This window comes from Streptomyces sp. NPDC048424 (assembly GCF_040651555.1).
In the GTDB taxonomy this organism is placed as follows: domain Bacteria; phylum Actinomycetota; class Actinomycetes; order Streptomycetales; family Streptomycetaceae; genus Streptomyces.
On record NZ_JBEZKE010000002.1, the window covers coordinates 288636 to 482431 of the forward strand.

The 193796-nt window shown below is 72.2% G+C and carries 176 protein-coding genes, 1 pseudogene and 1 riboswitch (1 of these 178 only partly in view); of the genes and pseudogenes, 103 read left to right on the plus strand and 74 right to left on the minus strand.

The genetic code is table 11. From position 1 onward, the window contains the following. From AB0D29_RS03950 to AB0D29_RS03980, 7 genes are all read left to right on the plus strand, one after another. Nucleotides 1–1389: the 3' portion of a glycerol-3-phosphate dehydrogenase/oxidase gene (locus AB0D29_RS03950; protein ID WP_362851998.1), read on the plus strand. The gene continues 318 nt to the left of window position 1, outside the view; only the last 1389 of its 1707 coding nucleotides appear in the window; its start codon lies beyond the left edge, outside the window; its stop codon occupies nucleotides 1387–1389. Nucleotides 1390–2135: 746 nt separating this feature from the next. Then, nucleotides 2136–4121, plus strand: coding sequence for a serine/threonine-protein kinase (locus tag AB0D29_RS03955; RefSeq protein ID WP_362852153.1), 1986 nt, complete (start codon nucleotides 2136–2138; stop codon nucleotides 4119–4121). A gap of 78 nt (nucleotides 4122–4199) precedes the next feature. Further along, nucleotides 4200–6782: a protein kinase gene (locus AB0D29_RS03960; protein ID WP_362851999.1), complete on the plus strand. Its 2583-nt coding sequence runs from the start codon at nucleotides 4200–4202 to the stop codon at nucleotides 6780–6782. Between the two features lie 125 nt (nucleotides 6783–6907). Further along, the gene (locus AB0D29_RS03965; RefSeq protein WP_362852000.1) at nucleotides 6908–8566 is read left to right on the plus strand and encodes a protein kinase; all 1659 of its coding nucleotides are present in this window, start codon (nucleotides 6908–6910) and stop codon (nucleotides 8564–8566) included. A 93-nt stretch (nucleotides 8567–8659) separates the two neighbouring features. After that, a complete protein-coding gene (locus tag AB0D29_RS03970; RefSeq protein WP_362852001.1) occupies nucleotides 8660–10288 on the plus strand; it encodes a succinic semialdehyde dehydrogenase in 1629 nt (542 codons plus the stop codon). Between the two features lie 9 nt (nucleotides 10289–10297). Continuing rightward, entirely contained in the window at nucleotides 10298–12130 is a 1833-nt protein-coding gene (locus AB0D29_RS03975) for a GMC family oxidoreductase (RefSeq protein WP_362852002.1), read from the plus strand. A 166-nt stretch (nucleotides 12131–12296) separates the two neighbouring features. Then, nucleotides 12297–13940, plus strand: a complete 1644-nt coding sequence (locus tag AB0D29_RS03980; protein ID WP_362852003.1) for an LPXTG cell wall anchor domain-containing protein — start codon at nucleotides 12297–12299, stop codon at nucleotides 13938–13940. A gap of 280 nt (nucleotides 13941–14220) precedes the next feature. Here AB0D29_RS03980 and AB0D29_RS03985 read toward each other — a convergent pair whose 3' ends face one another. After that, nucleotides 14221–14484 carry a chorismate mutase gene (locus tag AB0D29_RS03985; RefSeq protein ID WP_362852004.1) on the minus strand — a complete coding sequence of 88 codons (264 nt, stop codon included), beginning with the start codon at nucleotides 14482–14484 and terminating at the stop codon, nucleotides 14221–14223. 298 nt (nucleotides 14485–14782) lie between these two features. Between AB0D29_RS03985 and guaA the strand changes: the two genes are divergently transcribed. The 4 genes from guaA (at nucleotide 14783) to AB0D29_RS04005 (ending at nucleotide 19213) form a co-directional block, all read left to right on the plus strand. Further along, nucleotides 14783–16369, plus strand: coding sequence for a glutamine-hydrolyzing GMP synthase (guaA, locus tag AB0D29_RS03990; protein ID WP_362852005.1), 1587 nt, complete (start codon nucleotides 14783–14785; stop codon nucleotides 16367–16369). Nucleotides 16370–16546: 177 nt separating this feature from the next. Next, nucleotides 16547–17320 (plus strand): class II aldolase/adducin family protein, encoded by a 774-nt coding sequence (locus AB0D29_RS03995; RefSeq protein WP_362852006.1) that lies wholly within the window; start codon nucleotides 16547–16549, stop codon nucleotides 17318–17320. Nucleotides 17321–17422: 102 nt separating this feature from the next. Continuing rightward, entirely contained in the window at nucleotides 17423–18679 is a 1257-nt protein-coding gene (locus tag AB0D29_RS04000; RefSeq protein ID WP_362852007.1) for a hypothetical protein, read from the plus strand. 18 nt (nucleotides 18680–18697) lie between these two features. Then, the gene (locus AB0D29_RS04005; protein WP_030710440.1) at nucleotides 18698–19213 is read left to right on the plus strand and encodes a TQO small subunit DoxD; all 516 of its coding nucleotides are present in this window, start codon (nucleotides 18698–18700) and stop codon (nucleotides 19211–19213) included. Here AB0D29_RS04005 and AB0D29_RS04010 read toward each other — a convergent pair. Both AB0D29_RS04010 and AB0D29_RS04015 read right to left on the minus strand, forming a co-directional pair. Further along, nucleotides 19159–19383 carry a hypothetical protein gene (locus AB0D29_RS04010; RefSeq protein WP_362852008.1) on the minus strand — a complete coding sequence of 75 codons (225 nt, stop codon included), beginning with the start codon at nucleotides 19381–19383 and terminating at the stop codon, nucleotides 19159–19161. The two genes, AB0D29_RS04005 and AB0D29_RS04010, sit on opposite strands and share 55 nt — an antisense overlap. Further along, nucleotides 19370–20671 (minus strand): PspC domain-containing protein, encoded by a 1302-nt coding sequence (locus tag AB0D29_RS04015; protein ID WP_362852009.1) that lies wholly within the window; start codon nucleotides 20669–20671, stop codon nucleotides 19370–19372. The genes AB0D29_RS04010 and AB0D29_RS04015 overlap by 14 nt, the downstream gene beginning before the upstream one ends. 131 nt (nucleotides 20672–20802) lie before the next feature. On the opposite strand from AB0D29_RS04015, the gene AB0D29_RS04020 reads away from it, so the two are divergent. The 3 genes from AB0D29_RS04020 to AB0D29_RS04030 all read left to right on the plus strand — a co-directional run bounded on the left by AB0D29_RS04020 (nucleotide 20803) and on the right by AB0D29_RS04030 (nucleotide 23978). After that, the gene (locus AB0D29_RS04020) at nucleotides 20803–22098 is read left to right on the plus strand and encodes a PspC domain-containing protein (RefSeq protein ID WP_362852010.1); all 1296 of its coding nucleotides are present in this window, start codon (nucleotides 20803–20805) and stop codon (nucleotides 22096–22098) included. Then, nucleotides 22095–22784: a response regulator transcription factor gene (locus AB0D29_RS04025; RefSeq protein ID WP_030710448.1), complete on the plus strand. Its 690-nt coding sequence runs from the start codon at nucleotides 22095–22097 to the stop codon at nucleotides 22782–22784. The genes AB0D29_RS04020 and AB0D29_RS04025 overlap by 4 nt, the downstream gene beginning before the upstream one ends. 90 nt (nucleotides 22785–22874) lie before the next feature. Continuing rightward, entirely contained in the window at nucleotides 22875–23978 is a 1104-nt protein-coding gene (locus AB0D29_RS04030; protein ID WP_362852011.1) for an alpha/beta hydrolase-fold protein, read from the plus strand. 21 nt (nucleotides 23979–23999) lie between these two features. On the opposite strand, the gene AB0D29_RS04035 is transcribed toward AB0D29_RS04030, so the two are convergent. Both AB0D29_RS04035 and AB0D29_RS04040 read right to left on the minus strand, forming a co-directional pair. Beyond that, nucleotides 24000–25076 (minus strand): NlpC/P60 family protein, encoded by a 1077-nt coding sequence (locus AB0D29_RS04035; protein ID WP_362852012.1) that lies wholly within the window; start codon nucleotides 25074–25076, stop codon nucleotides 24000–24002. 122 nt (nucleotides 25077–25198) lie between these two features. After that, nucleotides 25199–25552: a hypothetical protein gene (locus AB0D29_RS04040; RefSeq protein WP_030710454.1), complete on the minus strand. Its 354-nt coding sequence runs from the start codon at nucleotides 25550–25552 to the stop codon at nucleotides 25199–25201. Between the two features lie 73 nt (nucleotides 25553–25625). Here AB0D29_RS04040 and AB0D29_RS04045 point away from each other — a divergent pair, with 73 nt between their 5' ends. Continuing rightward, on the plus strand, nucleotides 25626–25973 hold the full coding sequence (locus AB0D29_RS04045) for a metalloregulator ArsR/SmtB family transcription factor (RefSeq protein WP_362852013.1): 348 nt from the start codon (nucleotides 25626–25628) through the stop codon (nucleotides 25971–25973). Next, nucleotides 25957–28479, plus strand: a complete 2523-nt coding sequence (pcrA, locus tag AB0D29_RS04050; RefSeq protein ID WP_362852014.1) for a DNA helicase PcrA — start codon at nucleotides 25957–25959, stop codon at nucleotides 28477–28479. The genes AB0D29_RS04045 and pcrA overlap by 17 nt, the downstream gene beginning before the upstream one ends. 49 nt (nucleotides 28480–28528) lie before the next feature. Here the strand turns inward: pcrA and AB0D29_RS04055 are convergent, their stop codons facing one another. Then, nucleotides 28529–30103 (minus strand): M23 family metallopeptidase, encoded by a 1575-nt coding sequence (locus tag AB0D29_RS04055; protein WP_362852015.1) that lies wholly within the window; start codon nucleotides 30101–30103, stop codon nucleotides 28529–28531. A gap of 220 nt (nucleotides 30104–30323) precedes the next feature. Continuing rightward, nucleotides 30324–31106: an alpha/beta fold hydrolase gene (locus tag AB0D29_RS04060; protein WP_362852016.1), complete on the minus strand. Its 783-nt coding sequence runs from the start codon at nucleotides 31104–31106 to the stop codon at nucleotides 30324–30326. 174 nt (nucleotides 31107–31280) lie between these two features. Here AB0D29_RS04060 and AB0D29_RS04065 point away from each other — a divergent pair, with 174 nt between their 5' ends. Next, nucleotides 31281–31682, plus strand: coding sequence for a cobalamin B12-binding domain-containing protein (locus AB0D29_RS04065; RefSeq protein ID WP_030710468.1), 402 nt, complete (start codon nucleotides 31281–31283; stop codon nucleotides 31680–31682). 167 nt (nucleotides 31683–31849) lie between these two features. Here AB0D29_RS04065 and AB0D29_RS04070 read toward each other — a convergent pair whose 3' ends face one another. Both AB0D29_RS04070 and AB0D29_RS04075 read right to left on the minus strand, forming a co-directional pair. Then, nucleotides 31850–33436: a DUF5691 domain-containing protein gene (locus AB0D29_RS04070; protein WP_362852017.1), complete on the minus strand. Its 1587-nt coding sequence runs from the start codon at nucleotides 33434–33436 to the stop codon at nucleotides 31850–31852. Between the two features lie 290 nt (nucleotides 33437–33726). Next, nucleotides 33727–35070, minus strand: coding sequence for an SWIM zinc finger family protein (locus tag AB0D29_RS04075; RefSeq protein ID WP_362852018.1), 1344 nt, complete (start codon nucleotides 35068–35070; stop codon nucleotides 33727–33729). Between the two features lie 134 nt (nucleotides 35071–35204). Here AB0D29_RS04075 and AB0D29_RS04080 point away from each other — a divergent pair, with 134 nt between their 5' ends. From AB0D29_RS04080 to sucD, 5 genes are all read left to right on the plus strand, one after another. Beyond that, entirely contained in the window at nucleotides 35205–36311 is a 1107-nt protein-coding gene (locus AB0D29_RS04080) for an AAA family ATPase (RefSeq protein ID WP_362852019.1), read from the plus strand. Next, on the plus strand, nucleotides 36308–38575 hold the full coding sequence (locus AB0D29_RS04085) for a DUF5682 family protein (RefSeq protein WP_362852020.1): 2268 nt from the start codon (nucleotides 36308–36310) through the stop codon (nucleotides 38573–38575). The genes AB0D29_RS04080 and AB0D29_RS04085 overlap by 4 nt, the downstream gene beginning before the upstream one ends. Nucleotides 38576–38746: 171 nt before the next feature. Continuing rightward, the gene (locus AB0D29_RS04090; RefSeq protein WP_362852021.1) at nucleotides 38747–39934 is read left to right on the plus strand and encodes a VWA domain-containing protein; all 1188 of its coding nucleotides are present in this window, start codon (nucleotides 38747–38749) and stop codon (nucleotides 39932–39934) included. A 281-nt stretch (nucleotides 39935–40215) separates the two neighbouring features. Continuing rightward, nucleotides 40216–41394 (plus strand): ADP-forming succinate--CoA ligase subunit beta, encoded by a 1179-nt coding sequence (gene sucC / locus AB0D29_RS04095; RefSeq protein ID WP_361771006.1) that lies wholly within the window; start codon nucleotides 40216–40218, stop codon nucleotides 41392–41394. Between the two features lie 21 nt (nucleotides 41395–41415). Then, nucleotides 41416–42306 (plus strand): succinate--CoA ligase subunit alpha, encoded by an 891-nt coding sequence (sucD, locus tag AB0D29_RS04100; protein ID WP_362852022.1) that lies wholly within the window; start codon nucleotides 41416–41418, stop codon nucleotides 42304–42306. An 84-nt stretch (nucleotides 42307–42390) separates the two neighbouring features. On the opposite strand, the gene AB0D29_RS04105 is transcribed toward sucD, so the two are convergent. Then, nucleotides 42391–43611 (minus strand): helix-turn-helix domain-containing protein, encoded by a 1221-nt coding sequence (locus tag AB0D29_RS04105; RefSeq protein WP_362852023.1) that lies wholly within the window; start codon nucleotides 43609–43611, stop codon nucleotides 42391–42393. 119 nt (nucleotides 43612–43730) lie between these two features. Between AB0D29_RS04105 and AB0D29_RS04110 the strand changes: the two genes are divergently transcribed. After that, nucleotides 43731–45335, plus strand: coding sequence for a DUF6350 family protein (locus tag AB0D29_RS04110; RefSeq protein ID WP_362852024.1), 1605 nt, complete (start codon nucleotides 43731–43733; stop codon nucleotides 45333–45335). Nucleotides 45336–45538: 203 nt separating this feature from the next. Here AB0D29_RS04110 and AB0D29_RS04115 read toward each other — a convergent pair whose 3' ends face one another. Then, nucleotides 45539–46114: a hypothetical protein gene (locus AB0D29_RS04115; protein ID WP_362852025.1), complete on the minus strand. Its 576-nt coding sequence runs from the start codon at nucleotides 46112–46114 to the stop codon at nucleotides 45539–45541. Between the two features lie 245 nt (nucleotides 46115–46359). Here AB0D29_RS04115 and purN point away from each other — a divergent pair, with 245 nt between their 5' ends. Both purN and purH read left to right on the plus strand, forming a co-directional pair. Then, on the plus strand, nucleotides 46360–46983 hold the full coding sequence (purN, locus tag AB0D29_RS04120; RefSeq protein ID WP_362852026.1) for a phosphoribosylglycinamide formyltransferase: 624 nt from the start codon (nucleotides 46360–46362) through the stop codon (nucleotides 46981–46983). Next, nucleotides 46980–48572 carry a bifunctional phosphoribosylaminoimidazolecarboxamide formyltransferase/IMP cyclohydrolase gene (purH, locus tag AB0D29_RS04125; RefSeq protein ID WP_362852027.1) on the plus strand — a complete coding sequence of 531 codons (1593 nt, stop codon included), beginning with the start codon at nucleotides 46980–46982 and terminating at the stop codon, nucleotides 48570–48572. The genes purN and purH overlap by 4 nt, the downstream gene beginning before the upstream one ends. Nucleotides 48573–48650: 78 nt before the next feature. On the opposite strand, the gene AB0D29_RS04130 is transcribed toward purH, so the two are convergent. Then, the gene (locus AB0D29_RS04130; RefSeq protein ID WP_362852028.1) at nucleotides 48651–49313 is read right to left on the minus strand and encodes a hypothetical protein; all 663 of its coding nucleotides are present in this window, start codon (nucleotides 49311–49313) and stop codon (nucleotides 48651–48653) included. Nucleotides 49314–49556: 243 nt separating this feature from the next. Here AB0D29_RS04130 and AB0D29_RS04135 point away from each other — a divergent pair, with 243 nt between their 5' ends. Next, nucleotides 49557–50417 (plus strand): bifunctional methylenetetrahydrofolate dehydrogenase/methenyltetrahydrofolate cyclohydrolase, encoded by an 861-nt coding sequence (locus tag AB0D29_RS04135; protein WP_362852029.1) that lies wholly within the window; start codon nucleotides 49557–49559, stop codon nucleotides 50415–50417. After that, nucleotides 50407–50943, plus strand: coding sequence for a DUF3017 domain-containing protein (locus tag AB0D29_RS04140; RefSeq protein ID WP_362852030.1), 537 nt, complete (start codon nucleotides 50407–50409; stop codon nucleotides 50941–50943). The genes AB0D29_RS04135 and AB0D29_RS04140 overlap by 11 nt, the downstream gene beginning before the upstream one ends. Here AB0D29_RS04140 and AB0D29_RS04145 read toward each other — a convergent pair. Continuing rightward, nucleotides 50930–51856: a LysR family transcriptional regulator gene (locus AB0D29_RS04145; RefSeq protein WP_362852031.1), complete on the minus strand. Its 927-nt coding sequence runs from the start codon at nucleotides 51854–51856 to the stop codon at nucleotides 50930–50932. The two genes, AB0D29_RS04140 and AB0D29_RS04145, sit on opposite strands and share 14 nt — an antisense overlap. A gap of 70 nt (nucleotides 51857–51926) precedes the next feature. Between AB0D29_RS04145 and AB0D29_RS04150 the strand changes: the two genes are divergently transcribed. The 5 genes from AB0D29_RS04150 to AB0D29_RS04170 all read left to right on the plus strand — a co-directional run bounded on the left by AB0D29_RS04150 (nucleotide 51927) and on the right by AB0D29_RS04170 (nucleotide 57007). Beyond that, nucleotides 51927–52553, plus strand: coding sequence for a short chain dehydrogenase (locus tag AB0D29_RS04150; protein ID WP_362852032.1), 627 nt, complete (start codon nucleotides 51927–51929; stop codon nucleotides 52551–52553). A 216-nt stretch (nucleotides 52554–52769) separates the two neighbouring features. Beyond that, entirely contained in the window at nucleotides 52770–53759 is a 990-nt protein-coding gene (locus tag AB0D29_RS04155; protein ID WP_362852033.1) for a malate dehydrogenase, read from the plus strand. Between the two features lie 133 nt (nucleotides 53760–53892). Next, nucleotides 53893–55611 (plus strand): hypothetical protein, encoded by a 1719-nt coding sequence (locus AB0D29_RS04160; protein ID WP_362852034.1) that lies wholly within the window; start codon nucleotides 53893–53895, stop codon nucleotides 55609–55611. Next, entirely contained in the window at nucleotides 55598–55990 is a 393-nt protein-coding gene (locus AB0D29_RS04165; protein ID WP_362852035.1) for a hypothetical protein, read from the plus strand. The genes AB0D29_RS04160 and AB0D29_RS04165 overlap by 14 nt, the downstream gene beginning before the upstream one ends. A gap of 3 nt (nucleotides 55991–55993) precedes the next feature. Next, the gene (locus AB0D29_RS04170) at nucleotides 55994–57007 is read left to right on the plus strand and encodes a hypothetical protein (protein ID WP_362852036.1); all 1014 of its coding nucleotides are present in this window, start codon (nucleotides 55994–55996) and stop codon (nucleotides 57005–57007) included. A gap of 64 nt (nucleotides 57008–57071) precedes the next feature. Here AB0D29_RS04170 and AB0D29_RS04175 read toward each other — a convergent pair whose 3' ends face one another. Then, the gene (locus tag AB0D29_RS04175) at nucleotides 57072–57596 is read right to left on the minus strand and encodes a carboxymuconolactone decarboxylase family protein (protein ID WP_362852037.1); all 525 of its coding nucleotides are present in this window, start codon (nucleotides 57594–57596) and stop codon (nucleotides 57072–57074) included. Nucleotides 57597–57643: 47 nt separating this feature from the next. On the opposite strand from AB0D29_RS04175, the gene AB0D29_RS04180 reads away from it, so the two are divergent. Further along, nucleotides 57644–59038: a PLP-dependent aminotransferase family protein gene (locus AB0D29_RS04180; RefSeq protein WP_362852038.1), complete on the plus strand. Its 1395-nt coding sequence runs from the start codon at nucleotides 57644–57646 to the stop codon at nucleotides 59036–59038. A gap of 214 nt (nucleotides 59039–59252) precedes the next feature. Here AB0D29_RS04180 and AB0D29_RS04185 read toward each other — a convergent pair whose 3' ends face one another. After that, a complete protein-coding gene (locus AB0D29_RS04185; RefSeq protein WP_362852039.1) occupies nucleotides 59253–60089 on the minus strand; it encodes a hypothetical protein in 837 nt (278 codons plus the stop codon). Nucleotides 60090–60193: 104 nt separating this feature from the next. Here AB0D29_RS04185 and AB0D29_RS04190 point away from each other — a divergent pair, with 104 nt between their 5' ends. Continuing rightward, nucleotides 60194–60496 carry a hypothetical protein gene (locus AB0D29_RS04190; protein WP_362852040.1) on the plus strand — a complete coding sequence of 101 codons (303 nt, stop codon included), beginning with the start codon at nucleotides 60194–60196 and terminating at the stop codon, nucleotides 60494–60496. Nucleotides 60497–60510: 14 nt separating this feature from the next. Beyond that, nucleotides 60511–61713, plus strand: a complete 1203-nt coding sequence (locus AB0D29_RS04195) for a glutathionylspermidine synthase family protein (RefSeq protein WP_362852041.1) — start codon at nucleotides 60511–60513, stop codon at nucleotides 61711–61713. A 10-nt stretch (nucleotides 61714–61723) separates the two neighbouring features. On the opposite strand, the gene rocD is transcribed toward AB0D29_RS04195, so the two are convergent. Continuing rightward, nucleotides 61724–62929, minus strand: coding sequence for an ornithine--oxo-acid transaminase (gene rocD / locus AB0D29_RS04200; RefSeq protein ID WP_362852042.1), 1206 nt, complete (start codon nucleotides 62927–62929; stop codon nucleotides 61724–61726). Nucleotides 62930–63077: 148 nt separating this feature from the next. Then, nucleotides 63078–63168: riboswitch (ZMP/ZTP riboswitch) on the plus strand. Nucleotides 63169–63202: 34 nt separating this feature from the next. Here rocD and glyA point away from each other — a divergent pair. The 4 genes from glyA to AB0D29_RS04220 all read left to right on the plus strand — a co-directional run bounded on the left by glyA (nucleotide 63203) and on the right by AB0D29_RS04220 (nucleotide 67600). Next, nucleotides 63203–64471: a serine hydroxymethyltransferase gene (gene glyA, locus AB0D29_RS04205; protein WP_362852043.1), complete on the plus strand. Its 1269-nt coding sequence runs from the start codon at nucleotides 63203–63205 to the stop codon at nucleotides 64469–64471. Nucleotides 64472–64805: 334 nt separating this feature from the next. Beyond that, a complete protein-coding gene (gene trpS, locus AB0D29_RS04210; protein WP_362800526.1) occupies nucleotides 64806–65819 on the plus strand; it encodes a tryptophan--tRNA ligase in 1014 nt (337 codons plus the stop codon). A 97-nt stretch (nucleotides 65820–65916) separates the two neighbouring features. Further along, a complete protein-coding gene (locus tag AB0D29_RS04215; RefSeq protein WP_362852044.1) occupies nucleotides 65917–66522 on the plus strand; it encodes a 2'-5' RNA ligase family protein in 606 nt (201 codons plus the stop codon). A gap of 178 nt (nucleotides 66523–66700) precedes the next feature. Then, nucleotides 66701–67600 (plus strand): YihY/virulence factor BrkB family protein, encoded by a 900-nt coding sequence (locus AB0D29_RS04220; protein ID WP_362852045.1) that lies wholly within the window; start codon nucleotides 66701–66703, stop codon nucleotides 67598–67600. A 46-nt stretch (nucleotides 67601–67646) separates the two neighbouring features. Here AB0D29_RS04220 and AB0D29_RS04225 read toward each other — a convergent pair whose 3' ends face one another. Then, entirely contained in the window at nucleotides 67647–68888 is a 1242-nt protein-coding gene (locus AB0D29_RS04225; RefSeq protein ID WP_362852046.1) for a D-alanyl-D-alanine carboxypeptidase, read from the minus strand. Between the two features lie 121 nt (nucleotides 68889–69009). On the opposite strand from AB0D29_RS04225, the gene AB0D29_RS04230 reads away from it, so the two are divergent. From AB0D29_RS04230 to AB0D29_RS04240, 3 genes are all read left to right on the plus strand, one after another. Next, entirely contained in the window at nucleotides 69010–69306 is a 297-nt protein-coding gene (locus tag AB0D29_RS04230; protein ID WP_362852047.1) for a hypothetical protein, read from the plus strand. Then, nucleotides 69303–70622 (plus strand): metallophosphoesterase, encoded by a 1320-nt coding sequence (locus AB0D29_RS04235; protein WP_362852048.1) that lies wholly within the window; start codon nucleotides 69303–69305, stop codon nucleotides 70620–70622. Before AB0D29_RS04230 ends, AB0D29_RS04235 begins: the two co-directional genes overlap by 4 nt. Nucleotides 70623–70744: 122 nt before the next feature. After that, entirely contained in the window at nucleotides 70745–72301 is a 1557-nt protein-coding gene (locus AB0D29_RS04240; RefSeq protein WP_362852049.1) for an ABC transporter substrate-binding protein, read from the plus strand. 18 nt (nucleotides 72302–72319) lie between these two features. Here the strand turns inward: AB0D29_RS04240 and AB0D29_RS04245 are convergent, their stop codons facing one another. From AB0D29_RS04245 to AB0D29_RS04255, 3 genes are read right to left on the minus strand one after another with little or no spacing between them, the layout of a single operon-like run. Next, complete coding sequence (locus AB0D29_RS04245) at nucleotides 72320–73108, minus strand: TetR family transcriptional regulator (protein WP_362852050.1); 789 nt, start codon at nucleotides 73106–73108, stop codon at nucleotides 72320–72322. A gap of 11 nt (nucleotides 73109–73119) precedes the next feature. After that, nucleotides 73120–73545: a DCC1-like thiol-disulfide oxidoreductase family protein gene (locus tag AB0D29_RS04250; RefSeq protein ID WP_362852051.1), complete on the minus strand. Its 426-nt coding sequence runs from the start codon at nucleotides 73543–73545 to the stop codon at nucleotides 73120–73122. A gap of 3 nt (nucleotides 73546–73548) precedes the next feature. Next, nucleotides 73549–73953 (minus strand): hypothetical protein, encoded by a 405-nt coding sequence (locus tag AB0D29_RS04255; RefSeq protein ID WP_362852052.1) that lies wholly within the window; start codon nucleotides 73951–73953, stop codon nucleotides 73549–73551. 217 nt (nucleotides 73954–74170) lie between these two features. On the opposite strand from AB0D29_RS04255, the gene AB0D29_RS04260 reads away from it, so the two are divergent. Further along, nucleotides 74171–75604 carry a family 2B encapsulin nanocompartment shell protein gene (locus AB0D29_RS04260; protein WP_362852053.1) on the plus strand — a complete coding sequence of 478 codons (1434 nt, stop codon included), beginning with the start codon at nucleotides 74171–74173 and terminating at the stop codon, nucleotides 75602–75604. A gap of 45 nt (nucleotides 75605–75649) precedes the next feature. Here the strand turns inward: AB0D29_RS04260 and AB0D29_RS04265 are convergent, their stop codons facing one another. From AB0D29_RS04265 to AB0D29_RS04295, 7 genes are all read right to left on the minus strand, one after another. Continuing rightward, nucleotides 75650–76201: a hypothetical protein gene (locus tag AB0D29_RS04265; RefSeq protein WP_362852054.1), complete on the minus strand. Its 552-nt coding sequence runs from the start codon at nucleotides 76199–76201 to the stop codon at nucleotides 75650–75652. A 42-nt stretch (nucleotides 76202–76243) separates the two neighbouring features. Continuing rightward, the gene (locus AB0D29_RS04270; RefSeq protein ID WP_362852055.1) at nucleotides 76244–77353 is read right to left on the minus strand and encodes a serine hydrolase domain-containing protein; all 1110 of its coding nucleotides are present in this window, start codon (nucleotides 77351–77353) and stop codon (nucleotides 76244–76246) included. 262 nt (nucleotides 77354–77615) lie between these two features. Beyond that, nucleotides 77616–78383: a succinate dehydrogenase iron-sulfur subunit gene (locus AB0D29_RS04275; RefSeq protein WP_362852056.1), complete on the minus strand. Its 768-nt coding sequence runs from the start codon at nucleotides 78381–78383 to the stop codon at nucleotides 77616–77618. Continuing rightward, the gene (sdhA, locus tag AB0D29_RS04280) at nucleotides 78383–80137 is read right to left on the minus strand and encodes a succinate dehydrogenase flavoprotein subunit (protein ID WP_362852057.1); all 1755 of its coding nucleotides are present in this window, start codon (nucleotides 80135–80137) and stop codon (nucleotides 78383–78385) included. Before sdhA ends, AB0D29_RS04275 begins: the two co-directional genes overlap by 1 nt. A gap of 23 nt (nucleotides 80138–80160) precedes the next feature. Next, nucleotides 80161–80661, minus strand: a complete 501-nt coding sequence (locus AB0D29_RS04285) for a succinate dehydrogenase hydrophobic membrane anchor subunit (RefSeq protein WP_362852058.1) — start codon at nucleotides 80659–80661, stop codon at nucleotides 80161–80163. 5 nt (nucleotides 80662–80666) lie between these two features. Further along, complete coding sequence (sdhC, locus tag AB0D29_RS04290; protein WP_078892868.1) at nucleotides 80667–81047, minus strand: succinate dehydrogenase, cytochrome b556 subunit; 381 nt, start codon at nucleotides 81045–81047, stop codon at nucleotides 80667–80669. 152 nt (nucleotides 81048–81199) lie between these two features. Continuing rightward, on the minus strand, nucleotides 81200–81766 hold the full coding sequence (locus AB0D29_RS04295) for a 2-oxo-4-hydroxy-4-carboxy-5-ureidoimidazoline decarboxylase (protein ID WP_362852154.1): 567 nt from the start codon (nucleotides 81764–81766) through the stop codon (nucleotides 81200–81202). A 379-nt stretch (nucleotides 81767–82145) separates the two neighbouring features. Between AB0D29_RS04295 and AB0D29_RS04300 the strand changes: the two genes are divergently transcribed. Together AB0D29_RS04300 and AB0D29_RS04305 are read left to right on the plus strand one after the other, a co-directional pair. Beyond that, entirely contained in the window at nucleotides 82146–82898 is a 753-nt protein-coding gene (locus AB0D29_RS04300; RefSeq protein ID WP_362852155.1) for an RNA polymerase sigma factor, read from the plus strand. Further along, entirely contained in the window at nucleotides 82898–83947 is a 1050-nt protein-coding gene (locus tag AB0D29_RS04305) for a hypothetical protein (RefSeq protein WP_362852059.1), read from the plus strand. Before AB0D29_RS04300 ends, AB0D29_RS04305 begins: the two co-directional genes overlap by 1 nt. A gap of 275 nt (nucleotides 83948–84222) precedes the next feature. On the opposite strand, the gene AB0D29_RS04310 is transcribed toward AB0D29_RS04305, so the two are convergent. Further along, nucleotides 84223–85101: a L,D-transpeptidase family protein gene (locus tag AB0D29_RS04310; protein ID WP_362852060.1), complete on the minus strand. Its 879-nt coding sequence runs from the start codon at nucleotides 85099–85101 to the stop codon at nucleotides 84223–84225. Between the two features lie 179 nt (nucleotides 85102–85280). On the opposite strand from AB0D29_RS04310, the gene AB0D29_RS04315 reads away from it, so the two are divergent. Together AB0D29_RS04315 and leuE are read left to right on the plus strand one after the other, a co-directional pair. Next, a complete protein-coding gene (locus AB0D29_RS04315) occupies nucleotides 85281–86861 on the plus strand; it encodes a methylmalonyl-CoA mutase family protein (protein ID WP_362852061.1) in 1581 nt (526 codons plus the stop codon). Between the two features lie 45 nt (nucleotides 86862–86906). Continuing rightward, nucleotides 86907–87548, plus strand: a complete 642-nt coding sequence (gene leuE / locus AB0D29_RS04320; protein WP_362852062.1) for a leucine efflux protein LeuE — start codon at nucleotides 86907–86909, stop codon at nucleotides 87546–87548. Here the strand turns inward: leuE and AB0D29_RS04325 are convergent. Both AB0D29_RS04325 and AB0D29_RS04330 read right to left on the minus strand, forming a co-directional pair. Then, entirely contained in the window at nucleotides 87541–88914 is a 1374-nt protein-coding gene (locus tag AB0D29_RS04325; RefSeq protein WP_362852063.1) for a polysialyltransferase family glycosyltransferase, read from the minus strand. The two genes, leuE and AB0D29_RS04325, sit on opposite strands and share 8 nt — an antisense overlap. Further along, on the minus strand, nucleotides 88914–89894 hold the full coding sequence (locus AB0D29_RS04330; RefSeq protein WP_362852064.1) for a glycosyltransferase family 2 protein: 981 nt from the start codon (nucleotides 89892–89894) through the stop codon (nucleotides 88914–88916). Before AB0D29_RS04330 ends, AB0D29_RS04325 begins: the two co-directional genes overlap by 1 nt. A gap of 176 nt (nucleotides 89895–90070) precedes the next feature. Here AB0D29_RS04330 and AB0D29_RS04335 point away from each other — a divergent pair, with 176 nt between their 5' ends. From AB0D29_RS04335 to AB0D29_RS04390, 12 genes and pseudogenes are all read left to right on the plus strand, one after another. Continuing rightward, nucleotides 90071–91495 (plus strand): DUF6716 putative glycosyltransferase, encoded by a 1425-nt coding sequence (locus tag AB0D29_RS04335; protein ID WP_362852065.1) that lies wholly within the window; start codon nucleotides 90071–90073, stop codon nucleotides 91493–91495. 17 nt (nucleotides 91496–91512) lie between these two features. Beyond that, nucleotides 91513–91863, plus strand: a pseudogene (locus AB0D29_RS04340) (NTP transferase domain-containing protein); the annotation flags it as partial. 402 nt (nucleotides 91864–92265) lie between these two features. Then, entirely contained in the window at nucleotides 92266–93174 is a 909-nt protein-coding gene (locus tag AB0D29_RS04345; protein WP_362852156.1) for an N-acetylneuraminate synthase family protein, read from the plus strand. A 48-nt stretch (nucleotides 93175–93222) separates the two neighbouring features. Continuing rightward, entirely contained in the window at nucleotides 93223–94446 is a 1224-nt protein-coding gene (locus tag AB0D29_RS04350) for a hypothetical protein (protein ID WP_362852066.1), read from the plus strand. Between the two features lie 136 nt (nucleotides 94447–94582). Continuing rightward, nucleotides 94583–95827: an amidohydrolase gene (locus AB0D29_RS04355; RefSeq protein WP_351586347.1), complete on the plus strand. Its 1245-nt coding sequence runs from the start codon at nucleotides 94583–94585 to the stop codon at nucleotides 95825–95827. 230 nt (nucleotides 95828–96057) lie between these two features. Continuing rightward, nucleotides 96058–97116 carry a BMP family ABC transporter substrate-binding protein gene (locus tag AB0D29_RS04360; RefSeq protein WP_362852067.1) on the plus strand — a complete coding sequence of 353 codons (1059 nt, stop codon included), beginning with the start codon at nucleotides 96058–96060 and terminating at the stop codon, nucleotides 97114–97116. Between the two features lie 230 nt (nucleotides 97117–97346). After that, nucleotides 97347–98999, plus strand: coding sequence for an ABC transporter ATP-binding protein (locus AB0D29_RS04365; protein ID WP_362852157.1), 1653 nt, complete (start codon nucleotides 97347–97349; stop codon nucleotides 98997–98999). Next, a complete protein-coding gene (locus AB0D29_RS04370; RefSeq protein ID WP_362852068.1) occupies nucleotides 98996–100111 on the plus strand; it encodes an ABC transporter permease in 1116 nt (371 codons plus the stop codon). Before AB0D29_RS04365 ends, AB0D29_RS04370 begins: the two co-directional genes overlap by 4 nt. Then, complete coding sequence (locus AB0D29_RS04375) at nucleotides 100108–101373, plus strand: ABC transporter permease (RefSeq protein WP_362852069.1); 1266 nt, start codon at nucleotides 100108–100110, stop codon at nucleotides 101371–101373. Before AB0D29_RS04370 ends, AB0D29_RS04375 begins: the two co-directional genes overlap by 4 nt. Beyond that, the gene (locus tag AB0D29_RS04380) at nucleotides 101370–101768 is read left to right on the plus strand and encodes a cytidine deaminase (protein ID WP_030710595.1); all 399 of its coding nucleotides are present in this window, start codon (nucleotides 101370–101372) and stop codon (nucleotides 101766–101768) included. The genes AB0D29_RS04375 and AB0D29_RS04380 overlap by 4 nt, the downstream gene beginning before the upstream one ends. 91 nt (nucleotides 101769–101859) lie before the next feature. Beyond that, on the plus strand, nucleotides 101860–103128 hold the full coding sequence (locus AB0D29_RS04385; protein WP_362852070.1) for a thymidine phosphorylase: 1269 nt from the start codon (nucleotides 101860–101862) through the stop codon (nucleotides 103126–103128). Nucleotides 103129–103368: 240 nt separating this feature from the next. Further along, nucleotides 103369–103626, plus strand: coding sequence for an STAS domain-containing protein (locus tag AB0D29_RS04390; RefSeq protein WP_362852158.1), 258 nt, complete (start codon nucleotides 103369–103371; stop codon nucleotides 103624–103626). Here the strand turns inward: AB0D29_RS04390 and AB0D29_RS04395 are convergent. Next, nucleotides 103513–104517, minus strand: a complete 1005-nt coding sequence (locus tag AB0D29_RS04395; protein WP_362852071.1) for a sigma-70 family RNA polymerase sigma factor — start codon at nucleotides 104515–104517, stop codon at nucleotides 103513–103515. The two genes, AB0D29_RS04390 and AB0D29_RS04395, sit on opposite strands and share 114 nt — an antisense overlap. Before the next feature lie 207 nt (nucleotides 104518–104724). On the opposite strand from AB0D29_RS04395, the gene AB0D29_RS04400 reads away from it, so the two are divergent. After that, nucleotides 104725–106047 (plus strand): MFS transporter, encoded by a 1323-nt coding sequence (locus AB0D29_RS04400; RefSeq protein ID WP_362852072.1) that lies wholly within the window; start codon nucleotides 104725–104727, stop codon nucleotides 106045–106047. A 4-nt stretch (nucleotides 106048–106051) separates the two neighbouring features. On the opposite strand, the gene AB0D29_RS04405 is transcribed toward AB0D29_RS04400, so the two are convergent. Together AB0D29_RS04405 and AB0D29_RS04410 are read right to left on the minus strand one after the other, a co-directional pair. After that, nucleotides 106052–106765: a L,D-transpeptidase family protein gene (locus AB0D29_RS04405; protein ID WP_362852073.1), complete on the minus strand. Its 714-nt coding sequence runs from the start codon at nucleotides 106763–106765 to the stop codon at nucleotides 106052–106054. A gap of 91 nt (nucleotides 106766–106856) precedes the next feature. Next, the gene (locus tag AB0D29_RS04410; RefSeq protein ID WP_362852074.1) at nucleotides 106857–108155 is read right to left on the minus strand and encodes an MFS transporter; all 1299 of its coding nucleotides are present in this window, start codon (nucleotides 108153–108155) and stop codon (nucleotides 106857–106859) included. 98 nt (nucleotides 108156–108253) lie between these two features. On the opposite strand from AB0D29_RS04410, the gene AB0D29_RS04415 reads away from it, so the two are divergent. After that, on the plus strand, nucleotides 108254–109195 hold the full coding sequence (locus AB0D29_RS04415) for a LysR family transcriptional regulator (protein ID WP_351583669.1): 942 nt from the start codon (nucleotides 108254–108256) through the stop codon (nucleotides 109193–109195). Nucleotides 109196–109217: 22 nt separating this feature from the next. On the opposite strand, the gene AB0D29_RS04420 is transcribed toward AB0D29_RS04415, so the two are convergent. Next, nucleotides 109218–110300, minus strand: a complete 1083-nt coding sequence (locus AB0D29_RS04420) for a helix-turn-helix transcriptional regulator (protein WP_362852075.1) — start codon at nucleotides 110298–110300, stop codon at nucleotides 109218–109220. 137 nt (nucleotides 110301–110437) lie between these two features. Here AB0D29_RS04420 and AB0D29_RS04425 point away from each other — a divergent pair, with 137 nt between their 5' ends. Then, nucleotides 110438–111703 (plus strand): ATP-grasp domain-containing protein, encoded by a 1266-nt coding sequence (locus AB0D29_RS04425; RefSeq protein ID WP_362852076.1) that lies wholly within the window; start codon nucleotides 110438–110440, stop codon nucleotides 111701–111703. On the opposite strand, the gene AB0D29_RS04430 is transcribed toward AB0D29_RS04425, so the two are convergent. Both AB0D29_RS04430 and AB0D29_RS04435 read right to left on the minus strand, forming a co-directional pair. Next, entirely contained in the window at nucleotides 111682–112050 is a 369-nt protein-coding gene (locus AB0D29_RS04430) for a cupin domain-containing protein (RefSeq protein ID WP_362852077.1), read from the minus strand. The genes AB0D29_RS04425 and AB0D29_RS04430 overlap by 22 nt on opposite strands. Nucleotides 112051–112168: 118 nt before the next feature. Beyond that, nucleotides 112169–112903, minus strand: a complete 735-nt coding sequence (locus tag AB0D29_RS04435) for an alpha/beta hydrolase (RefSeq protein ID WP_362852078.1) — start codon at nucleotides 112901–112903, stop codon at nucleotides 112169–112171. Nucleotides 112904–113017: 114 nt separating this feature from the next. Here AB0D29_RS04435 and AB0D29_RS04440 point away from each other — a divergent pair, with 114 nt between their 5' ends. The 3 genes from AB0D29_RS04440 (at nucleotide 113018) to AB0D29_RS04450 (ending at nucleotide 115472) form a co-directional block, all read left to right on the plus strand. After that, on the plus strand, nucleotides 113018–114166 hold the full coding sequence (locus tag AB0D29_RS04440; RefSeq protein WP_319733131.1) for an adenosine deaminase: 1149 nt from the start codon (nucleotides 113018–113020) through the stop codon (nucleotides 114164–114166). A gap of 139 nt (nucleotides 114167–114305) precedes the next feature. Further along, nucleotides 114306–114569, plus strand: a complete 264-nt coding sequence (locus AB0D29_RS04445) for a hypothetical protein (protein ID WP_362852079.1) — start codon at nucleotides 114306–114308, stop codon at nucleotides 114567–114569. A 153-nt stretch (nucleotides 114570–114722) separates the two neighbouring features. Next, nucleotides 114723–115472 (plus strand): hypothetical protein, encoded by a 750-nt coding sequence (locus tag AB0D29_RS04450; RefSeq protein WP_362852080.1) that lies wholly within the window; start codon nucleotides 114723–114725, stop codon nucleotides 115470–115472. A 52-nt stretch (nucleotides 115473–115524) separates the two neighbouring features. On the opposite strand, the gene AB0D29_RS04455 is transcribed toward AB0D29_RS04450, so the two are convergent. The 5 genes from AB0D29_RS04455 to AB0D29_RS04475 form a co-directional block, all read right to left on the minus strand. Continuing rightward, on the minus strand, nucleotides 115525–115725 hold the full coding sequence (locus AB0D29_RS04455) for a PspC domain-containing protein (RefSeq protein ID WP_362800414.1): 201 nt from the start codon (nucleotides 115723–115725) through the stop codon (nucleotides 115525–115527). Between the two features lie 56 nt (nucleotides 115726–115781). After that, nucleotides 115782–116372 (minus strand): VanZ family protein, encoded by a 591-nt coding sequence (locus AB0D29_RS04460; protein WP_362852081.1) that lies wholly within the window; start codon nucleotides 116370–116372, stop codon nucleotides 115782–115784. 85 nt (nucleotides 116373–116457) lie between these two features. Then, nucleotides 116458–117096, minus strand: coding sequence for a PH domain-containing protein (locus AB0D29_RS04465; protein ID WP_362852082.1), 639 nt, complete (start codon nucleotides 117094–117096; stop codon nucleotides 116458–116460). Between the two features lie 25 nt (nucleotides 117097–117121). Beyond that, a complete protein-coding gene (locus AB0D29_RS04470) occupies nucleotides 117122–117745 on the minus strand; it encodes a class F sortase (protein WP_362852083.1) in 624 nt (207 codons plus the stop codon). 85 nt (nucleotides 117746–117830) lie between these two features. Then, nucleotides 117831–118799 carry a hypothetical protein gene (locus AB0D29_RS04475; RefSeq protein WP_362852084.1) on the minus strand — a complete coding sequence of 323 codons (969 nt, stop codon included), beginning with the start codon at nucleotides 118797–118799 and terminating at the stop codon, nucleotides 117831–117833. Between the two features lie 268 nt (nucleotides 118800–119067). On the opposite strand from AB0D29_RS04475, the gene deoC reads away from it, so the two are divergent. From deoC to AB0D29_RS04490, 3 genes are read left to right on the plus strand one after another with little or no spacing between them, the layout of a single operon-like run. Next, nucleotides 119068–120030, plus strand: a complete 963-nt coding sequence (deoC, locus tag AB0D29_RS04480; protein WP_030714293.1) for a deoxyribose-phosphate aldolase — start codon at nucleotides 119068–119070, stop codon at nucleotides 120028–120030. A gap of 5 nt (nucleotides 120031–120035) precedes the next feature. Continuing rightward, on the plus strand, nucleotides 120036–121472 hold the full coding sequence (locus AB0D29_RS04485) for an aldehyde dehydrogenase family protein (RefSeq protein ID WP_351583692.1): 1437 nt from the start codon (nucleotides 120036–120038) through the stop codon (nucleotides 121470–121472). Beyond that, nucleotides 121465–122361, plus strand: a complete 897-nt coding sequence (locus AB0D29_RS04490; RefSeq protein WP_362852085.1) for an aldehyde dehydrogenase family protein — start codon at nucleotides 121465–121467, stop codon at nucleotides 122359–122361. Before AB0D29_RS04485 ends, AB0D29_RS04490 begins: the two co-directional genes overlap by 8 nt. 68 nt (nucleotides 122362–122429) lie before the next feature. Here AB0D29_RS04490 and AB0D29_RS04495 read toward each other — a convergent pair whose 3' ends face one another. Next, entirely contained in the window at nucleotides 122430–122783 is a 354-nt protein-coding gene (locus AB0D29_RS04495; RefSeq protein WP_362852086.1) for a hypothetical protein, read from the minus strand. 69 nt (nucleotides 122784–122852) lie between these two features. Between AB0D29_RS04495 and AB0D29_RS04500 the strand changes: the two genes are divergently transcribed. Continuing rightward, entirely contained in the window at nucleotides 122853–123554 is a 702-nt protein-coding gene (locus AB0D29_RS04500; protein ID WP_362852159.1) for a uridine kinase, read from the plus strand. 42 nt (nucleotides 123555–123596) lie between these two features. Here the strand turns inward: AB0D29_RS04500 and AB0D29_RS04505 are convergent, their stop codons facing one another. The 3 genes from AB0D29_RS04505 to AB0D29_RS04515 form a co-directional block, all read right to left on the minus strand. Then, nucleotides 123597–124034 carry a MarR family winged helix-turn-helix transcriptional regulator gene (locus tag AB0D29_RS04505; protein WP_362852087.1) on the minus strand — a complete coding sequence of 146 codons (438 nt, stop codon included), beginning with the start codon at nucleotides 124032–124034 and terminating at the stop codon, nucleotides 123597–123599. 5 nt (nucleotides 124035–124039) lie between these two features. Next, nucleotides 124040–124483, minus strand: coding sequence for an SRPBCC family protein (locus AB0D29_RS04510; protein ID WP_362852088.1), 444 nt, complete (start codon nucleotides 124481–124483; stop codon nucleotides 124040–124042). Nucleotides 124484–124712: 229 nt separating this feature from the next. Next, on the minus strand, nucleotides 124713–125408 hold the full coding sequence (locus AB0D29_RS04515) for a SigE family RNA polymerase sigma factor (protein ID WP_362852089.1): 696 nt from the start codon (nucleotides 125406–125408) through the stop codon (nucleotides 124713–124715). A gap of 177 nt (nucleotides 125409–125585) precedes the next feature. Between AB0D29_RS04515 and afsQ1 the strand changes: the two genes are divergently transcribed. The 3 genes from afsQ1 to AB0D29_RS04530 are packed head-to-tail and all read left to right on the plus strand — an operon-like array spanning nucleotide 125586 to nucleotide 128378. Then, nucleotides 125586–126263: a two-component system response regulator AfsQ1 gene (afsQ1, locus tag AB0D29_RS04520; protein WP_063754818.1), complete on the plus strand. Its 678-nt coding sequence runs from the start codon at nucleotides 125586–125588 to the stop codon at nucleotides 126261–126263. Continuing rightward, nucleotides 126260–127747 carry a HAMP domain-containing sensor histidine kinase gene (locus AB0D29_RS04525; protein ID WP_362852090.1) on the plus strand — a complete coding sequence of 496 codons (1488 nt, stop codon included), beginning with the start codon at nucleotides 126260–126262 and terminating at the stop codon, nucleotides 127745–127747. Before afsQ1 ends, AB0D29_RS04525 begins: the two co-directional genes overlap by 4 nt. Then, nucleotides 127740–128378 carry a hypothetical protein gene (locus AB0D29_RS04530; RefSeq protein WP_362852160.1) on the plus strand — a complete coding sequence of 213 codons (639 nt, stop codon included), beginning with the start codon at nucleotides 127740–127742 and terminating at the stop codon, nucleotides 128376–128378. Before AB0D29_RS04525 ends, AB0D29_RS04530 begins: the two co-directional genes overlap by 8 nt. A 295-nt stretch (nucleotides 128379–128673) precedes the next feature. Here the strand turns inward: AB0D29_RS04530 and AB0D29_RS04535 are convergent, their stop codons facing one another. The 3 genes from AB0D29_RS04535 to AB0D29_RS04545 form a co-directional block, all read right to left on the minus strand. Beyond that, nucleotides 128674–130320 carry a phospho-sugar mutase gene (locus tag AB0D29_RS04535; protein ID WP_362852091.1) on the minus strand — a complete coding sequence of 549 codons (1647 nt, stop codon included), beginning with the start codon at nucleotides 130318–130320 and terminating at the stop codon, nucleotides 128674–128676. A 28-nt stretch (nucleotides 130321–130348) separates the two neighbouring features. After that, nucleotides 130349–131155, minus strand: a complete 807-nt coding sequence (locus tag AB0D29_RS04540) for a purine-nucleoside phosphorylase (RefSeq protein WP_030387597.1) — start codon at nucleotides 131153–131155, stop codon at nucleotides 130349–130351. A 101-nt stretch (nucleotides 131156–131256) separates the two neighbouring features. Then, entirely contained in the window at nucleotides 131257–131694 is a 438-nt protein-coding gene (locus AB0D29_RS04545; RefSeq protein WP_030290800.1) for a gamma-glutamylcyclotransferase, read from the minus strand. A 184-nt stretch (nucleotides 131695–131878) separates the two neighbouring features. Between AB0D29_RS04545 and AB0D29_RS04550 the strand changes: the two genes are divergently transcribed. Together AB0D29_RS04550 and AB0D29_RS04555 are read left to right on the plus strand one after the other, a co-directional pair. Beyond that, a complete protein-coding gene (locus AB0D29_RS04550) occupies nucleotides 131879–133318 on the plus strand; it encodes an NAD(P)H-quinone dehydrogenase (RefSeq protein WP_362852092.1) in 1440 nt (479 codons plus the stop codon). Between the two features lie 175 nt (nucleotides 133319–133493). After that, a complete protein-coding gene (locus tag AB0D29_RS04555) occupies nucleotides 133494–134438 on the plus strand; it encodes a DeoR/GlpR family DNA-binding transcription regulator (protein WP_351297751.1) in 945 nt (314 codons plus the stop codon). Nucleotides 134439–134516: 78 nt separating this feature from the next. On the opposite strand, the gene AB0D29_RS04560 is transcribed toward AB0D29_RS04555, so the two are convergent. Then, on the minus strand, nucleotides 134517–136280 hold the full coding sequence (locus AB0D29_RS04560) for a biotin carboxylase N-terminal domain-containing protein (RefSeq protein ID WP_362852093.1): 1764 nt from the start codon (nucleotides 136278–136280) through the stop codon (nucleotides 134517–134519). 489 nt (nucleotides 136281–136769) lie between these two features. Between AB0D29_RS04560 and AB0D29_RS04565 the strand changes: the two genes are divergently transcribed. After that, nucleotides 136770–137243, plus strand: a complete 474-nt coding sequence (locus AB0D29_RS04565) for a hypothetical protein (RefSeq protein WP_362852094.1) — start codon at nucleotides 136770–136772, stop codon at nucleotides 137241–137243. On the opposite strand, the gene AB0D29_RS04570 is transcribed toward AB0D29_RS04565, so the two are convergent. From AB0D29_RS04570 to AB0D29_RS04585, 4 genes are all read right to left on the minus strand, one after another. Then, nucleotides 137224–137844, minus strand: a complete 621-nt coding sequence (locus AB0D29_RS04570) for a nucleoside triphosphate pyrophosphatase (RefSeq protein ID WP_362852095.1) — start codon at nucleotides 137842–137844, stop codon at nucleotides 137224–137226. The genes AB0D29_RS04565 and AB0D29_RS04570 overlap by 20 nt on opposite strands. Before the next feature lie 64 nt (nucleotides 137845–137908). Further along, on the minus strand, nucleotides 137909–138049 hold the full coding sequence (locus AB0D29_RS04575; RefSeq protein WP_351297763.1) for a hypothetical protein: 141 nt from the start codon (nucleotides 138047–138049) through the stop codon (nucleotides 137909–137911). Between the two features lie 94 nt (nucleotides 138050–138143). Continuing rightward, on the minus strand, nucleotides 138144–138350 hold the full coding sequence (locus AB0D29_RS04580; RefSeq protein ID WP_362852161.1) for an acyl-CoA carboxylase epsilon subunit: 207 nt from the start codon (nucleotides 138348–138350) through the stop codon (nucleotides 138144–138146). A gap of 20 nt (nucleotides 138351–138370) precedes the next feature. Beyond that, nucleotides 138371–139957 carry an acyl-CoA carboxylase subunit beta gene (locus tag AB0D29_RS04585; RefSeq protein WP_362852096.1) on the minus strand — a complete coding sequence of 529 codons (1587 nt, stop codon included), beginning with the start codon at nucleotides 139955–139957 and terminating at the stop codon, nucleotides 138371–138373. A 131-nt stretch (nucleotides 139958–140088) separates the two neighbouring features. Between AB0D29_RS04585 and AB0D29_RS04590 the strand changes: the two genes are divergently transcribed. From AB0D29_RS04590 to hutH, 5 genes are all read left to right on the plus strand, one after another. Continuing rightward, complete coding sequence (locus AB0D29_RS04590) at nucleotides 140089–140955, plus strand: biotin--[acetyl-CoA-carboxylase] ligase (protein ID WP_362852097.1); 867 nt, start codon at nucleotides 140089–140091, stop codon at nucleotides 140953–140955. A gap of 280 nt (nucleotides 140956–141235) precedes the next feature. Then, entirely contained in the window at nucleotides 141236–142327 is a 1092-nt protein-coding gene (locus AB0D29_RS04595) for an adenylate/guanylate cyclase domain-containing protein (protein WP_362852162.1), read from the plus strand. Nucleotides 142328–142479: 152 nt separating this feature from the next. Beyond that, nucleotides 142480–143280 (plus strand): enoyl-CoA hydratase-related protein, encoded by an 801-nt coding sequence (locus tag AB0D29_RS04600; protein ID WP_362852098.1) that lies wholly within the window; start codon nucleotides 142480–142482, stop codon nucleotides 143278–143280. Between the two features lie 126 nt (nucleotides 143281–143406). Then, nucleotides 143407–144522 carry a sensor domain-containing diguanylate cyclase gene (locus AB0D29_RS04605; RefSeq protein ID WP_362852099.1) on the plus strand — a complete coding sequence of 372 codons (1116 nt, stop codon included), beginning with the start codon at nucleotides 143407–143409 and terminating at the stop codon, nucleotides 144520–144522. A gap of 86 nt (nucleotides 144523–144608) precedes the next feature. Beyond that, entirely contained in the window at nucleotides 144609–146150 is a 1542-nt protein-coding gene (gene hutH, locus AB0D29_RS04610; protein ID WP_362852100.1) for a histidine ammonia-lyase, read from the plus strand. Between the two features lie 64 nt (nucleotides 146151–146214). Here the strand turns inward: hutH and AB0D29_RS04615 are convergent, their stop codons facing one another. Then, nucleotides 146215–146523, minus strand: coding sequence for a hypothetical protein (locus AB0D29_RS04615; RefSeq protein WP_362852101.1), 309 nt, complete (start codon nucleotides 146521–146523; stop codon nucleotides 146215–146217). Nucleotides 146524–146669: 146 nt separating this feature from the next. Between AB0D29_RS04615 and AB0D29_RS04620 the strand changes: the two genes are divergently transcribed. The 3 genes from AB0D29_RS04620 (at nucleotide 146670) to AB0D29_RS04630 (ending at nucleotide 149466) form a co-directional block, all read left to right on the plus strand. Next, a complete protein-coding gene (locus AB0D29_RS04620) occupies nucleotides 146670–146972 on the plus strand; it encodes a hypothetical protein (RefSeq protein ID WP_362852102.1) in 303 nt (100 codons plus the stop codon). A 144-nt stretch (nucleotides 146973–147116) separates the two neighbouring features. Continuing rightward, nucleotides 147117–148376, plus strand: coding sequence for an Ig-like domain-containing protein (locus tag AB0D29_RS04625; protein WP_362852103.1), 1260 nt, complete (start codon nucleotides 147117–147119; stop codon nucleotides 148374–148376). Between the two features lie 130 nt (nucleotides 148377–148506). Then, nucleotides 148507–149466 (plus strand): GNAT family N-acetyltransferase, encoded by a 960-nt coding sequence (locus AB0D29_RS04630; RefSeq protein ID WP_362852104.1) that lies wholly within the window; start codon nucleotides 148507–148509, stop codon nucleotides 149464–149466. Here AB0D29_RS04630 and AB0D29_RS04635 read toward each other — a convergent pair. Next, nucleotides 149456–150412 (minus strand): helix-turn-helix transcriptional regulator, encoded by a 957-nt coding sequence (locus AB0D29_RS04635; RefSeq protein ID WP_362852105.1) that lies wholly within the window; start codon nucleotides 150410–150412, stop codon nucleotides 149456–149458. The two genes, AB0D29_RS04630 and AB0D29_RS04635, sit on opposite strands and share 11 nt — an antisense overlap. Before the next feature lie 160 nt (nucleotides 150413–150572). On the opposite strand from AB0D29_RS04635, the gene AB0D29_RS04640 reads away from it, so the two are divergent. Next, nucleotides 150573–151619 carry an NAD(P)-dependent alcohol dehydrogenase gene (locus tag AB0D29_RS04640; protein ID WP_362852106.1) on the plus strand — a complete coding sequence of 349 codons (1047 nt, stop codon included), beginning with the start codon at nucleotides 150573–150575 and terminating at the stop codon, nucleotides 151617–151619. A gap of 76 nt (nucleotides 151620–151695) precedes the next feature. Here AB0D29_RS04640 and AB0D29_RS04645 read toward each other — a convergent pair whose 3' ends face one another. The 5 genes from AB0D29_RS04645 to AB0D29_RS04665 form a co-directional block, all read right to left on the minus strand. After that, nucleotides 151696–152901 (minus strand): Shedu anti-phage system protein SduA domain-containing protein, encoded by a 1206-nt coding sequence (locus AB0D29_RS04645; protein ID WP_362852107.1) that lies wholly within the window; start codon nucleotides 152899–152901, stop codon nucleotides 151696–151698. A gap of 222 nt (nucleotides 152902–153123) precedes the next feature. Then, nucleotides 153124–153789: a peptide-methionine (S)-S-oxide reductase MsrA gene (gene msrA, locus AB0D29_RS04650; RefSeq protein WP_362852108.1), complete on the minus strand. Its 666-nt coding sequence runs from the start codon at nucleotides 153787–153789 to the stop codon at nucleotides 153124–153126. A 75-nt stretch (nucleotides 153790–153864) separates the two neighbouring features. Continuing rightward, a complete protein-coding gene (locus tag AB0D29_RS04655) occupies nucleotides 153865–155004 on the minus strand; it encodes a hypothetical protein (protein ID WP_362852109.1) in 1140 nt (379 codons plus the stop codon). After that, a complete protein-coding gene (locus tag AB0D29_RS04660) occupies nucleotides 155001–156599 on the minus strand; it encodes a M48 family metallopeptidase (RefSeq protein ID WP_362852110.1) in 1599 nt (532 codons plus the stop codon). The genes AB0D29_RS04655 and AB0D29_RS04660 overlap by 4 nt, the downstream gene beginning before the upstream one ends. A 167-nt stretch (nucleotides 156600–156766) precedes the next feature. Further along, the gene (locus AB0D29_RS04665; RefSeq protein ID WP_362852111.1) at nucleotides 156767–157870 is read right to left on the minus strand and encodes a hypothetical protein; all 1104 of its coding nucleotides are present in this window, start codon (nucleotides 157868–157870) and stop codon (nucleotides 156767–156769) included. A gap of 75 nt (nucleotides 157871–157945) precedes the next feature. On the opposite strand from AB0D29_RS04665, the gene AB0D29_RS04670 reads away from it, so the two are divergent. After that, a complete protein-coding gene (locus AB0D29_RS04670) occupies nucleotides 157946–159103 on the plus strand; it encodes a cystathionine gamma-synthase (protein ID WP_362852112.1) in 1158 nt (385 codons plus the stop codon). Between the two features lie 160 nt (nucleotides 159104–159263). Here AB0D29_RS04670 and AB0D29_RS04675 read toward each other — a convergent pair whose 3' ends face one another. The 3 genes from AB0D29_RS04675 to AB0D29_RS04685 are packed head-to-tail and all read right to left on the minus strand — an operon-like array spanning nucleotide 159264 to nucleotide 160516. Further along, the gene (locus AB0D29_RS04675; protein ID WP_362852113.1) at nucleotides 159264–159518 is read right to left on the minus strand and encodes a hypothetical protein; all 255 of its coding nucleotides are present in this window, start codon (nucleotides 159516–159518) and stop codon (nucleotides 159264–159266) included. Continuing rightward, entirely contained in the window at nucleotides 159515–159937 is a 423-nt protein-coding gene (locus tag AB0D29_RS04680; protein ID WP_362852114.1) for a sigma factor-like helix-turn-helix DNA-binding protein, read from the minus strand. Before AB0D29_RS04680 ends, AB0D29_RS04675 begins: the two co-directional genes overlap by 4 nt. Nucleotides 159938–159994: 57 nt before the next feature. Continuing rightward, nucleotides 159995–160516, minus strand: coding sequence for a MarR family transcriptional regulator (locus AB0D29_RS04685; protein ID WP_051837216.1), 522 nt, complete (start codon nucleotides 160514–160516; stop codon nucleotides 159995–159997). Between the two features lie 336 nt (nucleotides 160517–160852). On the opposite strand from AB0D29_RS04685, the gene ilvA reads away from it, so the two are divergent. The 3 genes from ilvA to AB0D29_RS04700 all read left to right on the plus strand — a co-directional run bounded on the left by ilvA (nucleotide 160853) and on the right by AB0D29_RS04700 (nucleotide 164113). Then, a complete protein-coding gene (ilvA, locus tag AB0D29_RS04690; RefSeq protein WP_362852115.1) occupies nucleotides 160853–162085 on the plus strand; it encodes a threonine ammonia-lyase in 1233 nt (410 codons plus the stop codon). A 151-nt stretch (nucleotides 162086–162236) separates the two neighbouring features. Further along, nucleotides 162237–163259 (plus strand): ATP-binding cassette domain-containing protein, encoded by a 1023-nt coding sequence (locus AB0D29_RS04695; RefSeq protein WP_362852116.1) that lies wholly within the window; start codon nucleotides 162237–162239, stop codon nucleotides 163257–163259. Further along, nucleotides 163256–164113 carry an ABC transporter permease gene (locus AB0D29_RS04700; RefSeq protein ID WP_362852117.1) on the plus strand — a complete coding sequence of 286 codons (858 nt, stop codon included), beginning with the start codon at nucleotides 163256–163258 and terminating at the stop codon, nucleotides 164111–164113. The genes AB0D29_RS04695 and AB0D29_RS04700 overlap by 4 nt, the downstream gene beginning before the upstream one ends. Before the next feature lie 138 nt (nucleotides 164114–164251). Here AB0D29_RS04700 and greA read toward each other — a convergent pair whose 3' ends face one another. Then, the gene (greA, locus tag AB0D29_RS04705) at nucleotides 164252–164749 is read right to left on the minus strand and encodes a transcription elongation factor GreA (RefSeq protein WP_030009952.1); all 498 of its coding nucleotides are present in this window, start codon (nucleotides 164747–164749) and stop codon (nucleotides 164252–164254) included. A gap of 129 nt (nucleotides 164750–164878) precedes the next feature. Continuing rightward, nucleotides 164879–165292 carry a DUF4307 domain-containing protein gene (locus AB0D29_RS04710; RefSeq protein WP_362852118.1) on the minus strand — a complete coding sequence of 138 codons (414 nt, stop codon included), beginning with the start codon at nucleotides 165290–165292 and terminating at the stop codon, nucleotides 164879–164881. A 106-nt stretch (nucleotides 165293–165398) separates the two neighbouring features. Here AB0D29_RS04710 and mca point away from each other — a divergent pair, with 106 nt between their 5' ends. Together mca and AB0D29_RS04720 are read left to right on the plus strand one after the other, a co-directional pair. Next, entirely contained in the window at nucleotides 165399–166280 is an 882-nt protein-coding gene (gene mca / locus AB0D29_RS04715; RefSeq protein ID WP_362852119.1) for a mycothiol conjugate amidase Mca, read from the plus strand. A 2-nt stretch (nucleotides 166281–166282) separates the two neighbouring features. After that, on the plus strand, nucleotides 166283–166519 hold the full coding sequence (locus tag AB0D29_RS04720) for a hypothetical protein (RefSeq protein WP_362852120.1): 237 nt from the start codon (nucleotides 166283–166285) through the stop codon (nucleotides 166517–166519). 623 nt (nucleotides 166520–167142) lie between these two features. Here the strand turns inward: AB0D29_RS04720 and AB0D29_RS04725 are convergent. Further along, nucleotides 167143–170457 carry a tetratricopeptide repeat protein gene (locus tag AB0D29_RS04725; protein ID WP_362852121.1) on the minus strand — a complete coding sequence of 1105 codons (3315 nt, stop codon included), beginning with the start codon at nucleotides 170455–170457 and terminating at the stop codon, nucleotides 167143–167145. Nucleotides 170458–170646: 189 nt separating this feature from the next. Between AB0D29_RS04725 and AB0D29_RS04730 the strand changes: the two genes are divergently transcribed. The 6 genes from AB0D29_RS04730 to AB0D29_RS04755 all read left to right on the plus strand — a co-directional run bounded on the left by AB0D29_RS04730 (nucleotide 170647) and on the right by AB0D29_RS04755 (nucleotide 180453). Then, a complete protein-coding gene (locus tag AB0D29_RS04730) occupies nucleotides 170647–171405 on the plus strand; it encodes a DUF4344 domain-containing metallopeptidase (protein WP_362852122.1) in 759 nt (252 codons plus the stop codon). 27 nt (nucleotides 171406–171432) lie between these two features. Further along, complete coding sequence (locus AB0D29_RS04735; RefSeq protein ID WP_362852123.1) at nucleotides 171433–173487, plus strand: thioredoxin domain-containing protein; 2055 nt, start codon at nucleotides 171433–171435, stop codon at nucleotides 173485–173487. Between the two features lie 257 nt (nucleotides 173488–173744). Then, nucleotides 173745–175094 (plus strand): glycosyltransferase, encoded by a 1350-nt coding sequence (locus AB0D29_RS04740; RefSeq protein ID WP_362852124.1) that lies wholly within the window; start codon nucleotides 173745–173747, stop codon nucleotides 175092–175094. 119 nt (nucleotides 175095–175213) lie between these two features. Next, nucleotides 175214–176788, plus strand: coding sequence for a phospholipid carrier-dependent glycosyltransferase (locus AB0D29_RS04745; protein WP_362852163.1), 1575 nt, complete (start codon nucleotides 175214–175216; stop codon nucleotides 176786–176788). Between the two features lie 6 nt (nucleotides 176789–176794). Then, nucleotides 176795–178015 carry a glycosyltransferase family 2 protein gene (locus tag AB0D29_RS04750; RefSeq protein ID WP_362852125.1) on the plus strand — a complete coding sequence of 407 codons (1221 nt, stop codon included), beginning with the start codon at nucleotides 176795–176797 and terminating at the stop codon, nucleotides 178013–178015. 23 nt (nucleotides 178016–178038) lie between these two features. Next, nucleotides 178039–180453: a galactose oxidase-like domain-containing protein gene (locus tag AB0D29_RS04755; protein ID WP_362852126.1), complete on the plus strand. Its 2415-nt coding sequence runs from the start codon at nucleotides 178039–178041 to the stop codon at nucleotides 180451–180453. Nucleotides 180454–180507: 54 nt separating this feature from the next. On the opposite strand, the gene AB0D29_RS04760 is transcribed toward AB0D29_RS04755, so the two are convergent. Beyond that, the gene (locus AB0D29_RS04760) at nucleotides 180508–181221 is read right to left on the minus strand and encodes a hemolysin III family protein (RefSeq protein WP_362797601.1); all 714 of its coding nucleotides are present in this window, start codon (nucleotides 181219–181221) and stop codon (nucleotides 180508–180510) included. Between the two features lie 220 nt (nucleotides 181222–181441). On the opposite strand from AB0D29_RS04760, the gene AB0D29_RS04765 reads away from it, so the two are divergent. Then, nucleotides 181442–183265: a phosphoenolpyruvate carboxykinase (GTP) gene (locus AB0D29_RS04765; protein WP_362852127.1), complete on the plus strand. Its 1824-nt coding sequence runs from the start codon at nucleotides 181442–181444 to the stop codon at nucleotides 183263–183265. A 111-nt stretch (nucleotides 183266–183376) separates the two neighbouring features. On the opposite strand, the gene AB0D29_RS04770 is transcribed toward AB0D29_RS04765, so the two are convergent. The 4 genes from AB0D29_RS04770 to AB0D29_RS04785 are packed head-to-tail and all read right to left on the minus strand — an operon-like array spanning nucleotide 183377 to nucleotide 187888. Next, nucleotides 183377–184012, minus strand: a complete 636-nt coding sequence (locus AB0D29_RS04770) for a hypothetical protein (protein WP_362852128.1) — start codon at nucleotides 184010–184012, stop codon at nucleotides 183377–183379. Continuing rightward, nucleotides 183999–185612, minus strand: a complete 1614-nt coding sequence (locus AB0D29_RS04775; protein WP_362852129.1) for a substrate-binding and VWA domain-containing protein — start codon at nucleotides 185610–185612, stop codon at nucleotides 183999–184001. The genes AB0D29_RS04770 and AB0D29_RS04775 overlap by 14 nt, the downstream gene beginning before the upstream one ends. Further along, nucleotides 185609–186796: a toxic anion resistance protein gene (locus AB0D29_RS04780; RefSeq protein WP_362852130.1), complete on the minus strand. Its 1188-nt coding sequence runs from the start codon at nucleotides 186794–186796 to the stop codon at nucleotides 185609–185611. Before AB0D29_RS04780 ends, AB0D29_RS04775 begins: the two co-directional genes overlap by 4 nt. Nucleotides 186797–186808: 12 nt before the next feature. Continuing rightward, on the minus strand, nucleotides 186809–187888 hold the full coding sequence (locus AB0D29_RS04785) for a substrate-binding domain-containing protein (RefSeq protein ID WP_362852131.1): 1080 nt from the start codon (nucleotides 187886–187888) through the stop codon (nucleotides 186809–186811). A gap of 143 nt (nucleotides 187889–188031) precedes the next feature. Here AB0D29_RS04785 and AB0D29_RS04790 point away from each other — a divergent pair, with 143 nt between their 5' ends. Continuing rightward, the gene (locus tag AB0D29_RS04790; RefSeq protein ID WP_362852132.1) at nucleotides 188032–188463 is read left to right on the plus strand and encodes a hypothetical protein; all 432 of its coding nucleotides are present in this window, start codon (nucleotides 188032–188034) and stop codon (nucleotides 188461–188463) included. Nucleotides 188464–188513: 50 nt separating this feature from the next. On the opposite strand, the gene AB0D29_RS04795 is transcribed toward AB0D29_RS04790, so the two are convergent. From AB0D29_RS04795 to AB0D29_RS04805, 3 genes are all read right to left on the minus strand, one after another. After that, nucleotides 188514–189164 carry an RDD family protein gene (locus AB0D29_RS04795; protein WP_362852133.1) on the minus strand — a complete coding sequence of 217 codons (651 nt, stop codon included), beginning with the start codon at nucleotides 189162–189164 and terminating at the stop codon, nucleotides 188514–188516. A gap of 245 nt (nucleotides 189165–189409) precedes the next feature. Further along, nucleotides 189410–189802: a hypothetical protein gene (locus tag AB0D29_RS04800; RefSeq protein WP_362852134.1), complete on the minus strand. Its 393-nt coding sequence runs from the start codon at nucleotides 189800–189802 to the stop codon at nucleotides 189410–189412. A gap of 92 nt (nucleotides 189803–189894) precedes the next feature. Further along, nucleotides 189895–191106, minus strand: coding sequence for a pyridoxal phosphate-dependent aminotransferase (locus AB0D29_RS04805; protein WP_362852135.1), 1212 nt, complete (start codon nucleotides 191104–191106; stop codon nucleotides 189895–189897). A gap of 348 nt (nucleotides 191107–191454) precedes the next feature. Here AB0D29_RS04805 and AB0D29_RS04810 point away from each other — a divergent pair, with 348 nt between their 5' ends. The 5 genes from AB0D29_RS04810 to AB0D29_RS04830 are packed head-to-tail and all read left to right on the plus strand — an operon-like array spanning nucleotide 191455 to nucleotide 193507. Then, nucleotides 191455–191604: a hypothetical protein gene (locus AB0D29_RS04810; protein ID WP_362852136.1), complete on the plus strand. Its 150-nt coding sequence runs from the start codon at nucleotides 191455–191457 to the stop codon at nucleotides 191602–191604. A 12-nt stretch (nucleotides 191605–191616) separates the two neighbouring features. Continuing rightward, nucleotides 191617–191850: a hypothetical protein gene (locus AB0D29_RS04815; RefSeq protein WP_362852137.1), complete on the plus strand. Its 234-nt coding sequence runs from the start codon at nucleotides 191617–191619 to the stop codon at nucleotides 191848–191850. A gap of 44 nt (nucleotides 191851–191894) precedes the next feature. Beyond that, nucleotides 191895–192371, plus strand: a complete 477-nt coding sequence (locus AB0D29_RS04820; protein ID WP_362852138.1) for a macro domain-containing protein — start codon at nucleotides 191895–191897, stop codon at nucleotides 192369–192371. Continuing rightward, nucleotides 192364–192906 carry a MepB family protein gene (locus AB0D29_RS04825; RefSeq protein WP_362852139.1) on the plus strand — a complete coding sequence of 181 codons (543 nt, stop codon included), beginning with the start codon at nucleotides 192364–192366 and terminating at the stop codon, nucleotides 192904–192906. The genes AB0D29_RS04820 and AB0D29_RS04825 overlap by 8 nt, the downstream gene beginning before the upstream one ends. A gap of 49 nt (nucleotides 192907–192955) precedes the next feature. After that, the gene (locus AB0D29_RS04830; protein ID WP_362852140.1) at nucleotides 192956–193507 is read left to right on the plus strand and encodes a GNAT family N-acetyltransferase; all 552 of its coding nucleotides are present in this window, start codon (nucleotides 192956–192958) and stop codon (nucleotides 193505–193507) included. The last annotated feature ends 289 nt before the right edge of the window (nucleotides 193508–193796 follow it).

Below are 193796 nucleotides of genomic sequence, written 5' to 3' on the forward strand. Positions count from 1 at the left end.
TTCCTGTACCCCTTGCAGCACAAGGGCTGGGAGCGGCTGTACGCCGGCTCGGGCGTCGCGCTGTACGACGCGATGTCGGTCTCCAGCGGGCACGGGCGCGGCCTGCCGGTGCACCGGCACCTGTCGCGCAAGCGCGCCCTGCGGGTGGCTCCGGCGCTGCGCAAGGACGCGCTGGTGGGGGCCCTGCAGTACTACGACGCCCAGATGGACGACGCGCGGTACGTCACCACCCTGGTCCGCACGGCCACGGCGTACGGGGCGCACTGCGCCAACCGGGCGAGGGTGATCGGCTTCCTGCGCGAGGGCGAACGGGTGGTCGGCGCGCAGGTGCGGGACGTGGAGGGCGGCGGTGAGTACGCCATCCGCGCGAAGCAGGTCGTCAACGCGACGGGGGTGTGGACGGACGACACCCAGGCGCTGATCGGGGAGCGCGGGCAATTCCACGTACGGGCCTCGAAGGGCATCCACCTGGTCGTGCCGAAGGACCGGATCCATTCCAGCACCGGGCTGATCCTGCGGACCGAGAAGTCGGTGCTGTTCGTCATCCCGTGGGGGCGGCACTGGATCGTGGGCACCACGGACACCGACTGGGACCTGGACAAGGCCCACCCGGCGGCGTCCAGCGCGGACATCGACTACCTGCTGGAGCACGTGAACTCGGTGCTGGCGGTGCCGCTGACGCGCGACGACGTCCAGGGCGTGTACGCGGGCCTGCGGCCGCTGCTGGCCGGGGAGTCGGACGCGACGAGCAAGCTCTCGCGCGAGCACACGGTGGCGCACCCGGTGCCCGGGCTGGTGGTGGTGGCGGGCGGCAAGTACACGACGTACCGGGTCATGGCGAAGGACGCCGTCGACGAGGCCGTGCACGGGCTGGACCAGCGGGTGGCGGAGTGCGTGACGGAGGACGTGCCGCTGGTGGGGGCGGAGGGGTACCGGGCGCTGTGGAACGGGCGGGCCAGGATGGCGGCCCGGACGGGTCTTCACGTGGTGCGGGTGGAACACCTGTTGAACCGGTACGGCTCGCTGACGGAGGAACTGCTGGACCTGATCGCCGCCGATCCGGGACTGCGCGAGCCGGTGACCGGGGCGGAGGACTACCTGCGGGCCGAGATCGTGTACGCGGCCTCGCACGAGGGGGCGCGGCACCTGGACGACGTGCTGACGCGGCGGACGCGGATCTCGATCGAGACCTTCGACCGCGGGACGCGGTCGGCGCGCGAATGCGCGGAGTTGATGGCTCCGGTCCTGGGGTGGGACGAGCAGCAGATCGCGAAGGAAGTGGAACACTACGAGAAGCGGGTGCAGGCGGAGCGGGAGTCGCAGCGCCAGCCGGACGACCAGACGGCGGACGCGGCGCGGCTGGGGGCGCCCGACATCGTTCCGTTGTAACTCCGGAATGCGTGACGGGGAACCGCGGACCCGGGGGGCCCGTCCGTTGCGGAGTGAGGAACAATGAGGGTTCTGCCGGGGCGGGTTACCGCGGGCCCCGGCCGCCGGGTCGCTCAGCCGCCGGGGCAGGCGGAGCAGCGGCAGGATCGCAGAGGGGACGCATGTCGAAGCCGGAGCACACCGAGTCACCTGCGGGGTCGCCTGCGGCGGCGCCTGACAGTGCGAAGTCTTCGGCTGGCCGCGTGCCTTCCGGGGCGCCTGTGGCGAAGCCTGGCAGTGAGAAGGCCGGGTCGCCTGCGGCGAAGCCCGGCCGTGAGGAGCGGGCCGTGGCGAAGGCCGAGCCTTCCGACGCACCTGCCGGGGCGACGAAGCCGGGCAGTGAGCAGGCGGAGCCTGACGAGGCGAAGGCCGCGGCTGCGAAGCCCGGGTTGAGCAAGGCCGAGCGGGTGCCCGCGGCGAAGGCCGAGCCGCAGGACGCGAAGCCGGAGCCGAGCAAGGCCGCGGCGGCGAAGGCCGAGGCCGCTGACGTACCTGCTGAGGCGGCGAAGCCCGGCAGCGAGGAGCCGGTGGCTGCGAAGCCGAAGCTGAGCAAGGCCGGTGGGTCGCCTGTGGCCGAGCCCGAAGACGCGAAGCCCGTGGCTGTCGAGCCCGAGGCGGAGGCTTCGGCTGCGAAGCCGGGCTTGGGGAAGGCCGCGCCCGCCAAGGCGGGTGAAGGGGTCAACCCCGTCGTGGAGAAGGCGGATGCCATGGCGGCCGCCGTCAAGGCCGCGGCGGCGAAGGCGGCCGGCGACGGGCAGGACGAGGGCCGTCTGCTGGCCGGGCGGTACCGGCTGGGAGCCGTGCTCGGCAAGGGCGGCATGGGCACCGTCTGGCGGGCCCAGGACGAGACCCTGGGCCGCACGGTCGCCGTCAAGGAGCTCCGTTTCAGCACCGGGGTCGACGAGGACGAGAAGCGCCGCCTCATCACCCGTACCCTCCGCGAGGCCAAGGCCATTGCCCGGATCCGCAGCGGCGGCGCCGTCACCGTCTACGACGTCGTCGACGAGGACGGCCGGCCGTGGATCGTCATGGAGCTCATCGAGGGCCCCTCGCTCGCCGAGTTCGTACGCGAGAACGGTCCGCTGACCCCCCGTCGCGCCGCCGAGGTCGGCCTCGCCGTGCTCGACGTGCTGCGCGCCGCGCACGGCCAGGGCATCCTGCACCGCGACGTCAAGCCCTCCAACGTGCTCATCGCCGGCAACGGCCGTGTCGTCCTGACCGACTTCGGCATCGCGCAGGTCGAGGGCGACCCCTCGGTCACCTCCACCGGCATGCTCGTCGGCGCCCCCTCCTACATCTCCCCCGAGCGCGCCCGCGGCCAGAAGCCCGGCCCGCCCGCCGACATGTGGTCGCTGGGCGGCCTGCTGTACGCCTCCGTCGAGGGAGTGCCCCCGTACGACAAGGGGTCCGCGCTCGCCACCCTCACCGCGGTGATGACCGAGCCCGTGGACCCGCCGAAGAACGCCGGCCCGCTGGTCGAGGTCATCTACGGCCTGCTGGTCAAGGACCCCGCGCTGCGGCTCGACGACGCCCGCGCGCGGGCCCTGCTCACCGCCGTGGTCAACGCGCCCGAGCCGATCCCGGCCCCCGTGGCCGCCCCGGCCGCCGCCGAGGAGACCCGGCAGATATCGCTCGCGGACGCCAAGGCGGCCGCGGAGAAGGTCGCCGCGGAGAAGGCGGCCGAGAAGGCGGCCGAGAAGGCGGAGAAGAAGGAACGCGACCGCCGCGAGCGCGAGCAGCGCGAACGCGCCCGCGCCGCGCTCAAGTCGGCCCGCAAGGCCGCCACCGCCGCGGCGGCCACCACGGCCGTCTCGGCCGCGGAGCCGCCGAAGGCCAAGCCGTCCCCCGTCGCGGCCCCGCTCACCGACGTCATGCCCCGGCGCACCATCGCGCTCGCGATAGCCGCCGTGGTCGTGGTGCTGGCCGTGGTCGGTTCGCTGATCGCCTACGCCATGAGCGGCGACGACAAGGGCGCCAAGAACGAGGGCAAGGGCGGGCAGCCGAGCGCCTCCGCCCCCAACAAGCAGGCCTCCCCGAAGCCGTCGGCGAACACCGGTGATTCGGCAGGCAACGGCAACGGCAACGGCAACGCCAGCGCGGGCGCCGGTGCCAATGGCGGTACCGGCACCGGCACCACCACCGGTACGGGCGGCGAGCCCGGCCAGGGCCAGCAGACTCCGGCCACGAGCCAGGGGCAGGGCGCCACCTCCGGCGGCGTCGGCGGCGCCGCCCTCCCGGCGGGATACGCCCTGGTGCAGGAGTTCGGGTTCCGCTTCTCGATGGCGATGCCCGAGGGCTTCAAGCAGATAGACATAGCGGGCGACAACTCCGGCGGCATATACGCCCGCGAAAGCGGCGGCTTCCCGCGGATCCAGGTCGACTACACCAAATCGCCGGGCGACGACGCAGTCCTCGCCTGGAACCAGTCGGTCCCCAATGTGGCCGGCAGCAGCAAGGGATACCGCACGCTCCGGATCAACCGGGTGGACTACCGGGGCTATCCGACCGTCGCGGACTGGGAGTTCGAGCGGGAGCAGAAGGGGATGAAGGTCCGGGTGCTCAACCGCGGCTTCAAGCTGGACGCCACGCACGGCTACGCGATCATGATCAGCTGCGCCGCCGACCAGTGGGACGGCGCCGAGTGCACCCAGATGCGCAACACCGCTTTCGAGACCTTCCAGCCGCTCGGCTGACCCTGGGACGCGGGCGCCCCCGGCGACGTATCGTGTCAGCGGGGCCATGGGGGGCCCGCCGCACTCGGGGGAGGCGATGTGGAGGAGTACGCGGGCCGGATCCTGGCCGGCCGTTACCGTCTGCCGCTGCCGCCGTCCGACGAGTACGAGCTGGTCGAGACCCGGGCCTTCGACACGCGCAGCGGGCAGGAAGTCCTGGTCCGGCAGGTGCCGTTGCCGGAGGTCGTGGACGCCGAGCTGCTGGACGGGCCGCGGCCCGTCCCGGCGACGGCGCGCCGCTCGCCCGCCGATCTGCCGGCCGTACGGCGTGCCATCGAGGCGGCGCAGGCGGCGGCCGCGATCCCGGACCATCCCCGGCTGGACCAGGTCTTCGACGTGTTCGCCGAGGGCGAGTCGCTGTGGATAGTGAGCGAACTCGTCCCGGCCAGGCCGCTGGCCGCGCTGATAGCCGATGAACCGCTCAGCCCCTACAGGGCGGCTGAGGTGGCGTCGGACGTCCTGACCGCACTGCGGGTGCTGCACGCGCACGGCTGGACGCACCGGAACATCACCGTCCGGACGGTGCTGGTGTGCGACGACGGCCGGGTCGTGCTGACGGGCCTGGCGGCCGGCGCGGCGGAGGAGGCCCTGTGCGGCTACGACCCCGTCCCGAGCGCCGCCGACTCCGACGGCGGAGGGGGCTGGGGTACGGCCCCCACCACGGCTCCCGCCACGGCCCCCACCACGGCCCCCGTCCCGACTCAGGGTCCCGGCCCGGCGCGGACTCCCGCGCCGGGGCCGTCCACTCCCTCGACTCCGGCCCCGACGGCCGCGCCCGGGGCTGCCCCCGAGCCCTCCGCCGGGTACGCCCCCCTCGTGGCCCCCGGGTACGACACCGGGCCCCGGTACTCCGACCACATCACCCCCGGCCGACCGCAGGACCGCCCCGACCTCCAGGCCGCCGCGCGGGCCGGGGCCATCGCCGCCTACCGGGCCGGGGCGCGGGCCGCCGCCGCCAAGGTCGGCGAGCAGCGCCAGGCCGATCCGATCGTCGTGCCGGAGCAGCGGCCGCACGGGTCGACCCTCCCGCAGGGGTACTCGTACCCGTACGGCGGCCCGGAGACGGCCGCCCCCGCCCCCTGGCACGGCGCGACCCCCCGCAACCGCCCGGCGCTGCCGGCCCCGCAGCAGCCGCAGGACCCGCAGGACCCGCAGCAGCCGCAGGAATCGCCGGATCCGGTCCGGCAGGATCCGGCCGGGCAGGAGCCCCCGGCCGGGACGCCGCCCGGGCCAGACCCGGAGGCGCACCGCCGGGACGATTCCCCGCTGCCACCCGCGCTGCCCGCCCAACTCGCCCTGCCCCAGGGCTACCGCCAGGCCGAGGCCCCGAACCGGCCGGCCGTGGGTCCCGTACCCGCCCCGGCGCCCGCGGACCCCGACCGTCCGCAGCCGGTCGGTCCCGGGCCCGCCCCCGCCGCGGGCGGCTGGGCCGGGCCCCGCACCGGGCTGGACGCCGAGCGCGCGCGCCAGACGCGCATGGCCGTCGTCGGCGCCGTCACCGAGCGCTGGGCTCCCGAACAGGCCGGCCCCGTCCTCGGGCACTGGCAGCTGGCGCCCCCCGTCGGGCCCGCCACCGACCTCTGGGCGCTCGGCGCCCTGCTGTACCGCGCGGTGCAGGGGCACGCCCCGTACCCCGAGGACAGCGTCGCCGAGCTCGTCGACATGGTCTGCGCCGAACCGCCCGCCTTCGCCGAGGAGTGCGGGGCGCTGCGCCCGGTCGTGGAGTCGCTGCTGCGTCAGGACCCGACCGAGCGGCCCGACTTCGAGGAGCTCCGCGGCTGGCTGCGCTCGCTCGTACGGTCCGCCCCCGAGCCGGACGCCGGGTTCGGGGTGCTCCCGATGCCGGAGCCGGATCCCGCGCGGCTGCCCGTCGTACGCCGCCGCGGCGAGGTCCACGGGCGCCACCGCAACCCCACGGCGCCCCGCAAGCCGCGCGCCCTCGGCCGGACCCTGCTCGTCGGGATCCTGGTCCTGCTGGCCGGGGCGGTGGCGTACGCGATGCTGTTCATGCCCCGCTCCGGGGCCCCGGAGCAACAGGGCGACGCCCGGGGGAGCACCGGGCAGCCGTCGTCGAAGCCGAGCCCCTCGCACGTGCCCTCCGGTACGCCCGAGTCCAAGCCCGCGCCGCAGACGACCGCGCCCGCCTCGCCACCGGCCGCCCCCGCCTCCGCCCCGCCCGGCTACACCACGCAGCAGGACCCGGAGCACTTCGAGATCGCCGTCCCCGAGGGCTGGGAGCGGCGCGGGATCAACGAGTCGGGGCAGGTGCGGTATACGAACGGGCCGTTCGTGCTGACGGTGGTTCCCGGCCGGGACAAGGTCCAGGGCAATCCCGACCCGGCGGCGTACCAGAAGGACAAGGAGCCGGAGCTGACCCCGTACCGCACGTCCACCTGGTCGACCGTCGGGGACGTCAAGACCACCAAGGTGGGTCAGCAGCTGCAGGCCACGGGCCGGTACACGTGGATCGACGGGACCGGCCGCAACGTCTTCGCCCGCAACTTCGTCGTCGCGCTGGGCGGCAGCTACCACGTCGTCCTGGTCACGGGACCGGAGGACGAGCAGTCCAAGGTCACCGAGGTCTTCGAAAAGGCCACGGCGAGTTACAAGTCGGGCGGATGAGCGGATACTGACGACGGATCAGTACGGCGATTGCGTCACAGTGCCGTCTTTCGGCGGCCGGGCGGTTCCGGCAGCCCCCGTGGGCTCCGTAATCTGGCCTGAAGTGCAGAGAGCGGCGGGATTTCGTGGAACAGCAGACAGGTGGGGGCGCCGTGCTGGCGGGCCGGTACCGGCTCGTCGAGCCGATCGGCCGGGGCGGCATGGGCAAAGTGTGGCGCGCGCATGACGAGCTGCTCCACAGGACCGTCGCGGTCAAGGAACTGACGGCGGGTCTGTACGTCGCCCAGGCGGACCGCGACGTCATGCACGCCCGGACGCAGAAGGAGGCCCGGGCCGCGGCCCGGATCCAGCATCCGGCGGTGGTCGTCGTGCACGACGTGCTGGAGCACGACGACCGGCCGTGGATCGTCATGGAGTACATCGACGGCCCCTCCCTCGCGGAAGCGGCCAAGGCGGCCGGGCGGATCGAGCCCCGCGAGGCGGCCCGGATCGGGCTGCACGTGCTGGGCGCGCTGCGCGCCGCGCACGCGGTCGGCGTACTGCACCGGGACGTGAAGCCGGGCAACGTGCTGCTGGCCAAGGACGGGCGGGTACTGCTCACGGACTTCGGGATCGCCGCGATCGAGGGCGACTCCTCGATCACGCGGACCGGTGAGATCGTCGGCTCCATCGACTACCTGGCTCCCGAGCGGGTCACCGGTGGGATCCCCGACCCGTCCTCGGACCTGTGGTCGCTGGGCGCCACCCTCTACACGGCGGTGGAGGCCCGCTCGCCGTTCCGCCGTACGTCGCCCATCTCCAGCCTGCAGGCCGTGGTGAACGACGAGCCGCCGGCGCTGCGCCAGGCCGGGGCCCTGGGGCCGGTCATCACGGCCCTGCTGCGCAAGGACCCGGTGGAGCGGCCCACGGCCGATGAGGCCGAGCGGATGCTGCTGGAGGCGATGGAGGGCCGGGAGCCGAAGGCGGCGCAGGCGTACGTCCCCACGCGCGCGGTGACCCGGGACGAACTGGGCCCGGCGCAGGAACCGTTCGCCGAGCCCGCCGCGCCGGCGGAGCGCGGGAATGCGGCCCCGCAGACGACCTCACAGACGGCCCCGCTGCCGGAACCCGCCGAGACCGCGCCGGTGCCCGCACCCGCGGACCAGGGGAACGGCTGGCTCAAGCGGGCCGCGGGCATCGCCCTGGTGGCGGCGCTGCTCGGCGGCGGCGGTGTGTTCGGGGTGCTCAAGTACACCGGCGACTCCGGGAACGACGGGGGCGCGGACAAGAACGCCAGCGCCCCCGACGCGAAGGACGGGAGCGGGAAGCCGCAGGCGGCGGCCCCGCCGGCCGGCTACAACAAGGTCATCGACCCCATCGCAGGCTTCACCCTGTTCGTCCCGGAGGGCTGGACGCGCAAGACGAACGGCGACCAGATCGACTACACCCCGGACGACGGGAAGCACCTGATCCGGATCGCCGCCGACTCCACCCCGGACTACAGGGACCCGTACGCGCACCTGCTCGACCTGGAGCAGCAGGTGGCGAAGCGGACGGACTACAAGAAGCAGCAGCTGAACCAGAACACCTTCCGGGACAGCACCCGCGCCGCGCTCTGGGACTTCTCGTGGACCGAGAAACAGAACCACCCCGGTCCGCGCCGGGCCAGAGAACAGATGTACATCGCTCCGGACGGCACCGAGTACGCGATCTACATGTCGAGCCCCGTCGCCGACTGGGCGACGACCCAGAAGCAGTTCGACATCGTGCTCAGCGGCTGGGAGCCGCCCGCCGCGAAGCCCTGATTCCGTCATCCTGCCAGCGATCACTGGCGGAAATGGCAAAATCCGGTTACCGGCGGGTACCCAAAGGCTGTCCGGCGCAATACGCTCACCGGCATGACGGACTCGCAGGCCCCGGCCCCCCTCCGCACCGCACCGGAACCCACCAACCCGGTCGCCCCGGCCCCGGCCGGTGCCCGCACCGCCGCCGACGTGGTGACCCCCGACCTGGTCGCCCGGCTGACCCGCGGAGTGCTCGGTTCCGGGCGCACCGCCAACCACACCCCCTTCACCGGGGACCGGCTGGCGGAACTCCCCGAGGCCACCCCCGAGGACGTGGCCGAGGCCTTCGAGCGGGCCCGCGCCGCCCAGCCCGCCTGGGCGGCCGTCCCCGTCGCCAAGCGGGCGGCCGTGCTCCTGCGCTTCCACGACCTGGTCCTGGAGCGGCAGGCCGAGGTGCTCGACCTGATCCAGCTGGAGACCGGCAAGGCCCGCCTGCACGCCCACGAGGAGGTCCAGGCGGTCGCCGTCTCGGCCCGCCACTACGGGCGCAAGGCCCCCGGGTACCTGCGCCCCAAGGGCCACACGGGAGCCATGCCCACCCTCACCAAGGTCACCGAGCTGCGCCAGCCCCGCGGGGTCGTCGGCCAGATCGCCCCCTGGAACTACCCCCTGGAGCTGTCGGTCGGCGACGCCCTGCCCGCCTTCGTCTCCGGCAACGCCCTCGTCATGAAGCCCGACACCGAGACCGCCCTGACCGCCCTGTGGGCCCGCGACCTGCTCATCGAGGCCGGGCTGCCCGCCGAGGTCTTCCAGATCGTCCTCGGCGAGGGCCCGGTCGTCGGCCCCGAGGTGGTCCGGCACGCCGACTACGTCTCCTTCACCGGCTCCACCCGCACCGGCCGCGAGGTCGCCCGGGGCGCGGCCGACCGCCTCGTCGGGGTCTCCCTCGAACTCGGCGGCAAGAACGCCATGCTCGTCCTGCACGACGCCGACGTGGAGAAGGCCGCCGCGGGCGCCGTCCGCGCCTGCTTCTCCTCCGCCGGCCAGCTGTGCATCTCCATCGAGCGGCTCTACGTCCACGCCTCGATCGCCGACGCGTTCGTCGAGCGGTTCGCCGCCCGCACCAAGGCCATGCGGCTCGGCAGCTCGCTGGCCTACGGCGCCGACATGGGCTCCCTGGTCGGCGAGCGCCAGCTGGAGACCGTACAGCGGCACGTGGACGAGGCCGTCGCCAAGGGCGCCACCCTCGTCGCCGGCGGCACCGCCCGACCCGACATCGGCCCGCTCTTCTACGAGCCCACCATCCTCGACGGAGTCGAGTCGCCCATGGCGGTCTGCGGCGAGGAGACCTTCGGCCCGGTCGTCTCGATCTACCGCTTCACCGACGAGGACCAGGCCATCGCCGAGGCCAACGCCACCGCCTACGGCCTGAACTCCAGCGTCTGGACCAAGGACGCCCGCCGCGGTCACTCCGTCGCCGCCCGCCTGCGCACCGGCACCGTCAACATCAACGAGGGCTACGCCCCCGCCTACGGCAGCGCCCAGGCACCCATGGGCGGCATGAAGGACTCCGGCCTCGGCCGCCGCCACGGCTCCGAGGGCATCCTCAAGTACACCGAGGCCCAGACCGTCGCCCACCAGCGGCTGCTCCCCATGGCGCCCTCGCTGGGCATGGACGACGAGAAGTACGCGGCGTTCATGACCCGCAGCCTCAAGATCATGAAGGCCCTCCGACTGCGCTAAGGGGTATCCGTGTCGCACGACGACGCATCCGACGCATCCGACTCCGCCGGCGCGTCCGACGCCGCATACGACTACGACGTCATCGTCATCGGATCGGGCTTCGGCGGCTCGGTCTCGGCCCTGCGCCTGACCGAGAAGGGCTACCGCGTCGGCGTCCTGGAGGCAGGGCGCCGCTTCACCCGCGAGAGCCTGCCGAAGAACAGCTGGGACCTGCGGAACTACCTGTGGGCCCCGGCCCTCGGGCTGTACGGGATCCAGCGGATCCACCTGCTCGGCAACGTCATGGTGCTCGCGGGCGCCGGCGTCGGCGGCGGCTCGCTCAACTACGCCAACACCCTGTACGTGCCGCCCACCGCCTTCTTCGAGGACCGGCAGTGGGCGTCCATCACCGACTGGCGCGACGAACTGGCCCCGTACTACGACCAGGCCCAGCGGATGCTCGGAGTGCGGCTCAATCCGACCATGACCCCCTCCGACGTCCACCTCAAGGCCGCCGCCGAGCAGATGGGCGTGGCCGACTCCTTCCACATGGCCCCGGTCGGCGTCTTCTTCGGAGACGGTGACGACGCCGAGGGGCACGCGAAGGCCCGCCCCGGCCAGGAGGTCCCCGACCCGTACTTCGGCGGCGCCGGCCCCGCCCGCAAGGCCTGCACCGAATGCGGCGAGTGCATGACCGGCTGCCGGCACGGCGCGAAGAACACCCTCAACGAGAACTACCTGCACCTCGCCGAGCGCGCCGGCGCCGTCATCCACCCCATGACGACCGTCACCGCCCTGGCCGACCACCCCGAGGGCGGCTACCGCGTCCGCACCGTCCCCACCGACGGCCGCCGCCGGGGGAAGGCCAAGGTGCTGCGCGCCCGGTACGTGGTCGTCGCGGCGGGCACGTACGGCACGCAGACCCTGCTGCACACGATGAAGGACCGCGGGGAGCTCCCGCGCCTGTCCGAGCGGCTCGGGGAGCTGACCCGGACCAACTCCGAGGGCCTGGTCGGCGCGCAGACCGACGACCGCCGCTACCGCAGACGGCACGGCGACGGCTCCGGCAAGGCGCAGCGGGCCGACTTCACCCGGGGCGTGGCGATCACCTCCTCCGTGCACCCCAACGCCGACACCCACATCGAGCCGGTCCGCTACGGCAAGGGCTCCAACGCCATGGGGTTCATGACCATCCTCCAGGTCCCCCACAGCAGGCACCGGGTCCGCGCCTGGCTGGCCAGGACCGCGAAGCACCCCCTGCAGCTGGCCCGTTCGCTGTCGAACCGGCGCTGGTCGGAGCGGACCATCATCGGCCTGGTCATGCAGTCGCTGGACAACTCCCTGACCACGTACCGCAAGCCCGGCGGGATCGGGAAGGGCCTGCTCACCGCCCGCCAGGGCCACGGCGCCCCCAACCCGGTGCAGATCGCGGAGGCCACCCGGGCCGCGACCCTGCTGGCCGAGGAGATCAACGGCTTCCCGGGCAGCAACATCGGCGAGCTGATGGGGACCCCGCTGACCGCGCACTTCCTCGGCGGCTGCCCGATCGGGGCGTCGGCGCAGGAGGGCGTGGTGGACCCGTACCACCGGCTCTACGGGCACCCGGGCATCTCGGTGGTGGACGGCTCGGCCGTCTCCGCGAACCTCGGGGTCAATCCGTCGCTGACGATCACGGCGCAAGCGGAACGGGCGATGTCGTACTGGCCGAACAAGGGCGAGCGGGATCCGCGGCCCGGCCAAGGGGCGGCCTACGTCCGCCTGGAGGCGGTGGAACCGGCCCGTCCGGCCGTCCCGAAGGAGGCCTTCGGCGCGCTGCGCCTGCCGTTCCTGGCGGTTCCCGAGATTCCGCCGCGCCGGTCATGACAGCGGCGGGCACCGCGCTCCCCCTCCGAGCGCGGTACCCGCCGCGGTACATAGGTGACAGATGTTCAGCCTTGATGGTTGTACCGGAATCCCTCGGGCCGGTCTGTGGCGTCGATCACACAGGGAAGTGTGCAACTGCGACTGATCTTCGTCAGTCAACGGCTGCATGAGAAAGCGCATCTCCTTGCTGGCTGTCTGCGGCCTCGCGGCCGTGGCGCTGGCCACCACTCCCGCACACGCCGCGGACCCCGAATTCCGGCTGGCCGGACCGGCCGAGACCGGTCTGCGCCCCCACCCCGGCGCAGGCGGCCAGCCGCAGAAGACCTCGGTCGAGTTCCGGGTCCTCAACGGCACCGACAAGACCTTCGACCGCCAGAGCACCTTCACGATCGACCTGACCCCGCTCAAGGGCGTCGCCGACGTCACGCTCGCCGAGCGCCAGAGCGCGGACTGCACGCTCACCGCCACGGCCGTCACCTGCAAGCGCTGGGCGCTGTGGACGGGCGACTCCACCGTCGTGGACCTGAACCTCAGCGCGGCCAAGGACAGCAAGGTCGGCGTGAGCGCGGACCTGACGGTGACCGGCAAGGCCGAGGGCGCCACCTTCAAGGCCGCCACCACCAAGGTCCGGGTCGGCGGCCCCGACCTGGTGCTGGAGCCCGCCGCGCTCAAGGCGGAGCAGAAGCCGGGCGACAAGCAGGACCTGCCGATCGTCTTCGCCAACAAGGGCACGGACCCCGTCCGGGGCGTGGTGCTCGAAGTGCGCACCACGCACGGCATCGGCCTCGTGGAGCGGTACGACAACTGCTCCTACTCCGAGGACGCGGGCGCGGACCGGCCGTGGAACACGAGCTGGACCACCGCGCAGTGCCTGCTCGAAGGCGAGTACCTGCCGGGCAAGGTCTACGGGGTCGAGGGCGCGCTGACCCTCAAGGCCGCCCCGCACGCCTTCGTCGACGCGGTGACCTACGCGGTCTACGCGAGCGGCGACCAGCCGAAGGCCGACCAGCTCCGCAAGCCGGCCGCCGGCAAGCAGCTGGCCGTGAAGGAGCGGACGCCCAAGGCCTCCGCGCAGGTGGTGGACCTCGACCCCTGGAACAACTTCCAGGAGTTCGACTTCGCGACGCGCAACACCGCCGACCTCGTGGCCACGCCCGTGTCCCTCAAGGGCAAGGCCGGCGAGACGGTGCGGGCCGAGTTCGGCTTCCGCAACAACGGTCCGGCGTGGGTGGCCCACCTGCGTTCCGGTGAGGACGTCGCCCGCACGGACATCGTGATCCCGGCGGGCGCGAAGGTCACCAAGGTGCCGGAGCGCTGCCAGGCGGTCAACGCCGACGGCAGCCACCGCGAACAGGCCCTGGGCGCGCCCCGCTACTTCTGCTCCACCGGTCACGTCGTGGGGGAGAAGGAGAACTTCGCCTACCCGTTCGAGCTGAAGATCGAGACGGTCGTCGAGGACGCCAAGGGCTCCGTCTCGGTCGGTCAGTGGACGCCCGGCGGCACCCAGCCCCAGCGGTGGGACCCGAACCACGCCAACAACAAGGCGACCCTCGTGATCAACGCGAAGGGCGGCGGCACCTCGCCGAGCCCGACGCCCGCGGGCTCGGCGACCCCGAGCGCCTCGGCCACCCCGACCGCGACCGCGACCGCTTCGGCGACCCCGGGCAGCGGCACCGGCGCGAAGGCGAACGGCGGCCTGGCCTCCACCGGCACCTCGGCCGAGACGATCGCCTTCGGCGGCGCGGTACTGGTGGCCGCGGGCGGCGCACTGGTCCTGGCGTTCCGCCGCAAGGCCGCCGGGCGCGCGTAACCGCGTACGCGCGCGGTCCCGTCCGCGCGACGAAGAAGAACGGCCGGCCCGGGGCGTCCCCAGGGCCGGCCGTCCTCCAAGGGGTGACCGGGCTGCTGTCCCCTGCCGTCCGGTCACGCGAAGGAGCGAGGTCCCACGACGCACGCTCCACGGGGCGTACGTCTCATCGCTCCGGCGGAGCCACGCGTGGTGATGCGGTTCCACGGCTGGCTGCCGCGGTCATCCTCACCAACGAAGGGTGCTGGGGGCGGTCACGGTCCGGACGGGTGACGAACAGCCGTCACACGCGGCCCCGGCACAGCTCCAGCAGGGTCATCGCGAGCGTCGTGCCGGGCTTCCCGAGAGCATCGCTCCAATGCGAGAGCACCTCCATCTCGCGGGTCAGGTGCACCCGGCGCCCGCCCGAGGAGATCCGGGCGTCCTGGATGACCGTCGAGACGGCCATCCGCTCCTGGATCAGCCCGATGATCCGGTCGTCGATGGCGTCGATGCGCATCCGGGAGTCGGCGATCAGCTGCTCGGGGGTGGTGGTGATCGTGGTCATGGTCTTCTCTCCTGTCGGGTGGGGCCCGCAGGTCCGGAGAAACGCCAGAGCGCCCCGGTCCTGTCGGACCGGGGCGCTCTGGGAAGTCAGCGGCTCAAGCGAGCATCACGATGACCCATGGCGACCGGACCGGCCGGTGCCATAGGTAAAGAGGAAGCTCAGCTGCTTGCGCATGAAGGGGATTATTGCCTTCCGTCCGTCCGCCTGCCAACCCGCTTCGGATGGTGAGACGAAGAGGGGTGTACGTCCCCCGTTAGAATCGACAAAACAGCCACCTCTTCCGCCGGAAGGCCGCCCCGTGCCAGAAGCACCCTCCGCCGCCCACGACAGCGCCCCGGACACGGTTCTCGTCGTCGACTTCGGCGCCCAGTACGCCCAGCTCATCGCCCGCCGCGTCCGCGAGGCACGGGTCTACAGCGAGATCGTGCCGAGCTCGATGCCCGTCGACGAGATGCTGGCCAAGAACCCCAAGGCGATCATCCTCTCCGGCGGTCCGTCCTCCGTGTACGAGGAAGGCGCCCCGCAGCTCGACCGCGCGATCTTCGAGGCCGGTGTCCCCGTCTTCGGCATGTGCTACGGCTTCCAGCTGATGGCGGTCACCCTCGGCGGGCGGGTCGACAACACCGGCGCCCGTGAGTACGGCCGCACCCCGCTGGCCGTCTCCAAGGCCGGCTCCACCCTCTTCGAGGGCACCCCCGAGAACCAGTCGGTGTGGATGTCCCACGGCGACGCCTGCTCCGCCGCCCCCGAGGGCTTCACCGTCACCGCGTCGACGAACGTCGTCCCGGTCGCGGCCTTCGAGAACGACGAGAAGAAGCTGTACGGCGTGCAGTACCACCCCGAGGTGATGCACTCCACGCACGGCCAGCAGATCCTGGAGCACTTCCTCTACCGCGGCGCCGGCCTCGCCCCCACCTGGACCACCGGCAACATCGTCGAGGAGCAGGTCGCGGCCATCCGCGAGCAGGTCGGCGACAAGCGCGCCATCTGCGGCCTCTCCGGCGGCGTGGACTCGGCGGTCGCCGCGGCCCTCGTGCAGAAGGCCATCGGCAAGCAGCTCACCTGCGTGTACGTCGACCACGGCCTGATGCGCAAGGGCGAGACCGAGCAGGTCGAGAAGGACTTCGTCGCCGCCACCGGTGTGCAGCTGAAGGTCGTCGACGCGCAGGAACGCTTCCTGAACGCGCTCGCCGGCGTCTCCGACCCGGAGACCAAGCGCAAGATCATCGGCCGCGAGTTCATCCGCGTCTTCGAGCAGGCCCAGCTGGAGATCCTCCAGGAGGAGGGCCCCGCGGTCGCCTTCCTCGTCCAGGGCACCCTGTACCCGGACGTCGTCGAGTCCGGCGGCGGCACCGGCACCGCGAACATCAAGTCCCACCACAACGTCGGCGGGCTTCCCGACGACATCGAGTTCGAGCTCGTCGAGCCGCTGCGCCAGCTGTTCAAGGACGAGGTCCGGATGGTCGGCCAGGAGCTCGGCCTGCCGGACGAGATCGTCCAGCGCCAGCCCTTCCCGGGCCCCGGCCTCGGCATCCGCATCGTCGGCGAGGTCACCAAGGAGCGCCTGGACCTGCTGCGCGAGGCCGACGCCATCGCCCGCCACGAGCTCACCGCGGCCGGCCTGGACCGCGAGATCTGGCAGTGCCCGGTGGTGCTGCTCGCGGACGTCCGCAGCGTCGGCGTCCAGGGCGACGGCCGCACCTACGGCCACCCGATCGTGCTGCGCCCCGTCTCCTCCGAGGACGCGATGACCGCGGACTGGACGCGCATGCCGTACGAGGTCCTCGCGCGGATCTCCACCCGCATCACCAACGAGGTGCCGGAGGTGAACCGGGTGGTCCTCGACTGCACGAGCAAGCCCCCGGGCACCATCGAGTGGGAGTAGTCCCCGGGTAGTCCCCGGTGGTCCCACCACCGCACGAAACGAAGCCGCCGCTCCCTCCGGAGCGGCGGCTTCGTCGTATGTATGGCCACTTCGCGGGGGCGCCGGTACTTTGCGCCGCGACCCGAAGGCGACCGTGGCCGAACCCGGGCGAACGCAGGCGACCGCAAGGAGGGGACCATGCCGGACCGGCCCGTACCCGTGCCCGTGGAGCGGCTCGGTTTCGAGATGCCACCCGTGCACGCCACCACCCCGGAGGCGCGCGCCCACCGCAAGGAGCGACTCGCTCGGGCGCTGCGGCTGCTGGGCCGGCTGGGGTACGAGGACGGGGTGGCCGGGCAGGTCACCGCGCGGGATCCGGAGTTCGAGGACTGCTACTGGGTGAACCCCTTCGGGCAGCCCTTCGCCGCGCTCACCGCGGACGACCTGCTGCTGGTGGACGGGGACGGGCGGGTGGTCCGCGGGGAGCGCCGGGTCAACGAGCTCGCCTTCGCCGTGCACGCGGCGGTCCACCGGGAGCGACCCGAGGTGGTCTCCGTGGTCCGCGCGCAGGCCCCGTACGGCCGCGCCCTCGCGGCGCTGGGCGAGCTGCTGGCCCCGATCACCGAGGAGGCCTGTGCCTTCTACGAGGACCACGCGCTGCTGGACGAATACGCGGGGGCCGAGTCGGCCGGCCGGATCGCGCTCGCGCTGGGCCCGTACAAGGCGCTGATCCTGCGCAACCGCGGGCTGCTGACGGTCGGGGACTCGGTGGACGCGGCCACGTGGTGGTTCATCGCGGCGGAGCGGGCGGCGCAGGTGCAGCTGATCGCGCGGGCGGCCGGGAAGCCGGTGCTCATCGACCACCGGGCCGCGGTCGCCACCCGTGCGCGGTTCGGGTCCGATCTGGCCGCGTGGGTGAGCTGTCAGCCGCTGCTCCGTGAGGGGGACACGCCGGTGGCGTCAACATCATGAACCGTTAATCACCTGCTCTGACATCGTGCGCAATCCGGAGCACTGCCGCAGTGGTGCACAATTCGCTGGCATTGCACCGTAGTTCAGAGAGGCGGCACGTTCGTGGCTGTCCAAGAGATGTCCAGAGGTACCCATACCACGGCCTGCACCTGCGAGGAGTGCGCACGTGAGGGCCACCGCCGCGCCGTCGCCGCGTTCTTGGAGAAGCGCGACGAGTTCGCCTCAGGGCTGGGCGTGCCCGCCGCCGTGGCCCACTCGCTCGGCGCCTCCCGCCAGTGGGTCTCCGACGAGCTGACCCTGTCGGCCCGCACCGTCGCCGACCGGGGCCGGGAAGCCGGGAACTCCTGGCTATACCTGTTCTCGCGGCGGGCCGTCCTCGCCGTGTGGATCGCCGCCGGGGTGCTGCTGCTGGTCCAGGTCGCCGCCGCGCTCGGCACCGGCTGGTCCACGGCGCGCACCGCCGGGCTGCTGGCGGCCGTGGTGCTGGCCGGGCTGCTCACCTTCGCCGCCCGCGCCCAGTCGGTGCGCGGCGGGCTGCTGGCCCCGCTGGTCGGCGAGGACAACCGGCTCTCCACCTCCAAGGCGGTGCCCAGTGCCTGGGTGGTGCTGACGGCGTTCGCCACGCTGCTGCCCGCGCTGCGGCTGGCCGCCTCGGCGCCCGGGCCCGAGCGGCAGGCGCTGTACGCGGGCCTCGCGCTGGACCGGGCGCTGCCGCTGCTGGCGGTGGTCTCGCTGACCTCGGGGGTGGCGGTGCTCGTACGCCGGGTGGTGTCCGTACGGATCATGGGTCAGCGGCTGCAGAAGCTGCCGGCGGACCGGCCGCGCGGAGTGGACCTGCTGACCGACGACGCGGGCCGCGGGAGCTTCCCGGACGCGCAGTACGTGCTCGTCTCGACGGTGGTGCTGGTCTACGCGGCGGCGTCGCTGGCCCGCTTCCCGGACCGGCTGCCTCAGCTGCCCTGGGCGCTGGCCCTGCTGGTGGCGCTGTCGGCGGCGGTGTACCTGGCGGCGAAGTACGCGGAGGGCACCCGCCCGCTCGTGCTGTCGGTGGTGCGCAGACGGGAGCCCGGGGACCTGGACGCGGCCGTCCGCCCCGGGGACGACATCGAGATCCGGGGCGTGGGCTTCGTGCCGCCCGGGGCGCAGACACCGGAGATGCTGGCCCGGCTGGTGGTGCGGATCGGGGCGGTGCACGTGCACGTGCCGCTGGTCCCGGTGCCGGGCGGGTTCACCAACCCCTCCGACACCGTGCTGACGGTGCCCATCCCGGCGGAAGTGGAACCGGGCCGCATCGAGATCCAGGTGGTCACCGCCGCAGGAGTGGAATCCAACCGCTGCACCATCGACGTTGCCGAATGATCGGGGTACACATGTTCCGTGACCCGAACCGATGTTCTTGAAGCCGAAGCCCCTCGTGACGCGGTCGGCCTGCGCGAGCTGGCGTCCCGGCACGCGCTGCTGCCCCTGCGGATCTTCCTGGGCGTGACCTTCGTCTACGCGGGGCTGGACAAACTGACCGACTCCGCGTTCCTCTCCGCCAGCGGGGACGGATCCATCGGCGACCTGATGCGCGGGGTGCGCGACACCTCCGCGGTCCCCGCCCTGGTGGACCTGTCGCTGAACTCACCCGTCGGCTTCGCCGTGGCCCTGGCCATCGGGGAGATCCTGGTGGGCCTCGGAACCCTGGTCGGACTGCTGACCCGTGTCGCGGCCCTCGGCGGAGCGCTGATCGCGCTCAGCCTGTGGCTCACGGTGTCGTGGGCGGTGACCCCGTACTACTACGGCAACGACCTCATCTACCTGATGGCCTGGATCCCGCTGATCCTCGCCGGGGCCCCCTACCTGTCGCTGGACTCCGTGATCCGGTCGCGCCTGTCCCGGCGCACGGCGTAGGTCACCATCCCGACCAGGGCGGCGAACGAGAGACCGCCCAAGGTCATCAGGATCACGAGGAACCACGGCAGATCGGCCTCGCCGCCCGCGTCGAGCAGGTACAGCACGCCCGCCGCGATGAGGACCAGCCCCGCGAGGAGCCGTCCGGGCTGGAACTCATGACGCCGCACGGGCCACCTCCACCTGTCCCACACCCGTGTTCAGGTGCAGCTCGATCGTTCCGCCGGCTTCGGTGCCGGCGGCGGGCGCCAGCGTCGCCCGCTGGTGTTCGCCGCCGCTGCGGATCCGTACGTCCCGGCTCGTCTCCCCGGGCATGTGGATGTCGCCCAGGCGGACCGAGACGTCCGCCTCGGCCGTCACCTCGCGCGGCAGGATCACCTTGAGCTGACCCGCGTCGAGGGAGGCGCGCACCGGGACCGTCGCGCCCTTCGGCACGTCCAGGCGGCTCAGGTCCAGGACGGCGAGCCCGGTGCCCGCCTCGTACGAGGGCCGTACGCCGGCCACCGCGGCGGGCCGCCATTCGGTCCGCCGCCAGTCGGTGCCGATCTCGCCCGGCAGCGCCGAGGCCACGGCGAGGAGCCCGGCGGTGACGACCGCGAGCAGGATGGTGCCGAAGCCGGTGCGGCCCTTGACCGAGCTGACGGCGAGGCCCAGGCCGAAGACGGCCAGCGCGGCGGCGAGCCCGATCTGCAGGGCGTGACCGAGGGTGCTGCCCTCCCACACCGAGCCGGTGGAGACGATCCCGGCCAGCAGGGCCAGTACGAACACCCGCCCGCCGATTCCGCCGCGCGGGCGGGGCGCCGCCGGGACGGCCTCGGGAGCCGCCGCGGCGACCGGGCCCGGCGCGCCGGCGACGGCGTCGTCGTCCGGTCCCCACAGGTAGCCGGTCGACCCGACGGGGCCGGTGGTGCCGTCCTTGACCAGCGGGTCCCGCCACCACGACGGACCGCCGGGCGCCGGCGGGGCCTGGGTCTCGGGCGTCGGCGGGCGGTGGCCCGGCGCGTCCTCCGCCTTCGGCGGGCAGGTGTGCCGGTGCCGCTGCGACCAGTACGCCGCCCCGCCCAGGGCGAGGGCGGCCAGCACCGAGAAGACCGCCAGCCCGCCGTTGTCCAGCATCGACAGGAACAGCGCACAGCCCACCAGGGCCGCGAACACCGCGGCCAGTGTCGCGCCCTCGACCCGGCCGGTCAGCAGCTTCTTCGCCTCGCTGTCCTCTTCGCCCTCCTGGGGGAGCAGCAGCCACGCGAAGCCGTAGAAGATCAGGCCGACGCCGCCGGTGACCGCGAGGACACCGAGGACGATGCGGAAGACCACCGGGTCCAGGTCGAAGTACCGGCCCAGGCCGCCGCACACGCCCGCGAGGACCTTGTCGCGCTTGCTGCGGCGCAGGGGCGGCCGGGCGTCGGCTGCCGGGGGACCCCCGGCGTCCGCCGCCGGGGCTTCGTGTACTTCGGTCATGGGTCCATGGTGACGGGCCGCGGTGGCGTGCGGCACCGGGCCCTACCCTGGCGCAACCCTGATATCCCCCGTACAGAAGTGGGGGGATGCCCTGATGCCGGGCCGCGGCCGCGCGTGTGACCCTTGGTGACATGCCCGTAGCCGCCGCTCCCCGTACCCCGCACGCACCGGACGCCGACGAACCACCGCAGCGCAAGCTCTACCGCAGCGCGGACGGCCGGATGCTCGGCGGCGTCGCGCGCGGTCTCGCGGGGCACCTCGGGCTGCCCGTGATCTGGGTCCGGCTGGCGTTCCTCGGCCTGTTCATGTGGGGCGACGGGCTGGGCGTGCTGCTGTACGCCGCGTTCTGGGTCTTCGTACCGCTCGGCGTCGGCGGCCGCAGCGGGCACCGCTCCTTCTTCGAGACGCTCCCCGACGGCAGCCGCCGGCTGCGCAAGCCCGACCGCGGGCAGATCGCCGCGCTGATCGCCCTGTCCGTCGGCGCGGGCATCTTCATCTCGAAGGTCCAGGTCGGCGGCGCCTCCGGCCGGTACGTGTGGCCGACGCTCCTGGTCGGGGCCGGTGTCGTCCTCGTATGGCGGCAGGCCGACAACGCCCGCCGCGCCCACTGGACCACGGCCGCCGGGCGGCACGGGCGCCTGTTCCAGGTGGCCCGGGCCCTCGCCGGAGTCGCCCTCGTCGGTGTGGGCCTGACCGTCTTCATCGTCGTACGGGGCTCCGCCGCACAGCTCGGCAACGTCCTCACCGCCACCCTCGCCGTCCTCGTCGGCGTCGCCCTGCTCGCCGGACCCTGGCTGATCCGGATGACCCAGGACCTCTCCGAGGAACGCCTGATGCGCATCCGCGCCCAGGAGCGCGCCGAGGTCGCGGCCCACGTCCACGACTCGGTGCTGCACACCCTCACCCTGATCCAGCGCAACGCGGAGGACGTCGGCGAGGTGCGCCGGCTCGCGCGGGCGCAGGAACGGGAGCTGCGGAACTGGCTCTACAAGCCCGAGGGCACGGGCAAGGAGGAAGGGGAGGAGCCGGCCACCCTGGCGGACGCCGTGAAGAAGACCGCCGCCGAGGTGGAGGACCACCACGGCGTCCCCATCGAGGTCGTCGTCGTCGGCGACTGCCCGCTCGACGAGGGGCTGGCGGCACAGATCCAGGCAGCGCGCGAGGCGATGGTCAACGCCGCCAAGTACGGTGGCGAGGGCGGGCCCGTGCAGGTGTACGCGGAGGTGGAGGGGCGGACGGTCTTCGTGTCCGTACGGGACCGGGGGCCGGGCTTCGACATCGACGCGGTACCGGACGACCGCATGGGCGTACGAGAATCGATCATCGGCCGGATGCAGCGCAACGGCGGGACCGCACGGCTGCGGTCCGCGCCCGACGGCGGCACGGAAGTCGAGCTGGAGATGGAGAGGGCGGCGAACGCAGGATGACCGAGGACAGCGCTGTGACGGAGACCAGGAGGGTCCGGGTGGTCCTCGTCGACGACCACCGGATGTTCCGCACCGGAGTGCAGGCCGAGATCGGCGAGACCGCGCGGACCGGGGTCGAGGTCGTCGGCGAGGCCGCCGACGTCGACCAGGCCGTCACCGTCATCACCGCCACCCGGCCCGAGGTGGTCCTGCTCGACGTGCACCTGCCCGGCGGCGGCGGGGTCGAGGTGCTGCGGCGCTGCGCCCCGCTGATGGCCGCGGCCGAGAACCCGGTGCGGTTCCTCGCGCTGTCGGTGTCCGACGCGGCCGAGGACGTCATCGGCGTCATCCGGGGCGGCGCGCGGGGCTACGTCACCAAGACCATCACCGGCACCGACCTGGTGGACTCGATCTTCCGCGTGCAGGACGGGGACGCGGTGTTCTCGCCGCGGCTGGCGGGCTTCGTGCTCGACGCGTTCGCCTCCACGGACGCGCCGCCGGTGGACGAGGACCTGGACCGGCTCACCCAGCGCGAGCGCGAGGTGCTGCGGCTGATCGCGCGCGGGTACGCGTACAAGGAGATCGCCAAGCAGCTCTTCATCTCGGTGAAGACGGTCGAATCGCACGTCTCGGCCGTGCTCCGCAAGCTTCAGCTCTCCAACCGCCACGAGCTGACCCGCTGGGCGACGGCCCGCCGGCTGGTGTGACGTACGGCCCGCTCTGACCTGCTGGTGTGACCAACACCGCAGGTCGGACGGGCAACCGGGGCAGGTCGCGCCGCCCTCTACGGTGGCGTGATGAGCTTGACGGGGACCCCCTTCTTCGTGACCGTGATCGCGCTGACCGCGATCGCCGTCGTCCTGCCGTTGGCCGTGTGGAGCAAGGTGCGCGGGCCCGCCGTCGTGCGCACCGCCGTACGCGCGCTGATGGTGGTGTTCGCGCAGGTCACGGCCGTCGCGGTGGTGTTCGTCGCGGTCAACAGGGCCGAGCACTTCTACGCGTCCTGGGGCGACCTGTTCGGCACCGGGAAGTACGTCACCGCCGCCCCCGACCTCGGCCCGGACGGGCTCGGCGGGAAGAAGGTCGAAGAGGCCCCGAAGGTCAAGCAGCAGTTCCAGCCCGTCGAGGGCCTCGGCGGCCGGGTCCAGAAGACCGAGCTCGACGGCAAGATATCCGGGGTCAGGGGCGACGTCATGGTGTGGCTGCCGCCGCAGTACGACGACCCGGCCTACAAGGACAAGAAGTTCCCGGTGGTCGAGCTGATCCCCGGCATACCGGGGACGGGCAAGTCCTGGTTCCAGGGGCTCAAGGCGCACGAGGTGCTGGAGCCGCTGATGAAGAGCGGCAAGGTGCAGCCGTTCATCCTGGTCTCGCCGCGCGCCATGCTCGTCGGCAACGGCGACACCGGCTGCGCGAACATCCCCGGCAAGGTCAACGCGGACAGCTGGTTCAGCGTCGACGTCCGCAAGATGGTCGTCGACAACTTCCGGGCGTCGGAGGAGGCCCGCACCTGGGGCGTGGCCGGGTACTCGGCCGGCGCCTACTGCGCCGCCAAGCTGGCGATCCTGCACCCCGACCGCTACAGCGCGGCCGTCTCCCTGTCCGGCTACAACGACCCCGGCCAGGAGCCCTCCTCCCTGGTCGCCCAGGACCCGCAGCTGCGGGTCTCGCACAACCTGAAGAACCTGCTCAAGGCCACGCCCACGCCGCCGGCGGTCTCGCTGTGGATGTCGGGGGCCGAGCAGGACGGCTACCTGTCCGGCATGGACCTGAAGGGTCTCGCGCAGAAGCCGACCGCCGTGCACGCGGAGAAGGTGGTCGGCGGCCACAACCTCGAATCGTGGTCCAAGCAGCTGCCGCAGACCTTCGGCTGGCTGAGCGGCATCGTCAAGGCGCCGTAGGCCCCGCCGGGCCCGATGGGGTCACGCGGGGCGGGAGGCGCCGGCCCAGGGCATCGAGTCGACCGGTGCCAGGCGGACCGTCGACCCGGGGCGCGGGGCGTGGATCATCTGGCCGTTGCCGATGTAGAGGCCGACGTGGGTCACTCCCGAGTAGAAGAACACCAGGTCCCCGGGGGCCAGCTGGTCGCGGGACACGCGCCGGCCGGCGTTGATCTGGGTGTAGGTGGTGCGGGGCAGGGAGACCCCGGCCGAGCGCCAGGCGGCCTGGGTCAGGCCCGAGCAGTCGAAGGACCCCGGACCCGTCGCGCCCCAGACGTACGGCTTCCCGATCGCGGTGTACGCGAAGGCCACGGCGCGGGCCGCGCGGGAACCTCCCCCAGCTACCGCTGGGAGGTGCCCCCAGGGCGGCGGGGGCGTGCTGCCGCTCGGGGCGGCGGCGGGCGATGCGGAGGCGGCGGGCGTCTGGGCCTCGTAGGCGGCGCGCTCCTCGGCGGTGAGCTTGGCCAGCAGGCGCTTGGCGGCGGCGAGCTTGTCCTCGATCACGGCCTTGTGCGCGGAGAGTTCGTCCTGCTTGGCGCGGAGGTCGGCGAGCTGTCCCGCGGCCTGTTCCCGGAGTTTGCCGACCTCGTCGAGGCGGCGGCGCACGGTGGTGATCCCGGCGGCGTTGCGGTCCCCGGCGCGGGTGATGAACGAGGCCTGGGAGAGGTACTCCTGCGGGTCGGCCGCCAGCGCGAGCTGCACGGCGGTGCCCAGGGAACCGCTGCGGTACTGGGAGGCCGCGAGGGTGCCGAGCGCGCTGCGGGCGGTGTTGAGCTGATCGGTCTTGCGGGCGGTCTCCTCGCGCAGGCCGGTCAGCGCGCGCTCGGCCTCGTCGGCCTTCTCCTTCGCCCCGTTGTACTGCTCGGTCGCCGCCTCGGCCTCCTCGTAGAGCCGGTCCACCTCCGACTTGACCTGGGAGGGGGTGGGCCGGGGATCGGCCTGGGAGGTGCCTTCGAAGGCGGTGGCGGTGGCAGCGCCCGCGAGGGCGAGGGTGGCGGCGGTCGTCCGTGCCGTGCCGCCGGAGAGCGGGCGCTGCCTGGGCTTTCGATGACTGGCCACGGGGGCCTCACGTCCCTTCCCCTGTCGCTGACGCTGGGTCTTGGGGGAGGACGCTAAACCTGAAAGTAACGGGCCGATGTCGAGATGGTCCGAACTGATCGGATGTGGCGGATCGGTATCCGTCAGTGCCAGAGGACGGCGATAAAAATATTGATCATGGTCAGTCCGCCGACCGCGCCGAACATCGCCTTCTCGACCTTCTCCTCGTCGCGCTTGACGTAGACGAGGGCGAGGATCACGAAGAGGATCGCGAGCTTCACGCCGACCTTGACGTTGTTGACCGGCGTGCCGTCCATCTCGTTGAAGCCGACCAGCAGTACGCCCGTCACGAGCATGGTGAGCGCACCGTGCAGCATGGCCGGGGTGAAGCGGGCGGTGCCCGCGCTCATCGCCTTCATCTGGGTCAGGAAACCGCCGAGCAGCGAGGCGATCCCGATGATGTGCAGGCCGACGAAGACATTGATGAGTACGTCCATGCGGACGAGCGTACGGGGCGGGGTTTTCGAACAGCCGGGCGAGGTCCGTACGAGATCTGCGTACAGTTGGGGCATGGCTGCCGCAGCTGACCCGACCCACCCCGCCGCCGACCGCATCGAGCTGGTCGAGGTGCTGGCCGCGCTCGGGCATCCCGTCCGGCTGGAGATCGTCCGCAAGCTGGCCTCCGGCGAGGCGGCGTTCTGCGGCGAGGTCGTGCCCGACCTGCCCAGATCCAGCGTCACGCACCACCTCAAGACGCTGCGCGAGAGCGGAGTGATCCGGCAGCGACCCAGCGGCCGCAAGCTCTACCTCGCACTGCGCCGCGACGATCTGGACGAGTGCTTCCCCGGTCTGCTGGAACTCGTCCTGGCCTGTCGGTCCCGCCCCCTAGACTCGGAATGCGATGAGCAGCCTCTTTGACGACAGTTTCCTGGCGGACCTCACCCCCTCCGACGAGGTCCCGCCGCCGCCCGAGGATCACGGCGCCCCGGAACCGGGCACGGACGATCTCTTCGGGGGGCGGTTCGACGTGCCCATGAGCGGGGACGCGTACTACCGGGACGGCGCCCCCAAGCCCGTCATCGACCCGGCGACGCTCCTGCACGGGCTGAACGAGCAGCAGGCCGCGGCCGTGGTGCACGCGGGCTCGCCGCTGCTCATCGTGGCCGGCGCCGGCTCCGGCAAGACCCGGGTGCTGACCCACCGCATCGGACACCTGCTGTCCGCGCGGAACGTCCACCCCGGCCAGATCCTGGCGATCACCTTCACCAACAAGGCCGCCGGCGAGATGAAGGAGCGCGTCGAGAGCCTGGTCGGCCCGCGCGCCAACGCCATGTGGGTCTCCACCTTCCACAGCGCGTGCGTCCGCATCCTGCGCCGCGAGTCCAAGCGGCTCGGCTTCACCTCCTCCTTCTCCATCTACGACGCGGCCGACTCGAAGCGCCTGATGGCGCTCGTCTGCCGCGACCTGGACCTGGACCCGAAGAAGTTCCCGCCGAAGTCCTTCAACGCCAAGATCTCGAACCTGAAGAACGAGCTGATCGACGAGGAGGCCTTCGCCGACCAGGCCGTCGACGGGTTCGAGAAGACCCTCGCCCAGGCGTACGCGATGTACCAGGGGCGGCTGCGCGAGGCCAACGCCCTCGACTTCGACGACATCATCATGACCACGGTGCACCTGCTCCAGGCGTTCCCCGACGTCGCCGAGCACTACCGGCGCCGCTTCCGGCACGTCCTCGTGGACGAGTACCAGGACACCAACCACGCCCAGTACACGCTGGTGCGCGAGCTGGTCGGCACCGGCTACCCGGACCTGCCCCCGGCCGAGCTGTGCGTCGTGGGTGACGCCGACCAGTCGATCTACGCCTTCCGCGGCGCGACCATCCGCAACATCCTCCAGTTCGAAGAGGACTACAAGGACGCGACGACGATCCTGCTGGAGCAGAACTACCGCTCCACGCAGACGATCCTCTCCGCCGCCAACGCGGTCATCGAGCGCAACGAGAACCGCCGAGCCAAGAACCTGTGGACCGAGGCCGGCACCGGCGCGGTCATCACCGGCTACGTCGCGGACACCGAGCACGACGAGGCGCAGTTCGTCGCCGACGAGATCGACCGGCTGACGGACGCGGGCGACGCCAAGGCCGGCGACGTCGCGATCTTCTACCGGACCAACGCGCAGTCGCGCGTGTTCGAGGAGATCTTCATCCGGGTCGGGCTGCCCTACAAGGTCGTCGGCGGCGTCCGCTTCTACGAGCGCAAGGAGGTCCGCGACGTCCTCGCGTACCTGCGCGTCCTCGCCAACCCGGAGGACAACGTCCCGCTCCGCCGGATCCTGAACACGCCCAAGCGCGGCATCGGCGAGCGCGCCGAGGCGATGATCGACGCCCTCGCGATGCGCGAGAAGATCACCTTCCCGCAGGCACTGCGGCGCGTGGACGAGGCCTTCGGGATGGCCGCCCGCTCGACGAACGCGGTGAAGCGGTTCAACGTGTTGATGGAGGAGCTCCGCACGATCGTCGACTCGGGCGCGGGCCCGGCGGTGGTCCTGGAGGCGGTCCTGGAGCGGACCGGCTACCTCGCCGAACTGCAGGCGTCGACCGACCCGCAGGACGAGACGCGGATCGAGAACCTCCAGGAGCTGGCGGCGGTGGCGCTGGAGTTCGAGCAGGCGCGGGAGGCCGCGACGGCCGAGGCCGCCGAAACCGGAGCCCCGGCTCCCGGGCCCGGCACCCTGGCCGAGTTCCTGGAGCAGGTCGCGCTCGTCGCCGACTCCGACCAGATCCCCGACGAGGACACCGAGGGCACGGGCGTCATCACGCTGATGACCCTGCACACCGCCAAGGGCCTGGAGTTCCCGGTGGTCTTCCTGACCGGCATGGAGGACGGGGTCTTCCCGCACATGCGCGCGCTGGGCCAGACCAAGGAACTGGAGGAGGAGCGCCGCCTCGCCTACGTCGGCATCACACGGGCCCGCGAGCGGCTGTACCTCACCCGGTCGAGCATGCGCAGCGCCTGGGGCACGCCCTCGTACAACCCGCCGTCGCGGTTCCTCGAGGAGATCCCGGCCGAGTACCTCCAGTGGAAGCGGACGGGCGCCACGCAGAAGCCGGCGGGACCGATGCGGAGCTCCGGCTACGGGTCCTCGTCCGCCGGTGCGGGGAAGGCGACCTTCGGCACCTCGCCCGAGGCGTTCCTGTCCTCGTCGCGTACGAAGTCGGGCCCGTCCGGGTTCGCGACGCGGCGGGCCGCGGACAAGCCGGTCATCGCCCTGGTGGTCGGGGACCGGGTCACGCACGACCAGTTCGGGCTCGGCACCGTCATGGAGGTCAAGGGAGCGGGCGCGGACGCGCAGGCCACCATCGACTTCGGGGACGACAAGCCCAAGCGGCTGCTGCTGCGTTACGCGCCGGTGCAGAAGCTGTAGGACCAGGGAGTACGGCGGGCGGCCGCGCGGCCTTCGGGCCGCGCGGCGGTCAGCGCGGGTCCAGGTCGTGGCTGCGCAGCCACGCCAGGGGGTCGATCGCGGCTCCGCCGCCGGGCCGGACCTCGAAGTGGAGGTGCGGGCCGGTGGAGTTGCCGGAGTTGCCGGAGTAGGCGATGACGTCGCCCGCCTTCACCTTGCCGCCGCGGATCTTGGTCGAGCTGAGGTGGCAGTACCAGGTCTCGGTGCCGTCGGGCGCGGTCACTATCGCCATGTTCCCGTAGGCGCTGTTGTACTGGGTGCGCACGGTGCCGTCGGTGGCGGCCATGACCGGGGTTCCGTAGGAGACCGGGAAGTCGATGCCGGTGTGCACGGACATCCACATGCCGCCGGCCTGGCCGAAGTTGGCGCTCAGGCCGTGCTGGTTCACGGGGATGGCGAACTTGGGGCGGGCGGCCTCCTTGGCCGCGGCCTCCTCCGCCTTCTTCTTCTTTTCCTCTTCCTGGCGCTCGCGCAGGTCGATGCGCTCCTGCGTGCGGCTCGCGCGGTCCGCGAAATCGCCCGCGTCGGCGCTGAGCGCGACCAGTTGGGTGTCGAGCTTGGTGTTCGCCGCGACGGGCTTCACCGAGGCCGGGTCGGGCGCGGCCATCGTGGTGGTGTCCTGGGCGGGCTTGTCCGTGTCGGTGAGCCCGCCGACGGAGGCGGCCGCCACGCCCGCGACGCCCATCACACAGGCGGAGGGCACGGCCACGGTCAGCAGGGCGGAACGCTTCGCCGGGGTGCGGCGACGGCTGCTGCCGGCGGCCTTGGCGCTGCCCTTGGTGCTGCCCTTGGTGCTGCCCTTGGCGGCGGTCCGGCGCGCGGCGCGCGGAGCGGCGGTCACGGGCATGGCCTGCGTGGGGAGGTCGTGGACCTCGTGCGCGGAGTGGAGTTCGTGGACCTCGGGCAGCTCGTGGACCTCGGACGCCAGGGACGCCTCGGGGGCCTCGGGGCTCGCGTCGGGGAGCACCTCGAAGACCGCGGTCTGGCTGTAGCCGTCGGCGTACGCGTCGGTTCCGGCCTGGGTCCCGGCGTCGTAGCCGACGGAGGTCGTCCCGTACGCGTACTCCTGTGCCTGCTGCGGCTGCGCGGGCTGGTACTCGTATTCGTACGGGTAAGCGACGTCGGGCTGGGGCTGGGGCTGGACCGGGGTCTCCGCGAGGGTGTTCCAGGCGGTGGCGTCGTAGGCGCCGGTCTCGGTGCCGGTGGTGCCGTAGCCCGGCATCGCCCAGTGCCCGGTCTGCTCGCCGGAGGCGTCGTAGCCGAAGGAGGCCGGCTGGGCCGGCTGGTACTCGGCGTAGCCGGAGTAGTCCGCGCCCCCGCCTTGCGTGTTCCAGGCGCTCGCGTCCCAGGTCCCGGTGGTGTCCTCGGGGGCGGTCTGGGTCGGGATCGTCGACAGGTAAGGGTCCTGGGAGGTCCACGCGGTGGTGTCGTACGCGCCGGTCTCATAGGAGCCGTAGGCGGCGTAGTTGACCCCTTGGCCCTGCGTTTCATAGGAAACGTAGGTCGAGTCACCAGCGAAAGTGGTGGTGGCAAGGCCGTCATACCCGGCATCCGGGTACTGGCCCGGCGAGGGGCGGTCGTTCACCAACTTCTCTTTCGCCTCGGCAGTGGGGCCTGGGTGGCCGGGAACGCGTGGTTCACCGGAGGAGAGCAGTGGCGTGACTGTACCCGTCGGTTACTCGCAACGACAATCTTCGCCGGGTCTCGAGATTGCCGGAACCGGGCATTCGGCCGTCTTTCGGTCGCCGAAAGACGCACCCTTGGCCTTGAGTTCGAAATTCGTTCGACTGGAGGTCGTTCGGCGGCTAGGCGACGGACGCGGCCTCCGAGCCCGCGACGGCGGCCAGACCGGGCCCGTCGAGGGCGCGCCGGACCGCCGCGATGACGGCGGGGTGCGCGGGCAGTGCGAGGTGCCCGATCCCGGTGACCTGCACGTTCTCCACACATAGGTCCGGGTGCTCGATCCGCGCGGTCCCGACCGGAGTCATCAGCGCGTCGAACTCGCTCCAGAAGGCCACGCACCGGGTGGCGCATCCGGGCGCGGGCGCGGCCAGTTCGGCCAGCACCTCGGAGTCCGGGCGCATCTGCCGCACCAGCGGGTGCGCGTCCATGAAGGGCGCGACCCGCGTGCCGGAGTGCGGGGTGCCGAGGGTGACGAGCGTCCGGACGCGGGCGTCGCCGCCGAGGCGCTGCACGTAGTACCGGCCGACCAGCCCGCCCAGGCTGTGCCCGACCAAGTCCACCCGCTCCTGTCCGGTGCGCTCGCACAGCTCCTCGACACGCCGGGCGAGATGGCGGGCGGTGACGCGCAGGTCGAGGGTGAAGGGCGAGTAGTTGTACGCCTCCACGTGCCGCAGGCCGCCCGCCCCGAGGGCGCGGCGCAGGAGCACGAAGACGGACCGATTGTCGGTGAATCCGTGGAGGAGGAGGACGGGCGGGCGTGTCGCGGGTGCGGCGGCGGTGACCTTTTCCTGGCACACTCCGGTCGGATAGAGGAGGAGGTGCCCGCCGAGCACCATCACCTCGAGCACGCCGGCCCGCAGGGCCGCACCGGACAAGGGCATGGGCACGGGTATGTACAGCCCCATCGACGGCCTCCCCTGAGCCTCTTGGGACCCGGGGCTCTTGCGCCACCGTGCCGTGCGGCTGTCGGCGCGGTGGCGCAATGCCGTCCCACGTGTGATTTCCCCCTCGTGATTGACCGCGAAACGGCGGCGTGCGCGATGCTGTACTTAACGTTCGTTCACTCGGGAGGCAGTGCGATGGGTGTGACCGGTCCGATCCGTGTGGTGGTGGCCAAGCCGGGTCTCGACGGCCACGACCGCGGGGCCAAGGTGATCGCGCGGGCGCTGCGGGACGCGGGCATGGAGGTCATCTACACCGGCCTCCACCAGACCCCCGAGCAGATCGTGGACACCGCCATCCAGGAGGACGCCGACGCGATCGGCCTCTCGATCCTCTCCGGCGCCCACAACACGCTGTTCGCGCGCGTGCTGGAACTCCTCAAGGAGCGCGACGCGGAGGACATCAAGGTCTTCGGCGGCGGCATCATCCCGGAGGACGACATCGCCCCGCTCAAGGAGAAGGGCGTGGCCGAGATCTTCACCCCGGGCGCCACGACGACGTCCATCGTGGACTGGGTCCGAGCGAACGTCCGCACCTGACGGCCCCCGCCTTTCAGCCTCGCTCTTTCAGCTTCGCCGGCGTCCAATCCAGCCCCGCCGGCGTTTGAGGTGGGGGTCCCCCCGGACGGAGTCTGGGGGAGGGTCCGGGGCGGAGCCCCAGGTCCTTGAGCCGCACCGGACCGCCAGCCCACCCCACCCGGGAGGGATCAGGCGGCCGGCGCCAACTCCGACAGCATGGCCGCGCGCAGCCGAAGCGTGGCCACCAGCCGCTGAAAGGCCTCGGCCCAGTACGCGGCCGCGCCGGGAACCGCGTCCGGCGGCTCCTCCGTGGCCGCGGTCAGGGCCTCCAGCCGGCCGGCCTCCGCAGGATCGAGGCAGCGTTCGGCCAGGCCCATCACCCCGCTGAAGCTCCACGGATAGCTGCCGGCCTCGCGGGCCATGTCCAGCGCGTCCACCACCGCCCGGCCCAGGGCCCCCGCCCACGGCACGACGCACACCCCGAGCAGCTGGAACGCCTCCGACAGCCCGTGGGCCCGTATGAACTCGGCGACCCACTCCGCCCGTTCCGCGTCCGGCAGGGTCTCCAGAAGCTTGGCCCGCTCCGCGAGCGAAGCCGTGCCGGGACCTGCCGCGGGCGATGCGGACGGCGGGCCGAGCAAGGCTCGCGACCACGCCGCGTCGCGCTGGCGCACCGCCGCCCGGCACCACGCCGCGTGCAGTTCCTCGGTCCATCCCTCGCCCTCGGCGAGCGGCAGCGCCACGATCTCCGCCGGGCCGAGCCCCCCGAACCGCTCCCGCCAGCACGACAGCGGCGCCGCCTCCACGATCTGGCCGAGCCACCAGGCCCGCTCCCCGCGCCCGGCGGGTGGCCGCTTGACCACTCCGTCGCGGAGCATCCCCGCATCGCACTCGGCCGGCGGGGTCACCCCCTCCGGGCCCACGCAGGCCAGGGCGCGCTCCGCCATCCGGCCGGCCAGGGCCGATCGCGGCAGCGCCGACAGCAGTTCGGCGGCCGTCGCGCGGACGTTGCGGCTGCGGTCGCCCAGTGCCGCCTCCAGGAAGGTCTCGTCCCCCTCCGACAGCCCCACCCGCAGCGAATCGAGGAACATCAGCCGGTCCTCGGCCCGTTCGGTGGCCCAGGTCGTCGCCAGCAGTCGCGGCGCGGCCGCCGCCTCGTGGGCCCGTACGGCGCCGAGCAGCGCCACCCGCTCCGCGAACAGTCCTTCCTGCCACAGCCGTTCCACCCCGGCAGGGTCGGTCACCTCGGGCAGGTCCCCGGTGCCGCCCGCCCCGCCGCGCAGGGCGAACCGCCAGTCCGGATTCAGCCGGGCCAGCCACAGCCCGCGCGTGCCGGCCAGGGCCAGCGCCTGCGGCCGCAGGTCCGTACGGGCCCGGGCCGCGTCGAGCAGCGCCGGTACCAGGGAGGCCGGCGCGCGGTATCCGTGCCGGCCGGCCGCGGCCAGCCACTGGGGCAGCAGCTCCGTCAGGTCCGGGGCGGCCCCGCGCCGCCCGCCGCCGCTGCCCGCTGCCGTCCGGCCGGCCAGCAGCTGGGCGAGCCGCCGGCCGGCCGCCTCCGGTGGCGCCGGGCGCGGATCCCGGGGCGCGGGCTGCGGATGCGGACCCGCCGGGGCGGGCCGCAGCCCGGCCCGGCGTCGTACGGCGTGCACGGCCGCCGCGTCCAGCAGTGCCTCCGGCGAGCCGGCCGGGCCACCGCCCCGGCGCCGGTCGGTGCCCAGCAGCGCGGCGCCGACCAGCTCCTCCCACTCCCCGTACCCCTCGTCACCCTTGCTCATCGGGCCCCTCCCTCGCCGCTCGTCCTTCTTCGCGTCCTGCGCCCCGGTCCCGCCCCCTCCGCGGGACCGGGGCTGTCGTGCGTTCGTGTACTGCGCTCAACTGGCGTGGTTGTCGTTCATGCAAGCCCCCCGGCTTCTCGTCGTCACAGCGCCGGCGCCCCCGCGCCGCCGCAACCTCGTCGTGCCGCGTGCGACGCCCCCCGGCGCGCCCGCGTTCCCTCCCCGCCGCCTGTATGACGGCATACGTCCCCCCAGGCCCCCTGCTGTGTGTGGTGTTTTTCCGCCCGCGCTCAGGACAGGGCGACCGGCTCGGGAGAGTCCGGCTGCCACGCCGTCAGCGGGGTGAAGCCGCGGTGGCCGCACTCGCCGAACACCGTCACCGGCCCCCCGCCCGACAACGCGGCCAGCTGCCACAGGCCCGAGCGGGAACGGCTGCCGGACCCGGTGAGCGGCACCGGCAGGGCACAGGTGCCCTCCGCGTCCGCCAGCTGCCAGCCGAGCTCGCCCGGTATCGGGACCACCGGGCCGAGCACCACCGGCCAGGACTCCAGCCACGGGTCCTCCCGCAGCGCCGCCCCGTACGCCTCCAGTGCCGCCCCCGTGCTCACCCCGGCCGGAACCCCGGCGCACGGAACGGCCGCCGAGAGTCTCTCCCCGAGGTCCGCCCGCAGCCCCGCCGATCCGGGCCGGAAGCGGAGCTCCGCCTCCAGCGCCAGTCCGACCGGCAGCGACAGACCCGGCGGCCGCCCGGGCGGTCCGAAGTCCAGTACCAGGGCGGGCCGTCCGCCCTGCAGTCCGCGCAGCCATATCCGGCGGGTGGTGAGCCGGCCGTCCGGTGACACCGAGTCGTACTGGGCCAGCACCAGCCAGCGGTCCCGTACGGCCTCCCCCTCCCCGGAGGCCGGCAGTCCCACCCGGCTGCGCACCGTCGCCGCCAGCTGTTCCGGCAGCCCTGCCACCCCCAGCCAGGCCCGGTCCAGCAGGTGCAGCAGCGCCGCCTCCTCCAGCATCCGGGCGGGCCAGCCCGGGCCGCAACTGGGTATCGTCCCCAACTCCCGCACCCGCGAGGCCAGTCCGGGCGCCTGCGCGTCGACCATCCGGGCCGCGGTCTCCTCCCACCCCGCGTAACCGGCCTGTTCCTGGCCGGCGAGGCCGCCGCGCACCAGATCGGACAGCCGCTGTTCCAGCTCGGTGACGCCCGCGCCGACGCGGGCCGCCCGCCGCTCGGCCCGCTTGCGCGCCCCCTCCTCGTCCACCGGCCCGCCCGCCCCCGCGGCGGGACGCGCGGCCTTGGCCGCCCGGTCCGCCAGCCACTGCGCGGCCCAGTCCGGCGCCTCGCCCGGCTCGCCGACCCCCTCGGCGGACCAGAGCAGCAGCAGCCCCAGAGCGTGCTTGCACGGGAACTTCCGGCTCGGGCAGGAGCACTTGTAGGCCGGTCCGGCCAGGTCCACGACCGTCCGGTACGGCTTGCTGCCGCTTCCCTTGCACAACCCCCACACAGAACCGGAAGAGGAACCTCCGATCTGCGACCACGGACCCGCCCCGCCGAGTCTGCTCCCCGCTTTGCGTGAGGCGTCGTCAGGAGCCAGAGCCAGTACCTGTTCCGCTGTCCAGCGGACCCCCTGCTCAGTCATGTGTTCCACCGTAGAGACCCCCACTGACAATCGCTCTGACCTGCAACGACGTGGCGAGCAGGGGGCGTTGTCAGTGGCGTGGTGCACCTTGGATCCAGCAGTCGGAAGCGGCTGCCGAGCCTTGGAGGGGGACCATGACCACGCCCGAGAACGAACGCCCGGCCGAAGCGCTGCGACCGCACGCCGAAGACGCTTTCGCACACGAACTGAAAGCCCTCGCGGCCGCCGACGACCGGCCCCGGCCGGCCCGCTGGAAGCTCTCCCCGTGGGCCGTCGCCACCTATCTGCAGGGCGGCACGCTCGACGACGGCACGGTCATCACGCCCAAGTACGTGGGACCGCGCCGCATCGTCGAAGTCGCCGTCACCACCCTGGCCACCGACCGCGCACTGCTCCTGCTCGGCGTCCCCGGCACCGCCAAGACCTGGGTCTCCGAACACCTCGCCGCCGCCGTCAGCGGAGACTCCACCCTCCTCGTCCAGGGCACCGCCGGCACCCCCGAGGAGGCCATCCGGTACGGCTGGAACTACGCCCGGCTCCTCGCCCACGGCCCCAGCCGCGAGGCCCTCGTCCCCAGCCCCGTCATGCGGGCCATGGCCGAGGGCATGACCGCCCGCGTCGAGGAGCTCACCCGCATCCCCGCCGACGTCCAGGACACCCTCATCACCGTCCTGTCCGAGAAGACCCTGCCGATACCGGAGCTCGGCGAAGAGGTGCAGGCCGTGCGCGGCTTCAACCTCATCGCCACCGCCAACGACCGCGACCGCGGGGTCAACGAGCTGTCCAGCGCACTGCGCCGCCGCTTCAACACCGTGGTGCTGCCGCTGCCCGCCAGCGCCGACGCCGAGGTCGACATCGTGGCCCGCCGCGTCGACCAGATGGGCCGCGCCCTCGACCTGCCGGCCGCGCCCGAGGGCCTGGAGGAGATCCGCCGCGTCGTCACCGTCTTCCGCGAGCTGCGCGACGGGGTCACCGGCGACGGCCGTACGAAGGTGAAGTCGCCCAGCGGCACCCTGTCCACCGCCGAGGCCATCTCCGTCGTCACCGGCGGCCTGGCCCTGGCCGCCCACTTCGGGGACGGCGTGCTGCGCCCCTCCGACGTGGCCGCCGGGATCCTCGGCGCCGTGGTCCGCGACCCGGCCGCCGACAAGGTGGTCTGGCAGGAGTACCTGGAGGCCGTGGTCCGCGAGCGGGACGGCTGGAAGGACTTCTACCGGGCCTGCCGGGAGGTGACGGTATGAGCCCGAGCCCGCGGGGCCCACTGCTGCTGGGCGTACGGCACCACGGGCCCGGCTCGGCCCGCGCGGTGCGGGCGGCGCTGGAAGCGGCCCGCCCGGAGGCCGTGCTGATCGAGGGGCCGCCCGAGGGGGACGGGCTGCTCGCGCTCGCCGCCGACCCCGGAATGCGGCCGCCCGTGGCGCTGCTCGCGCACGCCGCGGACGACCCCGGCCGGGCCGCGTTCTGGCCGCTCGCCGACTTCTCCCCGGAGTGGGTGGCGATCCGCTGGGCCCAACAGGCCGGCGTACCGGTGCGGTTCATGGACCTGCCGGCCGCGCACTCGCTGGCCGCCGAGCCGGGCGCGGACCACGCCGAGCCCGATGCGGTCCGGGTGGACCCCCTCGCGGTGCTGGCCGAGACCGCCGGGTACGACGACCCCGAACGCTGGTGGGAGGACGTGGTCGAACACCGGGGCGCCGGCGGCGCCGGGGGCGCGGGGGAGGAGGTGCTCGGTGCGTTCGAGGCGCTCGGGGAGGCCATGGGAGCCCTGCGCGAGGCGTACGGCGACGGCGGCCACCACCGCGACCTGGTGCGCGAGGCCTACATGCGGCAGCGGATGCGGGCCGCCCGCCGGGAGTTCGGCGACGCGTACGCCGTCGTGTGCGGGGCCTGGCACGTCCCGGCGCTGCGGGCGAAGACCACCGTGGCCGCGGACAAGGCACTGCTGAGCGGCCTGCCGAAGGTCAAGGTGGAGACCACCTGGGTGCCGTGGACCCACCGCCGGCTCGCCCGGGCCGGCGGATACGGCGCCGGCATCACCTCGCCCGGCTGGTACGCCCATCTCTTCGAGGCTCGGGACCGGCCCGTCGAGCGCTGGCTGACCAAGGTCGCCGGCCTGCTGCGCGCGGAGGACCGGCAGGTCTCCTCGGCGCACGTCATCGAGGCGGTCCGGCTGGCCGAGACCCTCGCCGCGATGCGGGGACGGCCGCTGCCCGGCCTGACGGAGACCCTCGAAGCGGTCCGGGCGGTGATGTGCGACGGCTCCGACATACCGCTCGCGCTGATCGAGGACCGCCTGGTGGTCGGCGACGTGCTCGGCGAGGTCCCGGACGCGGCGCCCGTCGTACCGCTCCAGCGGGACCTGACGAGACAGCAGCGCTCGCTGCGGCTCAAGGCCGAGGCGCAGGACCGCGAACTGGAACTCGACCTGCGCAAGGACACCGACGCGGCGAAGTCCCTCCTGCTCCACCGGCTGCGGCTGCTCGGCATCGGATGGGGCACCCCGGCCGCCTCCCGGGGCAGCACCGGGACCTTCCGCGAGACGTGGCGGCTGCGGTGGGAGCCCGAACTGTCCGTGCGGGTCGCCGAGGCCGGGATCTGGGGCACCACCGTCCTCGCGGCGGCCACCGCCAAGGCCGAGGCCGACGCGGCCGGCGCCGAGGAGCTGGGGGAGGTGACGGCGCTCGCCGAGCGGTGCCTGCTCGCCGGGCTGTCCGAGGCGCTGCCCGCCGTACTGCGGGCCCTCGCGGACCGGGCCGCACTGGACACCGACGTGGCGCGGCTCGCCAAGGCCCTGCCCGCGCTGGCCCGTTCGCTGCGGTACGGGGACGTGCGGGGCACCGACGCGACGGCGCTGGGCACGGTCGCGGCCGGGCTCGCGGAGCGAATATGCGTGGCGCTGCCGCCCGCCTGCGCGGCCGGCCTCGACGCCGACGCGGCGGCGGAGCTGCGGGGCCACGTGGACGGGGTGCACGGAGCGGTGGCGCTGCTGGCCGACACCGACGAGGGGCTGCGGGAGCGCTGGTCCGCGGTGCTGCGGACGCTGGCCGGCCGGGACACCGTGCCGGGCGTCATCCGCGGCCGGGCGGCCCGGCTGCTCCTCGACGACGGGCGGCTGCCGGCCGAGGAGACGGCGCGGCTGATGGGGCTCGCGCTGTCCCCGGCCGCCCCTCCGGCCGACGCGGCGGGCTGGATCGAGGGCTTCGCTGGCGGGAGTTCGGGCGGGGGCACGCTGCTGGTCCACGACGAGCGGCTGCTGGGGCTCATCGACAGCTGGCTGGTGGGGGTGCCGGAGCGGGCCTTCACCGATGTACTCCCGCTGCTGCGGAGGACCTTCGGGGCGTACGAGTCGGGGGTGAGGCGGAGCCTGGGCGAGCTGGTGCGGCGGGGGCCGTCCGCTGCCGCGGCTGCCGTGCCGGGCTCGGCGCCTGCCGGGTTCGGCCCCGAGCTGGATCCCGTGCGGGCGGACGCGGTGGTGGGGCTGGTGCGGATGCTGCTCGCGGGGTGAGGTGCCGCGCCGCTGCCGGGGCTCCGCCCCGGACCCCGCGCCTCAAACGCCGGCGGGGCTGGATTGGTGCGGCGGGCCGGATGGTGAGGCGGGTCGGATGGTGCGGCGGGTCGGATGGATGGGTGAAGCCGGCGGTGCCGGTGGACACGACGAGTGCAGGGGGACGGACGGATGGGCGGTACGGAGATGAGCGCGGGGGTACGACACGGAGCCGCGGACCCCGCCGGAGGCGAGCGGTTGCGGCGGTGGCGGATGGTGCTGGGCGGGGGTGAGGCCGAGGGGACCGGGTGTGTGCTCGCGGGGCGGGATGCGGCGATGGACGCCGCGCTCGGGGCGTTGTACGGGGGCGACGCGGGGTCCCGTAGGGGATCGGGGGCGCGGTCGGCGGGGCTCGGCGGGTCCGCGCCGAACGTGGCGCGTTGGCTGGGGGACATCCGTACGTACTTCCCCAGCTCGGTGGTCCAGGTGATGCAGCGCGACGCGATCGAGCGGCTCGGCCTGTCCACGCTGCTGCTGGAACCGGAGATGCTGGAGGCTGTGGAGCCGGACGTGCACCTCGTGGGCACGCTGCTCTCGCTGAACAAGGCGATGCCCGAGACGACCAAGGAGACGGCGCGGGCCGTGGTCCGCAAGGTGGTCGAGCAGTTGGAGAAGAAGCTCGCGGCGCGGACCCGGGCGACGCTGACCGGCGCCCTCGACCGGTCCGCGCGGATCAGCCAGCCCCGCCACCACGACATCGACTGGGACCGCACGATCCGGGCCAACCTCAAGAACTACCTGCCCGAGTACCGCACCGTCGTCCCCGAGCGGCTGATCGGGTACGGCCGTGCGGCGCAATCGGTGAAGAAGGAGGTGATCCTCTGCATCGACCAGTCGGGTTCCATGGCGGCCTCCGTCGTCTACGCCTCCGTCTTCGGCGCGGTGCTGGCCTCGATGCGCTCGATCGCGACCCGGCTCGTCGTCTTCGACACGGCCGTCGTGGACCTCACCGATCAGCTCGACGACCCGGTCGACGTGCTCTTCGGCACCCAGCTGGGTGGCGGCACGGACATCAACCGCGCCCTCGCCTACTGCCAGTCGAAGATCACCCGGCCCGCCGACACCGTCGTCGTCCTGATCAGTGATCTCTACGAGGGCGGCATCCGCAACGAGATGCTCAAGCGGGTCGCCGCGATGAAGGGGGCGGGGGTCGAGTTCGTGACCCTGCTGGCCCTGTCCGACGAGGGCGCTCCGGCCTACGACCGCGAGCACGCCGCCGCCCTCGCGGCGCTCGGCGCGCCGGCCTTCGCCTGCACCCCCGACCTGTTCCCGGAGGTGATGGCCGCGGCGCTGGAGAAGCGGCCCCTGCCGACACCCTGATGGGTCCGTCCCGGTCCCGCGTGTGAATCGGTGAAACACACGAACTTCCAGTTCAACCGTGAGGCGATCTGTGACAGGTATCACCGCTCAGGTGTGATCTGCGATTTAGGGACCTACGGCCCTCGGGGATAACCTGCGGGACGGACATGCCGCGTCCACGGTCACCGTGTGCGCCTTCCTTGTGACAGCGCCGTCACGTTGCCCTCCGCGGCACGCCCACGCAGATAGCAGACAACCGCGAATCACTGCGAATCTTTAAAAAAGACAAGGGACGGACGCGCGTGGACCTGTTCGAGTACCAGGCGAGGGACCTCTTCGCCAAGCACGGTGTACCGGTGCTGGCCGGTGAAGTCATCGACACGCCTGAGGCGGCTCGCGAGGCCACCGAGCGGCTGGGCGGCAAGTCGGTCGTCAAGGCGCAGGTGAAGGTCGGCGGCCGCGGCAAGGCCGGTGGCGTGAAGCTGGCCGCCACCCCGGACGAGGCCGTCGCCCGGGCGACGGACATCCTCGGCATGGACATCAAGGGCCACACGGTCCACAAGGTGATGATCGCCGAGACGGCTCCCGAGATCCTCGAGGAGTACTACGTCTCGTACCTCCTCGACCGCACCAACCGCACCTTCCTCGCCATGGCGTCGGTCGCGGGCGGCATGGACATCGAGCAGGTCGCCGAGGAGACCCCGGAGAAGCTCGCCAAGGTCCCGGTGAACGCCAACGAGGGCGTGACCATCGAGAAGGCCCGCGAGATCGTCGCGCTGGCGCAGTTCCCGGCCGAGGTCGCCGAGAAGGTCGCCGAGGTCCTCGTGACCCTGTGGGCGACCTTCATCGCCGAGGACGCGCTCCTCGTCGAGGTCAACCCGCTCGCGAAGGTCGCCAACGGCGACGTCATCGCGCTCGACGGCAAGGTCTCGCTCGACGAGAACGCCGAGTTCCGCCAGCCGGGCCACGAGGAGTTCGTGGACCACGCGGCCGCGAACCCGCTCGAGGCCGCCGCCAAGGCGAAGAACCTCAACTACGTCAAGCTCGACGGTGAGGTCGGCATCATCGGCAACGGCGCGGGTCTCGTCATGAGCACCCTCGACGTCGTCGCGTACGCCGGCGAGAACCACGGTGGCGTCAAGCCCGCCAACTTCCTGGACATCGGCGGTGGCGCCTCCGCCGCCGTCATGGCCAACGGTCTCGAGATCATCCTCGGCGACCCGGACGTCAAGTCCGTCTTCGTCAACGTCTTCGGTGGCATCACCGCCTGCGACGAGGTCGCCAACGGCATCGTCCAGGCGCTGCAGCTGCTGAAGGACAAGGGCGAAGAGGTCACCAAGCCCCTCGTCGTCCGTCTCGACGGCAACAACGCCGAGCTGGGTCGCAAGATCCTCTCGGACGCCAACCACCCGCTGGTCCAGCGCGTGGACACCATGGACGGCGCGGCCGACAAGGCCGCCGAGCTCGCGGCTGCGAAGTAAGGGCAGAGGTCACAGACTCACATGGCTATCTTCCTCAACAAGGACAGCAAGGTCATCGTCCAGGGCATGACCGGTGCCACGGGCATGAAGCACACCAAGCTGATGCTGGCTGACGGCACCAACATCGTCGGCGGCGTGAACCCGCGCAAGGCCGGCACCACCGTCGACTTCGACGGCACCGAGGTCCCGGTCTTCGGCTCCGTCGCCGAGGCGATGAAGGAGACGGGCGCCAACGTCTCCGTCCTCTTCGTCCCGCCGGCCTTCGCCAAGGCCGCCGTGGTCGAGGCGATCGACGCCGAGATCCCGCTGGCCGTCGTCATCACCGAGGGCATCGCGGTGCACGACTCCGCCGCCTTCTGGGCGTACGCGACCGCCAAGGGCAACAAGACCCGGATCATCGGCCCGAACTGCCCGGGTCTGATCACCCCCGGCCAGTCCAACGCCGGCATCATCCCGGGCGACATCACCAAGCCCGGCAAGATCGGTCTCGTGTCCAAGTCGGGCACGCTGACCTACCAGATGATGTACGAGCTCCGTGACATCGGCTTCACCTCCGCCGTCGGCATCGGTGGCGACCCGGTCATCGGCACCACGCACATCGACGCCCTGGAGGCCTTCGAGGCCGACCCGGACACCGAGCTGATCGTCATGATCGGCGAGATCGGCGGCGACGCCGAGGAGCGTGCGGCGGACTTCATCGCGAAGAACGTCACCAAGCCGGTCGTCGGTTACGTCGCGGGCTTCACCGCCCCCGAGGGCAAGACCATGGGCCACGCGGGCGCCATCGTCTCCGGCTCCTCCGGCACCGCGCAGGCCAAGAAGGAGGCCCTCGAGGCCGCCGGCGTGAAGGTCGGCAAGACGCCGACCGAGACCGCGAAGCTGGCGCGCGAGATCCTGAACGCCGCTCAGTAAGCAGTCCCCGTACGGACGCACGTACGGATGCGTGAACGCACGGGCGTGGCCCGCACCCCTCGGGGGTGCGGGCCACGCCCGTTCTCATTCGACCTTCGGGGCGATCCTGGCCGGCCCGGCCTCCGGATCGGCGCGCAGCTTCTCGTGGAGCTGCCGGCGCTGGTCGGTGAGCTGCTGGGGGCCGCTCAGCGGTGGCACGCCGGAGACGCTCTGGCCGGGTGCCTGCGGAGGCTCGTAGTGGGTGGGCGCGGTCATGGCGGTGTAACCGGTGGCGGTGGCGATCACGGCGGTCAGTCCGAGGGCCCCGCGGCTCCACAGCCGTACGCGCCGCTCGCCGCCGCCCCGTACGGCCGCCGCCGGGCGCGGGTCGAGCGGGGCGGCCGGGCGCAGCGCGGTGAACAGGTCGCGCAGCAGCGCGGACTGCTTCTCGGGCGGCACCTCGGCCAGCTGGGGGATCCGGTCCGCCAGGTCGGCGTGCGCGTGCACGAGGCGGATGCCGGCGGTGGGGGTGCTGGCCTCGGTCTCGGCGGCGGTGTCGGGAAGGTCGAGGCCGACGCCGTCGTAGAGCATGACGGTCCGGCGGTGGCGCGTGGGCAGCGCGAGCACGGCGGCGAGCAGGATGCGGTCGGCGGGATCGGCGGGGGGCGCGTCCTGCCGGCGGTGGGCGCGCCGGAACCGGTGCCAGGGGGAGAGGGCGTAGTCGTAGGCGACCGCGCGCACCCAGCCCACCGGGTCCGGGTCGGTGGCCACCTCGGGCCACCGGGCCCAGGCGCGGGTGAACGCGCGCTCCACGGCCTTCAGGGCGAGGGTCCGGCGGCCGGTGAGCAGGTAGGTCTGCCGGGCCAGGGCGGGGGCGGCGTGGTCGTAGAGGGCGTCGAAGTCCGCGGCCGGGCCTGCGATCGGGCTTCCTGCCGGTCCCGCCGGGCCGCCCGCCGAATGCGCGGCGGGCGCGACGGGCTCGGCCGGTGTGTCCGTCGATGTGGTCTCGGCCGGCTGCTCCGTCCGGGGCGTCCCGGCCGCGGATGCCGTCCCGGCAGGGCCGTCTGACGTGGTGTCGGCCTGGTCCGGGGCGGCCGCCGGGGCCGCGAGGGCGGCCAGGAAGGCCGCGTACGCCTCGCGGTTGCGGCCGCGGGGATCCGTGCGGCCCGTTTCCCAGGAGCGGACCGTCGCCGCGGTGACGCCCACCGCCTCCGCGACCTGCTCGTGCGTCAGATCCGCCGCTTCGCGCAGCCTGCGCCGCTCCTTGCGGGCGGGCAGGCTCAGCTCCGAGGCCGATGAGGAGGTCGTATCGACGTTGCGTGTCATGCCACACTCCCCGCGACCCGACCGCCCTGGGCGAAAAAGTACATAAACGTATATTGGGCGACACCACGGACATTCGCCTGTTACCCGTCCATAGCGCGTGTCGTTGGCACCATGGCGGGGTGACCCAAGTGACCGAACGCGGGACCTCGTTGCCGGCGGCTCCACGAGCCGGCGCGCGGCGCCGTTCGCCCGCCGCCGCGGCATGTGTGGCGGGCGGCGCCGTGGCGGCCGGACTCGGGCTCGGCTTCCTCGCCGTGCTCGTCATCGTGCTGTGGATCAGTTCCCCCTACCCCGACAGCGGCCCCGGCGGCGCGCTGCACCTCGCCGCCGGGCTGTGGCTGCTCGCCCACGGGACGGAGCTGGTGCGGTACGAGACCCTGTCCGGCGTGCCCGCGCCCGTCGGCCTGACCCCCCTGCTCCTCGTCGCGCTGCCGGTGCTCCTGATGCGGCGGGCCGCCCGGCTGGGGAGCGCCGAGGAGGAGGACGAGGAGGTGCTGCCCGCCGGCGCCGTGTTCTCGGCCGTGCTCTGCGGGTACCTCGCCGTCGGGGCCCTCGCCACGCTCTACGCGGCGGGCGGGCCCATGCCGGCCGACCCGATCAGCGCGGCCTGGCACGTCCCGCTGGTGGCCGTGCTCGCCGCCCTGGGCGGGGTGTGGGGGGCGAGGGGGCGTCCGCTCGGGCCGCTGCCGTCCTGGCTACCAGGGGGCGTGTGGAGGGCCGTCGTACGCCCCCGGTACGCGCTGGCGCTGCGGGCGGGGGCGGGCGGTGCACTCGTCCTCCTGGGCGGCGGCGCGCTGCTCGTCGGCGCCTCGCTCGCCTGGCACGGCGCGGAGGTGCAGACCTCGTTCCTGTCGCTGACCGGGGTGTGGTCGGGCCGGTTCGCGGTCCTGCTGCTCGCGCTCGCGCTGGTGCCGAACGCCACCGTCTGGGGTGCGGCCTACGCCCTCGGGCCCGGCTTCGCCCTCGGCGCCGACGCCACCGCCACCCCGCTCGGCTTCGCGGGCCAGCCCGGGCTGCCACGGTTCCCCCTGCTGGCGGCGCTCCCGCCCGAGGGGCCCGGAACCCCGCTGACCTGGGCGGTCGCCGGAGTGCCGGTGGTCGCCGGGCTGGCGGTGGGCTGGTTCGCGGTCCGCCGGGCGCGTGAGGTCTCGTACGGGGAGACCGCGCTGACGGCGGCGCTGGGCGCGGTGGTCTGCGGTCTGGTCATGACCGGGCTCGCGGCGGCCTCTGCGGGGCCGCTGGGCTCGCGGCGGCTGTCCGGCTTCGGGCCGGTGTGGTGGGCCACCGGGGCGGCGGCGTGCGCGTGGACGCTGCTGCTGGCGGTGCCGGTCGCGGTGGCGGTGCACGCGTGGCGGAACCGGCCGGCCAGAGGGTTGGCCGCGCTCGACGCGCTGTCCGCGCTGGACGTGGACGAGGTGGTGGACGACCGGTGGCACGACAGTGGTGTGCGGGAGGTTCGGTGGGCGGCGATGCGGAGGGCTGCGGGGACGCTGATTCCGGAGATCGGGGCCGAGGCTCCGGGGGTTGCGGTGGCGGCCCCTGCGGTGGCTTCTGTTGCTGAGGCTCCTGTTGCGCGGGCGCCTCGGGCGGTGACCGTGGTGTCGGGGCGGGGGCTGGATCTGACGCCGATCCTGATCGCGGCGAAGCCGGTGCCCTTGGCTCCGCCCTTGGCTCCGCCGGTGGTGGGGGCGCGGGTGCTGGCCCGGCGGAAGCCGCCCGTCTGAGGCCGGGTGCGGGGCCGCTGCCGGGGCTCCGCCCCGGACCCCGCGCCTCAAACGCCGGCGGGGCTGGAAGATCGGGGCTCCGCCCCGGGCCCCGCGCCTCAAACGCCGGCGGGGCTGAAAGATCGGGGCTCCGCCCCGGGCCCCGCGCCTCAAACGCCGGCGGGGCTGGAGTGGGCGGGCGGGGCTGGAGTGGGCCGGCGAGGCTACTGGCGGACCTTCAGGACGTCGCCCAGGACGTTGTTCGGGAGGAGGGTGTTGCACTGGAGTTCCGCCGCGCTCGTGAGGGCGTCGTCGCGGCAGACGTAGAAGTCCTTGTACGCGAGCTGCAGCCCGTACGAGCTCATCGCCAGCAGGATCGCCAGCGAGGCCGTGACCAGGCCGCTCACCGCCGCCGTGCGCTGGGGGCGGGCCGCCGGGCCCAGGGCGTCCAGACCGGTGGGGGCGCCGGGGGCGGCCGCCGCCGCGGGCTTGCCGCGCAGGGCGCTGATCCCCCAGTACAGGGCGAGCGCGCCCAGCAGCAGGCCCACCGACGGGATGCCGAAGATCCCGAAGAAGAAGCCCCACATGCCGGCCAGCAGCGCATAGCGGGCGCGGCGCTGGATCGGGTCCGTCGGGTCCCAGCGTGCCGGGCCCCGCCGGCCGTCGGAATCCCCCGGGCCCTCCCCGTTCCCGCCGTCACCGCCGCTGCGCGGCTGCCAGGGCTGGTCGGGCCGGCCTTCCGGCGGTGCCGCGAAGGGGTTGTCGTCGGTGGGGGAGTCGGGCTGACGGCGGTCCGGCATCGGGTGTGTTTCTTCCCCTGTGTCATGGACGTCGAGGTGACGTCGTGTCGAGGTGAGGCCAGTTTGCGACTTGTATGCCAGACGCTACCGCCCGGCCGTCCCCCCGTCCCTCGGGGGCCGTCCGGTGTGCCGGTATCGTTGCAGGCGGTCGGCGGCTTCGTATGGTTCCCCGTATATCGGTACCCCGAAGTTTCGTATGACCACACAAAGACGAACACCGCAATTCCCGCGAGAAAGGGCCTCTCATGGCCGCCTCCCGCCTGGTCGTGCTGGTCTCCGGCTCCGGCACCAACCTCCAGGCCCTGCTCGACGCCATCGACGCCCACCCCGGCGGATCCGAGGGCTTCGGCGCCGAAGTCGTCGCCGTGGGGGCCGACCGCAAGGGCATCGCCGGCCTGGAGCGGGCGGAGAAGGCCGGGATCCCCACCTTCGTCTGCCCGGTCAAGGACTACGCGAGCCGTGCGGAGTGGGATGCCGCCCTCACGGAGGCGACCGGCGCCCACGCGCCGGACCTCGTCGTGTCCGCCGGGTTCATGAAGATCGTGGGCAAGGAGTTCATCGACCGCTTCGGCGGCCGGTTCGTCAACACCCACCCCGCCCTCCTCCCCGCCTTCCCCGGAGCGCACGGCGTACGGGACGCGCTCGCCTACGGCGCGAAGGTCACCGGCTGCACGGTCCACTTCGTGGACAGCGGCGTGGACACCGGTCCGATCATCGCCCAGGGTGTGGTCGAGGTCAGGGACGAGGACGACGAAGCCGCTCTCCATGAGCGCATCAAGGAAGTCGAGCGCCAGCTGCTCGTCGATGTCGTGGGGCGCCTGGCCCGGCACGGCTACCGCATTGAGGGACGAAAGGTAACAATCCAGTGACCGCCGCAGACATCGCAGCGAGCAACGACCCGACCACGACCCAGCGGCCGATCCGGCGTGCGCTCATCAGCGTCTACGACAAGACGGGACTGGAAGAGCTGGCCCGCGGGCTGCACGAGGCGGGCGTCGCGCTCGTCTCCACCGGCTCCACCGCCTCGAAGATCGCCGCGGCCGGGGTGCCCGTCACCAAGGTCGAGGAGCTGACCGGCTTCCCCGAGTGCCTGGACGGCCGCGTCAAGACCCTGCACCCGCGCGTGCACGCCGGCATCCTCGCCGACCTGCGCCTGGAGGACCACCGCAACCAGCTCGCCGAGCTGGGCGTCGAGCCCTTCGACCTCGTGGTCGTCAACCTGTACCCGTTCCTGGCCACCGTCCAGTCGGGTGCCACTCCCGACGAGTGCGTCGAGCAGATCGACATCGGCGGTCCCTCGATGGTCCGCGCCGCCGCCAAGAACCACCCGTCGGTCTCCGTCGTCACCAGCCCCGAGCGCTACGCCGACGTGATCGCCGCGGCCCAGGGCGGCGGCTTCGACCTCACCGCCCGCAAGCGGCTGGCGGCCGAGGCCTTCCAGCACACCGCCGCCTACGACGTGGCCGTGGCCTCCTGGTTCACGAACGCGTACGCGCCGGAGCCGGAGGCGGTCCTGCCGGAGTTCCTCGCGGGCGCCTGGGAGCGCAAGTCGACCCTGCGCTACGGCGAGAACCCGCACCAGGCCGCCGCGCTCTACACCGACGGGCAGCCGGGCGGGCTCGCCAACGCCGAGCAGCTGCACGGCAAGGAGATGTCCTTCAACAACTACGTGGACACCGAGGCCGCGCGCCGCGCCGCCTACGACCACGACGAGCCCTGCGTCGCGATCATCAAGCACGCCAACCCGTGCGGCATCGCGATCGGCGATGACGTCGCCGCCGCCCACCGCAAGGCGCACGCCTGCGACCCGCTGTCGGCCTTCGGCGGCGTCATCGCCGTCAACCGCCCGGTGACCGTCGAGCTCGCCGAGCAGGTCGCCGAGATCTTCACCGAGGTCATCGCGGCCCCCGCCTACGAGGACGGCGCGGTCGAGGTCCTGGCCAAGAAGAAGAACATCCGCGTCCTGAAGGTGGACGGCACCCCGCACCAGCCGGGCGACCTCAAGCCGATCTCGGGCGGCGCGCTGCTCCAGCAGTCCGACGTCTTCCAGGCCGAGGGCGACGACCCGGCCAACTGGACCCTGGCCACCGGCGACGCCCTCTCCGAGACCGAGCTCGCCGAGCTGGCCTTCGCGTGGAAGGCCTGCCGGGCCGTCAAGTCCAACGCGATCCTGCTCGCCAAGGACGGCGCCTCGGTCGGCGTCGGCATGGGCCAGGTCAACCGCGTCGACTCGGCGAAGCTGGCCGTCGAGCGGGCGGGCGCCGAACGCGCGCAGGGCTCGTACGCCGCGTCCGACGCCTTCTTCCCCTTCCCCGACGGGCTGGAGATCCTGACGGCCGCGGGCATCAAGGCCGTGGTCCAGCCGGGCGGTTCGGTCCGTGACGAGCTGGTCGTCGAGGCCGCGCGGAAGGCCGGCGTGACCATGTACTTCACCGGGACCCGGCACTTCTTCCACTGATCACCGGTACCCACCGACGGCGAAGGCCGCGTCCCGCACTGCGGGACGCGGCCTTCGCCGTGTGCGTACGCGAGGGGCTCAGTACTGGGGCCGCCGGAAGTAGTCGCCCGCCTTCGCGAGGCCCACGATGACCGTGATGCCGAGGCCGAGGGAGACCAGGGACGGCAGCGCGGCGATCAGGCCGAGGCCGGCCGGGGTGTGCTCGTCGGCACTGAGCGCGATCATGTTCCCCAGCAGGCCGACAGCGGCGAAGAGGACCTGCAGCGATCCGTAGATGATGCCGGAGACGCGGACGCCGCCGCGGCCCTTGGCCATCTTGGCCGCGGTCAGGATGGGCCACAGGGCCACGCCGATGAAGAAGAGGCCGATGACGACGCCCACGGTGCCGGCGATGGTCCCCGCGTCCTCCGTGGAGGAGCTGGAGTAGCTGGACTCCGAGAACGCCGCGGCGAACACGGCGCCGCCGATGATGAAGAACAGGCCGCCCAGCACCTGCAGGCCGCCGATGATGAAGAGGATGACGCGGGCCGCCTTCGCGCCACCGGGCATCTCGTGGAACGGAGCGCCCGGGTATCCGACGGGAGCGCCCGGGTACGCCTGCGGGGCCTGCTGCGGGTAGGCGTAGCCGCCCTGCTGCGGGACGGCCTGCGGGGCCTGCTGCGGGTAGCCGTAGCCGGGCTGGCCCTGCGGGGACTGGGGCGGCTGCTGTCCGTACGGATTGTGCGGGTCGCCGAAGCTCATCTTGGGGTGTTCCTCCGTGGAAGTGCGGGGACGCACGGCATGAGCGCGGAGGAATCCTGCACGGTGCGGTCCGCCCCCCGGCACTGCCCGCGGCACTCAGTCGTTTCATCGTCGTCCCGCGGCCGGGGGTTGTCCAGTTCGTTACCGTGCGGCCGGTGACTTGTTGTGCAAGTGCAATGAACGCTGCACACCGGCGAGCGCCTTGACTGGAACCGGGGCCACCTCATCCGGGAGGATGGGGTCATGACCGCCCAGATTCTCGATGGCAAGGCCACCGCCGCCGCGATCAAGTCCGAACTGACCGCCCGCGTGGCGGCCCTGAAGGCCCGGGGCATCACCCCCGGCCTCGGCACCCTCCTGGTCGGTGACGATCCCGGGAGCCGCTGGTACGTCAACGGCAAGCACAAGGACTGCGCCGAGGTCGGCATCGCCTCCATCCAGCGCGAACTGCCCGCCACCGCCTCCCAGGAGGACATCGAGGCGGTCGTACGGGAGCTGAACGCCAACCCGGACTGCACCGGCTACATCGTCCAACTCCCGCTCCCCAAGGGCATCGACACCAACCGGGTCCTGGAGCTGATGGATCCGCTGAAGGACGCCGACGGCCTGCACCCCATGTCGCTCGGCCGGCTGGTGCTGAACGAGCCGGGCCCGCTGCCCTGCACCCCGTACGGGATCGTCGAACTGCTGCGCCACCACGGCGTCGGGATCAACGGCGCGCACGTCGTCGTCCTCGGCCGCGGGATCACCGTGGGGCGCTCCATCGGCCTGCTGCTCACCCGCAAGTCCGAGAACGCCACCGTGACGCTCTGCCACACCGGTACGCGCGACCTCTCCGGGCTGCTGCGCCAGGCGGACATCATCGTCGCGGCGGCCGGCGTCCCGCACCTGGTCAAGCCGGAGGACGTGAAGCCGGGCGCGGCCGTGCTCGACGTGGGCGTCAGCCGTGACCAGGACGGGAAGATCGTCGGCGACGTGCACCCCGGTGTGGCCGAGGTGGCCGCGTGGATCTCCCCGAACCCGGGCGGAGTCGGCCCGATGACCCGGGCCCAGCTGCTCGTCAACGTCGTCGAGGCGGCGGAACGGACCACCAGTGCAGGCTGAACGGGACGCGGAGCACTCCGGGCGCGCGGGCGGTGGCGGCGCGGCCGCCGCGAACGGCACGCCCGTACCGTCCGGCGCGCCGGTCACGCCCGTCACCCCGGGCGCGGCCGGCGCGGTCGCCGCGCCCGCGGACGAGTCGCGCCGGTCCCGCCGCTTCCCGTCCATCACGCGCGACACCGCGCGTCCCGAGGGCAGCGGCCGCGCCGTCCCCGGGGCCGTGTCCACTCCGGCCCGTCAGTGGCCGATGCTCAGCGTGCTCGCCGCGACCGCGGCCGGGCTGCTGGCCACCGCGGTGGGGCACCCGAAGCTCGGCTGCCTGGCGATCGGCGTGGCCCTGATCGCCGCCTCCGTGATGCGGCGCGTGCTGCCCTCGGTGGGGATGCTCGCGGTGCGCTCCCGCTTCACGGACATGATCACGTACGGGCTGCTGGGCGTGGCGATCACGCTGCTCGCGCTGGTGATCGAGCCCAAGCCGTTGCTGGAGATCCCGTTCCTGGAGAGCGCGGTCCGCTTCACCGTGCGGTGAGTGCGGTGCGTGAGGCGGGTGCGGCCGGTCCGGTGAGCGCCGTGAGCGCCGCCAGGGCCGCCGCGATGGCCGGCTGGGTCTCCGTGCCCGCCCGGACCAGTGCGTCCAGCGTCCGCCCCGGGCCCGACAGCTCCCGTACGGCGGCGCCGGGCGGCGGGGCGTCGCACAGCAGCTTCGGCAGGATCGACACGGCCCGCCCGGTGGCCACGAGCCACAGCCCGGCCCGCAGGTCCCCGCACTCGTGCGCGATCCGCGGGGTGAATCCGGCATTCCGGCAGGCGTGCAGCAGCATCTCGCGGCAGCTGCTGGGGGCCGGGGCCGAGACCCAGTCGGTCCCGCGCAGCGCGGCGAGCCCGTCCCGCTCGTAGGCGGGGACGAGGGCCTGCGGCAGCGCCAGGCACAGCGGGTCCTCGAACAGCGGCACCGCGGTGGTCCCGGGCGCGGGCGGGGCGCCGAGCAGTGGGTACGCGTACGTCACCGCCAGGTCCAGGCGGCGCGCGCGGAGCTGTGGCACGGCCTCCTCCGGATCGGCCTGCACGATGCGCGGGCGCAGCCGGGGGTGGCGTACGGCCAGCTCGGCCACGAGCGGCGCGGCCACCGTGGCCAGCGCGCTCGGGGCGCAGCCGATGGCCAGCTCGCCGCCGGGCTCGGTGTCGAGGGCCCGTACCGCTCCCTCGGCCCGTTCCAGGGCGGCCAGTACGGGCTCGCAGGCGGCGGCCAGCGCCGCGCCGGCCGGGGTGAGGCGCAGCCCGCGCCCGTCGCGCTCGACGAGGACGGCCCCGGCCTCGGTCTCCAGGGCGCGCAGTTGCTGGGAGACGGCGGAGGGGGTCACCGCGTGCAGGTCGGCGACGGCGGTCACTTTCCCGTGGGTCGCCAAGTCTCGGAGGATGATCATCCGCTTCACATCAAGCATGAGTTCATCTTAACGATCGCTGTAGTAGAGGTAGCTGGACTTCACAGTTCGGTGGGGTGATGCTCGTGCCATGAACGCGAAGAAGAAGGTCGTCCTGGTCGGAGCCAACGGCACCCTCGGACGGGCGGTCCACACGGCCCTGCGCGAGCGCGGCCACCAGGTCGTCACCGCCTCCCGCAAGGGCGCCGACATCACCGTGGACATCACCGACCCCGAGTCAGTCCGGGCCATGTACACCCGGCTGGCCGAACGGGTGGGAGAGATCGACGCGGTGGCCAGCGCCGCCGGCAGCGTGCCGTGGCGGCCCCTGGGCGAACTGGGCACGGACGACATCCGCAGCGGCCTCGAGGGCAAGGTCGTCAGCCAGGTCGAGCTGGTCCGCCAGGGCGTCGCCCACCTGCCCGCGCACGCCTCGTACACCCTGATCACCGGCATCCTGGCCCGCGAGCCCCTGCTCACCGGCGCGGTGGCCGCCCTCGCCAACGGCGCCGTCGAGGCCTTCGTGCGCGCCGCGGCCATCGAACTGCCCGGCCGCCAGCGCATCAACGCCGTCAGCCCCACCGTCTTCGAGGAGTCCCTCGACGCCTACGGGGACACCTTCGCGGGATTCGACCCGGTGCCGGTGGCCCGCGCGGCGAACGCGTACGTCAAATCGATCGAGGGCCACCAGACGGGCCGGATCTTCCTGGTCGAGTAGCCGAAGGGCGGGCCGAACAGGGGTCCCCGAACCGGCTCCGCCTTCGAAACGCCGGGGTCCGTGTGCCATGCACCACAGGGACCCGGGGGTTGGGCCGCTTCCGGGTCGGATAGCCTGACCGCGGATGTCTCTTCACGTCAAGATTTACAGGGGAGCGGCGTCCTCCAGCACATGGGGCAGGGACGCCCCACCGCCAGCTGTCTAACGGAGAAGGCCATGACCCGCACTCCTGTGAATGTCACCGTCACCGGCGCCGCCGGCCAGATCGGCTACGCGCTGCTCTTCCGCATCGCCTCCGGTCACCTGCTCGGCGCCGACGTGCCGGTCAAGCTCCGTCTTCTGGAGATCCCCCAGGGCATGAAGGCCGCCGAGGGCACCGCCATGGAGCTCGACGACTGCGCCTTCCCGCTGCTCAAGGGCATCGACATCTTCGACGACCCGAACCAGGGCTTCGCCGGCGCCAACGTCGCGCTGCTCGTGGGCGCCCGCCCGCGCACCAAGGGCATGGAGCGCGGTGACCTGCTCTCCGCCAACGGCGGCATCTTCAAGCCGCAGGGCGCCGCGATCAACGCGAACGCCGCGGACGACATCAAGGTCCTGGTCGTGGGCAACCCGGCCAACACCAACGCGCTCATCGCGCAGGCCGCCGCCCCGGACGTACCGGCCGAGCGCTTCACCGCGATGACCCGCCTGGACCACAACCGCGCGATCTCGCAGCTCGCGCAGAAGACCGGCGCCGCCGTCTCCGACATCAAGCGCCTCACCATCTGGGGCAACCACTCGGCGACCCAGTACCCGGACATCTTCCACGCGGACATCGCCGGCAAGAACGCCGCCGAGGTCGTCAGCGACGAGCAGTGGCTCGCCGACACCTTCATCCCGACCGTCGCCAAGCGCGGCGCCGCGATCATCGAGGCCCGTGGCGCGTCCTCGGCCGCCTCGGCCGCCAACGCCGCCATCGACCACGTGCACACCTGGGTCAACGGCACCGCCGAGGGCGACTGGACCTCGATGGGCATCCCGTCGGACGGCTCCTACGGCGTCCCGGCCGGCCTGATCTCCTCCTTCCCCGTCACCTGCAAGGACGGCAAGTACGAGATCGTCCAGGGCCTGGACATCAACGAGTTCTCCCGCGCCCGCATCGACGCCTCCGTCCAGGAGCTGTCGGAGGAGCGCGACGCGGTCCGCGAGCTCGGCCTGATCTGATCCGTCCTTCCCGCCGAGGAGTGCGAACACCTCGGCGGGAAGCGCGGACCCGAGCGCCCCGGCCCCACCAGGCCGGGGCGCTTTGGCGTGTTTACGCCTGTCGGATGATGTAGGGGAAATCTAAGGTCGGTCGGTGACCGAGAGCCCGATTCCCCCTCAGCCCACCGGCGGGCGGCAGGACGACCTCCACCGCGGCCGTCCCCCCGTCGAACCGGCGCTCAGCGAAGCCGGCCGCTTCCTGTGCGCGGGCACCTACATCGACGCCGGGTACCGCGATCGGGTGATCAAGGAGCTGTACGTCCACGAGGAGCGGATCGTCGCGCCCTCCTACGGCTTCGACGCCTCACGCGTCCTCGCCCACGCCCTCCGCGCCCGCCGCGCCGAACTCGGCTGGGCACTCGGCGTACTCGGCGCCTGGTTCGTGGGTTCCGTGCTGACCGGGGGCGCCCTCGCGCTGATGCTCGTCCCGTTCCTGCTGCTGAGCCTCGCGGGCTGGCTCAGGGCCCGGTCCGGCCTGCTGGCCCGCCTGCTGTCCATCGTGGTGCGGATCTACGCCTGGTGGAACCTGCTCGCCCTCCTCTGCCTGATCCTCTTGGTCTGGCTGACCCTGCTCGGCGCCTTCGACGACACGGGCGGCTCCATCGGCCTCGGCGCCCTGATCTTCTCGCAGGGTGTCGGAGGCCTGGCGGCCGGATTCGTCATCGGGTGGGTGCCGGCGGTCTTCGCCGCGGTCGTCACCGTCGTGGGCCTCCAGCGCGGATACGTCGCCCGGACCATCGCCAACGACCTCAACCGGGACCGGTACGCCCACCGGCCGACCGATCCCGCCGAGGCCGAGGTGGGCGTACGGTTCGCGCGCGTGCGCCGGCGCATCATCGACGAGCAGCACGCACCGCTGATCATGTACGACATCAACGACCCGTTCGCCGGGGCCGGTCAGGCCTACCGCCCCTGGCAGCAGTCCTTCGAACTGCGCCCCCGCGAGGACCTGCCCGCCGGCACCACCCCGGAGCCGCTCACCAACGCCCGCATCCTGGAGGGGATCGTCCCGCTGGTGGAGCGGCTGCGGGCGCCCTCGCCGCACGGGTCCCCCGAGGCCCAGGCCGCCGTGTTCGACCGGATGCAGGAGCTGGTCGTCGACCAGTGCGTGTTCCTGCCCGGCGACGGGCTGGGGCACCGCGACGAAGGCCCGCACCTGCGGGCGGACTTCGAGGCGCACCGGGCCGTGGCCATCGAGGAGGGCGGCGAACGCCGCCGGCACTTCCTGCGCATCCGCGTCGGCGGCTGGGACGAGAACATGGTCGTCACGCTGTTCGTACGGGTCCACACCCAGGGCGGCATGATGATGGTGGAGCTGGCGCCGCACGTGCTGCTCCCCGTCCGCGTCGCCTTCCACAACGCGGACGCGGACGCCCACCGCTACCTGAACAACAACCGGTTCGGGAAGGTGGTCTGGGCCCTGCGCCACACCCCCGGCTCCTTCACGTCCTCCCTCGTCACCCTGGGCCGCGGCGTCGCGAGCTGGGTGAGGATCGCGGCCGGCGGTCACCGCGGCGCCCGGCCCGAAGGACCGCGCGTGTCCGTGCGCGAACTCGCCTCGCAGGACAACGGCTCGATGTTCCACCTCATGGACCTCGACAGGTACTTGAAGACCATTCAGGACCGGGTCGTGGCCGGTATTACCTTGGTCCTGCACGAAGGCGGCTGGCACACCGAGGCGTTCGCGCAGCGCGCCGGCATCTACCTCGCCGAAGGCGCCACGTACGTGGGGGCGATGTACGGCAGCGCGGCCAGCTTCGGCGGCAGCGGCAACCACAACAGCACCCACAGGGGGAGTCATGGCGACAGATAGCGGAAGCGGGAGCGGCAGCGGCCCGGAGCCCGGAGTGCGGATCGGCAGCCTCCACGGCAGCGCGGTCAGTTTCGGCGGCTCCAACAACACCAACACCGTCCACCACGGCGGTACGGAAGCGGGCGCGCCCGGCGCGGCGCAGCTGCTGGAGGCCGTACTGAACCTGCGCGCGGCCCTCGTACACGCGCCCCGGGGCGCCGACAGAACCGCCCTCGACACCGAACTGGACGGGATCGCCGAACAGCTGGAGGGCGCCGAGACGATCCGCCCCGGCCTGCCCGCCCGGCTGCGCGCGGCGCTGGAGCGGTGGGCTCCGCTGGTGGAGTCGGTGAGCGCGGCCGCTGCCCTGGGCAGCCTGCTCGGCATGCTGGGGGGCTGAGCCGTGGCTCCGGCACAACCGCCGTCCGGGCCGCGCCGCTGGGACGCGCAGGCGCAGCGCTGGGTGGTGGACCAGGCCCCGGCCGGGACGCAGACCGGGCCGGCCGGGCCGCCGCCGGGCCTGCCGACGGTTCCGCCGCAGCCGTCGGCCGCACCGCCGGCCTACGACCCGCTCGGGCCCGGGGCTCCGGCTCCGGCCCCGCCCCCGTACGGGGCGCCGACCGCGCCGCAGCCGCCGTACGGCTCCGACCCCGGGTACCTGCCGCCCGTACCGCCGCGGCCCGACCACGTGCCGCCCTCCGGCGGGCCGCGCGGCCGCTGGCGGACCCCGGTGACGGCGGGCATCGCGGTCGCCTCAGTCGCCATCGGCGCCGGAGCGGTGTGGTTCCTGGCCCGGGACACGGACGACGCGAACGGCGCGGGGGAGAAGAACGGGACGGTGGCCTCGGGCACGCCCTCGTGGTCCGGCGGGGAACCGTCCGGAACGGCGTCGCCCACCGCCTCCGGCTCCCCGACGGCCGGGGCCGGTACGAGCCCGGGCCCGAGCCCGACCGGCACCGGGCCGGGGACGGGGGCGGGGGAGGGGGCCCACGAGACCAAGCAGGACCCGGCGGGCTTCACCCTCGCCGTCCCGGCGGGCTGGGGGCGGGAGGAGCTCAAGGAGGGGGTCTTCTACCGCTCGCCCGACCGCACCGCGCTGATCCAGGTCTTCCGGGTGTCGGAGCCGGAGCTCAGCCCGCTCGAAGCGGTCACACAGGCCTCCGGCTACCTGCGGAGCGCCACCCGGGGGTACCAGGAGGTGCGCGTCGGCCCGGTCCCCGGCGGCTCGGGGGCGGCCGAGCTCGTCTACCAGTACGACAGCGACGAGTCGCACGGGCTGCGGCGCGGCGTCGAACGGGTCCTGTTCGCGTCGGACGGCGGCAAGTGGGCGGTGCTGACCGCGGGCCCGGCCGCCGAGTGGCAGGTCACGCAGGAGCACCACGCGGCGGCGCTGGCCGCGTTCCGGCCGACAGGCTGACCGGGTTCGCCGGGGGGCCCCGCCTGCCGGCCTTCCGGCCGGCCGGGCCGCTCGGCCGCGCCGGTCAGGACTGGTACATGCCCGGCTTGTAGTGGCCCGGCACCATGCGGGTGGTGACCCCGATGCGGTTCCAGACGTTGATCGTCGCGATCACGGCGATCAGCTGGGCCAGCTCGCGCTCCTCGAAGTGCCGCGCGGCCTTCGCGTACACCTCGTCGGGCACGAAGCCGTCCGTCAGGACCGTGACGGCCTCGGTGAACTCGATCGCCGCGAGCTCCTTCTCGGTGTAGAAGTGCCGCGACTCCTCCCAGGCGGCCAGCTGCACGATCCGGTCGACGCTCTCACCGTGCGCGATCGCGTCCTTGGTGTGCATGTCGAGGCAGAAGGCGCAGTGGTTGACCTGCGAGGCACGGATCTTGACCAGCTCGACCAGGGCCGGGTCCAGGCCCTTGCGGGAGGCGATCTCCAGGGCCAGCACGGCCTTGTAGACCTCGGGGGCGAGCTTCGCCATCTGCATGCGCGGGGTGTGCTCGGGCGCGTGCTCGTGCGTGGGGGCGGGGGTCTGCTGGTGCTGTGTGGTCGTCGTCATGTGATCCACCCTAGGATCCGGGCGGCCCAGGGATATGGTCCATATCCATGACGGATTCATGGGCCACTTTCGGCGCCGACCTGCATCTGGACCTCTCCGCCGGGCGCGGTCTGCGGGCCGGTCTCACCGAGGCGCTGCGCGAGGCCGCGCGCAGCGGGCGGCTGGCGGCCGGGACCCGGCTGCCGTCCTCCCGCACCCTCGCCGCCGACCTGGGCATCGCGCGGAACACGGTCGCGGAGGCGTACGCGGAGCTGGTGGCCGAGGGCTGGCTGACCGCCCGCCAGGGCTCCGGCACCCGGGTCGCGGAACGGGCCCGTCCGCGCCGGGCCGCGGCGGCCGCCCCGGTACGGCGCCCCGCGCGCAAGGGGCCCTCGTACAGCCTGCAGCCAGGCTCCCCGGACCTCGGCGGCTTCCCGCGCGCGGCCTGGCTGTCGGCGGCCAGGCGGGCACTGACCGACGCGCCGAACGAGGCCTTCGGGTACGCGCTCGACCCGCGCGGCCGCGTCGAGCTGCGGCAGGCGCTGGCCGGCTACCTGGCGCGGGCCCGCGGGGTGTACGCGGACCCGGACCGGATCGTGCTGTGCGCGGGCTTCCTGCACGGGCTGACCCTGCTGGCCGGGGTGCTGCGGGCGCGCCGGGTGCGGGAGGTGGCGGTGGAGGGGTACGGCCTGGACTTCCACCGGAACCTGCTGGTGCGGGCCGGGCTGCGGACGCGGCCGCTGGGGGTGGACGCGGACGGCGCCCGCACGGGGGAGCTGACCGCGGGGGCGGGCGCGGTGCTGCTGACCCCGGCGCACCAGTTCCCGACGGGTGCGGCCCTGACCCCGGCCCGGCGGGCGGCGGCGGTCGACTGGGCCCGGACCACGGGCGGGCTGATCCTGGAGGACGACTACGACGGGGAGTTCCGCTACGACCGCCAGCCGGTCGGCGCCCTCCAGGGGCTGGACCCGGACCGGGTCGTCTACCTCGGCACGGCCAGCAAGTCCCTCGCGCCCGGGCTGCGGATGGGATGGATGGTGGTCCCGCCGGGGCTGCTGGACGAGGTCCTGGCGGCCAAGGGCCCCACGGACTGGGCCTCCAGCGCGCTGGAACAGCTCACGCTGGCGGAGTTCATCACCTCGGGGGCGTACGACCGCCACGTGCGCGGGATGCGGCTGCGGTACCGGCGGCGCCGGGACGAGCTGGTGGCGGCGGTGGCGGGCCGGGTGGGGGTGTCGGGGATCGCGGCGGGGCTGCACGCGGTGCTGGACCTTCCGGCGGGCACGGAGCGGTCGGTCCTGCAGTCGGCCGCCTGGCAGGACCTGGCCCTGCACGGCCTGTCGAGCTTCCGGCACCCGGAGGCCGAGGTCGCGCCGCGGGATGCGCTGGTCGTCGGCTACGGGACTCCGTCGGACAGCGCGTGGTCCCCCACCCTGGCCGCCCTCGCCGCCGCCCTTCCCTGACGGGCCCGCCTGCGGCCCGGCTGCCGGGGGCCAGCCCCCGGACCCCCGCGCCTCAAACGCCGGCGAGGCTGAAAGAGCGCCTCAAACTCCGGCGGGGCTGGATTTGGCTGAGGCCGCCACAATCCAGCCTCGCCGGCGTTTGAGGCGCGGGGTTCGGGGCGGAGCCCCGACACGACGGGCCGCAGGTGACAGACGGGCCAAGACAACGCCCTGGTCACCCGCCCGGGGACGGAGCGGCCGGTTCGCCGAAGCGGGCCAGGGCCAGGGAGCCGGCGACCGCTACGGCGAAGCCGGCGACGGCGAGCCAGGTGAGGCCCTCGCGGGTGCGGTCGCCGAGCCAGACCACGCCCACCACGGCCGGGCCGATCGTCTCGCCGAGCACCAGCCCCGCCGTCGCCGCCGTCACCGAGCCGCGCGCGAGCGCCGAGGTGAGCAGCAGGAAGGCCGCACCGCCGCCCAGCAGCAGTGCGTACAGGGCCGGGTCGCGCAGGTCCCACGGGGAGTCGATGAGCCGCACCGAGACCTCGACCACCCCGAAGCCCGTCCCCGCGGCCAGGCCCAGGACCAGCGCCCGCGGCCCGTCCGGGAGCCGCCCCGCCACCGCGCCGACCACCAGCACCAGCCCGGCCACCGCGAGCAGCCCCAGCTCCAGCGCGAGCGACCCGGTCCCCGAGCCCTCCTCCCCGGCGGCCAGCCCGAGCATCAGCAGCCCCGCGCACACCACCCACACCGCACCCCACTCCGTCCGGGACAGCCGCACCCGCAGCAGCCGCGCCGCGACCACCGCCGTCACCGCCAGACTGGCGGCCAGCGCGGCCCCCACCGCGTAGATCGGGATGTGGCGCAGCGCGATGATCTGGAGGACGAAGCCGACCGCGTCGAGGCCGAGACCCAGCAGGTACCGCCACTGCCGTACGGCGCGCAGGAACAGCGCCGCGTCCACCCCGGACCCCGAGCCCGGCTCCGCCGCCCGCGCCGCGACCGCCTGCAGAACGGACGCCGTACCGAAGCACACCGCCGCACCGAGTGCGCAAATCATCCCAATGAGCACGAACTGACTCTAGGTCACGGATCTCACGGCGGCCGGATTCCATCGGCCGGGGCCACCGCTCTACTCTGTCGGCAGCACGCCAGGCCCCAGGGGGAGCAGCAGACATGGACAGCAGTAGCACCAACCAGCGCCGTATGCGCTCCGGCGCGGTCGCCCTCGGCGGCATGGGCCTGCTCGCGGCCACCCTCGTGGCCTGCGGCAGCAGCGACGAGCCCGACAAGCGCTGCGCGTCCCGCTCCACGCTCGAGCACCTGAACAACAAGGAGTGCAAGAGCGGCGGCCGCGGCGCGTACTACTACGGCGGCTACGTCAGCAGCGGCAAGGTCTCCGGCGGCAGCTTCGACAAGTCCGCCGTCACCCGCGGCGGCATCGGCGGCCACAAGAGCTCCGGCTCCAGCGGCGGCTGAGGAAACCGGACCCCATGCAGCGGCACACCATCGAGCCCCGCCCCGGCTGGCAGAAGACCGTCGAGGAGCAGGGGCTCATCTATCCCCTCACCCGCTACCCCGACGACTCCCTGCGCCCCTACTGGGACGAGAGCGCGTACTACTCCTTCTCCCTCCCCGAGGTCGAGGCCCTGGAGAACGTCGTCGAGGAGCTGCACGCCATGTGCCTGGCGGCGGCCGCGCACATCGTCGAGCACGACCGCTTCGCCGACCTCGGCATCACCGACCCCGGGCTGGCCGAGCTGATCGCCGAGTCCTGGCGCCGGCGCGCCGAACAGCCCTCGCTCTACGGCCGTTTCGACCTGCGCTACGACGGCACCGGCAGCCCGGCCAAGATGCTGGAGTACAACGCCGACACCCCCACCTCCCTCGTGGAGGCGGCGAGCCCGCAGTGGTTCTGGATGGAGGACCGTTTCCCCGGCGCCGACCAGTGGAACTCCCTGCACGAGCGCCTCGTCGACGCCTGGCGCCGCCAGGCCGAGCTGCTGCCGCCCGGTCCGCTGCACTTCGCGCACTCCGAGACCGACGAGCTCGGCGAGGACCTGATGACGGTCGCCTACCTCCAGGAGACCGCAGAGCAGGCCGGCCTGGACACCCACGCCCTGTCCGTCGAGCAGATCGGCTGGGACAGCCTGTCCGGACGGTTCGTGGACGAGAAGCTCGGCTTCATCCGCAGCTGCTTCAAGCTCTACCCGTGGGAGTGGCTGGCCACGGACGAGTTCGGCCCGCAGGTCCTCGGCACGTACGACCACGGCGGCGGCACCGGCACCACCTGCTGGATCGAACCGCTGTGGAAGATGCTGCTCTCCAACAAGGCGCTGCTGGCGATCCTGTGGGAGCTCTTCCCCGAGCACCCGAACCTGCTGCCCGCCTATCTCGACGGACCGCGCGAGCTGGCCGGGGCCGGATCCCCCGGCTACGTGGCCAAGCCCCTCCTCGGCCGCGAGGGCGCGGGCGTCACCCTGCACGGACCGGGCGAGGACGGCGAGCCCTTCGTGCCGGAGGAGGGCGAGCGGTACTGCTTCCAGGGCCTGGCCCCGCTGCCCGACTTCGACGGCAACCGGGTGGTGCTCGGCGCGTGGGTCGTCGAGGACGAGGCGGCGGGGCTCGGCATCCGCGAATCGGCGGGGCCGGTCACGGACGAGTACGCCCGCTTCCTGCCCCACGTGATCCTCTAGGGGCGCTGTCTCAGGAGGCCAGCACCGCCCGGAGCTGGTCCAGCCCCCAGTCCAGGTCCTCCTTGCTGATCACCAGCGGCGGGGCGAGCCGGATCGTCGATCCGTGGGTGTCCTTCACCAGCACCCCCCGGTCCATCAGCTTCTCGGAGACCTCCCGGCCCGTCCCGTGGCCCGGGGCGATGTCCACGCCCGCCCACAGCCCGCGGCCCCGTACGGCGGTCACGGCGCCCCCGCCGACCAGCAGGCCCAGCTCGTGGTGCAGGTGGTCGCCCAGCTCGGTGGCGCGCTGCTGGAACTCGCCGGTCCGGAGCATCGCGACGACCTCCAGGGCGACGGCGCACGCGAGCGGGTTCCCGCCGAAGGTGGACCCGTGCTGCCCCGGCCGGAACACCCCGAGCACGTCCCGGTCGGCGACGACGGCCGACACCGGCACCACGCCGCCGCCGAGCGCCTTGCCGAGGATGTAGACGTCGGGGACGACCCCCTCGTGCTCGCAGGCGAAGGTCTTCCCGGTCCGCCCCAGCCCCGACTGGATCTCGTCCGCCATGAAGAGGACGTTCCGCTCGCGGGTCAGTTCCCGTACGCCGCTCAGGTACCCGGCGGGCGGCACCAGCACCCCCGCCTCGCCCTGGATCGGCTCCAGCAGCACGGCCACGGTGTTCTCGGTGACGGCGTGGGACAGCGCGGTGAGGTCCCCGTACGGGACGATCTCGAAGCCCGGCGTGTACGGACCGAAGTGGTCGCGGGCGTCGTGGTCCGTCGAGAAGGAGACGACGGTCGTGGTCCGGCCGTGGAAGTTGTCGGCGGCGACCACGATCTTGGCGTGCCCGTCCGGGACGCCCTTCACCTCGTAGCCCCACTTGCGGGCGGTCTTCACCGCCGTCTCCACGGCCTCCGCGCCCGTGTTCATGGGCAGCACCATCTCCTTGCCGCAGAGATCGGCGAGCTCGGTACAGAAGTCGGCGAACCGGTCGTGGTGGAAGGCCCGCGAGGTGAGCGTGACCCGCTCCAGCTGGGCCCGGGCGGCATCGATCAGACGCCGGTTGCCGTGCCCGAAGTTGAGGGCGGAGTAGCCGGCGAGCATGTCGAGGTATCTGCGGCCCTCCACGTCGGTCATCCACGCACCGTCCGCGGACGCGACGACGACGGGCAGCGGATGGTAGGTGTGCGCGCTGTGCGCGTCGGCGGAGCGGATGACATCAGCAGTTGTCGACACGGGGTCTCCGATCGTCCGTCTTGCCCGGTGCGGCGGTGACGAGGGTGGCGTCACCCTTCTTATCGTCGCTTTCTTATCGTCGCTTTGATGCCGGACGCGGAAACCTTCCGCGTCGCGCGGCAGCAGTCGCGCGGCGGCTAAGGTGGGCGGTACGCACGGCGACTGGCGCACGGAGAACGAACTCCGGGGGAGTCGTGCGCGTTCGACCGCATTCAGGGCCGCTCGCCTGGGCCTCGCGGGGTACCGATCACATCGACCCCGGAGGAGCCCGCCATGTCCGCGAGCCGCCATCCCGCCCTTCTCGCGACCGACCCCGAACTGGCGTCGTTCGTCGCGGCGGAGGAAGTCCTCCAGGCGCAGACCCTGCGCCTGATCCCCAGTGAGAACTACGTGTCCGCGGCCGTCCTGGAGGCCTCCGGCACCGTGCTGCAGAACAAGTACAGCGAGGGCTACCCGGGCCGCCGCTACTACGAGGGCCAGCAGAACATCGACCGCGTCGAGGCCCTGGCGGTCGAGCGGGCGAAGGGCCTGTTCGGCGTGGACCACGCGAACGTGCAGCCGTACTCCGGCTCACCGGCCAACCTGGCCGTGTACCTGGCCTTCGCGAAGCCGGGCGACACCGTGATGGGCATGGCCCTGCCGATGGGCGGCCACCTGACGCACGGCTGGGGCGTCTCGGCGACCGGCTCGTGGTTCCGGGGCGTGCAGTACGGCGTCCGGGCCGACACCGGGCTCATCGACTACGACGCCGTGCGCGACCTGGCCCTCGCCGAGCGGCCCAAGCTGATCTTCTGCGGCGGCACCGCCCTGCCGCGCACGATCGACTTCGCGGCCTTCGCGTCCATCGCCGAGGAGGCGGGCTCGGTCCTGGTCGCGGACGTGGCCCACATCGCGGGCCTGATCGCGGGCGGCGCGCACCCGTCCCCGGCGGGTCACGTGGACGTCATCTCCACCACGACGCACAAGACCCTGCGCGGTCCGCGGGGCGCGATGCTGATGTGCCGCGAGGAGCACGCGAAGGCCATCGACAAGGCGGTCTTCCCGGGCCTCCAGGGCGGCCCGCACAACCAGACGACGGCCGGCATCGCGGTGGCGCTGCACGAGGCCGCGCAGCCGTCGTTCGTCTCGTACGCGCACGCGGTCGTCGCCAACGCGAAGGCGCTGGCGGCGGCGCTGCTGGAGCGGGGCTTCGACCTGGTCTCGGGCGGTACCGACAACCACCTGATCCTGATCGACCTGACGGGCAAGGACGTGCCGGGCAAGGTCGCGGCGAAGGCCCTGGACCGGGCGGGGATCGTGGTGAACTACAACACGGTCCCGTTCGACCCGCGCAAGCCGTTCGATCCCTCGGGGGTGCGGATCGGCACGCCGTCGCTGACGTCGCGGGGGCTGGGCGCCGTCCACATGCCGCAGGTCGCCGATTGGATCGCCCGGTCCGTGGACGCCGCCGCGAAGTCGGACGAGCCGGCCCTGGCCGCGGTCCGCGCGGAGGTCGCCGACCTCATGGCCGCCTTCCCGGCCCCCGGGCTCCCGCTGTCCTGACCTGCGGCGCCGCTGCCGGAGCTCCGCCCCGGACCCTCCCGCAGACTCCGTCCGGGGGGACCCCCGGCCCAAACGCCGGCGGGGCTGGATTTTTCAGCCCGCCCGGCGTTCGAGGGCGTCCCTCGGCCGGAGCCGCCGCCGCACCGTTCGGCCCCGCGCAGCGGTGTCGGCCCGCCCCGTCCCGGAACGGAAAGCGGTCGCTCGGCCGGGGCTGGATCCGGACGCACCGCTACCGCCCGGTACCCCGGAGCCGCGGGGACCGGGTCGCCGCGACCCGGAAGGATCCGGCCAGCGGCGGGCCCGAGCCCGCCCCCGCACCTGAGAGAATGGGGCCATGGCTTCTGATCGTCCTCGCGCGCTCTCCGGCATCCAGCCCACCTCCGGTTCGTTCCACCTCGGGAACTACCTCGGAGCCATTCGCCAGTACGTCGCCCTGCAGGAGACGCACGACGCGTTCTACATGGTCGTCGACCTGCACGCGATCACCATGCCGCAGGATCCGAAGGATCTCCGCGCGAACACCCGTCTCTCCGCCGCGCAGCTGCTCGCCGCCGGCCTGGACCCCGAGCGCTGCACGCTCTTCATCCAGAGCCACGTGCCCGAGCACGCCCAGCTCGGCTGGGTCATGAACTGCATCACCGGTTTCGGCGAGGCCAGCCGGATGACCCAGTTCAAGGACAAGTCCGCCAAGGGCGGCGTCAACAGCGCCAGCGTCGGCCTGTTCACGTACCCGATCCTGCAGGTCGCCGACATCCTGCTCTACCAGGCGAACGCCGTCCCCGTCGGCGAGGACCAGCGCCAGCACATCGAGCTGACCCGCGACCTCGCCGAGCGCTTCAACCAGCGCTACGGCCAGACCTTCACCCTGCCCGCCGCGCACATCGTCAAGGAGGTCGCGAAGATCTACGACCTCCAGGACCCGGCGATCAAGATGTCGAAGTCCGCGTCCTCGCCCAAGGGCCTGATCAACCTCCTCGACGAGCCCAAGGTCACCGAGAAGAAGATCAAGAGCGCGGTCACCGACACCGAGGCGGAGATCCGCTTCGACACGGAGAAGAAGCCCGGCGTCAGCAACCTGCTCACGATCTACTCCACCCTCACGGGCGAGACGATCGCCGAGCTGGAGGCGAGGTACGAGGGCAAGGGCTACGGCGCGCTGAAGACCGACCTGGCCGGTGTGATGGTCGATTTCGTCACACCGTTCAAGCAGCGCACCCAGGAATACCTGGACGACCCGGAAACGCTGGATTCCATCCTGGCCAAGGGCGCGGAGAAGGCCCGTGCGGTCGCCGCCGAGACGCTCGCGCAGGCGTACGACCGCCTCGGTCTGGTGCCCGCCAAGCACTGACGAACGCAACTACGGACAGAGGGCCCTGGCAAGAACGGGGGTGCTGCCGCCACACTGGGGCGGCAGCAGTCCACAGCGACAAGCGGAGGAGAGATACGTGGGGACCGTAACGCTCGGCGTTTCGATCGCGGTCCCGGAGCCGTACGGCAGCCAGCTCCAGCAGCGGCGCGCCGGCTTCGGGGACGCCGCCGCGCACGGCATCCCCACGCACGTCACCCTCGTGCCGCCGACCGAGGTGGAGGCGGACCGGCTCCCGGCGATCCGGGCCCACCTCGCCGAGGTCGCGGACGCCTCCTGCGCCTTCCGGATGCGGCTGGGCGGGACGGGAACCTTCCGTCCCCTCTCGCCGGTCGTCTTCGTCCAGGTCGTCGAGGGCGCCGCGGGCTGCACCCGCCTCCAGGGCGAGGTCCGCGACCCCCAGGGGCCGCTCAGCCGCGAGCTGGCCTTCCCGTACCACCCCCACGTCACCGTCGCCCACGGGATCTCCGAGGAGGCGATGGACCTGGCGTTCTCGGCCCTCTCCGAGTACGCCGCCGAGTGGCTGTGCGAGGGCTTCGCGCTCTACGAGCAGGGCTCGGACGGGGTCTGGCGCAAGTTGCGCGAGTACCCCTTCGGGACCGGTGCGATCGGCGTACCGCCGCAGCCGGGCTGCCCGGCGGGCGAGGCGGCGGGAGCCCCCGGGGCGACCCCGCTGCCCTCCTGACGGAGCGGGCGCAGGGTCAGCCGGGCGGTGCGCCGGGCGCGGAATCTCAGCCTTCGCAGGACCAGCGTGTGGAACGGGCGACCGTCAGGGCGCGCTTCGGAAAAAGTCACAGTCGACGACCGTAGTACCCAAAACCGACAATCCCGGCTATTTACGTCGGCTCATTTACGGTGACCCCATGGACTGGTTGACGAAACTCCCGGTGATCGGGCCGCTCGTGGCCCGCCTCATGCGGACCCACGCCTGGCACTCGTACGAGCGCCTCGACCGCGTGCACTGGACCCGGCTCGCCGCCGCCATCACCTTCATCAGCTTCCTCGCGCTCTTCCCGCTGATCACCGTGGCCGCCGCGGTGGGCGCGGCGCTGCTCAGCCAGAAGCAGCTGGACCAGCTGGAGAAGAACCTCTCCGAGCAGGTCCCGGGCATCTCCGAACAGCTGAACATCGAGGGGCTCGTAGCGAACGCGGCCACCGTCGGGCTCGTCGCGGGCGCCCTCCTGCTGTTCACCGGCATCGGCTGGGTGGGCGCGATGCGCGACTGCCTGCGCGCCGTGTGGGACAAGGACGACGAGGACGACGGGAACCCCATCGTCCGCAAGGGCAAGGACGGGCTCGTCCTCCTCGGCCTCGGCGCGGTGGGCCTTGCCTCCGCCGCCGCCTCGATCTTCGGCGCCTCGGCGGTCGGGAAGTCCGCCGACTGGCTGGGCATCCCGAAGGAGGGCGCGGGCGGGGTGGGACTGCGCGCCGCCGCCTTCCTCGTCGGCGTCGTGGCCGCCTTCCTGGTGCTGCTCTACCTGCTGACCCTGCTCCCCGGGGTGGAACCGCCGCGCCGCCGCCTGATCGAGGCGGCGCTCATCGGCGCGGCGGGCTTCGAGCTGCTGAAGCTGCTGCTCAGCGGCTACATGCGGGAGGTCGCCGCGAAGAGCATGTACGGGGCCTTCGGCGTGCCGATCGCCCTGCTGCTCTGGATCAACTTCACGGCGAAGCTGCTGCTGTACGTCTCGTCCTGGACGGCCACCCGCGAGGAGGACGAGACCCCGGAACCCCAGGTGCGGAGCGAGGCGGACTCGTCCGGGTGACCGAGGGGTCCGGGCCGGGCCCGTGCGGGCCCGGGCCGGACCGGGGCTACACCAGGTCCTCGCCCCGGCCGCGGCGGCCGCGGGGCCAGCGGCGGTTGACCACGAAGGCGCCGCCCGCCAGTACGGCCAGTACGCCGCCCGCGATGCCCAGCGCGGTGCCCACGCCGCCCGAGCCCTTCCCGGCCGCCGACGGGTTGTTCTCGTGCGACTGGGCCGGGGAGCCGTGCGAGGAGGTGTCCGCGCTCTTCGGCGGCACCAGCTCACCCACCGGCCTGACCTTCCCGGCGGCCGCGAAACCCCAGTCGAACAGCGCCGCGGTCTCCTCGTAGACCGAGTTCGCACCGCCCGCACCCGGGTTCATCACCGTGACCAGCAGCTTCCTGGAGCCCTGCTGGGCGGCGCCGGTGAAGGTGGAGCCGGCCATGGTGGTGTTGCCGTTCTTCACCCCGGCGATGCCCTTGTAGGGGGAGAGCCCGCCCGCGCCCGTCATCAGCCGGTTGGTGTTCTGGATCTCGAAGTACTCGCGCGGTTTCCCGGCCTCCTGCCGGCCCGGGAACTTCGCCTCGGCCGTGCCGCAGTACTCGCGGAAGTCCTGCTTCTGCAGGCCGGAGCGGGCGATGAGGGTCAGGTCGTACGCGCTCGACACCTGCTCGGGGGCGTCGTACCCGTCGGGGGACACGACGTGCGTGTCGAGGGCCTGGAGCTCCTCGGCGTGCGCCTGCATGTCCTTGACGGTCTTGTCGATGCCGCCGTTCATGGCCGAAAGTACGTGCACGGCGTCGTTTCCCGACCGCAGGAACACCCCGAGCCACAGGTCGTGGACCGAGTACTCGAGGTCCTCCTTGACGCCGACCAGGCTGCTGCCCTGGCCCACGCCGTCCATGTCCTGCTCGGTGACCTTGTGGACCTGCTCCTTGGGCAGGCTCGGCAGCACGGTGTCCGCGAAGAGCATCTTCATGGTGGAGGCCGGGGGAAGCCGCCAGTGCGCGTTGTACGCCGCCAGGACCTCGCCCGACTCGGCGTCCGCCACGATCCAGGACCGCCCGGTGAGGTTCGTCGGCAGGGCGGGCGCGCCGGGCAGCAGGTTCACCTGGGTCCCCGGCTGGCCGAGCAGGGATCCGCCGACCGTGGACATCGACGCGGGCGGCGCGGGCGCCTGCGGCGCCTTGGCGGGCCCGCCCTTCCCGTCGGCCGGCGGGGTCGGCGCGGCGTGGGCGGGGGCCACCAGCAGGGAGGGCACCAGCAACGCGGCGGAAAGGACCGTCAGCGCGGTCGTCTTGGCAGACACGCAGGTGAAAGTACCTCCCGATGAGCTGTCCGGCGTCGCTGACCGGCCATTTCGGTGCAACCACCCCCGGGACAGCCCACCCCGGCGCGTCCGTCCTGGGGACGAATCCGATACTGAAGGCATGAAACTCAGCCGTGCCGCCTCCTGGTTCCTGCTCGCCTTCGGAGTGTGGAGCTGGTTCATCTGGGTGTCTTTCGTCCGGAACCTGTGGAAGAACGGCAGTGGCCAGGCCTTCGATGCGGCGGGCGATCCCACTTCCTACTTCTGGGTGCACCTGACGCTCGCGGTGACGTCCTTTCTCCTGGGGACGGCGGTCGGTGTGATCGGGTTGCGCGGGGTCCGGGCCCTGCGGCGTGAATCACGCACGGGGGCGGGCACGGGCGCGGGCACGGGCGCCGGCACGGGTGCCTCGGCATGACGATCCTCGTCTTCGCGCTCGTCGCGCTCGCGGTCTGCGCCCTGCTGGTGCTGGTGCACCGCTGGCTCTGGATCCGGCTGGTCCGCGACACCACGGCGCCCGGCGCCCGCACCCGCCGCATCGGCACGGCTCTGACCATCGCCCTGCCCCTCCTCTCTGTGGCCGCCCTGACCACGGGTCGTGCCGGAGCCCCCTTCTGGCTGCAGCAGACGGTGGCCTGGCCGGGATACCTCTGGCTCGCGGTGCTCCTGTACCTGACCCTGACGATGCTGGTCGCGGAGCCGATCCGCGCGCTGTTGCTCCGCCGTCTGGCCCACCGGGTCCCCTCCGGGGCGGTCGCAGGGCCTCCCGCGCCGCAGACCGCGCTCCGGGCCGCCGCCCCTGAGCAGGCCCCCGCGCCGGCCGCCGAGCCCACGCCCGAGCCGGCCACGGCGCCCGTCGCGGCCGCCACCGCCGAGCCCGCCCCCGAGCCCGCCGTCATGGCCCTGGAGCTGAGCCGGCGCCGGTTCGTCGCGCGGGCGGTGGGCGGGGCGGCCGCCGCCGTGGCCGTCGGCACCGTCGCCACCGGGACCTACGGGGTCCTGCGCGGGCCGAGCGTGCGGCGCGTACGGGTTCCGCTGGCGAAACTGCCGCGTGCGGCGCACGGTTTCCGCATCGCCGTCGTCAGCGACGTCCACCTCGGCCCGGTGCTCGGCCGCGCCCACACCCAGCGCATCGTCGACACCGTCAACCGCACCCAGCCCGACCTCATCGCGATCGTCGGCGACCTCGTCGACGGCAGCGTCCCCGACCTCGGGCCCGCCGCCGAGCCGCTGCGCCGGCTCAGCGCCCGCCACGGCTCGTACTTCGTGACCGGGAACCACGAGTACTTCTCCGGGGCGCAGCAGTGGATCGACCACGTCCGCGAACTCGGCCTGAACCCGTTGGAGAACGCCCGCCGCGCCCTGCCCCACTTCGACCTCGCCGGCGTCAACGACATCCAGGGCGAAACGGAGGGGAAGGGCCCCGACTTCCAGGCGGCCCTCGGCGACCGGGACCGGTCGCGGGCGGCCGTGCTCCTCGCCCACCAGCCCGTGGTCATCCATGACGCCGTCCGCCACGGCGTCGACCTCCAGCTCTCCGGCCACACCCACGGCGGCCAGCTCTGGCCCGGCAACTACCTCGCCGAGCTCGCCAACCCCACCGTCGCCGGGCTGGAGCGGTACGGAGACACCCAGCTCTACGTGTCCCGCGGAGCCGGCGCCTGGGGACCCCCGGTCCGGGTGGGCGCGCCGTCCGACATCACGGTCGTGGAACTCGCCTCATATCAGGCCTGACCCGTCCCAACCCGCCTTGAACTCCCGGGAATCGGCCTTCCGGTGGCTGATATTCCGTGATGGGATGACCGTTAATCGGACAGCGTGACGCTGTCAGCGGGACAACGGGTGGGGTTCACGGGATGCGGTCTGTCCGCTGGAAGATCATCGCGGCCGGGCTGGTCCTCGGCGTGGCCGGCGTGGGCACCTGGCAGTTGCTGCCCGAGGACGGCAGCGGCCGGGGCGCCATCCGGGTCGGGACGAGCGACGTGGTCTCCGCCCTCGACCCCGCCGGCGCGTACGACGTCGGTTCCTGGGCCCTGTTCAGCAACGTCTACCAGTCGCTGCTGACCGTCAAGCCCGGCTCCGACGCCCCCGTGCCGGACGCCGCCTCCTCCTGCGGGTTCGTCGGCCAGAAGCTCACCACCTACCGGTGCGAGCTGCGCCCCGACGTGAAGTTCGCCGGCGGTCGCGCGATCACCGCCGAGGACGTCAAGCACTCCTTCGACCGCATCAAGGCGATCAACTCCGACCAGGGCCCGGCCCCGCTGTTCAACACCCTGGAGTCGGTCAAGGCCGAGGGCCGGACGGTCACCTTCAACCTCTCCGCCGGCGACGCCACCTTCCCCTTCAAGATCGCGACGGGCGCCGCCTCGATCGTCGACAAGGACAAGTACCCGGCGAAGTCCCTGCGCGAGGACGGCAGGATCGACGGCTCCGGCCCGTACACGCTGGCCGCGTACAAGGCCGGTACGAGCGCCGAGCTCAAGCCCAACACCTCGTACAAGGGGCAGGGGAAGCCCGCCCGGACCTCCGTCACGGTGAAGTACTACAAGGACTCCGCGGACCTCGACCAGGCCTGGAACGCCCGCCAGGTCGAGGTCGCCCACCGGGAGATGCCGCCGGCCGTGCTCGCCGGCCTCAACCCGGGCATGAAGGACGTCCGCTACCAGGCCGCCGGCGGCAGCGAGACCCGCTCGATGGTCTTCAACGTCCGCCCCGGCTCCGCGGCCGCGCCGCTCGCCGTCCGCCAGGCCGTCGCCGCCCTGCTCGACCGCTCCAAGGTGGCGAGCGACGTCTACCTGGGCACCGTCACCCCGCTGTACTCCCTGGTCCCGGCGGGCATCGCCGCTCACAGCACGCCCTTCTTCGACGCCTATCCGACGCCCAACGGCGCCACCGCGAAGAAGCTCCTGAAGGACGCCGGGATCAACGCCACCGTCCCGCTCACCCTGGGGGTGAACGTGCGCGGTGCGAACGTCACCGAGGCCGAGGAGCTCAAGCGGCAGCTGGAGGGCACCGGGCTCTTCCAGGTGACGGTCAAGCCGGTCGAGAAGTGGGCCGACTACCAGAAGGCTTACGCGGCGGGCGAGTTCGACGTCTACACGATCGGGTGGGTCGCCGACTTCCCGGACGCGGACAACTTCCTCTCCCCGCTCGTCGGCGCCGACTCGTCGATGAACAACGGCTTCTCCGACAAGCACGTCGACGAGCTGATCACCCGTACCCAGTCCCACTCGGAGCGGGCCGACGCGGCCGCCGAGTTCCGCGACCTCCAGAAGGCGGTCGCCCAGCAGGCCCCGCTGGTGCCGATCTGGCAGAAGAAGGACTACGTGATGTCCCGCGACGCCGTCACCGGCGCCCAGTACCTGTCGGACGGCACCGGGGTCTGGCGCCTGTGGGAACTCGACTGGCTCTGAGCGCGGGGTCCCGGGGGCCTACGCGGGGTCCGGCTTCGGCTTCGACTTCGACTTCGACTTCGGGTCCGACTTCGGGTCCGGTGTCGGGTCCGGGTCCGACGCCTTGCGCCGGGCCCCCGCCGTGGCCGTCTGCGCCATGCCCGGCAGGAAGTCCGCGAAGAGTTCGTGCACTTCCCGCACCAGCGGCCGCAGCACCCGGAACCGGGCCAGGACGATGCCCCGCGTCGTCAGCTGCGCGCCGCGCTCGGCGAGCCGCCGCGTCTTCTCGCTGTTCGGGGAGCGGTCGAAGACCCAGTACAGGACCAGGCCCATCTGCGAGAGCCACATGAGCTCGGGCAGTACGTCGGCCAGCTCGGCCGGCACCTTGGTCTTCGCGCCCGCCAGCACCTCGCGGTGGATGTCGATCGCCGCCTGCCGCGCCGTCTCCGATTCCGGCGAGAACGGGCTGAGCGGACTCTCGGGGTCGGCCGCGTTCTTGAAGAACTGCGAGGCGAACTCGTGGTACGGGGCCGCGATGTCCATCCAGCTGGTCAGTACGCCCGCGAGCCGCTTCTGCAGATCGGTCTCGTTGTCCAGGATGGGCCGGACCGCTGCCTGGTGTGCCGCGCCGATCCGGTCGTAGAACCCCTGGACCAGGTGTTCCTTCGATTCGAAGTAGTAGTAGGCGTTGCCGACCGAGACACCGGCCTCCTTCGCGATACCCCGCATCGTCGTCTTGTCGAAGCCGCGCTCCTGGAAGAGACGGAGCGCGGTTTCGAGGATGAGCGTGCGGGTCTGCTCGCTCTTGGGAGCCTTCTGATCAGTCACGGTGGATGAGCCTATCGGGGGACGGAACACTGGTCGTCACAGGCTGGTCCCTCCGCGCCGTCGAGCGGTCCCCCGGTCCGTACCGCCTGCCGCCAGGCGGAGGCGGTGTACATGGCCGCCCGGGCGAAGGGCCGGCCGGCCGCGGTGGCCAGCCAGTTGGCCTTCGGCCGGTGTTCCACCAGCGCCCACAGGCACACGATGAAGGCGTCGGTCCCCTTCCACACCTGCCCCGAGTCCCCGATGACGGTGATCTCCTTCAGCGTCGACGCGTGGTCGAGCTTCGGGAACCGCCGCCGTGCCTCCCAGGAGGCCGCGGGGACCAGGGCGAGCGGGACCAGCCGGCGCTGCGCGAGCAGCCAGTGCCGGATGTGCACGCAGAGCGGGCAGCTCGCGTCGTAGAGGACGGTCAGTTTCCGCACCGCTCGCGTGGGGGCCACGGCTCAGGCCCCGGTGGGTACGGTCCACCCCTGCGGGGCGACGGGCGGGGTCTGCTGGTGCTCCATGATGCCCCGGCGGCGCATCTTGTTCAGCACCCACACGTTTCCGAGGTGCATGACCCCGAGGACGAGCAGGACGACGCCGAGCTTGACCGAGAGGGCCTCGAAGAGGCCGCGGGCGGTGTCGATCTCCTCGCTCGACCTCAGGTAGAGCGTCACGAAGCCGATGTTCACCAGGTAGAAGCCGACCACGAGGAGTTGGTTGACGGCGTCCGCGAGCTTCTCGTTCCCCTGGAGGACGTCGCCGATGAAGACCCGGCCGTTGCGGCTGAGCGTGCGGGCCACCCAGACGGTGAGACCGATGCTGACCAGCAGGTAGATGACGTACGTGACCACGGTGAGGTCCATGGACCCAGCCCCCTTGAACGCGTTCAAATGCTTACGTCGTTGACTGTAGGGCCTTTTTTGAACAAGTTCAAGCGAACGGCCGGGGGGTTCTCCGGCTGGGCCGGACGGCCCCATCGCCTCACCCGGTCGTGGCGATGCCCGGCGACAGCCGCAACCGCGATGCGTTACACATGGCCACCGAGAGTAACCGTCACCTGCATTCGAAAGTGAGGCGGCCATGTCGGTCGAGACAGCCCCGGGCACCCGGACCGGAACGGCGCAGCGGCAGCAGGAACAGGAACAGCTCAGCCTGAGTACGGCGGCGGCGCGGAACCTCGCGACGACGGCCAAGTCCGAACCGCAGATGCAGGGCATCAGCTCCCGCTGGCTCCTGAGGAAACTGCCCTGGGTGCACACGCCCGGCGGCGTCTACCGGGTGAACCGGCGGCTCTCGTACACGCTCGGCGACGGCCGCGTCACCTTCGTCAAGAACGGCTCCAAGGTCCACGTCATCCCCGCCGAGCTGACCGAGCTGCCGCTGCTGCGCGGCTTCGACGACCCGCTCGCGCTCGGCGCGCTGGCCGAGAGGTTCGTGCAGAAGGAGTACCAGCCCGGCCAGGTCATCGTGCACTCGGGGAAGAAGGCCGACCACGTCTTCCTCATCGCCCACGGCAAGGTCGAGAAGATCTGCGCGGGGAAGTACGGGGACGAGAACGTCATCGGGCGCCTCGGCGACGGCGACACCTTCGGCGGCCACACCCTGGCCCGCGCCAAGGGCACCACCTGGGAGTTCACCGCCCGCGCGGCGACCGCCGTCACGATCCTCGCGCTCCCGGAGACGGCGTACCGGGCGGTCGCCGACCAGTACGCCCACCTGCGCGCGCACGTCGCGGGCCTCAACGGCGGCCGCAACGGCTTCCGGACCAACCGGGCCGGCGAGAAGGCCATCGAACTGAGCGCCGGCCACCACGGGGAGCACGCACTGCCCGGCACCTTCGCCGACTACGAGCTCAAGCCGCGCGAGTACGAGCTGAGCGTGGCCCAGACCGTGCTGAGGGTGCACACCCGTGTCGCCGACCTCTACAACGAGCCGATGGACCAGACCCGGCAGCAGCTGCGGCTCACCGTCCAGGAGCTGCGGGAACGGCAGGAGCACGAGCTCGTCAACAACCCGGAGTTCGGGCTGCTCCACAACGCCGACTTCGACCAGCGCATCCAGACCCACTGCGGCCCGCCGACCCCGGACGACCTCGACGACCTGCTGTCCATGCGGCGCGGCACCCAGTACCTGTTCGCCCACCCGAAGGCGATCGCCGCCTTCGGCAAGGAGTGCAACAAGCGCGGCCTCGCCCTCGGCGGCGTCGAGGTCGACGGCCACCAGATCCCCGCCTGGCGGGGGGTGCCGATCCTGCCCTGCGGGAAGATCCCGCTCACCGAGCAGCACACCTCCTCGATCATCGCGGTGCGCACGGGCGAGGACAACGAGGGCGTGATCGGCCTCTACCAGACAGGCCTGCCGGACGAGTACGAGCCGGGGCTCAACGTCCGCTTCATGGGCATCGACGAGCGCGCGATCATCTCGTACCTCGTCACCGCCTACTACTCGGCGGCCGTCCTGGTCCCGGACGCCGTCGGCGTCCTGGAGAACGTCGAGGTCCGCCCGCGTGCGTGAGGGCGGGGGCGCCCGCCGGCCGGGTCCCCGCCCCGCCCCGCCGCGTCAGAAGCTCAGCGAGCGGGCGTAGTTCACCTGGGACATCACCCACTGGTAGGAACCCGTGTTCGTCGCCGGGATCATCGTGGAGTGGTGGCGGCCGCCGCTGGTCACCGTGACCTGGATGTAGCCGGTGGTGGTCTTCTCCTTCATCAGAAGGAAGAGCAGGCCGAGCAGGCAGAAGATGAAGAAGACGATCGCGAGCACGACCGCGTGGGCCGGGATCTTCTCCTCGGTGCGCGAGAAGTCGGTCGCGTTCCACATCGCGCCCTTGAGCGGCATCGGGCCCGACGGGGTGATGATCTGGTCCCCGGCGATGGTGATGTCACCGAGCGACAGGCCGGCGCCGCCGGCCGGGGCGGCGGCGGGGTAGCCGGGGGCCGGCAGGCCCGCGCCGCCGATGGTCGGCTGGTAGGCCGGGGCCGCCGGGTAGGGCTGCGGATAGCCGTAACTGGCCTCGCCCGGACCCCACCTGTAGTCACCCTGGTCGGGGGCGCCGGGCTGACCGCCCTGCCCGGTGGGGTCGTTCGCGTACGGATTCGGCTGCTGCTCGCTCATATGGCCGATCCTTCCACAACGACCCCCCTCCCCGTGCGCCGGTCAGAGAGCTGCCTCCACGATGCCGGTGACGTGCCCGATCACCTCGTCCTTGGTCGCGGCCGGGCCGGGCAGGAAGGAGTACGTGACCACGCGGCGGCCGTCCGCGGTGGCGAAGACCCCGCTGGTGTACTGGGCCATGCTGCCGGTCTTGCCCCACACCTCGGTCCCGTCCGACAGCTTGAAGAACGCCAACCCGCCCGCGCTGTAAGGCTGCTTGGAGGTCTTGGAGAGCGCGGGCATGACGAACAGCCGGCTCTGCTGCGCGGGCGGCAGCAGACGGCCGCCCAGCAGCGCCTTCGTGAACCGCTCCATGTCGGGTGCGTTGGAGATCATGCCGCCCTCGGCCCACGCCCACGGCTCCTTGGGGACGGGGGCGTCCAGGGAGGGGGTGGGCATCGAACTGTCCCCCGCCTGGGGGACGTACGTGTGGCGCAGGCCGAGCGGGCGCGCGATGCGCCGCTGGACCTCCTCGGCGTAGGTGCGGCCGGTGACCTTCTCGATCGCCAGGCCCAGGAAGAAGCAGTTGGCGCCGTTGTACTGCTGCACGGTGACGGGGGACTCGGGCGCGGTGGCGCAGCCGGTCCAGGCGTGGACCACCCGCTCGGGGGTCAGCCCGAGGCCGTCCGCGAGCGGTTCGCAGGGCAGGCCGAGGCCGCTTGTGTGGCTGAGCAGCTGACCGATGGTGATCGGCTTCCAGTGCGCCGGAACGGTCTCGGGGAGGACCTCGCGGATCGGGGTGTCCAGGGTGAACCGCCCCTCCGCCACCAGCTGGAGCACCACGGTGGAGGTGAACATCTTGGTCATGCTGCCGATGCGGAAGGACGCCGCGGGGTCATGGGAGAGCGGGCCCGTCGCCTTCGTCCAGCGGACGCCCGGCCCGGATGTCCGCACCATCGTCCCCGCCGCGACACCGCCGGGGGCCATCGCCTTCGCCAGGGCCTCCTCGTCGACCGACTGACGGTGGCCGATCGTGCCCACCACGGGCGCCGGGATCGGCTGGGCCGCCGAGGCGGGCAGGGCGCCGACGCCGATCGACGCGACGGCCGCGCAGGCGGCGACCAGGGTGATCCAACGGGCCTTGCGGGTGGCTGAGTTCGCGGGGTTCGTCATGTCCGCAAGCCTGTCGCGGTCAGGATCCGCCGACCATGAGGGACGCCCCCCACCCGCCCCTGACGCACCCCTGACCGCCCGTCCGGTCCCCGGCCGCCCGTTGTCAGTGCCCACCCCTAGGGTCGGCGGCATGGGAATGGTGACCTTCGTCGACGACCCGACGATCACCAGCCAGGTCCGCCGCTGATGCCGTACGGGAACGGCGAGGGCCCCGCCCCCGGACGAACCGGGGACGGGGCCCTCGTACACACGGACCGGAAGGTCAGAAACGGCGCGTGATCAGGGCGCGCTTGACTTCCTGGATGGCCTTCGTGACCTCGATGCCACGCGGGCACGCGTCGGTGCAGTTGAAGGTCGTGCGGCAGCGCCACACGCCGTCCTTGTCGTTCAGGATCTCCAGCCGCTGCTCGCCGGCCTCGTCACGCGAGTCGAAGATGAAGCGGTGCGCGTTGACGATCGCCGCCGGGCCGAAGTACTGGCCGTCGTTCCAGAACACCGGGCACGAGGACGTGCACGCGGCGCACAGGATGCACTTGGTGGTGTCGTCGAAGCGCTCGCGGTCCTCGGCGGACTGCAGGCGCTCGCGCGTCGGCTCGTTGCCCTTGGTGACCAGGAACGGCATGACGTCGCGGTACGCCTGGAAGAAGGGCTCCATGTCGACCACGAGGTCCTTCATCACCGTGAGGCCCTTGATGGCCTCGACGGTGATCGGCTTCTCCGGGTTGATGTCCTTGATCAGCGTCTTGCAGGCGAGCCTGTTCTTGCCGTTGATCCGCATCGCGTCGGAGCCGCAGATGCCGTGCGCGCACGAGCGGCGGAAGGTCAGCGTGCCGTCGAGGTCCCACTTGATCTTGTGGAGACCGTCGAGCACGCGCTCCTTCGGGTCGATCTCGACCTGGAAGTCCTGCCAGGTCGACTCCTCCGAGATCTCCGGGTTGAAGCGGCGGATCCGGAAGGTGACCGTGATGAACGGCGAGGCGGCGGCCGCCGCCTCCATCTTGTCCGTCTCGGACATGGTCGGGGTGGCCATCAGTACTTACGCTCCATCGGCTGGTAGCGGGTGACGACGACGGGCTTGTAGTCCAGCCGGACGGAGTCCTTGCCGTTGTCGCCGACCTCGCGGTACGCCATGGTGTGGCGCATGAAGTTGACGTCGTCGCGGTTCGGGTAGTCCTCGCGGTAGTGACCGCCGCGGGATTCCTTGCGCGCCAGCGCGGACACGGCCATGACCTCGGCCAGGTCGAGCAGGTTGCCCAGCTCGATGGCCTCCAGCAGGTCCGTGTTGAAGCGCTTGCCCTTGTCCTGGACGGACACGTTCTTGTAGCGCTCGCGCAGCTCAGCGATCTTCTCGACCGCGGTCTTGATGGTCTGCTCCGTACGGAACACCATCACGCACGCGTCCATCGTCTCCTGGAGCTCCAGACGCAGCTCGGCGACCCGCTCGTTGCCCGTGGAGTTGCGCAGGTGCTCGACGAGGTCGACGACCTGCTGCGCCGGGTTCTCCGGGAGCTCGACGTAGTCGTTCTCCTGCGAGTACTTGGCCGCGGCGATACCGGAGCGCTTGCCGAAGACGTTGATGTCCAGCAGCGAGTTGGTGCCCAGGCGGTTCGCGCCGTGCACCGACACGCACGCGACCTCGCCGGCCGCGTACAGGCCGGGGACGACGGTGGTGTTGTCGCTAAGGACCTCACCCTCGACGTTGGTCGGGATGCCGCCCATGGCGTAGTGCGCGGTGGGCTGGATCGGGATCGGGTCCGTGTACGGCTCGATGCCCAGGTAGGTGCGCGCGAACTCGGTGATGTCCGGGAGCTTCGCGTCGAGCTGCTCCGGCGGCAGGTGCGTCAGGTCCAGGTACACGTGGTCACCGGCCGGACCGCAGCCGCGGCCCTCACGGATCTCGGTGTAGATGGAGCGCGAGACGACGTCACGGGACGCGAGGTCCTTCATGACCGGCGCGTACTTCTCCATGAAGCGCTCGCCGTCCTTGTTGCGGAGGATGCCGCCCTCACCGCGGGCGCCCTCCGTCAGCAGGATGCCCATGCGCCAGATGCCCGTCGGGTGGAACTGGAAGAACTCCATGTCCTCCAGCGGCAGGCCGCGGCGGTAGCAGGCCGCCTGGCCGTCACCCGTGAGGGTGTGCGCGTTGGAGGTCACCTTGAAGAACTTGCCGGTGCCGCCGGAGGCGTAGATGACGGCCTTGGCCTGGAACACGTGGATCTCGCCGGTGGCGAGCTCGTACGCGACCACACCGGCCGACTTCTTGACGCCGTCCTCCTCGACCAGGAGCTGGTCCAGGACGTAGAACTCGTTGAAGAACTCCACGCCCTCCTTGACGCAGTTCTGGTACAGCGTCTGGAGGATCATGTGACCGGTGCGGTCCGCGGCGTAGCAGGACCGGCGGACCGGCGCCTCGCCGTGGTTGCGCGAGTGACCGCCGAAGCGGCGCTGGTCGATGGTGCCGTCCGGGGTGCGGTTGAACGGCAGGCCCATCTTCTCCAGGTCGAGGACCGCGTCGATGGCCTCCTTCGCCAGGATCTCGGCGGCGTCCTGGTCGACCAGGTAGTCACCGCCCTTGACCGTGTCGAAGGTGTGCCACTCCCAGTTGTCCTCTTCCACGTTGGCCAGCGCGGCGGCCATGCCGCCCTGCGCGGCGCCCGTGTGGGAGCGGGTGGGGTAGAGCTTCGTCAGCACCGCGGTGCGGCTGCGCTTCGTCGACTCGATGGCGGCGCGCATGCCCGCGCCACCTGCGCCGACGATGACGGTGTCGTACTTGTGGATCTTCATTGGTTTCGCCTCAGCCCCGTTGCCTAGCGGATGTTCGGGTCGAAGGTGAAGATCACCAGCGTGCCCAGAAGGATGGTGAACACCGTGGCGGTGTAGAGCAGGCCCTTCAGCCACAGCCGCGTGTTGGCGCGCTCCGCGTAGTCGTTGATGACGGTACGCAGACCATTGGCGCCGTGCAGCATCGCCAGCCACAGCATCAGCAGGTCCCAGACCTGCCAGAACGGGGAGGCCCACCGGCCCGCCACGAAGGCGAAGCCGATCTTGGAGACGCCGCCGTCGAGCACCAGCTGGATCAGCAGGTGGCCGATGACCAGGACGACCAGCACGATGCCCGAGAGGCGCATGAAGAGCCACGCGACCATCTCGAAGTTGCCGCGGGTCGAGCGCGGGGTCTTGCCCGTGCGCTTGCGCGGGGCCTCGATGTACGGCGCCGGGTTCTCGACGTCGTAGAGCGAGACGCCGGTCACGGAGCCGCCGTCGCCGGCGCCCTTGGTCATGTCGACGGAAGAAGTGTCAGAAGACATGCGTGTCACTTCCCGAACAGTTCAAGGTAGGCGTGGCCCAGTACGGGGTACAGGGCCCCGACCATCAGCACGATCCAGATGCCCACGACGGTCCAGAGCATCTGCTTCTGGTAGCGCGGGCCCTTGGACCAGAAGTCCACGGCGATGACACGGAGACCGTTGAGCGCGTGGAACAGGATGGCGGCGACGAGGCCGTACTCCAGCAGCGCGACGATCGGAGTCTTGTAGGTAGCCACCACGTCGTCGTACGCCTCGGGTGAGACGCGGACGAGTGCGGTGTCGAGGACGTGTACGAACAGGAAGAAGAAAATGAGGACGCCGGTGACTCGATGAGCCACCCAGGACCACATTCCTTCCCGGCCGCGGTACAACGTTCCAGCCGGCACGGAAAACCCTCCGGAAGCGGGGCGGGGGCCAGCCGGCTTCTTTGTCGGTCGGGCCCGGCCGGGTACGGTCCTCCGGCCCCGGACATCGTAGCGACGCTTTGTCGGTTCCCTTGCGCGGGGGCCATCGGTGTGATCAAACAGGCACGTACGGGCTATCCCACAGGGGCGAATAGCCCGATTTCCGTGGCAGTCGGCCCATCCGTCGAGGTCAGCCAGCGTGTCAGATCCCAGAGCCGGTCCTGGGCGACGCGGCGCAGCTCGTCCGCGGAGATCGAGCGCTCCTCGTCCACCTCGTGCGTCATCCTGCGGCGGATCGCGGCCAGCAGCTGGTCCGCCTGCTCCTCCGGCGGATGCCCGGCGAGGCAGATCACGAAGGCGTGGCCGAACTTCCGTTCGTACTCCGCGTGCGCCGCGTCGAGGGCCAGCAGGGCGGCGTACGGTGCGCCGTGGTCCAGCTCCGCCGAGCACTCGGCGGCCAGCGCCTCGGTCAGGTCGGCCTGCGAGAGGTCGTACGAGGCCTCGTCCGCGGCGGCGAGCAGGGCGTCCGGATTCGGGTACGGGCGGTGGGTGGCCACCCGGTGCGCCCAGCGCCGGCTCCCGCAGCACTGGAGCAGCACGGCGTGGGCGGCCTCGGGGGACAGGGTGTTGAACCGCGCCAGCCCGGAGCCGTGAGAAGGATCGGAAGTGCCGCGGGCCTGTGCCGGAAGGTGGCTGGACAGCGGGGGGCTCCTCGGGGCGCGGCGCGGGTGTACCGCCACGCTAGCGATGGGAGGCAGGGTGTGTCGTACCCATCTGGGGATTTCACCCGGAAGTGAGCCGAAAGGATGACGTGAGCGCCACGGCCCGGCCCGGGAAGTCGTCCGGGAGGGGGAGGGCGACCGAGGCCGCCACCCCCCACAGGAGAGGCCCCGGCCGCCATCCGTCACGGGCTCGTGCGACAAGCCCGTACCCCTGTCAGCGCCCTGAGTGCGTTTTGTGTCACACCTCGCTCCGCACAGGGTTGGTTGCACGTTGTATCACTCGTGGACGGGAGGTACTTGAAAGCCGTAACGTGCTGATTTGCGCCACACGTACAGGACAGTGAACGGGTTGGGGACTTTGCTGGGGGACGACGCGGAGCTGACCGCCGCGGTGCTCGCGGCACAGGACGGCGACGAGAACGCGTTCCGTGCTGTGTACCGCGCCGTGCACCCACGCCTGCTCGGATACGTACGCACGCTCGTCGGAGACGGCGACGCGGAGGACGTGACCTCCGAGGCCTGGCTGCAGATCGCCCGCGACCTCGACTCCTTCACCGGCGACGCCGACCGCTTCCGCGGCTGGGCCGCCCGCATCGCCCGCAACCGGGCCCTCGACCACATCCGCATGCGCGGCCGCCGTCCCGCCATCGGCGGCGACGACACCGAGCTGACCGCGTGGGCCGCCGACTGCGACACCGCGGGCGCGGCGATGGAGTCCCTCTCCACCGGCCGGACCATGGCGCTCATCGCCCGGCTCCCGCAGGACCAGGCCGAGGCCGTCGTCCTGCGGGTCGTGGTCGGACTCGACGCCAAGAGCGCGGCCGAGACCCTCGGCAAGCGCCCCGGCGCCGTACGCACCGCAGCGCACCGGGGTCTGAAGAAGCTGGCCGAGCTGCTCGGCGAAGAGGGCTCGGAGGGCGGCTTCGGGCCGGACCCGGGCACCGGCGCGGAGCCGGGCGCGGCGGTCGGCCATAATGCCGGTGGCCAGCCGTGGGACGGCGGGGGCGGGAGGGATCTCGACGCCGTACCCGCGCAACGCGGCCGAGGTGGGGGCTTCGTAGAACAAACCGGTGTGACGCATTCACGTTGGCGGACGCAGAAGGACATGTGATGGCCGACGAGCGCAACAGGTGGCTGGACCAGGCCGCGGCGGACAGACTGCTGCGCGGCGAACCGGCGGAACCTGTGGGGCCGGCCGGCGCCGAACCGCGTGCCCGCATCGAGGCCGCGCGACTGCGTGCCGCGCTGGACGCCCTGGAAGCCCTGGGTGCCGGCGGCGAGCTGCCGCCCGCGGGCACGGAACTGCCCGGCGAGGCCGCGGCGGTCGCCGCCTTCCGCACGGCGCGTGCCGCCGGCCGCTCCGCGGACCCCTCGGACCGCGCCGCGTTGGCCGGATCCGGCGAGCCCGTGGTCGATCTCGGCCGTCTCGTGCCCTCCTTCGCCCCTGCGCCCCGGCGCGCCCGGACGGTGAGTTTCGGCCTGGCGGCCGCTCTGGCGAGCGTCGCCGTCGGCGGCCTCGCCGCCGCCGCGGGCGCCGGACTGCTGGACCGTGACCGGCACGACAGCGCGGGACCCGGACCGGCGATGTCCATCAGCGCCGGCGAGAACGCGGAGCCGGGCATCGGCAGCGGAGCCCCGACGCTCACCCCGAAGCTGCTGCCCACCCCGCCGCCGAACGGCTCGAATTCGACGCTCACCCCGGGACCCACGCAGTCCCCGGGCCCGGACGGACGCACGCTGCCCGGCACCGGCACCGGCGCGGACACCTCGTCGGGCGCCTCGGGCACCGGCGGCGCGGGCAAGGACCCCGAGAGCGGCCTGAGCGCCGTGGGCGGCACGGGCGACAAGGACCGCGACCGGGACACCTTCGGCAGCGGGGACACCGGCAAGGACCGTGAGCGGCGTGAGCGGGAGACCCTGCTCAAGGCGCTGGACCTCTGCCAGGACTACCGGTCGGGACGTCTCGACGACGACCGTCGCGAGCGGCTCTCCCGCCTGGCCGACGGGCTCACCCGGATACCGGACTACTGCAAGTCGGTGCTGGACGGGGACTCCGGCGGCAAGCGCCGCGACACCCCGCTGGGGGACGGGACGCTCAAGGCCCCGACCCTGGCCCCGGCGCTCCCGCGGGGCTCGACGGGCCTGCGCACCGGTCTCTGACACATGTGCTGACCCGCCTGTAACACTTTTCGAACCGGCGGCGCAGTACATATCGAGCCGACTGGTCATCGGCCGCGCATGAGCCGGGGTTCCCCCCGTACCCCTGGGCTCTGCGCAACCGGCGCGGGCGGGGCACGTTCCCCCGGCCCTGCCCGCGCCCTTTACCTCGACCCCGGCGGTCGGCCCACGGCCGCGCCGTCCCAAGCAGAAGGCCTTCGACCGGATCCCGGTCGAAGGCCTTCTGCTTGGGCTCGTGGGGCCGTGGGCCGTGCGCATCACCAGTAGACGACGACCTTGTCGCCCACGTTCACCTGGCCGAAGAGGCTCGACAGCTTGCCCTTGTCGCGGACGTTCACGCAGCCGTGCGAGGCGCCGGCGTAGCCGCGGGCCGCGAAGTCGGCCGAGTAGTGCACGGCCTGGCCGCCGCTGAAGAACATCGAGTACGGCATGGACGTGTGGTAGAGCGTGGACGTCCACTCCTTCTCCTTGCGGTCCACCTTGAAGACGCCCTCGCGGGTCGGGGTGTTCTCCGAACCGAAGCGCACGTCCATGGTGGAGATGACCTTGCCGTCGATCATCCAGGCGAGGGTGCGGCTCTCCTTGCTGATGCACATGACCCGGCCCTCCATGCAGCGCGGGTCCGGCGCGTCGACCTCGTTGACGGTCGGCGGGCGCAGCTCGTCGGCGGTGGGCTTCTTGCTGGCGCTCTGGATCTTCTTCCAGGTGGCCTCGTCGACCGAACCGGTGGCGGTCAGACCGTTCTTCGACTGGAAGGACTTGACCGCGGCCGTGGTCTTCGAGCCGTAGAAACCGGTCGGCGCCACCGACATCAGCTTGAGCTGCCGCAGGCGCGCCTGGAGCTCGCGCACCTGGTCGGTGTCGTCGCCGTTGGCCATGATCTGCTTCACCGTGGGCGAAGGAGAGGCCGACGGGGAGGCCGACGCGGACGTCGAGGCCGACGGCGACGGCGAGGCCTCGCCGGGCTTGTTGTCGGTGGACGGAGAGGCTTCGGGAGTGGCGCCCGCCGTGGGCGAGGACGGAGCCGAGGGAGTGGAGCCGGCGGACTCCGACTTCTGCGGCCCGCAGGCGGTCGCGGCGAGCGCGACGGCGGCGGCCACCCCGATCGTGCGGATTATGAATCTCTGGCGCTGCATTGCAGTCCCCCGGTTTCTACGTCGTGTATCTAGGTGATGCCTGGCGCGCGCGGAGAGTTGCACTGGGCCACGGGATGTTGCGCCATTGTGACCAGCAGCCGTCCGCGGCCTTACGAACCGATGTGCGGGCAAGGTTGTACCAGCTCCGGGCCCGGTAGCTCTACGGAGGTCTTCGTCACATGGCACGCACCGAGAGCGGACTCCCGATCGAACCCGTCTACGGGCCCGGCGACCTGACGGGGTGGGACCCGGCGGCCGCCCTGGGCGAACCAGGCGATTTCCCCTACACCAGGGGGATTTATCCGAACATGTACACCGGCCGCCCGTGGACGATGCGGCAGTACGCCGGTTTCGGCACGGCCGCCGAGTCCAACGCCCGCTACCGGCAGCTCATCGCGGGCGGCGGCACCGGACTGTCCGTCGCCTTCGACCTGCCGACCCAGATGGGACACGACTCGGACGCCCCGCTCGCGCACGGCGAGGTCGGCAAGGTCGGGGTCGCCGTCGACTCGCTCGACGACATGCGGACGCTGTTCGACGGGATCCCGCTCGACCGCGTCTCCACCTCCATGACCATCAACGCGCCCGCCGCGCTGCTCCTGCTGCTCTACCAACTGGTCGCGGAGGAACAGGGCATTCCGGGCGGGCGGCTGACGGGCACGGTCCAGAACGACGTCCTGAAGGAGTACATCGCGCGGGGCACGTACATCTTCCCGCCCGAGCCCTCGCTCCGGTTGACGGCCGACACCTTCCGCTACTGCCGGGCCGAGATCCCCAAGTGGAACACCATCTCCATCTCCGGCTACCACATGGCCGAAGCGGGGGCCTCGCCCGCGCAGGAGGTGGCCTTCACCCTCGCCGACGGCATCGCCTACGTCCGTACGGCCCTGGCCGCCGGCATGGCGGTCGACGAGTTCGCGCCCCGGCTCTCCTTCTTCTTCGTCTCCCGCACCACCCTCCTGGAGGAGGTCGCGAAGTTCCGCGCGGCCCGGCGGATCTGGGCCCGCGTCATGCGCGAGGAGTTCGGGGCGCGGGATCCGAAGTCGCTGATGCTGCGCTTCCACACCCAGACGGCCGGGGTCCAGCTGACCGCGCAGCAGCCCGAACTGAACCTCGTACGGGTGGCCGTACAGGCGCTCGCCGCGGTCCTCGGCGGCACCCAGTCCCTGCACACCAACTCCTTCGACGAGGCCATCGCGCTGCCGACCGAGAAATCCGCCCGCCTGGCGCTGCGCACCCAGCAGGTCCTCGCGTACGAGACGGACGTGCCGCACACCGTGGACCCCTTCGCCGGTTCGTACGCCGTGGAGCGGATGACGGACGAGCTGGAGGCGGCCGCGCTCGCGCTGATGCGGCGGGTCGAGGACCAGGGCGGGGCGGTGGCCGCGATCGAGAACGGCTTCCAGAAGGGCGAGATCGAGCGCAACGCCTACCGCATCGCCCAGGAGACCGAGGGCGGGGAGCGGGTGGTGGTCGGCGTCAACCGTTTCGCGCTGGAGCGGGAAGAGCCGTACGAGCCGCTGCGCGTGGACCCGGCCATCGAGGAGCGGCAGTGCGCGGCGCTGGCGCGGCTGCGGGCGGAGCGGGACGCGGCGGCGGTGACGGCGGCGCTCGGGGCCCTGCGGGAGGCGGCCGCGGGAACGGCGAACGTGCTGTACCCGATGAAGGAGGCGCTGCGGGCGCGGGCCACGGTGGGGGAGGTGTGCGGGGCGCTGCGGGAGGTGTGGGGGACGTACGAGCCGACGGATTCCACATGGTGAAACCCGCTGGACTGTCAGGTGTGTCCTCGTGGGACACTCCTGCACATGCTGGGTGTCACCGATCTGCCGACGTACCTCGCCGGCCTCGTACTGATCATTCTTCTGCCGGGTCCGAACTCGCTGTACGTGCTCTCCGTCGCCGCCCGGCGCGGGGTGCGCACCGGGTACAAGGCCGCCGCCGGCGTGTTCACCGGCGACGCCGTGCTGATGCTGCTGACCGCCGTGGGCGCCGGGGCGCTGCTGCGGGCGAGCCCGCTCGTGTTCACCGTGGTGAAGTTCCTCGGCGCGGGGTACCTGGCCTGGCTGGCCGTGGGGATGATGCGCGGCGCCTGGGCGCTGTGGCGCACGCGCCGGGAGCGGGACGAGGCGCAGGCCGCCGAACCGGGCGAGAACGAGCGGCCCTACCGGCGGGCGCTGCTGATCAGCCTCCTCAACCCGAAGGCCATCCTCTTCCTGATGTCCTTCTTCGTGCAGTTCGTGGACCCGTCCTACGCCTACCCGGCGCTGTCGTTCCTGGTCCTCGGCGGCCTGCTGCAGACCGGCAGCTTCGTGTACCTGACGCTGCTGATCTTCGGCGGCACCCGGCTCTCGGAGGCCTTCCGCCGGCGCAAGCGGCTGTCGGCCGGGGCCACCTCGGCGGCGGGCGTGCTCTTCCTCGGCTTCGCGGCCAAGCTCGCCGTCAGCTGAGGGCGCGGCGCACCCAGCCGAGCCGCCGTACGGCCCGGCGCACCGCGCGGCTGCGCGGCAGGAACGAGAGCTGCGCCGGGATGCCGCCCGGCAGGCCCAGGGAGGTCAGCCGGCGCCGGGTGAAGTACCGCCAGGTGCGCGCGTCCAGGTGCTGGGCCAGGTAGGCCTCGGCCGCCGGCCGGCGCGCGGCCAGGATCTGCGGCTGCATGGTGAACCCGACGGCGGTCAGCAGCGCGGCCGGCTCCGCCCGGACCTGCTCGGGGGTCGGGGGCGTCCAGCCGCGCACGGCCTCCGCGTCGGCGAGGTCCGGGAGCAGGGCGTCCACCAGGGCCAGCGGGACCCGGTTGCTGTTCGGGTACGGGGTCAGGCGGGCCAGGACCGCATCCGTGCCGGTCCGGGCCACCGGGAGGCCGTAGAGGGTGGCGGCGGTCAGCAGGCCGGTGGAGAAGCAGCCGACGACCAGCGCCGGACGCAGCCGCTGGTAGAGGGTCTCGGCCAGCACCGGCGCGGCGATCACGGTCAGCCGGGCGCCGAGCCGCTCGGCCTCCTCCTCGGCCCGGCGGGAGTACGCGGCCGGGGCGCCGGGGTGCGGTTTGAACACCAGCTCGCGGTGGCCCAGGGCGTGCGCGCCCCGGACCATCGACACGTGGAGCTCCTCCTCCTCGGCCAGGGTCATCAGGTCGAGCGCCGAGAGGTACTGGCCCAGGAGCAGCGCCGGGGGCTCCGCCGCAGACACCTCGGCGGCTCCGGCGGCCCAGGTGGCCCCGGTGGCCTCCGTGGCCTCGGCGAGTTCGGCGAGGATTTTGAGGAAGGTCTCCGTCGGCACCAGCTCCTCCCGCGCCCCGAACTCCGTCAGCAGCAGCGGCCTCAGCCCCGGCACCAGGTCCAGGTGGAGCACCCGCCGCACCCGCATCCCGAGCTGCGGGTCGAGCCGGAAGCGGGTGGGTCCGTAGCTCATCAGCCCGTCGGCGTAGACGTCGACCGCCGCGCCCGGGAAGAGCCGGCACAGGGTCTGGGCCGGCGGCACCTGCAGCGACTCCACGACCAGTTCGACGCGGTCCTCGCCGAGGCCCCACAGGGAGCGCAGCTGCCGCTCCCAGATCGGGACGTCCTCCGCGCGCGGGGCCCAGGTGCTCGGGTGCTGCGGCTCGATGACCCGGTTCCAGTCGAGCACCTCGTCGAAGCGGGTGCGCAGGGCGGCGAAGCCCGGCATGTCCGCGACCCCGGGGGTGACCTCGGCGGTGACGGCGTGGTTGCTCGTCAGCAGGATCCGGCGGCCGGCCGGCGGGAAGGCGCCCGCGTCGATGCCCGCCGCGAGCGTGGCCGCGCCGTAGAGGGTGGAGGCCAGGAAGATCTGGGTGGGCATCAGGCGGCCGCTCCCGACGGGGTGCGGCGGCTGCCGCGCACGCGCCGCAGCAGGGTGGAGCGTTCGATGTCCATCGAGTCCAGGACCTGGTCCAATACGTCCTGGGGCATGCGGCCGAGCGCGGCCGCGCTCATCGAACGGAGTTTCTTGGCCACGGCCGGTTCGAACCTTTCGAGGGATCCGAAATGGTGCGCGATAATCGCGCAATACGTTCGGACGGCTTTCGGGAGCAGCAGATCGGATTCCCGGTCAGCGGTGACATCGGCCAGTACTTGATCAAATGCCCGGATGAAATCGAGCTGCCGTTCGTCCCCGATCTGCGTCAGGGAGGTGGAGACCCCGCGCCGGTAGAAGATCCCGGGCAGGCCCACCGCGGCGAAGGACTCCGCCTCCCGGTGCAGCCGCCAGATCCACGGCCGGTCCTCGGCCGTCCGCAGCCCGTCGGTGAAGTGCAGGGCCCCGCGCTCCAACAGCCGCCGGTGGTACATGCCGGCCCAGGCGTACGGGTAGTCCACCGAGGTGGCCCGGTCGGCGGGCAGGATCGCGGTGCGCGGATCGGCGACGACCGACTGCGGGCCGTAGGGGACGCGCTGCACGCTCCGCGTCCTGCCCGTGCACCGCACATGGTCGGTGCGGACGAAATCGCAGTTCAGCGCCTCTATGGCGGCCAGTGTGCGGGCCAGGTGGCCGGGGGCCAGCCAGTCGTCCCCGTCCAGGAAGGTGAGGTACTCGCCGCGGGCCGCGTCCAGGCCGGTGTTCCGCGCGGTGGCCAGACCGCCGTTCCGCTCGTGTCTGAGGTGCACCGCCCCGGGCAGCTCGCGCGCCGCCCGCTCCAGCAGGCCGGGCGTCCCGTCCGTCGAACAGTCGTCGACGAGCAGGAACTCGAAATCCTCCCGGGCGTTGAGTTCGAGACTCTTGAGGGCATCCGGTGCGTATGTCTGCACGTTGTAGAACGGCACGACAACAGAGAGCTTGGGCACCCGCGAGACATTAGGGCGCCGCCTGGCATTCACTGTGGCCCGGATGCGGATTCCATGTGAACGGCGCGGGGCGGGCGAGTTAACCCGTACGCTTTCGCATTTCGTCGACGCGTTGTTAACCCGCTGTTGTGCGTTCGTTGGGCCGATCACCGAAATTGCGGAATAGCTTCGGCCGCGTGCCAGAACGCAAACGCGTCGCCGTACTCGCCGATTCCGATACGCGATGGAAATGGGGCGCACTCACCGCCCGCCGTCTCGTCCCCGACCACCAGCTCACCGGATACCTGCTGCGCGGCCGCGCCACACCCACCGCGCGCCAGCTCGGCGAGGTGGGGGTGCGGGCCGACCGGCTGTCCGAGGTGACCTGCGCGGAGTTCCTCGCCGAGATCGGGCGGGAGCGCTACGACGTGGTCGTCCTCGCCCTCGTCGGCGGAGCCGTCCAGGCCGTCCTGCACGGGGCCCGCGCCCTGTGGCCGAACCCGGCGAAGCGGCCCGTCTTCGTCACCGGATACGTGGGCGTCGTATACGAGAAGCTCGCCGACGGGCTGCTGCTGCGGCACGGGGCCGACCTCGTCCTCGCCAACTCCCGCCACGACGCGGAGCGCTTCCGCGCCGTGTACGAGGGGGTCGGCGCGGACGCCGGAGCCGTCACCGAGACCGCGCTGCCCTTCCTGGGCGGGGCGCCGTACGAGCCGGCCGGGAGCAGGGCCCACACGGTGGTCTTCGCCGTCCAGCCCTCCGTGCCCGACAGCCGCGCCGACCGCGCCTACCTGCTGGAACGGGCCGCCGGGCACGCACGGCTGCACCCCGACCGGGAAGTGCTGATCAAACTGCGCAGCAAGCCCGGGGAGCACACCACGCACCTGGAGGAGCAGCCGTACCAGCGGCTCGCGGAGAAGGTCCCGGGCGGACTGCCCGCCAACTGCCGCCTGGTCTACGGGAACATGGGCGAGGTGCTGGACGGCACCGACCTGCTGGTCACCGTCTCCTCCACCGCCGCCCTGGAATCCCTGCACCGGTCCATCCCGACGGCGATCCTCACCGACCTCGGCATCCGCGAGGCCCTCGGCAACCACCACTTCCTGGGCTCCGGTTGCCTGGCCTCCTGGGACCAGCTCGACTCCGGGCTCCTCCCCGAGGGCGATCCGGTCTGGCTGGCGGCCCAGGGCGTACTCCCGGGCCCGGCCAAGGCCACGCCGGCCTTGGCCGCCTCGGCCACGGCCACGCCGGCCAAGGCCACGCCGGGTGCGGCCGAACCGGCCGGGGCCGCGCGTTCGTCCGCCGAGCCCGCCGCAGGCGCGGCGTACGACGCCTACGCCGTCGCCCGGGCGAAGGTCGCCGGGCTGGTGGCCGCGACCCGGCTGCCCGCCCCCGCGCCGTACTACACGCTCACCACCGCCCCCCGGTACCTGCCCGGGATCCTCGCCCGGCACCACCTCGCCCCCGACGGCACCCCGCTGCCCGGCGCGGTGCGCCCGACGGCGGGGGAGTCCCGGCTGCGCCGCCGGCTCCGCGCCCACCTGCGCGAGGCCGCCCGCGGCGCGTACCGGCACGGCGTGCAGCGCGTCGCCCCGGTGATCCGCAGGCTGGGGGAGCTGTGAGCCCCCGCGTCCTCGCCGTGATCCCGGCCCGCGGCGGCTCCAAGGGGGTCCCGGGCAAGAACCTCGCCGAGGTCGCCGGCATCCCGCTCGTCGCCCGCGCCGTCCGGGCCTGCCGCTCCGCGCCGACCGTCACCGACGTGGTCGTCTCCACGGACTCCGACGCGATCGCCGCGGCCGCCCGCGCCGCCGGGGCCGACGTGATCGCCCGCCCGACCGCGATCTCCGGCGACACCGCGAGCAGCGAGGCCGCCCTCCTGCACGCGCTCGCCGCCTTCGAGGAACTGCACTCCGTCAGCGTGGACGTGGTCCTCCTCGTCCAGTGCACGAGCCCGTTCCTGACCACCTCCGACGTCGAATCGGTCGCCGTGGCCGTCGCCTCCGGCGCGGCCGACTCGGCCCTGACCGTGGCCCCCTTCCACGGTTTCCTCTGGCGGTCCGGGGCCGACGGCTCCGGCGCCGGGGTCAACCACGACCAGGCGTACCGCCCCCGGCGCCAGGACCGGCCGCAGGACCTGCTGGAGACCGGCGCCGCCTACGCGATGGACGCCGACGGCTTCCGCGCCGCCCGCCACCGCTTCTTCGGCCGCACCCTGCCCGTCGCCACCGACCCCTCCCGGGTCCTGGAGATCGACGACCCGCACGACCTCGAACGCGCCCGCCTGCTCGCACCCCTGCTCGACCCGCACCCCGCACCACATCCGCACCCCGAGCCACACCTCGACCCGCAGCCCACACCCCGCACACCCCCGCACCGAAGGACGCCCCCTGCCATGACCTCCACCCCGGACCCCCGCCTCCGTACCTTCGGAGCGCGCAGCGCGGGCCCCGGCCGCCCCGTCTACGTCGTCGGCGAGATCGGCATCAACCACAACGGCGACCTCGGCAACGCCTTCGCCCTCATCGACGCCGCCGCCGAAGCCGGCTGCGACGCCGTGAAGTTCCAGAAGCGCACCCCGGAGATCTGCACCCCGCGCGACCAGTGGGACATCGAACGCGACACCCCCTGGGGCCGGATGACCTACATCGACTACCGCCACAAGGTCGAGTTCGGCGAGGACGAGTACCGCGCCATCGACGACCACTGCGCCAAGCGCGGCATCGACTGGTTCGCCTCCCCGTGGGACACCGAGGCCGTCGCCTTCCTGGAGAAGTTCGACGTCCCCGCCCACAAGGTGGCCTCCGCCTCCCTCACCGACGACGAGCTGCTGCGCGCCCTGCGCGACGGTGGCCGCACCGTCGTGTTGTCCACCGGGATGTCCACCCCGCAACAGATCCGCCACGCGGTGGAGGTGCTCGGCAGCGCCAACATCCTTCTCTGTCACGCCACTTCCACCTACCCGGCCAAGGCAGAGGAGCTCAACCTGCGAGTGATCAACACCCTGCGGGACGAGTACCCCAACGTCCCGATCGGCTACTCCGGCCACGAGACGGGCCTGCAGACCACCCTCGCCGCCGTCGCCCTCGGCGCCACCTTCGTCGAGCGGCACATCACCCTCGACCGTGCGATGTGGGGCTCCGACCAGGCCGCCTCCGTCGAGCCCGGCGGCCTGACCCGCCTGGTCCGCGACATCCGCACCATCGAGACCGCCCTCGGCGACGGGGTCAAGCGGGTCTACGAGTCCGAGCTCGGCCCCATGAAGAAGCTCCGCCGCGTCCGGGGCGAGCTGGCAGCCGTCTGACCTGCGGTCCGGCGCGTACGAGTTCCGCCCCCCGACAAGGAGCACGTGGTGACCCCCTCCGCCTCCACCCTGGCGTTCGTCGAGAGCCCGGTCCAACTCCTCAACGTGCTGGAGTGGGCGTACGCGCGCAGCGCCCCGGCGGGCCCCGGCCCGCAGCAGCCGCAGCTGGACGGGGTCCCGCGCCAGCGCGGGCCCCGCTCCGGCGGGGCGGAACCCGGCCCGGAGCGGGACCGGGCGCAGGGGGACGGCGGGGCCGGGCCGGCCGCAGCACCCGCTCCGGCGGGCGCGGGCTCGTCCCTGAGGATCGTCGTCCTGCCGCCCACCGACCCCATGTCCCGGGGCCAGCTGCGCCGGATGGCCGCGCTGGCGCGGGACGAGGGGTACGAGGTGTGCTGGCAGGAGGCGCGCGGCAGCCGGTTCGCGCCGCTGAAGGCGCTCGCCGCGCTGGCGAGCGACGTCCGCGCGGCGCGCACGGTCGTCATCGGCGACCCCTTCTCGCGCTACGTGCAGCTGCTGCTCACCCTCGTGCGCGCAGAAGAGCTCGTGGTGGTCGACGACGGCACCGCCACCATGGAGTTCGTCGCCCAGACCGCCCGCGGCGAACGCCTCGTACGCTGGCACCGGGTCGGCGGCGGGGGACTGCCCGGCCGGGTCCGCGAGCTGGCGTACGCACCCGTCTCGGCGACCGCGCGCCGCCGCTTCACCCCCGCCCGGGGCCGCGGCCACCGCGTCGAGGTGTTCAGCTCCATGCCCGTCACCGCCCACGGCTCCATGACCCTGCGGGTCAACGACTTCGCCTGGACCCGGGCCCGCTTCGGCCCGCCCCGCCTGACCAAGGGCACCGACCTGGTCGGCACCTCGCTGGTGGAGACCGGTGTGGTGGACCCGGCCCGCTACCTGGAGGCGGTGCGCGCCCTCACCCTGGAGCACGGCGCCACCCGCTACTTCGCGCACCGCCGCGAGTCCCCGGAGAAGCTGCGCGCGCTGAGCCAGGCGACCGGGCTGGAGATCGTGCGCCCGGACCTGCCGCTGGAGCTGATCGCGCGGCGCGGTCCCGTCGGCCGGACGATCGTCAGCTTTCCGTCCACCGTCGTCCACACGCTGCCGTACGCCCTGACCGGTACCGGTGTGACCGTCGCCGTATGCGATGTGGACCCGGCCTGGCTGACGGGCTCCGCGTCCGCGCGCGCCCGCAGCTTCCTCGCGGGGGTCACCGACACCGCCCGTGATGTGCGCAGACTCCCCGCCCAGGCGGCTCCTACGGCCGGATGAGCGCGCGAGTTTACCCCCAGGGGCACCCGGTCATGCGCCAGAGGCCGTGTTTCTTTCCCCTAACGGCATGAACTTTTGTGGATCCCCGGCCAGTTGACCCGTCCGTGCGCCTACCCTTCAACGGGTGAACCAGTTGATGTCCCGCGAGTCCCAGACCGCCCAGCCCGCCGCGTCCGACCGGCCCGAGCTGCCCGGCACACTTCCGGACCACCTGCGTACCGAACTGATCGCCTTCCGCCGGGACTTGCACATGCACCCGGAGCTCGGACACCAGGAATTCCGCACCACCGCGGCGATCAAGGCCCGGCTGGAGAAAGCCGGCCTGCGACCACGGGTGCTGAAGTCCGGCACGGGCCTGATCTGTGACGTCGGCACCTGGGACGGAGGCCGGCCGATGCTGGCCCTGCGCGCGGACATCGACGCCCTACCCATCCCGGATGCCAAGACGCACGTCTCGTACCGCTCGACCTTCCCGGACCGCGCCCACGCCTGCGGCCACGACGTGCACACCGCCGTCGTCCTCGGCGCCGGCCTGGTGCTCGCCGAGCTCGACAGGCAGGGGCTGCTGCCCCGTCCCGTACGGCTGCTCTTCCAGCCCGCCGAGGAGGTGCTGCCGGGCGGGGCCACCGACGCCATCGACTCCGGGGTGCTGGACGGCGTGGGCCGGATCGTCGCCGTGCACTGCGACCCCCGGGTCGACGCGGGGCGGATCGGGCTGCGGGCCGGCCCCATCACCTCGGCCTGCGACCGGCTGGAGGTCACCCTCTCCGGCTCCGGCGGGCACACCGCGCGGCCGCACCTGACCACCGACCTGGTGACGGCCGCCGCCCGGGTGGCCGTCGACACCCCGGCCCTGCTGGCCCGCCGGATGGACGCCCGCTCGGGGATGTCGGTCACCTGGGGCCGGATCGAGGCGGGGCACGCCTGCAACGTCATCCCGATGCACGCCGAGCTGTCCGGAACCGTTCGGTGCCTGGACCTGAACGCCTGGCACGAGGCGCCGGACATGCTCTACGCGGCGATCGACGAGATCGCGACCATGCACGGGGCCAAGTTCGAGATCAACCACGTGCGCGGGGTGCCGCCGGTGGTCAACGATCCGGTGATCACCGAATTGCTGCGCGAGGCGATGACGGCCCGCTGCGGTACCGAGTCGGTCGAGGACACCGAGCAGAGCCTGGGCGGGGAGGACTTCTCCTGGTACCTGGAGCACGTCCCGGGCGCCATGGCCCGCCTGGGGGTCCGCGCTCCGGGGGACACCGCCAAGCGTGACCTGCACCGCGGTGACTTCGACGTGGACGAGGACGCGATCGCGGTCGGCGTGGAGTTCTTCACGGCCGCCGCCCTGCTCGACGGGCGTCGCGCCGTCTCCGCCCGGTAGCGGCCGGGGCGAAGTTCCTTACAACATCAACGATTCTCCCGTCGGGCGTGTCCAGCCCTTGGTACACAAGGGCTGGGCGCGTAAGGAGTCACCAATCGGTCACTGTCCGGTTCACGACGATCCGATAACGACTCATGAACGGGCCTTTAACTGACATCTACGCGCGTTACGATCGCCGCGAAACCAGCGCCGGTCGTGGCGCTTCGGTCAGGTTTTGAAGGAGCCTCCCCTTGCGCCGGATCACCAGGATCGCCACCGTGGGCATCGCGTCCGCGGCGCTGGCCCTCTCGGCCACCGCCTGTGGCGGTAAGAAGTCCTCTGACACCTCCTCCTCCCCCTCGGAGTCGGGTCAGAAGTCCGCTGCCATCGCGTACGACATCGGCGGCCGCGGCGACCAGTCGTTCAACGACGCCGCCTACGCCGGCCTGAAGAAGGCCGAAACCGATCTGAAGATCAAGGGCGCCGAGGCGGAGCCCACCGACGGCGAGGGCGAGGCCGACAAGGTCCAGCGCCTCACCGAGCTTGCCCGCAAGGGCAACAACCCGGTCATCGGCGTCGGTTTCGCCTACGCCCCGGCCATCAAGAAGGTCGCGCCGAAGTTCCCGGACACCACGTTCGCGATCATCGACGACACCTCGGTGACCGGCGCGAACATCGCCAACCTCGTCTTCAACGAGGAGCAGGGCTCCTACCTGGCCGGCGTCGCCGCCGCCAAGGTGTCCAAGACCGGCACGGTCGGCTTCATCGGCGGTGTCGAGGTTCCGCTGATCAAGAAGTTCGAGGCGGGCTTCACCCAGGGCGTCAAGGACACCAACCCGAACGCCAAGGTGCTCTCCCAGTACCTGACCCAGCCGCCGAACTTCGACGGTTTCGCCAAGCCCGACCTCGGCAAGGCCGCCGCGCAGGGTCAGATCGACGCGGGCGCGGACGTCGTCTACGCCGCCGCCGGTCTCGCGGGTTCCGGTGCCATCGAGGCCGCTTCGGCCAAGGGCAAGTGGGCCATCGGCGTCGACTCCGACCAGTACAACCAGGCCGGTCTGGCGAAGTACAAGGACTCCATCCTGACCTCGGTCACCAAGGACGTCGAGGACTCCGTCTTCAACGTGATCAAGTCGGTCCAGGACGGCAAGCCGACCACCGGTGAGATCCGCTACGGCCTGGACAAGGACGGCGTCGGCCTGGCCGACTCCAACCCGAAGTACAAGGCGATGACCGACGTCATCACCGCGGTGGAGAAGGCCAAGGCCGACATCATCGCCAAGAAGATCGAGGTCAAGACCCAGCCGTAAGGCCGTCTCTGACGAGTAGTCCTGGTCTCCGGGGTCCGGGAAGCGGTCTCTATCGCTCCCGGGCCCCGAGCCACGTTCTGTGATCACTAGTCTGTGACCAAGTGGCCCCATGGCCGCCAGTTTTCACTTCCGACAGTGCTACGCGCGTAGAAGCATCGTGGACGCGATACTTTCACTCCCCGCCCTGTCCCCCCTGCCTTCCGCTCCTTCCGCGCCAAGGAGAGTGCGTCATCAACGCGTCCAGCCCGCCCCCCGCCGTAGAACTGCACGGCATCACCAAGCGCTTCCCCGGCGTCGTCGCCAACAAGGACATCGCGATCACCGTCCGCAAGGGCACGGTCCATGCCTTGATCGGCGAGAACGGCGCCGGCAAGTCGACCCTGATGAAGATCCTCTACGGCATGCAGAAGCCGGACGAGGGCACCATCGCCATCGACGGGGAGCAGGTCTCCTTCAACACCCCCGGCGACGCCATCGCCCGCGGCATCGGCATGGTGCACCAGCACTTCATGCTCGCCGACAACCTCACCGTCCTGGAGAACGTGGTTCTCGGCGGCGAGAAGCTCTACGGCATCGGCGCCAAGGCCCGCAAGAAGATCAAGGAGATCTCGGACGCGTACGGCCTCGGCGTGCGCCCCGACGCCCTGGTCGAGGACCTCGGTGTCGCCGACCGCCAGCGCGTGGAGATCCTCAAGGTCCTCTACCGCGGCGCACAGATCCTCATCCTCGACGAGCCGACCGCAGTGCTCGTGCCGCAGGAGGTGGACGCCCTCTTCGACAACCTGCGCGAGCTCAAGGCCGAAGGCCTGACCGTCATCTTCATCTCGCACAAGCTGGGCGAGGTGCTGAAGGTCGCCGACGACATCACCGTCATCCGGCGCGGCACCACGGTCGGCACCGCCGACCCGAAGACCGCCACCACCAAGCAGCTCGCCGAGCTGATGGTCGGTGCGGAGCTGCCCTCGCCGGAGACCCGCGAGTCGACCGTGACCGACGTCCCGATGCTCCAGGTGGCGGGCCTGACCATCGCCGCGGCCGACGCCGTCGTCGCCGAGCCGGAGGTCCTGGAGCGCCCGATCGCGGAGGACTTCCACGAGCGGACCGAGGTCGGCCGCCTCCTGCTGGACGACGTCAGCTTCACCATCCACAAGGGCGAGATCCTCGGCATCGCCGGTGTTGAGGGCAACGGCCAGACCGAGCTGATCGAAGCCCTCATGGGCATGGCCTCCGCCGACACGGGCGTGATCACGCTCGACGGCACGGACATCACCAAGGCCCCGGTGCGCAAGCGCCGCGAGGGCGGCATCGGCTACATCCCCGAGGACCGCCACCGGCACGGCCTGCTGCTGGAGTCCCCGCTGTGGGAGAACCGCATCCTCGGCCACGTCACCGAGGCGCCCAACTCCAAGCGCGGCATCCTCGACCCGAAGGCCGCCCGCAAGGACACCGAGCGGATCGTGCGCGAGTACGACGTCCGCACGCCCGGCATCGAGGTCACCGCTGCCTCGCTCTCCGGCGGCAACCAGCAGAAGCTGATCGTCGGCCGCGAGATGAGCCACAACCCGAAGTTCCTCATCGCCGCCCACCCCACCCGCGGCGTGGACGTCGGTGCGCAGGCGCAGATCTGGGACGCGATCCGCGACGCCCGCCGCGAGGGCCTGGCCGTCCTGCTCATCTCCGCCGACCTGGACGAGCTCATCGGCCTGTCCGACACCCTCCGGGTGATCTACCGCGGCCGCCTGGTCGCGGACGCCGACCCCGCGACCGTCACCCCGGAGGAGCTCGGCACCGCCATGACGGGCGCCGCCTCCGGGCATCTGGAAGCCACCGACAACCACTCCGCCGCTGCCGACGGTGACACGACGGAGGACGAGGCCCGATGAAGAAATTCGACAAGGACCGGCTGCTCCTCGGCATCGCCGGGCCCGTGCTGGCCCTGGTCAGCGCCTTCCTGCTGACCATGATCGTGCTGGCGGCGACGGGCATCGACCCGATCGAGCCGCTGCGCCTCATGGTGGAGAACGCCGGCTACGAGGACGTCCAGGTCCTCATCGTGAACCAGGCCGGTACGTACTACCTGGCGGCCCTGGCCGTGGCCATCGGCTTCCGGATGAACCTCTTCAACATCGGCGTCGACGGCCAGTACCGCCTCGCGGCGATGCTCTCCGCCGTGGTCGGTGCGGCCGTGGCCCTCCCGGGCCCGCTGCACCTGCTGCTGATCGTCCTCGTGGCGATGCTCGTCGGTGCCTTCTGGTCCGGTATCGCCGGTGTCCTCAAGGCCAAGCGCGGGGTGAGCGAGGTCGTCTCCACGATCATGCTGAACGCCATCGCGACCAGCCTCATCGCCTGGCTGATGCTGACGAAGAACCTCGGTGTCCAGATCGAGGGCTCCAACGACCTGACGACCGGCGACATCGCCGAGTCGGGCTGGTTCCCGGCGGTGTCCCTCGGCGACGGGCTGGAGCTCTACGGCTTCACCTTCGTGGCCTTCGCCCTCGGCATCGTCTACTGGTTCGCGCTCAACCGGACCCGCTTCGGCTTCGACCTGCGCGCCACCGGTGCGAGCGAGTCCGCCGCCCAGGCCTCCGGCGTCGACGCCAAGAAGATGATCATCACCTCGATGCTCATCTCCGGTGCGGTCGCGGGTCTCGCCGGCATGCCTCAGCTGCTGGGCGAGACGCACACCTACAACCTGGCCTTCCCGGTCGGTGTCGGCTTCACCGGCATCACCATCGCGCTGCTCGGTCGCAACAGCCCGGTCGGCATGCTCTTCGCCGCCTTCCTGATGGCCTTCATCGACAAGGCCTCGGCCTCGCTCGACCAGGCCGGGTACGCGAAGGAGATCGGCACGATCATGAAGGGCCTGATCGTGATCGCGGTCGTCGTCTCGTACGAACTCATCGGCCGCTACGGCGTCCGGCGCCAGCAGCAGAAGGTCGGCGAGGAGCTCGCCGCCGGGCACGCCATCAAGACCGACAAGGAGGTCGCGGCGTGAGCACCAGCACTGTCTCCGCGACGGCTGCCGCCCCGAAGAAGTCCGGCGGCCGCAAGAAGCTCACCCTGCCCTGGATCATGCTGATCATCGCGGGCGGCCTCGCGCTGGTCTCGCTGGTCCGCCTGATCAGCGGCGCGAACGACCTGACCTCCGTCGGCCAGGTCTCCGGCGCGCTCTCGCTCGCCGTGCCGATCGGCCTCGCCGGCCTCGGCGGCCTGTGGGCCGAGCGCGCGGGCGTCGTCAACATCGGCCTCGAGGGCATGATGATCCTCGGCACCTGGTTCGGTGCCTGGGCCGGCTACCAGTGGGGTCCGTGGACCGGCGTCATGGCCGGCATCATCGGCGGCGCCATCGGCGGCCTGCTGCACGCGATCATCACGATCACCTTCAACGTCAACCACATCGTCTCCGGTGTGGCCGTCAACATCCTGGCGCTGGGCTTCACCCAGTACCTGTCGAACTTCACCTTCGCGGACGCGCCGGGCGGCTCCTCCAAGCAGTCGCCGCAGGTCGAACCGATCTACAAGATCACCGTGCCGGGGTTGTCCGACTGGATGTCGGACCTCCAGGCCAAGCACTGGTTCTTCGTCTCGGACCTCGCCGGCGTCATCGGCGGCCTGGTCACCGAGCTGTCGCTGCTGACCATCGTCGCGCTGCTGCTGATCCCGGCCACCTGGTGGGTGCTGTGGCGGACCACCTTCGGCCTGCGGCTGCGCTCCTGCGGTGAGAACCCGATCGCCGCCGAGTCGCTGGGCGTCAACGTCTACAAGTACAAGTACATCGCCGTGATCGTCTCGGGCGGCCTGGCCGGCCTCGGCGGCGCGTTCCTGTCGATCGTCGCCAGCCCGATCTACCAGGAGGGCCAGACGGGCGGCCGCGGTTACATCGGTCTCGCCGCGATGATCTTCGGTAACTGGATGCCGGGCGGCATGGCACTGGGCGCGGGCCTGTTCGGCTTCATCGACAGCCTCAAGCTGCGCGGTGGCGCCACCAACGTCCACGCGATGCTGCTGCTGATCGCCATCGTGCTCGTGCTCGTCTGCGCCTGGCAGCTCTACAAGAAGAAGTACCTGCAGGCCGGCATCTCGGCGGCCTTCGCCGCGCTGCTGTTCGTCTGGTACGCGATGACCGACTCGGTGCCGAGCCAGTTCGTGGACGCGGCCCCGTACGTGACCACCCTGCTGGTGCTCGCGCTGTCCGCGCAGCGCCTGCGGATGCCGAAGGCGGACGGCATGCCGTACCGCAAGGGCCAGGGCAAGTGACCCCGGCCCACGCCGTGGACTGGGAAGCCCTGCGGACGGCCGCCCGGGACGCGATGTCCCGGGCGTACGCCCCGTACTCGGGCTTCCCGGTCGGGGTCGCCGCCCTCGTCGACGACGGCCGCACCATCGTCGGCTGCAACGTGGAGAACGCGAGCTACGGACTCAGCCTGTGCGCCGAGTGCGGGCTGGTGTCCTCCCTCCAGGCCACGGGCGGTGGCCGGCTCACGCACTTCACGTGCGTCGACGGCCGGGGCGAGATCCTCGTGCCGTGCGGCCGCTGCCGCCAGCTGCTCTTCGAATTCGGCGGACCGGACCTGCTGGTGGAGACCCCGAAGGGGATCCTCCCGCTGGCGGAGATGCTGCCCCAGGCCTTCGGGCCCGACCACCTGAGATAGCCGTGCCGACGGCCCTTCGCCCCCTGCCGGGGCGGAGGGCCGTCGTACTTCCGCAAACCCCTCTCTCTATGCGCGTAGAAGGAAGCACCACATGGACGTCATCTCCGTCATCCGGACCAAGCGGGACCGCGGTGAGCTGAGCCCCGAGCAGATCGACTGGGTCATCGACGCGTACACGCGCGGTGTCGTCGCCGACGAGCAGATGTCGGCGCTGGCGATGGCCATCCTGCTGAACGGCATGAACCGCGCCGAGATCGCCCGCTGGACCGCGGCGATGATCGCCTCCGGCGAGCGGATGAACTTCGACTCCCTCTCCCGCCCCACCGCCGACAAGCACTCCACCGGCGGTGTGGGCGACAAGATCACCCTGCCCCTGGCCCCGCTCGTCGCCGCCTGCGGCGCGGCCGTCCCGCAGCTCTCCGGCCGCGGTCTCGGCCACACCGGCGGCACCCTCGACAAGCTGGAGTCCATCCCCGGCTGGCGCGCGCTGCTGTCCAACGAGGAGATGCTGCACGTCCTCGACACCACGGGCGCCGTCATCTGCGCGGCCGGCGACGGCCTGGCCCCGGCGGACAAGAAGCTCTACGCGCTGCGCGACGTCACCGGCACCGTCGAGGCCATCCCGCTGATCGCCTCCTCGATCATGTCCAAGAAGATCGCCGAGGGCACCGGCTCGCTCGTCCTGGACGTGAAGGTCGGCACCGGCGCCTTCATGAAGAACCTCGCGGACGCGCAGGAGCTGGCCCACACGATGGTCGGCCTCGGCAAGGACAGCGGCGTCAAGACCGTCGCCCTGCTCACCGACATGTCCACCCCGCTCGGCCTGACCGCCGGCAACGCCCTCGAAGTCCGCGAGTCGGTCGAGGTCCTGGCCGGCGGCGGCCCCGCCGACGTGGTCGAGCTGACCATCGCCCTCGCCAAGGAGATGCTGGACGCGGCGGGCATCAAGGACGCCGACCCGGCGAAGGCCCTCGCCGACGGCTCCGCGATGGACCACTGGCGCCGGATGATCGCGGCCCAGGGCGGCGACCCGGACGCGACCCTGCCGGTGGCCCGCGAGCAGCACGTGGTCACGGCCCCGGCCTCGGGCGTCCTGACCCGCCTGGACGCGTACGGGGTCGGCGTCGCCGCCTGGCGCCTCGGCGCCGGCCGCGCCCGCAAGGAGGACCCGGTGCAGGCCGGCGCGGGCGTCGAGCTGCACGCGAAGCCGGGTGACACCGTCACGGCCGGCCAGCCGCTGATGACCCTGCACACGGACACCCCGGAGAAGTTCGCGTACGCCCTGTCCGCGCTGGAGGGCGCCTACGACGTCGGCACGGCCTTCACCGCCACGCCGATCATCCTGGACCGCATCGCCTGACCTGTACTCACTCGTGCGGCCGAACGGGACCGGTGGACGCCCACCGGTCCCGTTCGTCATGCCGGGATCCTCTGCGGTGGGCCCGCCGCTGGTGTTCCCACCCCCTGAGGGGAACGCCCGGCGCCGATGAGTTCCGGTGGGCCGGGCAGTCATCCCCTTGTGGAGATCAAACGACTCGTGCTGCCCGGGCCCGGACCGACCCGGGGGGATGCCGCGCGGCTGTGCGCGTGCCTGGTCCGGATGTACGAGGGCGGGGCGACGGCCGTGGAGTGCGATGTCGGGGCCGTCACCGCGCCGGACCTGGCCGTCGTCGAGGCGCTGGCCCGGCTGCGGCTGACCGCCCGCGGGCGCGGGGGTTTCACCGTGACCGGCGCCGGCCCGCCCCTACGCGCCCTGCTGGACCTCGTAGGACTCGTCGAGCTGCTCGGGGAGGCCGAACAGCGGGAACCAGCGGGCGGTGTCCAGGAAGGCGGTGAGCCCGACGATCCTGCCGTCTGAGATCTCCAGGACCTGGAGCGCCCACGGGGTGTGGCCCTTCCCGTCGGCCGCCGGCCGGTACTGCCCGAAGGCGGGCAGGCCGTTCGCCGTCGTCGGGACCAGCCGCGAGCCCTTGCAGCCGATGCCCTGGTTCAGGTGCCAGGCCGCGATGTCCTCGTGGCCGCGCAGCCACAGGTCGAACGGCGGCATCGACAGCACCGCGTCCTCGTGCAGCAGCGTGGTGAGCCGCGTGATGTCGTACGCCTCGAAGGCGGACAGGTACCGCTCCAGCAGCTTCGCCTGGTCCGGGTCGAGCGGGTCCGCCGGATCGCTGTCGCGGATGCCCTGCGCGGCCAGGGTGGCCCGGGCCCGCTGCAGGGCGCTGTTCACCGAGGCCACCGTGGTCTCCAGCAGCTGCGCGACCTCGTCGGCCTTCCAGGCCAGCACCTCGCGCAGGATCAGCACCGCCCGCTGCTTCGCCGGCAGGTGCTGCAGCGCCGCGACGAAGGCCAGTCGTACGGACTCCTTGGCGAGGGCCATCTCGGCCGGGTCGGCGGTCTGCGGCAGCACCCGGCCGTCCGGGACCGGCTCCAGCCAGGTCACCTCGGGCCGCTCGTTGAGCACGGCGGAGGTCTGGTGCTGCGGGGCGGTCAGGTCCATGGGGCGGGCCCGCTTGTTTCCCGCGTTCAGCAGGTCCAGGCAGACGTTGGTGGCGATCCGGTACAGCCATGACCGCAGCGAGGAGCGGCCCTCGAACTTCGCGTAGGACCGCCAGGCGCGGACGTACGTGTCCTGCACGGCGTCCTCGGCGTCGAAGGAGGAGCCGAGCATCCGGTAGCAGTAGCCGGTGAGCTCGACCCGGTACCGGTCCATCGCCGCGTCGAGGTCCGTGCTGATGGCGAGGTCGCTCATGTCCGTTCATCCCCCTGCTGGTTCGGCTACTCCCGAAACTATCGGAGGCCTCTGACAACGGCAGCCGGAAGCGCTCGGACGACGCAGGTCTGTTGACGTCAAGTATCTTGACGTCAAGATTGAAGTGGGGCAGGCTTCCGCATGTATCTCGACATCGAGATACATGGACGGTGGATGCGGGGGCCCGGGATGCGGCGCGGCGGGGAGATGCGGAAGGCACGGCAGGGGGAGGCCGGGCTGCTGGCGCAGTTGCGCCGGCCGCCGGGCGGCCGGGACGCGCGGATCATGCTGCTCGCCCAGTTGCTGGACCGCGCGGGCACGGGCGTGTGGGCCGCGTCCTCCGTCCTGTACTTCACCTTCGTCGTCGGCCTCGACGCCGGGCGGCTCGGCCTCCTGCTGGGCGCGGCCGGAGTGGCGGGCATCGCCGGATCGCCGCTGGCCGGCCACCTCGCCGACCGCTTCCCGCTCCGCGCCCTGCTGATCGGCTGCCACCTGGTCCGCCTCGGGACCCTCTGCGCGCTGCTGGCCGTCACCGACTTCGCGGTGCTGCTGCCCGTCTTCGCCGTCACCCACCTGGGAGACCGCGCGGCCAAGACGCTGGAGATGCTCTTCGCCACCCGGGTCGCGGGCGAGCGGCGCGCCACCTACCAGGCGCTGTCGCGCAGTTCGGCCAACGCCGGCTACGCCCTCGGCGCCGGCCTCGCCGCCATCGGCCTCGCCGTCGGCACCCGGGGCGCCTACCACGTGCTGATCCTGGCCAACGCGCTGTCGTTCCTCGTGGCCGCGCTCCTCGTGTGGCGCACCCGCGAGCCGCGCGGCCGCGGACTCGTGGCCGCACCCCCCGGCGGCGCCGCGCCGGGCACGGCCCCCGCAGCGACCGCGCCCGGGCCCGCGCCGAGCGCCTGGCGGGACCGCGGCTACCTCCGGTTCGTGCTGCTCGACATCCCGATGAACCTGGACGACTCGATCCTCGGCGTCGGCCTGCCCCTGTGGCTGGTGGGCCACACCACGGCGCCGCACGCCCTGATCCCCGCCTTCCTGGTCGTCAACACCGTGCTCGTCGTCGTCCTGCAACTGCGCGTGTCGGCGCGGTTCCAGGGCGCCCGCGCCGCGACGCGCGCGGTCGCCCTGTACGGGGTGACGACGCTCGCCTGCTGCGTCCTGCTGGCCGCGGCCGGCGGCGGAGGGGCGTGGACCGCCTCGGCGGCCCTGCTCGCCGCGGCGGTGCTGGCCACCGCGGCGGAGCTGATGCGCTCGGTGAGCTCCTGGGAACTGGCGGTCTCCCTCGCGCCCCCGCAGGCGCGGGCCTCGTACCTCGGCGTGGCCGGCATGGCCCAGTCCGTCCAGAAGTCCGCCGGACCGCTGCTGCTCACCGGCGCGGTCATGACGGCGGGCCCCGCGGGATGGCTGGTCCTCGGGGCGGCCGTGGCGGGCCTGTCCCTCGTACAACGCAGGGCCGGGCTGCGGCGGTTGGAGGAGCTGCGGGCGGCGGCCGAGCGCGCCGCGGCGGAGCCCGCCCCGGCGCGGTGAGGGCTCAGGTGCCGGGCTTGCGGCCGTACGCGTAGACGTCCTCGCCCTTCCCCAGCAGGTTCCAGTACGCCTTGGCGTCGGCGAGCCGCATGTTCACGCAGCCACCCGAACCGGGCGGGTTCCACATGCTCTTGGTGGTCGAGTGGAAGGCGATGCCGCCGTCGAAGAACTGCGCGTACGGCATGGAGACGTTGTAGAGCGTCGACCAGTGGTCGATGCTGCGGTAGTAGATCTTCTTCAGGCCGGTCCGGGTCTCCGTGCCGTCCTTGCCGGTACGGACCGGGACGGGCCCGTACTTCAGCGCCGCGCCGTCCTGGATCCAGCTCAGCTGCCGCGTCAGGTCGACGCAGGCGATCCGCCCCCGGTTCACCGGGCAGGCGCCCGCCCTGTTCGGGGTGCTGCCCGCCGCCCGCTGGGCCAGCATCGTGCTCATCGTCTGCCAGGTCAGCGGTCCGGCGTAGCCCTGGGCCGGGGCGATCCCGTGGGCCGCCTGGAACGACCTGATCGCGGTGCAGTCCGCCGCGGACTGCTTCCCGTCGACGGGCCGTCCCAGGAACTGCTCCACCTGCCGTTGGTACGGCCCCGTCGTGAGGTTGCAGGAGGCGGCGGCCTGCGCCGTCCCGCCTCCCGCGACCACCAGTGGCAGCGCCAGCGCCACCACCCCGCCCAGTACCGTCGCCCGCCGCTTCACGCGCACGCGTGTCGTCAGCGTCCCCATCCGGTCCTCCCCTGTTCGCACAGCTTCCGTTCACCGTGTTGAATGCCCGGAAAACCTGCGGGGGTTGCCTCGTGCGGGAGCGTAGATTTCGTCAGCGCGCGGCCATGGCCGACGCCGGCATCCGGCGCTCGGCGCGGGCCGCGTGCGACCCGTACAGGGTGATGGACACGACGCCCAGCACCGCCAGCAGCGCGATCCCGACCGTCGCCGCCCACCCGGCCCCGTGGTACGCCAGGGCGCCCAGGGTGCCGCCGGCGCTGGAGCCGAGGTAGTACGCCGACTGGTAGAGCGCGGAGGCCTGCGCCCGGCCCGTCTTCGCCGTCCGGCTCACCGCGGCCGAGGCCACCGCGTGGCCGGCGAAGAAGCCCGCCGTGATCAGGACCAGCCCGATCAGGACCGCCGCCAGCGACTCGGCCAGCGACAGCAGCAAGCCCAGCGCCGTGGTCGTCACGGCCAGGTACAGCGCGCCGCGCCGCCCCGTACGGGCCACCAGCTTCCCGGCGGCGGCCGAGGAGACCGTACCCACCAGGTAGATCAGGAAGATCGACCCGATCACGCCCTGCCCGAGCGAGAACGGCTCGTCCACCAGGCGGTAGCCGATGACCGTGTAGACCGCGCCGAAGACCGTCATGAACAGCGCGCCGATCCCGTACAGCCGCAGCAGCAGCGGATCCCGCAGGTGACCGACGACGGTACGGCCCACCGCGCGCGGGTTCAGCGACGCCGGACGGAAGAACCGCGCCCGGGGCAGCAGCACCAGGAACGCCACCGCGCAGACCAGCGACATCAGCGCGACGGCGCCCAGCCCCGCACGCCAGCCCCACACCTGCGCCGCCCAGCCGGTGACGAGCCGGCCGCTCATGCCGCCGATGGAGTTCCCCGCCACGAACAGGCCGATCGCGCCCACCAGGGCCTTCGGCTTGACCTCCTCCGCCAGGTACGCCATCGCGGAGGCCGGGATCCCGGCGATCGCCGCGCCCTGGACGGCGCGCAGCACCACCAGCCACTCCAGGCTCGGCGCGAACGGCACCAGCAGGCCCACGCCCACGGCCACCACCATCGACCAGGTCATCATCCGGGTGCGGCCGAACCGCTCGGACAGCGCGCTCAGCGGCAGGACGAACAGCGCGAGCGCGCCGGTGGCCGCGGACACCGTCCAGCTGGCCTGACCCGCGGTCACCCCGAAGCCGGCGGAGATCGCGGGCAACAGCGCCTGGGTGGAGTAGAGGAGGGCGAAGGTCGCGAGCCCGGCGGCGAAGAGCGCGAGGCTCATCCGGCGGTAGCCGGGGCGGCCGGGGGCGTGGGGTTCGGCGGCGCGGGGTCCGGGCTGCGGAGACGACGGGGTGGAGGCACCCGGGATCACGGGTGCCCCGGTATGAACGGGAGGCATGTATCGAAGGTAGGCCGGTGTTTTTGATGCGTCCAATGCACAGAATCGCGATAATCGATCCACTCATGCATCACCACAGCTCAGGGCGGCGTCTGTCAATGAACCGTTACGAAGAAGACATGGCCGTGACACGGCTGCTGGCGCCCCGGCTGGCCTACTTCGCCGCCGTCGCCCGGCACGAGCACGTCACCCGCGCCGCGCACGAACTGGGCGTACCGCAGTCCACCCTGTCGCGGGCCATGGTCCGCCTCGAACAGGACCTGGGCGTCACGCTGTTCGCCCGCAAAGGCCGCAACGTCGCCCTCACCACGGCGGGCCGCACCTTCCTCGCCTCCGCCGAACAGGCCCTGGACGGCATCGCCCGCGCCGCCGAATCCGTCCAGCAGGACGCCGACCCGGCCCTGGGCAAGGTCGCCTTCGGCTTCCTCCACACCCTCGGCTCCGAGACCGTACCCGGCCTGATCCGCGCCTTCCGGGCCGACCACCCGCGCGTGCGCTTCTCCCTCGTCCAGAACTACGGCGAGGCCATGCTGGAGAAGCTCCGGGCCGGCGAACTCGACCTCTGCCTCACCTCACCCCTGCCCGACGCCCCCGACCTCGTCGCCCGCCGCCTCGACGAACAGCGGCTGCGCCTGGTCGTCCCCGAGGACCACCGCCTCGCCGGCCGCAAGCGCATCCGCCTCGCCGAGGCCGCGGAGGAAACCTTCGTCACCCTCGAACCCGGCTACGGCCTGCGCCGCATCACCGACGACCTCTGCGCGGAGGCCGGCTTCACCCCGCGCGTCGCCTTCGAGGGCGAGGAGGCCGAGACCCTGCGCGGCCTGGTCGCCGCCGGCCTCGGCGTGGCCCTCCTGCCGCCCCCCGCCGTGGCCCGCCCCGGAGTGGTCGAACTGACCGTCACCGCCCCGCGCGCCGTCCGCGAGATCGGCCTCGCCTGGCTCGACGGCCACCCCGACACCCCGCCCGTGGCGGAGTTCAAGCGCTTCCTGCTGTCCCGCCGGGGCCGCCTGATCCCCGAACTGGAGCCGCCCGCCGCGTGACGGGCCCGCGACCGCGAAATCCCTAGGCCGATTCCGGCGAGCCCGCCGGGGCCGGGGTCGGCGTCGGGGGCGGCGTCGGGGGCGCGGAGAGCAAGTAGCCCGCCTGGAAGCGGGACTTGGCGCCCACCGCCCGCATGATCTCCGCGATGTGGCGCTGGCACGTCCGCTCCGACATGCCGAGGCGGCGCGCGATCACCTTGTCCTCCAGCCCCTCCGACAGCAGCCGCACGATCGTCTGCCGCAGCTCGTCCGAGATCGACCGCGCCGCGTCCGGGCTCACCGACGTCGGGAACGGCTCCGCCCCCAGCCACGACCGCTCGAAGGCCGACGTCATGAAGTGCACGACGCTCGGCTCCCGCACCACCAGCGCCGCCCCGCTCCGGTCCGGCACCGCCATCAGCCCCGTCTGCCCGTCGAAGACCAGCATCCGCATCAGCCCGTCGCCCAGCGTCCGTACCTGCGCGCCCAATGCCGTCACCCGCTCGACGTACGCCGCCGTCGGCCGCGAGTACCGCGCCGTGTGCTGGTAGATCGTCCGCATCCGGACCCCGCGCGTCAGCAGCGACTCGTCCCGCCCGATCGACTCCTCCAGCGTCTCCAGCGGCCGGCCCCCGCCGGGCTGCGAAGTCAGCAGCTCCCGCTCGCACGAGGCGGCCAGCTCCGCGATCAGCCCCCGGACCGCGCCGAGGTCCGTGACCAGCTCCAGGCGGCCCGACCCGCTCAGGTCCCGGTGCGCGGTCCCCGCCTCGTACGCCGGCACCAGCGTCTCCAGCCGCCCCCGCAGCCGGTCCATCTCGTCGTGGGTCTCCCGTACGAGCAGGGCCAGCGGGGCCAGCGCGCGGGCCGCCGCCGCCCGGGGCGCCACCGCGCTCCACCGCTCCGGCCCGCCGCCCGGCGCCCGCTGGAGCAGGTGCGCGGCGGCCAGCTCGGTGATCGCGGCGGCCGCGCGCACGCCCAGGGCCCCCGTGGCCTCGGCCGCGTCGAAGGCGTGCCGCTCGACGGCGTACGCGTAGAGGCGCCGGGCCGCAGGGCTGAGTTCCCCGGCGGCTGCGGGCCCTCCGGCCGCACCGGCTGGTCCGGTCGCTCCGGTCTCCTCTGCGGGCATATTCCAATTCGTCCCGTTCTGTGTCCGTCTGTAAACCCCTCGTGTTCCCGCAAGGCGGCAAGACGACGCCTGACCTGGCGCGACCGGCATATGCCGAACCGGCACAGTGGATGCACGGCGTGAGGGGGGAGCGCGGTATGCGGCAGCGGACGCCGGAGGCGCGGGGACCCGTGGCCGTCCTGCTGAGCCCGCGACCAGCCGTGGTGGCAGCCGCCCGCCGTGCGGGCGCGCACACCGTGGTGGTCGCGCCAGGTCCATCGGTGCCATCCGACCGTGAGGGGGCGGAGCGGCGGGTACGGACGGACTGGCGCGACCACCGGCACCTCGTCGGGACCCTCGGCCGCATGGAGGCCGTCCGGCACGGCCGCGCCGCCGTCTTCGGCTTCGACGCCGCCGGAGCCCTCGCCGCCGCCCGCGCCAACGAGGAGCTGGGCCTGCCCGGCACCCCCACCGCCGCCGTCACCGCCCTCATGGACAAGGCCGCCCTGCGCGCCCGCTCCAACGCCCTGCACCCGGCCCGGCCGGTCTCCTTCGCCCGCTGCGGCCGGGCCGACGCGCTCCCCTTCGTCACCACCCTCATCGGCTACCCCTGCGTCATCAAGCCCCGGGCGGGCGCCGACGGGGAAGGGGTGCGGCTGGTCCGCGACGAGGCCGAGGCGCGGGCCGCCGCCCACGGCTACCCCGAGGTCACCGACCTCCTCGTCGAGGAGTACCTCGAAGGGCCGGAGCTCACCGTCGCGGCCCACTCCAGGGCGGGCCACCACCGCATCCTCGGCTGGGCCCGCCGGCTGAACACCCCGGCCCCCACCAGCGCCGGCCTCACCGCCCCAGGCCTCACCGCCTCCGGCCACGCGCTGCCGGTGACCCTGGCCCCCCGCGGCGCCGAGGCTGTACGGGCCCTCGTACGCGCCGTCCTCGACCTCGCCCGCCACCGCGACGGCCCCTCGCACACCGGCATCGTCCTCACCCCGTCCGGCCCCCGCCTCCTCGGGTCCCACGCCCGCCCGGGCCCCGAGGAGTTCGCCGGGCTGCTCCGGCTCGCCCACGGCATCGACGTGCTCGGCCTCGCGCTCGCCACCGGGCTCGGCCTGCCCGAGCCCGTACGCGTCCCCCGCCCGCGCACCGCCCACGCCGGGCTGCGGTACGTGGACTTCCCGCCCGGCCGCCTCGACGGGGTGCGCGCGGCGCTCGCGGCCGCCCGCGCCGTGCCGGGCGTGGCCCGGGTGCAGCTGGAGATCCCGCCGGGCGCCCTGGTCCGCCGCGCCCCGACGGGCGCGCGCCACCACGCGTACGTCCTCGCCGCCGCCCCGACGGCGGACTCGCTGGCCAGCACCCTCGACCGCGCCGCCGGTCTGCTCCGCGCCGCGGACCGGCTGGTCCGTCAGCCGGACGGCTTCGCGTAGTCGGCGAAGCCGGTCCAGTCCAGGGTCACGCAGGGCTCGTCGCCCAGGACCCAGGCGTTGTGCCCGGGGGGCACCCGCATGTAGTCCCCGGGGCCGAACTCGGTGCTCTCCCCGTCGTCCATGACGACCTTCATGCGCCCGCTCACCACGTACCCGGTGTGATCGGCCAGGCAGCTGTCCGTCCCGGCCAGCGGCTTGACGTGCTCCGACCACTTCCATCCGGGCTCGAAGACCGAGCGCCCGACACCCGCGCCGCCCGTCTCCAGCAGGTCCAGCCTGCCCTTGCCGTCGGCGAACGGCCGGGTCTCGTCCGCGTTGTCGAAGCTCCTGGACACCAGACCGGCCATGATCATCGCCTCCGTCGGAGATGTGCCCGAGTCCTCGGTTCCACGGTACGCGCGGATGCCCGCACGGGCTCGGCACCCGCCGTCCCCGGCAGCGGCGGGTGCGCGGGACGTCGCGCCGTCACCTGCGCAGCGACCTGCCGAAGCCGGAGGCGAGCGGCATCCGCAGGCCCAGCGGCGGCGGTGCGGCCAGGGCGTCGGTCACCGGCCGCGAGTAGCGTCCCGAGAACACCGCGCCCAGGACGAAGTCCACGGCCAGCGCCACCACTTCGGCCTGGTGCTCGCGCAGCCCGTGCCCGTCCGAATGCACCTCGAAGCGGCAGGTCGAACGATTCGCCTTCTTCGCCCGGGCCGCCAGCCGGAAGGAGGTCTCCGGGTCGCTGCGCGCGTCGTTGGTGCCGTGCACGATCAACACCTGCCGCCCCGACAGCTGTTTCACCGGTTCAGGGGAGTCCTGGGCGGCCGCCTCGGCTAAACAAGGGGCCATCGCCAGAACCGAGTTGACGGCCCCGTGCCCCGCGGCGCGCAGCGCGGCCGTGGCTCCCGCGCCGTAGCCGGCCAGGCACACCGGCACGTCCCCGTACCGCCGCACCGCCTCGTCCGCCGCCCACCCCGCCTGCTCCTCCCGCGAGGACTCCCCGCCGTGGATGACGGCGTGCGTGACCAGCCCCTCCGCCCCGCCCGCCCGGGCCAGCGCCCGCGCGAGCGGACGTACTGGACCGGGGGAGAATCTGGACGCTCCGGGAAGCAGGAGCACCACCCCGTTGACCGGGCTTTCCGTCGAACCCGAGCCGGTTCTCGCGCCGGCCGCCCGCCCCAGACGGGCCCCGCGCGCCGGCGGCGCATGCTGTGCCATGGCGGAACAGTCTCAGACCCTGAGGTGTACGCCATCCGTCCGCGCGGTCTCTGTTACATATCGACGGTCGTCGTCGGCACCCCGCTCTACGCGCGTAGGAGTTAGAGTGCGCAGATGACGAGCGAGACCCCCAACCTGCCGACCCCGGATCAGATCCGCCGCTCCCCGAAGGTGCTCCTGCACGATCACCTCGACGGTGGACTGCGCCCCGGGACCATCATCGAGCTGGCCCGCGAGGTCGGCTACGAGAACCTCCCCGAGACCGACGCCGACAAGCTCGGCATCTGGTTCCGCGAAGCCGCCGACTCCGGCTCCCTCCCGCGCTACCTGGAGACCTTCGCGCACACGTGCGCGGTCATGCAGACGAAGGCGGCCCTCTTCCGGGTCGCCGCCGAGTGCGCCGAGGACCTGGCCGAGGACGGCGTCGTGTACGCCGAGATCCGCTACGCCCCCGAGCAGCACCTGGAAGCCGGCCTGACCCTCGAAGAGGTCGTCGAGGCCGTGAACGACGGCTTCCGCGAGGGCGAGCGCCGCGCGAAGGCCAACGGCCACCGCATCCGCATCGGCGCCCTGCTGACCGCGATGCGCCACGCCGCCCGTGCGCTGGAGATCGCCGAGCTGGCCAACCGCTACCGCGACAACGGCGTCGTCGGCTTCGACATCGCCGGCGCCGAGGCCGGGTTCCCTCCCACCCGCCACCTCGACGCCTTCGAGTACCTCAAGCGCGAGAACAACCACTTCACCATCCACGCGGGCGAGGCCTTCGGCCTGCCGTCGATCTGGCAGGCCCTGCAGTGGTGCGGCGCCGACCGCCTCGGTCACGGCGTGAAGATCATCGACGACATCGAGGTCGCCGCCGACGGTTCCGTGACCCTGGGCCGCCTGGCCTCGTACGTCCGGGACAAGCGCATCCCCCTGGAGATGTGCCCGACCTCGAACCTGCAGACGGCCGCGGCCGCCTCGTACGCCGAGCACCCGATCGGCCTGCTGCGGAAGCTGCACTTCAGGCTGACGGTCAACACCGACAACCGGCTGATGAGCGGCACCAGCATGAGCCGCGAGTTCGAGCACCTGGTGGACACCTTCGGCTACACGCTGGACGACATGCAGTGGTTCACCGTCAATGCGATGAAGTCCGCGTTCATTCCTTTCGATGAACGACTGGCCATGATCAACGAGGTCATCAAGCCCGGTTACGCGGAGCTGAAGTCGGAGTGGCTGTTCCAGCAGACCGCTTCCACCAGCGGTTCTGTCTCGGCCTAGGCCACGGCATGACGTACTGAAAGCGCCCGGGAGAGGCAATTCCCGGGCGCTTTCTCGTATTTAATGATGTTTGCGGGCGGGGGTTTGAAGTGGCTAGTTTGCGGAGCCGCTCAATTCCCCGTCGCAAGGAATACCTTTCATGAAGCAGTCAGCTGCCAAGACCCTCGGTGTCGCCGCTCTCGGTGCCGCCTTCGCCGCCGTCGCCGCCGGTACCGCTTCCGCCGCCGTTCCCGCCGTCGGTCTCACCGACGCCCTGGGCACCGTCACCGGCGCCGCCCAGGGGCTCACGAGCCAGCAGCAGGTGAAGCCCGAGGGAGGCCAGCAGTCGAGCGACCCGGCCGCCGCGCTCGCCCCGGTCACCAGCCTGCTCGGCGGTCTGCCGACCAGCAACCTCGGCGGCTGATTCCGTACGGAAATTCGTACGCGGGCACGCGTGGCGCACACCCCTTCGAGCGGGTGGGCGCCGCGTCGTGCCGTGTGCCACGATCACCACCAACTGCCCGCCGATGTAAGCGGTTTGAGGTCTTTGGTCATGCGCAAGAAGGCACGAGCGACAATGGTCGCGCTGATCCCCGCCCTGCTCGTCGCGGCGGTGGGGTGCAGCAGCGGAACCCCCGCCACGGACAAGGACCGGGACCCCAAGGGCTCCGCCGAACAGCCCTCCGGCGCGCCCGGCGCCCCGGCGGCGTCCGCCAGTTCGACGGGATCACCGGGAGCCGCCAAGCCGAAGACCGGCGGCACCAAACTGGACCGCTCCGTGCTGGAACAGGGAGACCTGCCCGGCTACCAGGTCTCCGCCCAGGGCAAGAACCCCAACGCCCCGGACGGTCAGCCACAGGCCGACCGCAAGGCCTGCCAGCCGCTGGCCGACATCATGGGGGACAAGCCCGACCCGGCCGCGCGCCAGACCCTCAACCGGGGCATCGGCTCCCAGAAGCAGGTCGGACTCGCCGTGTCCGTCTCCGTCAGCTCCTACGCCGAGAGCGACGCCAAGGCGCTGATCGCCCGGCTCAAGGCCGCCGTGGCCGCCTGCGGCAAGGGCTTCACCGCCACCGTCGAGAAGCAGACCGGCAGCTACCGCGACGTACGGGCCGTCGACTACCGCACGAGCGGCGACGAGAGCGTCAGCTGGACCACGACCGCCTCCGGTGCGGGCGTCTCGGCACAGGTCCACCTGGTCGTGGCACGCGAGGGCGACACCGTCGTGCGGCTGATGGCCCTCGACGTGGCGGGCGCCGCCAAGAAGGGCCTGGTGCCGCAGGAAGTGACCGACAAGCAGCTGGAAAAGGTCCGGAAGGCCGGCTGATCCGGCAGACCGCCCGGTTCCCCGCCGGGCGGCCGCCGATCGCGGCCGCCGGTCACCAGGCGGTGGAGGCGGACTTCTCGTTCGGCAGCAGCAGCCACAGCGCGATGTAGACCAGGAACTGCGGGCCGGGCAGCAGGCAGGATACGGCGAATATGGCGCGCATCGTGTTCGCGGAAATTCCGAAACGCCTGGCCAGTCCGGCGCACACTCCACCGATCCAGCGGCCGTCACGGGGGCGGACAAGGGCGCTCATGGGGTTCTCCTTCGTCGGGATCGCGTTGGTGAAGACCGGTACGGCCTCGCGATGACTCAATACTCCCGCTGGACCGCCGACAGAACGTCGGTCCAGGGGCCGAGCCCGACCCTGGAAATCTTCGGGGTGGTCCCCTGATAAACCGGGTGTGAACGGGTGTGTGAACGCCGCAGCCGCGCCCGCAGCGCCGGTACGACGGCCACGTGCGCGAGCAGCACACCGACGGTGTTCAGCAGCACCGAGTCCACGTCGACGACCTGGCCCGGCACGGCGGTCTGGAGCATCTCGATGCTCAGCGAGACCAGCGCGCCCGCGGCCGCGGTCCGGGCCAGCGAGGACCACGCGGACAGCGTCGACAGCGCGAGCCTTCCGTTGACCAGCGGCAGCAGCACCCCCAGCGGGGCCAGCAGGGCCAGGCCCTCACCGATCCGCCGCGCCGCCTCCAGCGGCCCGTAGGCGAGGTCCGCCCGGATCCCCTCCAGGGGAGTCAGATTGGCGGCCGCGGCCCACGGCACGTCGAGCGGTCGTAGGGTCAGCCAGCCGACGACCAGGAGATGGGCGACGAGCAGGACCCCGGCGAGGAGCCGGAGACGGAGATGGATCGCGGTGGCGGTGGCGGCGCTGCCGCCGGCCTCAAGACGCTGCACACCTGGGAGGACGCACCACCCGGTAGCCCCGGTTCCGCCCTGACGGGGGGTGTGGCCCGGAGCACCCGGGGCCCCTCCGGGCAGGTCAGCGGAGGGCGATGAGGACGATCAGCGCCAGCGCGCCGACCACGGCGGGCGCGATGATCTCGTACGACCAGCGCACGCGCACGCCGCCCTGGGCACCGGCCCGCTCGGCGCCGCGCTCGGCCATCCGCTGCAGCTCGTCCACGATCCGGTCCGCGCCGGCCCGCATCGGCTCGGCCGGCATCCGGGGCTTCTCGCCGGGGCTGCGCTGCTCCCGGTCCCGGAGCCCCTCGTACCGCAGCCGCTGCCGGTTCGCCTTCTTCCGCTCGCGCAGTGAGACGGGCACGGACCACAGCTGGTACTTCGACCCCTCGGCCAGCACCTCCGCCGAGTAGCCGGAGCGCACCGCGTCCACGGCCGCCCAGGGCAGCTCGATGATCCGGAAGGGGTTGCGCACGCGCATCCGGTCGTCGTTCGCGAAGACGGCCGGGCGGACCGTGAACGCCACGATCAGCGGTACGGCGCACAGCGCCACCGCCACGGCGATCCACGGGGTGTTCCCCGAGCCGCGCAGTACGGCGTCACCGCAGAGCCACGCCGTCAGCGCGAGCAGCAGGACCCCCGAGACGACGCCCATGGAGGAGCGGTAGACCCGGTCTTTGTAGACCGGCTCATCGGTCGGCTGCTGCTGGCTGCTCATGGGGTCGATTCTGCCCCACGCCATCTCAGCCCACGAGATCGGCGTACAGGATGATGTTGTCGGGCCGGTGGCCGTCGGTGATCTCGCCGCCGCAGGTGATGACGCGCAGCTCGGGGCGGGTGGTGTCCCCGTACACCTTGGCCGTCGGGAACGCCTTCTTGTCCACCTGCTCCAGCTCGCGGACGCGGAAGACGGCGGTGCTGCCGTCCGCCCGCGAGACCGTGATCTCCTCGCCGACGCGCACGCGCGCCACGTCCTTCAGCACGGCCGGGCCGCGCGCGGTGTCGAAGTGGCCGATCAGCACGGCCGGTCCGGTCTCGCCGGGGGTGACGCCCTTGGTGTACCAGCCGATCTTGTCGCCGTCGGCGACGGAGGGCACCTCCACGGTGCCGTCGGCGGCCAGACCCAGTGCCAGCAAGGGGGAGGCGTCCACGCCGGCCGCGGGGATCCGTACGCGTACGGGCTTGGAGGCGGGCAGCGGGGCGGCCGCCACCGGGGCCGCGGGAGCGGTGGTGGGCGAGACCGAGGGCGGGGCGGCGGACGCGGCGGCCGCCCCGGGCGCGGGTGCGGTGGAGGCGGCCGTGCCGCAGCCGGTCAGGGCGGCGGCGAGGAGGACGGCGGCGAGCAGCGGGCGCGCGCGGTGGGCCATGGAGTGCTCCGGAGACGACAGCCGGCGGGCCACCGGGTCGGTGGCCCGCCGGGGAGGGCAGGAGAGTGGAGGTGGCGAGGGTGTGTCAGCCCTGGGTGGGGCGGCGGCGACGCAGGACCACGCTGGCGGCCAGGGCTCCGAAGGCGGCGATCAGGCCGCCGCCGGCCACCAGGGCGGCGGTGTTGTCGGTGTCCGCCACGGTCTCGACCGGGAGCTCGGCGCCGGCGGCCACCGGGCCCTTCGGGACGACCGACGTCTGGCCCGCGGTCTGCGGCTTCACCTGGGCGGGGGTGGAGGTGGGCGCGGGGGTGCCCGGCTTCGTCACCGGCTTGTCCTCGGTGAACTTGTAGCTCGGCTTGCAGCCCTTGGGGAACGCGGGGAACGCGACCCGGCCGACCGTGTCGTTGCCGCCCTGCGTCTTCCACTCGAAGACGGGCTTGGCGCTGCTCGGGTTCACGATCCGGGCGATGATGCCCGCGGACTCGGGCAGCGAGGGGTGGGTGCGGTCCAGCTGGTCGAAACCGCGGCCGCCGTCGCCGGCCTCCATGAGGATCACCTTCGGGCCCAGCTCGGAGACGTACAGCTCGGCCGACATGCCGGCGCCGATCTCCTGGCCGACCGGACCGACGCGGCAGTCCGTGCTGGCCTGGCCCGCGGGCAGCGGGTAGGACTTGGCGCTCCCGTCCGCGGCGGTGACGACGAGCACGGGGTTGGCGCCGGCGGCCTTGGTGAGTTCGAGGTCCAGGCCCTTGGCCTTGTCGTGGGGCTGGGTCCGGTCCAGCTTCGTCACGACGTGGACCATGTAGGTGTCGCCGGGCTTCCAGTCGGGACCGACCTCGCGGATCCAGGCCTCGGGGCCCTCTTCCTTGTTGCGCAGCACCGCGACCAGGCCCTCGCCGATGTAGACGGCCTTGCCCTCGTAGCGGCTGTTGTCCGACGCCGCGGCGGACTGCGCGGCCGTGGCGGGCGCGGCGAACGCGGCGCCGGCGGTCGGGACGAGCATCGCGCCGGCGAGGGCGACGGTGACTATCGAGGTGCGGAGGGCGGTACGCATAACGACTCCTGTAAGCGTGGGTGAGGAAAGTGGAGGAGAGTCGCATGCCGCGTCGAGTCTGTTTCGGCTGGTTCACCGGGTCAGGTGTGGCGGGCTGCTGAAGACAAATTTATGGATCTCGTGCGGGCGGAGGATCCGGGTCCTGTCATGGCCGTGTAACGACGGTAGGCGCGTCGGAATGGAGGTGTCGATTCCATAGCGGATCCGCTGGAAACGGATGTGGGGGGTGACAGGTCGCTACGCGCGTAGATATGCTCATGTGGTGACCATGCCCACCACCCTCACCGCATTCGCTGACGTGACGACGTCCGACAGTGCGCTGCGCCGCTTCCTGCACGGGCTGCCCGGCGTCGACACTGTCGGCCTGGAGGCCCGCGCGGCCTCCCTCGGCACCCGTTCGATCAAGACGACGGCCAAGGCGTACGCCATCGACCTGGCCATCTCGATGATCGACCTGACGACGCTCGAAGGCGCGGACACCCCGGGCAAGGTCCGGGCGCTCTCCGCCAAGGCCGTCAATCCCGATCCGACCGACCGTACGACGCCCATGACCGCCGCGGTCTGCGTCTACCCCGACATGGTGGCCACCGCCAAGGCCGCGCTGAACGGCGCCGACGTCAAGGTCGCCTCCGTCGCCACCGCCTTCCCGGCCGGCCGCGCCGCGCTGCCCGTCAAGCTCGCGGACACCCGTGACGCCGTCGCCGCCGGCGCCGACGAGATCGACATGGTCATCGACCGTGGCGCCTTCCTCGCCGGCCGCTACCTGGAGACGTACGAGCTGATCAAGGCCATCAAGGAGGCCTGCGTCCGCCCCGACGGCACCGCGGCCCGCCTCAAGGTCATCTTCGAGACCGGCGAGCTGTCGACCTACGACAACATCCGCCGCGCCTCCTGGATCGGCATGCTCGCGGGCGCCGACTTCATCAAGACGTCGACGGGCAAGGTGGGCGTCAACGCCACCCCCGCGAACACCCTGCTCATGCTCGAAGCCGTCCGCGACTTCCGGGAGCAGACTGGAATCCAGATCGGCGTGAAGCCGGCCGGCGGCATCCGCACCACCAAGGACGCGATCAAGTTCCTGGTCCTGGTCAACGAGACCGTGGGCGAGGACTGGCTGAGCAACCACTGGTTCCGCTTCGGCGCCTCCAGCCTGCTCAACGACCTGTTGATGCAGCGCCAGAAGCTGAGCACCGGCCGTTACTCCGGTCCCGACTACGTGACGGTGGACTGATCACCATGGCATCTGTATTCGAGTACGCACCGGCTCCCGAGTCCCGCTCGGTCGTCGACATCGCCCCCTCCTACGGGCTCTTCATCGACGGCGAGTTCACCGACGCCGCCGACGGCAGGGTCTTCAAGACCGTCTCGCCGTCGTCCGAGGAGGTCCTCGCCGAGGTCGCCCAGGCCGGCGCCGCCGATGTGGACCGCGCCGTGAAGGCCGCCCGCAAGGCCTTCGAGAAGTGGTCCGCGCTGCCCGGCTCCGAGCGCGCGAAGTACCTCTTCCGCATCGCCCGGATCATCCAGGAGCGCAGCCGCGAGCTCGCCGTCCTGGAGACCCTGGACAACGGCAAGCCGATCAAGGAGACCCGCGACGCGGACCTCCCGCTGGTCGCCGCGCACTTCTTCTACTACGCGGGCTGGGCCGACAAGCTCGACCACGCGGGCTACGGCGCGAACCCGCGCCCGCTCGGCGTGGCCGGCCAGGTCATCCCGTGGAACTTCCCGCTGCTGATGCTCGCGTGGAAGATCGCCCCGGCGCTCGCCACCGGCAACACGGTCGTGCTGAAGCCCGCGGAGACGACCCCCCTCTCGGCGCTGTTCTTCGCGGACATCTGCCGCCAGGCGGGCCTGCCCAAGGGCGTCGTGAACATCCTCACCGGGTACGGCGACGCGGGCGCGGCCCTCGTCGAGCACCCGGACGTCAACAAGGTCGCCTTCACCGGCTCGACCGCGGTGGGCAAGAAGATCGCCCGCCACGTCGCCGGCACCGACAAGAAGGTCACCCTGGAGCTGGGCGGCAAGGGCGCCAACATCGTCTTCGACGACGCCCCCATCGACCAGGCCGTCGAGGGCATCGTCAACGGCATCTTCTTCAACCAGGGCCAGGTCTGCTGCGCGGGCTCGCGCCTGCTGGTCCAGGAGTCGATCCACGACGAGCTGCTGGACTCCCTCAAGCGCCGCCTGAGCACCCTGCGCCTGGGCGACCCGCTCGACAAGAACACCGACATCGGCGCGATCAACTCCGCCGAGCAGCTCGCCCGGATCACCGCGCTCGCGGAGACCGGCGAGGCCGAGGGCGCCGAGCGCTGGTCCCCGGCGTGCGAGCTGCCGTCCGCCGGCTACTGGTTCGCCCCGACGCTCTTCACGAACGTCACGCAGGCGCACACCGTGGCCCGCGACGAGATCTTCGGCCCGGTGCTGTCCGTACTGACCTTCCGCACGCCCGACGAGGCCGTCGCGAAGGCCAACAACAGCCAGTACGGCCTGTCCGCCGGCATCTGGACGGAGAAGGGCAGCCGCATCCTCGCGGTCGCGAACAAGCTCCGCGCGGGCGTCGTCTGGGCCAACACGTTCAACAAGTTCGACCCGACCTCGCCCTTCGGCGGCTACAAGGAGTCGGGCTTCGGCCGCGAGGGCGGCCGCCACGGCCTGGAGGGCTACCTCGATGTCTGAGTCGTCGACGCGCCTGAGCGTCTTCAAGACCTACAAGCTGTACGTCGGGGGCAAGTTCCCCCGCTCCGAGAGCGGCCGGGTGTACGAGGTGAGCGACTCGAAGGGCAACTGGGTGGCCAACGCGCCGCTGTCCTCCCGCAAGGACGCCCGTGACGCGGTCGTCGCGGCCCGCAAGGCCTTCGGCGGCTGGTCGGGCGCGACCGCGTACAACCGCGGCCAGATCCTCTACCGCATCGCCGAGATGCTGGAGGGCCGCCGCGAGCAGTTCGTCCGCGAGGTCGGCGAGGCCGAGGGCCTGTCCAAGTCGAAGGCCGGCGCGGTCGTCGACGCGGCCATCGACCGCTGGGTCTGGTACGCGGGCTGGACCGACAAGATCGGCCAGATCGTGGGCGGGGCCAACCCGGTCGCGGGCCCGTTCTTCAACCTGTCCACCCCGGAGCCGACGGGCGTCGTCACCGTGATCGCCCCCCAGGACTCGTCCTTCCTGGGCCTGATCTCGGTGATCGCCCCGGTCATCGCGACCGGCAACACGGCCGTCGTGATCACCTCCGAGAAGGCCCCGCTTCCGGCCCTCTCGCTGGGCGAGGTGCTCGCCACCTCCGACCTGCCCGGCGGCGTGGTCAACATCCTGTCCGGCAAGGCCGCCGAGATGGGCCCGCACCTGGCGTCCCACCAGGACGTCAACGCGATCGACCTGGCCGGAGCCGACGCGGCGCTGGCCAAGGAGCTGGAGATCGCGGCGGCCGACAACCTCAAGCGCGTCCTGCGTCCACAGCCTGTGGACGACTGGAGCGCCGACCCGGGCACGTCGCGCATGACGGCGTTCCTGGAGACCAAGACGGTCTGGCACCCGACGGGGTCGCTGGGCTCGGGCGGATCCTCGTACTAGAGGAGCCCCTGCGAAACCGGCCCCGGCAGCGTCCCCCGCGCTGCCGGGGCCTTCCCGTACCCGTTTCCCTACTTCTTGGGGAGCACCGGCCCGAGCAGCGAGGACACCGCGGCGGTGGGCAGTTCGCCGACGGACGGCCCCTGGGTCAGCACACCGGTGACCATGCCGGTGCCGACGGAGGGGAAGTCCGCGACCTTCGTGGCCACGCCGTTGTCCAGCGGGTCCACACCGGTGTGGGCGAGGGGGTTCACCTTGAGGTTCGCGACGGGATCGGTGACCCCGGCCAGAGCCGCCGGTACGTCGAGCTCACCGGCCTGAGCGCCCCCCGCGGCCATCGCGAGCGCGGCGCCCGCCATCGAGACCGTCAGGCCCGCGGAACGGAGCCGGCTGCTTGCGGAGGAGGCTGCTGCGTGGCGTGCCATGGGATTCCCGCCCTGTGCTCGTCTGTGGTGCGCCGTAGTCGTACGCGCACGCAGCGTAGTGGAGGTGTGATCCTCGATACCAACCGGTCACCGGGGGCATCCCCTGAGCGGGGGAATGGTTCACACTTGTGTTCCGTGAGCTCCTCCTCTCCTTTGCCTACGCGTGTCGTGCTGCTGACCGGACCCTCGGGGTCCGGCAAGTCCTCGCTGGCGGCCCGTTCGGGCCTGCCCGTGCTGCGCCTGGACGACTTCTACAAGGAGGGTGACGACCCGACCCTCCCGCTGGTCGAGGGCAGTTCGGACATCGACTGGGACTCCCCGCTGTCGTGGGACGCGGACACCGCCGTCGCGGCGATCGAGGAGCTGTGCGCGGTGGGCCGCACCGACGTCCCCGTGTACGAGATCGCGACGTCCTCGCGGACCGGGGCGGAGTCGCTGGACATCTCGCGGACGCCGCTGTTCATCGCGGAGGGCATCTTCGCCGCGGACATCGCCGCGCGGTGCCAGGAACTGGGGCTGCTCGCCGACGCCATCTGCCTGCGCGGGCGGCCGTCCACCACCTTCCGCCGCCGGCTGGCGCGCGATCTCCGCGAGGGCCGCAAGTCGGTCCTGTTCCTGCTGCGGCGCGGCCTGCGGCTGATGCGGGCGGAGCGGGGCATCGTGGCGCGCCACATCGCGCTGGGCGCGCACGCGTGCGGCCGTGACGAGGCCCTCGGCCGGCTCGCCGCGGCCGCCGCCGGCCGTCACCGCCACGCGCCCACCCCCGCCTAGGTCCCGGACAGGGCCTGGGGCCCAGGCCGTGCCGCCCAGGGGCTAGCCCCCGTCCGGTCCGCCGCCTTCCGCGGCCAGGCGGCCGAGGAGGGCCACCGCGTCCTCGATCGGGACCGGCCCGAAGAACCGCGCGTCGACCTCCTCGACGGCCGCGATCGCGCGGGGGGCCAGGTCGCCGCCGAGGTCGGTGACGCGCAGCCGCTTGGCGCGCGTGTCGGCCGGGTCCACCTCGCGTTCGATCAGGCCCTTCTTCTCCAGGGTGCGCAGCACCTGGGAGGTCATCTTCACGTCCGTGCCCGCCTGGCGGGCGACGGCCAGCTGGTTGGGCCGCTCGCCGCGGCCGTTCAGCCACCAGGTGCAGGCGAGCAGGACGAACTGCACGTGGGTCAGGTCGAGCGGGGCCAGGGCGCCGGCGATGTCACGCTGCCAGCGCAGCGTGACGTGCCAGAGCAGGAACCCGGGGCTCTCGCCGGGCTTCAAGGCGCTCAGCCCCGCGCCGCGAGGCGTACGAGCGAGGCCATCGTGTCGGGCCAGTCCGCGGTGATGCCGGGGCCGATCCGGGGTCCCGCGTCGGCGGCGCCCTCGCCGGTGATCTCCATCCGGTACACCACCCGGGTGCGCTCCGCTCCGAGCGGGACGAGCCGGTGCGTGGTCCGCAGGACGAGCGGCCCGAACCGGGCCTCGTCGGTGAAGTGCTCCCCCTCGCCGAACTCGGTGACCGTCAGCGCGATCGGATCCTCGCCGGGCGGGGTCATCGTGATCCCGGCGCCCTCGGCGAACGGACCCCGGAGCTCGATCTTCTCGATCTCACCGTTCCAGGCGCCCCAGTTCTCCACGTCGCTCCAGAGCCGCCAGATCGCCTCGGGTGCGGCGTCGGTCTCGATGGCGTGCTCGTACTCCCACATGGCGGTCTCCTCGGTTCGCGACATCCACAGAATGTCTACGGACAGATTATCTGCGCGCAGACTATCTGTCCAGGAGGGCGCCCCCGCACCCGCCACGCCGGGGGAGGGGCCGGCGCGCACCGCCCGGCCCCGCCCATGCGAAAAGGCGGGATCAGGCGGACCCCCGGCCGCTTGATCCCGCCTTTTCCCCCCGCGGCCCCCGCCCCACCCCCGTAGGACGGGCCCCCTGGCCCGATGGTCTGTGTGCGCCGCGTTACGCGACGAGCTCCTCGAAGGACTCCGCCTCGTCACGGCCGAAGCTCAGCGCCTCGTCCTCCCGCAGGCGGCGCAGGGAGCGCCAGATGCTCGACTTCACCGTGCCGACGCTGATCCCGAGGATCTCCGCGATCTCCGGGTCCGTGCGGCCCTCGTAGTAGCGCAGCACCAGCATCGTGCGCTGCGGCTCCGGGATCCGGGTCAGCGCCTGCCACAGGACCGCGCGCAGCTCCGTACCGCGCATCGCGTCCGTGTCGGAGGCCGTCTCCGGCAGCTCCTCCGTCGGGTACTCGTTCAGCTTCCGCCGACGCCACGCGCTGATGTGCAGGTTGGTCATCGTGCGGCGCAGGTAGCCGCCGACGGCCGCCTTGTCGCTGATCCGGTCCCAGGCGCGGTACGTGGAGAACAGCGCGCTCTGCAGCAGGTCCTCGGCCTCGTAGCGGTCGCCGGTGAGGTGGAAGGCCGTCGCGTACAGGGCGGCCCGCCGCTCCTGGACGTAGGCCGTGAACTCCGCCTCCGAAGTGGAGGACGGCGTCTGCTGGGCGGGAACCGCCTGGTACTGGTTTGCGTCAATGGCTACGACGTGGGCCGGCCGGGGACGGGCGACCGCCACCGTACGGACACCCGCCCGGCGGTTCACATCGTGCAGCCGCGTGACAACCGCGCTGGTGTTGGTGCTGTGCAGCGTGTTCATCTCGCGCCCCCCGTCGTGGAGTGTCTCTGCTTCGGTCCGTTGTGCGTTGGTAGAAGACTGCCCCGCCGACTTAACCGGGGTGTCCGTCGACTGTCACAGCCCTGTCACAGCGACTTCCGCACGATCCCCTCCCCCCGACGGTCGAACTCCCGACTGTCGATGGGACAGAATGAGCCCGTGCCTTTCCTGTTGCTGATCGAGGACGACGACGCCATCCGCACGGCCCTCGAGCTCTCCCTGTCTCGCCAGGGCCACCGTGTGGCCACCGCGGCGACGGGCGAGGACGGCCTGAAACTGCTGCGCGAGCAGCGGCCGGATCTGATCGTGCTGGACGTGATGCTGCCCGGGATCGACGGTTTCGAGGTGTGTCGGCGGATCCGTCGCACCGACCAGCTGCCGATCATCCTGCTCACCGCGCGCAGCGATGACATCGACGTGGTCGTCGGCCTGGAGTCCGGGGCCGACGACTACGTGGTCAAGCCCGTCCAGGGCCGGGTCCTCGACGCCCGCATCCGGGCCGTCCTGCGCCGCGGCGAGCGCGAGTCGAGCGACTCGGCGAGCTTCGGCTCCCTCGTCATCGACCGCGCGGCCATGACGGTCACCAAGAACGGCGAGGACCTCCAGCTCACCCCGACCGAGCTGCGGCTGCTGCTCGAACTGAGCCGCAGGCCCGGGCAGGCGCTGTCGCGCCAGCAGCTGCTGCGGCTGGTCTGGGAACACGACTACCTCGGTGACTCGCGGCTCGTCGACGCCTGCGTCCAGCGGCTGCGCGCCAAGGTCGAGGACGTGCCGTCCTCGCCCACCCTGATCCGCACCGTCCGGGGCGTCGGCTACCGCCTGGACTCCCCGCAGTGATCCGCGCGTTGCTCGCGGGCCGGCGCTGGACCAGCCTGCGGCTGCGGCTCCTCATCGTCTTCGCGCTGGTCGCCCTGACGGCCGCGGTCTCCGCGTCCGGGATCGCGTACTGGCTCAACCGGGAGGCCGTGCTCACCCGCGTCCAGGACGCGGCGCTCGGCGACTTCCGGCAGGAGATGCAGAACCGTGCCGCCGCGCTGCCCGCCGACCCGACGCCGGAGGAGATGCAGCGCACCGCCGAACTGATGGCGGGCAGCAGCCCCGGCTACAGCGTGCTGCTGGTGCACGAACGCAAGGACCACCGCGAGGTGTTCGGCGCGGCCGGCCCCGACTCCTTCGGGCTGCAGAACGTACCGAAGTCCCTCCAGAACGCCGTGAACGACGAGCAGAAGACGACCGCGGCGAACGACGCCGAGTACCACATGTACTGGCAGCGGACGAAGCCGAACGGCAACCCGTACCTGGTCGGCGGCACCCGGATCGTGGGCGGCGGGCCGACCGGCTACATGTACAAGTCGCTCGCCCAGGAGCGGGACGACCTGAACGCGCTCGCCTGGTCGCTGACGATCGCCACCGGTCTGGCGCTGCTCGGCTCCGCCCTGCTGGCGCAGGCCGCGGCCCGTACGGTGCTGAGGCCCGTGCAGCGGCTGGGAGACGCGGCCCGGCGGCTCGGCGAGGGCGAGCTGGACCACCGCCTCGACGTGTCGGGCACGGACGAACTCGCCGACCTGTCGCACACCTTCAACAAGACGGCCGAGGCGCTGGAGAAGAAGGTCGCCGACATGAGCGCGCGGGAGGAGTCCAGCCGGCGCTTCGTCGCGGACATGTCCCACGAACTGCGCACTCCGCTGACCGCGTTGACGGCGGTGGCGGAGGTGCTGGAGGAAGAGGTCGACGACCTCGACCCGATGATCGCGCCGGCGGTGGCCCTGGTCGTCAGCGAGACGCGGCGGCTCAACGACCTGGTGGAGAACCTGATGGAGGTCACCCGCTTCGACGCGGGGACGGCCCGGCTGGTGCTGGACGACGTCAACGTCGCCGACCAGGTCACGGCCTGCATCGACGCACGGGCCTGGCTCGACGCGGTCGAACTCGACGCCGAACGGGACATCGTGGCCCGGCTCGACCCGCGCCGCCTCGACGTCATCCTCGCCAACCTGATCGGCAACGCCCTCAAGCACGGCGGCTCGCCGGTGCGGGTGTCGGTGACGGTGGACGGGGAGTGGCTGGTCATCGCGGTCCGGGACAACGGCCCGGGCATCCCCGAAGAAGTCCTGCCGCACGTCTTCGACCGCTTCTACAAGGCGAGCGCGTCGCGGCCGAAGTCGGACGGGAGCGGGCTCGGCCTGTCGATCGCCGTGGAGAACGCGCACATCCACGGCGGCGACATCACCGCCGCCAACGCGGCGGGGGGCGGGGCCCTGTTCACGCTGCGGCTGCCGGTGGACGTGGGGAAGGTGATCTCGGGTGACCTGGATGCGTAGGGCCCTGCCGGTGCTGCCGGCCGTGGTGGTCCCGCTGGTGGCGCTCGCCCTGCTCGCGACGTCGGGCTGTGGGATCAGGGCCACGACCGTGCCGGTGGACGTGGGGCCGGCCCCGTCACGGGTGTCGTGCGACACCCCGCCGGCGCCCGCCGGACAGAGCGGGGTGCAGGGCTTCCGGGCCACGGTGGAACTGGTCTGCGGATCGCAGCTGGTGGGCGTGGAGCGAGTGGTTCCGGTGCCCGAGAAGATGCCCGTACGGGAACCCGTGGGCCTGGTCGCGCAGGCGCTGCTGGAGGCGCTGGAGCAGACGCCGAGCGCGGACGAGCGGGACGCGGGCTTCACGACCGGGGTCCCGGAGGGGCTCGCGGTGTCCGCGCCGCGCGCGGGCGACCCGGCGGGCACGGTGCGGCTGAGCCGCAAGCCGGAGGATCTGCCGCCGGTGGCCCTGTCGCAGGTCGTGTGCACGCTGGCGGGCAACGAGGCGGTGTCGGCGGGCCCGGGGCCGGTGGTCCTGGGCGGGCCGGACGCGGACCCGCCGCGGGCGTGGGAATGCACGGAGGCGGTGCGCTCGCGGCCGGAGTCGGTCCCGACGCTGGGCGAAATCGTCCGCCCCTCGGCTTCGCCTTCCTGACGCGCCGCCCGCAGGGCTGGGCGCCGGCCTCCGGTCGGCGGCCCGCGAGGCCGTACGGGCGCGACTCCGCCCCGCAGGGCCCCGGAAACGGCGAAGGCCCGGTCCCGCCGGACGGGGCGGGACCGGGCCGTGCAGGGGGCCGAAGCCCCGGCCCCGCGCCCGACGGACGGAGTCCGGCGCAGTGGCTCGAAGCCGGTGAGGCCCCCTGGGGCCGAGGCGCGCGAGCGGCGCCGGATGGATCAGCCGGGCCGGGCAGGGGCCGAAGCCCCGGCCCCGCGCCCGAGGGACGGACGGATCAGATGCCTGCCGCCGCCGCGAGGTCCTTCTTGATCGCGTCCAGGATCTCCTGGCCGCGGGTGCGGGCCGAGGCGAGGTCGGAGGCCTCGGGGACCGGGACGACCACCTCCAGGTAGCACTTCAGCTTCGGCTCCGTGCCCGACGGGCGGACGATCACCCGGGCCTTGTAGTCGCCCTCGAGGTAGTAGCGCAGGCCGTCCGTGGGCGGGAGCGTCTCCGTGCCCTGCGTCAGGTCCTCCGCCGAGACGACCCGCAGCCCCGCCAGGGACACCGGCGGCTGCGCGCGCAGCGCGGCCATCGCCGAGGCGATCACCGACAGGTCCGAGACGCGGACCGACAGCTGGTCGGTGGCGTGCAGCCCGTGGGCCATCGCCAGGTCGTCCAGCAGGTCGGTCAGGGTCCGGCCCTGCTCCTTGAGCTCCGAGGCCAGCTCCGCCACCAGCAGCGCGGCGGTGACGCCGTCCTTGTCGCGGACGCCCTCGGGGTCCACGCAGTAGCCGAGCGCCTCCTCGTAGCCGTAGCGCAGGCCCTCGACGCGGGCGATCCACTTGAAGCCCGTCAGGGTCTCCTCGTAGCCGACGCCCGCCGCCTCCGCGATCCGGCCCAGGAGGGAGGAGGAGACGATGGATTCCGCGAAGACGCCCCGCGCCCCCTTGTGGACCAGGTGGGCCGCCAGCAGCGCGCCGACCTCGTCGCCGCGCAGCATCCGCCAGCCGTCCTCGGTGGGGACCGCCACCGCGCAGCGGTCCGCGTCCGGGTCGTTGGCGATCACGATGTCCGGGTTGACCTCGGCCGCCTTGGCGAAGGCCAGGTCCATCGCGCCCGGCTCCTCCGGGTTGGGGAAGGCCACCGTCGGGAAGGCCGGGTCCGGCTCGGCCTGCTCGGCCACCAGCACCGGGGCGGGGAAGCCGGCCCGGGCGAAGGCCGCCAGGACGACGTCCTTGCCGACGCCGTGCATGGCCGTGTAGACGGTCCGTACGCCCCGGGCGGACCCGGGGGTCAGGACGGCGTCCGTACGGGCCAGGTAGGCCTCCAGGACCCCGTCGCCGAGCTCCTCCCAGCCGGACTCCGGGCGGGGGACCGAGGCGAGCGTGTCGACGCGGGCGATCTCCGCCGCGATCTCCGCGTCCGCCGGGGAGACGATCTGCGAGCCGTCGCCGAGGTAGACCTTGTAGCCGTTGTCCCGGGGAGGGTTGTGGCTCGCGGTCACCTCGACGCCGGCGACGGCGCCCAGGTGCCTTATGGCGTACGCGAGGACGGGCGTCGGCAGCGGGCGGGGCAGGACGGCCGCACGCAGCCCGGCGCCGGTCATGACGGCCGCGGTGTCGCGGGCGAAGTCCGCCGACTTGTAGCGGGCGTCGTAGCCGACGACGACCAGGCCGCCGGCGTGGCCCTGGGCCTTCAGGTAGGCCGCGAGGCCCGCCGCGGCCCGGATGACCACGCCGCGGTTCATCCGCATCGGGCCCGCGCCGATCTCACCGCGCAGTCCGGCGGTGCCGAACTGGAGGGTGCCGGCGAAGCGGTCCGCGAGCTCCGCGGTGTCGCCCGCGTCGATGAGCGCCGCGAGTTCGGCCGCCGTCTCCGGGTCCGGGTCCTCCGCCAGCCAGGCCTGGGCCCGGGTGATCAGGTCGTCCTGTTCCTGCACTGCTTCCGCCTTACCTCTCGTACGTCGATCAGATGCGGGCGAGGACCTGCGTCAGCAGCGTGCCCATGCGGGCGGCCGAGTCGCGGCCGGCCTGGAGGACCTCTTCGTGGTTCAGCGGCTCGCCGGACAGGCCCGCCGCCAGGTTGGTGACCAGGGAGATGCCGAGCACCTCGGCGCCGGCCTCACGGGCTGCGATGGCCTCCAGCACGGTGGACATGCCGACCAGGTCGGCGCCCATGACGCGGATCATGTTGATCTCGGCCGGGGTCTCGTAGTGCGGGCCGGGGAACTGCACGTAGACGCCCTCTTCGAGGGTCGCGTCGATCTCCTTGCACATCGCGCGCAGGCGGGGCGAGTACAGGTCGGTGAGGTCGACGAAGTTCGCGCCGACGATCGGCGAGGTGGCCGTCAGGTTGAGGTGGTCGCTGATCAGGACGGGCTGGCCGGGCTTCATGCCCTCGCGCAGACCGCCACAGCCGTTGGTGAGGACCACGGTCTTGCAGCCGGCGGCGACGGCGGTGCGCACGCCGTGGGCGACGGCGGCGACGCCGCGGCCCTCGTAGTAGTGGGTCCGGCCGAGGAAGACCAGGGCGCGCTTGTCGCCGATCTTGTACGAGCGGATCTTGCCGCCGTGGCCCTCGACGGCGGCGGGCGGGAAGCCGGGCAGCTCGGTGACGAGGAACTCGGCCTCGGGGGCGCCGAGCGCCTCTGCGGCGGGGGCCCAGCCGGAGCCCATCACGAGGGCGACATCGTGGGAGTCCACGCCGGTCAGCTCACGCAGGCGGGCGGCTGCGGCGTCGGCGGCGGCGAAGGGGTCGGTAACAGATGCGTTCACGCAGACGAGCGTAGCCGCTCCTGGCCTACGCGCGTAGATGGCACAGCTCACGGTGTTCGGATCGTTGCCTTGTCGTTTCCGCCGAATCGTCCCCGCAGGGGTCAGCAGGGGCGCTTGCGCAGTTCCATCACGTAGTCGTGCGGGGCGCCCGCGGACTCGGCGGCGTCGGCGAGCTCGCCGAGGTAGCGCGCCGAGGGCAGGCCGCCCTCGTAGCCGTTGAGCACGTAGCACCAGGCGGCCTCTTCGCCGTCCAGGGTGTGCACCCGGATCCGCATGCGGCGGTAGATGTCGAGTCCGACGCCCTCCCAGCGGTCCATCGAGTCCTCGTCGAGCGGCGCGATGTCGTACAGGGCGACGAAGACCTGGTGGCGCGGGGCCTCGACGATGGTGGCGAGAGCGCCCTCCCAGCCCATCTGCTCGCCGCCGAAGGTCAGCCGCCAGTCGTTGATCCAGCCCGTTCCGCGCAGCGGCGAATGGGGAGCGCGGCGCGTCATCAGCCGCGGGTCGAGGTTGCCGGCGTACGCGGCGTAGAGCGACATGAGGTCGAGGGTACGGGAGGGGTGGCGGTGACCGCGTGCCCGGATGGCGCACGGATGACGGGACCGGGCGCGAAGCACCTTGAACCGTGCGGGACAATGGGGCACGGAATGCATCCCCCGGGGAGACCCCCCGGAACACCGGCCGGGGCGGCAGCCGGCCGGGTAGACGTGAGGCGGACTTTTCGTGACCCGGATCGTGATCATCGGCGGCGGACCCGGCGGGTATGAGGCTGCGCTGGTAGGGGCCCAGCTCGGCGCGGAGGTGACCGTCGTGGACTGCGACGGCCTCGGCGGGGCCTCGGTCCTGACCGACTGCGTGCCCTCCAAGACTCTGATCGCGACCGCCGAGGTGATGACCACCTTCGATTCGTCGTACGAGGAGCTCGGCATCGTCGTCGCGGACGACACCCCGCACATCGAGCAGGCCGCGCGCGTCGTCGGCGTGGACCTCGGCAAGGTGAACCGGCGCGTCAAGCGCCTCGCGCTCGCCCAGTCGCACGACATCACCGCCTCCGTCACCCGGGCCGGCGCCCGCGTCGTGCGGGGCCGCGGCAAGCTCGGCGGCCCGCAGGGCATCGACGGCACGCGCGACGTCATCGTCACAGCCGCCGACGGCACCGAGACGATCCTGACGGCCGACGCCGTGCTGATCGCGACCGGCGGCCACCCCCGCGAGATCCCGGACGCCATGCCCGACGGCGAGCGGATCCTGAACTGGACCCAGGTCTACGACCTCGACGAGCTCCCGGAGGAGCTCATCGTGGTCGGCTCCGGTGTGACCGGCGCCGAGTTCGCCGGCGCGTACCAGGCCCTCGGCTCCCGGGTGACGCTCGTGTCCTCCCGCGACCGCGTGCTGCCCGGCGAGGACCCGGACGCCGCCGCCGTCCTGGAGGACGTCTTCCGGCGCCGCGGCATGAACGTCGTCGGCCGCTCCCGCGCCGAGTCCGCCAAGCGGGTGGGCGACCGCGTCGAGGTGACCCTCTCCGACGGCCGAGTCCTGACCGGTACGCACTGCCTGATGGCGGTCGGCGCCATCCCCAACACCAGGAACATGAACCTGGAGGAGTCCGGCGTCCGGCTGAAGGACTCCGGGCACATCTGGACCGACAAGGTGTCGCGCACCTCCGCGCCCGGCGTGTACGCGGCGGGCGACGTCACCGGGATCTTCGCGCTCGCGTCGGTCGCGGCGATGCAGGGCCGCATCGCGATGTACCACTTCCTCGGTGACGCGGTGGCCCCGCTGAACCTCAAGACGGTCTCCTCGAACGTCTTCACCGACCCCGAGATCGCCACCGTCGGCTACACCCAGGCGGACGTGGACGCCGGCAAGATCGACGCCCGCGTGGTGAAGCTCCCGCTGCTGCGCAACCCGCGCGCGAAGATGCAGGGCATCCGGGACGGCTTCGTGAAGCTGTTCTGCCGTCCGGGCACCGGCATCGTCGTCGGCGGTGTGGTCGTCTCCCCGCGCGCGAGCGAGCTCATCCACCCCATTTCGATCGCCGTGGACAACAACCTGACGGTCGAGCAGATCGCAAACGCGTTCACCGTGTACCCCTCGCTGTCGGGCTCGATCGCCGAGGTGGCGCGCCAGCTGCACACGCGGAAGGCCGCCGGGGAGGCCTGATCGGCCTCAACCGCCCCAAGTCGCAAGGGAGTTGGGGCGGTAGGCTGCCGCATGGCCGGATGTTCACCCGGACATCGGGCCGCGTATACCACTAGTCGCCCCGGCATATGGACAACTTCGGTATTTCGGCGCAAGGAGCTGAAAGCAGACGGTCGTTGGGGTTACTGTCAGTTTCGTGTTCGCTGCAGAACGTCGCCAATTGATCCTCGAAATGGTGCGGGCCAACGGAGCGGTATCGCTCCGGGAGCTCGCCCGCGTCGTCCAGACCTCCGAAGTGACCGTACGGCGGGACGTGCGGGCACTGGAGGCAGAAGGACTCCTCGACCGCCGACACGGCGGTGCGGTCTTGCCGGGCGGTTTCACGCGGGAGTCCGGCTTTCCGCAAAAGTCCCATCTCGCGACGGCGGAGAAGACCGCCATCGCCGATGTCGCGGCCTCCCTCGTGGAAGAGGGCGAGGCCGTCGTCGTCGGCGCGGGCACCACGACCCAGGAGCTGGCCCGCCGGCTCGCCCGGGTGCCCGGGCTGACCGTCGTCACCAACTCGCTGCTCGTCGCACAGGCCCTGGCCCACGCGAACCGGGTGGAGGTGGTGATGACCGGCGGCACCCTGCGCGGGTCCAACTACGCCCTCGTCGGCAGCGGGGCCGAACAGTCCCTCCAGGGGCTCCGGGTCTCCCGCGCCTTCCTCTCGGGCAGCGGCCTGACGGCCGAGCGCGGCCTGTCCACGTCCAACATGCTCAGCGCGAGCGTGGACCGGGCGCTGGTGCAGGCGGCCGCGGAGGTGGTCGTCCTCGCGGACCACACGAAGCTCGGCACGGACACCATGTTCCAGACCGTGCCGACGGACGTGATGACCCGCCTGGTCACGGACGAGCCGCCGCCGCACGACGACCGCGCCGCGACGGAACTCCAGGCACTCGCCGACCAGGGCGTCCAGATCACCGTGGCGGGCGCGGCCGCCTCCGGCGGCGGGGACGGGATGATGGGGCGGCGACCGCGCCGCGACTCGCCGCTGCCGGTGCAGCGGCGAGGCGGGCCGACCGCGCAACTGCGGGCCGCGGGCATGCTGCCCGAGCCCCAGGCGGAGCGGGCCCGCGTGGCCGACATGCGCCGCCGCTAGGCCGTCGACCTGGAACGAACAGAACGCCGGCGGGGCTGGATGTTCCAGCCCCGCCGGCGTTCGCGGTGTTCCCGGACGTCAGTCCTTGATCTCGCAGATCGTCGCGCCCGAGGTGACGGAGGCGCCGACCTCGGCCGTGAGGCCGACGATGGTGCCGGAGCGGTGCGCGTTGAGCGGCTGCTCCATCTTCATGGCTTCGAGTACGACGACCAGGTCGCCCTCGTTGACCTGCTGGCCCTCCTCGACCGCGACCTTGACGATCGTGCCCTGCATCGGGGAGGCCAGGGTGTCGCCGGAGGCGGCCGGGCCGGACTTCTTGGCCGCGCGGCGCTTCGGCTTGGCGCCGCCCGCGGCGGCCGTGCGGGCCAGGGTCATGCCCAGCGAGGACGGGAGGGAGACCTCCAGGCGCTTGCCGCCGACCTCGACGACGACCGTCTCGCGGCCCGGCTCGTCCTCGGTGTCCTCCGCGGCCGGGGCCGTGAACGCCGGGATCTCGTTGACGAACTCGGTCTCGATCCAGCGGGTGAAGACCGTGAACGGGCTGCCGTCGGTGGGCGCGAACGCCGGGTCGGCGACGACGGCACGGTGGAACGGGATGGCCGTGGCCATGCCCTCGACCTCGAACTCGGCCAGGGCGCGCGCCGCGCGCTGCAGGGCCTGCTCGCGGGTGGCGCCGGTGACGATGAGCTTGGCCAGGAGGGAGTCCCAGGCCGGGCCGATCACGGAGCCGGACTCCACGCCCGCGTCCAGGCGGACACCCGGGCCGGTGGGGGCGTTGAACTTGGTGACCGTGCCGGGGGCCGGGAGGAAGCCGCGGCCCGGGTCCTCGCCGTTGATGCGGAACTCGATGGAGTGACCGCGCAGGACCGGGTCGCCGTAGCCGAGCTCCTCGCCGTCGGCGATGCGGAACATCTCGCGGACCAGGTCGATGCCGGCGACCTCTTCGGTGACCGGGTGCTCGACCTGCAGGCGGGTGTTGACCTCCAGGAAGGAGATCAGGCCGTCGGCGGAGACGAGGAACTCGACGGTGCCGGCGCCGACGTAGCCGGCTTCCTTCAGGATGGCCTTGGAGGCGGCGTACAGCTCCGCGTTCTGAGCCTCGGTCAGGAACGGCGCGGGGGCCTCCTCCACCAGCTTCTGGTGGCGGCGCTGCAGGGAGCAGTCACGGGTCGAGACGACGACCACGTTGCCGTGCGAGTCGGCCAGGCACTGGGTCTCGACGTGGCGCGGCTTGTCGAGGTAGCGCTCGACGAAGCACTCGCCGCGGCCGAAGGCGGCGACGGCCTCACGGACGGCGGAGTCGTAGAGCTCCGGCACCTCTTCGAGGGTGCGGGCGACCTTCAGACCGCGACCGCCACCGCCGAAGGCGGCCTTGATGGCGATCGGCAGGCCGTGCTCCTTGGCGAACGCGACGACCTCGTCGGCCCCGGAGACCGGGTCCGGCGTACCGGCGACCAGCGGCGCACCGGCGCGCTGGGCGATGTGACGGGCGGCCACCTTGTCGCCGAGGTCACGGATGGCCTGCGGCGGCGGACCGATCCAGGTCAGGCCGGCGTCGATCACGGCCTGGGCGAAGTCGGCGTTCTCGGAGAGGAAGCCGTATCCGGGATGGATGGCGTCCGCACCGGAGTCGGCTGCGGCCTGGAGGACCTTGGAGATGTCCAGGTAGCTGGCGGCCGGGGTGTCACCGCCCAACGCGAAAGCTTCGTCTGCCGCGCGGACGTGCAGAGCGTCCCGGTCCGGATCGGCGTAGACGGCTACGCTCGCGATCCCGGCGTCCCGGCAGGCCCGAGCAACGCGGACAGCGATTTCGCCACGGTTGGCGATGAGCACCTTGCGCACGATGGCTCCCTCCTTGAAACAAGCTGAGTTTAGGGACAGCCCACACGGCCTTTCGACCCTTCCCCGGTGGTGACCTTGCCCACACAGAGTGTGATGCGAGGCCCGAACCACCCGAGAACCCTTGTGGCGCCCCAGGTCAGGGGGATCCCCGACTGCACAGTAACCCCGTCATGTATCCAAGGTCTCTGTCCCCCCGGTCAGCGGCCCCGGGTGATTCTTTGTCGAGTCCCTACGAACGGCCCACATTTTCTTTGCCGGCCGGCGCGGAGTTGTCCACTTGTTCGCCGATTGGTTGCCCGATCGGCGGTCCCGTCGCCCCACGGGGCGAACGGGGACAACACCGTACCCACAGGCGGCCCGGAGAGGGCGCGTTGACGGCCCGTCGACCGCCCGTCGAACCCGGGTGTGCGGATGTCTTGCCCGCTGCTCTACCCGTTAGTAGCCTCCAGGCGTCGAACAGGCTTGTGACGCGTGGGGGGTGGGGACGTCGTGCTGCGCAGACTCGTGGCCGGACTGGCCGCGATCGTGCTTGTCGCGGAAGCGGCCGTGCTCGTGCTCGTCCACATCGTGCTGGGGCGGACCACGGCGAACCAGTCGATGTCCATCGCCGGCAGCGATCCGGACGTCATGTCCAAGGCGACCTACGCCATGGGGGCGGGCATGGGCGCCTTCCTCGTACTGTGCGCCGTCCTCGCCGCCGTCGCCGCGCTCGGCGACCGCCCCCCGGGCCGCTTCGCCCGCATCGTCCTCATCGCGGCCGCCGTCACCCACGGGCTGCTCGGCGTCCTCGCCGTCGTCCTCGTCGGCTGGCCCGCCTTCGCGGCGACGACGCTGATCCTGTGCCTGCTGGTGCTGACCCTGACGCTCTACGCCGCCCCGCGGGACGGCGCCGGCGACGGCGAGGGCGACGTACAGCCCCCGCCCCCGCCCGCGTACGGGGAGCTCAAGCCCACAGGTCCGTGATGGACACGCCCAGTTCGCCCAGCAGGGAGCGCAGCAGCGGCAGCGACAGGCCGATCACGTTGCCGTGATCCCCGTCGATGCCGTCGATGAACGGCGCCGACAGTCCGTCCAGGGTGAACGCCCCCGCCACGTGCAGCGGCTCTCCGCTCGCCACGTACGCGGCGACCTCCGCGTCCGTCGGCTCGCCGAACCGGACCGTCGTGGACGCCGTGGCCGAGACCTGACGGCCGTCCGCCGTGTCGATCACGCAGTGCCCGGTGCGCAGTACGCCGGCCCGTCCGCGCATCGACTTCCAGCGCGCGGTGGCCTCCTCGGCGTCGGCGGGCTTGCCCAGCGCCTCGCCGTCCAGCTCCAGCACGGAGTCACAGCCGATCACCAGGGCGCCCGCGGCCTCGTCCAGGCCCGCCACGACCGCCGCCTTCGCCTCGGCCAGCGCCAGGGCCAGCTGGGCGGGCTCGTCGTGGTTCAGGGTGTCCTCGTCGAAGCCGCTGACGATCACGTGCGGGGCGAGCCCGGCCTGGCGCAGCAGGTTCAGCCGGGCGGGGGAGGCGGAGGCGAGGACGAGCTTGCGCGGGTTCGCGGGCTGGGGCGTGGCAGTCATGCCGGTCATCGTAGGCGCGCGGCCGACGTCCCGGAACACGCCCGGAGCGGGCTGCGGGGCGGCCCTAGAAGTGGCCCACGCCCACGCCCAGGACGTAGACCACGACGAGCATGGCGAGGGCGAGCACCACGCTCAGCCGCCGGATCATCGCCTGCGCATCGCGCATTTCCTTGGGCGGCTCGTTCTTCGGGTCGGACCAGAGCATGCTCCGATCCTGGCCCCGGGGACGGGTGCGGCGCCTGAGTACGGGTACTCAGGCGCCGCCCCGCGTTCACATCATCTTCGGCTCGCCGGGCGGGCTAGCCGGGCCAGTACGTACGGCCCCACGCGCGCGGCCCCGGACGCGGCAGCCGGCGCCGTGCCACCCGCGACGGCGTCGACCACTCGTCCGCGACCGGCGGGGCGGGCGACGATGCCGAGGCCAGCACCGCCGCGCGCGCCTGGACCACCGCCAGTGCGGCGGCCAGCTCCTCCGGGGTCGGATTGCCCTTGACGACCTTGATCACCACAGAGACCTCCTGGAGGGCTAGAGGGGGATGTTGCCGTGCTTCTTCGGCGGCAGGGACTCCCGCTTGGTGCGCAGCTGCCGCAGCCCCTTCACCACGTGCGCCCGGGTCTCGGACGGCATGGTCACCGCATCGATGTAACCGCGCTCGGCGGCCGTGTACGGGTTCAGCAGCGCGTCCTCGTACTCGGCGATGAGCCGTGCCCGGGTCTCCTCCACATTGTCCGCCTCCGCGATGGTCCGGCGGTGCAGGATGTTCACCGCGCCCTGCGCGCCCATGACGGCGATCTGCGCGGTCGGCCAGGCCAGGTTCAGGTCCGCGCCGAGGTGCTTGGAGCCCATGACGTCGTACGCGCCGCCGAAGGCCTTGCGGGTGATGACGGTGATCAGGGGGACGGTGGCCTCGGCGTACGCGTAGATCAGCTTCGCGCCGCGCCGGATGATTCCGTTGTACTCCTGGTCCGTGCCCGGCAGGAAGCCCGGCACGTCCACGAAGGTCAGCACCGGGACGTTGAAGGCGTCGCAGGTCCGGACGAACCGTGCCGCCTTCTCGGAGGCGTTGATGTCCAGGCAGCCGGCGAACTGCATCGGCTGGTTGGCGACGATGCCCACCGGGTGGCCCTCGACCCGGCCGAAGCCGGTCAGGATGTTCGGCGCGAAGAGCGCCTGCGTCTCCAGGAACTCGCCGTCGTCGAGCACGTGCTCGATCACGGTGTGCATGTCGTACGGCTGGTTCGCGCTGTCCGGGATCAGCACGTCGAGCTCGCGGTCGAGGTCGGAGACCTCGGTGTCCGCCTCCTCCGGGAAGGCGGGCGGCTCGGACAGGTTGTTCGACGGCAGGTACGCGAGCAGCGACTTCACGTACTCGATGGCGTCCTTCTCGTCGCCCGCCATGTGGTGGGCCACGCCGGACGTGCTGTTGTGGGTGCGCGCCCCGCCCAGCTCCTCGAAGCCCACGTCCTCGCCGGTGACCGTCTTGATGACGTCCGGGCCGGTGATGAACATGTGCGAGGTCTGGTCGACCATGACCGTGAAGTCGGTGATGGCGGGGGAGTACACGGCGCCGCCGGCGCAGGGCCCGACGATCAGGCTGATCTGCGGGATCACGCCGGACGCGTGGACGTTGCGGCGGAAGATCTCCCCGTACATGCCCAGCGCGCTGACGCCCTCCTGGATGCGGGCGCCGCCGGAGTCGTTGATGCCGACGAGGGGGCAGCCCGTCTTCAGCGCGAAGTCCATGACCTTCATGATCTTCTGGCCGTAGGTCTCGCCGAGGGCACCGCCGAAGACGGTGAAGTCCTGCGAGAACACGGCGATCGGACGGCCGTCCACCGTGCCGTAGCCGGTGACGACGCCGTCGCCGTAGGGGCGGGTCTTCTCCAGCCCGAAGTTGGTGGAGCGGTGCCGGGCGAACTCGTCCAGCTCGACGAAGGATCCCTCGTCCAGCAGCAGGGCAACCCGCTCACGCGCCGTCAGCTTGCCCTTGGCGTGCTGCTTCTCCACGGCACGCGCGGACCCGGCGTGGGTGGCTTCGTCGATGCGGCGCTGCAGATCCGCGATCTTGCCCGCGGTGGTGTGCATGTCGATCGGCTCTGACGGATGTGACATCGGGGTCGCGGCTCCCTGCATGGTGTCAACTGCCTGGTCAATTGATTGACTACTGCTGGCTACTGGTGCGTAGCGTATCGGCGGGCATGGCGCTCGGCAGTGCGGCGTTTGACACACCTACTGTGGGTTGCATGACGCCATCAGATGCATCAGCAGGAGCTTCCGCCGGTCGTTGGTCGAGCCTGGAGCGCCCGCCGCTGAACGCCGAGGGGCTGCGGCGGGCCCTCGTGACCGGGGCAGGGCTGTGGACCTCCCTGGAGGTGGTCGCGACCACCGGTTCCACCAACACCGACCTCGCCGCCCGGGCGCCCGAGCTGCCCGAGGGGGCCGTGCTCGTCGCCGAGGAGCAGAGCGCCGGGCGCGGGCGGCTGGACCGCAGCTGGGTCGCGCCGGCCCGGTCCGGGCTGTTCTTCTCCGTCCTGTTCAAGCCGGGCGACGCGGTCCCGCAGGAGCGGTGGGGGTGGCTGACCCTGCTGGCCGGGGTGGCCACCGCGACCGGGCTGTCCCGCGCGGCGGGCGTGGACACCGCCCTCAAATGGCCCAACGACCTGCTGGTCACCGTGGACGGCGAGGAGCGCAAGACCGGCGGGATCCTCGCCGAGCGCGTCGCCGACGGCGTGGTCGTCGGGATCGGGCTCAACGTCAGCCTCGCCGAGGACGAGCTGCCCGTACCGGCCGCGGGCTCGCTCGCGCTGGCCAAGGCCGCCGTCACCGATAGGGACCCGCTGCTGAGGGCCGTCCTGCGGTCCCTGGAGGAGTGGTACGGGAACTGGCGCGCCGCCGGTGGCGACCCCGCCGCCAGCGGCCTCCAGGAGACCTACGCGGCCGGCTGCGCCACCCTCGGCCGCCACGTCCGCGCGGAGCTCCCGGGCGGCCGCACCCTCACCGGAACGGCCGAAGCGGTGGACACCGATGGCCGGCTGGTGATCCGTACGGCCGAGGGAGCGCACGAGGCGGTGGGGGCGGGGGACGTCGTCCACCTGCGATCCGTGCACTGACGGGCACGGCGGGGATGGGGCCGGGCTCGCGTTCCGGGCGGGTGCGGCCTCATGGCCCGGCCCGGGCTCCCCGCAGGAGGACCGCGTCGCAAAAAGGGGAGGGGGAGTGAGCTACGGCACACCTGCCGTATGGTTTAGGCGATCCCGGTGCTCGTGGTGATCAACCGGTTCGCAGGGCAGTGCGCACGGAATGGACAGGAGGCGGCCCTTGACCGTCGACGACTCTACGTCCAGCGCGTCCCACGGCGCCGGCGGCTCCTCGTCCGGCCCCGTCACCCCGATCGGCCGTGACCAGCACACCCCGCACCACGAGGTCGACCACACGGCCCAGCCCACGGCGGACCCCCTCGCCATCCGGCTGGAGCAGCTGATCCTCGGGGCCGAGCGCCGGTACACGCCGTTCCAGGCCGCCCGGAGCGCCGGTGTGTCCATGGAGCTCGCCTCCCGTTTCTGGCGGGCCATGGGCTTCGCCGACATCGGGCAGGCCAAGGCGCTGACCGAGGCCGACGTACTGGCCCTGCGCCGGCTCGCCGGTCTGGTGGAGGCCGGGCTGCTGTCCGAGCCGATGGCGGTGCAGGTGGCCCGGTCCACCGGGCAGACCACGGCGCGGCTGGCGGAATGGCAGATCGACTCCTTCCTGGAAGGGCTGACGGAGCCGCCGGAGCCGGGGATGACCCGTACGGAGGTCACGTACCCCCTGGTGGAGCTGCTCCTGCCCGAGCTGGAGGAATTCCTCGTCTACGTGTGGCGGCGGCAGCTCGCGGCCGCCACCGGACGCGTGGTGCAGGTCGCGGACGACGACGAGATGGTCGACCGCCGGCTCGCGGTGGGCTTCGCCGACCTGGTGGGCTTCACCCGCCTCACGCGGCGGCTGGAGGAGGAGGAGCTCGGCGAGCTGGTCGAGTCCTTCGAGACGACCGCGGCGGACCTGGTGGCCGCGCACGGCGGCCGGCTGATCAAGACGCTCGGCGACGAGGTGCTGTACTGCGCCGACGACGCGGCGACGGCGGCGGAGATCGCGCTGCGGCTGATCGAGACGATGGAGCTCGACGCGCAGATGCCCGAGCTGCGGGTCGGGATCGCCTTCGGCACGGTGACGACCCGGATGGGCGACGTCTTCGGGACGACGGTGAACCTGGCGAGCCGGCTGACGTCCATAGCCCCCAAGGACGCGGTGCTGGTGGACGGGGCGATGGCCGAGGAGCTCTCCCGGACCGGGGCCGCGCCGGTGTCGGAGAAGGAGGCGGAGGCCTCGCTCGACGAGGTGTCCTACCGGTTCGCCCTCCAGCCGATGTGGCAGCGCCCGGTGCGCGGGCTCGGCGTGGTGGAGCCCTGGTCGCTGACCCGCAGGAAGCCCAAGAACCCCGCCTGACGCGCCCCCCGGGGCTTTGCCGTCCGCCCCCGCCTCCCTTGGGCGGCGGGCCGGGGCGCAGTCGTGCCCCGGAACCGCGCAGCCTTGACCCGGTGGCCTCCCCGCGCACTAGAGTGCGGCGATAACGCTCGTTAACCGGGAGGGTCGCAGGCATGTCTGAGCAGCGCTTCGGAGAGTTCGTCGCGGTACGTCGGGAGGGCGACGGGCACGTCGCCGAGCTGGCGATGGACCGCCCCAAGGCGATGAACGCGGTGTCGACGGAGATGGCCCGCTCGATCGGCGCCGCCTGCGCGGCGCTCGCGGCGGACCCGTCGGTGCGGGTCGTGGTGCTGTCCTCCACCGCGGAACGGGCCTTCTGCGTCGGGGCGGACCTCAAGGAGCGGAACTCGCTGTCGGACGCCGAGCTGGTGCGGCAGCGGCCGACCACGCGGGGGGCGTACGGGGGCGTGCTGGAGCTTCCGGTGCCGACGATCGCGGCCGTGCACGGTTTCGCGCTGGGCGGGGGCTTCGAGCTGGCCCTGGCCTGTGACGTGATCGTGGCCGACGAGACCGCGGTGGTCGGGCTGCCCGAGGTGTCGGTGGGCGTGATCCCGGGCGGCGGCGGTACGCAGCTGCTGCCGCGCCGGGTGGGGGCGGCGCGGGCGGCCGAGCTGATCTTCACCGCGCGCCGGGTGGAGGCGGCCGAGGCGCTGTCCCTGGGGCTGGTGGACTCGGTGGTCCCGGCGGGCGGGGACAGGGCCGAGGCGCTGGCCCTGGCGTCCCGGATGGCGGCGAACTCCCCGGTGGGTCTGCGGGCGGCCAAGCGGGCGCTGCGGCTGGGGCACGGGATGGACCTGGCGGCCGGTCTGGAGATCGAGGACGCGGCCTGGCGGACGGTGGCCTTCTCCGGGGACCGGGCGGAGGGCGTGGCGGCGTTCAACGAGAAGCGCAAGCCGAACTGGCCGGGGGAGTAGCCCGGCCCGTGGGTCCGTGGGTCCGCGTGGGTCCGTCGGTCCGTCGGTCGGTCCGGGAGGTCCCGGGCGGTGTCCCCCAGTAGCGTCACGCGTACCAAATCGGACAAAACTCCCTAACCTGGGGTGATGGGAGTCGACGGGCGGCTGCGGGCCGTGGTGAGCCTCGCGCAGGCGATGGCCGCGGCCTGCGCGCCGCGGGACAGTGTGCGGGCGGCGGCGCGGGGGGCGCGCACGGCGCTGGACGGCTCGTTCGCCGCGATCTCCGCGTGGGAGCGGGAGCGGGGGCGCCTGCGCGTGCTCGTGAACGAGGGCGAGCGGCGGGCCGGGGAGGAGGAGTTCCCCGAGGACGAGTCCTACCCCGTGCACGACTTCCCCGAGATCACCGAGTTCCTCCACGAACGGTGGGTCGGTGGCGGCGGACCGCACGCCTGGATCGAGAGCGCCGTCGGCGACAGGCCGGGGCGGCGCGGGGAGGCCCTGCGCCACCGCGGCCGCGGTACCTGCGTGGTCGCGCCCGTCGTGCTCAGCGGCCGGGCCTGGGGCGAGCTGTACGTGGCCCGCGACGAGGGGCTGCCCGACTTCGACGAGGACGACGCCGAGTTCGCCACCGTGCTCGCCGCCGTGATCGCGGCCGGCCTCGCGCAGAACGAGCGGCTGGAGGAGGCCCGGCGCCTCGCCTTCACCGATCCGCTGACCGGGCTCGCGAACCGGCGGGCGGTCGACATGCGGCTCGACGAGGCCCTGGAGGAGCACCGCAGGACCGGGGTGGTGGTCAGCCTCGTCGTCTGTGACCTGAACGGGCTGAAGAAGGTCAACGACACCCTGGGCCACGCCATGGGGGACCGGCTGCTGGAGCGGTTCGGGTCGGTGCTCAGTCTGTGCGGGGCCATGCTTCCCGGCGCGCTGGTGGCGCGCCTGGGCGGCGACGAGTTCTGCCTGGTCGGGGTCGGTCCGAGCGCCGACGAGGTGGTCCGGGTGACCGAGGAGGTGTGCACCCGGGCCGCGGAGCTGGAGCTCGGCGAGGGCGTGGCCTGCGGGGTGGCCTCCACCGGGGACCCGATCGGGCCGGTGAAGTCCTCCCGGCGGCTGTTCCGGCTGGCCGACGCCGCCCAGTACAAGGCGAAGGCCGCGCGCTCGCCGGGGCCGGTGGTGGCGGGCCGCGACACCGCGGTGGTCCGGCTCGCGGACGCCGCCGCCCAGGAGGCCCCGGGGGAGCGCCGCCGCTTCCGCGGCCGGCAGTGAACGTAAGGGTTACTCGTCGGTCGCGATCGTGACAATTTCGACTAGTGACATGAAGCGATTCAATCCGTAGGGTGCTGAATATGGATATGCACACTGTTGTGGTCGGGACCTCCGGGACCACTGCCGAGGACGTCATCGCCGTCGCCCGCGGCAACGCACGGGTCGAGCTGTCCGGCGAGGCGCTCGACGCACTCGCCCGTGCCCGCGAGATCGTCGACGCCCTCGCCGCCAAGCCCGAGCCCGTCTACGGGGTGTCCACCGGATTCGGTGCCCTCGCCTCCCGGCACATCAGTCCCGAGCTGCGCGCCCAGCTCCAGCGCAACATCGTCCGCTCGCACGCCGCCGGCATGGGCCCGCGCGTCGAGCGCGAGGTGGTCCGCGCGCTGATGTTCCTCCGGCTGAAGACCGTCGCCTCCGGGCACACCGGCGTACGGCCCTCCGTCGCCCAGACCATGGTCGACGTGCTCAACGCCGGGATCACCCCCGTCGTCCACGAGTACGGCTCCCTCGGCTGCTCCGGCGACCTCGCGCCGCTGTCCCACTGCGCGCTCGCGCTCATGGGCGAGGGCGACGCCGAGGGCCCGGACGGAACCGTCCGCCCCGCCGGCGAACTGCTCGCCGAAGCCGGCATCACCCCCGTCGAGCTCCGCGAGAAGGAGGGCCTCGCCCTCCTCAACGGCACCGACGGCATGCTCGGCATGCTCGTCATGGCCCTCGCCGACCTCGGCAAGCTCTACACCTCCGCCGACATCACCGCGGCCCTCACCCTGGAAGCCCTCCTCGGCACCGAGAAGGTCCTCCAGCCCGAGCTGCACGCCATCCGCCCGCACCCCGGCCAGGGCGCCTCCGCCGCCAACATGGCCGCCGTGCTGAAGGGCTCCGGGCTCGTCCGCCACTACCAGGAGGAGACCGCCCCGCGCGTGCAGGACGCGTACTCCGTGCGCTGCGCCCCGCAGGTCGCCGGCGCGGGCCGCGACACCATGGCGCACGCCGCCCTGGTGGCCTCCCGCGAGCTGGCCGCCGCCGTCGACAACCCGGTGGTGCTGCCCGACGGGCGCGTGGAGTCCAACGGCAACTTCCACGGGGCCCCGGTCGCCTACGTCCTGGACTTCCTGGCCATCGCGGCGGCAGACCTCGGCTCCATCGCCGAGCGCCGCACCGACCGGCTGCTCGACAAGAACCGCTCGCACGGCCTGCCGCCGTTCCTCGCGGACGACGCCGGCGTGGACTCCGGTCTGATGATCGCCCAGTACACGCAGGCCGCCCTGGTCAGCGAGATGAAGCGGCTCGCGGTGCCGGCCTCCGCCGACTCGATCCCCTCCTCCGCCATGCAGGAGGACCACGTCTCGATGGGCTGGTCGGCCGCGCGCAAGCTCCGTACCGCCGTCGACAACCTGACGCGGATCATCGCCATCGAGCTGTACGCGGCCACCCGCGCCATCGAGCTGCGCCACGGGCTGACCCCGGCGCCGGCCAGCCGGGCCGCCATCGAGGCCGCCCGCGCGGCGGGTGTGCAGGGTCCCGGGCCGGATCGTTTCCTCGCCCCTGATCTGGCCGCCGCCGACGCGTTCGTCCGCTCGGGCGGCCTCGTCGCCGCCGTGGAGCCGGTGACGGGCCCGCTCGCCTGACGGCGGGCTCTGGTGTGCGGCGAAGGGCCGCTCCGGGATCTCTCCCGGGGCGGCCCTTCGCCGTTCACCGGGAGCGGCGTACGGAGAAGGTCACGAAAGCGGCCCCGACGCCGAGGCAGAGCGTGCCGCCGAGCAGGTACGGGGTGGTGTCGACGGAGCCGGTGTCGGCGAGCAGGGCGGACGGGGCCTGCGGGCCCGCGTCGTCGGCGTTCTCCGCGCCGGTTCCGCCCTCCGCGGTGTTCGCGCCCGCGGGCATACCGGAAGGGCTCTCCGCGGACCCTGGTGAGGTGGCGCCCGCGGAGGGCACGAACCACAGGGCGGCGAGGAGGGTGGTCGCTCCGAGAGCGGTGAGCAGCGGTCGGCGTGCGGACACGGTGCGATCCCCCTTGTGGCAGCAGCGAATTGGCCGTGTGCGGTGATGCTACGGAAAGGGGCGGGTCGTGGGAAAGTCAGGGCTGCCGCGGGCTTACTCTCCGTCGTATGAACCCTACTGAGACATCACGCTATGTTCGCCTTCGGGTGGATTTGGTCCTTGAGGTGCCGGACGCCCAGGCACTCACCGGAGCCGCGCTCGCGCACATCAAGGCCGACGAGTTCATGCCGGACGAGGAGCGCGGCCACGCCGAGTCCGCCGTCCGCGAGGACGAATCGGAGGCCCTCGCCTACCTGGTGGACCCCACCGACCTGGTCGTGGGCATCCCCGGCGTGGAGCTGGCGCAGGCCTCCTGGAGCAGCGAGCCCGTGGAATACGACCCCGAGTCGATGGAGTGGGACCTCGACGAGGAAGATGGGGACTTCGACGAGGAACCCGACAACGCCTGACCGTGTGGTTGCCCACATCCCAACGGAATGTGGAACCGGCCGGCGCCGTTAACGCGTTGTCAGGACGAGGCAGGGGGTGATTCCCCCTGCCCGGCCAACCCCGGGACGGCAGCCCCGGGGTATCCGGCAACGATGGAGTGACGTGTGAGGACGGACAGCAAGCGACGGAGAAGGTCCCTGGCGGCCATATCCGTCGTGCTCGGCGGTGTACTGATGCTCTCGGCGTGCAACGACGGGGGCGACGACAAGCCGAAGGGCAACGGCGAGGCCAGCAAGTCCCAGGCGGAGGTCGACGCGGCAGCGGCCAAGGACGCGTCGAAGGCGAAGATAACCATCACGCCGAAGGACGGCGCCACCAACGTCGGCCTCAACGACGCCGCCAACGTCGCCGTCAGTGACGGAACGCTCACCCTGGTCGAGCTGAAGAGCAGCGAGGGCGCGGCCGTGGCGGGCAAGATCGCCGCCGACGGCAAGAGCTGGAAGCCCGACGCGGCCCTGAAGCGCTCCACGAAGTACGCACTGTCGGCGACGGCGAAGGACGCGGACGGCCGCGAGGCCCACGAGAACGCCTCCTTCACCACCGTCTCCCCCGAGAACAGCTTCGTGGCCTCCTTCGTCCCGGAGGAAGGCCAGACCGTCGGCGTGGGCATGCCGGTCTCGATCACCTTCAACAAGGCGATCAAGGACAAGAAGGCCGTCCAGGCGGGGATCTCGGTCTCCTCCAGCAGCGGCCAGGAGATCGTCGGCCACTGGTTCAGCCCGCAGCGCCTCGACTTCCGCCCCGAGCAGTACTGGCAGGCGAACTCCACCGTCACGCTGAAGCTCGCACTGGAGGGCGTCCAGGGCGCTCCCGGCGTCCAGGGCGTCCAGAGCAAGACCGTCACCTTCAAGATCGGCCGCAGCCAGGTCTCCACGGTCGACACGAAGACGAAGAAGATGACGGTCACCCGGGACGGCGCGGTCCTCAAGACCATCCCGATCTCGGCGGGCTCCCCGGAGAACCCGACGTACAACGGCCAGATGGTGATCTCCGAGAAGTTCAAGGAGACCCGGATGGACGGCTCGACCGTCGGCTTCAAGAACGACGAGGGCAAGGGCGAGTACGACATCAAGGACGTCCCGCACGCCATGCGGCTGTCCACGTCCGGCACCTTCATCCACGGCAACTACTGGGGAGCCGACTCGGTCTTCGGCAGCGCCAACACCAGCCACGGCTGTGTCGGCCTGAACGACGCCAAGGGCGCCGGCGACCCGAACCAGCCCGCGGCCTGGTTCTACGACAACTCGCTCATCGGCGACGTGGTCACCGTGGTCAACTCCCCGGACAAGACCATCAAGCCGGACAACGGCCTCAACGGCTGGAACATGAGCTGGGCGGACTGGAAGGCCGGCTCGGCCGCCTGACGCCGCGCGAGCGGACGCGGCCGAACCGCGGACGGACGGCGGGGAACCCTCGGGGGTTCCCCGCCGTCCGTCTTTCACGGAGGCCGAAAACCGCTCAACGCCGCCTCCGGACCCCGTCTAGGGTCTGATCATGACGATCCGCTCCCTCGCGCTGCCCCCGACCGACGCCGAGGTGGACGCCTGGCTGGCGGTCCTGACCGCCGCCGGGGCCGCCGACCAGCCCCAGCTGCCCGCGCCCACCCGCGCGGAGGTCGCCGGGCGGCTGTGCGTGCCGCCGGCGCGGGGCCGGCCCGTGCTCTGGGCGGCGGGCGAGGGCGCGGGCGCGGCGGCCCTGCTCCTGTTCACGGACGAGGGGAACACGCACACCGCGTTCCTCGACGTGCTGACCGTACGGCCGCAGGAGCGGCGGCGCGGCGTGGGCACCGCCCTGTGGGAGCGGGTCCGCGAGGAGCTGCTCGCGCAGGGCCGGACCTCGGTCGCCGCCCTGGTGGACCTGGGCGGTCCGGGGCAGGCGTTCGCCGAGTCCCTCGGCTTCGAGAACGTCCTGCCGATGGCCTGGTACGAGCAGGAGCTCCCCGCCGACGGGCCCGCACCGGTCCCCGCCACGCCCGGCTACGAGCTGCACACCTGGCACGGCCTTGCCCCCGACGCCTGGGCGCCGGCCCTCGCCACGGCCCACGGCGCGATGCAGGACGCCCCGAGCGGGGACATGGACGAGCGGATCCCGCTCTGGACGGCGCAGCGGCTGCACACCCTGCAACAGCTGATCATCGACAGGGGCGGCGAGCTGACCACGGTCGCGGCGCTCACCCCGGCGGGCGAGGTGGCCGCGTACACGGAACTCGTCCTGCCGAACCCCGCCGGCGCGCGCGCCCTCCAGCACGACACGGTCGTCGCCCCGGGCCACCGCGGCCACGGCCTCGGCCGCGCCGTGAAGCTCCGCATGGCCGCCGAGGCCGCCACCCGCTACCCGGCCCTGCGCCACATCGCCACGACGGTGGCCGACGCCAACACCCCCATGCGCACGGTGAACGAGGCCATCGGCTACCGCCGCGAGCGCGACGCGGGCATCTTCCAGCTCAAGCTGTAGCCGGCCCCGGGACACCGGCCGCCGGCTGCCGTTCCGGCTGCCGTTCCGCCTGCCGTTCCGCCTGCCTTTCCGCCGACGGCCGCGCGGGCGGCGCCGCGGTCGACCGGGCGTCCCAAGAGGCCAGCAGGCGCAGGGCGTCCGCCGAAGCGGAGCCGGGCGCCGCGTGGAAGGTGACCAGGGACTGCGCCGGATCGTCAGGGAGCGTCAGCGTCTCGAACGACAGGTGCATCTCACCCACGAGCGGGTGCCGCAGGACCTTCACCCCGTGCGTCTTGTCCGCCACCGTGTGCGCCGCCCACAGCCGCCGGAACTCCTCGTTCTTCACCGACAACTCCCCGACCAGCGCCGACAGCTGCTCGTCGTCCGGGTGCTGACCCGCGTACACCCGCAGGTTGCTGACCACCTCGCACGCCCGGCACTCCCACTCCCCGTACAGCTCCGCCGTCGCGGGGTCCAGGAACACCAGCCGCACCAGGTTCCGCTCCGCCACCGGCAGCGCCCCGAAGTCCCCGAAGACCGCCGCGGCCAGACGGTTCCAGCCGATGACGTCCTGCCGGTGCCCCACCAGGTACGCCGGTACGCCGTCCATCGCGTCCATCAGCGTCCGCAGCTCCGGCCGCACCTGCTGGGGGCGCCGGCCCTGCCGGCGCCGGCGCGCCTTCGGCCGGGCCAGGTCGGCCAGATGCGCCCGCTCGGCGGCGTCCAGCCGCAGGGCCCCCGCGATGGCGTCCAGCACCTCCGCCGACACGTTGTGCCCGTCGCGCTGCTCCAGCCGCGTGTAGTACGCGACCGACACCCCCGCCAGCTGCGCCAGTTCCTCGCGGCGCAGCCCGGGCACGCGCCGGCGGCGCCCGTAGTCCCGCAGTCCCACGTCCTCGGGGCGCAGCCGCGCGCGGCGGGAACGGAGGAATTCGCCGAGGCAGGCTCGCTGATCAAGCTGGTCCATCCCGCCAGTATCACCGCGCGGCGCGGCGCGGTGCCGGCGTGAGCCTGACCCCGCCAGGGGTAGGTTCGCCGGTCGTAGTCAGGACAGGGGGATGGGTGGACCGCGGCCGGACCGGCAGCATGGGGTCCACCGCCCGACTCACCGCTCGAAGGAGCACCCCGTGTCCGTCACCCAGGTCGCCGCCTACGCCGCCCCCGCCCCCAAGGCCCCGCTGGAGCGCACCACCGTCCCGCGCCGCCCCGTCGGCGAGCACGACGTCCTCATCGACATCAAGTACTCCGGCATCTGCCACTCCGACATCCACCAGGTGCGCGACGGCTGGGGCGAGGGGATCTACCCCATGGTCCCCGGCCACGAGATCGCCGGCGTCGTCGCCGAAGTCGGCGCGGGCGTCACCAGGTTCGCCGTCGGGGACCGGGTGGGCGTCGGCTGCTTCGTCGACTCCTGCCGGGAGTGCGCGTACTGCCTGCGCGGCCAGGAGCAGTACTGCGTCAAGGGCATGACCGGCACCTACAACGCGCTCGACAAGAACGGCGAGCCCACGTACGGCGGTTACTCGACCCACCTCGTCGTCGACGAGAACTACACCGTCCGCATCCCCGACGGCCTCGCCCTCGACGTCGCCGCCCCGCTGCTGTGCGCCGGCATCACGCTCTACTCCCCGCTCAGGCACTGGGGGGCCGGCCCCGGCACGAAGGTGGCGATCGTCGGGCTCGGCGGCCTCGGCCACATCGGCGTGAAGATCGCGCACGCGCTGGGCGCGGAGGTCACCGTACTGTCGCAGACCCTCCGCAAGAAGGAGGACGGCCTGAAGCTGGGCGCCTCCCACTTCTACGCCACCGGCGACGAGGCCACCTTCGAGGAGCTGGCCGGGAGCTTCGACCTGATCGTGTCCACCGTCTCGGCTCCGCTCGGCCTGGACGCGTACCTGGGCCTGCTGAAGGTCGACGGGGCGCTGGTGAACGTCGGCGCCCCGGAGGAGCCCGTCGCCCTCAACCTCTTCTCCGTCATCGGCGGCCGCAAGACCCTCGCCGGATCGATGATCGGCGGCATCGCCGAGACCCAGGAGATGCTGGACTTCTGCGCCGAGCACGGGCTGGGCTCGGAGATCGAGTTGATCAGCGCCGGCCAGATCAACGAGGCGTACGAGCGGGTGCAGGCGAGCGACGTGCGCTACCGCTTCGTCATCGACGCCTCGACGATCTGACCGGCCGCCGCCCACACGGTGACCTGAGGCGGCGGCGGAGCTGCCGCCTCAGCGGGCACGGCAGGTCCGTCGGACGTCATTGCCAGCCGGTCAGTGCGCGCTCCGCGTTGTCGACCAGTTCCTTGTAGGTCACGACCTCAACGCGGCTCATGTGTGTGTTGAGCGTGCGCAGGGCCTCGTTGATTTCGTCTTCGGCGACGTTCGGTTGGACGGAGGGGTGTCCGATCAAGACGAGTGCGCTCGCTCGGCGCGTTTCGATTCCCAGTTCATCCCGGATGCGGAGCCGGTGTTCGTCCAAGCCGACAAGGTAGTTCACCGCTTGGCTCACCGCGTCGTGTACTTCAGCCGTGGGAACCCAGCACCCTCGGTGTCTCTTGACCAGGGAGCCCTGGAGGCTCATGGAGCGCTTCAACTCGACGATGTGCAGCGCACCATCCCCACGGATCAAGGGGATGTCCACCTCGTCACCCGGCACCAGTCGACGCTGGACCGCTTGGCTCGCGAACTGCCCACCGAAGATCCAGTGCTGCCCGTCCAGGGCGCGTTGCAGGTCCAGTTCGCTCGCCCGGGGATCCTCCACTGCCTTGCGCAGCGCCTTCAGGCCCCCTCGGCGCCGCTGAATTTCTGCTGCCCGGAGCAACAGCTGCCCCTCCTTGTCCGCTGCCAAAACAGCCAGAGATTCAGGGGACATCACGATGCGGCGGGCAGCTTGCTCCGGATCCTCCAGATCAATCCGGTTGCGGAAGACCTGCTCCAGCCATGCAGCCATCTCGGCAGAGCCACGAAGTATCCGATACCGGCCGGGCTGCTCCTGCGACCGTTGCATGTAACCCGCGTCCCGGGCAACGGCCTCCACATGGGTCAGCACCTCGCTCGGGCTCGCCCCGGGATGCCGGCGGAGGTACTGGTCCCCGAGTTGCGCGAAGAAGGCCAGACTCGCGGAGAGCGTTCGTGCCAGGTAGTCCTGATGTGGGCTCGACGGTTCTGCCGACCGTTGGAAGAGCCGGTAGCGCTCTTCGAAGTCCGGCCGGAGGATGCGTCCTTCGGCGTAGTCCAGAGAATCTTGTATCAGTCGCACGACTTGCCACTCGTCCGCCGTTGCCGCAGTTGAGCGCACCGCCTTCAGCAGGGTGACGAGTGCTCGGCCTCCCCGGTAGGGGCTCCTGCCGCCGTTCATGTGCGTGACGACCGATTCAAGGGCGTCCTTGACCTCGGACGCGATGGCTTGCTCGGCGACGTGTGCCAGTTGCAGCTTCAGCGCGAAGTCGGATCTCACATCCACGGACACCAGTCTGGTGCCCGGCACTGACAGCGTGTCGTAGCCGAGAGAGCGACGGCTCCGAGACGGGTACGCGGGGCGTCCCGCGCAGGCCGCTGTGTGAGCCTCCGGTCCCTCGGAGCCACGGGCCCTGCCCATGAGGGGTCTGGGCGCGCAGCGCGCTGCTCACCGGATCGGAGCCGGTCAGCAGCGCGCTCAACGTCGCCGTGACTTCCGGCGGGAGGTTCAGCCGTCCGCCGTGGCCACGCCGATCGGGCAGGAGACGCCCGTGCCGCCGATGCCGCAGTAGCCGCCCGGGTTCTTGTCCAGGTACTGCTGGTGGTGGGCTTCGGCGGGCCAGAAGGGGCGGTCCGCCGCCGGGAGGACCGCCGTGGTGATCTCGCCGTAGCCCGACGAGGCCAGGACCTGCTGGTAGGCCGTGCGGGAGGCCTCCGCCGTCGCCTGCTGGGCGGGGGAGTGGGTGTAGACCGCGGAGCGGTACTGGGTGCCGACGTCGTTGCCCTGGCGGAAGCCCTGGGTGGGGTCGTGGGACTCCCAGAACAGCTTGAGGAGGGCCGCGTACGAGACCTGGGACGGGTCGAAGACCACGCGGACGACCTCGGTGTGGCCGGTCAGGCCCGAGCAGACCTCCTCGTAGGTCGGATTCTCCGTGAAGCCGCCCTGGTAGCCGGCCAGCGTGGTCCACACCCCGGGGGTCTGCCAGAACTTGCGCTCCGCGCCCCAGAAGCAGCCCAGGCCGAAGTCGGCCACCTCGAGGTGCGCGGGGTACGGGCCGGACAGCGGATTGCCGAGCACGGTGTGCTTCTCGGGCAGGGCGAAGAGCGGCTGCGCGCGGCCCGTCAGGGCCTCCTCGCGGGTGGGCAGCTCGGGCGTACGGCGGTACGAGAACATGGATTCCCTCCTTGTGGCAGTGACAACGGAAAGGGGCGGGCCGGGATTCCCCGGCCCGCCCCCTTTCCCTCCGCGTCAGAGGCCCGGCGTGGCCACGCCCACGGCCCAGTCGCGGGCGTACAGGTACCGCCGCTTCGGCTCTCCCGCGTACGACCACGGCATGGCGCCGATGAACCCGTCGATGTGGCGGAACTGCTCGACCGCCTGCTCGTCGCGGTCCTGCCAGAACAGCAGGTACGCCAGCATGTGCCGGATCCGAGCCGTCCCGGGGTGGTCGTCGCCCGCCGCCGCCAGGTCCAGGAGCGCCGCGTCCACCGCGGCGACGATCTCCGGCTCCTTGAAGAACGTCTCGGCCGCCAGGTCCTCCTCGTCCGTCTCCTGCTCGAAGTACGCGATCAGCGGCAGCAGGGACAGCAGGTCACCGGGCTTGCCGACGGCCGCCGACTCCCGCGCGAAGGCCAGCGCCAGCTCGTGCGAGCCGCGCCACTTCCGGCACCAGTACTGCAGGCCGCTGACGTGCGACCACAGCACCTTCGGGTCGCGCTTGACGACCTGGTCCCACAGCTCCCGGTACCGCTCGTGCGAGTAGCCCAGGCCCTGCCCGATGGGCTGCTCCACGATGTACGGCGTCGGGTCCGCCGGGTCGGCGAGCCGCTGGGCCTCGTGCGCGGCCTCCTGCGCCTTGACCAGCAGGTCGTGGAAGAGCCGGAACTGCTCCTGCGTGGTGCGGCTGCCGGACTGGCCGCCGCGCACGTTCCACGCCACCATGATCGCGGTGTCCGCGTTGACCAGGGCCGCCGTCGGGTCGGCGGGCCGCGCCGCGCGCCAGGCCAGCAGCCAGGCGTCGTCCTCGGCGGCCTCCTCGGCCAGCGGGCGGACCCGCTCCATCCGCTCCTGCCAGTCCTGCCCGGCCGCCTCGATGTAGGCGGCTCCCGCCTCCCAGTCGCCCGCGCGGACGGCCTCCAGGACGGCGGTCCGCTCCGGCGGCACCGGCGCGGGGTTCTCGGTGTCCAGGTCGGCTTCCGCGACGAAGCCCAGCGCGACCACCGCCGCCGCCTTCTCGGCCTTCCGGCCGGTCTCGATGGCCTCCGTACCGGCGTTCAGCGTGCCGATCTCGGCTTCCAGCCGCTTCGCCTTGCGGATGAAGTGGACGCCGCGCAGGAACTTGAACGCCGCGGCCGCCAGCAGGAGGCCGAGGATGTAGAGACCGATCACGGGGCAAGCACCAGCTTTCGCAGGGGTTCGGTGTCGGGCTGGTCGGAGACGACCGCGTCCAGGGCCGCGCCGAGCTGCTCCTCGAACCCGTCAACCGCGTAGACGAGCGCGGCCGACTCGGACCAGGACAGCTGCCAGCGGGCGGCGCCGCGGGCCGTCAGCTCGACGCTGACCAGCTGGTTCAGGGCGCGCCGCAGGACCGGGCGGGCGAACTCGCGGGCCGTGCGGCCGGTCGCGGCCGCCGCCTGCTCGGACTTCGGGAAGCGGTCGGTGATCCGCCAGCGCACCGCCGGGTCGGCGTCGACCGCGTCGAGCAGCTCGGCGAGCCCGGGGCCCGCACCCTCGGCGGTGAAGGCCTCACGGACCTCCTCCGCGCCCTGGCCGACGTACAGCGTCATGGACTCGTGGACCAGGTCCTCCCAGTCCACCCGCTTGAGCGCGAGCGCCTCGGGGGTGAGGACGACCTGCTCCAGAGCGGCCAGCGCCGCGTCCGCGTCGGACAGCAGCTCCAGCGCCGGACGGGCGGCCTGCCCGGCGCGGCCGTCGTCGGGCAGCGCCTCGATGCGGGCCACGCGCTCGGCGAGCGCGGGGTGGGAGTCGTACGCAGAGGTGGGCTCGGTCGACAGCTCCTGGCGCAGCTCGTCCAGATCGGCCGAGCGGGCGTCCAGCAGCCGGCGCAGCCCGCCGAAGACCTGACCGGGCCGGGGCAGCAGACCGGCGCCGACGCCGAGGGTGGCGTACGAGCCCATGTAGAAGTCGTGCGCCGAGTCGAGGGCGTTCAGCTCGCGCAGCGCGGAGGCGGCGGAGTCGCGGCCGGCGACCCGGACCGAGGCGAGGTCGGCGGCGAGCTCCTGACGACGGGAGGTCGAACGGGTGGCGCGCATGTAGAAGTTGCCGTAGGCCATGTAGATCTTGGCCATGGCGCGGTACATCGCACCCTCGCCCGTGGTGTCGACGCCCTTGGCCTTCTTGCCCTTGGCGATCCGCTTCTCGTCCCTCTTCTCCTGCTTCGCGCGCTCCTTGGCGACCTTGCCGTCCGCACGCTCGTGGAAGTGGCCGATCGTACGGATCAGCTGGGCGCGGCCGCGGGCGATCAGCGGGGTGAGGCGGGTGTCGAAGTTCGCGTAGTGGCCCATCTCGTGGGCGAGCACGGCGCGCAGCTGCATCTCGTCCAGGCCCGTCATCAACGGCAGGCCGAGGTAGAGGCGGCGGGTGCCGGGCCGCAGGCCCAGCAGCCCGGCGTCCTCGCTGACGGCCGCGTTCACCTCGTCGATCAGCACGATCTCGTCGGGCGCGCGGGTGCCGACCTGCTGCGCGATGTCACGCACGGTCTGCCACAGCAGCGGTTCCCGCGCCTCGCTGACCGTGACGCCGGCGGGCGGCTCGCCCTTGGGCGTGCGGAGCATGAACAGGCCGCGCACGATCGGAACGGCGAGGACGAAGGAGACGATGACGAGCTTGAAGACGATCGGCCCGTGCAGCCCGGTGACGAGGGCGTAGTCGGCGCCCGCGAGGGCCGCCAGCAGGACGACACCGAGCAGATAGAAGCCGGCGAGCAGGACGAGGGCGCGCAAGGCGCGCAGCGAAGCGCCCATATGGACAGATCCCCCCACGGGATGAAAGTGGTGCGAAGTGCGGTGCGGGACGCGGAGGCCGCCGCCAGCCGCATCATGCGGCTCTGTGGTCACTTACAGCAACTTTATTCACCAGGGATTTCGCCTGGCCCGTGGGGGTGGGGACACCCGGGTCCGGGGTGCGCGAGCTACTGGGGGAGGGTCGCCGGCGACCCTCCGTTCGCCTCGTACCCCGCCACCGCCAGCGCCCGGAACACCGCGTACGCCGCCGCCGGGTCCTCCGACTCCGACCACGGCAGCGCGCCCACGTAACCGTCCACGTGCCGCACCTGCTCCATCGCCTCCGCCCAGCGCTCCATGCGGACCAGGAACATCAGCAGCAGGTGCCGTACGTGCGCCTGCATCGGGTCGTCCTGACGCGCCGTGTTCACCGCGTACAGCGCGCCCTCCACCGCCCGCGTCACGACCGCGCTCTCGTAGTAGGCGGTCATGACGATGTCGGGCGTGTTCTCGTACACCGAGAACAACGGCAGCGCCGCCAGCAGCGAGCCCCGCGGAGCGCGCGCCGCGGCCGCGTGCGCGAACGCGTCCGCCAGCTCCCGCGAGCCGTGCCACTTCGCGCACCAGTAGTGCAGCGCCGCGATGTGCGCCCCCATGTGCTCCGGCGCCCGGTCGATGACCTTCGCCCACAGGGCGTCGAACTCCGCCTCCGAGTACGCCAGACCCCGCGCGATCGCCAGCTCCGTGATGTACGGGACCGGATCCTCCGGAGCCTGCAGCGCGGCCCTGCGGCACGCCTCCCGGGCCTCCTCCAGGATGATCCGGTGATCGGTGGACCCGACCCCGCCCGAGTGCCGCCACGCCTGCTGAACCAGCAGCTCCGCGTGCACCTGCGCGCCGCCCGCGTCCTGCTCCGCCTCCAGCCGCCACGCCTTCAGCCACTGCGCGCCCACACCCGGCTGCGCCACCAGCTCCAGTGCCGCCGCTCCACCGAAGGCCTGCACGCGCTGCCAGCGCCGCTCGCCCTCCCGCGGGGTCCCGGCGAGCAGCTGCGAGGCCGCCTGCCACTGGCCGGTGCGCCGCACGTTGTCGAGGGCGTCCATCAGGTCCTGGTCGGGCCCGGGGACGCGGATGTCGAGCTCTTCCTGCCGGTCGAATCCGTAGTTCGCCGGGTCCGCCGCGTCAGGGCTGTCCGGCGCGACCAGGCGGATGCCGCCGCGCCTGCGCCGGATGTACGGACCCACGATGAACACGATCATGAGCATCGCGAACAGCAACCACAGAATCTCCATGCCTCCAGCGAACCAGACCGAGGGGGCCACAGGCCAATAGGGGACCCCAACCCGGGCTGGGCATAGCATCTGACCATGAGCGACGACAGCCACGAGCACCAGAGCTTCGAGACCCGCGCGATCCACGCGGGCAATACGGCGGACCCGCAGACCGGCGCGGTCGTACCCCCGATCTACCAGGTCTCCACGTACAAGCAGGACGGCGTCGGCGGCCTGCGCGGCGGTTACGAGTACAGCCGCAGCGCCAACCCGACACGCACCGCACTGGAGGAGAACCTCGCGGCGCTGGAGGGCGGCCGGCGCGGGCTCGCCTTCGCGTCCGGACTGGCCGCGGAGGACTGCCTGCTGCGTACGCTGCTCTCCCCGGGCGACCACGTGGTCATCCCCAACGACGCGTACGGCGGCACCTTCCGCCTCTTCGCGAAGGTCGTCTCCCGCTGGGGCGTGGAGTGGTCGGTGGCCGACACCTCCGACCCGGAGTCCGTACGCGCGGCCCTCACCCCGAAGACGAAGGTCATCTGGGTCGAGACCCCCTCCAACCCGCTGCTCGGCATCACCGACATCGCCGTGGTCGCCGACATCGCGCGGACGGCCGGCGCCAAGCTGGTCGTGGACAACACCTTCGCCTCGCCCTACCTCCAGCAGCCGCTGGCGCTGGGCGCGGACGTGGTCGTGCACTCGCTGACCAAGTACATGGGCGGGCACTCCGACGTGGTCGGCGGCGCGCTGGTCACCGCGGACGAGGCGCTCGGCGAGGAACTGGCCTACCACCAGAACGCGATGGGCGCGGTGGCCGGCCCGTTCGACTCCTGGGTCGTGCTGCGGGGCATCAAGACCCTGGCCGTGCGCATGGACCGGCACGCGGAGAACGCGGGCAAGATCGTCGAGGTGCTCAAGCGGCACCCGAAGGTCACCAAGGTCCTCTACCCGGGCCTGCCCGAGCACCCGGGCCACGAGGTCGCGGCCAAGCAGATGCGCAACTTCGGCGGCATGGTCTCCTTCCAGGTCGCCGGCGGCGAGGAAGAGGCCGTCGCGGTCTGCGGCCGCACCAAGATCTTCACCCTGGCCGAGTCCCTGGGCGGCGTCGAGTCCCTCATCGAGCACCCGGGCCGCATGACGCACGCGTCGGTGGCCGGCTCGGCGCTGGAGGTTCCGGCGGACCTGATCCGGGTCTCGGTGGGCATCGAGAACGCGGACGACCTCATCGCGGACCTCACCCAGGCCCTGGGCTGACCCCCGGGCCCCCGCCGGGCTCCGCCCGAGCCCGGTGGGGCCTGACCTCAGGTGCCGGACGCCCGCCTTCCCGGCTCCGCCGGGCCCATCCAGCCACGCCGGCGGGGCTGGATTGGCCCGGCGGCGAGGCTGCAAAGAGCCCCCAGGCTGAAGACGGGGGCTACCAGCCCTCCAGGGGTGGGGAGATGCCGCTCGGCGGGGCGACCCAGGGGCGGGTCAGGGAGGCCCAGACGGTGAAGGCCACCGCGGCGGCGAAGAGCACGGCCCAGCCGAACCTCCGCAACGCCCGCCGCCGACGCAGCAGCCGGTCACCCCGGGCCGCCGCCCCCGCCGCAAGCCCCGCCGGCACCGCCGGGTACGGCCCCTCCAGCAGCCGCTTGACCTGGGCTTCCTTCCGGTCCGGGATCCCGCTCACGCCGCCTCCCGGGACCTCAGCGCGGCCACGGCCCGATTGCACAGCACCCGTACGCGCTCGACCGTCAGCCCCAGCTGCGCCGCCGCGACCTCCTCCGCGACCCCTTCGTAGAGCCGCAGGACGAGGACGAGCCGCTCCGGCGGGCTCAGCCGCGCCAGTACGCCGCTGCCCCCCTGGTGGCGCCAGCCGGTCCGGGCGAAGGCCGAGCACAGCTCCTGGCGGGTGAAGTCGTACGGGTCGTCACCGCGCAGCCGCAGCCAGTTCGCGTACGTACGGGCCAGCGCGCCCGCCAGCAGCCGGCGGGCCGCCTCCGGTTCACCGGTCAGCAGCACCCCGACGTGCAGGAGCCGCCCCGCCGCGCCCGCGACGAAGGACTCGAACTCCGCGTAGGAGCCAGCGTGTTGATCAACCACCCGCATGGTTCACATAGTGCGGGCAGCGGGACCGTCCAGGTCAAGAGGACGGACGGACTCCGCTCAGGAGGCCGGGCCGGCTTCGGCCACGGCCGCCATCAGTTCCGACAGCGACAGGTTGAAGCGCGTCAGCAGCCCGGTGAAGGATTCCCGCTCGTCCTCGCTCCAGCCCTCCGTCACCCGGGCCATCAGCTCGCGCCGCGAGGAGCGGACCTCCTCCAGCCGCGCCAGCCCCCGCGGGGACAGCGCGAGGACCACGGCCCGCCCGTCCTCGGGGTGCGAAGTCCGCTTGACCAGACCGCTGTCGACCAGCGGCGCGACCTGCCGGGTCACCGTCGAGGAGTCGATCCCCATGCCGCCGGCGAGCGCCTTGACGCCCATCGGGCCCTCCAGGTCGAGCCGGTTCAGCAGCAGGTAGGCGGCGCGGTCCATCGAGTTGCGGGCCTGGCCCACACCGCCCAGGCGGGTCTGCTCGGCGCGGCGGGCGAAGACCGCCACCTGGTGCTGGAGCGAGTCGAGGAGACCGCCTCCGGCGGGCGCGTCGGCCGCCGCGGGCAGGTCGGAATTGGCCGGGGTGGAAGGCATGGCCGTGGGCTCTCTTCGCGTGGGTCCGACAAGGATGGGGGACAGAGTACGCGGCCGTGCGGCGGCCCGTACGCCTCGTACGAGAACTGATACGGCCGGTCCGCACGGCCGTCCCGCACGCGTCCCGGATGGCGAGATTTCGCCCCTCGCCGAGCACTTCCCGGGGGGACTTCCCGGAACCCCTCCGGCGGGGCTTCCCGGAGCCCCTCCCGGAACCCCCGCCGGAGCACTTCCCGGAGCCCTTTTCGGAACCGCTCCGGGACCCTCCCCGCGCCCCTTCAGGAGCCTCCCCCTCCGCCCCGAGCCGCCCCGACCGCGGGCTGCGAGACTGGCGGCATGAACTACCGCGTGCCCCAGCCCGTCCCGCAGGTCATCCTCGACGACGTCCGGGGGGCTCAGAAGATGCTCTCCGGCGTCTCCCGGGTCACCGCGATGGAAGGCAGCCGGCACCTGTCCTCACTCACCGGGTCCCCGGTCCACCTCAAGTGCGAGAACCTCCAGCGCACCGGCTCCTTCAAGCTGCGCGGCGCCTACGTCCGCATCGCCGGCCTGCGCCCCGAGCAGCGGGCCGCCGGCGTCGTCGCGGCCAGCGCCGGCAACCACGCGCAGGGCGTGGCGCTCGCCTCCTCCCTCCTCGGGGTCCGCTCCACCGTGTTCATGCCGGTCGGGGCGCCGCTGCCGAAGGTGGCCGCGACCCAGGAGTACGGCGCCGAGGTGCGCATGCACGGACAGGTCGTCGACGAGACCCTCGCGGCCGCCCAGGACTACGCGGACCGCACCGGCGCGGTCTTCATCCACCCCTTCGACCACCGCGACATCATCGCGGGCCAGGGCACGGTGGGCCTGGAGATCCTGGAACAGTGCCCGGAGGTGCGGACCATCCTCGTCGGGATCGGCGGCGGCGGTCTCGCGGCCGGGGTCGCCGTCGCCGTGAAGGCGCTGCGGCCCGACGTGCGGGTCATCGGGGTGCAGGCCGCGGGCGCGGCCGCGTACCCGCCCTCGCTCAAGATGGGGCACCCGATCTCGATCGACGAACCCGTCACGATGGCGGACGGCATCAAGGTCGGCCGCCCCGGCGACATCCCCTTCAAAATCATCGGCGAGCTGCTCGACGACGTGCGCACGGTCTCCGAGGACGCCCTCTCCAGCGCTCTGCTGCTCTGCCTGGAACGGGCGAAGCTGGTCGTCGAACCGGCCGGCTGCAGCACGGTCGCCGCCCTGCTGAGCGAGCCCGAACTGTACGGCGGCGGACCGGTGGTGGCCGTCCTGTCCGGCGGCAACATCGACCCGCTGCTGCTCCAGCGGATCCTGCGCCACGGCATGGCGGCGGCGGGCCGGTACCTGTCCCTGCGGCTGCGCGTGGCCGACCGTCCCGGAGCCCTCGCCGGACTCCTGGCGGTGTTGTCAGTGGTGGATGCGAACGTACTCGATGTGAGCCACGTACGGACCGACCCGCGGCTGGGGCTCACGGAGGTGGAGGTGGAGCTGCACCTGGAGACGAAGGGCCCGGAGCACTGCGCGGAGGTCGCGCGGAAACTGCACGCCGCGGGATACAAGGTGATGAGCTAGACGGCGGACGCCGTCGTGATGCCGGCATCGCCGGCATCGGCCCGCATCACCCGATCGGCCGAGCGATACCCACCCGGCGCCCATAGGATTTGCGTAGAAATGCCCTGAAATTCTTGATTCTACTGGCCCGATTCACACTGGGAGAATCCATATGCCAGGCGCTATCTACGCCGAAGGTCTGGTCAAGACCTTCGGCGATGTACGGGCTCTGGACGGCGTGGACCTCGATGTCCCGGAAGGCACCGTCCTTGGTCTGCTCGGCCCCAACGGTGCCGGGAAGACCACGACCGTACGCGTCCTGACCACCCTGCTCCGGCCCGACAGCGGCAAGGCCGTCGTCGCCGGCATCGACGTACTCCAGCACCCCAACGAGGTCCGCCGGGCCATCGGCCTCTCCGGCCAGTTCGCCGCCGTCGACGAGTACCTGACCGGCCGCGAGAACCTCCAGATGGTCGGCCAGCTCTACCAGATGAAGTCCAGGGCGGCCAAGGCCCGGGCCGACGAACTGCTCGAACGCTTCAACCTCGCCGACGCCGCCGACCGCACCGCCAAGACCTACTCCGGCGGCATGCGCAGGCGGCTCGACCTCGCGGCCGCCCTCGTCGTCAGCCCGCCCGTCATGTTCATGGACGAGCCCACCACCGGCCTCGACCCCCGCAACCGCCAGCAGCTGTGGGGGATCATCCAGGAACTGGTCGCGGGCGGCACCACCCTGCTGCTCACCACCCAGTACCTGGAGGAGGCCGACCACCTCGCCCACGACATCTGCGTGGTCGACCACGGCAAGGTCATCGCCCGCGGCACCTCCGACCAGCTCAAGGCCCGGACGGGCGGCGAGCGCGTGGAGGTCGTCGTCCACGAGCGGGACCACATCGCCACGGCGCGCGAGGTGCTCGCCGGCTTCGGCAAGGGCGAGACCGCGGTCGAGGAGCACACCCGCAAGCTGACCGTTCCGGTGGCCGGCGGCGCCAAGCTGCTCGCCGAGGTCATCCGGGAACTGGACGGCCGCGGCATCGAGATCGACGACATAGGCCTGCGCCGCCCCACCCTCGACGACGTGTTCATCTCCCTCACCGGCCACGCGGCCGAACGCATCACCGAGGAGACCGGCGACGGCGCGGCCACCGCCGACGCCAAGGGCCGCAAGGCGGCGCGCAAGGAGGCGGCGAAGTGACCCTCACCTCCCCGACCACGCAACCGACCGCGCCCCGGCCGCGCGGGGGCATCGTCCAGGGCGTCAACGACTCCCTGGTGATCGCCAAGCGGAACCTCATCCGCATGTCCCGGATCCCCGAGATGATCATCTTCGGCGTGATCCAGCCGGTCATGTTCGTCGTGCTCTTCAGCTACGTCTTCGGCGGCTCGATCATGGTCGGCGACACCACCTCGCCCGCCGCCTACCGCGAGTTCCTGATGGCGGGCATCTTCGCCCAGACCGTCACCTTCGCCACGGCCGGCGCGGGCGCGGGCATCGCCGACGACATGCACAAGGGCCTGATCGACCGCTTCCGCTCGCTGCCCATGGCCCGCGGCGCGGTCCTCACCGGCCGCACCCTCGCCGACCTCGTCCAGACCACGCTCACGCTGTTCGTCCTGGCGATCGTGGCCCTGCTCGTCGGCTGGCGCACCCACACCAGCATCGGCGAGGTCCTCGCCGGCTTCGCGCTGCTGCTCCTGCTCGGCTACGCCTTCTCCTGGATCGGCGCCCTGATCGGCCTGTCGGTGCGCACTCCGGAGGCGGCCACCTCGGGCGGACTGATCTGGCTCTTCCCGCTGACGTTCATCTCGAACGCCTTCGTCCCCTCCGAGAACATGCCGCCGTTCCTGCAGACCATCGCGGAGTGGAACCCCTTCAGCGCGACCGTCCAGGCGTGCCGCGAGCTCTTCGGGAACCTCCCGGAGGGCTACCCGGTCCCGGACGCCTGGCCGATGCAGCACCCGGTGGCGGCGTCCGTCCTCTGGTCGGTGCTGATCATCGTGGTCTTCCGGTCCCTCGCGGTCCGCAAGTACCGCTCGGCGACGGCGTAGGGCCGCGCGCACGTACGTACGAACGTGCGCGCGCCCGCGTACGACGACGCGCCCGCGTACGACGATGCCCGGCCGGGAGAACCGAACCCGGCCGGGCATCGTGCGTGAAGCGGAAAATCAGAAGGTGACCGAGGGTGATCAGCCGGTGAAGGGCTTGACGTCCAGGATCTTGACCGAGGCCTTCTTGCCGTTCGGCAGCTCGTACTCGGCGTCCTCGCCGATCGCCTTGCCCAGCACACCGCTGCCCAGCGGGGACTGGGGGGAGTAGGTCTCGAAGTCCGAGGAGGCGTACTCGCGGGAGGCCAGCAGGAACTCCATGGTGTCGTCCTCGTCGCCGTCGAAGGCGATCTTGACGAGCGTGCCGGGGGCGACGACGCCGTCGGACGCGGGCGCGGTGCCGACCTTGGCGTTCTCCAGGAGCTGCGTGAGCTGGCGGACCCGGAGCTCCTGCTTGCCCTGCTCCTCCTTGGCCGCGTGGTAGCCACCGTTCTCGCGCAGGTCGCCCTCCTCGCGGGCGGCTGCGATCTTCGTGGCGATCTCCGTGCGGGCGGGACCAGAGAGGTAGTCCAGCTCCGCCTTCAGCTGGTCGTACGCCGCCTGGGTCAGCCAGGTGACGCTTTCGCTCGTCTGGGTCACGGGTGCTCCTCGTCGGTACAGGGGACTACAAAGCCGCCAGCGGCGGACGAAACCACGAGCCTAACAATTCGGGAAGAAAAGAGGGAGGACCCCAGAGGCTCATTGCCCCGTCGGCCGCGTCGTCAAGCCTCAGCGGGCGGAAGCCGCCGGCTGGCAGCCGACCAGCTCGATCATCGTGGCACGGCTCGTCGTCCTGAGGGACACGACCTCGTCCACGCGGCTCTCGGGCTGGGCGAAGGTGAAGTCGGCGCGGCCCACCTCGCCGTGCTCCTTGTCCTGGGAGCTCAGGGAACAGACCCCGGTGACCGAGGCGTCCTTGCGGACCTCCAGGTGCACCTTGACCTCGGTGTCCGAAATCACCTGAAACTTGATCACTTCGGCGCTCACGCTCTGCCCCGCGATGTAGTCCCAGCCGATCCAGCCGATCACGCCCAGCAGCAGGGCACCCAGCGCCGCTCCGATGATCTTGAGCTTCCGGTCCGTACGCTCGTCCGCCGACCGGCCGTACCGGCCCTCGGGCAGTCCCTCGCGCACCGCGCTCATGATCTTTTCCTCTCCGCGGGGAGGGTGGGCACCCCTGGAATTTTCCGTCCCCCAGTTCGGTCACTATAGAAGCCGACCGTCGCGCCGAATCGCAGAGGATCCTGTCTTGACCGAGCAGCTTCGACTGATGGCCGTCCACGCCCACCCCGACGACGAGTCGAGCAAGGGCGCGGCCACCATGGCCAAGTACGTGTCCGAGGGGGTTCCGGTGCTGGTCGTCACCTGCACCGGTGGCGAGCGCGGCTCCGTGCTGAACCCCAAGCTCCAGGGCGACAAGTACATCGAGGAGAACATCCACGAGGTACGCGCCAAGGAGATGGACGAGGCGCGCGAGATCCTCGGCATCGAGCAGGAATGGCTCGGCTACGTGGACTCCGGCCTTCCGGAGGGTGACCCGCTGCCGCCGCTGCCCGAGGGGTGCTTCGCGCTCGCGGACGTCGAAGAGGCCGCCGGGGAGCTGGTGAAGAAGATCCGCGCCTTCAAGCCGCAGGTCGTCACCACGTACGACGAGAACGGCGGCTACCCGCACCCCGACCACATCATGACCCACAAGATCACGATGGTGGCCTTCGACGGTGCGGCCGACACCGAGAAGTACCCCGAGGGCGAGTTCGGCCCGGCCTACCAGCCGCAGAAGCTCTACTACAACCAGGGCTTCAACAAGCCGCGCACCATCGCCCTGCACGAGGCACTGCTCGCGCGCGGCATGGAGTCCCCCTACGGCGAGTGGCTGGAGCGGTGGAAGGAGTTCGAGCGCAAGGAGCGGACCCTGACCACCCATGTGCCGTGCGCCGACTTCTTCGAGATCCGTGACAAGGCGCTCATCGCGCACGCCACGCAGATCGACCCGGACGGCGGCTGGTTCCGCGTCCCGATGGACGTCCAGAAGGAGGTCTGGCCCACGGAGGAGTACGAGCTCGCGAAGTCGCTCGTCGACACTTCCCTCCCCGAGTCCGACCTCTTCGCGGGCATCCGGGAGAATGCGTAGCTATGAGCGCTACGCAGGCAGCACTGACCCAGCTCCTCCCGCTGGCGGGTGACACCTTCGACAAGAACAAGGTGACGCCCGGCCTCCTCGGCTTCGTCGTGTTCGCGGCCCTCGCCATTGGCGTGTGGGCCCTGATGAAGTCGATGAACCGGCACATGGGCCGGGTGAACTTCCAGGAAGCCCCCGAGCCGGCGGCCCCGCCGGCCGCCGCCCCCGGCGAGGACGCCACCCGGGCGTAGCCCCTGGCCTGGCCGGCCGCACCGCAGCCCTGCCGGAGCCCCGCCCCGCACCCCGCGCCTCAATCGCCGGCGGGGCTGGAGTAGTGCGGCGAAGCCGGAGGTGGTGCGGCCAGGCTGACTGGTGCGGCTCAAAGCCCGGGGCGCCGCCCCGCGCCTCAAACGCCGGCGAGGCTGGATTTTGGTGCGGCGAGGCCGGACGGGTGCCGGTCAAAGATCGGGGCTCCGCCCCGGACCCCGCGCCTCAAACGCCGGCGGGGCTGGAGTGGGCCGGTTGGGGCGGGGTCGGGTGTGTGTCGGGGTGATCCCCGCAGGGCGTCGAACGCACTGCCGCCGAGCTCTCCGACCCCCCGACACGTTCGGCGCCCGAGGAGACACCCCGGCGCGCGCCCGACCCCGCCACAACCGGCCCCACCGCACCCCGCCCGAGCGGCGCAGCCAACCGGCGCCCGGCCCCGTCACAACCGGCCCCCACCGCACCCGGCCCAAGCGGCGCAGCCAACCGGCACAACGGGCCCCCCGTACCCCGCCCGAGCGGCGCAGCCGACCCGCGCAGCCGACCCGCGCAGCCAACCGGTCCGGCCCCGCCGACCGGCCCGACCCGCCGAACCGCCGGAGGCACCCGCTCAGGCCGCCCCCGGCACCCCCATGATCTCCCGCGAGTGCAGGTTCGGGACCAGGCCGAGCCGCCACGCCTGCCAGCCCTCCGCCGGGTCCACGCCACGGCCCAGGATCACGCCGTACGTCTCCAGGCAGTCCTCCAGCCGCCCGTCCCGCGCCGGATGCGCCGACTGCGCCAGCCGGGCCAGTTCCACCCGCGCCTCCTCCGGGGCGCCCGGCACCGCGTACGGCAGCATCGTGCACCGCAGGAAGCGGGCCCAGTCCTCCCCGCGCCGGTCCCCGTACGAGATGAACAACCGCACCGCCTCCTCGCACAGGCCGAGCGCCTGCGACAGCCGCCCGTTGCCCGCGTCGATCACCGCCAGCTCCAGGCACGTCCACGCCTCGCCGTGGGCCAGCCCGATCCGCCGGAAGTCCGCCCGCGCGTCCACCAGCAGCTGACGGGCGAAGCCGGAGTTGCGCAGGTTGCCCGTCTGCGCCGCCCGCTGGTCGCGCGTCACCCGGCCCGAGTGGTGGCGCGCGTGCGCCAGCCCGTACACGTCCCGCATCCGCGAGAACATGGTCCGCGCCCGCTCCAGCTCCCGTACCGCCTCGTCGCGCCCGCCGGCCTCCTCCAGCGCCTGCCCGAGGTAGTACTGCGTCCACGCCTCGCCGCGCGCGTCCTCCGCCTCCCGGTGCCGGGCCAGCGCCTCCCGCAGCCGTTCCACCGCCGGCCCCGGATCCCCGTCCACCACCCGCGCCCGCCCCAGCTGGGTCAGCGCCCAGGCCTCGCCGCGGTCGTCGCGCGTACGCCCGTACAGGTCGAGGGCGAGCCGCAGCTCCTCCTCCGCCCGCCCCACGTCCCCGAACCGCAGGTGCACCTGCCCCAGCTGGAAGTGCGCCCACGCCTCACCGTGCACGCTCTCGCTCTCCCGGTGCAGTGCCAGCGAGACCTCCAGCAGCCGCGTCGCCTCCGCCAGGTGCGCCAGGTCCCGCTCCACCGCCGCCAGCGCGTGCAACCCCCACGCCCGGTCACCCGCCAGCTCCGCCGGCTCCTGGAGCACGAGCGCCTCACGGATGCGGGCCGCGGCCTCGGGAAGATTGCCCTGGTGGTGCAGGGTGATGCCGAGCGAGACCAGCGCCATCGCCGCCCCCGCCTCCTGATGGGCCTCCATGTACTGGTCCACCACCGACGTCAGCGTCGTGCGCGCCTTGTCCAGCTCGCCCAGCTGCCGCGCCGCGATACCCGTACGCCACTGAACCGACCGCACCAGCCGACCCTGCTGCCCCGTCTGCCCTTCCGGCCCCTTCCGCCCCGCCTCCACGGCCTGCGTGAGCTCGTCGATCTCACCGAGCCGGTACAGGTCCCCGCGCAGCAGACAGAAGTCGCACAGCGCGCCGAGCAGGTCGAGCACCGCCTGCTGGTCCACCCCCTCCGAATGCCGCAGCGCCGCCGTGATGAAGCTCGACTCGTCGTCCAGCCAGCGCAGCGCCGCGTCCAGCGAGACGAAGCCGTGGCCGCCGAACTGGTTCGCCCGCGTCGACATCTTCCCGTCGACCATCCGGATCACCGAGTCCGCGAGCTGCGCGTAGTTGCGGATCAGCCGTTCGTGCGCCGCCGCGGCCCCGGCCCGGTCCTCGTCCGCCGCCGACCGCCGCGCCGCGTAGGCGCGCACCGCGTCGTGCATCCGGAACCGCTGGCCGCGCACCCGCTCGATCAGCCCGGCCTCCCACAGCTCCTCCAGCGTCCGCAGCGCCGCCTGCTCCGGTACGTCGGCCAGCGCGGCCGCCGCCGCACCGCCGAGGGAGGCCCGCCCGGCCAGCGGCAGGCGCCGCAGCAGCTGCCGCGCGGGCTCGGCGAGACGGGCGTCGGCGGCGCGCAGGGCCGCCTCCACCGGGTGCGCGGCGCCGTCCGCCGCGGGGAGCGCGCCGTCGCGGACCAGCGGGGCCAGCATGCGCAGGGCGAGCGGGAGCCCGCCGCTCAGCTCCAGCACGGCAGCGGCGACACGGGCCCCGGCCCCGGCCTCCGCCTCGGCACGGGCCCCGGCCACGGCCCCGGCGCGGGCGGCCCCGCCCTCGGCACCGCCCTCGGCCTCGCCACGGGCCCCGGCCACCCCGGCCGCCCCCACCAGCTCCGCCGCCTCCTCCGCCGCCAGCCGCTCCACCGGCAGCTGGTACACCCACGCCGCCAAGTCCGCGGGCAGCTCCAGCGGCTCCCGCGCCGTCACCAGCACCAGACTCTCCGAACGCTCCGGAACCAGCACCCGCACCTGCGCCGCGTCCACCGCGTCGTCCAGCAGCACCGTCACCGGCAGCCCCTGCAGGTGCTGGTGGTACAGCTCGCCAAGGCGCCGTACCTGCTGCTCCGCCGAGGCGCCCTCGCGGAACAGCAACTGCTCGCGCGGCGCCCCCAGCCGGTTCATCAGGTGCAGCAGCGCCTCCCGCGTCGACAGCGGCGCCTCCCCGGGGTCCCCGCCGGTGGACCCGCCCCGCAGGTCCACCACGCACGCGCCCCGGAACTGGTCCCGCAGCGCGTGCGCCGCCCGCAGCGCCAGCGCCGTACGGCCCACTCCCGGCTCACCGTGCAGCACCACGACCACCGGGCGGGTCTCCGTACTGGCCCGCGCCGCCTGCACCCACTGCGCGATCCGCGTCAGCTCGGCGCGCCTGCCCGTGAACGGGCCCGACGGATCCGGGAGTTGCCCGAACGACTGCTCCAGCGCACTGCGCCGCCGGGCCTCCGCGCTGCGGTCCGTACCGCGCAGCGGAGTGGTCAGGGCCGCGGGCCGGGCCACCGGACGCGCCGCCCGCGCCGCCGCGGCCACCGCGCGCTGCTGTTCCAGGAAGGGGCGTATCCCGCGTACCTCCAGCGCCGACAGCCACTGCAGTCGCAGCTGCTCCGGCCCGCCGGGGCGGCCCAGTTCACCGGCCCGCCGGTTCGCGGCCGGCAGGTGCAGGGCCGTCGCCTTCGCCACCGTCGCCACCGCCCCCGCGATGCCCACGACCGCGCCCACGGTCAGGGCGGTGCCGGCGGCGACGCCGAACGACAGGTCCGCCCCGACGGCGGCGGCCGCGGCGACCGCCGTCACGAGGGCCGCCGTCGAGGTGTTGCCGCGCCGGAAGGCCTCACCGAGCGACTCGTCCCCGGCCGCAGCCTCGTCCAGGGCCCGTACGTACGCCTCGTACTCGGGGGCCGCACTCGCGGCGAGCGCGTCCAGGGCCTCCTTGCCCCGCGCCAGCAGCGCCGCTCTGTCCACCGCCGCACCCGCCGCCCGCCGCGCCGCCTCGTCCACGGCCCGCCCCAACAGCTGCTCGGCCTCACCTCGATGGCTGTCCCGCATCGGCATCCCCCTCAGAGAGCTCCGGTCGAGTCGATTCCCAAGTGTCGTGCGTGAGAGACACGAACGCGAGGGAATCTGAGCGAGATCAGAGCTAACTGGAGTGAAAGAGACCGCAATTGACGAACCCAAAGGTCCTCCGCACGCGGGCCCGGAAGACCGCCGCGGCCCGTGCACTCGTACGCTGACCCGATGACCAGACGGTGGTGGGGGACCCTGGCGCTGTGCGCCGCCGCACTGCTGCCGGTGACGACCGGATGCCGGTCGGCGCAGCCGGAACCGGTGCACGGCTTCGCTCTCCACTACGAAGAACCGGCCGCCGCCGACCGGGCCGCACACCGCTTCCTGCGGGACCGGGCCGTCGCCGCCCCCGTACTCGCGGCCCTCGACGCCTACCTCGCCCTCCCCTACGGCGTCACCGTCGTCGCCCGCTCCTGCTCCGGCGAAGGCACCGGCTACGACCCCGCCGCACACCGCATCGAGCTCTGCTACGACGACCTGGCCGAGGACCGCGCACTGTTCGAGCAGGCGGGCTCCCCCACACCGGACGACCAACTCGCCGAGGTCGTGCGCGAGACGCTCTACCACGAAGCCGGCCACGCCCTCGTGCACGCGCTGGACCTCCCGGACAACGGGGCCCGCGCCGAGGAGGACGCCGCCGACGACTTCGCCCGGCTGATGCTGCTGCGCAGCCGCCCGGAGGGCGAGGACACCCTCCTCACCGCCGCCCGCGCCTACGACCTCGCGGCAGCCGCCGACCCCGAACCGGACCCCGAGGACGAGCACGCCCCGCACGCCACCCGCGCGGAAGCCCACCGCTGCGCCGTCCACGCCGAGGCCCCCACCCGCCACCCGACCCTCGCCACCCCGACCCGCGCCCCCTGCGCCACCACCTGGCCCCGCACCCGCGACGCCTGGATCCGCGACCTGGCACCGGTCCTGCGGCGGTGACCGGATCCCGTGGGGCAGGATGGGATCATGCCGAATCGCCTCGCGAACGAGACCTCGCCGTACCTGCTCCAGCACGCCGACAATCCCGTCGACTGGTGGCCGTGGTCGCCCGAGGCCTTTGCCGAGGCACGGGAGCGGGGGGTGCCCGTGCATCTCAGCGTCGGCTATTCGAGCTGCCACTGGTGTCATGTTTTCGAAGCCGAAAGCTTTACTGATGAACTAACCGCCGCCTACATGAACGAGCACTTCGTCAACATCAAGGTGGACCGCGAGGAGCGGCCCGATGTCGACGCCGTCTACATGGAGGCCGTGCAGGCCGCCACCGGGCAGGGTGGGTGGCCCATGACCGTCTTCCTCACCGCCGACGCCGAGCCGTTCTACTTCGGGACCTACTTCCCGCCCGAGCCCCGGCACGGGATGCCCTCCTTCATGCAGGTGCTCGAAGGGGTGCGGACCGCCTGGGTGGGGCGGCCCGAGGAGGTCGCCGAGGTCGCGCAGCGGATCGTACGGGACCTCGCCGGGCGGGAGTTGGACTACGGGAAGGCCGGCACCCCGGGGCCCGAGGAGCTCACGCAGGCGCTGCTCGGGCTGACGCGGGAGTACGACGCCGTGCGCGGCGGGTTCGGCGGGGCGCCGAAGTTCCCGCCGTCCATGGTGCTGGAGTTCCTGCTGCGCAACCACGCCCGTACCGGGTCCGAGGGTGCGCTGCAGATGGCCGCCGACACGTGCGAGGCCATGGCCCGGGGCGGTATCTACGACCAGCTCGGCGGCGGGTTCGCACGGTACTCCGTGGACCGGGAGTGGGTCGTGCCGCACTTCGAGAAGATGCTCTACGACAACGCCCTGCTCTGCCGGGTCTACGCGCACCTGTGGCGGGCCACCGGGTCGGACCTCGCGCGCCGGGTCGCCCTGGAGACCGCCGACTTCATGGTCCGCGAACTGCGCACCGAGCAGGGTGGTTTCGCCTCCGCGCTCGACGCCGACAGCGAGGACCCGGTCAGCGGCGCGCACGTGGAGGGCGCGTACTACGCCTGGACGCCGGCGCAGTTGCGGGAGGTGCTGGGGGAGGACGACGGGGACCTGGCCGCCGCGTACTTCGGGGTGACGGAGGAGGGCACCTTCGAGCACGGGAAGTCGGTGCTGCAACTGCCCCAGGACGGGCCCGTGGTGGAGGCGGGCAGGCTCGCCTCCATCAAGGAGCGGCTGCTGGCCGAGCGGGGCGGGCGGCCGGCGCCCGGCCGCGACGACAAGATCGTCGCCGCGTGGAACGGGCTGGCGATCGCCGCGCTCGCCGAGTGCGGGGCGTACTTCGAGCGGCCGGACCTGGTGGAGCGGGCGACCGAGGCGGCCGATCTGCTGGTGCGCGTGCACATGGACGGCAAGGCGCGGCTCGCCCGTACCAGCAAGGACGGTCAGGTCGGGCCGAACGCGGGGGTGCTGGAGGACTACGGCGACGTCGCGGAAGGCTTCCTCGCGCTGGCGTCCGTGACGGGCGAGGGCGTCTGGCTGGAGTTCGCCGGGTTCCTCGTCGACCTGGTCCTGGACCAGTTCACGGCCGAGGACGGGTCGTTGTACGACACGGCGCACGACGCGGAGCGGCTCATCCGGCGGCCGCAGGATCCGACCGACACGGCCGCCCCGTCGGGTTGGACGGCCGCTGCGGGCGCGCTGCTCTCGTACGCGGCGCACACCGGGTCGCAGGCCCACCGGACGGCGGCCGAGCGGGCGCTCGGGGTGGTGCACGCGCTCGGTCCGCGCGTGCCGCGTTTCATCGGGCACGGGCTGTCGGTGGCCGAGGCGCTGCTGGACGGGCCGCGCGAGGTGGCGGTCGTCGGCCATCCGGAGGATCCCACGCTCGCGGAGCTGCACCGGACGGCGTTGCTGGGGACGGCTCCTGGTGCGGTGGTGGCGGTGGGTCTGCCGCGTGCGGCGGACGGCAGCGGCGGTGAGTTCCCCCTTCTTGCCGAGCGCACACTCGTACGCGACCTTCCGACGGCGTATGTCTGTCGACATTTCGTCTGCGCGCGGCCTACGACGGATCCGGTCGAGCTGGCGGAGCAGTTGGGCACGGTTCGTCCCTGAAGGGGTCGGAGTACCGTCAATTCCGGTTGCCGTAGATCGGTTCAGAAACGTGCTATTTATCTGCGCCGCTTCTGACTGTCATGTTCAGTGCCTAGTCTCGTGTCGTTGGTGAGTCACTCTTTTCGGGAGTCACCGGGATGGCGCACTGGGGGGTGCGCGCAAGGGGGAAGCGGGAGCAGCGGGCCGGGGGGCCCGCCGTGCGCTCCCGGGGGGTTTGCTGATCGCCGCCGGGGGGCGGCGGGTCTGTGGGGGACATTTTGTACACATCTGTGTTCATTGTTGTCATTTCGCTGGCACTCTTCTGGATGGCCGCCTTCACGCTCTGGTGGCAGATGCACGCGTGGCGGACCCCCGAGGTACTCGCCTCCACCCGCTTCGACCGTCCCGACGGGGAGGGCCGCCTGGCCTTCTCGCTGCTGCTGCCCGCCCGCCACGAGCAGGCGGTGCTGGAGCACACGATCGACCGGCTCCTGGAGTCGAGCCACACCGACTACGAGATCATCGTGATCGTCGGGCACGACGACCCCGAGACCGCCGCCGTCGCCGAACGGGCCGCCGCCCGCGAGCCGGCCCGCGTACGGGTCGTCGTGGACCACCACGAGACGAAGAACAAGCCGAAGGCCCTCAACACCGCGCTGCCGTCCTGCCGCGGTGACATCGTCGGAGTCTTCGACGCCGAGGACCAGGTCCACCCCGAGCTGCTCGCCCACGTCGACCACGCCTTCCGCTCCACCGGCGCCGACGTGGTCCAGGGCGGGGTCCAGCTCATCAACTTCCACTCCAGCTGGTACAGCCTGCGCAACTGCCTGGAGTACTTCTTCTGGTTCCGCTCCCGCCTGCACCTGCACGCCGAGAAGGGATTCATCCCGCTGGGCGGCAACACCGTCTTCGTCCGCACCGAGGTGCTGCGCGAGGCCGGCGGCTGGGACCAGGACTGCCTCGCCGAGGACTGCGACCTCGGGGTGCGGCTGTCGTCGGTCGGCAAGAAGGTGGTCGTCGCGTACGACTCCGACATGGTCACCCGCGAGGAGACGCCCGGCTCGCTGGTCAGCCTGCTCAAGCAGCGCACCCGCTGGAACCAGGGGTTCCTCCAGGTGTACCGGAAGAAGGACTGGCAGCAGCTGCCGGGGCGCGGTCAGCGCTGGCTGGCCCGCTACACGCTGATGACGCCGTTCATGCAGGCCGCGTCGGGTGTGATCATCCCTCTCAACTTCGCCGTCGCGGTCTTCCTCGACGTACCGGTCGGCATCGCGATCATCACCTTCCTTCCCATGATCACGGCGATGGTGACCTTCGTCTTCGAGATCGTCGGCCTGCACGACTTCGGCCGGCAGTACGGCCTGCGCGTCCGCTTCGTGCACTACGTCAAGCTCGTCGTCGGCGGCCCGTTCTACCAGGTGATGCTCGCGGGCGCGGCGATCCGCGCGGTCTGGCGCGAGCAGCGCGGCCAGGGCGAGTGGGAGCTGACGAGCCACACCGGCGCCCACCTGACGGGCGCGACCGCCACCGCGGCCAACGCCGCCGTCCCCGCCGCGACCGCCACCGCCGTTCCCGCCGCAGTCTCCGCCTCCGCTTCCGTCGCGATCCGAGAGGACAGCCGCCAGTGACCGCCACCCTGCCCACGGCCACTGATCCCCAGCCCGAGACCGAGACCCTCACCGTTCCCGCCCAGCGCAGCCCCGTCGGGGGACTCGGCGTCCGCCCCGCCGCCCCCGTCCGGCCGCTCGTGAGGTTCCGCTCCTCCCGCCCCGACCTGCTGTTGTGCGGGGCGCTGCTGCTCGTGATCCTGCTCGTCCAGGGCTGGAACATCACCCACTTCCCGACGCTGAGCGACGACGAGGGCACCTACCTCGCCCAGGCGTGGGCCGTCCAGCAGGGCGACGGCCTCGCCCACTACACGTACTGGTACGACCATCCGCCGCTCGGCTGGATCCAGGTCGCGGGCCTGACGTACCTGCCGTCCCTCTTCGTGCCCGACTGGATGACCGTCGCGCCGATGCGGTTCTCGATGCTCGCCGTCTCCGCCGTGAGTTCCGTGCTGATGTACGTCCTCGCGCGCCGGCTGTGGCTGCCGCGCTGGGCGGCCGGGCTGGCGATGGCGCTCTTCGGGCTGTCCCCGCTCTCCGTCGTCCTGCAGCGCGAGATCTTCCTCGACAACCTCGCCGTGATGTGGATGCTGCTGGCCTTCTGCCTCGCCGCGTCACCGAGCCGGCACCTGTGGCACCACTTCGGGTCCGGGCTGGCGGCCGCCACCGCCGTCCTGACCAAGGAGACGATGCTGGTGGTGCTCCCGGCGCTGCTGGTGACGATGTGGCGCCACAGTCACCGCGACACCCGCAAGTTCGCCGTCACCGGAGCCATCACCGCCTGCGCGCTGATCGGGCTCTCGTACCCGCTGTACGCCCTCCTCAACAGCGAGCTGCTGCCCGGTGCCGGGCACGTCTCGCTCATCGACGGCATCACCTACCAGATGAGCCGTCCGGGTTCCGGCTTCATCCTCGACGCCGGGACCGGCTCGAACGGCGTGCTGCGGTCCTGGCTGTACTACGACACGGTCCTGCCGCTCGGCGGCCTGGCCGGCGCCGTCCTGCTGCTGGCCACTGTCCGCTGGTCCGTCACCGCCCGGGCGCTCGCCGGCCCCGCGCTGGCCGCCGTCATCCTCGCCGTCGTCGCGATGCGGCCCTCCGGCTACCTCCCGGCGATGTACGTGATCCAGGCGCTGCCGTTCCTCGCGCTCGTCCTCGCCGGGGGCGCGGCGAGCGTCACGCACGCCGTGCTGCGCCGCCGGCGCGGCCCGGGGGAGCGCGGGGCGCAGGTGTGGGTGCGCTGGGCGGTGCTCGGCGTACTCGCCGCGTGCGCCGCGGTGTACGTGCTGCCGCGCTGGTACGACGGCAACCGCACGGCGCTCACCGTCGACGCGAACGCCCCGTACCGGCAGGCCGCGGCCTGGCTCGGCAGCGAGGTCGAGGATCCGGCGCGGACCCGGGTGCTGCTCGACGACGCGCTGTGGCTGGACGCCGTGCACCACGGCTTCGAGCCGGGCCCGGGTGCGATCTGGTTCTACAAGGCCGACCTCGACCCCGCGGTCACCAAGACCCTGCCGCGCGGCTGGCAGGACATCGACTACGTGGTCTCCTCGCCCACGGTGCGCCGCGACGCGGTGGACCTGCCCACGGTGAAGGCCGCGCTGGAGCATTCGAGCGTGGTGGCCGTCTTCGGGTCGGGCGAGGACCGCATCGAGATCCGCCGGACCGACCGCGCCACCGGGACCGACCGCGCCGACCGCACGAGTGGGAGCTGAGTCACCATGAGCGAGGACCTGTGGTCCCTCCATGCCCCGATCGATGCGGAGCTTGTCGCTCCGCAGGCCCTGACCGGCAGCGTCACCCTCATCGTCCCCACCTTCAACGAGTCGGGGAACGTGGCCGAGTTGCTGCGCCGGCTCGGTGACGCGCTCCCCGACCACCTGCCCTGCGCCGTGCTGTTCGTGGACGACTCCACGGACGACACCCCCGCCGCCATCGAGAAGGCCGCCGCCGACCATCCGTTCCCGGTCTCCGTCCTGCACCGGGAGGTGGCCGAGGGCGGCCTCGGCGGCGCGGTCGTCGAGGGCGTGAAGCGGGCGGACACCGACTGGATCGTCGTCATGGACGCCGACCTCCAGCACCCGCCCCACCTGGTGCCCGAGCTCGTCGGCGAGGGCGAGCGCACCGGCGCGGACCTGGTCGTCGCCTCCCGCTACATCGCCGGCGGCAGCCGGGCCGGGCTCGCCGGGAGCTACCGGATCGCCGTCTCCCGCGGGGCGACCTGGCTGACCAAGGGGCTCTTCCCGCGGGCGCTGCGCGGGATCAGCGATCCGATGAGCGGCTTCTTCGCGATGCGCCGCTCGGCCGTCACCGCGGAGGCGCTGAAGCCGCTCGGCTACAAGATCCTGCTGGAGCTGGCGGTGCGCTGCCGTCCGCGGAAGGTCGCCGAGGTGCCGTTCGTCTTCCAGGACCGCTTCTCGGGGGAGTCCAAGTCCACCGCCCGCGAGGGCATGCGCTTCCTCGCGCACCTCGCCTCGCTGCGCTCCGCGACCCCACTGGCCCGCATGATCGGTTTCGGGCTGATCGGGCTCTCCGGTTTCGTCCCGAACCTGGCCGCGCTCTGGCTGCTCACGCACGCCGGGATGCACTACCTCCGCGCCGAGATCGTCGCCAACCAGGCGGGGGTGCTGTGGAACTTCCTCCTCATCGAGACCCTGCTCTTCCGTGACCGGCGCCGGCACCGGCACTGGGCGGACCGGGTGGGGCGTTTCGCCCTGCTGGCCAATGCCGATCTGCTGCTGCGCATCCCGTTGATCGCGGTGTTCGTCGCGCGGTTCGGGATGGAGGTGCTGCCGGCCACCGCTCTCGCCCTGGTCACCACCTTCGTCCTGCGGTTCGCGGCCACCGAGGCCCTGGTCTACCTGCCGCGCACCTCGCGTCGGTCGCGTACCGCGCGCACCCCGGGTGCCCCGCCCAAGGCGGGCCGCCACTCCAGGAGTTGAGCCGCACAGAAGGGATCCTTTCCATGCGTGTGACGATCCGGCGCAGGGCCGGGCGGCGGGCCGCCCTGCTCGCCGTCGGGGCGATGACCGCGGGCCTGCTGCTCACCGCACCACAGCAGGCCACGGCCGGTCCGCCCAATCTGCTCTCCAATCCCGGCTTCGAGACGGCCGGTCCGGCCGGCGCCGACATGCCGTCCTGCTGGTCCAAGTCCGGCTGGGGCGACAACGACTTCACCTTCGCCACCGTGGCCGAGGCGCACACCGGCACCAAGGCGATGAAGGTGTCCCTCACGCGCCGCTTGGACGGCGACCGCAAGGCCCTGGTCACCGAGAACAGCACGTGCGCCCCGACCGTCACTCCGGGGAAGCAGTACGACCTGTCCGCCTGGTACAAGTCGAACACCCCGGACGTGTCGGTGACGGTGTTCCGCCGCGACACGACGGCCGGCTGGCAGTACTGGACCGACCTGCAGAATCCGCCCGTCAGTGCCGGCTGGGCGCGTACGGAGGTCCGTACGCCGGCCGTGCCGCCCAACACCGACAAGATCGCGTGGGGGCTGTCGGTCTACGGGGTGGGCACGCTCACCACCGACGACTACGCGCTGGAGGAGGTGGGCGCGGTGCCGCCGCAGCCGGTCTGCTCGGGTACGGCGCAGGAGTGCGCCAAGGGCAAGTGGGAGGTGATCCCGGCCAAGAACCCGGTGCGTTCGATGCACGCCGTCGTGCTGAAGAACGGCAAGGTGCTGCTGATCGCGGGCTCGGGCAACGACATCGCCCAGTTCAACGCGGGCACCTTCACCTCGGCCGTCTACGACCCGGCGAACGGCACCTTCAAGACGATCCCGACGCCGGTGGACATGTTCTGCGCGGGCCACGTGCAGCTGGCGGACGGCCGGGTGCTGGTGATGAGCGGCAACAAGGGGTACCCGTCCGCCGACGGCACGATCGGCTACCAGGGGCTGAAGGACAGCTACGTCTTCGACCCGGCGACCGAGGCCTACACGAAGACGAACGACATGAACGGCGGGCACTGGTACCCGTCGGCGACGGTCCTCGGCAACGGTGACGTGATCTCCTTCGGCGGGCTGAAGGAGGACTCCACGGGCAACGTGACCGCGGAGAAGTTCTCGGCTGCGCAGAACAAGTGGCTGCCGATGAACGAGGTCAACCAGACCTGGTCGTACTGGGGCCTGTACCCGTCGATGATCCTCATGCAGGACGGACGGCTCTTCTACTCGGGCAGCCACACCTTCGGCAACGGCACCCCGGGCACCGGCGCCTCGATCTACGACTACGGCGCCAACACCGTCACCGACGTGCCGGGCCTGCGGAACAAGGACCAGCGCGACGAGTCGGCGAGCGTGCTGCTGCCCCCGGCGCAGGACCAGCGGGTCCTGACCATCGGCGGCGGCAACAACGAGACCAACCCGGCCGCGAACCGGATCACCGACATCATCGACCTGAAGAAGCCGAGCCCCGGCTACACGGCCGGCCCGGACCTCCCGCAGGGACTGGTCGACACGGGCACGGGCAAGCGGCCGCAGACCGGCGCCGAGGGCAAGATGTACGTGTCGGCGGTGCTGCTCCCGGACGGCAAGGTGCTGGAGACCGGCGGCGGGCTGCACGACCGGGCCGACCCGGTCTTCGAGGCCTCCTTCTTCGACCCGACGACCAACACCTACCAGCCGGGCCTGGCCACCGACCCGATCCCGCGGACCTACCACTCGGCGTCGTTCCTGATGCCGGACGGCCGGGTCATGTCGGTCGGCGACAACCCGGGCAACGGCACCTACAACCACAACGTGTCGATCTACACCCCGCCGTACCTGTTCAAGGGCGCGCGTCCGCAGATCACCTCGGTGATCGACACGCAGTGGGTGTACGGGGACACGCAGCGGATCACCGTCAACCGCCCCGTCGCCAAGGCGGAGCTGATCCGTCCGGCGGCGGTCACCCACTCCTCGGACCCCAACCAGCGGTTCGTGGACCTGCCGATGACCGTCAACGGGAACAACATCGACCTCAACGTGACGAGCAACCCCAACCTGGCGCCGCCCGGCTGGTACATGCTCTTCGCGGTCGACGCGAACGGCGTCCCGTCCATCGCCACCTGGGTGCACCTGGGCGGTCCGTCGGCCCTGGCGGCCACCCAGGAGCAGCCGTCCGCGCACGAGCACTCCTTCGCGGACAAGCTCGGGCCGGCCAAGCAGAACCCCGCCAAGCGGGACTCCGTACCGGTGGCGCCCGGCGTGGCCGGCTGTGACCGGCACTACGGGACGGTCAACGTGTGCGTGCCGACCCGCTTCCCGGCCGAGGTGAAGGAGACGTCCAAGGCCCGCTGTGACTGGCTGGCCTCCCACCAGTACCCGAAGCGGCTGAAGGTCAACGGCAGCGACCCGCTGCGCCTGGACCCCGACCGCGACGGCCACGCCTGCTGAACCCGACGGGAAGGGGCCCGGCCGCACGCTCGCGGCCGGGCCCCTTCTCCGGGCTCAGTGCGAGTACGCGGCCAGCGAGATCCCGACGTAGTGGGCGACGAAGGCGGCCAGGGTCAGTGAGTGGAAGACCTCGTGGAAGCCGAAGAAGCGGGGGGAGGGGTTGGGGCGCTTCATGCCGTAGATGACCCCGCCCACGCTGTAGAGGAGGCCGCCGACGATCACCAGGACCAGGACGGCGATGCCGCCGGTGCGCATGAAGTCGGGCAGGAAGAAGACCGCGGCCCAGCCCATGGCGATGTAGCAGGGGGTGTAGAGCCAGCGCGGGGCGCCGACCCAGAAGACGCGGAAGGCGATGCCGGCGGCGGCCGCGATCCACACCGCCCACAGCAGGGTCCGTCCCGTGGAGGGCGGGAGCAGCAGGACGGTCAGCGGGGTGTAGGTGCCCGCGATGATCAGGAAGATGTTGGCGTGGTCGAGCCGGCGCAGGATGGCCTCGCCGCGCGGCCCCCAGGTGCCGCGGTGGTACACCGCGCTCACGCCGAAGAGCAGGCAGGCCGTGAGGATGTAGACCCCGCAGGCCACCCGTGCCCGGGTCGAGTCGGTGAAGGCCATCAGCACCAGGCCGGCGACGACCACGGCGGGGAACATTCCGAGGTGCAGCCAGCCGCGCAGCAGCGGCTTCTCCTCCAGGGCGGTCTCGGCCGCCTCCAGGGCCTCGACTACCGGTGTGGCCTCGGCGGCCGGGACGGCGGCGGGGTCAGAAGTCATGGGCGCCATGCTACCTACGGGACCGTAGGTATCCGTCGATCGTCTTTACGGAAGATTGACGGACGTGGCAATGCTCACGTGAGAGGCCCTCTGGACATATGCGCACATCCACCGGATGATCAGATGAGTGCGGTCGGCACCGGATGAGCGGAGCGCGAAGCGTCCGGGTCGCAGCCCCCACGGGGCAAACACCAAACACACCCCTCAACAAGGAGCAATCGTGGCGCGCGACAACGCGGCTCCCACTTCCATCCCGACGACTCACCAGGAGCTGATCTCCTGGGTGGACGAGATCGCAGCGATCACCCAGCCGGACCGCGTCGTCTGGTGCGACGGGTCCGAGGGCGAGTACGAGCGCCTGTGCGAGGAGCTCGTCGCCAAGGGAACGTTCAAGAAGCTCGACGAGACGAAGCGCCCGAACTCGTACTACGCCGCCTCCGACCCCTCCGACGTCGCGCGCGTCGAGGACCGGACCTTCATCTGCTCCGAGAAGGAGGAGGACGCGGGCCCGACGAACCACTGGAAGGCTCCTTCCGAGATGAAGGAGATCTTCGCGGGGGAGCAGGGCATCTTCCGCGGCTCCATGAAGGGCCGGACGATGTACGTCGTCCCGTTCTGCATGGGCCCCCTCGGCTCCGAGCTCTCCGCGATCGGCGTCGAGATCACCGACTCCGCCTACGTCGCCGTCGCCATGCGCACCATGACCCGCATGGGCAAGGCCGTCCTGGACGAGCTCGGCACCGACGGCTTCTTCGTCAAGGCCGTCCACACCCTCGGCGCTCCGCTCGCCGAGGGCCAGGCGGACGTGCCGTGGCCGTGCAACACCACCAAGTACATCTCGCACTTCCCGGAGACCCGCGAGATCTGGTCCTACGGATCCGGCTACGGCGGCAACGCCCTGCTCGGCAAGAAGTGCTACGCCCTGCGCATCGCGTCCGTCATGGCCCGCGACGAGGGCTGGCTCGCCGAGCACATGCTGATCCTCAAGCTCACCCCGCCGCAGGGTGAGGCGAAGTACATCGCCGCCGCGTTCCCGAGCGCCTGCGGCAAGACCAACCTCGCCATGCTGGAGCCCACGATCCCCGGCTGGACGGTCGAGACGGTCGGCGACGACATCGCCTGGATGCGCTTCGGCGAGGACGGTCGCCTCTACGCGATCAACCCCGAGGCCGGCTTCTTCGGCGTCGCGCCCGGCACCGGCGAGCACACCAACGCCAACGCCATGAAGACCATGTACGCGAACACCGTCTTCACCAACGTCGCGCTCACCGACGACGGCGACGTGTGGTGGGAGGGCATGACCGAAGAGGCGCCCAAGCACCTCATCGACTGGAAGGGCAACGACTGGACTCCGGACTCGGAGACCCCCGCCGCCCACCCCAACGCCCGCTTCGCCGTCCCGGCCTCCCAGTGCCCGACGATCGCCCCCGAGTGGGAGGACCCCAAGGGCGTCCCGATCTCCGCGATCCTCTTCGGCGGCCGCCGCGCCTCCGCCGTGCCGCTGGTCACCGAGTCCTTCGACTGGAACCACGGCGTCTTCATCGGCTCGAACATCGCCTCCGAGAAGACCGCCGCCGCCGAGGGCAAGGTCGGCGAGCTGCGCCGCGACCCCTTCGCCATGCTGCCGTTCTGCGGCTACAACATGGGCGACTACATGGCCCACTGGGTCAAGGTGGCCGCCGACAAGGACCAGGCGAAGCTCCCGAAGATCTACTACGTGAACTGGTTCCGCAAGAACGACGCGGGCAAGTTCGTGTGGCCCGGCTTCGGCGAGAACAGCCGCGTCCTGAAGTGGATCGTCGAGCGCCTCGACGGCACCGCCGAGGGCGTCGAGACCCCCATCGGCATCCTGCCGACCAAGGACTCCCTCGACCTCGACGGCCTGGACCTGCCGGCCGCCGACCTCGACTTCCTCCTCACGGTCGACAAGGAGGTCTGGCGCGAGGAGGCCGCCCTGGTCCCCGAGCACCTGAACACCTACGGCGACCACACGCCGAAGGAACTGTGGGACCAGTACCACGCGCTCGTCGAGCGCCTGGGCTGAGCCCGAGCCCGGTGACACCGGGCCAATGAACGTGGGAGCCCCCGACCAAGCGGCGCCCACCGCTGTGGGAGCCCCCGACCAAGCGGTTCCCACCGCTGCACCGGCCTGTCTTCAGGAGCGTCCGCGCTCCTCCAGATAGGCCGTGTGCGTCTGCTGACGGCGGGCCTCTGCTTCGCGGAGGTCCGCCGTCACGCTTTCCGCCTCCTCGAACAGCAGGTCCAGCTGCCGCTCCAGGTGACGCTCCGGGGACTCCCCGCCCGGCGTCAGCCGGTTCCACCAGCGGGTCCGGTTGTACGTGTCCACGCACTCCGGCACGTCCCGCCGGATCGCCCGGGACAGCGCGTGCACCGCCTCCGGCTCGGTGACCAGGACCTCGGCCACCCACCCCGGCTCCAGCAGCGCCCCGTACAGCTCCAGCAGCCCGGCCCGCCGGCTCCCGGCCGCCGCCGGCAGCTCCACCTCGGACAGGTACTCCCGCAGCCGCGCGAAGTCCCCGCGCAGTACGTCGAGTTCCTCGCTCGGGTCGAACGGCGGCGGCGCCACCCGCTCCGGCGGGGCGATCAGCGCGCCCGCCCCGTACAGCCCGGCCACCACCACCGGCCAGTACGCGCCGGCCACCCCGGCCACGGTGAGACCGAGCCCCACCACGCCACAGGCGGAGCCGGTCAGGTTCTTCCTCGACTCCAGGTAGCCGAGCACCCGGCCGGCCACGCCGCCGCCCCGGCGGCCGCCCCTACTGGTAGCCACGGATCTCCTCGAAGGCTCCGGCCAGCGAACCCTTCCCGCCGGTGGCGTCGAAGAGCCGCCCGCCGGTCAGTTCGGTGATGTGGGTGAGCTCCTTGCGGTCCGAGTCCCCGAACAGCACCGCGAAGACCGGCGTCCGCCTCTGCGCCTCGGGCAGGGCCGCGTAGAAGGAGTCGAAGTGCTTGGCCCCGACGCCCTCGGTGTTCTCCCCGTCCGTCATCAGCACGATCGAGGTGAACGCGTCCGTGCCGCCCTTGCCGAGGTGCTGGTAGGCCGCCTCCAGGCTGCCGTAGACCGCCGTACCGCCCTCCGGCTCCAGCGACTTCACGTCGCCGCGGATCGCGTCCAGCGCCGGACCCGGACTGCCGGGCTCGACGACGTGCGTCAGCACCTTCTTCACCTTGGAACCGAAGGGCAGCAACGTCACCTCCTCACGGTCCCGGAACCGCTGCCCCGTGCCCGAACTCCCGCTGCCCGTCAGATCGGTGAGCGCCGACTTCAGCCGCCCGATGCGGTCCTCCTCGCTCATCGAACCCGAGGTGTCCAGCACGTACACCGTCCGCGAGGGCCGGCGCAGCTCGTTCTCGTACGAGGCCAGCAGCCCGTCCGCGACCGAACGCGAACCGGGGAAGGGCAGCTCGTGCCGCTTCTCGGGGTCCAGACCGGCGGCCGGCGCCACCCCGGCCGCCACCGGCCGGCGGAAGGTCTGCTCGGTGATCGCCTTCTGCGCCTCGGGGCCGCGCAGGTAGTCCGTCAGCGCCCGCCCCGCATCGCGCGCCCCCTCCGGGGCCGAGGTCAGCAGGGTCAGCGGGTAGTGCGCGGTGACCACGCCGTCGCGCGGCCGGATCACCGTCAGCGGCGCCTTCACGTCCTTCGCGTCCCGGTTCATGGACAGCAGCACCGACTCGTAGTTCACCAGCGCGTCCACGTCACCGCGCTTTCCGTACGCGGTCGCCAGCCAGCCGGAGGAGCCCGAGGTCAGCTTCTGCCCGGAGAAGAACTCCTTCAGCTTGGGCTGGGCCGTCTTCACCTCCGCGTCGCTCAGCGCCGCCTGCGCGCCCGACAGCCCCGACGCCACCGACACCAGCGCGGAGAAACCGGAGTTGGAGCGCACCGGGTCCGTCATCCCGTACGTCAGCTTCCCGCCGGCCACCGCCTCGTGCACCGCCGACCAGGTCACCTCGCCGGGCTTCCAGCCCAGCCGGGCCAGCGCCTCCGGCTTCACGCCGATGGCCACCGGCGAGGACATCACCGGGGTCTCGCTGGACAGCTTCCCGGCGGCCTCGGGCCGCAGCCGCAGGTAGTCGTTGGAGGACAGCCAGATCGCGTCGTACTTCCCGTCGGCCTTCCCCGAGGCGATCTGCTCGACCGCGTCGAGCGTCCCGGACGAGGTCAGCTCGACGCTCACCCCGGTGGCCGCCTTCGCGGACTTCAGCACGGGCTCCATGTCGGAGAGCTCGCTGGAGGCCAGCACCCGCAGGTGGCCCTCCTTGTACTTCGACTCCGCGGGCTCGGCCGGGCCCTCGGAGGTGCAGGCCGTGGCCGTGGCGAGCGTGGCGAGTGCGATCAGCGCACCGATCCAGCCCCGCCTCCCGCGCCTCACCGGGCACCGCCTTCGAGCGCACCGGCGTTACGGGTACGGGCCAGGTACGCCGAGGCGGTCTGCAACTCCCCGGCCAGGGACTCCACGGTCGCCGCCATGTTCTCCGTGGCCTGCACCTTGAAGGTGTCGATCGCGTCGAGGGTCTTGTAGATCTGCGCGAAGGCCGTCCGCAGCGTCTCCGCCCCCACCGCCGGATCGGCCGCGATCCGCTGGATCTCGCCGCTCTGCGTGGACAGCATCTCCGCATTGCCCCGGATCAGGTCCTCGGTGGTCCCCTTCAGGGCGTTGACCTGCTCGATCACCTTGCGCTGGTTGTCGAGGGCCGCGGCCAGCATGACCGCGATCCGCAGCGCCGAGACAGTGGTGGTGGCCGCCCGGTCGACGCCCTTGATCAGCTCGTCGTTGTTGCGCCGGACCACGTCCATCGCCAGGTAGCCCTGCGCGCAGACGGCCAGCTGCGTCAGCAGGTCCTGGTGCTTCTGCCGGACCGGGAACAGCACGTCCGCGCGCAGCGCGTCGGCCGCCTGCGGGTCGGTGCGCTCCGCCTCGGCGATCCGCTGCTCGACGGCCCCGTCCAGCGCCTCGGTGAGGACGGCGTACTCCTGGAGCTTGCCCATGGTCTCCCACAGGCGGGCCCGCTCGGTGTGCAGGGCCGCGTTGTCGCGGCGCAGCTCGTCCTGGCCGCTGCGCAGCGAGCCCACGATCTTGTTGAGGGTGGCCTGCGAGGAGGCGTACTTCGCCACGTGGTCGCGGAACCTGTTGCCGCCCGGCAGCTTCGCCAGCAGTTTGCCGAGCCCCTTGCCGGGGGTGTCGCGCGGGTCGAGGTCCTCGACGGTGCGGCGCAGTTCGACGAGGGAGCCGGCGACGCGGGCCTGGGCGTCGCCGCCGCCGTCCGCGCCGAGGGAGCGTACGGCCCGCTCCAGCATCCGGTTGGACTGCTGGGCGGCGCTGCGGATGTCGGCCGCGCCGAGTCCGGAGATCTCGCCGATGCGGTGCGCGAACTCGGGGGAGCGGGTGTCGATCCCCGCGAGCGAGCCCACGTACTCCCCGGCCCGGCGGGCCATCTCGTCGCGTACGTCGTCCTGCAGCGGGACCAGCCCGGCGGCCTGCTCGCGGCGGACGGGCGGGACCGGCTCCGGCGCGCTGAGGACGAACGTGCCGTCCTCGGGTGGTGTCAGTGTCATGGTGTGGGCCCCTTAACCCTTGGCGCGCTGGGCGAGCGCCATGAGGATCTTGACGGTGGGTGTGCCGACCTGACGGATGCCGGTCAGCCCGGGGTTGAGGTAGCCGGCGTGCGGTGCGGTCGCGGCGGTGAACTCGGGCACGCCGTCCTGCGGGCGGAAGCCGCGCTGTACGGCCAGCTCGCGCAGCCGCGGATCGGTGGCGAGGAGGGTGCCCAGCTCCTTGGCCTGCTCGGTGATCGGGACGAAGGTGTGCGCCGTGTTGACGGTGGTGTCCGGGTAGAGCACGACCATGTCGCCGGGGTCCTGGTGCTGGAGCAGCAGGGAGGCCACCTGGGACTCGTACACCAGGATGAGCGGTTCGCCGCTGCCGCTGATGAAGGCCCGGAAGGGGTCGTCGGTGCTCTGTTCGAGGGCGCCCTGGACGGAGATCAGCTTGCGCATCAGCGGTGCGGTGCGCTCGATCCCGGCGTCGTCGGCGACCACGGTGTTGCCGTTGGCGACGTTGGAGGTGGCCGCGAGGAAGAGGGCGCCGGAGTTGGAGGAGGCCGGGTCGGTGGTCTTGATGAACACCGTGCCGGTCAGCTCGGCGTGGGCGGCGGAACCGGGCAGCTGCTGCCAGGTGCGGTCCTCGGCGGCGGCCTTGAGGAAGGGGCCCATGAGCAGGGTCCCGAGGTTCTTGCCGGTCATCTTGGCGAGGCCGTTGTCGGCCAGCACCTCGGCGGCGCCCCGGCGGGCGATGACCACGAGCGGGGAGTAGAAGGGCTTGGTCTCCTGGGCCCCCTTGAGCCCGGCGGCGGCCGCGACCTCCTTGGCGGGTTCACTGCTGCCGGGGAAGGCGAAGTCGAACTCCTTGAGGGCGAGTTGGTCCATCGCCCAGGAGCCCGAGGTCTCCGTCTTCACGGTGTAGCCCTTGGCGGCCAGGGCCTTGACGACGTCGGGGTCGCGGAAGAATTCGGACTTCTCCGAGCCGATGACGCCACGCACGGTCTTCGTTGCCGTGGTTTCTGGGTGATCCTTCCCCTGGAAGGCGACGACGTAGAGCACGCCGCCGATCAGGAGGAGGCCCAGGACGATTCCTAGGATGCGTCTCACGGGTGCAGCGTGCTCGCGGAAACCCACATTCCGCGACGAGTTGAATGAACGTCAGGTGTCCAGGCGGTCCCACTTCGAAATGCTGTGTGAGCCCGTGGGTGCTGGTGGGCGGGGCGGCCGCCCGGGAGGATCGGGGCATGGGCGTGAGCGCGTTGAAGTGGCAGGGCTGGCTGGTCGGTCTGGTGACGCTGGCCGGACTGCTGGTGTTCGCCCCGCTGGGCCTGTACGTGTGGGCGAGCGGCGGCGAACCTCCCGGGGCGCCGCCCAGGGCGGCCCTGGAGGACGTACGGGTCACCGGGTGCCGAATCGATCCGGCGAGCCGGCGGGTGGTGGCCGCGGTGGAGGCGGCGGGGCGGGCCGAGGGCATCGGCGCGTACGTCGTCACGGTGGAGTTCCGCGACGGCGTCGAACCGGACCCGGAGCGCCGGGCCGCCCAGGCGCTGTTGAGGATTCCGGGCGTGGCCCCGGGCGCGACCGAGCACGGGGAGGCGGTCGGTCCGGTGTGGCCGGTGGCGACGGTGCCGTGGTGCGGGGTCGCGGGCGCGGAGTTCGAGCGAACGCCCGACACGCCCTGACGCGTCACCGGCTCGCGCCGTGCGGCGCGGGCCGGTGTGCGCTCAACCGGTCACTTCACCTTGACGACGACGGTGCCGCACACCTTGTCGGCGAAGGTCTGCTTCTTGGCGTCCCACAGCGGCCACAGCCAGCCGATGTAGCAGGGGATGCCGTCCAGGATGTGCGCCAGCTTGCGGACGAAGGCCATGCCGAAGCCGAGGGTCGCGCCGTCGGCCTCCTTGTGGAGGCTGATGCCGACGACCTTCTTGCCGATCGTCTGCCCGGTGGTGCCCTCCTTGTAGAGCTGGAAGAAGAACATGCCGAGGGCGTACAGCATGCCGATGAGGCCGAGCACGCCGGCCGCCGCGGAGTCGGAGTCGCCGCCGGCGATGGCCGCGCCGATGCCGGCCAGCGCGTACATCGGGCCAGCGATGATCAGCGCGTCGAGCAGGTACGCGCCGACGCGCAGGCCCCAGTGGGCCAGCGGCGGCATGCCCGCACCCGGCATGCCGGGCATGCCCGGCATCCCCGGCTGCTGCGGGTAGCCGTAGGCCGGCGGCGGCGCCTGCTGCGGGTAGCCGTACTGCGGAGCCGCACCCTGCGGGGGCTGCTGCGGGTAGCCGTACTGCGGGGGGACGCCCTGCGGGGCCTGCTGCGGGTAGCCGGGCTGGCCCTGCGGGGGCTGCTGGCCGTAGGGGTTGTTCGGGTCGCCGAAGCTCATCGGTGAAGTCTCTCCAGGCTGCTGAAACGGGGACGAAGCGGCGTGGAGGAGATGGACCATGTGAGCGGCCTCCCCCGTGCTGCCGCGAACTTTCAGCCCTCATCGTGTTCGGAGCACCGGATTCTGTCCAATTCCCGCCCCTGCCACGGGCCGCGGAACCTGCCGCGGAGCGTGCCGCGCGAGCCCGGTCGACACCGGGATGTGGCACCCGGTCCGGAGCCTCCGCGGCCCCGGACCGGGGCCGTCTAGAGGGCGCCGGCCAGGTCCGCGGACTTCAGGGCGGCGGCGTGCGCGTCCATGCGCTCGGCGGCGAGGATCGCGGCGGTGGTGTCGGCGCGGGACGCGGCGACGAGGAGCGCGCGGGCGGCGAGGTCGTGCGCGCGCTGGTGCAGCGCGGCGGTGTCCGCGGCCGCGCGCTGCGGAGCGCGTGCGGGCTGGGACCCGCGCAGCCGGCCGACCTGGACGGCGATCTCGGCGGCGGCCTCGTCGAGCCCGAGCTCGTCGGTGACGGCGAGCAGGGCCGCGAGGTGGCCGGCGAGCTGGATGTCCAGCGCTTCGCCGCGGCTGCTGTGCGGATAGTCGGACGGGGCGGCGCCCATGCGGTGGACGACCGACTTGGTGCGGATCGGCTCGTACATGAGGTGGCCTCCTGCGTGGTCAGGAGACCATCCTACATTGGATTGGTTCTAAAGTTGAGCTGAATCCTGTTGTTGGTCGTCCGCGCCCACCGTCAGGGCTGGCCGTAGCCGTCGAGGAAGTTGCCGATGCGCGTCACGGCATCGGCCAGATCCGTCGCGTTCGGCAGGGTCACGATCCGGAAGTGGTCCGGCTCGGGCCAGTTGAAGCCCGTACCGTGCACGACCATGATCTTCTCGGCCCGCAGCAGGTCGAGGACCATCTGCCGGTCGTCCTTGATCTTGTAGACGGTCGGGTCCAGCCGCGGGAAGGCGTACAGCGCGCCCTTCGGCTTCACGCAGGTGACGCCCGGGATCTGGGTGAGCATGTCGTACGCGACGTTGCGCTGCTCCAGGATCCGCCCGCCGGGCAGGACCAGGTCCTCGATCGACTGGCGGCCGCCGAGCGCGGTGGCCACGGCGTGCTGCGAGGGCATGTTCGCGCACAGGCGCATGTTCGCCAGGACCGTGAGGCCCTCGATGTAGCAGGAGGCGTGCTTCTTCGGGCCGCAGACCGCCATCCAGCCGGCCCGGTAGCCGGCGACGCGGTAGTTCTTCGAAAGGCCGTTGAAGGTCAGCGTCAGCAGGTCGGGGGCGATGGCGGCGGTGTTGTGGTGCACGGCGCCGTCGTAGAGGATCCGGTCGTAGATCTCGTCCGAGCAGACGACCAGGTTGTGGCGGCGGGCGATGTCCGTCAGCCCGCGCAGCATCTCCTCGTCGTAGACCGCGCCCGTGGGGTTGTTCGGGTTGATGATCACGATCGCCTTGGTGCGGTCGGTGACCTTGCGCTCGATGTCGGCGAGGTCCGGCATCCAGTCGGCCTGCTCGTCGCAGCGGTAGTGCACGGCCGTGCCGCCGGCGAGGGAGACGGACGCGGTCCACAGCGGGTAGTCCGGCGCCGGGACCAGCACCTCGTCGCCGTCGTCGAGCAGTGCCTGCATCGACATCTGGATCAGCTCGGAGACGCCGTTGCCGAGGTAGATGTCCTCGACGTCCAGGTCGATGCCCTTGGTCTGGTAGTGCTGCATGACCGCGCGGCGCGCGGAGAGCAGCCCCTTCGCGTCACCGTAACCGTGGGCGTTGCCCAGGTTGCGGAGCATGTCCTCAAGGATCTCCGGCGGGCAGTCGAAGCCGAAGGCCGCGGGGTTGCCGGTGTTCAGCTTGAGGATGCGATGACCTGCTGCTTCGAGCCGCATGGCCTCTTCGAGCACGGGGCCGCGGATCTCGTAGCAGACATTGGCGAGTTTGGTTGACTGGATCACCTGCATGACGGGAGCTTACGGGCCCCGGCGCGGGCCTGACGTGCCTTTTCGAAGACAGGCTCGAAGAGCGAAATGTCCTATTTCGGGTAATGGGTGGGTGGCAGTGGGGTCCCCCCTTGGAATCCGGGGCCGCGCGCGGCGTCCGGCCTGCGGAATGGGTGGGGGCGGGGCCGACGAAAACGCGGGATGTTGCGCTCGTCACCTCGGTGGACGGGTGAGGACCGGGGTGACGGACTACTCCGGCCGAGTGCTCCGCCGTGCGTGCCGGCCGAGTGCGTCGGCTGCGTCGGCTGAGTACGTCGGCTGAGTACGCGCACTCATGCGGCGGGGCGGGGCGCGGTGGAGGCTGGGCGCATGAACCAGGGAGAGTGGAAGCCGGCGGACCACCGCCGGCGCACGGAACGCGTGGGCACGGTGATCGTGGCCGCTGCGGGCGTCCTCATGGCGGCAGGGGCGATCTTGATCGTGCTGCTCTACCTGGTGTTCCTGAACAGCGGCTACTGAGGGGCGCGAGCAGTGGAGTTCGTAGTCGGTGACATGGAGATCACCACGGTCGGCACGGATGGCGACGACCGGGCGATCGAGTTCCTCGTCAGGCCGGAAGGGGCCGCGGAGGAAGGACACTTCGCGATCTTCCGCGAGCACGACGAGGGCTGGGAGTCCGCCCGCATCACCATCGCCCCGGAGTCGGCCGCGATCCCGGTGGCGGCGGTCGAATGGGCGGTGGAGTTCGCGCGCGAGTACCTGTGAGGGATGACGGGGCGTTGTCAGTGGTCTCGCCTACCGTTCGGTACATGAAGCCGATCAGGATCATCGCCGGAGACGCGACGAGTCCCCAGGCCAAGGGGCCCAAGATCATCGCCCACGTCTGCAACGACCTCGGCGGGTGGGGGAAGGGCTTCGTCCTGGCCGTCTCGAAGCGGTGGCCCGAACCGGAGGCCGCGTACCGGGACTGGCACCGGGGACGCAGCGGAAACGACTTCGGACTGGGCGCCGTGCAGGTGGTGCGGGTGAAGCCCGACACCTGGGTGGCCAACATGGTCGGGCAGCGCGGGATACGCACCGGGAGCGGGGGGCCGCCGATCCGCTACGACGCCGTGGAGCGCTGCCTCGACGCGCTGGCCGGGCACGCCGTCGAGCTGGGGGCCGGCGTCCACATGCCGCGCATCGGGTGCGGGCTCGCGGGCGGCAAGTGGCCGCGCATCGAGCCGCTGATCACCGACGCGCTGTGCGCGCGGGACGTGGAAGTGACGGTCTACGACCATGCGTGAGCCCGAGGTGCCCGGGGGCGGGTCCTGGGCGGGCGCGGTGCACGAGGATCTCCTCGCGGCGAAGGAGCTGGTCTACGACCGCTGCGGGTTCACGTGCTCCCGGCCGGTCGCCGAGGCGGAGAGCACCGAGTACGGGGCGTACACGTTCACGCTGGACGGCCTGCGCGTCACCTTCCGCGCGGCCAGGACGACCCCGACGAAGGCCGGGCAGTTCGTCACGGTGTGGAAGCGCTCCGACGGCGGGCCGATCCGGCCCTTCGACGTGACGGACCCCGTCGACCTCGTCGTCGTCAGCACCCGGGACGCGGACGGCTTCGGGCAGTTCGTCTTCTCCCGCGAGGTGCTCCGCGAGCGCGGCATCCTGTCCGTGGACGGGTCCGGCGGCAAGCGCGCCTTCCGCGTCTACCCGCCGTGGGTCGCGGTGGAGAGCCGGCAGGCCCGGGCGACGCAGGCCTGGCAGGCCGACTGCTTCCTGTCCGTGGGCACCGGCGCCCAGGTCGACCCCACCCGGGCCCGGGCCCTCCTTCACCCCTAGGCGGTGTCTTTCCGGGTCGGGCCCGTGGGGGCGTGGCACGATCGGCGGCATGCAGTACCGGTACGCCACCGAGGCCGACGCGCCCGCCATGGCCGAGCTCTTCGCCGCCAACCACCACGACGCCCTGACGGAGCGGCAGCGGGCGGAGCAGGGCTTCGTACAGGGCCGCTTCGACGCCGGCGTCCTGCGGGCGATGGCCCGGGCCGGGGAGCTGCTGGTCGCGGACGACGGCGGCCGGGTCGCCGGCCTGCTCGCCCTGTCGGTGGCGGCGGACCTGGCCGATCCCCCGCCGCCGGTCGAGGGCCTGCTCCGCGCGCAGGACACCCTGGAGTGGGACGGGCACCCCCTCGGCGAGGTGCGGTGGCTGCTGTACGGGCCGGTCGTGGTCGACGCCGGGTACCGGGGGCGCGGCGTGGCCCGGGCCCTGTTCACCATGGCCGTGGCGGCGGCCTCGGAGCGGGCCGACGCGGTGGTGGCGTTCATCGAGGCCGGCAACGTGCCGTCCTGGAAGGTGCACGTCGACGGCTTCGGCATGGTCCCGCTGGGCGAGTACGTCGCGGCCGGCCGCACGTACAGCGCCGTCGCCGCCCCGACCACCTAGCCGCCCCTGGCTCCACCGGCGTGGCCCCGGACCCCGCGCCTCAAACGCCGGCGGGGCTGGAATAGCGCGGCGAAGCCGGAGGTGGTGCGGCTCAAAGATCGGGGCTCCGCCCCGGACCCCGCTCCTCAAACGCCGGAGGGGCTGAATGTGGTGCGGCGAGGCTGGATTTGTGCGGCGTAGCCGAATGGTGGCAGGGGCTGGGATCGAAGCGGGCCGGTTGGGGCGGGGTCGGGTGTGTGTCGGGGTGATCCCCGCAGGGCGTCGAACGCACTGCCGCCGAGCTCTCCGA

What these genes read in the sequence shown, in the direction of transcription:
- AB0D29_RS03985 (WP_362852004.1), bottom strand. Translation starts at nt 14,484, where the DNA reads ATGACCACGATCACCACCACCCCCGAGCAGCTGATCGCCGACTCCCGG.
- AB0D29_RS04310 (WP_362852060.1), bottom strand. Translation starts at nt 85,101, where the DNA reads ATGCAGCGCCAGAGATTCATAATCCGCACGATCGGGGTGGCCGCCGCC.
- AB0D29_RS04130 (WP_362852028.1), bottom strand. Translation starts at nt 49,313, where the DNA reads ATGAGCTTCGGCGACCCGCACAATCCGTACGGACAGCAGCCGCCCCAG.
- hutH (WP_362852100.1), top strand. Translation starts at nt 144,609, where the DNA reads ATGCACACTGTTGTGGTCGGGACCTCCGGGACCACTGCCGAGGACGTC.
- AB0D29_RS04660 (WP_362852110.1), bottom strand. Translation starts at nt 156,599, where the DNA reads ATGGGCGCTTCGCTGCGCGCCTTGCGCGCCCTCGTCCTGCTCGCCGGC.
- AB0D29_RS04630 (WP_362852104.1), top strand. Translation starts at nt 148,507, where the DNA reads ATGACGATCCGCTCCCTCGCGCTGCCCCCGACCGACGCCGAGGTGGAC.
- AB0D29_RS04795 (WP_362852133.1), bottom strand. Translation starts at nt 189,164, where the DNA reads ATGAGCTTCGGCGACCCGAACAACCCCTACGGCCAGCAGCCCCCGCAG.
- ilvA (WP_362852115.1), top strand. Translation starts at nt 160,853, where the DNA reads ATGAACTACCGCGTGCCCCAGCCCGTCCCGCAGGTCATCCTCGACGAC.
- AB0D29_RS04545 (WP_030290800.1), bottom strand. Translation starts at nt 131,694, where the DNA reads ATGTCGCTCTACGCCGCGTACGCCGGCAACCTCGACCCGCGGCTGATG.
- AB0D29_RS04415 (WP_351583669.1), top strand. Translation starts at nt 108,254, where the DNA reads ATGAACCGTTACGAAGAAGACATGGCCGTGACACGGCTGCTGGCGCCC.
- AB0D29_RS04410 (WP_362852074.1), bottom strand. Translation starts at nt 108,155, where the DNA reads ATGCCTCCCGTTCATACCGGGGCACCCGTGATCCCGGGTGCCTCCACC.
- AB0D29_RS04455 (WP_362800414.1), bottom strand. Translation starts at nt 115,725, where the DNA reads ATGAGCGCCCTTGTCCGCCCCCGTGACGGCCGCTGGATCGGTGGAGTG.
- AB0D29_RS04105 (WP_362852023.1), bottom strand. Translation starts at nt 43,611, where the DNA reads ATGACACGCAACGTCGATACGACCTCCTCATCGGCCTCGGAGCTGAGC.
- AB0D29_RS04070 (WP_362852017.1), bottom strand. Translation starts at nt 33,436, where the DNA reads ATGAGCAAGGGTGACGAGGGGTACGGGGAGTGGGAGGAGCTGGTCGGC.
- AB0D29_RS04515 (WP_362852089.1), bottom strand. Translation starts at nt 125,408, where the DNA reads ATGAACACGCTGCACAGCACCAACACCAGCGCGGTTGTCACGCGGCTG.
- AB0D29_RS03995 (WP_362852006.1), top strand. Translation starts at nt 16,547, where the DNA reads ATGCCGGACCGGCCCGTACCCGTGCCCGTGGAGCGGCTCGGTTTCGAG.
- AB0D29_RS04025 (WP_030710448.1), top strand. Translation starts at nt 22,095, where the DNA reads ATGACCGAGGACAGCGCTGTGACGGAGACCAGGAGGGTCCGGGTGGTC.
- AB0D29_RS04720 (WP_362852120.1), top strand. Translation starts at nt 166,283, where the DNA reads ATGAGCGCTACGCAGGCAGCACTGACCCAGCTCCTCCCGCTGGCGGGT.
- AB0D29_RS04530 (WP_362852160.1), top strand. Translation starts at nt 127,740, where the DNA reads ATGCGTAGGGCCCTGCCGGTGCTGCCGGCCGTGGTGGTCCCGCTGGTG.
- AB0D29_RS04270 (WP_362852055.1), bottom strand. Translation starts at nt 77,353, where the DNA reads ATGACGAACCCCGCGAACTCAGCCACCCGCAAGGCCCGTTGGATCACC.
- AB0D29_RS04065 (WP_030710468.1), top strand. Translation starts at nt 31,281, where the DNA reads ATGGGTGTGACCGGTCCGATCCGTGTGGTGGTGGCCAAGCCGGGTCTC.
- trpS (WP_362800526.1), top strand. Translation starts at nt 64,806, where the DNA reads ATGGCTTCTGATCGTCCTCGCGCGCTCTCCGGCATCCAGCCCACCTCC.
- AB0D29_RS04485 (WP_351583692.1), top strand. Translation starts at nt 120,036, where the DNA reads ATGGCATCTGTATTCGAGTACGCACCGGCTCCCGAGTCCCGCTCGGTC.
- AB0D29_RS04400 (WP_362852072.1), top strand. Translation starts at nt 104,725, where the DNA reads ATGCGGAAGGCACGGCAGGGGGAGGCCGGGCTGCTGGCGCAGTTGCGC.
- AB0D29_RS04680 (WP_362852114.1), bottom strand. Translation starts at nt 159,937, where the DNA reads ATGCGGGTGGTTGATCAACACGCTGGCTCCTACGCGGAGTTCGAGTCC.
- AB0D29_RS04825 (WP_362852139.1), top strand. Translation starts at nt 192,364, where the DNA reads ATGCGTGAGCCCGAGGTGCCCGGGGGCGGGTCCTGGGCGGGCGCGGTG.
- AB0D29_RS04150 (WP_362852032.1), top strand. Translation starts at nt 51,927, where the DNA reads ATGAACGCGAAGAAGAAGGTCGTCCTGGTCGGAGCCAACGGCACCCTC.
- AB0D29_RS04045 (WP_362852013.1), top strand. Translation starts at nt 25,626, where the DNA reads ATGGCTGCCGCAGCTGACCCGACCCACCCCGCCGCCGACCGCATCGAG.
- AB0D29_RS04820 (WP_362852138.1), top strand. Translation starts at nt 191,895, where the DNA reads ATGAAGCCGATCAGGATCATCGCCGGAGACGCGACGAGTCCCCAGGCC.
- AB0D29_RS04115 (WP_362852025.1), bottom strand. Translation starts at nt 46,114, where the DNA reads ATGCCGGACCGCCGTCAGCCCGACTCCCCCACCGACGACAACCCCTTC.
- AB0D29_RS04355 (WP_351586347.1), top strand. Translation starts at nt 94,583, where the DNA reads ATGTCCCGCGAGTCCCAGACCGCCCAGCCCGCCGCGTCCGACCGGCCC.
- AB0D29_RS04305 (WP_362852059.1), top strand. Translation starts at nt 82,898, where the DNA reads ATGGCCGACGAGCGCAACAGGTGGCTGGACCAGGCCGCGGCGGACAGA.
- AB0D29_RS04435 (WP_362852078.1), bottom strand. Translation starts at nt 112,903, where the DNA reads ATGGCACAGCATGCGCCGCCGGCGCGCGGGGCCCGTCTGGGGCGGGCG.
- AB0D29_RS04760 (WP_362797601.1), bottom strand. Translation starts at nt 181,221, where the DNA reads ATGACTTCTGACCCCGCCGCCGTCCCGGCCGCCGAGGCCACACCGGTA.
- AB0D29_RS04085 (WP_362852020.1), top strand. Translation starts at nt 36,308, where the DNA reads ATGAGCCCGAGCCCGCGGGGCCCACTGCTGCTGGGCGTACGGCACCAC.
- AB0D29_RS04710 (WP_362852118.1), bottom strand. Translation starts at nt 165,292, where the DNA reads ATGAGCGCGGTGCGCGAGGGACTGCCCGAGGGCCGGTACGGCCGGTCG.
- AB0D29_RS04600 (WP_362852098.1), top strand. Translation starts at nt 142,480, where the DNA reads ATGTCTGAGCAGCGCTTCGGAGAGTTCGTCGCGGTACGTCGGGAGGGC.
- AB0D29_RS04510 (WP_362852088.1), bottom strand. Translation starts at nt 124,483, where the DNA reads ATGTCGCGAACCGAGGAGACCGCCATGTGGGAGTACGAGCACGCCATC.
- AB0D29_RS04135 (WP_362852029.1), top strand. Translation starts at nt 49,557, where the DNA reads ATGACCGCCCAGATTCTCGATGGCAAGGCCACCGCCGCCGCGATCAAG.
- AB0D29_RS04575 (WP_351297763.1), bottom strand. Translation starts at nt 138,049, where the DNA reads ATGCTCTGGTCCGACCCGAAGAACGAGCCGCCCAAGGAAATGCGCGAT.
- AB0D29_RS04265 (WP_362852054.1), bottom strand. Translation starts at nt 76,201, where the DNA reads ATGAGCGAGCAGCAGCCGAATCCGTACGCGAACGACCCCACCGGGCAG.
- AB0D29_RS04155 (WP_362852033.1), top strand. Translation starts at nt 52,770, where the DNA reads ATGACCCGCACTCCTGTGAATGTCACCGTCACCGGCGCCGCCGGCCAG.
- AB0D29_RS04395 (WP_362852071.1), bottom strand. Translation starts at nt 104,517, where the DNA reads ATGAGCGACCTCGCCATCAGCACGGACCTCGACGCGGCGATGGACCGG.
- AB0D29_RS04285 (WP_362852058.1), bottom strand. Translation starts at nt 80,661, where the DNA reads ATGTCTTCTGACACTTCTTCCGTCGACATGACCAAGGGCGCCGGCGAC.
- AB0D29_RS04165 (WP_362852035.1), top strand. Translation starts at nt 55,598, where the DNA reads ATGGCGACAGATAGCGGAAGCGGGAGCGGCAGCGGCCCGGAGCCCGGA.
- deoC (WP_030714293.1), top strand. Translation starts at nt 119,068, where the DNA reads ATGCCCACCACCCTCACCGCATTCGCTGACGTGACGACGTCCGACAGT.
- purN (WP_362852026.1), top strand. Translation starts at nt 46,360, where the DNA reads ATGGCCGCCTCCCGCCTGGTCGTGCTGGTCTCCGGCTCCGGCACCAAC.
- AB0D29_RS04805 (WP_362852135.1), bottom strand. Translation starts at nt 191,106, where the DNA reads ATGCAGGTGATCCAGTCAACCAAACTCGCCAATGTCTGCTACGAGATC.
- AB0D29_RS04325 (WP_362852063.1), bottom strand. Translation starts at nt 88,914, where the DNA reads ATGCCCACCCAGATCTTCCTGGCCTCCACCCTCTACGGCGCGGCCACG.
- AB0D29_RS04470 (WP_362852083.1), bottom strand. Translation starts at nt 117,745, where the DNA reads ATGGCCCACCGCGCGCGCCCGCTGCTCGCCGCCGTCCTCCTCGCCGCC.
- AB0D29_RS04695 (WP_362852116.1), top strand. Translation starts at nt 162,237, where the DNA reads ATGCCAGGCGCTATCTACGCCGAAGGTCTGGTCAAGACCTTCGGCGAT.
- AB0D29_RS04475 (WP_362852084.1), bottom strand. Translation starts at nt 118,799, where the DNA reads ATGCGTACCGCCCTCCGCACCTCGATAGTCACCGTCGCCCTCGCCGGC.
- AB0D29_RS04145 (WP_362852031.1), bottom strand. Translation starts at nt 51,856, where the DNA reads ATGCTTGATGTGAAGCGGATGATCATCCTCCGAGACTTGGCGACCCAC.
- AB0D29_RS04490 (WP_362852085.1), top strand. Translation starts at nt 121,465, where the DNA reads ATGTCTGAGTCGTCGACGCGCCTGAGCGTCTTCAAGACCTACAAGCTG.
- AB0D29_RS04445 (WP_362852079.1), top strand. Translation starts at nt 114,306, where the DNA reads ATGAAGCAGTCAGCTGCCAAGACCCTCGGTGTCGCCGCTCTCGGTGCC.
- AB0D29_RS04750 (WP_362852125.1), top strand. Translation starts at nt 176,795, where the DNA reads ATGAGCGAGGACCTGTGGTCCCTCCATGCCCCGATCGATGCGGAGCTT.
- AB0D29_RS04075 (WP_362852018.1), bottom strand. Translation starts at nt 35,070, where the DNA reads ATGACTGAGCAGGGGGTCCGCTGGACAGCGGAACAGGTACTGGCTCTG.
- AB0D29_RS04450 (WP_362852080.1), top strand. Translation starts at nt 114,723, where the DNA reads ATGGTCGCGCTGATCCCCGCCCTGCTCGTCGCGGCGGTGGGGTGCAGC.
- AB0D29_RS04090 (WP_362852021.1), top strand. Translation starts at nt 38,747, where the DNA reads ATGGGCGGTACGGAGATGAGCGCGGGGGTACGACACGGAGCCGCGGAC.
- AB0D29_RS04585 (WP_362852096.1), bottom strand. Translation starts at nt 139,957, where the DNA reads ATGTCACATCCGTCAGAGCCGATCGACATGCACACCACCGCGGGCAAG.
- AB0D29_RS04440 (WP_319733131.1), top strand. Translation starts at nt 113,018, where the DNA reads ATGACGAGCGAGACCCCCAACCTGCCGACCCCGGATCAGATCCGCCGC.
- AB0D29_RS04405 (WP_362852073.1), bottom strand. Translation starts at nt 106,765, where the DNA reads ATGGGGACGCTGACGACACGCGTGCGCGTGAAGCGGCGGGCGACGGTA.
- AB0D29_RS04590 (WP_362852097.1), top strand. Translation starts at nt 140,089, where the DNA reads ATGACGCCATCAGATGCATCAGCAGGAGCTTCCGCCGGTCGTTGGTCG.
- AB0D29_RS04235 (WP_362852048.1), top strand. Translation starts at nt 69,303, where the DNA reads ATGACGATCCTCGTCTTCGCGCTCGTCGCGCTCGCGGTCTGCGCCCTG.
- AB0D29_RS03980 (WP_362852003.1), top strand. Translation starts at nt 12,297, where the DNA reads ATGAGAAAGCGCATCTCCTTGCTGGCTGTCTGCGGCCTCGCGGCCGTG.
- AB0D29_RS04385 (WP_362852070.1), top strand. Translation starts at nt 101,860, where the DNA reads ATGGACGTCATCTCCGTCATCCGGACCAAGCGGGACCGCGGTGAGCTG.
- AB0D29_RS04020 (WP_362852010.1), top strand. Translation starts at nt 20,803, where the DNA reads ATGCCCGTAGCCGCCGCTCCCCGTACCCCGCACGCACCGGACGCCGAC.
- AB0D29_RS04755 (WP_362852126.1), top strand. Translation starts at nt 178,039, where the DNA reads ATGCGTGTGACGATCCGGCGCAGGGCCGGGCGGCGGGCCGCCCTGCTC.
- AB0D29_RS04345 (WP_362852156.1), top strand. Translation starts at nt 92,266, where the DNA reads ATGACCTCCACCCCGGACCCCCGCCTCCGTACCTTCGGAGCGCGCAGC.
- sdhA (WP_362852057.1), bottom strand. Translation starts at nt 80,137, where the DNA reads ATGAAGATCCACAAGTACGACACCGTCATCGTCGGCGCAGGTGGCGCG.
- AB0D29_RS04780 (WP_362852130.1), bottom strand. Translation starts at nt 186,796, where the DNA reads ATGACACTGACACCACCCGAGGACGGCACGTTCGTCCTCAGCGCGCCG.
- AB0D29_RS04605 (WP_362852099.1), top strand. Translation starts at nt 143,407, where the DNA reads ATGGGAGTCGACGGGCGGCTGCGGGCCGTGGTGAGCCTCGCGCAGGCG.
- AB0D29_RS04315 (WP_362852061.1), top strand. Translation starts at nt 85,281, where the DNA reads ATGGCACGCACCGAGAGCGGACTCCCGATCGAACCCGTCTACGGGCCC.
- AB0D29_RS04080 (WP_362852019.1), top strand. Translation starts at nt 35,205, where the DNA reads ATGACCACGCCCGAGAACGAACGCCCGGCCGAAGCGCTGCGACCGCAC.
- AB0D29_RS04430 (WP_362852077.1), bottom strand. Translation starts at nt 112,050, where the DNA reads ATGGCCGGTCTGGTGTCCAGGAGCTTCGACAACGCGGACGAGACCCGG.
- AB0D29_RS04420 (WP_362852075.1), bottom strand. Translation starts at nt 110,300, where the DNA reads ATGCCCGCAGAGGAGACCGGAGCGACCGGACCAGCCGGTGCGGCCGGA.
- AB0D29_RS04635 (WP_362852105.1), bottom strand. Translation starts at nt 150,412, where the DNA reads ATGGACCAGCTTGATCAGCGAGCCTGCCTCGGCGAATTCCTCCGTTCC.
- AB0D29_RS04390 (WP_362852158.1), top strand. Translation starts at nt 103,369, where the DNA reads ATGTACGAGGGCGGGGCGACGGCCGTGGAGTGCGATGTCGGGGCCGTC.
- sucD (WP_362852022.1), top strand. Translation starts at nt 41,416, where the DNA reads ATGGCTATCTTCCTCAACAAGGACAGCAAGGTCATCGTCCAGGGCATG.
- AB0D29_RS04370 (WP_362852068.1), top strand. Translation starts at nt 98,996, where the DNA reads ATGAAGAAATTCGACAAGGACCGGCTGCTCCTCGGCATCGCCGGGCCC.
- AB0D29_RS04195 (WP_362852041.1), top strand. Translation starts at nt 60,511, where the DNA reads ATGCAGCGGCACACCATCGAGCCCCGCCCCGGCTGGCAGAAGACCGTC.
- AB0D29_RS04255 (WP_362852052.1), bottom strand. Translation starts at nt 73,953, where the DNA reads ATGGACCTCACCGTGGTCACGTACGTCATCTACCTGCTGGTCAGCATC.
- AB0D29_RS04190 (WP_362852040.1), top strand. Translation starts at nt 60,194, where the DNA reads ATGGACAGCAGTAGCACCAACCAGCGCCGTATGCGCTCCGGCGCGGTC.
- AB0D29_RS04830 (WP_362852140.1), top strand. Translation starts at nt 192,956, where the DNA reads ATGCAGTACCGGTACGCCACCGAGGCCGACGCGCCCGCCATGGCCGAG.
- AB0D29_RS04240 (WP_362852049.1), top strand. Translation starts at nt 70,745, where the DNA reads ATGCGGTCTGTCCGCTGGAAGATCATCGCGGCCGGGCTGGTCCTCGGC.
- AB0D29_RS04275 (WP_362852056.1), bottom strand. Translation starts at nt 78,383, where the DNA reads ATGGCCACCCCGACCATGTCCGAGACGGACAAGATGGAGGCGGCGGCC.
- AB0D29_RS04180 (WP_362852038.1), top strand. Translation starts at nt 57,644, where the DNA reads ATGACGGATTCATGGGCCACTTTCGGCGCCGACCTGCATCTGGACCTC.
- AB0D29_RS04465 (WP_362852082.1), bottom strand. Translation starts at nt 117,096, where the DNA reads ATGAGCAGCCAGCAGCAGCCGACCGATGAGCCGGTCTACAAAGACCGG.
- pcrA (WP_362852014.1), top strand. Translation starts at nt 25,957, where the DNA reads ATGAGCAGCCTCTTTGACGACAGTTTCCTGGCGGACCTCACCCCCTCC.
- AB0D29_RS04800 (WP_362852134.1), bottom strand. Translation starts at nt 189,802, where the DNA reads ATGTACGAGCCGATCCGCACCAAGTCGGTCGTCCACCGCATGGGCGCC.
- AB0D29_RS04060 (WP_362852016.1), bottom strand. Translation starts at nt 31,106, where the DNA reads ATGGGGCTGTACATACCCGTGCCCATGCCCTTGTCCGGTGCGGCCCTG.
- AB0D29_RS04015 (WP_362852009.1), bottom strand. Translation starts at nt 20,671, where the DNA reads ATGACCGAAGTACACGAAGCCCCGGCGGCGGACGCCGGGGGTCCCCCG.
- AB0D29_RS04735 (WP_362852123.1), top strand. Translation starts at nt 171,433, where the DNA reads ATGCCGAATCGCCTCGCGAACGAGACCTCGCCGTACCTGCTCCAGCAC.
- AB0D29_RS03970 (WP_362852001.1), top strand. Translation starts at nt 8,660, where the DNA reads ATGACGGACTCGCAGGCCCCGGCCCCCCTCCGCACCGCACCGGAACCC.
- AB0D29_RS04040 (WP_030710454.1), bottom strand. Translation starts at nt 25,552, where the DNA reads ATGGACGTACTCATCAATGTCTTCGTCGGCCTGCACATCATCGGGATC.
- AB0D29_RS04425 (WP_362852076.1), top strand. Translation starts at nt 110,438, where the DNA reads ATGCGGCAGCGGACGCCGGAGGCGCGGGGACCCGTGGCCGTCCTGCTG.
- AB0D29_RS04665 (WP_362852111.1), bottom strand. Translation starts at nt 157,870, where the DNA reads ATGGAGATTCTGTGGTTGCTGTTCGCGATGCTCATGATCGTGTTCATC.
- AB0D29_RS04570 (WP_362852095.1), bottom strand. Translation starts at nt 137,844, where the DNA reads ATGACTGCCACGCCCCAGCCCGCGAACCCGCGCAAGCTCGTCCTCGCC.
- AB0D29_RS04030 (WP_362852011.1), top strand. Translation starts at nt 22,875, where the DNA reads ATGAGCTTGACGGGGACCCCCTTCTTCGTGACCGTGATCGCGCTGACC.
- AB0D29_RS04725 (WP_362852121.1), bottom strand. Translation starts at nt 170,457, where the DNA reads ATGCGGGACAGCCATCGAGGTGAGGCCGAGCAGCTGTTGGGGCGGGCC.
- msrA (WP_362852108.1), bottom strand. Translation starts at nt 153,789, where the DNA reads ATGTTCTCGTACCGCCGTACGCCCGAGCTGCCCACCCGCGAGGAGGCC.
- AB0D29_RS04670 (WP_362852112.1), top strand. Translation starts at nt 157,946, where the DNA reads ATGAGCGACGACAGCCACGAGCACCAGAGCTTCGAGACCCGCGCGATC.
- leuE (WP_362852062.1), top strand. Translation starts at nt 86,907, where the DNA reads ATGCTGGGTGTCACCGATCTGCCGACGTACCTCGCCGGCCTCGTACTG.
- AB0D29_RS04495 (WP_362852086.1), bottom strand. Translation starts at nt 122,783, where the DNA reads ATGGCACGCCACGCAGCAGCCTCCTCCGCAAGCAGCCGGCTCCGTTCC.
- AB0D29_RS04810 (WP_362852136.1), top strand. Translation starts at nt 191,455, where the DNA reads ATGAACCAGGGAGAGTGGAAGCCGGCGGACCACCGCCGGCGCACGGAA.
- AB0D29_RS04220 (WP_362852045.1), top strand. Translation starts at nt 66,701, where the DNA reads ATGGACTGGTTGACGAAACTCCCGGTGATCGGGCCGCTCGTGGCCCGC.
- glyA (WP_362852043.1), top strand. Translation starts at nt 63,203, where the DNA reads ATGTCCGCGAGCCGCCATCCCGCCCTTCTCGCGACCGACCCCGAACTG.
- AB0D29_RS04175 (WP_362852037.1), bottom strand. Translation starts at nt 57,596, where the DNA reads ATGACGACGACCACACAGCACCAGCAGACCCCCGCCCCCACGCACGAG.
- AB0D29_RS03955 (WP_362852153.1), top strand. Translation starts at nt 2,136, where the DNA reads ATGGCGGCCGCCGTCAAGGCCGCGGCGGCGAAGGCGGCCGGCGACGGG.
- AB0D29_RS04260 (WP_362852053.1), top strand. Translation starts at nt 74,171, where the DNA reads ATGTCGGTCGAGACAGCCCCGGGCACCCGGACCGGAACGGCGCAGCGG.
- AB0D29_RS04685 (WP_051837216.1), bottom strand. Translation starts at nt 160,516, where the DNA reads ATGCCTTCCACCCCGGCCAATTCCGACCTGCCCGCGGCGGCCGACGCG.
- AB0D29_RS04230 (WP_362852047.1), top strand. Translation starts at nt 69,010, where the DNA reads ATGAAACTCAGCCGTGCCGCCTCCTGGTTCCTGCTCGCCTTCGGAGTG.
- AB0D29_RS04730 (WP_362852122.1), top strand. Translation starts at nt 170,647, where the DNA reads ATGACCAGACGGTGGTGGGGGACCCTGGCGCTGTGCGCCGCCGCACTG.